This window comes from Hydrogenophaga sp., assembly GCF_965657535.1.
Lineage (GTDB): Bacteria > Pseudomonadota > Gammaproteobacteria > Burkholderiales > Burkholderiaceae_C > Hydrogenophaga.
Genome location: NZ_CBFHOP010000001.1, coordinates 52,339 through 275,900, shown reverse-complemented (window position 1 = coordinate 275,900; position 223,562 = coordinate 52,339). Strand labels below are relative to the sequence as shown.

General features: G+C 64.1%; 216 protein-coding genes, 4 pseudogenes and 1 riboswitch (2 of these 221 only partly in view). Of the genes and pseudogenes, 123 read left to right on the top strand and 97 right to left on the bottom strand.

Annotated features, from left to right (window positions below; genetic code table 11):
* Together gyrB and ACTG4K_RS01430 are read left to right on the top strand one after the other, a co-directional pair.
* Positions 1-1,807: the 3' portion of a DNA topoisomerase (ATP-hydrolyzing) subunit B gene (gene gyrB / locus ACTG4K_RS01435; RefSeq protein ID WP_439112412.1), read on the top strand. Its footprint begins 821 nt before the window's first position; only the last 1,807 of its 2,628 coding nucleotides appear in the window; the start codon falls outside the window, past its left edge; it ends in the stop codon at positions 1,805-1,807.
* 179 nt (positions 1,808-1,986) lie between these two features.
* Positions 1,987-2,289: an RNA recognition motif domain-containing protein gene (locus tag ACTG4K_RS01430; RefSeq protein WP_439112411.1), complete on the top strand. Its 303-nt coding sequence runs from the start codon at positions 1,987-1,989 to the stop codon at positions 2,287-2,289.
* A 66-nt stretch (positions 2,290-2,355) separates the two neighbouring features.
* Here the strand turns inward: ACTG4K_RS01430 and ACTG4K_RS01425 are convergent, their stop codons facing one another.
* Complete coding sequence (locus tag ACTG4K_RS01425; RefSeq protein ID WP_439112410.1) at positions 2,356-2,766, bottom strand: CoA-binding protein; 411 nt, start codon at positions 2,764-2,766, stop codon at positions 2,356-2,358.
* 18 nt (positions 2,767-2,784) lie between these two features.
* On the opposite strand from ACTG4K_RS01425, the gene ACTG4K_RS01420 reads away from it, so the two are divergent.
* The 6 genes from ACTG4K_RS01420 to ACTG4K_RS01395 all read left to right on the top strand — a co-directional run bounded on the left by ACTG4K_RS01420 (position 2,785) and on the right by ACTG4K_RS01395 (position 6,607).
* Positions 2,785-3,018: an ATP-binding protein gene (locus ACTG4K_RS01420; protein ID WP_439112409.1), complete on the top strand. Its 234-nt coding sequence runs from the start codon at positions 2,785-2,787 to the stop codon at positions 3,016-3,018.
* 115 nt (positions 3,019-3,133) lie between these two features.
* Positions 3,134-3,799 (top strand): nitroreductase family protein, encoded by a 666-nt coding sequence (locus ACTG4K_RS01415; protein WP_439112408.1) that lies wholly within the window; start codon positions 3,134-3,136, stop codon positions 3,797-3,799.
* 85 nt (positions 3,800-3,884) lie between these two features.
* The gene (locus tag ACTG4K_RS01410) at positions 3,885-4,238 is read left to right on the top strand and encodes a zinc ribbon domain-containing protein YjdM (RefSeq protein WP_439112407.1); all 354 of its coding nucleotides are present in this window, start codon (positions 3,885-3,887) and stop codon (positions 4,236-4,238) included.
* 30 nt (positions 4,239-4,268) lie between these two features.
* Complete coding sequence (locus ACTG4K_RS01405; protein WP_439112406.1) at positions 4,269-4,898, top strand: 3'-5' exonuclease; 630 nt, start codon at positions 4,269-4,271, stop codon at positions 4,896-4,898.
* A 49-nt stretch (positions 4,899-4,947) separates the two neighbouring features.
* Complete coding sequence (locus ACTG4K_RS01400) at positions 4,948-5,418, top strand: NlpC/P60 family protein (RefSeq protein WP_439112405.1); 471 nt, start codon at positions 4,948-4,950, stop codon at positions 5,416-5,418.
* A 76-nt stretch (positions 5,419-5,494) separates the two neighbouring features.
* The gene (locus ACTG4K_RS01395) at positions 5,495-6,607 is read left to right on the top strand and encodes a 3-deoxy-7-phosphoheptulonate synthase (protein ID WP_439112404.1); all 1,113 of its coding nucleotides are present in this window, start codon (positions 5,495-5,497) and stop codon (positions 6,605-6,607) included.
* A 61-nt stretch (positions 6,608-6,668) separates the two neighbouring features.
* Here ACTG4K_RS01395 and infA read toward each other — a convergent pair whose 3' ends face one another.
* The 4 genes from infA to ACTG4K_RS01375 all read right to left on the bottom strand — a co-directional run bounded on the left by infA (position 6,669) and on the right by ACTG4K_RS01375 (position 10,234).
* A complete protein-coding gene (infA, locus tag ACTG4K_RS01390) occupies positions 6,669-6,923 on the bottom strand; it encodes a translation initiation factor IF-1 (protein WP_304826126.1) in 255 nt (84 codons plus the stop codon).
* A gap of 13 nt (positions 6,924-6,936) precedes the next feature.
* Positions 6,937-7,242 carry a hypothetical protein gene (locus tag ACTG4K_RS01385; RefSeq protein WP_439112403.1) on the bottom strand — a complete coding sequence of 102 codons (306 nt, stop codon included), beginning with the start codon at positions 7,240-7,242 and terminating at the stop codon, positions 6,937-6,939.
* 715 nt (positions 7,243-7,957) lie between these two features.
* Positions 7,958-8,449, bottom strand: coding sequence for a hypothetical protein (locus ACTG4K_RS01380; protein WP_439112402.1), 492 nt, complete (start codon positions 8,447-8,449; stop codon positions 7,958-7,960).
* Between the two features lie 81 nt (positions 8,450-8,530).
* On the bottom strand, positions 8,531-10,234 hold the full coding sequence (locus tag ACTG4K_RS01375) for an ABC1 kinase family protein (RefSeq protein ID WP_439112401.1): 1,704 nt from the start codon (positions 10,232-10,234) through the stop codon (positions 8,531-8,533).
* Between the two features lie 311 nt (positions 10,235-10,545).
* Between ACTG4K_RS01375 and ACTG4K_RS01370 the strand changes: the two genes are divergently transcribed.
* Positions 10,546-10,905, top strand: a complete 360-nt coding sequence (locus tag ACTG4K_RS01370; protein WP_439112400.1) for an RNA recognition motif domain-containing protein — start codon at positions 10,546-10,548, stop codon at positions 10,903-10,905.
* 217 nt (positions 10,906-11,122) lie between these two features.
* Here the strand turns inward: ACTG4K_RS01370 and minE are convergent, their stop codons facing one another.
* From minE to minC, 3 genes are read right to left on the bottom strand one after another with little or no spacing between them, the layout of a single operon-like run.
* Positions 11,123-11,383: a cell division topological specificity factor MinE gene (gene minE, locus ACTG4K_RS01365; protein ID WP_439112399.1), complete on the bottom strand. Its 261-nt coding sequence runs from the start codon at positions 11,381-11,383 to the stop codon at positions 11,123-11,125.
* Between the two features lie 3 nt (positions 11,384-11,386).
* Positions 11,387-12,202 carry a septum site-determining protein MinD gene (gene minD, locus ACTG4K_RS01360; protein WP_439112398.1) on the bottom strand — a complete coding sequence of 272 codons (816 nt, stop codon included), beginning with the start codon at positions 12,200-12,202 and terminating at the stop codon, positions 11,387-11,389.
* Positions 12,203-12,262: 60 nt separating this feature from the next.
* Positions 12,263-13,024, bottom strand: a complete 762-nt coding sequence (minC, locus tag ACTG4K_RS01355) for a septum site-determining protein MinC (protein ID WP_439112397.1) — start codon at positions 13,022-13,024, stop codon at positions 12,263-12,265.
* A 241-nt stretch (positions 13,025-13,265) separates the two neighbouring features.
* Here minC and ACTG4K_RS01350 point away from each other — a divergent pair, with 241 nt between their 5' ends.
* Positions 13,266-14,243 (top strand): prenyltransferase, encoded by a 978-nt coding sequence (locus ACTG4K_RS01350; protein WP_439112396.1) that lies wholly within the window; start codon positions 13,266-13,268, stop codon positions 14,241-14,243.
* A gap of 1,042 nt (positions 14,244-15,285) precedes the next feature.
* On the opposite strand, the gene ACTG4K_RS01345 is transcribed toward ACTG4K_RS01350, so the two are convergent.
* The 5 genes from ACTG4K_RS01345 to ACTG4K_RS01325 form a co-directional block, all read right to left on the bottom strand.
* Complete coding sequence (locus ACTG4K_RS01345; RefSeq protein ID WP_439112395.1) at positions 15,286-17,964, bottom strand: bifunctional acetate--CoA ligase family protein/GNAT family N-acetyltransferase; 2,679 nt, start codon at positions 17,962-17,964, stop codon at positions 15,286-15,288.
* 130 nt (positions 17,965-18,094) lie between these two features.
* Positions 18,095-19,021 (bottom strand): histone deacetylase family protein, encoded by a 927-nt coding sequence (locus ACTG4K_RS01340; RefSeq protein WP_439112394.1) that lies wholly within the window; start codon positions 19,019-19,021, stop codon positions 18,095-18,097.
* Between the two features lie 288 nt (positions 19,022-19,309).
* On the bottom strand, positions 19,310-19,927 hold the full coding sequence (locus ACTG4K_RS01335) for a Spy/CpxP family protein refolding chaperone (protein WP_439112393.1): 618 nt from the start codon (positions 19,925-19,927) through the stop codon (positions 19,310-19,312).
* Between the two features lie 174 nt (positions 19,928-20,101).
* A complete protein-coding gene (gene cueR, locus ACTG4K_RS01330; protein WP_439112392.1) occupies positions 20,102-20,554 on the bottom strand; it encodes a Cu(I)-responsive transcriptional regulator in 453 nt (150 codons plus the stop codon).
* Positions 20,551-20,748, bottom strand: a complete 198-nt coding sequence (locus tag ACTG4K_RS01325; RefSeq protein ID WP_439112391.1) for a heavy-metal-associated domain-containing protein — start codon at positions 20,746-20,748, stop codon at positions 20,551-20,553. Before ACTG4K_RS01325 ends, cueR begins: the two co-directional genes overlap by 4 nt.
* Before the next feature lie 221 nt (positions 20,749-20,969).
* Between ACTG4K_RS01325 and ACTG4K_RS01320 the strand changes: the two genes are divergently transcribed.
* The 6 genes from ACTG4K_RS01320 (at position 20,970) to ACTG4K_RS01295 (ending at position 28,300) form a co-directional block, all read left to right on the top strand.
* Complete coding sequence (locus ACTG4K_RS01320; RefSeq protein WP_439112650.1) at positions 20,970-23,243, top strand: heavy metal translocating P-type ATPase; 2,274 nt, start codon at positions 20,970-20,972, stop codon at positions 23,241-23,243.
* Positions 23,244-23,348: 105 nt separating this feature from the next.
* Positions 23,349-23,945: a hemerythrin domain-containing protein gene (locus tag ACTG4K_RS01315; protein ID WP_439112390.1), complete on the top strand. Its 597-nt coding sequence runs from the start codon at positions 23,349-23,351 to the stop codon at positions 23,943-23,945.
* A 145-nt stretch (positions 23,946-24,090) separates the two neighbouring features.
* Entirely contained in the window at positions 24,091-24,684 is a 594-nt protein-coding gene (locus ACTG4K_RS01310; protein WP_439112389.1) for a hypothetical protein, read from the top strand.
* Positions 24,654-25,907 (top strand): YbfB/YjiJ family MFS transporter, encoded by a 1,254-nt coding sequence (locus ACTG4K_RS01305; protein WP_439112388.1) that lies wholly within the window; start codon positions 24,654-24,656, stop codon positions 25,905-25,907. Before ACTG4K_RS01310 ends, ACTG4K_RS01305 begins: the two co-directional genes overlap by 31 nt.
* A gap of 144 nt (positions 25,908-26,051) precedes the next feature.
* Positions 26,052-26,987 carry an agmatinase gene (speB, locus tag ACTG4K_RS01300; RefSeq protein WP_439112387.1) on the top strand — a complete coding sequence of 312 codons (936 nt, stop codon included), beginning with the start codon at positions 26,052-26,054 and terminating at the stop codon, positions 26,985-26,987.
* 2 nt (positions 26,988-26,989) lie between these two features.
* Complete coding sequence (locus ACTG4K_RS01295) at positions 26,990-28,300, top strand: NAD(P)/FAD-dependent oxidoreductase (RefSeq protein ID WP_439112386.1); 1,311 nt, start codon at positions 26,990-26,992, stop codon at positions 28,298-28,300.
* Between the two features lie 108 nt (positions 28,301-28,408).
* On the opposite strand, the gene ACTG4K_RS01290 is transcribed toward ACTG4K_RS01295, so the two are convergent.
* The gene (locus tag ACTG4K_RS01290) at positions 28,409-29,908 is read right to left on the bottom strand and encodes a PLP-dependent aminotransferase family protein (protein WP_439112385.1); all 1,500 of its coding nucleotides are present in this window, start codon (positions 29,906-29,908) and stop codon (positions 28,409-28,411) included.
* Between the two features lie 202 nt (positions 29,909-30,110).
* On the opposite strand from ACTG4K_RS01290, the gene ACTG4K_RS01285 reads away from it, so the two are divergent.
* The 11 genes from ACTG4K_RS01285 (at position 30,111) to ACTG4K_RS01235 (ending at position 43,513) form a co-directional block, all read left to right on the top strand.
* Complete coding sequence (locus ACTG4K_RS01285; RefSeq protein ID WP_439112384.1) at positions 30,111-30,908, top strand: gamma-glutamyl-gamma-aminobutyrate hydrolase family protein; 798 nt, start codon at positions 30,111-30,113, stop codon at positions 30,906-30,908.
* Positions 30,909-30,940: 32 nt separating this feature from the next.
* The gene (locus ACTG4K_RS01280; RefSeq protein WP_439112383.1) at positions 30,941-32,308 is read left to right on the top strand and encodes a glutamine synthetase family protein; all 1,368 of its coding nucleotides are present in this window, start codon (positions 30,941-30,943) and stop codon (positions 32,306-32,308) included.
* Positions 32,309-32,447: 139 nt separating this feature from the next.
* Positions 32,448-33,887, top strand: coding sequence for an aspartate aminotransferase family protein (locus tag ACTG4K_RS01275; RefSeq protein WP_439112382.1), 1,440 nt, complete (start codon positions 32,448-32,450; stop codon positions 33,885-33,887).
* A 145-nt stretch (positions 33,888-34,032) separates the two neighbouring features.
* Positions 34,033-35,202, top strand: a complete 1,170-nt coding sequence (locus ACTG4K_RS01270; protein ID WP_439112381.1) for an extracellular solute-binding protein — start codon at positions 34,033-34,035, stop codon at positions 35,200-35,202.
* An 86-nt stretch (positions 35,203-35,288) separates the two neighbouring features.
* Positions 35,289-36,383, top strand: a complete 1,095-nt coding sequence (locus tag ACTG4K_RS01265; protein ID WP_439112380.1) for an ABC transporter ATP-binding protein — start codon at positions 35,289-35,291, stop codon at positions 36,381-36,383.
* Positions 36,384-36,517: 134 nt separating this feature from the next.
* A complete protein-coding gene (locus ACTG4K_RS01260) occupies positions 36,518-37,435 on the top strand; it encodes an ABC transporter permease (protein WP_439112379.1) in 918 nt (305 codons plus the stop codon).
* The gene (locus ACTG4K_RS01255; protein WP_439112378.1) at positions 37,432-38,292 is read left to right on the top strand and encodes an ABC transporter permease; all 861 of its coding nucleotides are present in this window, start codon (positions 37,432-37,434) and stop codon (positions 38,290-38,292) included. Before ACTG4K_RS01260 ends, ACTG4K_RS01255 begins: the two co-directional genes overlap by 4 nt.
* Before the next feature lie 128 nt (positions 38,293-38,420).
* On the top strand, positions 38,421-39,902 hold the full coding sequence (locus ACTG4K_RS01250; RefSeq protein ID WP_439112377.1) for an aldehyde dehydrogenase: 1,482 nt from the start codon (positions 38,421-38,423) through the stop codon (positions 39,900-39,902).
* Between the two features lie 134 nt (positions 39,903-40,036).
* Entirely contained in the window at positions 40,037-41,332 is a 1,296-nt protein-coding gene (gabT, locus tag ACTG4K_RS01245; protein ID WP_439112376.1) for a 4-aminobutyrate--2-oxoglutarate transaminase, read from the top strand.
* A gap of 4 nt (positions 41,333-41,336) precedes the next feature.
* Positions 41,337-42,689, top strand: coding sequence for a type III glutamate--ammonia ligase (locus tag ACTG4K_RS01240; protein ID WP_439112375.1), 1,353 nt, complete (start codon positions 41,337-41,339; stop codon positions 42,687-42,689).
* Positions 42,690-42,745: 56 nt separating this feature from the next.
* On the top strand, positions 42,746-43,513 hold the full coding sequence (locus ACTG4K_RS01235; RefSeq protein ID WP_439112374.1) for a hypothetical protein: 768 nt from the start codon (positions 42,746-42,748) through the stop codon (positions 43,511-43,513).
* Positions 43,514-43,520: 7 nt separating this feature from the next.
* Here the strand turns inward: ACTG4K_RS01235 and ACTG4K_RS01230 are convergent, their stop codons facing one another.
* The 3 genes from ACTG4K_RS01230 to ACTG4K_RS01220 form a co-directional block, all read right to left on the bottom strand.
* Entirely contained in the window at positions 43,521-44,291 is a 771-nt protein-coding gene (locus ACTG4K_RS01230; protein ID WP_439112373.1) for a class II aldolase/adducin family protein, read from the bottom strand.
* A 186-nt stretch (positions 44,292-44,477) separates the two neighbouring features.
* A complete protein-coding gene (locus ACTG4K_RS01225; protein WP_439112372.1) occupies positions 44,478-44,669 on the bottom strand; it encodes a YgaP family membrane protein in 192 nt (63 codons plus the stop codon).
* Positions 44,670-44,838: 169 nt separating this feature from the next.
* Positions 44,839-45,492, bottom strand: a complete 654-nt coding sequence (locus tag ACTG4K_RS01220) for a Crp/Fnr family transcriptional regulator (protein ID WP_439112371.1) — start codon at positions 45,490-45,492, stop codon at positions 44,839-44,841.
* Positions 45,493-45,619: 127 nt separating this feature from the next.
* Here ACTG4K_RS01220 and ACTG4K_RS01215 point away from each other — a divergent pair, with 127 nt between their 5' ends.
* The 3 genes from ACTG4K_RS01215 to ACTG4K_RS01205 are packed head-to-tail and all read left to right on the top strand — an operon-like array spanning position 45,620 to position 47,378.
* Positions 45,620-46,177, top strand: coding sequence for a cytochrome b (locus ACTG4K_RS01215; RefSeq protein WP_439112370.1), 558 nt, complete (start codon positions 45,620-45,622; stop codon positions 46,175-46,177).
* A 20-nt stretch (positions 46,178-46,197) separates the two neighbouring features.
* Positions 46,198-46,761: a YceI family protein gene (locus ACTG4K_RS01210; RefSeq protein ID WP_439112369.1), complete on the top strand. Its 564-nt coding sequence runs from the start codon at positions 46,198-46,200 to the stop codon at positions 46,759-46,761.
* 50 nt (positions 46,762-46,811) lie between these two features.
* Entirely contained in the window at positions 46,812-47,378 is a 567-nt protein-coding gene (locus ACTG4K_RS01205) for a YceI family protein (protein WP_439112368.1), read from the top strand.
* Positions 47,379-47,522: 144 nt separating this feature from the next.
* Here the strand turns inward: ACTG4K_RS01205 and ACTG4K_RS01200 are convergent, their stop codons facing one another.
* Complete coding sequence (locus ACTG4K_RS01200) at positions 47,523-47,777, bottom strand: YkgJ family cysteine cluster protein (RefSeq protein ID WP_439112367.1); 255 nt, start codon at positions 47,775-47,777, stop codon at positions 47,523-47,525.
* Positions 47,774-48,364, bottom strand: coding sequence for an NADPH-dependent FMN reductase (locus ACTG4K_RS01195; protein ID WP_439112366.1), 591 nt, complete (start codon positions 48,362-48,364; stop codon positions 47,774-47,776). Before ACTG4K_RS01195 ends, ACTG4K_RS01200 begins: the two co-directional genes overlap by 4 nt.
* Positions 48,365-48,626: 262 nt before the next feature.
* Here ACTG4K_RS01195 and mnmG point away from each other — a divergent pair, with 262 nt between their 5' ends.
* The 10 genes from mnmG (at position 48,627) to ACTG4K_RS01145 (ending at position 58,411) form a co-directional block, all read left to right on the top strand.
* Positions 48,627-50,600: a tRNA uridine-5-carboxymethylaminomethyl(34) synthesis enzyme MnmG gene (mnmG, locus tag ACTG4K_RS01190; RefSeq protein ID WP_439112365.1), complete on the top strand. Its 1,974-nt coding sequence runs from the start codon at positions 48,627-48,629 to the stop codon at positions 50,598-50,600.
* The gene (rsmG, locus tag ACTG4K_RS01185) at positions 50,597-51,259 is read left to right on the top strand and encodes a 16S rRNA (guanine(527)-N(7))-methyltransferase RsmG (RefSeq protein WP_439112364.1); all 663 of its coding nucleotides are present in this window, start codon (positions 50,597-50,599) and stop codon (positions 51,257-51,259) included. Before mnmG ends, rsmG begins: the two co-directional genes overlap by 4 nt.
* 72 nt (positions 51,260-51,331) lie before the next feature.
* Positions 51,332-51,946 (top strand): LysE family transporter, encoded by a 615-nt coding sequence (locus ACTG4K_RS01180; RefSeq protein ID WP_439112363.1) that lies wholly within the window; start codon positions 51,332-51,334, stop codon positions 51,944-51,946.
* A gap of 21 nt (positions 51,947-51,967) precedes the next feature.
* Positions 51,968-52,738, top strand: coding sequence for a ParA family protein (locus ACTG4K_RS01175; RefSeq protein WP_439112362.1), 771 nt, complete (start codon positions 51,968-51,970; stop codon positions 52,736-52,738).
* An 18-nt stretch (positions 52,739-52,756) separates the two neighbouring features.
* Positions 52,757-53,302 (top strand): RBBP9/YdeN family alpha/beta hydrolase, encoded by a 546-nt coding sequence (locus ACTG4K_RS01170; protein ID WP_439112361.1) that lies wholly within the window; start codon positions 52,757-52,759, stop codon positions 53,300-53,302.
* 20 nt (positions 53,303-53,322) lie between these two features.
* On the top strand, positions 53,323-53,628 hold the full coding sequence (locus tag ACTG4K_RS01165) for a ribbon-helix-helix protein, CopG family (RefSeq protein WP_439112360.1): 306 nt from the start codon (positions 53,323-53,325) through the stop codon (positions 53,626-53,628).
* Positions 53,629-53,634: 6 nt separating this feature from the next.
* Positions 53,635-53,937: a type II toxin-antitoxin system RelE/ParE family toxin gene (locus ACTG4K_RS01160; protein ID WP_439112359.1), complete on the top strand. Its 303-nt coding sequence runs from the start codon at positions 53,635-53,637 to the stop codon at positions 53,935-53,937.
* Positions 53,938-53,942: 5 nt separating this feature from the next.
* Entirely contained in the window at positions 53,943-54,878 is a 936-nt protein-coding gene (locus ACTG4K_RS01155; protein ID WP_439112358.1) for a ParB/RepB/Spo0J family partition protein, read from the top strand.
* A gap of 12 nt (positions 54,879-54,890) precedes the next feature.
* A complete protein-coding gene (locus tag ACTG4K_RS01150; protein WP_439112357.1) occupies positions 54,891-55,673 on the top strand; it encodes a class I SAM-dependent methyltransferase in 783 nt (260 codons plus the stop codon).
* 260 nt (positions 55,674-55,933) lie between these two features.
* Positions 55,934-58,411 (top strand): peptidoglycan-binding protein, encoded by a 2,478-nt coding sequence (locus ACTG4K_RS01145; protein ID WP_439112356.1) that lies wholly within the window; start codon positions 55,934-55,936, stop codon positions 58,409-58,411.
* 283 nt (positions 58,412-58,694) lie between these two features.
* Here the strand turns inward: ACTG4K_RS01145 and ACTG4K_RS01140 are convergent, their stop codons facing one another.
* The 4 genes and pseudogenes from ACTG4K_RS01140 to ACTG4K_RS01125 all read right to left on the bottom strand — a co-directional run bounded on the left by ACTG4K_RS01140 (position 58,695) and on the right by ACTG4K_RS01125 (position 62,109).
* Complete coding sequence (locus ACTG4K_RS01140) at positions 58,695-59,525, bottom strand: hypothetical protein (protein ID WP_439112355.1); 831 nt, start codon at positions 59,523-59,525, stop codon at positions 58,695-58,697.
* Positions 59,526-59,581: 56 nt separating this feature from the next.
* Positions 59,582-60,163 (bottom strand): annotated as a pseudogene (locus ACTG4K_RS01135) (tetratricopeptide repeat protein).
* Positions 60,164-60,295: 132 nt separating this feature from the next.
* The gene (locus ACTG4K_RS01130; protein ID WP_439112354.1) at positions 60,296-61,720 is read right to left on the bottom strand and encodes an FAD-binding oxidoreductase; all 1,425 of its coding nucleotides are present in this window, start codon (positions 61,718-61,720) and stop codon (positions 60,296-60,298) included.
* 152 nt (positions 61,721-61,872) lie between these two features.
* Positions 61,873-62,109 carry a hypothetical protein gene (locus ACTG4K_RS01125; protein WP_439112353.1) on the bottom strand — a complete coding sequence of 79 codons (237 nt, stop codon included), beginning with the start codon at positions 62,107-62,109 and terminating at the stop codon, positions 61,873-61,875.
* 208 nt (positions 62,110-62,317) lie between these two features.
* On the opposite strand from ACTG4K_RS01125, the gene ACTG4K_RS01120 reads away from it, so the two are divergent.
* Positions 62,318-62,887: a cob(I)yrinic acid a,c-diamide adenosyltransferase gene (locus ACTG4K_RS01120; RefSeq protein ID WP_439112352.1), complete on the top strand. Its 570-nt coding sequence runs from the start codon at positions 62,318-62,320 to the stop codon at positions 62,885-62,887.
* Positions 62,884-63,210, top strand: a complete 327-nt coding sequence (locus tag ACTG4K_RS01115; protein WP_439112351.1) for a hypothetical protein — start codon at positions 62,884-62,886, stop codon at positions 63,208-63,210. Before ACTG4K_RS01120 ends, ACTG4K_RS01115 begins: the two co-directional genes overlap by 4 nt.
* Before the next feature lie 17 nt (positions 63,211-63,227).
* Here the strand turns inward: ACTG4K_RS01115 and ACTG4K_RS01110 are convergent, their stop codons facing one another.
* From ACTG4K_RS01110 to ACTG4K_RS01100, 3 genes are all read right to left on the bottom strand, one after another.
* Positions 63,228-64,355 (bottom strand): PilT/PilU family type 4a pilus ATPase, encoded by a 1,128-nt coding sequence (locus ACTG4K_RS01110; RefSeq protein ID WP_439112350.1) that lies wholly within the window; start codon positions 64,353-64,355, stop codon positions 63,228-63,230.
* Between the two features lie 226 nt (positions 64,356-64,581).
* Complete coding sequence (locus ACTG4K_RS01105; RefSeq protein ID WP_439112349.1) at positions 64,582-65,868, bottom strand: solute carrier family 23 protein; 1,287 nt, start codon at positions 65,866-65,868, stop codon at positions 64,582-64,584.
* Between the two features lie 158 nt (positions 65,869-66,026).
* Positions 66,027-66,512, bottom strand: coding sequence for a DUF3237 domain-containing protein (locus ACTG4K_RS01100; protein ID WP_439112348.1), 486 nt, complete (start codon positions 66,510-66,512; stop codon positions 66,027-66,029).
* A gap of 114 nt (positions 66,513-66,626) precedes the next feature.
* Between ACTG4K_RS01100 and ACTG4K_RS01095 the strand changes: the two genes are divergently transcribed.
* From ACTG4K_RS01095 to ACTG4K_RS01080, 4 genes are all read left to right on the top strand, one after another.
* Positions 66,627-68,813, top strand: coding sequence for an acetoacetate--CoA ligase (locus ACTG4K_RS01095; RefSeq protein WP_439112347.1), 2,187 nt, complete (start codon positions 66,627-66,629; stop codon positions 68,811-68,813).
* A gap of 12 nt (positions 68,814-68,825) precedes the next feature.
* Positions 68,826-69,527 (top strand): tripartite tricarboxylate transporter substrate binding protein, encoded by a 702-nt coding sequence (locus ACTG4K_RS01090; protein ID WP_439112346.1) that lies wholly within the window; start codon positions 68,826-68,828, stop codon positions 69,525-69,527.
* An 84-nt stretch (positions 69,528-69,611) separates the two neighbouring features.
* A complete protein-coding gene (locus ACTG4K_RS01085; protein ID WP_439112345.1) occupies positions 69,612-71,513 on the top strand; it encodes a sigma-54-dependent Fis family transcriptional regulator in 1,902 nt (633 codons plus the stop codon).
* 276 nt (positions 71,514-71,789) lie between these two features.
* A complete protein-coding gene (locus ACTG4K_RS01080; protein WP_439112344.1) occupies positions 71,790-73,598 on the top strand; it encodes an NAD(P)/FAD-dependent oxidoreductase in 1,809 nt (602 codons plus the stop codon).
* A gap of 20 nt (positions 73,599-73,618) precedes the next feature.
* On the opposite strand, the gene ACTG4K_RS01075 is transcribed toward ACTG4K_RS01080, so the two are convergent.
* Genes ACTG4K_RS01075 through ACTG4K_RS01065 form a run of 3 tightly spaced genes read right to left on the bottom strand, consistent with a single transcriptional unit; the run spans position 73,619 to position 75,511 of the window.
* Positions 73,619-74,521 carry a DMT family transporter gene (locus ACTG4K_RS01075; RefSeq protein ID WP_439112343.1) on the bottom strand — a complete coding sequence of 301 codons (903 nt, stop codon included), beginning with the start codon at positions 74,519-74,521 and terminating at the stop codon, positions 73,619-73,621.
* 4 nt (positions 74,522-74,525) lie between these two features.
* Positions 74,526-74,987: a MarR family winged helix-turn-helix transcriptional regulator gene (locus tag ACTG4K_RS01070; protein ID WP_439112342.1), complete on the bottom strand. Its 462-nt coding sequence runs from the start codon at positions 74,985-74,987 to the stop codon at positions 74,526-74,528.
* A gap of 2 nt (positions 74,988-74,989) precedes the next feature.
* On the bottom strand, positions 74,990-75,511 hold the full coding sequence (locus ACTG4K_RS01065; RefSeq protein WP_439112341.1) for a flavin reductase family protein: 522 nt from the start codon (positions 75,509-75,511) through the stop codon (positions 74,990-74,992).
* A gap of 122 nt (positions 75,512-75,633) precedes the next feature.
* Here ACTG4K_RS01065 and ACTG4K_RS01060 point away from each other — a divergent pair, with 122 nt between their 5' ends.
* The 4 genes and pseudogenes from ACTG4K_RS01060 to ACTG4K_RS01045 all read left to right on the top strand — a co-directional run bounded on the left by ACTG4K_RS01060 (position 75,634) and on the right by ACTG4K_RS01045 (position 79,875).
* Complete coding sequence (locus ACTG4K_RS01060) at positions 75,634-76,686, top strand: peptidase M29 (protein WP_439112340.1); 1,053 nt, start codon at positions 75,634-75,636, stop codon at positions 76,684-76,686.
* A gap of 85 nt (positions 76,687-76,771) precedes the next feature.
* A pseudogene (locus tag ACTG4K_RS01055) lies at positions 76,772-77,584 on the top strand (alpha/beta fold hydrolase).
* Between the two features lie 32 nt (positions 77,585-77,616).
* A complete protein-coding gene (locus tag ACTG4K_RS01050; RefSeq protein ID WP_439112339.1) occupies positions 77,617-78,885 on the top strand; it encodes an acyl-CoA dehydrogenase family protein in 1,269 nt (422 codons plus the stop codon).
* Positions 78,886-78,975: 90 nt separating this feature from the next.
* On the top strand, positions 78,976-79,875 hold the full coding sequence (locus ACTG4K_RS01045; protein WP_439112338.1) for a M14 family zinc carboxypeptidase: 900 nt from the start codon (positions 78,976-78,978) through the stop codon (positions 79,873-79,875).
* 18 nt (positions 79,876-79,893) lie between these two features.
* Here ACTG4K_RS01045 and ACTG4K_RS01040 read toward each other — a convergent pair whose 3' ends face one another.
* The 4 genes from ACTG4K_RS01040 to ACTG4K_RS01025 form a co-directional block, all read right to left on the bottom strand.
* Positions 79,894-80,760 carry a hypothetical protein gene (locus ACTG4K_RS01040; RefSeq protein WP_439112337.1) on the bottom strand — a complete coding sequence of 289 codons (867 nt, stop codon included), beginning with the start codon at positions 80,758-80,760 and terminating at the stop codon, positions 79,894-79,896.
* A complete protein-coding gene (locus ACTG4K_RS01035) occupies positions 80,757-81,743 on the bottom strand; it encodes a hypothetical protein (protein WP_439112336.1) in 987 nt (328 codons plus the stop codon). Before ACTG4K_RS01035 ends, ACTG4K_RS01040 begins: the two co-directional genes overlap by 4 nt.
* A gap of 194 nt (positions 81,744-81,937) precedes the next feature.
* On the bottom strand, positions 81,938-83,506 hold the full coding sequence (locus ACTG4K_RS01030; protein ID WP_439112335.1) for an alanine/glycine:cation symporter family protein: 1,569 nt from the start codon (positions 83,504-83,506) through the stop codon (positions 81,938-81,940).
* 128 nt (positions 83,507-83,634) lie between these two features.
* Positions 83,635-84,990: a D-amino acid dehydrogenase gene (locus tag ACTG4K_RS01025; RefSeq protein WP_439112334.1), complete on the bottom strand. Its 1,356-nt coding sequence runs from the start codon at positions 84,988-84,990 to the stop codon at positions 83,635-83,637.
* A 194-nt stretch (positions 84,991-85,184) separates the two neighbouring features.
* On the opposite strand from ACTG4K_RS01025, the gene ACTG4K_RS01020 reads away from it, so the two are divergent.
* The gene (locus ACTG4K_RS01020; protein WP_439112333.1) at positions 85,185-86,108 is read left to right on the top strand and encodes a LysR family transcriptional regulator ArgP; all 924 of its coding nucleotides are present in this window, start codon (positions 85,185-85,187) and stop codon (positions 86,106-86,108) included.
* Between the two features lie 32 nt (positions 86,109-86,140).
* Here the strand turns inward: ACTG4K_RS01020 and ACTG4K_RS01015 are convergent, their stop codons facing one another.
* The gene (locus tag ACTG4K_RS01015; protein WP_439112332.1) at positions 86,141-86,596 is read right to left on the bottom strand and encodes a fasciclin domain-containing protein; all 456 of its coding nucleotides are present in this window, start codon (positions 86,594-86,596) and stop codon (positions 86,141-86,143) included.
* A gap of 235 nt (positions 86,597-86,831) precedes the next feature.
* On the opposite strand from ACTG4K_RS01015, the gene ACTG4K_RS01010 reads away from it, so the two are divergent.
* A complete protein-coding gene (locus ACTG4K_RS01010; RefSeq protein WP_439112331.1) occupies positions 86,832-87,479 on the top strand; it encodes a TetR/AcrR family transcriptional regulator in 648 nt (215 codons plus the stop codon).
* A gap of 235 nt (positions 87,480-87,714) precedes the next feature.
* On the opposite strand, the gene ACTG4K_RS01005 is transcribed toward ACTG4K_RS01010, so the two are convergent.
* From ACTG4K_RS01005 to ACTG4K_RS00995, 3 genes are all read right to left on the bottom strand, one after another.
* Positions 87,715-88,137, bottom strand: coding sequence for a universal stress protein (locus tag ACTG4K_RS01005; RefSeq protein ID WP_439112330.1), 423 nt, complete (start codon positions 88,135-88,137; stop codon positions 87,715-87,717).
* A gap of 82 nt (positions 88,138-88,219) precedes the next feature.
* Positions 88,220-89,128: a metallophosphoesterase gene (locus ACTG4K_RS01000; RefSeq protein WP_439112329.1), complete on the bottom strand. Its 909-nt coding sequence runs from the start codon at positions 89,126-89,128 to the stop codon at positions 88,220-88,222.
* A 108-nt stretch (positions 89,129-89,236) separates the two neighbouring features.
* A complete protein-coding gene (locus tag ACTG4K_RS00995; protein WP_439112649.1) occupies positions 89,237-90,223 on the bottom strand; it encodes a LysR family transcriptional regulator in 987 nt (328 codons plus the stop codon).
* Positions 90,224-90,330: 107 nt separating this feature from the next.
* On the opposite strand from ACTG4K_RS00995, the gene ACTG4K_RS00990 reads away from it, so the two are divergent.
* A complete protein-coding gene (locus ACTG4K_RS00990) occupies positions 90,331-90,885 on the top strand; it encodes a hypothetical protein (RefSeq protein WP_439112328.1) in 555 nt (184 codons plus the stop codon).
* Positions 90,886-91,041: 156 nt separating this feature from the next.
* Here the strand turns inward: ACTG4K_RS00990 and ACTG4K_RS00985 are convergent, their stop codons facing one another.
* The 5 genes from ACTG4K_RS00985 to ACTG4K_RS00965 form a co-directional block, all read right to left on the bottom strand.
* Positions 91,042-92,913 (bottom strand): phosphoenolpyruvate carboxykinase (GTP), encoded by a 1,872-nt coding sequence (locus ACTG4K_RS00985; protein WP_439112327.1) that lies wholly within the window; start codon positions 92,911-92,913, stop codon positions 91,042-91,044.
* A gap of 393 nt (positions 92,914-93,306) precedes the next feature.
* Positions 93,307-93,450, bottom strand: a complete 144-nt coding sequence (locus ACTG4K_RS00980; RefSeq protein ID WP_439112326.1) for a hypothetical protein — start codon at positions 93,448-93,450, stop codon at positions 93,307-93,309.
* Between the two features lie 75 nt (positions 93,451-93,525).
* Complete coding sequence (locus ACTG4K_RS00975) at positions 93,526-93,960, bottom strand: PaaI family thioesterase (protein ID WP_439112325.1); 435 nt, start codon at positions 93,958-93,960, stop codon at positions 93,526-93,528.
* A 4-nt stretch (positions 93,961-93,964) separates the two neighbouring features.
* Positions 93,965-95,425, bottom strand: coding sequence for a mechanosensitive ion channel (locus ACTG4K_RS00970; protein ID WP_439112324.1), 1,461 nt, complete (start codon positions 95,423-95,425; stop codon positions 93,965-93,967).
* 161 nt (positions 95,426-95,586) lie between these two features.
* Complete coding sequence (locus tag ACTG4K_RS00965; protein WP_439112323.1) at positions 95,587-96,786, bottom strand: threonine ammonia-lyase; 1,200 nt, start codon at positions 96,784-96,786, stop codon at positions 95,587-95,589.
* A 321-nt stretch (positions 96,787-97,107) separates the two neighbouring features.
* Here ACTG4K_RS00965 and ACTG4K_RS00960 point away from each other — a divergent pair, with 321 nt between their 5' ends.
* Positions 97,108-99,384, top strand: coding sequence for an ATP-binding protein (locus tag ACTG4K_RS00960; protein WP_439112648.1), 2,277 nt, complete (start codon positions 97,108-97,110; stop codon positions 99,382-99,384).
* Here ACTG4K_RS00960 and ACTG4K_RS00955 read toward each other — a convergent pair.
* The 4 genes from ACTG4K_RS00955 to ACTG4K_RS00940 all read right to left on the bottom strand — a co-directional run bounded on the left by ACTG4K_RS00955 (position 99,374) and on the right by ACTG4K_RS00940 (position 103,295).
* Positions 99,374-100,108: a glutamine amidotransferase gene (locus ACTG4K_RS00955; protein ID WP_439112322.1), complete on the bottom strand. Its 735-nt coding sequence runs from the start codon at positions 100,106-100,108 to the stop codon at positions 99,374-99,376. The genes ACTG4K_RS00960 and ACTG4K_RS00955 overlap by 11 nt on opposite strands.
* Positions 100,109-100,309: 201 nt before the next feature.
* Positions 100,310-100,654 (bottom strand): hypothetical protein, encoded by a 345-nt coding sequence (locus tag ACTG4K_RS00950; RefSeq protein WP_439112321.1) that lies wholly within the window; start codon positions 100,652-100,654, stop codon positions 100,310-100,312.
* Between the two features lie 178 nt (positions 100,655-100,832).
* Positions 100,833-102,839, bottom strand: a complete 2,007-nt coding sequence (locus tag ACTG4K_RS00945) for a RecQ family ATP-dependent DNA helicase (RefSeq protein ID WP_439112320.1) — start codon at positions 102,837-102,839, stop codon at positions 100,833-100,835.
* A gap of 36 nt (positions 102,840-102,875) precedes the next feature.
* Positions 102,876-103,295: a rhodanese-like domain-containing protein gene (locus ACTG4K_RS00940; RefSeq protein WP_439112319.1), complete on the bottom strand. Its 420-nt coding sequence runs from the start codon at positions 103,293-103,295 to the stop codon at positions 102,876-102,878.
* A gap of 119 nt (positions 103,296-103,414) precedes the next feature.
* Here ACTG4K_RS00940 and ACTG4K_RS00935 point away from each other — a divergent pair, with 119 nt between their 5' ends.
* Genes ACTG4K_RS00935 through ACTG4K_RS00925 form a run of 3 tightly spaced genes read left to right on the top strand, consistent with a single transcriptional unit; the run spans position 103,415 to position 107,297 of the window.
* Positions 103,415-105,475 carry an FAD-dependent oxidoreductase gene (locus tag ACTG4K_RS00935; protein WP_439112318.1) on the top strand — a complete coding sequence of 687 codons (2,061 nt, stop codon included), beginning with the start codon at positions 103,415-103,417 and terminating at the stop codon, positions 105,473-105,475.
* A gap of 39 nt (positions 105,476-105,514) precedes the next feature.
* Entirely contained in the window at positions 105,515-106,597 is a 1,083-nt protein-coding gene (locus ACTG4K_RS00930) for a homocysteine S-methyltransferase family protein (protein WP_439112317.1), read from the top strand.
* Entirely contained in the window at positions 106,590-107,297 is a 708-nt protein-coding gene (locus tag ACTG4K_RS00925; RefSeq protein ID WP_439112316.1) for a BglII/BstYI family type II restriction endonuclease, read from the top strand. Before ACTG4K_RS00930 ends, ACTG4K_RS00925 begins: the two co-directional genes overlap by 8 nt.
* Here ACTG4K_RS00925 and ACTG4K_RS00920 read toward each other — a convergent pair.
* A complete protein-coding gene (locus ACTG4K_RS00920) occupies positions 107,282-108,154 on the bottom strand; it encodes an MT-A70 family methyltransferase (RefSeq protein ID WP_439112315.1) in 873 nt (290 codons plus the stop codon). The genes ACTG4K_RS00925 and ACTG4K_RS00920 overlap by 16 nt on opposite strands.
* A 57-nt stretch (positions 108,155-108,211) precedes the next feature.
* Positions 108,212-108,916, bottom strand: coding sequence for a hypothetical protein (locus ACTG4K_RS00915; protein WP_439112314.1), 705 nt, complete (start codon positions 108,914-108,916; stop codon positions 108,212-108,214).
* Between the two features lie 350 nt (positions 108,917-109,266).
* Between ACTG4K_RS00915 and ACTG4K_RS00910 the strand changes: the two genes are divergently transcribed.
* Positions 109,267-110,217 carry a TerC family protein gene (locus ACTG4K_RS00910; RefSeq protein ID WP_439112313.1) on the top strand — a complete coding sequence of 317 codons (951 nt, stop codon included), beginning with the start codon at positions 109,267-109,269 and terminating at the stop codon, positions 110,215-110,217.
* Positions 110,218-110,236: 19 nt separating this feature from the next.
* Here ACTG4K_RS00910 and ACTG4K_RS00905 read toward each other — a convergent pair whose 3' ends face one another.
* The gene (locus tag ACTG4K_RS00905; RefSeq protein ID WP_439112312.1) at positions 110,237-110,866 is read right to left on the bottom strand and encodes a cyclic nucleotide-binding domain-containing protein; all 630 of its coding nucleotides are present in this window, start codon (positions 110,864-110,866) and stop codon (positions 110,237-110,239) included.
* A 105-nt stretch (positions 110,867-110,971) separates the two neighbouring features.
* Between ACTG4K_RS00905 and ACTG4K_RS00900 the strand changes: the two genes are divergently transcribed.
* From ACTG4K_RS00900 to ACTG4K_RS00870, 7 genes are all read left to right on the top strand, one after another.
* On the top strand, positions 110,972-112,180 hold the full coding sequence (locus ACTG4K_RS00900; protein WP_439112311.1) for a PAS domain-containing sensor histidine kinase: 1,209 nt from the start codon (positions 110,972-110,974) through the stop codon (positions 112,178-112,180).
* The gene (locus ACTG4K_RS00895; RefSeq protein WP_439112310.1) at positions 112,177-112,860 is read left to right on the top strand and encodes a response regulator; all 684 of its coding nucleotides are present in this window, start codon (positions 112,177-112,179) and stop codon (positions 112,858-112,860) included. Before ACTG4K_RS00900 ends, ACTG4K_RS00895 begins: the two co-directional genes overlap by 4 nt.
* A 156-nt stretch (positions 112,861-113,016) precedes the next feature.
* Complete coding sequence (locus ACTG4K_RS00890) at positions 113,017-114,423, top strand: CmpA/NrtA family ABC transporter substrate-binding protein (RefSeq protein ID WP_439112309.1); 1,407 nt, start codon at positions 113,017-113,019, stop codon at positions 114,421-114,423.
* Positions 114,424-114,425: 2 nt separating this feature from the next.
* Positions 114,426-115,289, top strand: a complete 864-nt coding sequence (ntrB, locus tag ACTG4K_RS00885) for a nitrate ABC transporter permease (RefSeq protein WP_439112308.1) — start codon at positions 114,426-114,428, stop codon at positions 115,287-115,289.
* The gene (locus tag ACTG4K_RS00880) at positions 115,279-116,151 is read left to right on the top strand and encodes an ABC transporter ATP-binding protein (protein ID WP_439112307.1); all 873 of its coding nucleotides are present in this window, start codon (positions 115,279-115,281) and stop codon (positions 116,149-116,151) included. Before ntrB ends, ACTG4K_RS00880 begins: the two co-directional genes overlap by 11 nt.
* Positions 116,152-116,292: 141 nt before the next feature.
* Positions 116,293-116,736, top strand: coding sequence for a cyanase (gene cynS / locus ACTG4K_RS00875; RefSeq protein WP_439112306.1), 444 nt, complete (start codon positions 116,293-116,295; stop codon positions 116,734-116,736).
* Between the two features lie 244 nt (positions 116,737-116,980).
* Complete coding sequence (locus ACTG4K_RS00870; RefSeq protein WP_439112305.1) at positions 116,981-117,448, top strand: DUF1348 family protein; 468 nt, start codon at positions 116,981-116,983, stop codon at positions 117,446-117,448.
* Positions 117,449-117,500: 52 nt separating this feature from the next.
* Here ACTG4K_RS00870 and ACTG4K_RS00865 read toward each other — a convergent pair whose 3' ends face one another.
* Positions 117,501-118,364 carry a pirin family protein gene (locus tag ACTG4K_RS00865; RefSeq protein WP_439112304.1) on the bottom strand — a complete coding sequence of 288 codons (864 nt, stop codon included), beginning with the start codon at positions 118,362-118,364 and terminating at the stop codon, positions 117,501-117,503.
* Between the two features lie 101 nt (positions 118,365-118,465).
* Here ACTG4K_RS00865 and ACTG4K_RS00860 point away from each other — a divergent pair, with 101 nt between their 5' ends.
* Both ACTG4K_RS00860 and ACTG4K_RS00855 read left to right on the top strand, forming a co-directional pair.
* Positions 118,466-119,497, top strand: a complete 1,032-nt coding sequence (locus ACTG4K_RS00860) for an RNA methyltransferase (RefSeq protein ID WP_439112303.1) — start codon at positions 118,466-118,468, stop codon at positions 119,495-119,497.
* 190 nt (positions 119,498-119,687) lie between these two features.
* Complete coding sequence (locus tag ACTG4K_RS00855; RefSeq protein WP_439112302.1) at positions 119,688-120,785, top strand: NAD(P)-dependent alcohol dehydrogenase; 1,098 nt, start codon at positions 119,688-119,690, stop codon at positions 120,783-120,785.
* Positions 120,786-120,840: 55 nt separating this feature from the next.
* On the opposite strand, the gene ACTG4K_RS00850 is transcribed toward ACTG4K_RS00855, so the two are convergent.
* The gene (locus ACTG4K_RS00850) at positions 120,841-121,620 is read right to left on the bottom strand and encodes a DUF4395 domain-containing protein (protein WP_439112301.1); all 780 of its coding nucleotides are present in this window, start codon (positions 121,618-121,620) and stop codon (positions 120,841-120,843) included.
* A 129-nt stretch (positions 121,621-121,749) separates the two neighbouring features.
* Between ACTG4K_RS00850 and ACTG4K_RS00845 the strand changes: the two genes are divergently transcribed.
* Complete coding sequence (locus ACTG4K_RS00845; RefSeq protein WP_439112300.1) at positions 121,750-122,391, top strand: Crp/Fnr family transcriptional regulator; 642 nt, start codon at positions 121,750-121,752, stop codon at positions 122,389-122,391.
* Positions 122,392-122,479: 88 nt separating this feature from the next.
* On the opposite strand, the gene ACTG4K_RS00840 is transcribed toward ACTG4K_RS00845, so the two are convergent.
* From ACTG4K_RS00840 to ACTG4K_RS00820, 5 genes are all read right to left on the bottom strand, one after another.
* On the bottom strand, positions 122,480-123,778 hold the full coding sequence (locus tag ACTG4K_RS00840; protein WP_439112299.1) for an FAD-dependent oxidoreductase: 1,299 nt from the start codon (positions 123,776-123,778) through the stop codon (positions 122,480-122,482).
* Positions 123,775-124,920: an acyl-CoA dehydrogenase family protein gene (locus ACTG4K_RS00835; protein ID WP_439112298.1), complete on the bottom strand. Its 1,146-nt coding sequence runs from the start codon at positions 124,918-124,920 to the stop codon at positions 123,775-123,777. Before ACTG4K_RS00835 ends, ACTG4K_RS00840 begins: the two co-directional genes overlap by 4 nt.
* Positions 124,921-124,990: 70 nt before the next feature.
* Positions 124,991-125,560 carry an OsmC family protein gene (locus ACTG4K_RS00830; protein WP_439112297.1) on the bottom strand — a complete coding sequence of 190 codons (570 nt, stop codon included), beginning with the start codon at positions 125,558-125,560 and terminating at the stop codon, positions 124,991-124,993.
* Between the two features lie 59 nt (positions 125,561-125,619).
* Positions 125,620-126,510: a sulfurtransferase gene (locus tag ACTG4K_RS00825; protein WP_439112296.1), complete on the bottom strand. Its 891-nt coding sequence runs from the start codon at positions 126,508-126,510 to the stop codon at positions 125,620-125,622.
* A gap of 369 nt (positions 126,511-126,879) precedes the next feature.
* The gene (locus tag ACTG4K_RS00820) at positions 126,880-127,599 is read right to left on the bottom strand and encodes an enoyl-CoA hydratase/isomerase family protein (protein ID WP_439112295.1); all 720 of its coding nucleotides are present in this window, start codon (positions 127,597-127,599) and stop codon (positions 126,880-126,882) included.
* Between the two features lie 261 nt (positions 127,600-127,860).
* Here ACTG4K_RS00820 and ACTG4K_RS00815 point away from each other — a divergent pair, with 261 nt between their 5' ends.
* Positions 127,861-128,118 (top strand): SWIB/MDM2 domain-containing protein, encoded by a 258-nt coding sequence (locus ACTG4K_RS00815; RefSeq protein ID WP_439112294.1) that lies wholly within the window; start codon positions 127,861-127,863, stop codon positions 128,116-128,118.
* 151 nt (positions 128,119-128,269) lie between these two features.
* Here the strand turns inward: ACTG4K_RS00815 and ACTG4K_RS00810 are convergent, their stop codons facing one another.
* The gene (locus ACTG4K_RS00810) at positions 128,270-129,883 is read right to left on the bottom strand and encodes a sigma 54-interacting transcriptional regulator (protein WP_439112293.1); all 1,614 of its coding nucleotides are present in this window, start codon (positions 129,881-129,883) and stop codon (positions 128,270-128,272) included.
* A gap of 300 nt (positions 129,884-130,183) precedes the next feature.
* A riboswitch (S-adenosyl-L-homocysteine riboswitch) is annotated at positions 130,184-130,292 on the top strand.
* Positions 130,293-130,383: 91 nt separating this feature from the next.
* On the opposite strand from ACTG4K_RS00810, the gene metH reads away from it, so the two are divergent.
* A complete protein-coding gene (metH, locus tag ACTG4K_RS00805) occupies positions 130,384-133,080 on the top strand; it encodes a methionine synthase (RefSeq protein WP_439112647.1) in 2,697 nt (898 codons plus the stop codon).
* Here metH and ACTG4K_RS00800 read toward each other — a convergent pair.
* From ACTG4K_RS00800 to ACTG4K_RS00790, 3 genes are all read right to left on the bottom strand, one after another.
* Positions 133,052-133,978, bottom strand: coding sequence for a D-hexose-6-phosphate mutarotase (locus ACTG4K_RS00800; protein WP_439112292.1), 927 nt, complete (start codon positions 133,976-133,978; stop codon positions 133,052-133,054). The genes metH and ACTG4K_RS00800 overlap by 29 nt on opposite strands.
* Positions 133,979-134,062: 84 nt before the next feature.
* Positions 134,063-134,329, bottom strand: a complete 267-nt coding sequence (locus tag ACTG4K_RS00795; RefSeq protein ID WP_439112291.1) for a DUF2164 domain-containing protein — start codon at positions 134,327-134,329, stop codon at positions 134,063-134,065.
* Positions 134,330-134,377: 48 nt separating this feature from the next.
* Positions 134,378-135,937 (bottom strand): YifB family Mg chelatase-like AAA ATPase, encoded by a 1,560-nt coding sequence (locus ACTG4K_RS00790; RefSeq protein WP_439112290.1) that lies wholly within the window; start codon positions 135,935-135,937, stop codon positions 134,378-134,380.
* Between the two features lie 324 nt (positions 135,938-136,261).
* Here ACTG4K_RS00790 and glnK point away from each other — a divergent pair, with 324 nt between their 5' ends.
* The 7 genes from glnK to ACTG4K_RS00755 all read left to right on the top strand — a co-directional run bounded on the left by glnK (position 136,262) and on the right by ACTG4K_RS00755 (position 142,215).
* Positions 136,262-136,600: a P-II family nitrogen regulator gene (glnK, locus tag ACTG4K_RS00785; RefSeq protein WP_056264790.1), complete on the top strand. Its 339-nt coding sequence runs from the start codon at positions 136,262-136,264 to the stop codon at positions 136,598-136,600.
* 31 nt (positions 136,601-136,631) lie between these two features.
* Positions 136,632-138,080, top strand: coding sequence for an ammonium transporter (locus ACTG4K_RS00780; RefSeq protein ID WP_439112289.1), 1,449 nt, complete (start codon positions 136,632-136,634; stop codon positions 138,078-138,080).
* A 192-nt stretch (positions 138,081-138,272) separates the two neighbouring features.
* Positions 138,273-138,518, top strand: a complete 246-nt coding sequence (locus tag ACTG4K_RS00775) for a hypothetical protein (protein WP_439112288.1) — start codon at positions 138,273-138,275, stop codon at positions 138,516-138,518.
* A 117-nt stretch (positions 138,519-138,635) separates the two neighbouring features.
* Positions 138,636-139,757, top strand: a complete 1,122-nt coding sequence (glcE, locus tag ACTG4K_RS00770; protein ID WP_439112287.1) for a glycolate oxidase subunit GlcE — start codon at positions 138,636-138,638, stop codon at positions 139,755-139,757.
* A gap of 94 nt (positions 139,758-139,851) precedes the next feature.
* Positions 139,852-141,084, top strand: coding sequence for a glycolate oxidase subunit GlcF (gene glcF / locus ACTG4K_RS00765; protein WP_439112286.1), 1,233 nt, complete (start codon positions 139,852-139,854; stop codon positions 141,082-141,084).
* A gap of 10 nt (positions 141,085-141,094) precedes the next feature.
* Positions 141,095-141,469 carry a CidA/LrgA family protein gene (locus ACTG4K_RS00760; protein ID WP_439112285.1) on the top strand — a complete coding sequence of 125 codons (375 nt, stop codon included), beginning with the start codon at positions 141,095-141,097 and terminating at the stop codon, positions 141,467-141,469.
* Positions 141,466-142,215 (top strand): LrgB family protein, encoded by a 750-nt coding sequence (locus ACTG4K_RS00755; protein ID WP_439112284.1) that lies wholly within the window; start codon positions 141,466-141,468, stop codon positions 142,213-142,215. Before ACTG4K_RS00760 ends, ACTG4K_RS00755 begins: the two co-directional genes overlap by 4 nt.
* 72 nt (positions 142,216-142,287) lie before the next feature.
* On the opposite strand, the gene ACTG4K_RS00750 is transcribed toward ACTG4K_RS00755, so the two are convergent.
* Entirely contained in the window at positions 142,288-142,770 is a 483-nt protein-coding gene (locus ACTG4K_RS00750) for a glutathione peroxidase (protein WP_439112283.1), read from the bottom strand.
* Positions 142,771-142,938: 168 nt separating this feature from the next.
* Between ACTG4K_RS00750 and ACTG4K_RS00745 the strand changes: the two genes are divergently transcribed.
* Positions 142,939-144,150, top strand: coding sequence for a hypothetical protein (locus ACTG4K_RS00745; protein ID WP_439112282.1), 1,212 nt, complete (start codon positions 142,939-142,941; stop codon positions 144,148-144,150).
* Between the two features lie 49 nt (positions 144,151-144,199).
* Here ACTG4K_RS00745 and lplT read toward each other — a convergent pair whose 3' ends face one another.
* Complete coding sequence (lplT, locus tag ACTG4K_RS00740; RefSeq protein ID WP_439112281.1) at positions 144,200-145,483, bottom strand: lysophospholipid transporter LplT; 1,284 nt, start codon at positions 145,481-145,483, stop codon at positions 144,200-144,202.
* A 201-nt stretch (positions 145,484-145,684) separates the two neighbouring features.
* Here lplT and alr point away from each other — a divergent pair, with 201 nt between their 5' ends.
* From alr to ACTG4K_RS00705, 7 genes are all read left to right on the top strand, one after another.
* Entirely contained in the window at positions 145,685-146,818 is a 1,134-nt protein-coding gene (gene alr / locus ACTG4K_RS00735) for an alanine racemase (RefSeq protein WP_439112280.1), read from the top strand.
* A 210-nt stretch (positions 146,819-147,028) separates the two neighbouring features.
* Positions 147,029-148,279 (top strand): MFS transporter, encoded by a 1,251-nt coding sequence (locus ACTG4K_RS00730; RefSeq protein ID WP_439112279.1) that lies wholly within the window; start codon positions 147,029-147,031, stop codon positions 148,277-148,279.
* 138 nt (positions 148,280-148,417) lie between these two features.
* Entirely contained in the window at positions 148,418-149,596 is a 1,179-nt protein-coding gene (locus ACTG4K_RS00725; RefSeq protein ID WP_439112278.1) for an efflux RND transporter periplasmic adaptor subunit, read from the top strand.
* A 10-nt stretch (positions 149,597-149,606) separates the two neighbouring features.
* Positions 149,607-152,885, top strand: a complete 3,279-nt coding sequence (locus ACTG4K_RS00720; RefSeq protein ID WP_439112277.1) for an efflux RND transporter permease subunit — start codon at positions 149,607-149,609, stop codon at positions 152,883-152,885.
* Between the two features lie 34 nt (positions 152,886-152,919).
* Positions 152,920-153,153 carry a YgaP family membrane protein gene (locus ACTG4K_RS00715; RefSeq protein ID WP_439112276.1) on the top strand — a complete coding sequence of 78 codons (234 nt, stop codon included), beginning with the start codon at positions 152,920-152,922 and terminating at the stop codon, positions 153,151-153,153.
* Positions 153,154-153,239: 86 nt separating this feature from the next.
* Positions 153,240-154,289: an SLAC1 anion channel family protein gene (locus ACTG4K_RS00710; protein WP_439112275.1), complete on the top strand. Its 1,050-nt coding sequence runs from the start codon at positions 153,240-153,242 to the stop codon at positions 154,287-154,289.
* Positions 154,286-154,579 (top strand): metal-sensing transcriptional repressor, encoded by a 294-nt coding sequence (locus tag ACTG4K_RS00705; protein ID WP_439112274.1) that lies wholly within the window; start codon positions 154,286-154,288, stop codon positions 154,577-154,579. Before ACTG4K_RS00710 ends, ACTG4K_RS00705 begins: the two co-directional genes overlap by 4 nt.
* A 3-nt stretch (positions 154,580-154,582) precedes the next feature.
* Here ACTG4K_RS00705 and ACTG4K_RS00700 read toward each other — a convergent pair whose 3' ends face one another.
* From ACTG4K_RS00700 to ACTG4K_RS00680, 5 genes are all read right to left on the bottom strand, one after another.
* Positions 154,583-156,133 (bottom strand): ArnT family glycosyltransferase, encoded by a 1,551-nt coding sequence (locus ACTG4K_RS00700; protein ID WP_439112273.1) that lies wholly within the window; start codon positions 156,131-156,133, stop codon positions 154,583-154,585.
* 55 nt (positions 156,134-156,188) lie between these two features.
* Positions 156,189-156,548 (bottom strand): SMR family transporter, encoded by a 360-nt coding sequence (locus tag ACTG4K_RS00695; protein ID WP_304824244.1) that lies wholly within the window; start codon positions 156,546-156,548, stop codon positions 156,189-156,191.
* A gap of 50 nt (positions 156,549-156,598) precedes the next feature.
* Positions 156,599-158,074, bottom strand: a complete 1,476-nt coding sequence (locus ACTG4K_RS00690; RefSeq protein ID WP_439112272.1) for a UbiA family prenyltransferase — start codon at positions 158,072-158,074, stop codon at positions 156,599-156,601.
* 157 nt (positions 158,075-158,231) lie between these two features.
* Positions 158,232-160,748 carry an ABC transporter permease gene (locus ACTG4K_RS00685; protein ID WP_439112271.1) on the bottom strand — a complete coding sequence of 839 codons (2,517 nt, stop codon included), beginning with the start codon at positions 160,746-160,748 and terminating at the stop codon, positions 158,232-158,234.
* Positions 160,732-161,454, bottom strand: coding sequence for an ABC transporter ATP-binding protein (locus ACTG4K_RS00680; RefSeq protein ID WP_439112270.1), 723 nt, complete (start codon positions 161,452-161,454; stop codon positions 160,732-160,734). The genes ACTG4K_RS00685 and ACTG4K_RS00680 overlap by 17 nt, the downstream gene beginning before the upstream one ends.
* Positions 161,455-161,554: 100 nt before the next feature.
* On the opposite strand from ACTG4K_RS00680, the gene ACTG4K_RS00675 reads away from it, so the two are divergent.
* The gene (locus tag ACTG4K_RS00675) at positions 161,555-162,319 is read left to right on the top strand and encodes a sulfite exporter TauE/SafE family protein (protein WP_439112646.1); all 765 of its coding nucleotides are present in this window, start codon (positions 161,555-161,557) and stop codon (positions 162,317-162,319) included.
* 29 nt (positions 162,320-162,348) lie between these two features.
* Here ACTG4K_RS00675 and ACTG4K_RS00670 read toward each other — a convergent pair whose 3' ends face one another.
* Genes ACTG4K_RS00670 through ACTG4K_RS00660 form a run of 3 tightly spaced genes read right to left on the bottom strand, consistent with a single transcriptional unit; the run spans position 162,349 to position 163,854 of the window.
* Positions 162,349-162,993: an exopolysaccharide biosynthesis protein gene (locus ACTG4K_RS00670; protein WP_439112269.1), complete on the bottom strand. Its 645-nt coding sequence runs from the start codon at positions 162,991-162,993 to the stop codon at positions 162,349-162,351.
* Positions 162,994-163,019: 26 nt separating this feature from the next.
* Positions 163,020-163,418 carry a hypothetical protein gene (locus ACTG4K_RS00665; protein ID WP_439112268.1) on the bottom strand — a complete coding sequence of 133 codons (399 nt, stop codon included), beginning with the start codon at positions 163,416-163,418 and terminating at the stop codon, positions 163,020-163,022.
* Between the two features lie 37 nt (positions 163,419-163,455).
* Positions 163,456-163,854 carry a TerB family tellurite resistance protein gene (locus ACTG4K_RS00660; RefSeq protein WP_439112267.1) on the bottom strand — a complete coding sequence of 133 codons (399 nt, stop codon included), beginning with the start codon at positions 163,852-163,854 and terminating at the stop codon, positions 163,456-163,458.
* Between the two features lie 152 nt (positions 163,855-164,006).
* Here ACTG4K_RS00660 and ACTG4K_RS00655 point away from each other — a divergent pair, with 152 nt between their 5' ends.
* From ACTG4K_RS00655 to ACTG4K_RS00600, 12 genes are all read left to right on the top strand, one after another.
* Positions 164,007-164,897: a LysR family transcriptional regulator gene (locus ACTG4K_RS00655; protein ID WP_439112266.1), complete on the top strand. Its 891-nt coding sequence runs from the start codon at positions 164,007-164,009 to the stop codon at positions 164,895-164,897.
* 95 nt (positions 164,898-164,992) lie between these two features.
* Positions 164,993-165,853 carry a heme-dependent oxidative N-demethylase subunit alpha family protein gene (locus ACTG4K_RS00650; RefSeq protein ID WP_439112265.1) on the top strand — a complete coding sequence of 287 codons (861 nt, stop codon included), beginning with the start codon at positions 164,993-164,995 and terminating at the stop codon, positions 165,851-165,853.
* 86 nt (positions 165,854-165,939) lie between these two features.
* Complete coding sequence (locus ACTG4K_RS00645) at positions 165,940-166,506, top strand: phosphoribosyltransferase family protein (RefSeq protein ID WP_439112264.1); 567 nt, start codon at positions 165,940-165,942, stop codon at positions 166,504-166,506.
* 27 nt (positions 166,507-166,533) lie between these two features.
* Positions 166,534-167,154 carry a phosphoribosyltransferase gene (locus tag ACTG4K_RS00640; protein ID WP_439112263.1) on the top strand — a complete coding sequence of 207 codons (621 nt, stop codon included), beginning with the start codon at positions 166,534-166,536 and terminating at the stop codon, positions 167,152-167,154.
* Positions 167,155-167,692: 538 nt separating this feature from the next.
* Entirely contained in the window at positions 167,693-168,079 is a 387-nt protein-coding gene (locus ACTG4K_RS00635; protein ID WP_439112262.1) for a helix-turn-helix domain-containing protein, read from the top strand.
* A gap of 137 nt (positions 168,080-168,216) precedes the next feature.
* Positions 168,217-169,326 carry a hypothetical protein gene (locus tag ACTG4K_RS00630; RefSeq protein WP_439112261.1) on the top strand — a complete coding sequence of 370 codons (1,110 nt, stop codon included), beginning with the start codon at positions 168,217-168,219 and terminating at the stop codon, positions 169,324-169,326.
* Complete coding sequence (locus tag ACTG4K_RS00625; RefSeq protein ID WP_439112260.1) at positions 169,316-170,257, top strand: hypothetical protein; 942 nt, start codon at positions 169,316-169,318, stop codon at positions 170,255-170,257. The genes ACTG4K_RS00630 and ACTG4K_RS00625 overlap by 11 nt, the downstream gene beginning before the upstream one ends.
* Positions 170,258-171,580 carry a DNA cytosine methyltransferase gene (locus tag ACTG4K_RS00620; protein WP_439112259.1) on the top strand — a complete coding sequence of 441 codons (1,323 nt, stop codon included), beginning with the start codon at positions 170,258-170,260 and terminating at the stop codon, positions 171,578-171,580.
* Positions 171,581-171,844: 264 nt separating this feature from the next.
* Positions 171,845-172,363 carry a hypothetical protein gene (locus ACTG4K_RS00615; protein WP_439112258.1) on the top strand — a complete coding sequence of 173 codons (519 nt, stop codon included), beginning with the start codon at positions 171,845-171,847 and terminating at the stop codon, positions 172,361-172,363.
* Positions 172,356-172,496, top strand: a complete 141-nt coding sequence (locus ACTG4K_RS00610) for a hypothetical protein (protein WP_439112257.1) — start codon at positions 172,356-172,358, stop codon at positions 172,494-172,496. The genes ACTG4K_RS00615 and ACTG4K_RS00610 overlap by 8 nt, the downstream gene beginning before the upstream one ends.
* A gap of 158 nt (positions 172,497-172,654) precedes the next feature.
* Entirely contained in the window at positions 172,655-173,074 is a 420-nt protein-coding gene (locus ACTG4K_RS00605; protein WP_439112256.1) for a CopG family transcriptional regulator, read from the top strand.
* Between the two features lie 139 nt (positions 173,075-173,213).
* Positions 173,214-174,374: an extracellular catalytic domain type 1 short-chain-length polyhydroxyalkanoate depolymerase gene (locus ACTG4K_RS00600; protein ID WP_439112255.1), complete on the top strand. Its 1,161-nt coding sequence runs from the start codon at positions 173,214-173,216 to the stop codon at positions 174,372-174,374.
* 3 nt (positions 174,375-174,377) lie between these two features.
* On the opposite strand, the gene ACTG4K_RS00595 is transcribed toward ACTG4K_RS00600, so the two are convergent.
* Positions 174,378-174,785, bottom strand: a complete 408-nt coding sequence (locus ACTG4K_RS00595) for a GlcG/HbpS family heme-binding protein (RefSeq protein WP_439112645.1) — start codon at positions 174,783-174,785, stop codon at positions 174,378-174,380.
* Between the two features lie 149 nt (positions 174,786-174,934).
* Between ACTG4K_RS00595 and ACTG4K_RS00590 the strand changes: the two genes are divergently transcribed.
* The 4 genes from ACTG4K_RS00590 to ACTG4K_RS00575 all read left to right on the top strand — a co-directional run bounded on the left by ACTG4K_RS00590 (position 174,935) and on the right by ACTG4K_RS00575 (position 177,440).
* Positions 174,935-175,408 carry an acyl-CoA thioesterase gene (locus ACTG4K_RS00590; protein ID WP_439112254.1) on the top strand — a complete coding sequence of 158 codons (474 nt, stop codon included), beginning with the start codon at positions 174,935-174,937 and terminating at the stop codon, positions 175,406-175,408.
* A gap of 134 nt (positions 175,409-175,542) precedes the next feature.
* Positions 175,543-176,751, top strand: coding sequence for a multidrug effflux MFS transporter (locus tag ACTG4K_RS00585; RefSeq protein ID WP_439112253.1), 1,209 nt, complete (start codon positions 175,543-175,545; stop codon positions 176,749-176,751).
* A 121-nt stretch (positions 176,752-176,872) separates the two neighbouring features.
* Positions 176,873-177,184, top strand: a complete 312-nt coding sequence (locus ACTG4K_RS00580) for a BON domain-containing protein (RefSeq protein ID WP_439112252.1) — start codon at positions 176,873-176,875, stop codon at positions 177,182-177,184.
* Positions 177,185-177,233: 49 nt separating this feature from the next.
* On the top strand, positions 177,234-177,440 hold the full coding sequence (locus tag ACTG4K_RS00575; RefSeq protein ID WP_439112251.1) for a hypothetical protein: 207 nt from the start codon (positions 177,234-177,236) through the stop codon (positions 177,438-177,440).
* Between the two features lie 25 nt (positions 177,441-177,465).
* On the opposite strand, the gene ACTG4K_RS00570 is transcribed toward ACTG4K_RS00575, so the two are convergent.
* On the bottom strand, positions 177,466-177,921 hold the full coding sequence (locus ACTG4K_RS00570; protein ID WP_439112250.1) for an acyl-CoA thioesterase: 456 nt from the start codon (positions 177,919-177,921) through the stop codon (positions 177,466-177,468).
* Positions 177,922-178,031: 110 nt separating this feature from the next.
* Between ACTG4K_RS00570 and ACTG4K_RS00565 the strand changes: the two genes are divergently transcribed.
* The 6 genes from ACTG4K_RS00565 to ACTG4K_RS00540 all read left to right on the top strand — a co-directional run bounded on the left by ACTG4K_RS00565 (position 178,032) and on the right by ACTG4K_RS00540 (position 183,906).
* Complete coding sequence (locus tag ACTG4K_RS00565; protein ID WP_439112249.1) at positions 178,032-178,862, top strand: plasmid replication/partition related protein; 831 nt, start codon at positions 178,032-178,034, stop codon at positions 178,860-178,862.
* A 54-nt stretch (positions 178,863-178,916) separates the two neighbouring features.
* Positions 178,917-179,129, top strand: coding sequence for a group II intron maturase-specific domain-containing protein (locus ACTG4K_RS00560; protein WP_439112248.1), 213 nt, complete (start codon positions 178,917-178,919; stop codon positions 179,127-179,129).
* A 48-nt stretch (positions 179,130-179,177) separates the two neighbouring features.
* Positions 179,178-179,936: a sulfite exporter TauE/SafE family protein gene (locus ACTG4K_RS00555; protein ID WP_439112247.1), complete on the top strand. Its 759-nt coding sequence runs from the start codon at positions 179,178-179,180 to the stop codon at positions 179,934-179,936.
* A 54-nt stretch (positions 179,937-179,990) separates the two neighbouring features.
* Complete coding sequence (locus ACTG4K_RS00550; protein WP_439112246.1) at positions 179,991-180,719, top strand: response regulator; 729 nt, start codon at positions 179,991-179,993, stop codon at positions 180,717-180,719.
* Between the two features lie 47 nt (positions 180,720-180,766).
* Positions 180,767-182,065, top strand: a complete 1,299-nt coding sequence (locus tag ACTG4K_RS00545; RefSeq protein ID WP_439112245.1) for a HAMP domain-containing sensor histidine kinase — start codon at positions 180,767-180,769, stop codon at positions 182,063-182,065.
* Between the two features lie 395 nt (positions 182,066-182,460).
* The gene (locus ACTG4K_RS00540) at positions 182,461-183,906 is read left to right on the top strand and encodes a mannose-1-phosphate guanylyltransferase/mannose-6-phosphate isomerase (RefSeq protein ID WP_439112244.1); all 1,446 of its coding nucleotides are present in this window, start codon (positions 182,461-182,463) and stop codon (positions 183,904-183,906) included.
* Between the two features lie 51 nt (positions 183,907-183,957).
* Here the strand turns inward: ACTG4K_RS00540 and wbaP are convergent, their stop codons facing one another.
* From wbaP to radA, 20 genes and pseudogenes are all read right to left on the bottom strand, one after another.
* A complete protein-coding gene (gene wbaP / locus ACTG4K_RS00535; protein WP_439112243.1) occupies positions 183,958-185,394 on the bottom strand; it encodes an undecaprenyl-phosphate galactose phosphotransferase WbaP in 1,437 nt (478 codons plus the stop codon).
* A 97-nt stretch (positions 185,395-185,491) separates the two neighbouring features.
* Positions 185,492-186,589 (bottom strand): annotated as a pseudogene (locus ACTG4K_RS00530) (glycosyltransferase family 4 protein); the annotation flags it as partial.
* A gap of 95 nt (positions 186,590-186,684) precedes the next feature.
* A complete protein-coding gene (locus ACTG4K_RS00525; protein WP_439112242.1) occupies positions 186,685-187,845 on the bottom strand; it encodes an acyltransferase family protein in 1,161 nt (386 codons plus the stop codon).
* Positions 187,846-188,288: 443 nt separating this feature from the next.
* Entirely contained in the window at positions 188,289-188,921 is a 633-nt protein-coding gene (locus ACTG4K_RS00520; RefSeq protein ID WP_439112241.1) for a NeuD/PglB/VioB family sugar acetyltransferase, read from the bottom strand.
* Positions 188,918-190,321 carry a glycosyltransferase gene (locus ACTG4K_RS00515; protein WP_439112240.1) on the bottom strand — a complete coding sequence of 468 codons (1,404 nt, stop codon included), beginning with the start codon at positions 190,319-190,321 and terminating at the stop codon, positions 188,918-188,920. The genes ACTG4K_RS00520 and ACTG4K_RS00515 overlap by 4 nt, the downstream gene beginning before the upstream one ends.
* A gap of 224 nt (positions 190,322-190,545) precedes the next feature.
* Positions 190,546-192,825, bottom strand: a complete 2,280-nt coding sequence (locus ACTG4K_RS00510; protein ID WP_439112239.1) for a glycosyltransferase — start codon at positions 192,823-192,825, stop codon at positions 190,546-190,548.
* A 23-nt stretch (positions 192,826-192,848) separates the two neighbouring features.
* The gene (locus ACTG4K_RS00505; RefSeq protein WP_439112238.1) at positions 192,849-193,580 is read right to left on the bottom strand and encodes an ABC transporter ATP-binding protein; all 732 of its coding nucleotides are present in this window, start codon (positions 193,578-193,580) and stop codon (positions 192,849-192,851) included.
* A 17-nt stretch (positions 193,581-193,597) separates the two neighbouring features.
* Complete coding sequence (locus ACTG4K_RS00500) at positions 193,598-194,377, bottom strand: ABC transporter permease (protein ID WP_439112237.1); 780 nt, start codon at positions 194,375-194,377, stop codon at positions 193,598-193,600.
* Positions 194,378-194,405: 28 nt separating this feature from the next.
* On the bottom strand, positions 194,406-195,485 hold the full coding sequence (locus ACTG4K_RS00495; RefSeq protein ID WP_439112236.1) for a DegT/DnrJ/EryC1/StrS family aminotransferase: 1,080 nt from the start codon (positions 195,483-195,485) through the stop codon (positions 194,406-194,408).
* Positions 195,486-195,495: 10 nt separating this feature from the next.
* Positions 195,496-196,584 carry a GDP-mannose 4,6-dehydratase gene (gene gmd / locus ACTG4K_RS00490; protein WP_439112235.1) on the bottom strand — a complete coding sequence of 363 codons (1,089 nt, stop codon included), beginning with the start codon at positions 196,582-196,584 and terminating at the stop codon, positions 195,496-195,498.
* A 44-nt stretch (positions 196,585-196,628) separates the two neighbouring features.
* A complete protein-coding gene (locus ACTG4K_RS00485) occupies positions 196,629-198,095 on the bottom strand; it encodes a mannose-1-phosphate guanylyltransferase/mannose-6-phosphate isomerase (protein WP_439112234.1) in 1,467 nt (488 codons plus the stop codon).
* Positions 198,092-199,546, bottom strand: a complete 1,455-nt coding sequence (locus tag ACTG4K_RS00480; protein ID WP_439112233.1) for a phosphomannomutase — start codon at positions 199,544-199,546, stop codon at positions 198,092-198,094. The genes ACTG4K_RS00485 and ACTG4K_RS00480 overlap by 4 nt, the downstream gene beginning before the upstream one ends.
* A 25-nt stretch (positions 199,547-199,571) precedes the next feature.
* On the bottom strand, positions 199,572-200,123 hold the full coding sequence (gene rfbC / locus ACTG4K_RS00475) for a dTDP-4-dehydrorhamnose 3,5-epimerase (protein WP_439112644.1): 552 nt from the start codon (positions 200,121-200,123) through the stop codon (positions 199,572-199,574).
* Between the two features lie 78 nt (positions 200,124-200,201).
* Complete coding sequence (gene rfbA, locus ACTG4K_RS00470) at positions 200,202-201,074, bottom strand: glucose-1-phosphate thymidylyltransferase RfbA (RefSeq protein ID WP_439112232.1); 873 nt, start codon at positions 201,072-201,074, stop codon at positions 200,202-200,204.
* Positions 201,075-201,091: 17 nt separating this feature from the next.
* On the bottom strand, positions 201,092-201,991 hold the full coding sequence (rfbD, locus tag ACTG4K_RS00465; protein WP_439112231.1) for a dTDP-4-dehydrorhamnose reductase: 900 nt from the start codon (positions 201,989-201,991) through the stop codon (positions 201,092-201,094).
* Entirely contained in the window at positions 201,988-203,055 is a 1,068-nt protein-coding gene (rfbB, locus tag ACTG4K_RS00460; RefSeq protein ID WP_439112230.1) for a dTDP-glucose 4,6-dehydratase, read from the bottom strand. Before rfbB ends, rfbD begins: the two co-directional genes overlap by 4 nt.
* Before the next feature lie 721 nt (positions 203,056-203,776).
* Positions 203,777-203,983, bottom strand: a complete 207-nt coding sequence (locus tag ACTG4K_RS00455) for a zinc-finger domain-containing protein (protein WP_305334640.1) — start codon at positions 203,981-203,983, stop codon at positions 203,777-203,779.
* 8 nt (positions 203,984-203,991) lie between these two features.
* A complete protein-coding gene (locus ACTG4K_RS00450) occupies positions 203,992-204,930 on the bottom strand; it encodes a branched-chain amino acid transaminase (RefSeq protein WP_439112229.1) in 939 nt (312 codons plus the stop codon).
* A 33-nt stretch (positions 204,931-204,963) separates the two neighbouring features.
* Entirely contained in the window at positions 204,964-205,392 is a 429-nt protein-coding gene (locus ACTG4K_RS00445) for a glycerate kinase (protein ID WP_439112228.1), read from the bottom strand.
* A 2-nt stretch (positions 205,393-205,394) separates the two neighbouring features.
* The gene (gene radA / locus ACTG4K_RS00440; protein WP_439112227.1) at positions 205,395-206,882 is read right to left on the bottom strand and encodes a DNA repair protein RadA; all 1,488 of its coding nucleotides are present in this window, start codon (positions 206,880-206,882) and stop codon (positions 205,395-205,397) included.
* A gap of 57 nt (positions 206,883-206,939) precedes the next feature.
* Here radA and ACTG4K_RS00435 point away from each other — a divergent pair, with 57 nt between their 5' ends.
* Entirely contained in the window at positions 206,940-208,082 is a 1,143-nt protein-coding gene (locus ACTG4K_RS00435; RefSeq protein ID WP_439112226.1) for a hypothetical protein, read from the top strand.
* Between the two features lie 399 nt (positions 208,083-208,481).
* Here the strand turns inward: ACTG4K_RS00435 and ACTG4K_RS00430 are convergent.
* Positions 208,482-209,528 (bottom strand): annotated as a pseudogene (locus ACTG4K_RS00430) (NAD(P)H-dependent flavin oxidoreductase); the annotation flags it as partial.
* A 114-nt stretch (positions 209,529-209,642) separates the two neighbouring features.
* Between ACTG4K_RS00430 and hpaR the strand changes: the two are divergent.
* The 10 genes from hpaR (at position 209,643) to ACTG4K_RS00380 (ending at position 218,073) form a co-directional block, all read left to right on the top strand.
* The gene (gene hpaR / locus ACTG4K_RS00425; RefSeq protein WP_439112225.1) at positions 209,643-210,137 is read left to right on the top strand and encodes a homoprotocatechuate degradation operon regulator HpaR; all 495 of its coding nucleotides are present in this window, start codon (positions 209,643-209,645) and stop codon (positions 210,135-210,137) included.
* The gene (locus ACTG4K_RS00420; RefSeq protein ID WP_439112224.1) at positions 210,134-210,784 is read left to right on the top strand and encodes a fumarylacetoacetate hydrolase family protein; all 651 of its coding nucleotides are present in this window, start codon (positions 210,134-210,136) and stop codon (positions 210,782-210,784) included. Before hpaR ends, ACTG4K_RS00420 begins: the two co-directional genes overlap by 4 nt.
* Entirely contained in the window at positions 210,781-211,554 is a 774-nt protein-coding gene (locus ACTG4K_RS00415) for a fumarylacetoacetate hydrolase family protein (protein ID WP_439112223.1), read from the top strand. Before ACTG4K_RS00420 ends, ACTG4K_RS00415 begins: the two co-directional genes overlap by 4 nt.
* Entirely contained in the window at positions 211,551-213,023 is a 1,473-nt protein-coding gene (gene hpaE, locus ACTG4K_RS00410) for a 5-carboxymethyl-2-hydroxymuconate semialdehyde dehydrogenase (RefSeq protein ID WP_439112222.1), read from the top strand. Before ACTG4K_RS00415 ends, hpaE begins: the two co-directional genes overlap by 4 nt.
* Before the next feature lie 167 nt (positions 213,024-213,190).
* Positions 213,191-214,117: a 3,4-dihydroxyphenylacetate 2,3-dioxygenase gene (gene hpaD, locus ACTG4K_RS00405; protein WP_439112221.1), complete on the top strand. Its 927-nt coding sequence runs from the start codon at positions 213,191-213,193 to the stop codon at positions 214,115-214,117.
* Between the two features lie 14 nt (positions 214,118-214,131).
* Entirely contained in the window at positions 214,132-214,578 is a 447-nt protein-coding gene (locus ACTG4K_RS00400; RefSeq protein ID WP_439112220.1) for a 5-carboxymethyl-2-hydroxymuconate isomerase, read from the top strand.
* A 4-nt stretch (positions 214,579-214,582) separates the two neighbouring features.
* Positions 214,583-215,410 carry a 2-oxo-hept-4-ene-1,7-dioate hydratase gene (gene hpaH / locus ACTG4K_RS00395; protein ID WP_439112219.1) on the top strand — a complete coding sequence of 276 codons (828 nt, stop codon included), beginning with the start codon at positions 214,583-214,585 and terminating at the stop codon, positions 215,408-215,410.
* A gap of 17 nt (positions 215,411-215,427) precedes the next feature.
* A complete protein-coding gene (locus tag ACTG4K_RS00390) occupies positions 215,428-216,240 on the top strand; it encodes an aldolase/citrate lyase family protein (RefSeq protein ID WP_439112218.1) in 813 nt (270 codons plus the stop codon).
* Positions 216,241-216,269: 29 nt separating this feature from the next.
* Positions 216,270-217,070, top strand: coding sequence for a class II aldolase/adducin family protein (locus ACTG4K_RS00385; protein WP_439112217.1), 801 nt, complete (start codon positions 216,270-216,272; stop codon positions 217,068-217,070).
* Between the two features lie 4 nt (positions 217,071-217,074).
* Entirely contained in the window at positions 217,075-218,073 is a 999-nt protein-coding gene (locus tag ACTG4K_RS00380) for a 2-dehydropantoate 2-reductase (protein ID WP_439112216.1), read from the top strand.
* Positions 218,074-218,083: 10 nt separating this feature from the next.
* Here the strand turns inward: ACTG4K_RS00380 and ACTG4K_RS00375 are convergent, their stop codons facing one another.
* The 3 genes from ACTG4K_RS00375 to ACTG4K_RS00365 form a co-directional block, all read right to left on the bottom strand.
* Entirely contained in the window at positions 218,084-218,701 is a 618-nt protein-coding gene (locus ACTG4K_RS00375) for a MarC family protein (RefSeq protein WP_439112215.1), read from the bottom strand.
* A gap of 61 nt (positions 218,702-218,762) precedes the next feature.
* Positions 218,763-219,260 carry a MaoC family dehydratase gene (locus ACTG4K_RS00370; protein WP_439112214.1) on the bottom strand — a complete coding sequence of 166 codons (498 nt, stop codon included), beginning with the start codon at positions 219,258-219,260 and terminating at the stop codon, positions 218,763-218,765.
* Between the two features lie 138 nt (positions 219,261-219,398).
* Complete coding sequence (locus ACTG4K_RS00365) at positions 219,399-220,145, bottom strand: SDR family oxidoreductase (protein WP_439112213.1); 747 nt, start codon at positions 220,143-220,145, stop codon at positions 219,399-219,401.
* An 84-nt stretch (positions 220,146-220,229) separates the two neighbouring features.
* On the opposite strand from ACTG4K_RS00365, the gene ACTG4K_RS00360 reads away from it, so the two are divergent.
* The 4 genes from ACTG4K_RS00360 to ACTG4K_RS00345 are packed head-to-tail and all read left to right on the top strand — an operon-like array spanning position 220,230 to position 223,124.
* Entirely contained in the window at positions 220,230-220,829 is a 600-nt protein-coding gene (locus ACTG4K_RS00360; RefSeq protein WP_439112212.1) for a 2-hydroxychromene-2-carboxylate isomerase, read from the top strand.
* A 36-nt stretch (positions 220,830-220,865) separates the two neighbouring features.
* A complete protein-coding gene (locus ACTG4K_RS00355) occupies positions 220,866-221,549 on the top strand; it encodes a dienelactone hydrolase family protein (protein ID WP_439112211.1) in 684 nt (227 codons plus the stop codon).
* A gap of 4 nt (positions 221,550-221,553) precedes the next feature.
* Complete coding sequence (locus ACTG4K_RS00350; protein WP_439112210.1) at positions 221,554-222,471, top strand: amidohydrolase; 918 nt, start codon at positions 221,554-221,556, stop codon at positions 222,469-222,471.
* A gap of 2 nt (positions 222,472-222,473) precedes the next feature.
* The gene (locus tag ACTG4K_RS00345) at positions 222,474-223,124 is read left to right on the top strand and encodes a glutathione S-transferase family protein (RefSeq protein WP_439112209.1); all 651 of its coding nucleotides are present in this window, start codon (positions 222,474-222,476) and stop codon (positions 223,122-223,124) included.
* A 6-nt stretch (positions 223,125-223,130) separates the two neighbouring features.
* Here the strand turns inward: ACTG4K_RS00345 and ACTG4K_RS00340 are convergent, their stop codons facing one another.
* Positions 223,131-223,562: the 3' end of a magnesium transporter CorA family protein gene (locus ACTG4K_RS00340; protein WP_439112208.1), read on the bottom strand. The gene runs 687 nt beyond the window's last position; 432 of the gene's 1,119 nt are visible here — the last part of the coding sequence; its start codon lies off the right edge, out of view; its stop codon occupies positions 223,131-223,133.

Here is a 223,562-nt window from a genome sequence, read left to right as displayed (position 1 = left end):
CGTGCAGGGCTTTGTGGGCTTCATCAACAAAGGCAAGACGGTGTTGCACCCCAACATCTTCCACGCCACCGGCGACCGCGCCAGCGACCAAGGCACCAACATTGGCGTGGAAGTGGCCATGCAGTGGAACAGCGGCTACAACGAGCAGGTGCTGTGCTTCACCAACAACATCCCGCAACGCGACGGCGGTACCCACCTGACCGGCCTGCGCGCGGGCATGACGCGCGTCATCAACAAATACATTGAAGAACACGAGTTCGCCAAAAAGGCCAAGGTTGAAGTGACCGGCGACGACATGCGCGAAGGCCTGTGCTGCGTGTTGAGCGTGAAGGTGCCCGAGCCCAAGTTCTCCAGCCAGACCAAAGACAAGCTGGTGAGCAGCGAAGTGCGCGGCCCAGTGGAAGACATTGTTTCGCGCCTGCTGGCCGACTACCTGCAAGAGCGCCCGAACGACGCCAAGATCATCTGCGGCAAGATTGTGGAAGCCGCCCGCGCCCGCGAAGCCGCCCGCAAGGCGCGCGAGATGACGCGCCGCAAAGGCGTGCTCGACGGCATGGGCCTGCCCGGCAAACTGGCCGACTGCCAGGAAAAAGACCCCGCCCTGTGCGAGATCTACATCGTCGAGGGCGACTCCGCCGGTGGCTCCGCCAAACAAGGCCGCGACCGCAAGTTCCAAGCCATCTTGCCGCTGCGCGGCAAAATTCTGAACGTGGAAAAAGCGCGTTATGAGAAGCTGCTGACCAGCAACGAAATCTTGACGCTCATCACCGCGCTGGGCACCGGCATCGGCAAGGCCGGCGGTGAAGGCGCCAGCAGCGACGGCAAAGACGACTTCAACGTCGCCAAGCTGCGCTACCACCGCATCATCATCATGACCGACGCCGACGTGGACGGCGCCCACATCCGCACGCTGCTGCTGACCTTCTTCTACCGGCAAATGCCCGAGCTGGTGGAGCGCGGCCACATCTACATTGCGCAGCCGCCGCTGTACAAAGTGAAGGCCGGCAAAGAAGAGCTGTACCTGAAAGACGCGCCCGCGCTGGACGGCTTTTTGCTGCGTATCGCGCTGAAAGACGCCAAAGTGTTCACCGGTGGCGCCACCGCCGCCACGCTGGAAGGTGACACCCTGGGCGAACTGGCGCGCAAGCACCAGGTGGCCGAGCACGTGATTGCCCGCCTGTCCAACTTCATGGACGCCGAAGCCCTTCGGTCCATTGCCGACGGCGTGTCGCTCAACCTGGACAACATGGAGCAGGCCGAAGCCAGCGCCGTGGCGCTGCAGGCCAAGCTGCGCGAACTCACCACCACCGGCGTGCCCGCCGAGGTGGCAGCCGAGTTTGACGCCCGCGCCGACAAGCCCATTTTGCGCATCAGCCGCCGCCACCACGGCAACGTGAAAAGCAGCGTGCTCACGCAAGACTTTGTGCACGGCGCCGACTACGCCGCCCTCGCCACGGCCGCTGAAACCTTCCGCGGCCTGCTGGGCGACGGTGCCAAAGTGATGCGCGGTGAAGGCGACAAGCAAAAAGAAGAAAAAGTGGCCGACTTCCGCATCGCCATGCGCTGGCTCATCGCAGAAGCCGAGCGCACCACCAGCCGCCAGCGCTACAAAGGCCTGGGCGAAATGAACCCCGCACAGCTCTGGGAAACCACCATGGACCCGACCGTGCGCCGCCTGCTGCGCGTGCAGATCGACGACGCCATCGAAGCCGACCGCGTGTTCACCATGCTGATGGGCGACGAAGTGGAACCCCGCCGGGATTTCATTGAGACCAATGCGCTGCGGGCGGGGAATATCGATATTTGATGCTGCTGTGTGGCGCTGATTCGCACGGACCGGTATTCCGCTCGCAGCGCCCCTGTCTGTGTTGTGCTCTGCCCCTGGCAGGCGCAACACTTGTTCTTGCGGTGTCCCCTGGGCGCCGCTTTCTCTTGCGCCGCCGGGCTTTGCCTGGTCCAGGCGCCATCTCTCTGAAAGGCTCTTCCATGAGCACCAAGCTTTACGTGGGCAATTTGCCCTATGACGCCGACGACAAGGCACTGCGCCACAATTTTTCCGAGTACGGCGACGTGTCTTCGGCCAAGGTCATGATGGACCGCGACACGGGCCGTTCCAAGGGATTCGGCTTTGTGGAAATGGGCACCAGCGAGCAGGCTGATGCGGCGATTGAGGGCCTGAACGGCCTGTCGGTGGGTGGTCGCTCGATTGTGGTGAACATTTCGCGCCCGAAAGAGGCCAGTGCCGGTGGCTTTGGCGGTGGCAACCGCGGCGGGCGCGGCGGCTACTGAGCGCGTTTGGCGCCACCATGAAACCGGCCTGAGGGCCGGTTTTTTTTCGCCCACACCGGGTGGCGCTCAGCGGCCCAGAAGCTGGGCGTGGGCCACTTTCAGGCAGCAGTCCCAGACCGTTTGAAGCCCGGCTGCGGAGGCAATGCGCTCGGCTTCCTGGCTCTTGAGGCCGAGCTGTTGCCAAAAGCTTTTGGCACCGATGGCGACTGCGCTGCGGGCGATGTCGGGTATGTCTTCTTCGCGGCGGAACACGTTGACCATGTCCACGGGGAAGGGTATGTCTTCCAGGCGTGCGTAAGCGGTCTCGCCCAATAGGGCGGGGTAGCGGGGGTTGACCGGCACGATGCGGTAGCCGTGCTGCTGCATGTAGCGGGCCACGCCATGGCTGGGTCGGTACGGATCAGCCGACAGGCCCACCACGGCGATGGTGCGATCCCGCTCAAGGATTTGGCGCAGGGTGGTGGTGTCTGGTTGCATGGCCTACACAATACGGCCATGGGGACAGAACGCAAGGCCCTGCCGGCCATTGACACGACGCGATGCACGGGCTGCGGCTGGTGTGTGGCGGTGTGCCCGCCGCATGTGATCTCGCTGGGTGTGCAACAGTGGAGAAAGCGAGCGCTGGTGCACGACGAACCGGGCTGCACGGGCTGCGCCCATTGTGCGGTGAGGTGCCCTTTTGATGCGATTGCCATGGTGCGCTTAACCGAAACCGGCGCAACGCGCTGAAGCCATGGCGGGCGGGCCAGGCTCTATTGGCTAGGCCACCAGCGGACTGCGCCGCGTTCGGCGATGATGACGGTCTTGCCTGCACGGTGCGGGCACCATTTCAACGGAATACACCATGAGCGATCTGTCGCAACCCACCCATGCCCCTGTCTTGCTGGACAAGCTGCAATGGCGCTACGCCGCCAAGAAGCTCGACGCTACCAAGGTGGTGCCGCAAGACAAGGTGGACCGGATCCTGGAGGCCGCACGCCTGGCACCCACGTCGAGCGGGCTGCAGCCTTTTGAAATCATCGTGGTGACCAACCCGGCTGTGCGCGAACAGATCAAACCCATCGCCTGGAACCAGGCCCAGATCACCGACGGCTCGCACCTGCTGGTGTTTGCCGCATGGGACAACTACACGGTCGAGCGCATCAACCACATGTTTGACCTGACGAACGAGCAGCGTGGTGGCACCAACGAGGGCTGGGAAAACTACCGCCAGATGCTGCTGAACAGCTACCCGCAGCGCGACGCGGAAGTGAACTTTCAGCACGCGGCCCGCCAGGCCTACATTGGCCTGGGCGCAGCGCTGATTGCGGCGGCCTTTGAAGCCGTGGACAGCACGCCGATGGAAGGTTTTGACCCCTCGAAACTGGACGGCATATTGAAGCTGCGCGAGCGTGGCCTGCGCAGCGTGGCGATTGTGCCGCTGGGCTACCGGGCCGAAGCGGGCGACTGGCTGGTGAACCTGAAAAAGGTGCGCCGCCCACGCGAGCAGTTTGTAACCGAGGTGCGCTGAGCAGCGCCATCCGAATGGCCGCAGGACCGCTGTGGGGCCGGTCCACTACCATCGGTAGCTTATTTACCTTTGGCTCCTACTGCCCATGCCCCACACAGCCCCCGCCTGCCCGCAATGCGGCCTTGAAAACACCTACGCCGACGGCGACAACTTCGTCTGCCCCGACTGCACCCACGAATGGCCCAAGGCGGAGGCTGGTGCAACCGCTGAAGACGCGGGCAGCACGGCCGTGAAAGACGCCCACGGCAACCCCCTAGCCGACGGTGACGCAGTGATCCTGATCAAAGACTTGAAGGTCAAGGGCTCGTCCAGCGTGCTCAAGAAGGGCAGCAAGATCAAGGGCATTCGCCTGGTGGACGGCAACGATGGCCACAACGTGGACTGCAAGACCGAGCTGGGTAGCATGCTGCTGAAATCAGAATTTTTGAAAAAAGCATAAACGCCTGTAAACAGCCTGAACACGCCCCGCATGTCCCGCATCGCCGTCATCGACTTCGAAACCACCGGCATCTCGCCTGGCCAGGGCGACCGCGCTACCGAGGTGGCGATTGTGATGACCGAAAACGGCCAGGTGGTAGACCGCTTTCAGAGCCTGATGAACGCGGGCGTGCACATTCCGGCGTTCATCACCCAGCTCACCGGCATCACCAACGCCATGGTGCAGGCCGCACCACCGGCTTCAGCCGTGATGGCCGAGGCCGCTCGCTTCGTGGGCAATGTACCCATGGTGGCGCACAACGCCTCGTTTGACCGCCGCTACTGGGTGGCCGAACTCGCGCGCGCTGGTGTGCCAGCGCCACAGCCCTTCGCCTGCACGGTGCTGCTTTCGCGGCGGCTCTACCCCGAGGCACCCAGCCACAAGCTGGGCAACCTGGTGGATTTTTTCCACTTGCACCGCACCGGAAAGGCCCACCGGGCGCTGGCCGACGCAGAAATGGCGGCCGAACTGCTGGGGCGCATTCAGTACGACCTGCGCACGCGCCACGCCGTGGCTGAGCCGGACCACAGCTTCCTCTGCGCGCTACAAGCCTGCACCCGTGCGGCACTGCCCAAGTTTTTGGCGCGCTTATCGGCCTCACCCACGGCCCTGCTACGCTGAAAACCGCCTGGGTAGAAAAGGGCGCAGCGATCCGTTACCCTCGACACCTATGCGCCGGTTCATCACAAGCCTTGCCCTTTTTTTAACCCTGCTGGTGGCGGGCTGCAGCAGCACACCGCCTGCGCCCGGGCCGGCACACCGCTCACTGGGCAACGAGCCGTCGAGCGACATCACCATCCATGCGCTGGGGCTGGTGGGCACGCCTTACCGCTATGGCGGCAACACGCCAGAAAGTGGTTTTGATTGCAGCGGCCTGATCGGCTACGTGTACAAAAGCCGCGCCGGTGTGGCGCCACCGCGCACGGTGGCCCAGTTGGCAGGCTTTGGCCAACCCGTGAATGCGCGCGAGCGGCGCACTGGCGACCTGGTGATTTTTGGTGCCGGCCGGCCGTTCCACGCCGGCATCTACGTGGGCGACGGCCGCTTTGTGCACGCGCCGTCCACCGGCGGCACGGTGCGCATGGACCGCCTGGACAACCGCTACTGGGCCAGCCAGCCCACCGCATTTCGCCGCCCCTGATCCACCGCGCCTCCACACCCGCCTTGCGCGAGCCCGCGTCAGCAGCCCGCCCCGGGGCACGCGACAATAGCGGGTTATGACCCACGCCCAACGCACCTCCACCCCGCTGTCTACCCAGGACACCACCCGTATTGACGACCTGCGCATTGGCGCGGTGCGCCCACTCATCACGCCCGCGCTGCTGCAGGAATGGCTGCCCACACCGCCCGAAGCGCTGGCGCTGGTGGAGCGCAGCCGCAGTGCGTTTTCGCGCGTGCTGCACGGGCAAGACGACCGCTTGATCGTGGTGGTGGGACCTTGTTCGATTCACGACCACGCGCAGGCCATGGACTACGCGCGGCGCCTCAAAGCACAGGCCGACGCACTGGCCGGCGACCTGCTGGTGGTCATGCGGGTGTATTTTGAAAAACCCCGCACCACCGTGGGCTGGAAGGGCTACATCAACGACCCGCACCTCGACGGCACCTTCGCCATCAACGAAGGCCTGGAGCTGGCTCGCCAACTGCTGCTGGACGTGCTGGCGGTGGGTCTACCGGTGGGTACCGAATTTCTGGACTTGTTGAGCCCGCAATTCATCAGCGACCTGGTGAGCTGGGGCGCCATCGGCGCACGCACCACCGAAAGCCAGAGCCACCGCCAGCTCGCCAGCGGCCTGAGCTGCCCTGTAGGCTTCAAGAACGGCACCGACGGCGGCGTGAAAGTGGCCACCGACGCCATACAGGCCGCCCAGGCCGCACACGCCTTCATGGGAATGACCAAGATGGGCCAGGCGGCCATTTTTGAAACCCGTGGCAACCAGGACTGCCACGTGATTTTGCGCGGCGGCAAAGCGCCCAACTACAGCGCGGCCGACGTGGACGCAGCTTGCCAACTGCTCAAAGCTGCGGGCCTGCGCGAACAGGTGATGGTGGACGTGTCGCACGCCAACAGCAGCAAGCAGCACCGCAAACAAATAGACGTGGCCGCCGACGTGGCGCAGCAAATTGCCGCGGGCGATGCGCGCATCACCGGCCTGATGATCGAGAGCCATCTGAACGAGGGACGGCAAGAGATCGTGCCCGGCGAAACGCTGCAACCGGGCGTCAGCGTCACAGACGCTTGCATCAGCTTCGAGCAAACCGTGCCGGTGCTCGAAGGGCTGGCGGCCGCCGTGCGGGCGCGCCGAGAGCGCTTCAAGTCAGGTCACTGACCGGAGGCACCAGCCTTAGCAGCGCTTACGCAGGCGCTGCCAAGGTCGTTTCAAGGCCGGATCAGCGAGGCTTGCGCGGCACCATCGGGCCACGGCCTTCGATGTGGCGGAAATTGATACGACCCTTGCTCAGGTCGTAAGGCGACAGCTCCAGCGACACGCGGTCACCGGCCAGGATGCGGATGTGGTTCTTGCGCATCTTGCCTGCCGAATACGCAATCAGCTGGTGTCCGTTGTCCAGCGTCACGCGAAAACGCGTGTCGGGCAACACCTCGTTGACGATACCCATCATGTCGATCAGATCTTCTTTGGCCATGTGTGGCTCCTTTTCAAATACAGATTTGGGGTGACGGCACCTGCGCCGCAAGGATCGGGCGCGCGTGGGTGCGCAGCGTGTCATTCACCCAGTCAATGCCTTGTTCAACAGCGTATTTTGCCGCAGCATCGTGGGTCAAGAAATCATCAACAAAGCGCATCACTCGGGCAGTGGAGGCGCTGCCGCGTCCACTGGCGATAGACACCTGTGCGGCAAAGCGTCCGCAAGGCAACGGACGTGGGCAAGCCGCAATGCGGTACTTGCCCAAAGTGAGAGGAGGAAGACTCTTCGTTGTCGTAATAGTGGTCGTATGAATCATCAAAAACATCAGTGGGCAGAGGCCCGCAGCAACAGCCGCAAAACCTGAAATCGCCCGAAAAACAAAGTGGCAGCCCCAAGCGCCGGGGTGCCCAACTGAATCACCCGGAACCAGCGCAGTGTTGGGTGACACCAGGCCAGATCCGGCGCACGAGCCACGGCAGGGGCATCGGCAACAGGAGGGAAAACATTTGCCACGGCGCCGACCCAAGACGGGTGCGGGGCTGGCGTGGCTCACCAAGGTGGGACTGGACCAGCAACCCCTCTGCCTGGGGTGGTGCGCTCAAGTTGTGTACAACGTGCGCGCGGCTGATCGCCCAAGGCGAACCAGTTAATGTAGCACGGGGATGAAAAATGTGCACACGACAGAAGCGACCGAGCTTTGGGGCTCTCGAACAGACCTGCCTCATCTGTCACACCAAATTGAGACAAATTGAGGAAAACAGGAGGCGGCCGTGAATGCACCCAGCGTGTTTTGCCGTGCACAGATCAGCAGCGCAGGGCAAATTGCTGGTCTCGCGCCTGCTTGCGTAGCTCACGAAGCCGGTCTTGGAAACCGGCTGATTGTGGTTGCCGTGCGGTTGAATCCAGATGCCTGATCCTCTCCTCCAACTCTTTGCACGCGTGCTTGTTGGCTGGTACCACTACCCGAGTGGCCAATGGGCGCTGATCCGGCGCAGAGGAAGCCGCATCGCGGCGGTTGCCTTCTGCCATTGCTACTTGCTGATCAAACGGTAGGCTGCCAGGCACATTGACCATGCGATCAACCAACGCTTTGTGCTGGTTGCAATGCGAACGAGCCAAAAAGTGCCTCCGTTATAGGCTTTGCAGTGAAAAAGCGTGGTCGTCCCGACCGATAGCTTTGCGGATTGCCGAGGCTCCTCAAGGGCGGTGGAGCGCGCCACGTGGGTGCTGCCAGGGCAGTTGGTATCTGAATACAGCTTCTGGCCATTGATGATGCACTTCACCCACTGACGTGCAGGGCCCTGCACGAAAGATGTATCAGCCACCACAGGGGGCCGAATATCCAACGGCGGAGGGCCAACTTGTTGAATGGGCTGCGGTATGGCTTTGCGCTCAAGCAGCCATTCGTAACCCTTGAAAAAGACAAACCCGCTCAACGCAAGGATCAAAACGATGGTCAGGGCAGATGGAGCGGTTGATGTGGGAGGCGTAAATGGTGGATCGCGCCGGACCGGCTCGTACATGTAGTCCCTATCCTGCAAGCCGATTGCTTCTTTCCCCAATATTTGTAAAACACGTCAAAAGCCATCCCATCTCACCACACATCAGTCCCCCTCCCCCACGTCGCGCCCCTTGCTGCTGCGCCAGATGGCGCGCACCAGCCACAGGCCGCCCACGAAAGCGCTGGCGAAACCGATGAAGCCGAAGGCGGGCAGGCCAAAGAGGGTGGGGCCGCCCTGGACGGTCATGACGATGGATGAACCGATGATGAGAGCGGCGATGACGAGCGCCATGGTCAGGCGGTTGGCAGCGCGATCGATCTGGTCGCCCACGCGTTTGAGGTGGGCCAATTCAATACTCACGTGCACCCGGCCGCGCCGGGCGTTGCGCAGCAGACGCGAGACATCGTGTGGCAGTTGCTCGGCCACGGCCAGGGTGCGGCGAAGGGTTTGCCAGGCGCGGTTCGCCACCACCTTGGGCTGGTAGCGGGCGCGCACCACTTGGCGCAGCAGCGGAAGGGCTTCGGTGGTCATGTGAAATTCGGGATCGAGCCCACGACCCATGCCTTCGAGGGTGATAAAGGCTTTGATCAGCAACGCCATGTCAGACGGCAGACCGAGGTGGTGTTCGCGCAAGATGGTGGTCACGTCGGCCAGCATCTGGCCCAGGTTGAGCTGGGCCAAGGGGGTGCCGTGGTACTGGTCCACAAAGGCTTCGATTTCGGTTTCGAGCATGGCCAGGTTGACACCGTGTTCATCACCGGTCCAGTCCAGCAGCACGTCTGCCACGGTCTGGGCGTTGCGCTCGACCAGACCGAGCAGCAAGCTGAGCAGCTCTTCGCGGCGGCGCTGCGAAAGGCGGCCCACCATGCCGAAGTCGATAAAAGCGATGCGGTTGCCTTCGAGATAGAACACATTGCCAGGGTGTGGATCGGCGTGAAAAAAACCGTCCTGCACGATCATTTTCAGCACCGCCTGACTGCCACGCTGGGCCAGCAGGTTGCGGTCGAAACCATTGACATCAAGCCCATCCAGGTCGTTGCCGGCCACGCCGCCTACAAAGTCTTGCACGTTGACGCGCTCGGTGGTGTGTTGCCAATGGACTTTGGGTACCACGATCCAGGGCAGGGGGGCGAGATTGGCGGCAATGCGTTCGGCGTTGCGGCATTCGCTGGCCAGGTCCAGCTCGCGCTTGAGGGAGCGGGCCAGTTCGCGCACCAGTTGCTGCGGCCGGTAGGGCTTGAGGTTGGGCATCTCGGCTTCGACCACGGCTGCAATACGGCCCACCAAGCGCAGGTCGGCTTCAATGGTGTCGGTGATGCCGGGGCGGCGGATTTTGACGACCACTTCGGTACCGTCTTTGAGTTGGGCGCGGTGCACCTGTGCAATGGAAGCAGCGGCCAGGGGCTCAGGATCAAAGCGGGCAAACACGTCTTCGGGTTCGCCGCCCAGGTCTTCGCGCAGCTGGGGGCGCAAGGTGTCCAGCGGCACAGCGGGCACATGGCTGTGAAGCTTCTCAAATTCGGCAATGAATTCAGGACCAAACAGGTCGGCACGGCCAGCCAGGATCTGGCCGAGCTTCACAAAGGTCGGACCGAGTTCTTCAATGGCCAAGCGCACCTGCACCGGCGGTTCGAGCCGGGCGAGGTCGGCGGCATGCTCCCATTTCAGGGCGTGGCCGGCGCTTTCCAGCCGATCGGCCAGGCCCAGGCGGCGCACGCTGTCGCCAAAACCGTGGCGAATCAGCACACCCAAAATTTGGTTGAGCCGCCCCATGTCTCGGGCTGCGCCCAGCGTTTCGATCAGCATGGCCGGATGATAGACGGCCGGCCAGACATGTGCGCGGCTAGACGTGTGCCACCGAATAACCCGATAGAAAACGCGCCTGGACTGGCGTTCTTGCGCATCGGTGTGCGTCTCTTTTCATCAGGCCAGCAACGGTATGGCGCAAGATTTTCATCAGGCCGCGTTTAAAGGCGCATAATCCACACGTTCGGGCGGTTTGACTGCCCGTGCAAGTTAGGTGATCGGTCAGTTTCGCGCGCTACGGCGGTACTTTTTTGGTTTGTTGTGCTTTCGGGACCCCATCGCTTTGTTTTATGTATTTCTGAGGAGTCCCCATGGGCAATAAACTTTATGTCGGCAACCTGCCGTACACCGTCCGCGACGAAGACCTGCAACAGTCGTTCAGCGAATTCGGCTCTGTCAACAGCGCCAAAGTCATGATGGAGCGCGACACCGGCCGCTCCAAAGGCTTCGGTTTCGTCGAAATGGGCAATGACGCTGAAGCACAAGCTGCTATCAACGGCATGAATGGCCAGTCGCTCGGCGGCCGCAGCATCACCGTGAACGAGGCCCGTCCAATGGAGGCACGTCCTCCTCGCACCGGTGGCTACGGTGGTGACCGTTCCGGCGGCGGCGGCTATGGCGGCGATCGCTCCGGCGGTGGCGGCTACGGCGGCGGTCGCGGCGGCTACTAAGCCCTGCAACCCCAGCCAACGGCAGCGATGCCGTGGCACCCCAGCAGATTCAACCTTGCGTTGAGTTCAGCAAAAAAAGGCTTCAAAACTTTGGTTTTGAAGCCTTTTTGCTTTGGCTAAAGAAGATCCGCACACCAGGTTCACACCGTGCGGTCTGCCATGCACGCAGGGCCCGTTGTGGCTCCGGCCTGCGCGCACCCCGCGCCCCGCGATGCACTTATTTGCGGTCAGGCAGCTCGATCTTGACTTCGAGCACTTCCAGATTGTCCTGGCGCTCCAGCATGACCTTGATGTCGTCTGGATTGATTTTGATGTATTTGCTGATCACGGCCACCAGCTCGCGCTGGAGCGCGGGCAAATAGTCAGGCTCGGCGGCGTTGCGACCGCTGCGCTCGTGCGCCAGGATGATCTGCAGCCGCTCTTTGGCGACGCTGGCGGTTTTCTTTTTCTCGCCGAGCAGGAAGGACAGGAACGACATGCCTTATTTCCTCCCGAATACGCGCTTGAAAAAGCCCGCCTTTTCGGCTTCGATAAAGCGCAGCGGCTTTTCAGCGCCGAGAAACCGGTCAATCACGTCGCTGTAGGCTTCGGCCACGTCGGTGCCTTTGAGGTGAATGGCAGGCGTGCCCTGGTTGGATGCGGTCAGCACGTTTTCGCTCTCGGGAATGACGCCTATGAGCTTGATGCGCAAAATGTCCTGGATGTCTTCGAGCGAGAGCATCTGGCCATCGGCCACACGGGTAGGGTTGTAGCGCGTGATCAGCAGGTGTTCCTTGATGGGGTCTTTTCCGTCGATGGCGCGCTGCGTCTTGCTGCCCAGCATGCCCAAAATGCGGTCGGAATCGCGCACGCTGGAGACTTCGGGGTTGGTGACGATGAGCGCTTCATCGGCGTAGTGCATGGCCATGAGCGCACCGGTTTCAATGCCGGCGGGCGAGTCGCACACGATGTACTCAAACCCCATGGCCGACAGGTCGGTCAGCACCTTGTGCACGCCCTCCTGGCTCAGGGCGTCTTTGTCGCGCGTTTGGCTGGCGGCCAGCACAAAGAGGTTATCGCACTGTTTGTCTTTGATGAGCGCCTGGTTCAGGTTGGCTTCACCCTGGATGACGTTGATCAGGTCGTACACCACGCGGCGTTCGCAGCCCATGATCAGGTCGAGGTTGCGCAGGCCGACGTCGAAGTCGATGACGGCGGTCTTGTGCCCGCGCAGCGCGAGGCCGGTGGCGAAACTGGCGCTGGTGGTGGTTTTGCCCACCCCGCCTTTGCCGGAGGTAACGACAACGATTTTGGTCATGGTGCGGGTTCTTTCAAAAGCAGAAGGGAGCAGGGTACAACGGGCGGGTGGCCTGGGGCGTTACACCGATAAAGGGTCGATCACGAGCTTGTCACCGTCGGGGCCCGGCACCAGACGCACCTGGGCAGCTTTGCCCAGCACGGTGTTGGGCAGGGCCACTTCGCTGGTGCGGTAGATGCCAGCAATGGAGATCAGTTCGGGCGCCATGCTCAGGGCAAATATGCGCGCATCGGCGTTGCCGCGAGCGCCTGCGATGGCCTTGCCCCGCAGGGGGGCGTAGACATGGATGTGCCCGTCGGCAATGACTTCCGCACCGGGGTTGACCATGGCCATCACCACCAGGTCGCGCCCGCGGGCATACACCTGCTGGCCCGAACGCAGGGGCTTGTCGATGACGAGGGCACCAGCGGCTGGCGGGGGTATGGTGGCGGGTTCGGCGACTGGAGCAGCGCTCGCGCCTGGTGGAGGTGCGGCGCGCTGCACAGCAGCGTCAGGCGCCGGGGTGAGGCCAGCAGCGAGGGCCTGGGCCATTTGCGCTTCGTTGCCGCCGCGCACGGCCAGCGGGGTCAGCCGGTATTGGCGCAGCAGGTGCAACAGCGCTGCAAAGTCCAAGCTGGCGTCGGGTTCGGCCACTTGCAGCGGAAAGAGGTCAATGACCAGCGCATCGTGGTCAAAGAAGTCGGGCATGTCACCAAACCGCTGGGCAAATTCGGTGCTCAGGCGGGCCAGGTCGGCAGATTTGAGCAACAAGGCCACCAGAGGCAGGTTGGCACTCTTGATCTCGAAGGTGGCAGGCGCGTTGGCAGCGAGGGCAACGGACATGGGTGGGGCAACAGACTCAAAAACCGGGGATTCCAGAGGAAAAGCAACGGACTCGAATCACCGTTCAGGACCGCCGCCAGGCGCTGGCATCTTAACAGCCGGGTTCCCTGCGGCCATAGAACGCATGTAGCCAAGTGTTTGCGCCCAGGGCGAGTTCAGGCCATCAACCAGACGACAGCGGGTGGTTTGGCTTGCGATTGGACAAGGTACCGCGGGCGATGTCGCCACATACTGAATGGCTATGAAACCGATCCCCAAAACCCCTGCAGAGCATCGGCCCCACAACCTGCAGCCACCACCAGGCGCGCAGCAGGTACGGGTGTGGCTGCGCATGACACGACCAGCGTTTTTGATGCTCACGGTGGTCGCCTGTGTGCTGGGCACGGCCACTGCAGCGGCATGTGGCTGTGGGCTCGACCTGCCGTTGGCGCTGAGCGCCACCGCTTTGGCGGTGCTGGCGCACGCAGCGGGCAATGTGCTGAACGACCTGCACGATGCACGCAATGGCGCTGACGCGGCCAACCAGCAAGGCATTTTTCCGTTCACCGGCGGTTCGAGGCTGATACAGACCGGAGTGGTAACGGAGCGGCAAACCGCCGAACTGGCGACCGCGCTGCTGGTGTTTTTGGTCCCGGCCGGTCTGTTGTTGGCGGTCAAGGCCGGCGCCGGCGTGCTGCTGCTGGGTGTGGCGGGCTTGGTGCTGGCATGGGCCTACTCGGCGCCACCGCTGAGGTTGATGTCGCGTGGGCTTGGCGAGTTGACGGTGGCACTGGTGTGGTTTCTGGTGGTGGTGGGTGCCGACTATGTGCAGCGCCGCCACTTTTTCCCCATACCCGCCTGGGTGGCGCTGGGTTTTGCGATGCTGGTGGCGGCGCTGCTGCTGATCAATGGCTTTCCAGACGCTGAAGCCGACGCGCGGGTGGGCAAGCGCACCTTGGTGGTGTGGCTCGGTCCTGTGAAGGCCGGCGCGCTGTACGCGGTGCTGGTGCTGGGCGCACACCTGTGGCTGGTGGCCGGGGTTTGGTTGTTGGTGCCGCCAAGCCAGGCGCTGTGGGGGCTGGTGTCTTTGCCTTTTTCCCTGGCAGCAGCGGGCTGGCTGGCACAGCACGTGCACCAGCCCGAGCGGCTGAAGCCAGCACTGGTGCTCAGCGTGGCAGCGGTGCTGCTGCACGGGCTGGGTCTCGCCGCCGGTTTTGTCCAACTGGCGTGGGTGCACTGAAAGGTAGGCCGTGCGCATGGCCACCGGGCCAGCCAGGTGACATCCCTTGTTTCACCACAACCCTGTGGGTAACTTTTTAATAACCATCGGGTTATCCACAGAAGAACGGCGGCGGCGGCAATTGTCCCCTTTTGTGTCGCCAAGCAACAGGGCCGTGTGCACAGGCTTTTGCAGGGCTTAAGTCCTTGTCAGACTTGAAGAAAACCAGCTTGTCCACACCAAACCGCCCCCTCTACTACTGCTACTAATTTGTATTAAAGCTATAGAGAGATAAGAAGCGGGAACCGAAAACCCTGTTTCTCGGCCGTTTCAGCGTACCGGCCATCGCCTGGTGTGGAAAAGTCGATCTTTTTCCGTGCGGGCCGTGCACCAGCCACCCACCCTGCGGTAATCCAGTTCGGTTTTTCGGACGTGTTCCTAGGTCAAAACAGCCCAGGTACGACCACAGAGCTGCTTGTGAGGCCTGAAAGTCGCTAACAAGGGGGTGTTGGGGCAGCAGACCGCTCAGACGCTCCTGGCGCTTCAAGTGTGGTCCGCAGAACCCTGCACGGGCTGCCTCAACCGGTGAGCCACGTCGTGCTCGTTAAAACCTGGCAGCGCTGAACGAAAAGCTTGGGCGTTTGAGCCACTTCAAGTGGCTCAAAAAAGCACTGGTGCCAAAAACGCATCAAACCCGAGCGGTCAAATGGGGGAAAAGCCGCCGGACCCAAGGTTTTTACCGGGTCAAGCAGGCTTTGACCCGACTTTTCACCACAACCCTGTGGGTAACTTTTTAATAACCATCGGGTTATCCACAGAAGAACGGCGGCGGTGCCAGTTGTCCCCTTTTGTGTCGCCAAGCAACAGGGCCGTGTGCACAGGCTTTTGCAGGGCTTAAGTCCTTGTCAAACTTGAAGAAAACCAGCTTGTCCACACCAAATAGTCCCCTCTACTACTGCTACTAATTTGTATTAAAGCTATAGAGAGATAAGAAGCGGGAACCCGAAGACGAAAAAAAACCGCCTGTCTAGGCGGTTTGGAGCGGGGAATGTGAGCTGCTGGCTTACAGGGCGTGGGTGACGAGTTTGAAGTCGGGGTCTTCGGCGAAAGTTTTCACGGCGAAGCCAAGGCTTTTCATGAGTTTGAGCATGCTGGGGTTGTTAGCGAGCACGAGGCCTTCGATGTCGGTCAAACCCTTGTCGCGCGCTTCTTCCATGATGCTGAGCATGAGCCGGGAACCCAGGCCTTTGCCGTTGAAATCGTCGGCCACCACCAGCGAGAACTCGCAACTGGATTTGTCCGGGTTGGTGATGTAGCGCGACACGCCTACGATGCGCTCGGTTTCCAACGGCTCGCCGTTGGCGCCGGCCTGGCGTGTGCGGTGGATGGCCACCAGGGCCATTTCGCGGTCGTAGTCGATCAGCGTCAGCCGCGACAGCATGGACGGTGGCAGTTCTTTGAGCGAGGACACAAAGCGGAAATACCGGCTTTCAGGCGACAGGTGTTGCACCAGGTCTTGCAGCATCTGGGCGTCGTCGGGGTGGATGGGGCGGATGGTGTACTCACCACCACCGCGCAACGGCCACACCTGCTCGTAACGGGCCGGGTAGGGCAGGATGGCCAGGTGCGCGTAGTTGCGGGCCGTGGCGGGTGCGTTGTCGATGACGATGCGCGCGTCCACCGCCACCGCGCCAGAGGCGTCCACGATGATCGGGTTGATGTCCATTTCGCGCAGCTGCGGCAGTTCGCACACCATTTCGGACACGCGCAGCAGCACGTGTTCCAGCGCGTCCATGTCCACCGCACTGGCGCCGCGCCATTCGCCCAGGGTTTCGGCCACGCGAGAGCGGTCAATGAGTCGGCGGGCCAGAAACTGGTTGAGCGGTGGCAGCTCCATGGCGCGGTCGTTGATGAGCTCGATCATGGTGCCACCCGCGCCGAAGGCAATGACCGGGCCGAACGGGTCGTCGGTGACGAGGCCGATGTAGAGTTCGCGGCCGCGTTTGTTGCGCGCCATTTTCTGGATGGTGACGCCGTTGATGCGGGCACTGGGCATCGCTTTAACCACCGCCTGGATCATGGTGTTGTACACATCGCGCACGCCCACGGCGTTCATCACGTTGAGTGCCACGCCGTTCACATCGCTTTTGTGGCTGATGTCGGGCGAGTCAATCTTGAGTGCCACCGGGTAACCCAGCTGGGTGGCGATCATCATGGCTTCGTTCGCGCTGCGCGCCAGAATGGTTTGCGTGACCGGGATGTGAAAGGCCGAGAGCAGCGCCTTGGACTCCATTTCGGTCAGCACCTTGCGCCGTTCGGTGAGCACGTTCTCGATCAGCAGGCGCGCGCCTTCAATGTCGGGCTTGGCCAGGGTGGACAGCGGTGGCGGCGTTTGTTGCAGCAGTTGCTGGTTTTCGTAAAAGCTGGCGATGTTGCCAAAGGCGCCCACGGCGGCCTCGGGTGTGCGAAAGCTGGGAATGGCCGCCGCCGCCAGCACGTCGCGGGCTTCGATCACCGAGGCGTCTCCCATCCAGCAGCACAACAGGGGCTTGCTCATCTGGCTTTTCAGGCTGGCCATGGCGCGCGCCACGTCGGCGGCGTTGGTGCCGGCCTTGGGTGAGTGCACCACCAACACGCCGTCGATACTGCGGTCGTGCCCGGCAGCGTCAATGGCCGCCTGGTAGTGCGCCGGTGTGGCCTCTTCAGACAGATCAATCAGGTCGCACAGCGAAGCCAGGGCGGGCAACTGGGGTTGCAGGCTTTTCACGGTGTCGGGCGCCAGGCGACCGAGTTCCAGGTGAATTTCGCTCACCCAGTCGGCCGCCAGCACACCGGGACCGCCGCCGTTGGTGACGATGGCCAGGCGCTTGCCCACTGGGCGGTAGCGCGAGGCCAGGCATTTGGCGGCTGAAAACAGCTCAACGAACGAGCGCACGCGCACCGCACCGGCGCGGCGCAGGGCGGCGTCGAACACGTCGTCGCTGCCCACAATGGTGCCGCTGTGGGTTTGTGCAGCCAGGTTGCCGGCTTTTTTGCGCCCGGCCTTGAGCACCACCACCGGCTTGGCGTTGGCGGCTGCACGCAGCGCGCTCATGAAGCGCCGGGCGTTGGAAATGCCTTCCATGTAGACCACGATGCTGTGGGTTTGTGCATCAGTCGCCAGGTAGTCGAGCACCTGGGCAATGTCCACCGAGGTGTTGGGGCCGAGGGAGACGACGGTGGAGAAGCCCACGGCGTTGAGGCTGGCCCAGTCGAGTATGGAGGCGGTAAGCGCCCCTGACTGGGAAACGAGGGCCAGGGGGCCGGGTGTGGTCAGCGCCCCCGCCACACTGGCGTTGAGGCCACTGCCGGGGCGTTGAAAGCCCATGCTGTTGGGGCCCAGCAGGTGCATGCCGTGGCGGCGCGCCACGCGGTGCATGTCCAGCGCCAGGTCGGCTGGTATGCCGCTGCCGATCACCAGGGCGGCGCGGCACTTGATGCGCCCCGCCACTTCCAATGCTTCAACCGCCTCGGCTGGCGGCAGCACGATGATGGCCAGGTCGGCCCGGGTCTGCGCCAGGTCGGCCAGGGTGCCGGTGGTGTGGATGTCCAGAAACACCAGCGTGCCGCTGAAGCGTTGTCGGGTTATGGCGGCCACCAGGGCTTGCGCCTGGGGTGTCTGCAGCTCGGCGTTGTCGGCATGGCCAACAAAGACCGCTATGGTTTCAGGCTCGAAGACGGGGGTGAGGTAGTGTTTGTCCATGGGGGACTCAGGTTGCTGCAAAAAAGAATGCGAAGTTGCATGGATGGGTGGTGGAAAAACCTCGACCCAAATCCACGCAACCGGCAGCTACAAGGCAAGCACGTCCCGTGAAGTGTGGCGATTGGGCAGGTCAGTCTGCACCGATCAGCACACGCACATGGGCTGCCACACTGCGCGCCAGCGGGCTGAGCACGTAGCCACCTTCCAGACAAGAAATGATGCGCCCTTGGCTGTGTTTGTGGGCGATTTTCATGAGTTCTTGGGTGACCCAGGCGTAATCGGCTTCCACCAGGCCCAGGTTGCCCATGTCGTCTTCGCGGTGCGCGTCAAAGCCAGCCGATATGTAGATCAATTCCGGGGCAAATGCGTCGAGCGCGGGTATCCAGTGCGCGGTCACAGCTTCGCGAAAAGCGTCGCTGCCCGAGCGGCTGGGCAGACCGACGTTGACCATGTTGTCGCCGGTGGCGGTTTCACCGTTGAACGGGTAGAGGCCTTTTTCAAATATGGAGCACATGAGCACGCGCTCGTCGCCACGAAAGATGTCTTCGCTGCCGTTGCCGTGGTGCACGTCAAAGTCGATCAGGGCCACGCGCTGCACGCCGTGTGCGTTGAGCGCGTGGCGTATGCCCACGGCCACGTTGTTGAAAAAACAGAAACCCATGGCGGCCGAGCGTTCGGCGTGGTGGCCGGGTGGGCGCACGCAGCAAAAGGCGGTGGGTGCGTCGCCGGCCAGCACCAGGTCGGTGGCTTGCACGGCGGCCCCGGCAGCGCGCAGGGCGGCGGTGAGGGTGTGGGGACACATGTTGGTGTCGGGGTCGACCGCGTGCAGGCCCTCGGTGGGCGATGCGTTGAAGATTTCACTCACGTAGAGCGACGCATGTGCGCGCGCCAGTTGCTCTTCGGTGGCCAGCGGTGCGTCGTAAGGGATCATGTAGTCGAGCAGGCCCTTGACCAGCAGGTGGTCGTTGATTGCGCCCAGGCGGTCGGGGCATTCGGGGTGGTGCGGGCCCATGTCGTGGCGCGCGCAGTCGGCGTGGGTGATATAGGCGGACAGCATGGTTCTGGGGTCTCCTCGGGCAGAAATGAACGGTCGGGCCACTGCGTGCCCGTACACAAACCCCAATCTAGACCCGAAAGCTGACGGCTGCCTTGATGCATCGCAACATGCCATGACGGTCGCGCGCACCCCATGGGCCAAGCGGCGCTAGCACCCCTGTTGATGCGCTCAAACCCCATGGCCGGGCCGCTTGTTGGCAGGCTGCTGTGCAAGCCTTCACCAAGTCAAACAGCCCCGGGTAAGCGGGGCTGTTTGAAGGCGTTGAACGGGCACTGGCGTCCCGGGGCCTCAGCTTTGTTTGGGCATGCCGGCTTCACAGCCCATGCCACCCATGCCTTTGTGGTCACCGTGCATGCCGTGTTGGCCACCCTTGCCACCCATGCGGTGTTCACCCTTCATGCCGGCGCGCTGCATGCCGCCGTGGGACTGGGTGTCAAACACCTTTTGCTGCTCGGGTGTGAGTGCAGCGTAAAAGCTTTTGGTGGCATCGATGCGCTTGGCCATCTTTGCGTCGCGTTCGGCTTTCAGGGCTTGCATCTTGTCCAGGCGCTCGGGCGTGGTGAGCTTGGACCAGTCTTCTCGCGCACCGGCCTGCATGGCGCGGGGCTCATGCGCGGTGCGGGCTACAAAGGCGTTCCACGCAGGTTCCTGTTCGGTGGTGATCTTCAACTCGGCCTTCAGCTTGGCTTGGCGTTCGGCATGGTTTTGCTGCATCCGTTCCATGCGCTGGGCATGGCGTTGGCTCATGCCAGGCGTGCCCGCTTCGCTGGTGGCTTGGGCCATGTGCTGTGCGTGTGTGCCGTGCTGCATGCCACCCATGCCTTGTGCAATGGCGGTGGCCGAAATGCCCACAAAGGCGGTGGCGAGTGCAGCGGCGATCAAGCCTTTTTTGGAAATCAGTTTCATGGTGTTCACTCCTGGGTCGTTGGTTGAGAGACGTTCCGGAAACCGCATCAGGTGTGTGCTTCTGGAATGGCTTCAGTGTGCGAGCCCCGTGTATCGGCTCGGTGACCTATTGAGTCGCTTCTGTAAAGATTTGTTCCGTTTCTGCGAGCCGGCCCTGCGCGCCTTTGCGCCAGATCAAGGATGGCCCAGGTCGTCCAGGATGGGGCAACCCGGGCGTCCGTCGCCGGGGCACAGGTGCAGCAGACCGTCCAGGCTGCGCTGCATGGCCTGCAGGGCTTCAATGCGCTGGCTCAGTTCATCGCGGTGCTTTTGGGCAATGCGCTTCACGCTGGCGCTGCTGCGCCGGCGGTTGTGCCACAGGCTCACCAGCTCGGCGATGGCGTCCAAGCCAAAGCCCATGTCGCGCGAACGGCGGATGAAGCGCAGCGTGTGCACGTCGGCCAGGCTGTACTGGCGGTAGTTGCTTTCGGTGCGGTTGACTGCGCCCAGCAGGCCGAGCGATTCGTAGTGGCGCAGCATCTTGGGCGAAATGCCGCTGAGCCGGGCCGCCGTGCCAATGTTGACTGGCCACGCGCTGACCGCGTCGAGCGCCGGATCGGCTTCGCTGACTTGGCTGCAGACTTTCATGCAGCGACCGTGTAGCCTTCTTCGCGAATGGCTTCGGCCACCGTTTCGCGGAGCTGTTCGGTGTTCACCTCGACCCGGTTCTGGCTGCGGTCAATGCGGACTTCGGCCTGTGGGTCGAGCAGTTTGATGGCGGTAATGACCGCTTTTTCACAATGGCCGCAAGTCATGCCTTGCACGGAAAAAATTTGGTTCATGGTGGGTTCCTTTGGATATACGTTGACGATGTGCCCATGCTCGGGCTTGACACGATGTCAAGGTCAAGCCGCGCAAAGAAAGAACGATACACCTTGTCGCTTGACCTTCCCACGGGGGTAAAGCTTATGCTGCGCACATGACACGTTTGAATCAAGTGGCCGAAACGACCGGCCAGACCGACCCCGCTGCTACGATCCAGATCGACCTGGGCATTGGCGGCATGACCTGTGCCTCGTGTGTGGCGCGGGTGGAAAAAACGCTGAAGAAGCAGGCGGGTGTGAGCGAAGCCACGGTGAATTTGGCCACCGAGTCGGCCCGCATCACGCTGGCCGGTGCCCACGGTGCCGAAACCCTGGCACGCCTGAAGCGCGCGGTGCGCGACGCTGGCTACGAGCCGCGCACCACCGACGCCATGGACGACGCCACCCCCGCGCGCTGGGCGGGGGTGCCGGTGGACTTTTTTCCGGTGCTGCTGGGCCTGCTGCTTTCTGCACCCCTGGTGTTGCCAATGGTGGGCGACCTGTTTGGCAAACACTGGATGCTGCCCGCCTGGATGCAGTTTGTGCTGGCCACGCCGGTGCAGTTTGTGCTGGGTGCGCGGTTTTACAAAGCCGGCTGGCACGCGCTGAAGGCCCTCACCGGCAACATGGAGCTGCTGGTGGCCATTGGCACCACGGCGGGTTGGGCGCTGTCCACCTGGCTGTGGTGGCGCGCCGAACCGGGCGAGATGGTGCACCTGTATTACGAAGCCTCTGCGGTGGTGATCACGCTGGTGCTGCTGGGCAAATGGCTCGAAGCCCGCGCCAAGCGCCAGACCACCAGCGCCATCCGTGCACTGCACGCGCTGCGGCCTGAGCGCGCGCATTTGTTGCCCGACGGTGTGCGCCGTATGGAGCTCACCGACGTGCCGGTGGACGAGCTGCTGCCGGGCGACATCATCCGCGTGCTGCCGGGTGAGCGCTTCGCGGCCGACGGCGAGGTGCTGCTGGGGCACACGCAGGCCGATGAGTCGATGCTGACCGGCGAGGCCATGCCGGTGGCCAAACAGCCGGGTGATTTTGTGACCGGTGGCGCGCTCAATGGCGAAGGCTCTGTGGAGGTGCAGGTGCGCGCGGTTGGTGCACAAAGCGTGCTGGCCCAGATCATTGCGCTGGTGCAAGACGCCCAGGCTGCCAAGGCGCCGGTGCAACGCATGGTGGACCAGGTGGCGGCGGTGTTTGTGCCGGTGGTGTTGGTGATCGCGCTGATCACACTGGGCGGCTGGCTTTACTTGGGATCGCCGGTGGAAGAAGCGCTGTTGCACGCCGTGGCCGTGCTGGTGATTGCCTGCCCCTGCGCGCTGGGCCTGGCCACGCCCACCGCCATCATGGCGGGCACCGGCGTGGCGGCACAGCATGGCATTTTGATCAAGGACGCACAGGCGCTGGAAATTGCGCACCGCGTGGACACGGTGGCGTTTGACAAGACCGGCACCCTGACCGTAGGCCACCCCCGGTTGCAGGCGATTGAAGCTGCCACTGGCGTGGACGAACTGGCGGTGTTGCAGGCGGCCAGCGCACTGCAGGCGCAGAGCGCCCACCCGCTGGCGCGCGCCGTGCTGGACGCTGCCACCGCCCGCGGCCTGGCCGTGGCGCCCGACGCCGCGCAAGACGTGCAAGCTGTGGCCGGGCGCGGTGGCTGGGGCACCGTGCAGGGCGCGCGGCTGGCCCTGGGCAGCCTGCGCTGGATGGACGAACTGGCCGCGCCGATGGGCCCGCTGGCCGAGTGTGCGCAGGCGTTGCAAAACGAAGGCGCCACGGTGTCGGTGCTGGCGGCGCAAAACGAGGCAGGCACCTGGGCACCGCTGGCGCTGCTGGCCTTTGCCGACGAAGCCAAGCCCGGCGCTGCCGCCGCGCTGGCTGGGCTGCGCGCGCAGGGCATGCGCTTGTTCATGGTGTCGGGCGACAACCGGGGCGCTGCCCTGGCCATGGCCAAAAAACTGGGCTTGCGGGCCGACCAGGGCGAGGTGATTGCCGAGGTGCTGCCGGGCGACAAGGCGGCGGTGATCAAGCAACTGAGGCTTGGAGAAGGCGCTGAAGCAGGCCAAGCAACAAGCCACCACACCGTGGCCATGGTGGGTGACGGTGTGAACGACGCGCCTGCGCTGGCGGCCGCCGACGTGGGCCTGGCCATGAGCCACAGCCAGGGTGGCAGTTCGGACGTGGCGATGCACGCCGCCGGCATCACGCTGATGCGGGGCGACCCGATGCTGGTGGCCGCCGCGCTGGACATTTCGCGGCGCACTGTGTCCAAGATCCGGCAAAACCTGTTTTGGGCTTTTGCCTACAACGCGGCCGGCATTCCGCTGGCCGCGCTGGGCTACCTGAGCCCGGTGCTGGCGGGTGCCGCCATGGCGCTGAGTTCGGTGAGCGTGGTGAGCAACGCCCTGTTGCTCAAGCGCTGGAAGCCGCCTGTAACGGCGCCAGAAGCCAGGTTGCACTCGCCGGTTGGTTGAGGCCGTGTGCCCAGTGCTTGACCTGCATCAACACCAAAAAACCCGACTTGCGGGATGCTTGGGTGGCGACAATGTCAGCAAAATAAACCCACCGGAGACAACGCCATGAACCACGAAGCCCTGCGCGTCATACGCGATGAACATGCCACGCTGGCGGCCATGTTGCAGTCGCTCATGCAGATGGTGAAACGTGGGCCCAGCCCCGATGGCAAAGACCAGCACGAGCTGTTTTTTGACGTGCTGCGGGCCATGTTGTTCTACATAGACGAGTTCCCCGAAAAACTGCACCACCCCAAAGAGTCGGACCTGCTGTTTCCTCGCGTGGCCCGCGCGGCGCCGCACGCCATGAGCGCCATAGATCAGCTGGAGCGGGACCACAGCGCGGGCGAGTTGCGCGTGCGTGAGCTCATGCACCTGCTGATGGCCTGGGAGTACCTGGGCGACACCCGGCGCAAGGCGTTTGAAGACGAGGTGACCACGTATGTGGACTTCTATTTGCAGCACATGCGGCTGGAAGAAACCGTGGTGTTGCCCGAAGCCGAAAAGCACCTGACCGACGCCGACTGGCATGCGCTGAACGCCGCTTTTGCCACCAACCAAGACCCGCTCAACAGTCGGGTTCCCCGCAACCCTCAGTTTGACCGCCTGTTTACGCGCATCGTCATGCGGGCACCCGCACCGGTGGGCTTGGGGCAAGACTGAGCGATTGAGGCCGGGGCGTTCTGGCCGCTGCCGCGTCCAGGATTGGAAATTAATACAAAAAGTTTCATTGACGCTGATCAATGGCGATCGGTGGTTGATCAGGCATACTTTTTATACTATTTGTATTACATATGCCCATCGCGCCATGCCTCAACCCGCCCAGAACCATTCTTTTGACGAACCGTATGGCGTGTCAAGGCTGCTGCACACCTTGGTGTTGCTGCTGCAGCGCTTGCCCGACGACCAGGGCCGCGGCGGGCATGCCGCATTTTTTGATGCGGTCAACGCACTGATGATCGACGTGTGTGCCGAGGTGCCGCCTCAACAAGCCGGCAACAACGCGCTGGTGCTGGTGGCCCTTGGCCAGCTGGAGCGCCGCCCCCTGGGGCACGACCCGCTGGTGTACGACCTGCTGCAGGTGCTGCACACCCATGGTTTCATGGCGGGTGAACGCGGCACGTTGTTGCTGTCCACCCTCAGCCGCCTGGTGGAGCGCCATGTGCGCGTGTTCTGGCAAGAGTCCGAAATGCCCATGCCGCCTGTCCAGCCGTCGCGCAGCGAGCGGCCTGCCGTGGTGGACTGGAACACCCTGAACCTTTCCTGGCCACTGCGCCCCGGCCAGTGTGGTGCGGTGGCAGAGCCGAACGAGCCGAACAGTCGCGCCCGGCAACCCGGCGTGGTGGTGGACTGGCCCACAATGGCCGGGCCATGCCACGCCCCATCCAGCCCCGCCACCTGAATCCGGCCCCAGCCGCCGACCCAACCCCCTACGTGCGGTTGGCGCTGTCGCTGTCGCTCGGCGCCGCCGTGTCGCTGGGCATCACCCGCTTTGCCTACGGCTTGCTGCTGCCCACCATGCGCGAAGACCTGGGCTGGAGCTACACACTGGCCGGGGCCATGAACACGTTCAACGCCGTGGGCTATTTGCTCGGCGCCCTGGCCACGCCCTGGCTCCTGCGGCGCAGCGCGCCCACCGCCTTGCTGCTGTGGGGTTCGGCGCTGGCCACGGTGTTCATGGTGCTCAGCGGCTTTTTCACCACCGCCGGCCCGCTGCTGGCGCAGCGCTTGCTGGCCGGGGTGGCCAGCGCGCTGGTGTTCATTGCCGGTGGTCTGCTGGCCGCGCGCCTGGGGGCACGCCAGCCGCACCGCAGTGGTTTTTTGCTCGGGCTGTATTACGGTGGGACCGGCGTGGGCATTGTGTTGTCGGCATTGGGCGTGCCCTGGGTGCTGGAACGCGCCGCCAGCCAGCCCCACGGCTGGGCCTGGGCCTGGTGGGGCCTGGCGCTGCTGTGTGCGCTGGCCACCGTGCTGCTGGCCTGGCCGGCGCGTGTGCTGGCCCGCGGTGAAGCCGGGGTGGCGTCGGCCGCCCCCGCAGCGACGGGCCACGCGGCCGCAGCGCTGGCTGGCCGGGTGTTTCGCTCGCGCGACTTTGCCTTTGCCCTGGCCGGCTACGCCGGCTTTGGCGTGGGTTACATCGGCTACATGACCTTTGTGATCGCCCTGCTGCGCGAACAGGGCCACTCACCCGGCGACATCACGCTGTATTACGCGCTGCTGGGTGCGGCCGTCATCGCATCGTCCCGGATCTGGGCCGGCCTGCTCGACCGCCACAAAAACGGCCAGGCCCTGGCCCGGCTCAACGCCTTGCTCGGTGTGGCCGCCATCGTGCCCGCCCTCACCACCGCGTGGCCGCTGGTCATCGCGTCGGGCCTGCTGTTTGGCGGGGTGTTTTTGTCGGTGGTGGCCAGCACCACGGCGCTGGTGCGCCACAACCTGCCGCCCGCGCAATGGGCGGCCGGCATCAGCGCGTTCACCATCGTTTTCGCCGCTGGCCAAATCGTCGGCCCCACCGTGGTGGGCTTCATTGCCGACGGCCCAGGCGGCCTGGCCCGGGGGCTGTTGTTTTCAGCGGTGGCGCTGTGGCTGGGGGCAGGGCTGGCCTGGCGGCAGCGGGCTTTGTGAGCCCGTGCGGCCATGCCACCGGCACCCGGTGGACGCCAGCCACCCCGTGAAATTGGCCTTACCGGTGGTTTGATACAGCGGTATGGTGTGGGTCCAATCGGGCGACGTTGAGCGCTCGCCTCTTCTGTTTTGAAGGACCGCGCCATGGCCATGGGGCAATTTGCATACGCCAACAACACCAACCGCTTTCTGGGCGCCGAGCCGCTGACCACGCAGCCGTTTGCCGTGGCGGGGGTGCCGTTTGACGGTGTGGTGACGAACCGGCCAGGCGCGCGCTTTGGCCCGCAGGCCATACGGGCGGCGAGCCTGATGCTGTGTGACGGCATTCACCCGGTGTTTGATGTGTCGCCGCTGGCGCACCTGGGTGACGCGCTGGACATGCGCTTGCCCAACGCCTCGCCTTTGCCCGAGGTGCGCCGCCACATGGAGGCGCAGGCCGCCGCGCTGATGGCGCAGCACCATTGCGTGTTTCTGGGCGGCGACCATTCCATCACCCTGTCGCTGCTGCGGGCGGCCCAGGCGCAATACGGCGGCGGCGAGCCGCTGGCCTGTCTGCACTTTGACGCGCATTGCGACACCTGGAGCGACCATTTTGGCGAGCCGTCGGGTCACGGCACCTGGACCTATGAGGCGATTCAGGAAGGCCTGATCAGCCCGGCGCACACGGTGCAGGTGGGCATTCGCTCCAGCGGTGAGCGGGCGGCGCGCGAGTATGTGGCCGACCAGGGCGGGCAGATTTTTACGGCGCGGGCGCTGCGCGGGCTGGACGGTGCGGGCCTGCAGCCAGTGCTGGACGCGATTCGCCAGCGCATGGGGCAGCGGCCTTGTTATTTGACGCTGGACATCGACTGCCTGGACCCGGCCTTTGCGCCGGGCACCGGCACACCCGAGCCGGGTGGGCTCACCAGTTCGCAGGTGCTGACGTTTCTGGAAGGCCTGGCCGACCTGAACTGGGTGGGCATGGACTGCGTGGAGGTGGCCCCGGCCTACGACCACGCCGAGCTGACGACGAACGCGGCGGCCACGTTTGTGTGGACGTACCTGAGCGGCCAGGTGGCCAAACGGACCCGGGGGGCTTGAGCATGTTCCAGCGTTCTTTGGTGGGGTCGGACACGCAGCTCAACCGCCGCAGCTACTACGAAGCCAGCGTGACGCGCCCCGAGGCTTGCCCAGCGCTGGATGGCGCGGTGCAGGCCGATGTGGTGGTGGTGGGCGCGGGCTTTGCCGGCTTGAGCGCGGCGCTGGAGATGGCGCAACGCGGGCTGAGCGTGGTGGTGCTGGAGGCCGACCGCGTGGGCAGCGGCGCCAGCGGGCGCAACGGTGGGCAAGCCATCGTGGGCTATGCCAGCGGGCAAGCGCCGTTTGAACAGCAGCTGGGCGCGACGGATGCGCAGCGCGTCTGGGACATGTCGCTGCAGGCGCTGGACCTGATGGAGCAGCGCATGGCGGCGCACCAGATAGATTGCGATTGGGTGAAGGGCTATGTGTATGTGGCGGACTCTGCGCGCAAGGCGCGGGCGCTGCGCGAAGAGGTGGACGGCTTGCAGCGGCGCGGCATTGGCTGCGACTGGGCCGAGGGCGCGCAGCTGCCGCGCCTGATCGACAGCCCGCGCTATGTGGCGGCGGCGCGCGAAACGCGTTCGGGCCATTTGCACCCGCTGAAATACGCGCTGGGCCTGGCGCGGGCGGCGCAGGCGGCGGGCGTGCGCATTTTTGAGCACTCGCCGGTGACGGCGCTGCAGCGCGGCGCCACGCTGGTGGCGACCACGCCGCAGGGTTTGGTGAGGGCGCGTTTTGGGGTGCTGGCGGGCAACAGCATGCTGGCGCAATACGGCCCGCAGGTGGCGCCCGACATTGCGCCGCGCATCATGCCGGTGGGCACCTACATCGTGGGCACGGCGCCGCTGGACCCGGCCTTGTGCGCCCGGCTGATTCCCAGCAACGCGGCGGTGTGCGACAACAATTTTGTGCTGGACTATTTCCGCTTCAGCGCTGACCGCCGCATGCTCTTCGGTGGCCGCGTCAGCTACACCACGCAAACCCCGCGCAACCTGGAGGCGGTGATGCGCCAGCGCATGGGCGCGGTGTTCCCAGCCCTGAAAGACGTACCCATTGAGCATGTGTGGGGCGGCTTTGTGGACATCAGCATGAACCGCGCACCCGACTTTGGCCGCCTGGGCGACAACCTGTATTACCTGCAGGGCTTCAGTGGCCACGGTGTGGCGCTGACCGGGCTGGCCGGCCAGCTGGTGGCCGAGGCGGTGGCTGGGCAGGCCGGGCGCTTTGACGTGTTTGCCCGCTTGAAGCACCGCGAGTTTCCGGGCGGTGCGCTGCTGCGCACGCCCAGCCTGGCGCTGGGCATGCTGTGGTACCGGTTGCGGGATATCTTGTAGCTCGCGCCATCTGCACGAAGACCCTCACGCTCGCGCCCGTACGAGCTCGCAAGTGGGGGGGCAGACATCCCGGCTTCGTTGTGTGAGCCGACCAGTCTCCCGGCTCCCTCAGCTCCCCTGTGCCATTTCCTGCCGCACCGCCGCCGCCAGCACCGTGCCGTGGCGGGCAATGTCGGCCAGGGGTGCGTAGCCGTAGCCAATGACCAGGCCACGCAGGTCGGTGCGTGCCAGGCAGTAGGCTGACAGCGGGCGCACCGTGATGCCTTGCTGGGCCAGCCGCTGCGCCAGGGCGCGGTCGTTCACATGGTTGGGCAGGCGCAGGCACAGGTGCAGGCCTTGCTCGGCGCCGGTGATGCGTGGGCCTTCGCTGTGTTCGTTCAGCACCGGTGCCAGTGCTTGCAGCAGGCAGTGGCGGCGTTCGGCGTAGCTTTGCCTCGATCGGCGCAGCGTGCTGCTGAAGTGGCCCATTTCAATGAACTCGGCCAGCGCGGCCTGCAGCGGCATCTGGCCGGGGCGGTTCAGGTCGTAGTGGGCTTGCTTGAAGGCGGCCACCTGGGGTTTGGGCACCACCAGGTAGCCGAGCTTGATGCCGGGGTAAAGCACCTTGGAAAACGTGCCCATGTAGAGCACGCGGCCGTCGGTGTCCAGCCCTTCCAGGCTGGATATGGGCGGGCCGCTGAAGCGGTATTCGCTGTCGTAGTCGTCTTCCAGCACCCAGGCACCGTGGGCGCGGGCGGTGGCCAGCAGTTGGTGGCGCCGGGGCAGGCTCATCACGGCGCCGGTGGGGTACTGGTGTGAGGGTGTGAGGTAGATCAGGCGCGGGGGCTTGGCGTTATCCGCTTCGGTGGGGCGGATGCCTTCCACATCCACTTCCACCGGGTGGATGTGCAGGCCGGTGGCCATGAAGGCTTTGACGGCGCCCCAGTAGGCGGGGTCTTCGGCCCACACGGTGTCGCCGTGGTCGGCCAGCAGGCGGGCGCAGAGTTCGAGCGACTGCTGGGTGCCGGTGGTGATGATGACCTGGTCGGCGTCCAGCTGCACGCTGCGGAACACGCGCAGGTAGTCGGCCACGGCGCGGCGCAGCGGGGCGTGACCGCCCGAGGTGGCGTAGTCGAGCATGTCCGGGTAGGTCATGCGCCAGTGTTTGTTTTGCAGGCGCTGCCAGAGCGTGAGCGGGAAGGCGCTGAAATCGGCGATGCCGGGCGTGAACGGCTGCACTTCGAGTTCGGTGGCGCAAAAGGTGGTGGACAGCGCCACGCCACGCGCCGAGAGTCGCCCACTGGGCACGGCGGCGCGCGCCGGGCCACCGGCACGGCGACCGCTTTGGCCCGGCAGGGTGCGGGGCACGCTGTCGTTCACGTAGGTGCCGCTGCCCACGCGGCTGGCCAGGTAGCCTTCCACGCTGAGCTGGTTGATGGCGGCCACCACCGTGTTGCGCGAGAGGTTCAGGTCTTGCGCCAGGTCGCGGCTGGACGGCAGGCGCTCCCCGGCAGCGAGCTTGCCGTCGAGCATGGCGCGGCGCAGCGCTTCGTACAGCTGGCGGTGCAGCGGCAGGGCGTCTTGAGCGCCCAGGCGGGTCATTTCACTGAGCAGAAATTCGGACAGCATGTCTTTTTGACTCCAATGCACCGCGCAGGTCGGGTGATGTGGCCCGGCGCACGTTGGGGAACCGACTTGACGGCTCTTCTCACCCAGGCCCGATGCCGCATGCGCAACGCAGGGGGTTAAGTGGCACCATCGAGTTACATAGAATGGCTCTTATTGTGATCCAATTTGAGCATCACAATCGGCTTACGTGTTTGGAGACAACATGAACCAACCGCCTTGCATGGTCTGGCTGCCGGCCGACCACCGCCTCTTGGGCGACCACGGGCACCAGATGCCTTTTTTGCTGCTCGGTGACAAATACGCCCGCGCCGTGAAGGTGGGCGCGCAGGCCCAGCCGGTGATGTTCCCGCTGGCAGAACCCGAACAGATCAGCGAATTGCTGTCCATGGTGGACGGCGTCATGCTCACGGGCTCGCCGTCCAACGTGCACCCGTCGCACTTTGCCGAAGACGTGGCCGACCCCAGCCTGCCGCTGGACCCGGCGCGCGACATCCTCACCCTGGCGCTGGTGAAAGCTTGCGTACACGAAGGCGTGCCGCTGCTGGGCGTGTGCCGCGGCTTTCAAGAAATCAACGTGGCGCTGGGCGGCACGCTGCACCAGCGCGTGCAAGAAGTGCCTGGCCTGAGCGACCACCGCGAGCCCAAGGGCGCGCCGTTTGACGAACAATACGCCCCGCGCCATGCCGTGCGCTTCAAACCTGGCAGCGTGTTTGAAACCTGGGCGGGTGGCCCGCAGACCGAGGTGAATTCGCTGCACGGGCAGGGCATCAACCGCCTGGCCGATGGCCTGGAAGCGCTGGCCCATGCGCCCGATGGCGTGGTGGAGGCGTTTGCCGTGAAGGGCGCCCACACCTTCGCCTACGCGGTGCAGTTTCACCCCGAATGGCGCTGCTGGGAAACCCCGTTTTACGCCGCCATTTTTGAGGCGTTTGGCCACGCCTGCCGCCAGCGCCGCAGCCTGCGCCTGCAGGCCGCCGACCTGGCCCGCCACACCAGCTGATACAGACAACGACAACACCAAGGAACCGGCCCATGACAGACCGCAAGACCATGACTTTCAACGACCTGGAAAACTGGCTCAACGAGCACCGCGTGACCGAAGTGGAGTGCCTGGTGCCCGACCTGACCGGTGTGGCGCGGGGCAAGATTTTGCCGCGCGGCAAATTCACCGAAGACCGGGGCATGCGCCTGCCGCAAGCCATTGTGGGCATGGGCGTGACGGGCGAATTTCCCGAAAGCGGCCCGTATTACGACGTGATCGACCCGACCGACAAAGACATGCAGCTGCGCCCGGACCCGAGCACCGTGCGCATCGTGCCCTGGGCCACAGACCCCACCGCTCAGGTGATCCACGACTGCTTTGACCACGCCGGCAAGCTGGTGCCGTTTGCGCCGCGCAGCGTATTGCGCAAGATTTGCGACCTGTACGACGCCGAGGGCTGGGACCCGGTGGTGGCGCCCGAGCTGGAGTTTTACCTGACCGCGCGCAACACCGACCCGAACACGCTGCTGAAGCCGCCCATTGGCCGCAGCGGCCGGGCCGAGACCTCGCGCCAGGCGTATTCGATTGACGCGGTGAACGAGTTCGACCCGCTGTTTGAAGAGATTTACGACTACTGCGACAAGATGCATCTCAACGTGGACACGCTGATCCACGAGGTGGGCGCGGGGCAGATGGAGATCAACTTCTTCCACGCCCACCCGCTGGGTCTGGCCGACGAGGTGTTCTTCTTCAAGCGCACGGTGCGCGAAGCCGCGCTGCGCCACGACATGTACGCCACCTTCATGGCCAAGCCCATTGCGGGGGAACCCGGCAGCGCCATGCATGTGCACCAGAGCATCGTGGACAAAGTCACGGGAAAGAACATTTTCAGCAACGAAGACGGCACCGCGTCTGACGCCTTTCACCACTACATCGGCGGTCTGCAGCGCTACATACCGGCGGCCATGGTGTTGGTGGCACCGTATGTGAACAGCTACCGCCGCCTGAGCCGCCACACGGCCGCGCCCATCAACATCGAGTGGGGCCACGACAACCGCACGGTGGGCATCCGTTCGCCCATTTCCAGCCCCGAAGCGCGGCGGGTGGAAAACCGCGTGATCGGCGCCGACGCCAACCCCTACGTGGCCATGGCCATGACGCTGGCTTGCGGCTACCTGGGCATGAAAAACAAGATCAAGCCCAAGCCCGAAATGAAGGGCGACGCCTACCTGGCGCCTTATTCGCTGCCGCGCTCGCTGGGCGAGGCGCTGGACTGGCTGCGCCGCGAGACCGACCTGCACGACATCCTGGGCAAAGAGTTCATCACGATCTACACCGAGATCAAGGAGCTGGAGTTTGACGAGTTCATGAAGGTCATCTCCCCATGGGAACGCGAACACCTCCTGCTGCACGTGTAAGCCTCCGCGCCGCTGTCCATGAACCACCCCCGCGCCGCACCTGCGGTGCGTCATCCCCTCAAGGGGGCACCGCTGGCGGCCTGGCAAAGCCGGTTCCGCTGCGTTCTCGATGAATGCTCTGCAAGAAAGTGAGATCCGTATGAACCCCTCAACCCTCATCGCCCCGCCCGCCCTGGTGCGCCGCGCCGAGCAGCAAGACACGCAGGCCGTGCAGGCGCTCGACAGCGCGCACTTCATGCACCCCTTCACCGACCACGCGGGCCTGGCTTCGCGCGGTGCGCGGGTGATCACCCGCGCCGACAACATTTATGTGTGGGATTCCGAAGGCAAGAAGATCCTGGACGCCATGAGCGGCCTGTGGTGCGTGAACGCGGGCTACGGCCGCAAGGAGCTGGCCGACGCGGCTTACCAGCAGATGATGACGCTGCCGTTCTACAACAGCTTTTTCAACACCACCAACGTGCCGGCGGTGCAGCTGGCCACCAAGCTGGCTTCGTTGGCCCCGAAGGTGGGCGGGCGCAGTTTTGAACATGTGTTCTTCAGCAGCAGTGGCAGCGAAAGCAACGACACCAATGTGCGCATGGTGCGCCGCTACTGGGACCTGCTGGGCCAGCCCCAGCGCAAGGTCATCATCAGCCGCCACAACGCGTACCACGGCAGCACCATGGCGGGCGCTTCGCTGGGCGGCATGAGCGGCATGCACGCGCAGGGCGACTTGCCCATTCCCAATATCACGCACATTGAGCAGCCGTACTTTTTTGATAACGCGCTGCCCGGCGAAAGCCGGGCCGACTTTGGCCGCCGCGCCGCAGGCTGGCTCGAAGCCAAGATTCTGGAAGTGGGCCCCGAGAAGGTGGCCGCTTTCATAGCCGAGCCGGTGCAGGGTGCGGGCGGCGTGATCATTCCGCCCGAGACCTACTGGCCCGAGATCCAGCGTATCGTGGACCAATACGGCATCTTGCTGATTTCAGACGAGGTGATTTGCGCCTTTGGCCGGCTGGGCCACTGGTTTGCGTATGAAAAATTTGGTTACCGACCCGACCTGGTGACCTTTGCCAAGGGTGTGACCAGCGGCTACATACCGCTGGGCGGTGTGATGGTGGGCGACCGCGTGGCCAAGGTGCTGATCGAGCAGGGTGGCGAGTTCAACCACGGCTACACCTACAGCGGCCACCCGGTGGCCTGCGCGGTGGCGCTGGCCAACATCGAGCTGATGGAGCGCGAAAACCTGGTCAGCAAGGTGCGCGACGATGTGGGCCCCTATTTGGCGGCGCGCTTTGCCGAACTCAACGAACACCCGCTGGTGGCCGAGGCCGAAACCTGCGGCTTGGTGGCCGGCCTGGTGTTGGTGAAAGACAAGGCGACCCAGGCGCTGTTTGACGAAGACCTGGGCGTGGGCATGATTTGCCGCGGCCATTGTTTCAAGAACGGGCTGATCATGCGCGCCGTGGGCGACCGCATGATCATTGCGCCGCCGCTGGTGATGACGCGCGCCCAGGTCGACGAAATGATGGCGCTGATCCGGCTGTGTCTGGACGCGACGCTGGCGGATTTGCGCACCGCTGGCCAGTTGGCGTGATGGGATTTTTTGATACAGTGATTGCATCCCCCAATTTGGGGAGTGTTCGGGCCCGTTTGTTGCTTGTCTTGTTGGCATTCAAGGGTCCGGGTGTCGCGCCTGATTCTTCGGTTTGTTTCCCATCCCCTCTGGAGTGTTCTTCACCATGAAAAAGCATGTTCTCGCGCTGGCCATCACGGCCGTTTTGCTCGCCGCTTGCGGCAAAAAAGAGGAGCCGGTGGCGGCACCTGCTGCGCCCGCGCCCGTGGCCGCAGCCCCTGCGGCGCCTGCTGGCCCGGTGCTGGACGATGAAAAAGTCCTGAACATCTACAACTGGCCCGACTACATCACCGAGACCATGGTGGCCGACTTTGAGAAAGAGTTTGGCATCAAGGTGAACTACGACACCTTTGAAAACAACGAAGCGCTGCACGCCAAGCTGGTGGCAGGCAACTCAGGCTACGACATCGTGGTGCCCACGGCAGGCTTCGGCAAGAAGCAGATTGATGGCGGTCTGTACCAGCCCATCGACCGCAGCAAACTGTCCAACTACGGCAACCTGGACCCCGAGTTCATGGCAAAGATTGCCGGTGTGGACCCAGAAAACAAGCACTTCGTGCCTTGGGCCTGGGGCTTCACCACGGTGGGCATCAACAAGCAGAAGGTAGAAAAGGCGCTGGGTGACATGCCCATGCCCGAAAACGCCTGGGACCTGGTGTTCAAGTCCGAATATTCCAGCAAGCTGCGCTCGTGCGGCATCATTTACCTGGACTCGCCGAGCGAGATCTTGCCGCTGGCGCTGCACTACGTGGGCAAGCCGGCTTACAGCGAAAACGCCGAAGACTTCAAGGAAGCCGGCGCCATGCTGGCCAAGGTGCGCAAAGATGTGCGCCTGTTCTCCAGCACCATGATCGACGACATTGCCGGCGGCAAAGGTTGCGCGTTTGTCGGCTGGTCGGGTGACATCAACATCGCCGCTGACCGTGTGAAGGAAACCGGTGGCAAGGACGAAATCGTGCCGCTGTTGCCCACCGGCGGTGGTCTGGTGTTCATCGACACCATGGCCATTCCGAAAGACGCCAAGCGCGTGAACAACGCACACGCGTTCATCGACTTCTTCCTGCGTGCCGAAAATGGCGCGGCCATGGCCAACGAGATGAACTACCCCACCGGCAACAAGGCTTCGGTGGCGATGATCAAGGACGAGATCAAGCAAAACAAGACCATTTTCTTGAGCGATGAAGACACCGCACGCCTGATCCCGACCGGTGGTTTCTCCAACGATGTGGCCAGTGTGCTCAACGACACCTACAACGCATTCAAACGCGGCAAGTAAGGCTTTGCACTGGGCTCAGGGCTGTTCTTCTTCCGGGTTGAACAGCCCTTTTTTGTTGGCACATCGAACAAGAAACGGAAACATCCATGGCTGATGAGGCAGGTTTTCTGGTCACCGAAAAATTGGTCAAGCGCTTTGACGAGGCGGTGGCGGTAGACGAAGTGTCGCTCTCCATCGGCAAGGGCGAAATCTTTGCCCTGCTGGGCAGTTCGGGCTGCGGCAAGTCCACGTTGCTGCGCATGCTGGCGGGGTTCGAGAAGCCCACGTCGGGGCGCATCATGCTGGGTGGGCAAGACGTGGCGGCCATGCCGCCTTACGAGCGTCCGGTGAACATGATGTTTCAGAGTTACGCGCTGTTTCCGCACCTGAACATCTGGGAAAACGTGGCCTTTGGCCTCAAGCGCGAGGGCCTGCCCAAAGCCGAGGTGCAGCAACGCACGGACGAGATGCTGGGCCTGGTGCAGCTCACGCCCTACGCCAAACGCAAGCCGCACCAGCTTTCGGGTGGGCAGCAGCAGCGCGTGGCCCTGGCACGCAGCCTGGCCAAGCGGCCCAAGCTGCTGCTGCTGGACGAACCGCTGGGCGCGCTGGACAAGAAGCTGCGCGAGCAGACGCAGTTCGAGCTGGTGAACATCATTGAAAAGGTGGGCGTGACCGTGGTGATGGTGACGCACGACCAGGAAGAGGCCATGACCATGGCCAGCCGCATCGCCATCATGAGCAAGGGCCGGGTGCTGCAGGTGGGCACGCCGGAGGAGATCTACGAGCACCCGCGCAACAAGTTTGTGGCCGACTTCATTGGCAACGTGAACCTGTTTGGCGGCAAGCTCACGCTGGACGAGCCCGACCGCTGCGCGGCCACCACCGGTATCGGCGAGGTCCATGTGGGCCACGGTGTGAGCGGCACGCTGAACATGCCGGTGTCGATTGCCGTGCGGCCCGAGAAGATTGAGATCAGCAAGGCCCGGCCCGACAACGGTGCGTTCAACCTGTTCCAGGGCAAAGTCAAAGAAATCGGCTACCTGGGTTCGTACACCAACTACATCCTGCAGGCACGCGACGGCAGCAAGGTGCGGGTGACCGAAGCCAATACCTCGCGTCAAGACCTGTCCGACATCACGTGGGAAGACGAGGTGTTCTTTTGGTGGGACGACAAGGCGGCGGTGGTCTTGAGGGACTGACACGAGTCAGTCTCCCCCCGCGCCGCTTCGCGTCACCCCCCGGAGGGGGCAACGCTGGCGGCCCGGCAAAGCCGGCTCCGCGGCGTTCTTGGTTTTCGGTTTCCTCGCTCCACCGACTCTTCAGGAGTAATTCGATGGCATCTGCCTTCCCTATGCCCGGCAAGCGTTTCGTCATTGGCGTGCCGTTTGCCTGGCTGTTTGTCTTTTTCTTTCTTCCGTTCCTGATCCTGCTCTACATCAGCTTTGTGGACATGGCCGGTGACATCCACCCGTTCAAGCCGCTCTGGGATGCGACCACCGGCGTGCTCAAGCTGAAGTACGAAAACTACCTTTCGATCTTGCGCACGGAAGAGGGTGCGCCGCTGTTCAAGACCTTGTATGTGGACGCCTACTTGCGCTCCATCGGTTATGCGCTGGTCACAGCGCTGCTGTGTCTGGTCATTGGCTACCCATTTGCGTATTTCATTGCGCGAGCGCCCGAGAGCGTGCGCCCGGCGCTGCTGCTGATGGTGATGCTGCCGTTCTGGACCTCGTTCCTGCTGCGCGTGTACGCCTGGAAGGGTCTGTTGGCCGATCAGGGCGTGATCAACCGCTTTTTGATGAGCGTGGGCATCATCGACGAACCGATGCAGATGCTCTACACCAACGTGTCGATGCTGGTGGGCATGACCTATGTGTACCTGCCGTTCATGATTCTGCCGCTGTACGCCAACCTGGTGAAGATGGACTTTCGTCTGCTGGAGGCTGCCTACGACCTGGGCACCACGCCGTTCAAGGCGTTCTGGCTCGTCACGGTGCCGCTGTCCAAGGCGGGCATCATCGCCGGTTTCATGCTGGTCTTCATTCCCTGTGTGGGCGAGTTCGTCATTCCGTCGCTGCTGGGCGGGCCTGAAAACCTGATGATCGGGCGCGTGGTGTGGGACGAAATGTTCACCGCCAACGACTGGCCCAAAGCCACCGCACTGGCGGTGGTGATGATCGCGCTGATCGTGGTGCCCCTGGCCGTCTACTACCACTACACCGGTGAAAAAAGCGAAGGAGCCAAGGCATGAAACAGCTGCTTGAAAAACATTTCGGCAAGTTCTGGCTGGCGGTGGTGTTCGTGTTTCTGTACCTGCCGCTGTTGTTCATGGTGGTGTTTTCGTTCAACAGCACCCGGCAAGACGCGCGCTTCACCGGCTTTTCGCTGCGCTGGTACGAGGCGCTCACGCGCGACACCAAAATCGTCGAAGGCTTCTGGCTGTCGCTCAAGATCGCCACGGTGACCGGCGTGCTCTCGGCGGTGCTGGCCACGTTTGCGGCGTTTGTGCTGGTGCGTTACCGGCGTTTTCTGGGGCGCACGGTTTTTTCTGGGATGGTGAACGCGCCGCTGGTGATGCCCGAGGTGGTGATTGGCCTGTCGCTGCTGTTGCTGGCGGTGGGCGCACAAAACGCCTTTGGCTGGCCGCAGCGCGGCATGCTCACCATTGTGTTGGGCCACACGCTCCTGGGCATGGCCTACGGCATGGTGGTCATTCAGAGCCGCTTGCTGGAGATGAACCGCAGCATTGAAGAGGCCGCCATGGACCTGGGCGCGCGGCCGATGCAGGTGTTTTTCCTGGTCACCTTGCCGAATATTTTTCAGGCCATCCTGGCGGCGTTTCTGCTGGCCTTTACGCTCAGTTTTGACGATGTGGTGATTTCCGAATTTCTGTCGGGCCCCGGCGTGAACACCTTGCCACAGGTGATCTTTGGCTACGCCCGGCGAGGCATCAACCCGACCATTTACGCGGCCGCCACGCTGCTGATCGTGACCGTAACGGTGGTGATCGTGGCCTATGCGGTGTGGGTGGCGCGGGCCACGCGCCGGCGCGACCGCGAAATTGCGGCTGCCACTCGGGCCGAGACGGTGGCGCTGTCGCCGCACTGAGGCGCTGTGGCGTGCCCGGGGGCACCGACTGGATGGCTGATCCGCTCGCAAAGTGGATCAGCCAAAGCGCTTGAATCCGGCGTAGCATGGTGCCATTGCGAAGTATTCCGACCCTTGGACCCAAGCCCATGACCGACACCACACCTGCCCAGACGTTCGACGGCCGCGCCGTTATCCATGGCGAGCGCGTGGCCGCGCTGGACGGCCAGACCTTTGACTGTTTGTCGCCGGTGGACGGCCGGCTGCTGACCACCGTCGCCCGTTGCGGCCAGGCCGATGTGGATGCGGCGGTGGCGGCGGGCCGCGCAGCGTTTGAGTCGCGCCGCTGGAGTGGCATGGCGCCGGCTGCACGCAAGCGCATCATGATCAAGTTTGCCGACCAACTGCTGGCGCACGCCGATGAGCTGGCGCTGATGGAAACGCTGGACATGGGCAAGCCCATCAAATACGCCAAGGGTGTGGACGTGAACAGCGCGGCCAACTGCATCCGCTGGTATGGCGAAGCGGTGGACAAGGTGTATGACGAAATCGCGCCCACGGGCCGCAGCGCGCTGGCGCTGATCACCCGCGAGCCGGTAGGCGTGGTGGGCATCATCGTGCCCTGGAACTACCCCATGATCATGGCCGCCTGGAAGATTGCGCCGGCGCTGGCGGCGGGCAATTCGGTGGTGCTGAAGCCTTCGGAAAAAAGCCCGCTCACCGCATTGCGGCTGGCCGAGCTGGCGCTGGCAGCCGGCATGCCGCCCGGCGTGTTCAACGTGGTGCCGGGCTACGGCCCCGAGGCGGGCAGCCCGCTGGCGCTGCACATGGACGTGGACTGCATCGCCTTCACCGGCAGCACCCGCGTGGGCAAGCAAATTCATGTGATGGCCGGGCAGAGCAACCTGAAGCGCGCCTGGACCGAGCTGGGCGGCAAGTCGCCCAACATCGTGTTTGCCGACTGCCCCGACCTGGACCGCGCCGTGGAAGCTGCCGTGGGCGGCATCTTCTTCAACCAGGGCGAGAGCTGCAACGCGCCGTCGCGCTTGTTTGTGGAGGAAAGCATCAAGGACGCGTTTCTGGAAAAAGCCCTGAAGCTGGTGCCCAACTACCAGCCCGGCAACCCGCTGGACAAGGGTACGGTGATGGGCGCCATCGTGGACCAGGTGCAGCTGGACAACGTGATGCGCTATATCGGCCTGGGCCAGAGCGAAGGTGCCAAGCTGATCGCGGGTGGCGCACTGGCCGCGCCGGTGGCGGGCGGGTGTTATGTGCAGCCCACCATTTTTGACGGCGTGACGCCGCAGATGACGATTGCCCGCGAAGAGATTTTTGGCCCGGTGCTGAGCGTGATGGGCTTCACCGACGCCGCCAGCGTAGTGCGTGAAGCCAACAACAGCATTTATGGCCTGCAAGCCGCCGTGTGGACCAGCGACATCAACAAAGCCCACGGTGTGGCTCGTGCGCTGCGCGCCGGCACGGTGCACGTGAACCAGTACGACGAAGACGACATCACGGTGCCGTTTGGTGGCTTCAAGCAAAGCGGCGTGGGGCGCGACAAGTCGCTGCACGCGTTTGACAAGTACACCGAGACCAAGACGACTTGGATACGTATCGATAGCCCTGTCTAGAAAGCACCCCCCGCGCCGCTTCGCGTCACCCCCCGGAGGGGGCGGCACTGGCGGCCTGGCAAAGCCAGTTCCGCGGTGCCCTGGGTTAAAGGCATTTCGCGCCAGACACATTTTTTCTTTCAATGGAGACTGCAATGAATGCCAGGAACGATCTGAAAACGGACCACACCAACGCTGCCTGGCACCAGCGCCGGCTTGACGCGACGCCGCGTGGCGTGGGTGTGATGGGCGACTTTTTCATTGACCGCGCCAAGAACGCCGAGTTCTGGGACATCGAGGGCCGGCGTTTCATTGACTTTGCGGGCGGCATCGCGGTGCTCAACACCGGGCATGTGCACCCCAAGGTGCAGGCGGCCATTGCGGCGCAGTTGCAGCGTTTCACCCACAGCTGCTACCAGGTGGTGCCTTACGCCGAATACGTGCAGCTGGCCGAACGCATCAACGCGATCGTGCCGATCGAAGGCCCGGCCAAGACGGCCTTCTTTTCCACCGGCGCGGAAGCGGTGGAGAATGCCATCAAGATTGCGCGCAGCAGCACCGGGCGCAGCGGTGTGATTGCCTTTGGCGCAGCCTTTCACGGCCGCAGCCTGTTTGCCGTGGCCATGACCGGCAAGGTGCAGCCCTACAAGGCGGGTTTTGGCCCGTTCCCGCCCGAGATTTACCACGTGCCGTTTCCGTGCCATTGCGCGTCGCTGGACGACACCAAGCACGCGATGGAACAGCTGTTCAAATGCGACATTGAGCCCAGCCGCGTGGCCGCGATCATCTTCGAGCCGGTGCAAGGCGAGGGCGGTTTCAACCCGATTCAGCCGGCTGCCGTGAAGTGGCTGCGCGAGCTGTGCGACCAGCATGGCATTTTGCTGATTGCCGACGAGGTGCAGACCGGTTTTGCCCGTACCGGCAAGCTGTTTGCGATGGAGCACTACGGCGCCAAACCCGACCTGATCACCATGGCCAAGAGCATGGCCGGCGGCACCACGTTGTCGGCCGTGTCGGGCCGCCGCGCCATCATGGACGGCCCGGCGCCGGGCGGTCTGGGCGGTACCTATGCGGGCAACCCGCTGGCCATTGCGGCGTCGCTGGCGGTGCTGGACGTGATGGTTGAAGAAAAGCTGCCTGAGCGCGCCCAGTTGCTCGGCGACCGGCTGATCGCGCACCTCACGGCAGCGAAGGCCAAGTACCCCCGCATGGGCGACGTGCGCGGGCTGGGTGCCATGGTGGCGTGTGAATTTGTGGACGCCCACGGCGCCCCCGACGCGGACCTGACCAAGCGGGTGCAGGCCGCCGCTCTGAAGCGCGGTCTGTTGCTGCTGACTTGCGGTGTGTACGGCAACGTGATTCGCTACCTGTTCCCGCTGACGATTGAAGACGCGGTGTTTGCCGAAGGTCTGGATGTGCTGGACGCGGCCATGGCCGAGGTGATGGGGTGAATGCGTGAGCCTTGAGCCGGGCGCAAGCACCCGCCTTGCCGAGCGCATGGACGCCTTGCAGGCGCAGGGCATCCATTCCATTCTGACCACCTTCACCGACCTGCACGGCGCACCCAAAGGCAAGCTGGTGCCGTTGGCCGCGTTGCCCGACGTGGTAGCGGTGGGCGCGGGTTTCGCTGGCCCCAGCATCTGGGGCACGGGCTTGCCGCGCATGGGTGCGCGCAGCGAGTATTTCGGTCGGGTGGTGCCCGAGTCTTTGCGGCCATTGCCGTTCATGCCGGGTGTGGCACATGCTGTGTGCGACGGTTTTACGGGGGGCGAAGCGCTGGAAACGTGTTCGCGCCAGCTGCTCAAGCGCCAAGTGGCCCGGCTGCGGGCGCGTGGCCTGACGCTCTGGGTGGGCATTGAGCCCGAGTTTTTCTTGCTCAAGCGCGGGCCCGACGGCGCCTGGCAGGTGGGCGACAGCAACGACCGGCACGCCAAGCCGTCCTACGACCTGGCCGCCATCGGCCGCAACTTGGGTTTTCTGGACGACATGCGGCGCCACCTCTGCGCGCTCGGGTTCGAGCTGCAGCAGATGGACCACGAAGACGCTTGTGGTCAGTACGAGATCAACTACCGGTTCGACGAGGCCCTGGCCGCCGCCGACCGCTACCAGCTGTTCAAGCTGACTGCACATGCGGTGGCTCAGGCGCACGGCCTGACGTTTTCGACCATGCCCAAGCCGCTGGCGCACGCGCCCGGCAGTGGCCTGCACTTTCACCTGAGCCTGACCGATGCGCGAGGTGTGGCCGTGATGGCGGACCCTGGCGGGGCGCTGGGCCTGAGCACGCTGGGCCACCAGTTTGCTGCGGGCCTGCTGCACCACGCTGATGCGCTGGCGGCGCTGTGCGCACCCACCGTGAACAGCTACAAACGCCTGGCCAGCAGCGCCAGCGCGTCGGGCACCACCTGGTCGCCGGTGTGGAAAACCCTGGGCGACAACAATCGAACCTGTCTGGTGCGTACCGTGGCCAACCGGCTGGAGTGGCGTCTGCCCGACCCTTCGTGCAACGTGTACGCGGCGCTGGCGGGCACGCTGGCTGCGGGGCTGTCGGGCATTGAGCAGGGCATGCCTGCGGTTGGAGGTTGCGACGAAGACCTGTACCAGCGCCAGGCCTGTGGTGACGACATGCCCGCGCGTTTGCCGCGCGACCTGTGCAGCGCGTTGGATGCTTTGAGGCAAGACAGTGCCTTGCGCGACGCGGTGGGTGAGGCTTTCTGTGCACAGCTTCTTGCCATCAAACAAGCCGAGTGGGACGCCTGGGCGCAACACGTGAGCGGGTGGGAGCTGGATCGCTACGCCGACGCGGCGTGAGCGGCCGCAGCCACCGAACGCGGGGTGGCTGACGCGGTTTCGCCATAATCCACCCCTTGAACCCGACCACCCCCACCAAAACCTGGACCAAAACCGCCGACCGGCCGCTGCGCAGCGCGGCCCAGTCGCTGGGTATCTGGCTGTTTGCCCACTTTGTGGGCGTACCGGTACCGTGGCGCGCGGTTCGCCAGACCGATGGATCGGTGTTGCTGGCGTTTGAGCACGAGCGCCTGAAAGCCCTGGCGGCGGCCGGTGAGCGGGTGCCGCCGGTGCTGGCTTTTGACGGGTACTCGCTGGAAACCGGTGACATCGGGCCCACGCTGGACCACGTGTTGCACCGCACGCCCGAAGCCGATCGGCTGGCGCTGATGTGCGCGGCCGGTGCCGATTTGGCGGGTTTTCATGCGCGGGGACAGTGGCATGGTGGCGCCCAGACGCGCAACCTGACCTGGGACGGCCAGCATTTTGCCCGGCTGGATTTCGAGGAGCGTTTGCAACCGGGTTTGCCGCTGGCCACGGTGCAGGTGTACGACGTTTTGCAATTGGTGTTGTCGCTCTCGCGGTACCTGGACGCGTTGGGCCCCCAGGCCGTGCTGGCCGTGCTCAATGCCTACGGGCAAGCGAGCCAGTCTTCTGCGCGCCGTGCGTCGGTGCCGCCCGATCTGGTGGGTTTTCTGCACCGGTTGTTGCCACGGCTGTTGCTGGTGTCGCGGCTGGCGGCGTGGTCGAGCCGGCTTGACGGCTCGCGTGAGGTGGTTCGCTTGCGCACGGTGCTCGACGGTATGACCGCGTTTGTGCAGCAGTCGCGGCCAGCTGCACCTTGACCTTGATTCAGGTTTTGTAGCCCGGGTCCAGCCGCTCGGCTTTGCGCAGCAGCGCGGGCCAGGCCAGTTGTGCGCCCTGACCCGCCGTGGCGATTTTCATCACCTCGGCCATGCCAGCCAGGATGGCGGGGTTGACCTGGGTGAGGGCACCGCCGCCAGCGAGCGCATCGATCTGGATGCGGCAGGTGTTTTCCAGTGTGTACATGGACAGGAAGGCATCGGCAATCGTGCGTCCCACCGTCAGCAGGCCGTGGTTGCGCAGCACCAGAAAGTTGGCCGTGCCCAGGTCGGCTTGCAGGCGCGGTTTTTCGTCCGGGCGAAAGGCCACGCCTTCATAGTCGTGGTACGCCAGCGAAGCGAGCACAAACGTACTTTGTTGGCTGATGGGCAGGATGCCGGCGGCCTGCGCGCTCACGCCCACGCCGGCGCGCGTGTGGGTGTGCAGCACGCAGCCGGCTTCGGGGCGCGCTTCGTGCACGGCGCTGTGGATCACAAACCCTGCCGGGTTGACCGGGAACGGGCTGTCGATGAGCTTGTTGCAGGCCATATCGACTTTGACCAGGCTGCTGGCGGTGATCTCGTCAAACATCAGCCCGTAGGGGTTGATGAGGAACTGGTGCGCGCCACCGGTCACGCTGTCGGGCAGTTTGGCGCTGATGTGGGTGAACACCAGATCGCTCCAGCCATACGCCGCCACCAGCCGGTAGCAGGCGGCGAGGTCGCAGCGCAGTGCCCACTCGTCAGGGTGGACGGCGTCTTGGAGGGATGGAATGTACATGGCGGCCTCAGCGTATGGGTGAAGCCGCCATGTTGCGCCATGCGGTGCGGTGAAGCTTGTCTTGACAGTGACACGCAAGTGATCTAACCAGCCTCGCTGGAAAAAGACGTCTTTGCCCAGCGATCACGGCGGAGCCGGCTTGCCTGGCCGCTCGCGATGCCCCCTAAGGGGTAGCGGCGCAGGGGCTTACTTCTTCATGCTGCAGGTGTTGAAGCCCAGCAGGGCGTAGGGCGGGCACCATCCCACCAGGCCGGTCAGCAACGGGACCACGCCCACATAGCCCCACAGGCCCACGTTGCCGGTGGCGGCTGCGGCGATGAGGGCGAGGCCGACGACGATGCGGATGGTGCGGTCAATGCCGCCAACGTTTTTGGTCATGAAAGTGCTCCTGGAAAGGCTGAAAACAAAAGATCGGTCCAACGGGGTAGCCGCCGAGGGCGGTGTACATACCCCGTTGGGGCGTGGCGCTATTGAACCGGGTTGCGGGCGGCGGGTCTGTGACCTGCGTCACAAAGCGGCGCGCAGGCCCACCGTGTTGCCGCGTCGCTCAGCGCGTCTGCAGGGCCGCCAGGTTGCGCAGGGCCGCACTGTTGCAAATGGTGATGCACTCGCGCGAGAGTTCAACGATGCCGTCGCGTTCAAACCGGTGCAGCAACCGGGTCACGATTTCGCGCACCGTGCCCAACTCGTCGGCCAGCGCCTGGTGGGTGGCGCGCACCTGTTGACCATGACCGAGCAGGGTGGCCGCCAGGCGGCTGTCGAGACGCTGGAAGGCCACGGCTTCAATCAGGCTGGTCAGGTCGGCCATGCGCAGGGCAAACAGGCCGAGCACAAAGTTGCGAAAGCCTGGGTCTGCCATGGCCACTTGAAAATCGGGCGGTGACAGCAGGGTCAGGGTGGTGTCGGTGGTGGTCACACCATGGGCGGTGAGGGGCTGGCCCGCAAACAGCCCGGCAGAAGACACCAGGCACATCTCGCCGGGCAGCACGCGGTACAGTTCCAACTCACGGCCATTTGCGGCGCTGCGCGACACGCGAACCTCGCCCTGCAGCACCATGGGGAAGCCCTGGCAGGTGCCGTGTTCCCGAAACAGGGGCGTGCCGGCGGGCACCCGCACCAGGTTCAGCCGAGGGAGCAGTTCCGGCAGCGAACCCATAGCGGGGTACAGCGTCAGCAGGCTCGGGGCATCGGTGTCGGGCATGGGCGCATTGTAGGAGCGGGATGGCGCCCGTGATTCGAATGGCTGGGCTTAGTTCGTTCAAATATTTTGAATTTAGGCTTCAAGCGCTTTCACGCAGCGGCAACAGGCTTTTGCCTAAACTGCGTGTATGTCAAAAGCGTTCGTCTCCCGTTACCACCCTGTGGCCGTGGCCCTGCACTGGTTGCTGGGCGTGGCGCTGATTGCCATTTTTTCCCTCGGCCTTTACATGGCCGATCTGCCGTTTTCGCCCCAGCGCCTGCAGTATTACAGCTGGCACAAGTGGGCCGGGGTCACGGTGTTGACGCTGTCGTTCGTGCGCCTATTCTGGCGCCTCACGCACCGCCCGCCGGCTTTGCCCATGGCCATTGAGATCGCCATGCCCGCCTGGCAACGCACGGCGCACCACGCCACCCACTTCGGTTTGTATGTGCTGTTTTTTGCGGTGCCGCTGCTCGGCTGGGCTTACAGCTCGGCCGAGGGGTTTCCCGTTGTGTGGTTGGGTGTGGTTCAGTTGCCCGACTTCGTGCCCGTGAGCGAAGGCCTGGCCGATGTGCTCAAGCCGCTGCACAAATTGGCAGCCTACGGGATGGCTGCGCTGGTGCTGCTGCATGTGGCCGGTGCGCTGAAACACCACTTTGTTGACCGCGACGGTCTGATCCGGCGCATGGCCTTTGGCCGCCGTTGAATTTCCCCCGGAGTCCTTCCATGAAACTGTCTTTTGCATCTTTGGCGCTGGTCGCCGCAGCGTTTTTCCCGCTGGTGGCCCAGGCGCAGCAAGCGCTGGTGCCCGCGCAAAGCGAAGTGGCCTTTGTGAGCCGCCAGATGGGCGTGCCTGTGGAGGGAAAGTTCAAGACCTTTAGCGCCCAGGTGGCGTTTGACCCGGCCAAGCTGGCCACCAGCCAGATCGCTTTCACCGTGGACACGGGCAGCGCTGACATCAGCCGCGAAGCCAACGCCGAACTGCCCAAAGCCACCTGGTTCAACGTGGCCGCTTTTCCGAAGGCCACATTCCAGTCCAGCAGCATCAAGCGGCTGGACGCCAGCAAATTTGAAGTCACCGGCAAACTGAGCATCAAAGGCCTGAGCAGCGACGTGGTGGTGCCCGTGACGCTGACCCAGAACGGCACCACCACCACCGCCACCGGCGCTTTCCCCATCAAGCGCCTCGTTTTTCGCATAGGCGAAAAAGAGTGGGCCGACACCTCGATGGTGGCCGACGAGGTGCAAGTCAAATTCAAGATCGCGCTCACGGGCGTGAGCAAGCTCTGATCCATTTTCTGTTTTCTTTTCACCCCCCAACCCCATCTAGGAGTTCACCCATGCGCAAATCCCTGACCCTGCTGGCCGCAGCAGCCACCTTGTCCACCGGCGTTTTCGCCGCTGACTACGCGATCGACCCGACGCACACCTTTGCCACGTTCGAGATCGGCCACTTCGGCGCCAGCGTGAACCGCGGCCGTTTCGACAGGAAAGAGGGCAAGATCACGTTTGACAAGGCCGCCAAGACCGGGTCCGTGGACATTTCCTTTGACGTGGCATCGGTCAACACCGGTACCGCCGGCTTTGACAAGCACCTGCAGAGCGCCGACATTCTGAATGCTGAAAAATTCCCCAAGGCCCAGTTCGTGTCCACCAAGTTCAACTTCAGTGGCGACAAGGTCAGCTCCGTGGACGGCAACCTGACCCTGCTGGGCAAGACCCAGCCGGTGACGCTCAAGGCCAACCAGTTCAACTGTTTCGAGAGCCCCATGCTCAAGCGCGAAGTGTGTGGCGGCGACTTTGAAGCCACCATCGATCGCACCGCGTTTGGCGTGAACTACGGCGTGGATTGGGGTTTCCCGAAAAACGTGCGTCTGGTGCTGCAGGTGGAAGCGGTCAAGCAGTAACTGCACCCTGCGCCGCTGCGCGGCTTTTCCCTGCGGGGCCGCACCAGCAGCTCGGGTAGAGCCAGTTCTGCGGTGCGTCTGGGTTCAGACACGGGCTCCGGGGAGATTTTTGCTGCTACAAAGGCCCGCTTATGCGGGCCTTTGTCATGGGCGGGTGGCGTCTTCCAGTCGGCTCAAAAACCGAATGGCTTGTTCCCGGTTTTCGCCGCACATCTCTGCGCTGGGCTGCAGCGAACCGCATACCGTCGGCCGTTCGGGCAGGCCAAACAGCTTGCAGCGCAGCGCTTCGTCCAGGTGCGGGCAGGGCACACCGGCCGCCTTGCCGCCTGGCAAGCCGGGCATGGGGCTGCTGATGGATGGCGCTGTGCAGCACGCCGCGCAGCCAGGGCGGCAGTTCAAGCCTGAAATTTCCGGGCCGCCCACAACACCTGGTCCACCACACCATGCAAGGCGGTGCGGTTTGATTCGAGCGACAGCTGGCCACTGGGGTCAAAGGCTTCAAAGGCTTTGGGCAGGGCAAACTGCTTGGGCGCTAGCCAGCACTGCAGGTTCATCAACACCGGCGCCAGGTGCGCCAGACCCCGCAGGCCGCCCAGTGCACCGGGCGAGGCGCTGAGCAAGCCCACCACCTTGCCGGCAAAGGCTTTGGTGCCCTGGCCCCAGTCGGGGTCGCCTTTGATGGGGCTGGACACCCAGTCGATGGTGTTTTTCAGCAGGGCTGTCATGCTGCCGTTGTATTCGGGCGCTGCCACCAGCCAGGCCGGGTGGGCATGAAATATTTCTTTCAGGCGCACCACATCGCGGGGCGTGCCCTGGGCTTCCAGGTCGGCGTTGTACATCGGTACGTCAAAGTCGGCCAGGTCCAGCCGCGTCACCTGCGCGCCTTCGGCCTCGGCCATGTTGGCGGCGGTGGCGGCCAGTTGGCGGTTGTAAGACTGGGCGCGCGTGCTGCCCGCGAAAACGAGGAGGGGAATGGTGGGGGTCATGCCGCCATTGTGGCGTACGCAGTCGAACCCGGCGTTGGTTTGCAGGTGCTCCGGGGTCTGTGCATCGGTGGCAGCACACCGGCTGGTGCGGGTTATCACGGGCGCCAGTGGGACAAAGATGGGAGAATTGGTGGCTGTCCATCTGGTGCCTGTTGGGCGCCAGCCGCCCGAACCCTGTGGCTTGCGACAGCTGTTTCACGTGAAACACCCTCTCTTTTGCATTGTCGGGCGCCGCCCTTTGGCGGTGCCCCGGAGCCCACTTATGTTGTACCCCCAGGAATTTGATGTCATTGTTGTTGGCGGTGGTCATGCCGGTACCGAAGCCGCGCTGGCTGCTGCCCGCATGGGCTGCGCCACGCTGCTGCTCACGCACAACATTGAAACGCTGGGGCAGATGAGTTGCAACCCCAGCATTGGCGGTATTGGCAAGGGCCACCTGGTGAAGGAGGTGGACGCGCTGGGTGGCGCCATGGCGCTGGCCACGGACGAAGGCGGTATTCAGTTTCGCATTTTGAACAGCAGCAAAGGCCCGGCGGTGCGTGCCACGCGTGCCCAGGCCGACCGGATTTTGTACAAGGCAGCCATTCGCCGCATGCTGGAAAAACAGCCCAATCTGTGGCTGTTTCAGCAGGCGGTGGACGACCTGATGGTGGAGGGTGATCGTGTGGTGGGCGCCGTCACGCAGGTGGGCATCCAGTTTCGTGGCCGCACCGTGGTGCTCACGGCAGGTACCTTTCTGGATGGCAAGATCCACGTCGGTCTGAACAACTACGCGGCCGGGCGCGCGGGAGACCCGCCGGCCGTCAGTTTGTCGGCCCGCTTGAAAGAGCTGAAGCTTCCCCAGGGGCGGCTGAAAACGGGCACGCCACCCCGCCTGGACGGCCGCAGCATCGACTACAGCAAATGCACCGAGCAGCCCGGCGACGGCGTGGCCGGCGGCATGAATGCCGACAAGCCGGTGCCGGTGTTCAGCTTCATGGGTGGTGCGGTGGCGCACCCGCAACAGGTGCCGTGCTGGATCACCCACACCAACACCCGCACGCACGACATCATTCGCAGCGGCTTTGACCGCAGCCCCATGTTCACCGGCAAGATTGAGGGCGTGGGCCCGCGCTATTGCCCGAGCGTGGAAGACAAGATCAACCGCTTCGCGGACAAGGACAGCCACCAGATTTTTCTGGAGCCCGAGGGCCTGACGACCCACGAGGTGTACCCCAACGGCATCTCGACCAGCCTGCCGTTTGATATTCAGTACGCGCTGGTGCGCAGCATGCCGGGCCTGGAAAACGCACACATTTTGCGGCCCGGGTACGCCATCGAATACGACTACTTCGATCCCCGTTCGCTCAAGAACAACTTCGAGACCCGGCAAATTCAGGGGCTGTTCTTTGCCGGGCAAATCAATGGCACCACGGGCTACGAAGAAGCGGCGGCCCAAGGCCTGTTTGCCGGGCTCAATGCGGCACTGCAAGTGAGGGGCGAAGCGCCCTGGCTGCCTCGGCGTGACGAGGCGTACCTGGGTGTGCTGGTGGACGACCTGGTGACCCAGGGCGTGACCGAGCCCTACCGCATGTTCACCAGCCGGGCTGAGTTTCGCCTGCAGCTGCGTGAAGACAACGCCGACATGCGCCTGACCGATGCCGGGCGCCGCATGGGCTTGGTGGATGATGCCCGTTGGGACGCCTTCAGCCGCAAGCGCGACGCCGTGGCGCGAGAAACCGAGCGCTTGAAAGCAACTTGGGTGAACCCCCGCAGCCTGCCAGCCGCAGAGAGCGAACGCGTGCTGGGCAAGGCCATTGAGCACGAACACAATCTGTTTGACCTGCTGCGCCGCCCTGGTGTGGGCTACGCCGATCTGGCGGGTATGGACAGCGGCAAGTACGCCGGCCCCGATGTTTCACGTGAAACGCTGGGCGAATTGCTGGAGCCGGTGGTGGAGCAGGTGGAGATTGCGGCCAAATATGCCGGCTACATCGACCGGCAAAAGTCTGAAGTGGAGCGTGCGGCCTTTCACGAAGGTATGCCGCTGCCGGCCGACCTGGATTACATGCAGGTGGCCGCCTTGTCGTTTGAGGCCCGCCAAAAGCTGGCCAAGCACCGGCCCGAAACGCTGGGGCAGGCTTCGCGCATATCGGGCATTACACCGGCTAGCATTTCGCTGTTGCTGATACACCTGAAAAAGGGCGGCTTCCGGGGCTTTGCCACGCTGCCCGCAGAAAGCGACGTGTCGGCATGAGCCGCGATGTGTTGTTGAAAGGCCTGCAGACCCTGGGGTTGCCGCTGGCGGACGCGCAAGTGGCGCTGCTGCTGGATTACTTGGCCCTGCTGCAGAAGTGGAACAAGGTTTACAACCTCACGGCCGTGCGCGACCCAGCAGAGATGGTGACGCACCACCTGCTGGACAGCTTGTCGGCCATTGGGCCACTGCAGCGCCAGACGGCCGGTCGGCCTGTCCAATTGCTGGACGTGGGCTCGGGTGGCGGTTTGCCCGGTGTCGTGATTGCCATCACCTGCCCGCACATCGATGTCAGCTGTGTGGACACAGTGGGGAAAAAAGCGGCGTTTATTCAGCAGGCGGCAGCCACGCTCAAACTGCCCAACTTGCGCGGTGTGCACGCCCGCGTGGAAAGCCTGAAGGCGGGGGAGGGCGGTGGTTTTGACGTGGTGTGTTCACGCGCCTTTGCTTCGCTGGTGGACTTTGTGAGCTGGTCGCGTCCGGCGCTTAAGCCCGGGGCGGTGTGGATGGCCATGAAGGGCAAGCACCCGGAAGACGAACTGCTTGCCCTGCAAAACGCTGCCCCTTGGGTGGACGTGTTTCACGTGGAACCCTTGCAGGTGCCAGGCTTGGAGGCCGAGCGCTGCATCGTCTGGCTGCGCGAACGCACAGCCATTTGATAGACGCGCGCTGCTCCGCGTGGCCGCGCGGTTTCATTCACGTAAACTCACCCCTCTACTTCTGGGGTTTTCATGTTTGGCGTTGCAGATTACGGCGCATTTGTCGCGGCCATTGTGGTGTTTCTGGCCATCCCTGGTCCTGGCAACCTGGCGCTCATCACCTCTACCAGCAAGGGCGGCATACGTGGCGGCCTGGCGGCCACCTTCGGCGTCATAGCGGGCGACCAGGTGCTGATGTGGATGGCCGTGGCGGGCGTGGCCGCGCTGCTGGTGGCTTACCCTACCGCTTTCAGCGCTGTGCAATGGCTGGGCGCCGCCTACCTGGCCTGGTTGGGCTGGAAAATGATCAGCGCCAAGCCTGGTGACAAGCCCGTGCTCAACATCCGCCCACGCCAGTACTTTCAACAGGCGCTCACCATCACGCTGCTCAATCCCAAAGCCATCGTGTTTTACATGGCGTTTTTCCCTTTGTTTGTGGACCCCGCCAGACACCAGGGCCTCGTGACCTTTGGCGCCATGGCGGCCACCGTGGCTGTGCTCACTTTCTTTTACGGCCTGACTGCTGTGCTGCTCACCCATTTTCTGGCTGAGCGGATGCGGGCCAACCCGGTGATTGCGCGCACGTTGGAGAGGCTCGCCGGTGTTTTCCTGATCGGCTTTGGCATCAAGCTGGCCATTTCCAAATAATTACAACTTCCGAAATCACCCATGGCCAAAATTTTCTGCGTTGCCAACCAGAAGGGTGGCGTCGGCAAGACCACCACCACCGTCAACCTGGCGGCCGGGCTTGCCAAGGTGGGGCAGCGCGTGCTCATGGTCGACCTGGACCCCCAGGGCAACGCCACCATGGGCTCTGGCGTGGACAAGCGCAGCATGGCGCTGTCGGTGTACGACGTGTTGCTCGAATCGGCGTCGGTGGCTGAAGCGGCCATCAAGTCGGAACAGTGCGGCTACGACGTGCTGGGCGCCAACCGCGAGCTGGCGGGCGCCGAGGTGGAGCTGGTGGACGTGGAGCGGCGCGAAAAGCGCCTGAAAACGGCGCTGGCGGCGGTGGATGCCGACTACGACTTCGTGCTGATCGACTGCCCGCCATCGCTGTCCATGCTCACGCTCAACGGTCTGTGCAGCGCCCACGGTGTGATCGTGCCCATGCAGTGCGAGTACTTCGCGCTCGAAGGCCTCACCGATCTGGTCAACACCATCAAGCAGGTGCATGCCAACCTCAACAAAGACCTGCAGATCATTGGTCTGCTGCGCGTCATGTTTGACCCGCGCATCACCCTGCAGCAGCAGGTGAGTGACCAGCTCAAGGCACACTTTGGCGACAAGGTGTTTGAAACCGTGATCCCGCGCAATGTGCGCCTGGCCGAAGCGCCCAGCTACGGTTTGCCGGGTGTGGTGTTCGACCCGTCGGCCAAAGGCAGCCAGGCCTTTGTGTCGTTCGCCAAAGAAATGGTCGAGCGCAGCGGTACACGTTGAACGCCCAGCACGGTTCACATGAAGCCTGACAACGTCCTCATCTTGCCTGGCTGGCAAAACAGCGGGCCCGACCATTGGCAAAGCCGTTGGGAAGCGCTGCACGGCTACCGCCGTGTGGACCAGCACGACTGGATGCGCCCGCGCCGTGGCGACTGGATCGCGCAGCTGGAAGACGTGATCCTCGCCACAGACGGGCCGGTGGTGCTGGTGGCCCACAGCCTGGGCTGTATCCTCACCGCAGCCTGGGCCGAAGTGTCACGCAGTACCGGCCGTGTGCAAGGCGCGCTGCTGGTGGCGCCGGGCGATGCCGAGCGCGACGAACTGCGCGGTGTGTTGCCCAGCTGGTCGCCCATCGTGCGCCAGCGCTTGCCATTTCCCAGCGTGCTGGTGGGCAGCCGCAACGACCCCTACTGCACATGGGATCGGGCGCAGGGTCTGGCTGGCGACTGGGGCGCGCGTTTCATCGACCTGGGCGAGCGCGGGCACATCAACGCCGAATCGGGGTTGGGCGATTGGCCTCAAGGCCGAGCGCTGCTGCTAGACTGCGCGGGTAGTCAAATTTGACTACATCAAGGAGCTTCGCCATGCCCCTCACCATCGCCACCAGTTTGAAGCTGCCCGCCGAACTCAAGGCCGCCATTGACGAAGATGCGCAGCGGCTGGGCCTCTCCAGTCACGCTTACATGGTCAGAACGCTGGCTGAGGCGACCGAGCGGGCGCACCTGCGTGAGCAGTTCACGCAAGGCGCGCTGGCCGCCGAGCGCCAGATGCAAGCCACAGGCATGGGGCACAGCCTGGAGGATGTTCGCCAATATTTTGCCCAGATGACCGAATTTCGCGCAGGCCATGTGGAACGACCGGTCCGTCTGGTGCCCAAGAAGCGGGTGTGAGTCTGAATGATCGATGTCATCTTCACCCCTGAAGCCCTTGCCGATGTCGAACGCCTTGAAGAATTTCTCTGGACCTCCCCCAACCCGCTGGTGGCCGGGCTGCTGGCCTTCGTGCTGGACGGACTCCTGGTGTTGACGCACCAGCCGGGCATGGGAAGGCCCCTGGCTGACGGCCACCGGGAACTGATCATCAGCCGTGGCAGGGGTGGCTACCTGGCCCGCTACACCTTCGACCCTTTCCAGCTGCGCGTGATCGTGCTGGGTATTCGCCACCAGCGGGAAGCTGGTTACAACGACAACGAAATCTGAAAACCATGGTCACCAAAAAACCCAAAGGCCTCGGCCGTGGACTCGAAGCTCTGCTGGGCCCCAAAGTGGCTGAGGCCGCTTCGCCCGAGGCGCAGGAAACCGAGCGAAACCAGACGCCGAGCAGCTTGCCGCTGAGCGAGTTGGTGCCCGGCGTTTACCAGCCACGCACCCGCATGGACGAGGGCGCGCTGTACGAGCTGGCCGAGAGCATCAAGGCGCAGGGCATCATGCAGCCCATTTTGGTGCGCAAGCTGGCCGATGGCCCCAACGCCGGCAAGTACGAAATCATCGCGGGTGAACGGCGCTTTCGGGCCTCGAAGCTGGCCGGGCTGGACAGCGTGCCGGTGCTGGTGCGCGACGTGCCGAACGAAGCCGCCGCTGCCATGGCGCTGATCGAAAACATCCAGCGCGAAGACCTGAACCCGCTGGAAGAAGCCCAGGGTTTACAACGCTTGGTGAAAGAGTTTGGGCTCACTCACGAACAGGCGGCCCAGGCGGTGGGGCGTTCGCGCAGCGCCGCCAGCAACCTGCTGCGCCTGCTGCAACTGGCCGATCCGGTGCAGACCATGCTGATGGCGGGTGACCTGGACATGGGCCACGCGCGGGCACTGCTGGCGCTGGACAAGGCCACCCAGATCACCGCAGGCAACCAGATTGCGGCCCGAAAGATGTCGGTGCGCGAGGCTGAAAGCCTGGTGAAGAAGCTGGGTGCCGAGTTTGCGCTGGCGCCACAGAAGCTGAAGAAAGAAAAGTCGCGGGACATCAAACGCGTGGAAGAGGAGCTGGCCGACTTGCTCACCGCCGACGTCGAGGTGCGCGTGAAAAAACGCGTGAAGCGCCACGGCCGATTTGAAGAACTGGGCGAAATCGCCATCCAGTTTGGCTCGCTGGACGAGCTGAACGGTCTGATTGAGCGGCTGGGCCGAACCGCCACCCGCTGACACTCGCCTGCCGTGCTGTCACACATTGCGCGCTGGTGGCCCTTGCCGGCTTTGCTGGTCTGGGCGACGGCATGGGGCGTTTTCGCGCTGGCCGGGCACCTGGGCTTGGGCGCCTTGGTGGGGTTGTTGCTGGCGTGTGCGCTGGGGGTAGCGGGTAGCCTGCTCGCCGACAGCTGGTGGCGTCGGCTGATGGTGGGCCTGGGTTTTCCGCTCTCTCTGGCGCTGTCGGGTGCTGCCAGCCTCAGCGCCTGGCACTGGCTGCTGCCACTGGCCTTGTTGCTGCTGATCTATCCCTTGAACGCCTGGCGCGATGCGCCCTTGTTTCCCACACCGCGCAAGGGATTGCAAGGTCTAGATACGCGCGTGCCATTGCCTCCGGGCGCGCGGGTACTTGAAGCCGGGTGCGGCCTGGGGGACGGCTTGCTGGCCTTGCGCGTGGTGTACCCCTGCGCCCATTTGTACGGGTTGGAGTGGAGCTGGCCGCTGCGGGCCGTTTGCGCGTTGCGCTGCCCCTGGGCGCGCGTGCGCCAGGGCAACATATGGCGCGCCGACTGGGGCCCGTACCAAATGGTCTACCTATTTCAGCGACCCGAGAGCATGGACCGCGCGGTGGCCAAAGCAGCGGCCGAGCTCCAGCCTGGCGCCTGGATGGTGAGCCTGGAATTCCCGGCCACAGACCTCGTACCCGACGCCGTCCTGCAAGACCGCAGCCGGCCCGTGTGGGCGTACCAGGTGCCGTTTCAGCGCCGTTCGACACCTGGATCATCTGCCCGCTCGCCGTCAAAACCCCGGTGAGCGCTTTCACCCGGCAGATGCAGGACGTTCTGACGCGCGCGTGAACGACTGCTGGATGCGTGTTGCGATGGGGCTCCCCGCTTGTGCAGTCGAGCACACATGGACCGATCCATTCCGCTTGCACCCCTCCTGGCTGAGCAAACTTTAGAGTTTTAAAGGCATAGTTTCCAAGCCGGGCATCAACTTTGTAAATACTTTGGTAGTAACAAATGGGGCGATGTCGACCGGCTTGATCTGTCTGTTTCTGAAGGAAATTTGTGATGAGCAACGGGATGAATCTGCAGGGCGTTAAGCGCATGGCCATTTTGGGTGGTGGCTTGCTGTTGGTGGCCACGGCACACGCCGGTATGGTGACCGACCGCAATGGCAACGTGGGCTACGACACCGCTGCCGAGTGCGATGCCGCTGTGGCGGCCGGCAACGCCCGTTACTACCAACCCTTTACCGAGCATCCGCCTCTCAAGCGGGCAGGCGAGGCCGATGTGAAGGCCATGAAACTCAGCGAACTGATGACAGCGCAACAAGCCGCCACAGCCCTAGGCTACGACGCTGCGGGCTACGCCAAAGGCGCGTGCGACGTGGGCGTGGGCCGCAGCAATGGCCGCGACGGCGTGAGCCCGGCCTTGATCGGCAAATACGTACCCTACAGCCCGGCGATGTCGGTCAACGTGTATTTCGACAGCCAGGGCACGCCGGTTCGCGCCAGCATGCAGCAATGCGACAACAACTTCAGCCGCAACCTCCCACGCCCACTGGGCAACACAACCCCGGTGTCGGTGGTGCCTGCGACCGAGTGTTTCGCCAACGTGCTGACACCGGCGCGCTTTGAGACGCGCACCGAACAGGTGATCAAGGTCCCGGCGACCAAGCGCTACGAAGTGGTGCCCGCAACCTACAAAACCGTGTCCGAGCAAGAATTGGTCAGGCCGGAAACCCGGCGCCAAATCCCCATTGCAGCCACCTACAAAACGGTGACCGAAGAGGTGATGGTGAGCCCCGCCACCTTCCGTGAGGAACCCGTGCCTGGCACGTTCAAGACGGTCACCGAGACTGTGGTCACCAAAGCTGCCAGCACGCGTGTTGAAGTGATCCCCGCCACCTTCAAGACGGTGACCGAGCAAGTGGTTGCTACGCCCGAACGCAAAGAGCTGCGCGTGATCCCTGCAACATACGCAGACACAGAAGAAACCGTGGTGGACCGCCCGGCAACAACCCGCGTGGAGGCGGTGCCAGCCACGTTCAAGACCGAAACCGAGCAGGTGTTGGTCAAGGCGGAGTCGTTGCGCTATGAGCCCATTGCGCTGCCGCTTCGCACCGTGTCAGAAGAGGTGCTGCGCACCGAAGCCAGCGCCCGCCTGGAGGCCGTCAAGCCTATATTGAGCACGCTCACCGAGCGCGTGCTGGTGAAAGAAGCGAGCAAGCGACTCGTTGAAGTGCCTGCGGTGTTTGAGACCGTCACCGAACGCGTGAAAGTCGCCGATGCCAGCCGGGAGTGGAAGCGTGGCCGCGCCTGGGTCGGCCAAGCGATCCATGTGCGACCTCTGCGAGGCTTTGTGGTCGGGACCGATGGCAAGGTGGACGGCAACCGCGTCGCACTTGACGCCGCAGCCGAGAGCCGCAGCACAGGTGTGGTGGACACCCGTGTGGTGAATGCCAACAACGCCAACCTCGACGACGATGTGATGTGCCTGGTGGATATTCCCGAGCGCTTTGAGACCATCACTCGCCAAGTGCTCAAAACGCCTGCGTCAGTGAGAGCGGTGGAGATTCCCGCCGAATACGCCACCGTCACACGCCAGGTGCTCAACACCGAGGCCGGCACCCGCGAGGTCGATATTCCCGCCACCTACCAGTCCGTGACGCGCCAGGAGATTGACACCGACAAGCTGCGCGCCATGGGCTATCGGTTTGACGACAAAGGCGACATCGTGGCCACGCCAAAAGGCGAGCGGGTGTTGCGCGCTGCCGCCGTCGCCGGTCTGGCCGGTGCTGACACCACGGCGGGCGCCCAGTCAGGTGAAGAGGGCTATGTGCGTGAGATCAAGCAGCCTGCCGAATACCGCACGCTCACACGCCAAGTGGTTGCCACGCCTGCCACGGTGCGCACGGTGGAAATTCCCGGCACCACCAAGACGGTGAAAACCCGGGTTGTGGCGAGTCCTGCACGCACCGAAGAGACCATCATTCCAGCCACATTCAAGACGGTGTCGCGTCAGGTTGTCGCCACCGCAGCCAGTTCGCGTGAAATTCCGGTGCCCGCTGTCATGGGCACCGTGCGGCGCCAAGTGGTTGACACCCCGGCCACCACCCGCCAGATTCCGGTGGCCGCCGTCATGCAAACCTTGTCACGCCGTGTGGTGGACACCCCTGCTTCTTTCCGAGAAGAGGTGATTCCGGCGGTTTACAAGACCGTCCAGCGTCAAGTGGTTGATACCCCTGCCACCACGCGTGAGATGGATGTGCCCGCACAGTTTGAAACGCTGAGTTACCAGTTCAAGTTGTCAGAGGCCAAGGCCGACCGCCGCGCGGTGCTGTGCGAGACCAATGCTTCTCCTGGCAAGATCATGGAAATTCAGCGTGCCCTGCGCAGCGCGGGCTACAACCCAGGTGCCATTGATGGCGTGATCCGTGCGGACACCATGGGTGCTGTCAACCAGTACCAGCAGGCCAAGGGCTTGCCTGTGGATGGTTTCTTGAACCTCGACACCGTGAAAGCGTTGGGCGTATTGCCCCACTGAGCCACAGGCCTGTTGAAAAAGCCTTCCTCCGGGAAGGCTTTTTTTGGCCTGCGCTCCCCCGTTTCCAGTCAGACCGTTCCTTTGGTTCAGCGCGTTGACCCTTGCGATCAGAGTGAGGTACAACCGCGCGAAGTCCACCGACTTGGTGAGACGCAAGCGTGAGACCCAGTAGCGCTGGGCTGCTAGCAATGGACGCGCTCAGCATGGGTTCGCGATTGCGTGCACCATGCCAAAAGCCTCCCACAGGAGGCTTTTGGTGCAGCGCTGTGTGCGCTGGCGGGCTTTACTGGCCCACCTTGAGCACGCCGCCCCGGCCCAGGCCACCCTTCACTTCCTGTGCCTTGTAGTTGCGCAGGGAAATGACCATGCTGTTGTACGCATCTACAAACGCCGCCACGGTGGCCTTGCCCTCGGGCGTGCGTGAGAAGCCGCTCAGGCCCGCAGCACCGCCGCCACCGAAGGCACCCAAAGCAGCGCCAAAGTTGGTGGAGGTCGAGTTGCCTTCAGAAATGGCAATTTGCACACCCGAGCGGATGTCGAACATGGTCAGCGTGACCACCGAAGCCTTGGTTTGCAGGCCACCGGCCAGCCCGGCGAAACGTCCACCGCCCACCAAGCCCGCGAGACTGGCCGCGAGCTGGCCTGTGGCCGAGTTGTTGATGATGATGGCTGGTTCCAGGAAATAGTCGGCCGCCACGCGCTGACCTTTTTGCTGGTTGGATCCCGCACGAAACTCGCCCGAATTGCGCTGCTTGTCGGTGATGCTGGATAGGCGACTTTCCGTGCGGTTGTTGCCGACGGAGGTGATCACAAAGCAGTTGGACTGTGCAACCGCCAGGCGCAGCAGGGGTTCGATGCTGGTGACCTGGGTGGCCTGGCCGAAGCTGGCGTACCACTCTTTGCCACGGCCGTCGTCTACCGCCAGCGTGCCCATGGGCGCGCTGCAGCGTTCCAGGCTGGGGTTGGCGCCTGCGCTGGTGCTGCCGGCGGCGGTACCCGTGGCAGCTGTGGCGCTGGTGCCGGTAGACACCATGCCACCCGGGGTGACGCAGCCGACCAGGGCGATGGAACTGGCCAGGGCGGCCCAACGGAAGGCGGATGTGGACTTGATCATGTGAAGCTTCTTTACCTGTAGCGGGTGGAGGATGGGGTGAGGGGGAGAACGGGAGTTCAACGGAAGTACCAGCCCGCAGGACCCCAGTAGCCGTAGTAGGCGTAGCCGGTGGCCCACCAGCCGTACCACGATGTGCGGTGCCGTTCGCGCCACTGGTACAGCGCCTGTTCGGTTTGCTTGGCAGCGCTGGCTTCAGTCAGCAGTTTTTGGGCTTCCGGATTGCCTCGGCCTGCCGCCATGGACAGCCATTTTTCTGCCTCGGCGGGGTCGGCGCCCATTTCTTCCAGGCCTATCAGATGGAAGCGGCCAACAGCGAGTTGGGCCTGCAAATCGCCCCGCTCTGCGGCATTGCGCATCCATTGCAGCGCCTAGTAGCTGTTTTGGCGCACGCCATCGCCCCTGAAGAAGCGCAGGCCCAGGTCAAAGGCAGCCCGTGGGTCTTTGCTGGCGATGTCGGTCAACGCTGCCAAGCGGCGTGTTTTCTCGGGGTTTTCGTCCTGTGCGGGGTCGAAGGAGGCGCTCTGGCGGGGGCGGTCGCTGCAGCCGCTGGCATCACAAATGCGGATGGACGCCGCAGGTTGAGCGACAGCTGCGAGCGCGACCACCGCAAGCAGCAAGGTGGAAATTCGGTGAACCATCGGTGACCAGCTAACTGTAAACTATAAGTATTCTTTTGGCTGAGGAGTATAGCCAACGTCCTGGGGGCCTGAGCGCCCCGAGGACCGCAGAATCCCCCTGCGGCGGGAGGCGCCTGCCCTGCGCCGCAGGCGTCAGAGCGCGAAGATCTTGCCGGGGTTCAAGATGTTGTGTGGGTCGAGGGCGCGCTTGATGGTGCGCATCATGTCCACCGCGCCGCTGCCGGCTTCGGTGAGCAGAAAGTCCATTTTGTGCAGGCCCACGCCGTGCTCGCCGGTACAGGTGCCTTCCAGGCGCAGGGCGCGCGCCACCAGCAGGTTGTTCAGCACCTCGGCCTGCTCGCGCTCTTCGGGCTTGGTGGGGTCGATCAGGTAGCCAAAGTGGAAGTTGCCGTCGCCCACGTGGCCCACCAGAAAGTAGGGGATGCCGCTGGCGTCGGCCTCGGCCACCGAGTCGAGCAGGCAGTCGGCCAGGCGGCTGATGGGCACGCAGGTGTCGGTGGACACGGCGCGGCAGCCCGGCTTGCTCTGGATGGCGGCGAAGTACGCGTTGTGCCGCGCGGTCCACAGGCGGGTGCGCTCTTCGGGGGTGGTGGCCCATTCAAAGGCGTTGCCGCCGAATTCGCTGGCAATTTCCTGCACGGTTTCGGCTTGTTCTTTCACGCTGGCTGGCGAGCCGTGGAATTCCATCAACAGCATGTGTTCTTCGCGCAGGCCGAGCTTGCTGTGCGCGTTGACCATGCGCACGGTGCCGGCGTCGATCAGCTCGCAGCGGGCAATCGGAATGCCCATCTGGATCACCTGAATGGTGGTGCGCACGGCCGCTTCAATGCTGGGGAACGAGCAGGTGGCGGCCGAGATGGCTTCGGGCAGCGGGTAGAGCTTGAGCGTCACTTCGGTGATCACGCCCAGCGTGCCTTCGCTGCCCACCATCAGGCGGGTGAGGTCGTAGCCGGCGCTGCTCTTTTTGGCCCGGGTGCCGGTACGGATCACTTCGCCGCTGGCGGTGACGACTTCCAGCGCCAACACGTTTTCGCGCATGGTGCCGTAGCGCACGGCGTTGGTGCCGCTGGCGCGCGTGGCGGTCATGCCGCCAATAGAGGCATCGGCGCCTGGATCGATGGGGAAAAACAGGCCTTCGCTTTTCACCGCCTCGTTTACCGCCTTGCGCGTCACACCGGGCTGCACCGTCACGGTCAGGTCTTCGGCGTTGATGGACAGCACCGTGTTCATGCGGCTCACGTCGATGCTGATGCCACCTTGCACCGCGAGCAAATGGCCTTCGAGCGACGAGCCCACGCCGAAGGGAATCACCGGCACCTGGTAGCGGGCGGCGAGCGCCACGGCGTCGGCCACATCTTGCGTGCTTTGGGCAAACACCACCGCGGCCGGCGGCGGCACGTCGTACACCGATTCGTCGCGCCCATGTTGCTCGCGCACCGCCAGCGCGGTAGAGCACTGCGCGCCGAAGCGGGTTTGCAGCGCGGCCATCAGCTCGGCGGGCACCTCTCGGGGCTGGATGTCAGGAACCAGGTGGGTCAGGTCGGTGGGGGCGTTCATGGGCGGTGTCTCCTGCGCGGCGGGTGTCAACAAGGCGCCAGTTTACGCCGTGGCACCCCGCCTAGGAGTCGTTTCGAGTCGCCTTTGGCCGATCACGGAGGCCCCGCGCCGGTGGGCTTGGCGCCGCACTGTGCGAAGCGCACGGGTGGGTATCAGGCGGCCTGGTCGGTCGTGTCCAACCCGGCGTGTTGTCGGCGCAGGGGCTCCAGGGTGTTGCCTTGGCTGTGCGCAGCACCCGTCGCCGACGACCAGGTGGTTTTACCCGCCCCTGACGGGGATGTGGGTGTGTGTTGACCACTGGTCAGGCCGGCCAGGCTGAGCGTGCAGGCGGCCATGAGCTGAACGCTGCGCAGTTCGAAGTGGGTGATGCGGTTTCGTTGACGTTTCATGGGAAGGCTCCAGTGCGTTGAACGAGTGCCCATTGCACCCTGCGCAGGCGCAGCCCACCAGCGCTTTTGCCAGTTGTTGCCCGGGTGACAGGATGTTGGCCTGCGACACATCTGCACGCGTGTGGTTACGGGCCGCACCGAGGGCGCTGGGCCCCGCGTTCCCGCACAATGTGGTTTTGTCTGCACACCCGCCACCCGAGGACTTTTCATGGGCAACCGACTCACACAAATCGCAACCCGCACCGGCGACGCCGGCACCACCGGGCTGGGTGACAACACCCGCGTGTCCAAAAACAGCCTGCGCGTGCACGCCATGGGCGAGGTGGATGAGCTCAACTCCCACATCGGCGTGCTGCTGTGCGAAGACATGGCGCCCGACGTGCGCACATTGCTGGTGGAGATCCAGCACCAGCTCTTCAACCTGGGCGGCGAGCTGTCCATTCCTGGTTTTGAGCTGCTCAAGCCCGAGGCCGTGCTGGCGCTGGACGACGGTCTGGCTACCTACAACGAGCAACTGCCCAGGTTGCAAGAATTCATCTTGCCCGCCGGCACCCGAGCAGCAGCCCAGGCCCACGTGTGCCGCACCGTGGCCCGGCGCGCCGAGCGGGCCGTGGTGGCGCTGGGCAACGAAGAGGCGCTGAAAGAAACCCCGCGCCAGTACCTGAACCGCTTGAGCGACCTGATGTTTGTGCTGGCGCGCGTGCTCAACCGCATAAACGGCGGCGACGACGTGTACTGGAAAAGCGAGCGCATGGCCCAGCAGGACCCGCAGCCGTGAAACGCCCGCTGGCGGCGTTGCTCGCCGGGTTCATGGCGCTGGCAGGCGCACAGCCGATGCCAGCCACCACCACGCTGGTGTGCGAAGCCGTGTACCTGCCCGCGCGCACCAGTTGGGCACGCACCGTGGTCATCGGTTACGACGAGCAGCGCGTGCGCTCGGTGCAGATTGACGGCGTACCGGTCTACACCTTTGCGGTGCGCGAAACGGTGATCTTGACCGCGCTGGACAACGAACGCATCCAGATCGACACCGCCAGCCAGACCTGGACCAGCGATTTCCGTGGCTTGGCGACGGCGCAGGGGCGCTGCGAGCGAGGCTGAACCTGGGAACGGCTGGCTCAGCTGCCGGCCATGCGCAGGCTGCCGGCGTCGGGCCGCTTGCCTGCGTGCAGGCGGATGCGCAGCGACAGGTCGGTGCGTGAATCGGCGTGTTCCACCGCTTGCTCGGCCGTGAGCTCGCCGCGCTGGTACAGCTCGTAGAGCGACTGGTCAAAGGTGGCCATGCCCAGTTCGGTGCTCTTGGCCATCACGTCCTTGATCTCGTCGGTCTGGCCTTTCTGGATCAGGTCGGCCACGTAGGGCGAGAGCAGCATCACTTCGACCGCTGGGACCAAAGCACCCGCCGCGCCGCGAATCAGCCGTTGGCCCACCACGCCCTTGAGGTTGAGCGACAGGTCCATCAGCACCTGGCGGTGCGCGGTTTCGGGGAAAAAATTCAGAATGCGCTGCACCGCCTGGTTGGCGTTGTTGGCGTGCAGGGTCGACACGCACAGGTGCCCGGTTTCGGCATAAGCCATGGCGTGCTGCATGGTTTCGCGGTCGCGGATTTCACCGATCATGATCACGTCGGGCGCCTCGCGCATGGCGTGGCGCAGCGCTTCGTCAAAGCTTTGGGTGTCCAGCCCCACCTCGCGCTGGTCCACGATGGACAGGCCGTGGGCGTGCTCAAACTCCATCGGGTCTTCCACCGTGAGGATGTGGCCGCTCACGCTGCGGTTGCGGTGGTCGAGCATGGCCGCCAGCGTGGTGGACTTTCCCGAGCCCGCAGCACCCACCACCAACACCAGGCCGCGCTTGAGCAGGGCCAGTTTTTTCAGCACCGGGGGCAGTTTGAGCGCGTCCAGCGACGGGATTTTGGCGTTGATGTGGCGCACCACCACAGCCACGTCGCCGCGCTGGCGGTACACGTTGACACGAAACCGGCCCAGGCCGGGTAGGGCAATGGCCAGATCGCATTCCAAGGTGGCTTCGAATTCGCGAATCTGCGACTCGCGCATCACCGAATACGCCAGCCGCTGGGTGTAGGTCGGGTCCAGCTTGCGCTCAGACAGCCGTTTGATGACGCCTTGCACCTTCAGGGCTGCGGCGGTGCCGCTGGACAGGAACAGGTCGGAGGCGCCGTGGGCGACCATCAGCGAGAGGTAGTGGCCCAAGTCGTCGTCTGGGGCGGGCAGGGCAGCGTCCATGGTGTGAGCGGAAATGTGAATGCCCAATCGTCTCACAAGCCTCCGGTGTCCGCTAGAACGAAAACCCCGCTGCAAACCCCTTATTTCTGGGGCTCAGCGTGGCGCTGGCACCGCCATGGTGATGCGCGACACGCAGGCAAGCTCGCGCGCCGTTGCGTGGGCGGCCACCCCGAAAAAAAGGCCTGGCCCCTTGCGGGGACCAGGCTTGGCCAGGGTGCCCGAAAGATCAGGCTTTGCGGTTGAGCAGGGCGTGCAGCAAGATCGCGCCGAACGTGGCCGTTCCGATACCGCCCAGCGCAAATTCGCCGAACTTCAGCGTGTATTCACCGGTGCCCAGCACCAGCGTGATGGCCGCCACGAGCAGGTTTTTGTTGTTCGAAAAATCGACCTTGTTGTCGACCCAGATCTTGGCGCCAGCCACGGCGATCAGGCCAAACACCACGATGGACACGCCGCCCATGACGGCCAGTGGAATGGCCTGGATCAGCGCGCCAAACTTGGGGCTGAAGCCCAGCAAAACGGCCATGAAGCCAGCCACCATGAAGATGGCCGTGGAGTAGATCTTGGTGGCGGCCATGACGCCAATGTTTTCCGCATACGTGGTCACGCCGGTTCCGCCGGCGCTGCCGGCCACGATGGTGGCGACACCGTCGCCCATGAAGGCGCGGCCCATGTATTTGTCCAGGTTTTTGCCGGTCATGGCGGTCACGGCCTTGATGTGACCCAGGTTTTCGGCCACCAGAATCACAGCCACCGGCGCAATCAGCAGCATGGCGTTGGCTTCAAACACGGGTGCGCTGAAGTTGGGCATGCCGAACCAGGCGGCGTTCACCAGGCCCGACAGGTCCATGGGCTTGCCCAGGCCCAGACCGTTGGTGAGCACGGCGTAGATGACGCTGGCCACGACCAGGCCCATGAGGATCAGCAGGCGCTGCAGCATGCCGCTGCTGAACACGGCCACCAGCGCCACGCAGACGAAGGTCACGCCCTGCATCCAGGCATCGAAGTTGGTGGGCGCCATGTTTTTGATGGGGATGTGGGCCAGGTTCAGGCCGATCACCGCCACCACCGAGCCGGTGACCACCGGCGGCATGAAGCGCTCGATCCAGCCCGTGCCCACGGCCTGCACGATGGCGCCGATGATGGTGTAGACGATGCCGCACGCGATGATGCCGCCCAGCGCCACGCCAATGTTGGCGTTGGGGCCGGGGCCGGCGTAGCCGCTGGCGGCAATCACCACGCCAATGAAGGCGAAGCTGGAGCCGAGGTAGCTGGGCACCTTGCCTTGTGTCATGACGAAGAAGATGAGCGTGCCGATGCCGCTCATGAGGATGGCGACGTTGGCGTCAAAACCCATGAGGATGGGCGCGAGCACGGTGGCGCCAAACATGGCGATCAGGTGCTGCACACCCATTACCGTGGTTTGCGGCCACGACAGCCGCTCGTCGGGCCCCACCACGCCGCCGCTGGCGAGGGTGGAGGCCGGTTTTTCTGTCCAGTTGAATAGACCCATGGGAAGAAACTCCGTTGTTGTTGAAAGTAGAAATCGGGGAAACGTGCGGCCGCGATTCTGACCGCTGGTCGGGCGCACCACAAGCGGCGGTGCAGCCGCGCAGACCCCCGCGGGACAAAAGAGACGCGTTGCGGGTAGGCGGAGGGCGTGCCCCGGCGTCAGGCGACGCGGAAGAACCGCATTTCCACCCGGTCTGGAAAGCGCGCGCCGGTGCCCACGAACAGGCTCTCGGTGAGCCAAGCCAGCGCGGGGTGCGACACCTCAAAGCTGGGCGCGCAGCGGAAGTAAATGGCCGCCGGGTCCACCGGCTCGCCGCGCACCAGCTTGGCAATGTCTTGTGCCGAGCCGCGGCGCAGCGCGCGATTTTGCACAAACACATGGGCCCCGGGCCAGGCCGGGTCGTTCAGCTGCAGCAGGTAGCGCGCATCCAGGTCGGCGCAGGTGTCGCTCACCACCAGCTGAAAGTCGGCCCCGCCGGCCAACACCGCGCCGTTGACCCGACCGCTCACCGTGCCGCCGGTGATGGGAATGATGCGGCGCCGGCCCCGGCTGTTGAGTCCGGTGACGTGGCCGGCCTCGACGGGCGCGGCCACATGGACGGTGAGGTCGAAGGCGGGTTCGAGGGTGGGCGTGGGCAGTGGCATGGCCGGGTTATACCGCAGGCTGTCGCGCCGGCAACGGCGGTGCCCAGTGTGCGCTGCTACGCTTGCGCCCGAACGAGACACCCGGCCCCGCAGGTCCGACACAAGAGCGAAACCATGACCACCTCGCCACCCGCCCCTTACGTGCCACAGATCCGCCTGTACCAGCAGTGGCTGGCCGAGCAGCGCGGCCTGCATTTTGATGGCTACGACGCGCTGTGGCGCTGGTCCACCACCGAGCTGGACGCGTTTTGGCAAAGCATTTGGGACTACTTTGAACTGCGCTCGCCCACGCCGCACACGGCGGTGCTCGAGCGCAACGTGATGCCCTGCGCGCGCTGGTTCCCCGGCGCGCAGGTGAACTACGCGCAGCAGGTTTTTCGCCACGTGGCGCCGGCCCACGCGGCGGGTTTTGCGGCCGTGGTCAGCCACAACGAAAAGGGCCGCGCAGTGGAGCTGAGCTGGCCTGAGCTGCGCCGCCAGGTCGCGTCGCTCGCGCTGCACCTGCAGGCGCAAGGTGTGCAGCCCGGCGACCGCGTGGCCGCCTACCTGCCCAACATCCCCGAGACCATGGTGGCCTTTCTCGCGGTGGTCAGCATCGGCGCGGTGTGGAGCGTGTGTGCGCCCGACATGGGCACGAACGCCGTGTTGGACCGTTTCAAGCAGATCGAGCCGGTGGTGCTGATCGCCTGCGATGGCGTCACCTACGGCGGACGAGACTTCGACCGCCTGGCCGTGGTGGCCGAGCTGCGCGCGGCCCTGCCCAGCGTGCGCCATATGGTGCTGCACACCAACCTGGCCGAAGAGCCCGCCGCGGTGGACAACGCGCTGGAAGCCGCGCAACCCTGCACCGCGTTCAGCACCGCCACCGCGCGCGACGACGCGGCCACCACTGCGTTCGAGCCCCTGTGGCTGCCGTTCGACCACCCGCTGTGGATCGTCTACAGCAGCGGTACCACCGGCCTGCCCAAGCCCATCGTGCACGGGCACGGCGGCACCGTCATCGTGGCGCTGGCGCTCAAGATCATCCACAACGACGTGGGCTGCAGCTATGCGCCCAACAGCTGGGGCGAGCGCTACCACTGGTACAGCTCCACCGGTTGGGTAATGTGGAACGCGCAGACCAGCGGCCTGCTCAACGGCACCACTTGCGTCATCTTTGACGGCAACCCGGGCGGCAGCAAAGAAAAGCCAGACTGGACCACGCTCTGGCGCTTTGCGGCCGAGCAGCGCGTGACCTTTTTCGGCGCCGGCGCGGCGTTTTTTGCCAACTGCCTGAAGGCAGGCGTGGACCTGTCGGCCTGCGGCGACCTGTCCAAGGTGCGGGCACTGGGCACCACCGGTTCGCCGCTGTCGGAAGACGCGCAGAACTGGGGCACGGCGCAGTTTCGCCAGCTGCGAAAAGCGGCCCAGAGCGACCGATTCACCGCCGGGCCGCCCCAAGGTGAATCAGCCCCCTCGGGGCGCAGCTACCCACACGAAGTGGGGGAGCGAGGGGGCGATATCTGGTGGTGCAACATCTCCGGGGGAACGGACTTCGCGGGCGCTTTCATCGGCGGTCACAGGGAACTGCCGCAAACCCCGGGCCGCATGCAGTGCCGCCTTATGGGCTGCGCGGTGGAGGCCTGGGACGAACAGGGCCAGCCCGTCATCGACGCCGTGGGCGAACTGGTGTGCACACAGCCCATCCCGTCCATGCCGCTGTACTTTGTGGGCGACGTGGACAACCAGCGCCTGCTGGGCAGCTATTTCGACATGTACCCTGCGGGCCATGGGCGCCGACCCGGTGGTGGCGATCTGCCCCCAGAAGCCGGCGCCGTCTGGCGCCACGGCGACTGGCTGCGCATCCACCCCGACGGCTCCTGCGTCATCTACGGCCGGTCCGACGCCACCATCAACCGCCACGGTCTGCGCATGGGCACCAGCGAGCTCTACAGCGCCGTCGAATCCCTGCCCGAGGTGCTGGACAGCATGGTGGTGGATCTTGAATACCTGGGGCGCGAAAGCTACATGCCGCTGTTCGTGGTGCTGCGGCCCGGCATAGCGCTGGACGACGCCATGACCGCCAAGATCAACGGCGCTATCCGTACCGCGCTCTCGCCGCGCTTCCTGCCCAACGATGTGTTCCAAGTGGCCGAAATTCCGCGCACCCTCTCGGGCAAAAAGCAGGAACTGCCCATCAAGAAACTGCTGCTCGGGCAGCCGCTGGAGAAGGTGATCAACAAAGAAGCCATGGCCAACCCCGGGTGTCTGGACTGGTACGAGGCCTTTGCGGCCGAACACCAGGCCCGCGCGACCGGCTGAAGCGGCGGCGTGATGCGCGCCTTTGCCGAAAGCGCCAGCAAGAGCCTGGGCGTGCCGGTGATCATTGAAAACAAGCCCGGCGCCGGCGGCACCATGGGCGCGGCCGCCATGGTCAACGCCAAGCCCGACGGCTATACCCTCACGCAGCTGCCGCTGGGCATCTACCGCCTGCCGCACCTGCAAAACATGGCTTTTGACCCCGTCAAAGACATCAGCCACATCGTCTGCTTCACCGGCTACACCGTTGGCATCGCTTGCTCCGCCGATTCCCCGTTCAAAACGCTCAAGGACATGGTCGCCTACGCCAAGGCCAACCCCGGCAAGCTCGAATACGGCCACATCCGCGTCATGAGCGGCACCACCGAATTTGCACCCCATGTGCTCAGCGGCAAGCTGCGCCTGCTGGCCACGCTGGGCAGCCAGCGCAACAAAGCCTTCCCCGACGTGCCCACCGTCAAAGAAAGCGGCCGGGACACCATCACCGAATCGCCCTTCGGCATCGGTGGCCCCAAAGGCATGGACCCGGCGGTGGTGAAGGTGTTGCACGACGCGTTTCGCAAGACCCTCGAAGATCCATCGGTGCAGGCCACGCTGGACAAGTTCTACATGCCCAGCATCTACATGAGCACCGCCGACCACACCGCCTACGGCGAGCGCACCTTCAAGGCCGAGAAGGCGACGATTGAACGGCTGGGGCTGGCCAAGAAAAGTTGAGGCCCTGGTGAAAACCCGCGATTGACAGGCGGGCGTTCTGCGATGAAGGTGGTGGGCTGTTCCGCTGCTTTCACAAGGTTTTGTATGCCCAGCTCCCAGCACCAGCACATTGCCACCGTGATGCAGGTGGCCGCAGACGGCGTGGGCGCACAGGCTGCAGCGCAGCACGAGCAGGTGATCCGCGATTCGTGGCTGCGCTGCGTGCAGGAGCACCGGCTGGACCCAACGCGCATGCAGGAAGCCGTCATCCTGCCGCAGGCGCGGCTGCGCGAGCACCAAGACCAGATGGAGGCGCTGCTGCAGATCGCGCGCCACGGGCTGGAGTCGCTCTACAGCAAGGTTGCGGGCCTGGGTTATGTGGTGCTGCTGACCGACGCGCGCGGCGTGACGGTGGACTTTCTGGGTGACTTGGTGTTTGAGCCCAGCCTGCGCAAGGCCGGCCTGTACCTGGGCGCCGACTGGAGCGAGCACCACGCCGGCACCTGCGGCGTGGGCACCTGCATCAGCACCGGCCAGGCGCTCACCGTGCACCTGGACGACCATTTCGACGCCACCCACATTCCGCTCACCTGCACCACCGCGCCGGTGTACGACAGCGCGGGGCAGCTCAGCGCGGTGCTCGACATTTCGCAGCTCAGTTCGAGCCAGCCCAAGAGCAGCCAGCACCTGGCGCTGCAGCTGGTGAAGATGACGGCGCACGACATCGAGCACGCGGCCTTTTTGCACCGCCACCGGCACGACTGGGTGCTGCGCCTGTCGCACGCGCCGCAGTTTCTGGACGTGCAGCCCGACTACCTGCTGGCACTGGACACGAACGGCCGCGTGGTGGGCCACAACCGGCGGGGTCAGCTGGCTTTGGAAAAAGGGCAGCCGCTGATCGGCATGGGCTTCGAGCGACTGTTCGGCCTGCCGTTCGGCCAGATCGGCCGCTTCGTGATGACCCAGCCTTCGGACCAGCGCGCGGTGATGCTGGCGGGTGGGCGCCAGCTGCTGTTCCTGTCGGCGGTGCCGCCGCCGCCGCGCCCGGTGGCGAGCGCGCCGCGCGAGGAGCGCCGCGTGCCCGCGCCGCTGGCCGCGCTCTCGGCGGGCGACGCCGCGCTGGACCGGCAGGTGGAGCGTGTGGCGCGGTTGGTGAACACGCCGATCAGCCTGCTGATCACGGGCGAGACCGGTTCGGGCAAGGAATATTTCGCAAAGGCGGTGCATGCCGCCAGCGAGCGGCGCGGCCGGCCTTTTGTGGCGGTGAACTGCGCGGCGATTCCCGAGCACCTGATCGAGAGCGAGCTGTTCGGTCACCTGCCGGGCAGCTTCTCGGGCGCATCCACCAAGGGCAAGCGTGGCCTCATCGCCGAGGCCGACGGCGGCACGCTGTTCCTGGACGAGATCGGCGACATGCCGCTGGCGCTGCAGGCGCGGCTGCTGCGGGTGCTGTCCGAGCGCGAGGTGCTGCCGGTGGGGGCCACGCGGCCGGTGCCGGTGAACATCCGTGTGATCGCGGCGACGCACGCGCCGCTGGAGCAGCTGGTGCTCGCAGGGCGGTTCCGCGACGACCTGTATTACCGCCTCAAGGGTGCGCACATCGAGCTGCCACCCCTGCGCGAGCGCAGCGACCTGGGCGCGATGATCACGCGGCTTTTGGGCAACCACTCGCTCACCCCGGCCGCGCTGCAGCGCCTGCTGGCGCACCCCTGGCCGGGCAACCTGCGCGAGTTGCGCAACGTGCTGGACTACGCCGCGAGCATGTGCGCGCAGGGGCCGATCGATCTGGATGACCTGCCGGAATTGCAGGCGGGCCGTCTGGCGGTGCGTTTTGCTGGCGCTGGCTTGGCTCCCGCAGCGGACCATGGACCCGAGGCCTTGCTGCAGGCGCTGCGCACGGCGCACTGGAATGTGAGCGCGGTGGCGCGTGACATGGGCCTTTCGCGCATGACGCTGTACCGAAGGATGAAAAGGTCAGGCATCGTTCAACCCAACCGGATGACTTGACTCCCCCCGCCGCGCTGCGCGCGACCCCTCCTGGGCGCGGTGCTGTCGGCCCGGCAAAGCCGGTTTCGCGGCACCCTGGGTTGAGACTTTTCCCACCGGTAGCGGTGTGACACCTGTCACTCGGGGGCGTGACAGGTGCACGGGGTGTGACACCCGCACCGTTTCAAAAAGTCTTTTCAAATCAAGTGCTTGCGCGCTTCAACCACATGGCACGGGTCTTGAAAGGAAAGAAGCACCGGCCCGATTCGAGGCCGGCATCCACAGGAGACAAGACCCATGACCCTTACCGCGCCTGTTTTCACGCCCTCTGTGCGGGCCCAGCGCTGGCTGGACGCATTTGGCGCCGCCCTGGCCACCGGCAAGCCCGACGCCGTGCTACCCCTCTTCGACGCCGACTGCTACTGGCGCGATCTCGTTTCGTTCACCTGGAACATCCGTACGCAGGAGGGCCATGACGCGATCCGCGACATGTTGAGCGCGCGGCAGGCCGACACGGCGGCAGCGAACTTCCAGCTCGAAGGCGAGGCCACCGAGGCCGACGGCATCACCGACGCCTGGTTCACGTTCGAAACCCGTGTTTCGCGCGGGCGAGGCCATCTGCGCCTGAAAAACGACAAAGCCTGGACGCTGTTGACCACCATGGTCGAGCTGAAGGGTTTTGAAGAGAAGAAGGGCACGCGCCGCATCAAGGGTGCGGAGCACGGCGCGCAGCAGGGGCGCAAGAGCTGGCTGGAGCGCCGCCACGAAGAAGAGGCGCGGCTGGGCTACGACGAGCAGCCGTACACGGTGATCATTGGCGGTGGCCAGGGCGGCATCATCCTGGCCGCGCGGCTCAAGCGCCTGGGTGTGCCGACCATCGTGATCGAAAAGAACGCCAGGGCCGGCGACAGCTGGCGCAACCGCTACAAGACCCTGTGCCTGCACGACCCGGTCTGGTACGACCACCTGCCCTACATGCCCTTCCCGGACGACTGGCCGGTGTTCGCGCCCAAAGACAAGGTGGGCGACTGGCTGGAGATGTACACCAAGGTCATGGAGATCAACTACTGGGGCTCGACCACCGCGAAGAAGGCGACCTTCAACGAGGACACCGGCGAGTGGGAAGTGGTGGTGGACCGGGCGGGCAAAGAGGTGACGCTGCGGCCCAAGCAACTGGTGTTTGCGCTCGGTGTGTCGGGCTACGCCAACGTGCCCAAGATCCCGGGTGCCGAAACCTTTGAAGGCGACCAGCACCACTCCAGCAAGCACCCCGGCCCCGAGGCCTACAAAGGCAAAAAGGCGGTGGTGCTGGGCTCCAACAACTCGGCGCACGACATTTGCGCCGCGCTGTGGGAAAACGGCGCCGACGTGACCATGGTGCAGCGCAGCAGCACCCACATCGCGCCGTCGGACTCGCTCATGGAGCTGGCGCTGGGCGGGCTGTACAGCGAGGAGGCGCTGAAGAACGGCATCGACCACCACAAAGCCGACCTGGTGTTCGCCAGCGTGCCTTACAAGATCATGCACACCTTCCACATCCCGGTGTACGACGAGATGAAGAAGCGCGACGCCGACCTGTACGGCCGGCTGGAGAAGGCGGGCTTCATGCTCGATTTCGGCGACGACGGCTCGGGCCTGTTCATGAAATACCTGCGCCGCGGCTCGGGCTACTACATCGACGTGGGTGCGAGCGAGCTGGTGGCCAACGGCAGCGTGAAGCTCAAGAGCCACAACAACATCGAGCGCATCAACCCCAACAGCGTGACGCTGACCGACGGCACCGAGTTGCCCGCCGACCTGCTGGTTTACGCCACCGGCTACGGCTCGATGAACCACTGGCTGGCCGACCTGGTGTCGCCCGAGGTGGCCGACCGCGTGGGCAAGGTCTGGGGGCTGGGATCGAGCACGACGAAAGACCCGGGACCGTGGGAAGGCGAACTGCGCAACATGTGGAAGCCGACCAACCAGAAGCAGCTGTGGATCCACGGCGGCAACCTGCACCAGAGCCGCCACTACTCACAGTTTTTGTCGCTGCAGTTGAAGGCGCGCTACGAGGGGCTGGACACGCCGGTCTACGGGCAGGCGGCGGTGCACCACCTGCGCTGAAACCCCCGCGAATGTGCTGGTCAGCCCTTGCGACTGACCAGCACGATCCCGGCCGCCACGCCCAGCAGCGCCAGCACCAGCTGCAGCGTGAGCGGCTCGCTCAGCAGCACCACGCCGAACACCAATGCGAACACGGGTGTGAGGAAGGTGAAGGTGGCCATCTGCGTGGCGGGGTAGTGGCGCAGCATCCACATCCAGGCCAGGTAGCTGGCGAAGGCGCCCACGGCGGTTTGCAGAAAGATCGAGCCCCAGGCCAGGGCCGAGTAGTCGAGGCTCCAGGTTTCGCCCAACGCCATCGAGAGCAGAGGCGTCACAGCGGCGGTGACGCCGAGTTGGTAGAACAGCGACTTTTCGGCCGCCGCCGTGGCAATTTTGGTGGTGCGGATGGCCAGCGTGGTCAGACCCCAGAGCATGCCGGCGGCCAGGCCCATGGCGTCGCCCTTCCATTGCCCGGCCACGGGGGAGCTGTGCATGAAGCCTTCGCTGAACGCCACCGCCACCGCACTGAAGGCCACAAACAGGCCGACCCACTGAATGCGCCGCAGCTTCTCCGCCGGCACGAAGCGGGGCAGCAGCAGCGCCACCCAGAACGGACTGGTGTACAGGAACACCGTCAGGCGCGACGCGCTGGTGTGCGTGAGGCCCAGGTAAATAAAGCAGAACTCGCCGGCAAACAACAGGCCCACCAGCAAGCCACCCCAGAGCGTGCCGTCGCGCTTGAACAGCGGCACGCCGCGGTATTGGCACCACAGCCAGAGCAGGGCGGTGGCGCCCCACATGCGGATGGAGGCTTGCCACAGCGGCGGTATTTCGCGGCTGGCGAACTTGATCAGAATTTGCTGGAATCCCCAGAACGCGCAGCAAGCCACCAGCAGGGTGATGGCGAAGGTATCGAGGTGGTCTTTGCGTTGAATCGTGGTCATGGCGTCAGCGGGTGTGGGTCAGTGCGCGCAGCTGGGCTTTGAGCCGCTGGATCTCGGCGGCGCTCAGGCCCGTCAGGGTTTGTTTTTCGTGTTCGCTCGCCTGGGCCATGAGGGGGGTGATCTTTTTCTGCCCGGCGGCGGTGATGGTCACCAGCGTGCGGCGCTGGTCTTGTGGGTCGTCTGTCAGCTGCACCCAGCCTTGCGCGCTCAGGCGCTGCAGCAGCTTGGTCACGGTGGGTTGCTGGCTCAGCACCTCTTGCGCCAGCTGGCCCACAGGCATCGGGGCCTGGTCGCTCAGGGTGGCCAGCACGCGCCATTCCAGCGAGCCCAGCCCGGCGGCCCGCACCACGGCTTCAAAGTCTTTGAACAGCGCATGGTTGGCCTGGCCCAGCAGATAGCCCAGGTAGTCGTGCACGAAGCGGGGGCTGCCGTCCTGTGCTGGCACGGCGTTGGCGGTGGAGCGCATCGTCAGAGGGGATGCTCGGTGTAGAACTTGCCGCCGTGGTACAGCAGGGGCGACGCCTCGGCGCGGTGGGCACAGCGCTCCACCTCGCCCACAAAAATCACATGGTCGCCCTCGGCGTACTGGCTGCGGTTGAAGCATTCGAACGTGGCGGCCGCACCGGCCAGCAGCGGCGCACCGCTGACGCCTTCGGTGAACGCCACGCCCGCCCAGCGGTCGGTGCCCCGGGCAGCAAACTGCTCGGCCAGGGCTTGCTGGTCGGCCGCCAGCACGTTGATGGCGTAGTGCATGCCGTTGGAAAACGCGGCCATGGAGCCCGCCGCTCGGCCCAGGCTCCAGAGCACCAGCGGCGGGTCGAGCGAGACCGAGTTGAACGAGTTGGCGGTCAGGCCCACCAGCTCGCCCGCCGCAGTGCGCGCGGTGACGATGGTGACACCCGTGGCAAACATGCCCAGTGATGCACGGAATTCGCGTGCTGAAAAGTCAGGTGGCCGGGCCTGATGGCCGGCAGAACGGGCAGGGGACATGGGTGTTATTTATATGAAAATTCATCAATAATAGGTGCCTTGCTGCTGGGCATCAAGCCTGCAGTGGCGAACCAGACAAACGTTCCGGCGCGGGCGGCGTCCATTTCTGAAGGAGACAGCTTATGTTGCAAGAGCGGATCGAACCCGCCTGGATCGACGCGTTTGAGACCGTGCTGCGCCGCTGTGCGCTGCAACCGGGCGATACGGTGGCCATTCTCGGTGAAACCCAAAGCCGCCCGGTGCTGATGGAATTGGCCCGCCTGGCCGCAGCCCGGCTGGGCGCGCGCAGCTTCACGCTTATGCTGCCTTCGGTGTTCAGTGCCGGTGAGCCAGTGACCCGCTCGACCGGTGCCTCGCCCGCCATCCAGCAGCTGGGCCCGGTGATCGCGGCACTGCAGGCCAGCACGCTGGTGGTGGACTGCACGGTCGAGGGCCTGATGCACGCGCCCGAGCTGCCCGCCATTTTGCAGGGCAACGGCAGCACCCAGCCGCGCATCGTTTACGTGAGCAACGAGCACCCCGAAGCGCTGGCCCGCTTGCTGCCCGACGATGCCACCGAGGCGCGTGTGAAAGCCCATGTGAAGCGCCTGCGCACAGCCCAGGCCATGCGCGTGCGCTCGGCGGCGGGCACCGACCTGTCCATTGCGCTGCCCGGTGCGGTGGCCGGCGGCAACTGGGGCAGCACCACGCGCCCCGGCACGCTCACCCATTGGCCCGGTGGCCTGGTGCTGGCTTTCCCGGCGGCCGGCAGTGTGAACGGCACGCTGGTGCTGGCCGAGGGCGATGTGAACCTGACCTTCAAGCGCTACATCGAACGCGCCGTCACGCTCACCATTGAAAACGACTACGTGACCCGCATCGACGGCGCCGGTGTGGATGCCGAGTTGCTGCGTTCGTACTTTGCCGCCTGGGGCGAAAAAGAGGCTTACGCCGTCTCGCATGTGGGCTACGGCCTGAACGACGCTGCCCGCTGGGACAGCATGGCGCTGTACGACAAACGCGACTTCAACGGCACCGAGCTGCGCGCCTTTGCCGGCAACTTTTTGTACAGCACCGGCGCCAACGAAACCGCTGGCCGCTACACCCGGGGCCATTTCGACTGGCCCCTGCGCGGCTGCACCGTGTCGTTGGACGACGCGGTGGTGGTCGACGCGGGCCGGGTGGTGGCAGCATGACCCGCCACCGCGCCGGGCCGCCCCAAGCAAGGCCAGCCCCCTCGGGGGGCAGCGCCGTACGCGCAGCGACCAGCATGGGGGTTCTATGACTTTGCCCAAGTTCACCACCCTGGGCAGCGGCCCCACCGTGCTCATGCTCCATGGAATTGGCGGCGGTCACCGCGCGTTTGCGCCGCAGGTGGAAACACTGGCCAGCCTGGGCTACCGCGCCGTGGCCTGGGACATGCCCGGCTATGGCCGCAGCGCGCCCATTGAGCCCTACAGCTTCAAAGGCCTGGCGCAGCGCTGTGTGGACCTGATCGATGCGCTGCAGTGCGACAGCGTGACGCTCTTGGGCCACAGCATGGGTGGCATGGTGGCGCAAGAAGTGGTGGCGCGCCGACCCGACAAGGTGAACAAGCTCATCTTGTGCGGCACCTCGGCCGCGTTTGGCAAGCGCACCGACGGACGCAGCGCCGAGGCCTGGGCACAGCAGTTCATCGCCCAGCGCACCGCGCCGCTGGACGCCGGCCAGACCATGGCCGACATGGCCGCCCGGCTGGTACCGCAGATGGTCGGCCCCGGTTCGTTGCCCGAGGGCTTGAGACTGGCCGAGCACTGCATGGCCAGCGTGCCCGCCGCCACCTACCGCCGCGCGCTGGAATGCCTGGTCACATTCGACCGGTAGGCAGATCTGGCCCATATCCGCGTGCCCACCTTGCTCATCGGCGGTGAGTTCGACCGCGTGGCCGCGCCCGCCGTGATGCAGCAGATGGCGGCTGCGATACCGCGCGCGCGCTACGCCCAGCTTGCCGGTATTGGCCACCTGATGAACCTGGAAGCCCCCGACGAGTTTGACGCGCTGCTACTCGCTTTCCTGCACGAGCCCACACCCAAGCCGCTGCCCGACACGCATTGAGCCCATCACCACATTCGCAGGAGACAAGCCCCATGAACAACCCCGTCAACCCGCACACCGGCCTGGACTTCACCCCCGCCGTGGGCGACATGCCGTTCACCCCGCTGCAGCGCCAGCTGCTGGCCCAGGCCCACGCGCTGGGGCGCGACGTGTTCGCCGCCCGCGCCCCGCAGTGGGACCGCGAAGCCAGCTTCCCGTTTGCCAACTACCAGGATCTGCGCGACGCCGGTTTTCTGAAACTCTGCGTGCCCACCGCCCACGGCGGCATGGGCGCCGACTACACCACCTACATGATGGTGGCCGCTGAAATCGGCCGCTTCTGCGGCGCCACGGCGCTCACCTGGAACATGCACATTTGCAGCACCATGTGGACCGGCGTGCTGGCCGACGGCATTGCCATGAGCGACGAGCAGCGGGCCGAGCACCTGGCCCGGCGCGAGCTGCATTTCAAGCGCATCGTGAACGACGGCGCCATTTACGCCCAGCCCTTCAGCGAAGGCACGGCCGCCGCCGCCGGGCGCGCACCCTTTGGCACCACGGCCCGCAAGGTCGAAGGCGGCTGGCTCATCAACGGCCGGAAAATCTGGGCCAGCCTCTCGGGCGCAGCCAACTACTACGGCATCTTGTGCACCGAAGACAAGGGCGACGACCACCCCGACGCGCGCGACACGCTCTACATCAGCGTGCCCGCCACGTCGGCTGGCTTCAGCATCAGCGGCGAGTGGGACCCGCTGGGCATGCGCGGCACCGTCAGCCGCAACCTCGCGTTCAAAGACGTGTTTGTGAGCGACGCCGAACAGCTCATGCCGCGCGGCATTTACTTCAAAGGCGCGCAAACCTGGCCCGCCATGTTCTTCACCCTCTCGCCCACCTACCTGGGCCTGGCCAATGCGGCCTACGACTTCACCGTGAAGTACCTGCGCGGCGAGGTCGAGGGCGAGCCGCCGGTGAAGCGCCGCCAGTTCCCCACCAAGCAGATCACGGTGGCGCAAATGCGCATCCAGCTGGAGAACATGAAAAGCATCTTTGCCCGCGCCATTGCCGAAGCCAAGCCCAACCCCAGCAAGGACGAAAAGCTGCGCCTGTACGCCGCGCACTACAGCGTGATGGAAGGCGCCAACGACATCGCCCGCCTCGCCATCCGAACCTGCGGCGGCCAGAGCATGATGAAGCACCTGCCGCTGGAGCGTCTGTACCGCGACAGCCGCTGCGGCGCGCTCATGCTGCCGTGGACGGCCGAACTCATCCTGGACCGCATGGGCCGCGAGACGCTGTACGAGGCTGGTGAAAAAGACGCCTGAAAACACGCGGTGTGTGCCAGCCGTCACGCTGGCGGTGGCCCGGTCATAGGCGCAAAACGTTTCTGCAGGGCAGGCTCCTAGAATGCCTGCATGAGTGAAATTTTCATGCCCCGAATGGGCAAGCGCCTGGCGCTGCTGGCGTTGGCCCTGGCGGTACTGACCCCGGCCATGGCCCTGCAGCCCCTGGCCCGTGGCCCCGGCCACCCGCTGGCCGATGTGCCAGGCAGCGACCCCTGCCGGGAGTTCGTGGCGCGCTTGCCCAACGTGCAGGCGCCCCTGTGCGCGGCCGCCCAGCTCAAGCCCACCGTGGGCCGTTCGGTGCAGGGCCGGACCCTGTACCAGCGCGACGTGGTGGCACCCGATGCCAAGCTCCGCGTGCTGGTGGTGGGCGCCATGCACGGCGACGAGCTGTCGTCGGCCTCGCTGGCGCTGCACTGGATTCAGCGCGCCACCGAAACGCCGTCCAACGCGCACTGGCGCTTCATTCCCGCGCTCAACCCCGACGGCCTGATGGCCCGGCCGGCCAAGCGGGTCAACGCCCGGGGCGTGGACCTGAACCGCAACTTCCCCACGCCCAACTGGGCCCGCGACGCCAAGGTGTACTGGGAACAACGAACAAAAAAAGACCCGCGCCGCTGGCCCGGCCCCAGCCCCTTGTCCGAGCCCGAGTCGAAGTTTCTGCACGACGAAATGGAGCGCTTCCAGCCCGACCTGGTGGTCAGCATCCACGCACCCTACGGCGTGCTCGATTTCGACGGCCCCGGCGTGCCGCCCCCCCAGCTTGGCCGCCTCTACCTGGACCAAGTGGGCATTTTCCCCGGCAGCCTGGGCAACTACGGCGGTGTGCACAAAGGCATGCCGGTGGTCACCATCGAACTCACCAGCGCGTTTCGCACGCCGCTGGACGCCGAAATGCGTCAGATGTGGCTGGACCTGCTGCGCTGGATGAGCGAGCGCGTAGGCCAGGGCATGGGCGGGCCGGTGCGCTGAGCCCTTCGAATCAGTCTTTCAAAAACGCCGGTTCAGTTCGGCCGACCACACCGTCTGCCGCTGGCGTATTTCAGGCATCCACGCCACCGCCACCGGCACGCCGTTGCGGGTGATCACCCGGGCTGCCCCGGCTGCGGTGGTCTCCAGTTGGCTTTCCAGCCGCAGCTGCCAAGACCAGGCGCCGGCGCGCTCGTTGCGCGCGCCACTGCCGAGTTGCAGGCCCAGCGCCAGCAGGCGGTTGTGGCCCAGCGGCAGTGTCAGCGGGTCGGCACGGGGCAGGCTCACCTGCGCCGTGCCCCTGGGGCTCCCGCCGGCCCAGCCAGTGGCGCTCAGCCGCCAGCCGCTGGCCTCGTGCACGCGCCAGCGTGCGCCGAGCGCGAGCTGCCAGGCCCTAAAACGCTCTGGGTAGCCCAGCGCGGTGGGGGTGCTGGCGATGCGCCGGTCGGTCTGCCGCCAGCCCACGCGTGCGCCCCAGGCCCAGGCAGGGTCTGTGTCTTGCCGGTCGGTCTGGGCGAATGTATCCACGGGCATCCAGCCACTCAGTGTGAGCGCATCCACGCGCAGGTGGCTGCTGGTTTGCACCGGTGTGCCGGTCTGGGTCTGGCCGTCGTAGTGGCGCGTGCCCTGGCTGCGGGCCCACTGCGCCTCCCAGGTTGCAGCGCCGCATGGGCCTCCCGCCGCAAGGGCGATACGGTCCAGCCAGCCGCGTTCGGTCAGCACCGTAGCGCCTTGAGCGTCGCGCTCCACCCAGTGGCTGTGCTCGCGCCCGGCGCCCAGGCCCAGCGTGGGCGTGCCGCAGTCCAGCGCGTGGACGGTGCTCGGCAGCGCCGCGCACAGCAACCAGATGCCCGCCCGCCACAGCCCAGCCAGCGGGCTTGGCGTCAAAGGAACTCGCTCCAGAGGTGGGTTCCCCACAAGTCGGCTGTGCTGTCGCCGTTGGTGTCCACGCTGACGAACACTTCGCTGTCAGACACCGCCGTGATGCGCAAGCTGCTGGCCGCGCCTGTCACGAGGGCTTGGCCGTTGGGCGGGTAGTTTTGGGCACCCAACCCGCTGAACGGTGTGATGTTGGCGATGACCACCGACTTGCCGCCCAACGACGACGAAGTGAGGGTGCCGTTGACCGTGGCCGAAAATGCGTAGTCCAGCAGCGCGGGCTCAATGGTTTCGTGGGTGGTGAAGTTGGTCAGGGTTCGGCTCGTCACGGTACCGCCCAGGCTCAGCTCTTCTCGGTAGCTGGGCGTGGTCAGGCCAAACGCTTGCGCGTAGAGCCCGGTGGACACGGTGTCGAGCGTTACCGTGCCGTTGGCCAGCACCGAACCCGCTGCCGACGTGACGCGGAAGACGTCGAACGACAGGGTCAGCTTGGCTGCAAACACGGTCGAATCCAGGTCGCCCGTGAGTGCATTGAAGGCAAATCGCAGCGTGCCGTTGGCCGTCTCGCCCAACTCCAGGCAGCTGTTGAAGGTTTCGCTCAGCACATCGCCGGCGGACACGATGCCGTTGTTGTCCCGGTCGTCAAACGTGAGCGTGACGCTGCCGCTTTCGCAGGGCAAGGTTTCGCTGTATTCGGTGCCCGCCACCACCGCGCCCAGGCTCGCCACCCGCTCAGGCAGGCGGGGCAACTGCAGGCGGGCATAGCGCAGGGGCTTGGGCAGGGCGCTCACGCCGGCGCCGTACACCAGGGCTTCCGACGTGTCCACCAGGCTGAACGAAGCCATCAGCACCTCTTGGGTCACCGTGAGGTAGTTGGCTGCCGTGATAGCCAGGGGTTCGCCCACCGGGTTGTCGGGCCAATCGCTGCTGCCGCCGCAGGCCACCAGCGCCGCGCAGGCCACCCAAGGCACCGATTTTTTGAAAGAAACCATGGGCGCTGCTCCGCAAGATGAATGATGACGAGCCATTCTAGGAACCGGGTTCTTGGCGTTGGTGGGCGCTTGTGTGGTCTCGTTGCGCCGCGTCAATGGAGGAGAAAACGATCCCCCGAAAGAGGAACGGCCCGCGCAAGGCGGGCCGAGAAAGACACCCTGCGCGAGACGCGCAGCGGTGGTGAGCGCCCGGCTTACTGGGTCACCTTGATCTCACCCGAGTGAATACCAGCCCAGTATTTGTTCAGCTCGCGCTTGACCACAGGCATCAAAAAATACAGGCCCACGATGTTGGCCAGCGCCATGGCGAAGATCATCGAGTCTGAAAAGTCGATCACAGGGCCCAAACCCATGCTGGCGCCAATGACCACAAACGCCAGGAACATGCACTTGAAGACCAGTTCAGAAGCCAGGCTGTCGCCCAGCAGGTAGGTCCAGGCCTTCAGGCCGTAGTAGCTCCAGGTGATCATGGTGGAGAACGCAAACAACACCACCGCCAGCGCCAGCACATAGGGGAACCAGCTCACGGCGCTGCCGAAGGCGGCCGACGTCAGGCCCACACCGCTGGCGCCGTTGGCCAGCGGCGTGAGGCCACCGGCGCTCACATGGCCGGTGATGATGATCACCAGCGCCGTCATGGTGCAGATCACCACGGTGTCAATGAACGGCTCCAGCAGCGCGGCAAAGCCTTGCGACACGGGCTGGTCGGTTTGCACCGCCGAGTGAGCGATGGCCGCTGAGCCCACACCGGCTTCGTTGGAAAAAGCGGCCCGTTTGAAACCCTGAATGAGTGCGCCCACCACGCCGCCAGCCACGCCCTCGGCCGAGAACGCGCCCACAAAGATCTGCCCAAACGCCCAGGGCAGTTTGTCGATGTAGACGAACAGCACCACCGTGCCCGCCACCATGTAGAGGCCGGCCATGAAGGGCACCACTTTTTCCGTCACGCGGGCGATCGACTTGATGCCGCCGATGATGACCAGACCCACCAGCACGGCCATGATCAGGCCAAACAGCCAGCCCTTGCCGGCCAGATAGCTGTCGGCACCGCCGGTGACGCCCACCACCTGCTGAAAGCTCTGGTTGGCCTGGAACATGTTGCCCCCGCCCAGGGCGCCGCCCACGCAGCAAATGGCAAAGAACACGGCCAAAAATTTGCCCAGTCGGGGCATGCCGAGCTCGGTCAGCCCTTTGGAGAGGTAGCGCATAGGGCCGCCCGAGACGGTGCCGGCCGTGTGGTGCACGTTGCGGTATTTCACGCCCAGCGTCACTTCGGTGAATTTGGACGCCATGCCCAGCAAGCCGGCCAGGATCATCCAGAACGTGGCGCCCGCACCGCCAATGCCCACCGCCACCGCCACACCGGCGATGTTGCCCAGGCCCACGGTGCCTGAAACGGCGGTGGTGAGTGCTTGAAACGGGGTCACTTCACCCGCCATGGACGGGTGCGAATAGCGCCCGCGCACCACTTGGATGGCGTGGCCGAAACCCCTGAACTGGATGAAGCCGAAATACAGCGTGAAGACCAGCGCGGCCGCAATCAGCCAACCCACGATGAGCGGGAAACTGGTGCCACCCAACGGCACCGAGAAAAAAATGGCGCCCGCCACCGCGTCGGAATAGGGCTGCACCGCAGCGCTGATGCGCTCGTCCAGCGTAGGTGCGGCGGCTGTTTGGGCTTGGGCAGCGCTGTGCGCCAGTGCGCTGGTGGCGGCCAGCAGCAGCGCCCGCCCTGCGCCGGTGTTGAGGGGTGTTCGGGTCACGTATGTCTCCTGTTTGTTCGTCGACACATTGGGCGGTGGTGCTGCCCGGGTCCGGCGCACGCGTGTTGTGCCGGCAGACAAAAAGGCCGGTGACTGCGTGTGGCAGTCACCGGCCTTGGTCGTTATTTTCAGGCCTGGCTGGGTGGCGGTGTTTGCAGCCGCGCGGTGCGGGCCACAGGAGCCTTGGCGGAAGGCTTCATGCCGTAAAACTCAAACGGCATGGCGGGCTGCTCGCCGCTGATGAGTTCGGCCAGCGCCTTGCCCGAGCCGGCGCCATGCGTCCAGCCCAGTGTGCCGTGGCCAGCGTTCACCCACAGCTTGCCCACTTTCGTGCGACCCATGAGCGGAATGTTGGTGGGCGTGGCCGGGCGCAGACCGGTCCAGAACTGCGGGTCGCCACCTTGTTCGGGCGTGCGGGTGTCGGCCACACCGGGGAACACCTCTTCAATGCGCTTGACCAGCATCTCGCAACGCTTTTTCGCCAGTGGTGTGTCCAGCGACAGGTCATAACCGCCCAACTCGATGGTGCCGGCCACGCGCAACTGGTTGCCCAGGCGCGACATGGCGATCTTCAACTGGTCGTCGATCATGCTCACCTGGGGCGCCTTGTCGGGCCGCAGCAGCGGCAGGGTGGCGCTGTAGCCTTTGCCGGGGTAAATGGGCACCTGCACGCCCACGCTTTTCAACAGCGGCGTGGTGTACGAGCCGCAGGCCACCACATAGGCGTCGGCCTTCAGGCTGCGCACGGTGCCGCTGGCGCGGTCGCGCACGCGCACCTGCTGCACGCTGCCACCGCTGGCGTCCATCGCTTCCACATCGTGCCCGTAGAGCAGCTGCGCGCCGCGTTGGGCACACAGCGCCGCGAGCTGTTGGGTGAACACGCGCGCGTCACCCGACTCGTCGCTGGGGGTGTAGGTGCCGCCCACAATTCGGTCGGCAAACGCATGCAGCGCGGGTTCAATCTTCAGCAGCTCGGTGCGGCTGATCACGCGGCGCTTGACGCCAAATTTTTGCATCACCGCAGCGGCTCCTGCGGCGCCGTCAAACGATTTTTGGTCGGTGTAATAGTGGGCAATGCCGCGTTCGAGGCGGTGGTATTCGATGCCGGTCTCGGCCACCACGTCTTTCAAGGCGGCATGGCTGTAAGAACCCAGGGCCACCAGTTGCGCCACGTTGCGCTCAAACGCCGCGTCGTTGCACTGGCCCAGAAACTGCAGGCCCCAGCGCCACTGGGCAGGATCGATCTGCGGGCGAAACAACAGCGGCGAGGTGGCCGAAAACATCCACTTCAGCGCCTTCAGCGGCGCCTCGCGGTTCGCCCACGGCTCGCAGTAGCTCACCGAAATTTGCGCGGCGTTGCCAAAGCTGGTTTCCAGTGCGGCGTCGGGCTGGCGGTCGACCAGCGTGACGGTGTGGCCGCGCTGCAGCAAATGCCACGCCGTGCTGACCCCAATGATGCCCGCGCCCAATACCGTGACTTGCATGACCCGCTCCGAAAAAAGGAAGAAACAGGTGCGCAGTATGGGAAAAACCCGGCTTCAAGTGAAGTGGAATTAACTTAAAATTTCTTGTATCAGATTGGCTTATGCATTTGAGACCCTGATGCGCAGCCTCAACGCGCATTGCAGCCCGTGCCGGCGGCAGCGCACAACCCGGACCGCCCCGTGGCGCCCAACCCATGAGCACCTTTGATCCCGACGCCCTCGAATGTCTGGCCGCCATCATTGAAGAGGGCGGTTTTGAGCGCGCGGCCCAGCGCCTGTCCATCACCCAGTCGGCGGTGTCGCAGCGCCTGCGGGCGCTGGAAGCGCAGGTGGGTACGGTGCTCATCGTGCGCAGCCGCCCGCTCAAGCCCACCTCGGCCGGGCAGCTCATGCTCAAGCACGCGAAGATGATGCGGCTGCTGCGCGCCGACCTGGAAAAAGACCTCAAGGAACTCGCACCCAGTTCCACCGGCGGTGGCCGCGAAGAAGAGCGCATTTCGGTGGCCATCAACGCCGACAGCATCGCCACCTGGGCCCTGCCCGCGCTGAACGCGCTGGCGCAGGGCGGCCTGCCCATTGAAATCATCACCGACGACCAGGAATTCACCCACGAGTGGCTGCGCGAAGGCCAGGTGCTGGGCTGTGTCACCTCGCTGGGGCAGGCGCTGCGGGGCTGCAAGATGGAGCCGCTGGGCACCATGGACTATGTGGCGGTGGCGCAAGCCGACTACGCCGCCACCCATTGCCCCAAAGGCCTGAGCGCGCACAACTTTCACAAGCTGCCGTTTGTGGCCTTCAACCGCAAAGACAACCTGCAGCACGGCTTTGTGTCGCAGGCGTTTGGCCTGCCCCGGGTCATGCTCAAGCAGTTGTTTGTGCCGTCCAGCGAAGGCCAGGTGCGCGCGGTGCAGGCCGGCTGGGGTGTCAGCGTGCTGCCCGAGTTGCGCGTGCGCGAACTGCTGGCCAGTGGTGAGCTGGTCAACCTGGCACCGCGCCACCGCCTGGGCGTGGCCCTGCACTGGCACTGCTGGAACCTCAGTTCCGACGTGCTCGACGCACTCAGCACAGCCTTGCGCAACGCCGCTGCCTACAGCCTCACGCAAAAAAGCCCCACCTGAGCGGGGCTTCTGGAAGCCAAGTTTGCAGCGGCTTACTTGGGCATCACCACGGTGTCGATCACATGGATCACGCCGTTGTCGGCTGCAATGTCGGTGGCCGTGACCTTGGCGTTGTCCACCGTCACACCACCCATGGTGCCAATGGTCAGCTCGGAGCCTTGCACGGTCTTGACCTTGCCGGCCTTCACGTCTGCCGCCATCACTTTGCCGGGCACCACGTGGTACGTGAGCACGGCGGTGAGCTTGGCTTTGTCCTTGAGCAGTGCGTCCAGGTCGGCCTTGGGCACTTTGGCAAAGGCGGCGTCGGTGGGTGCAAACACGGTGAACGGGCCCTTGCCCTTGAGCGTGTCCACCAGGCCAGCCGCCTGGATGGCGGTCACCAGGGTTTTGAACGAGCCGGCGGCAACCGCGGTGTCGACGATGTCCTTGGCGTGAGCCGAAGTCAGTGCGCCAAAAGCGATCAGGGAAGCGATGAGGGTCTTTTTCATGGTGTGGGTCTTTTCGGGTTGAGGTGGAAGAAACAGAACGTGCCTGTGATGAGGCAGCCTTGGATGTGTGGGTGGTGTCCCGTGGGACGCTGCACCCAACCACCCCGTGGCTGAACGCACTTTATCCTGAACGGTAGAAAAAGATACTGATTAGTATGTAACGATACCTATCAGTGGGGTTATCGACTTTGCCGTCGAAATCGGGCAGAATTCGAGTCCTACAAAAAGGTTTTCCATGGTCAGCGTTGCAACCAAGTCCGCTCAACAAGTCACACCCAAACGCAGTTTTCGCGAGCAAATGCACATCGCGCGTGAAGACGCCATCGTCTCGGCGGTGAACCGCCTGCTGGCTGAAAAAGGCTTCGACGCCATGACGGTGGACGAGGTGGCGGCCGAGGTGGGCATTGCCAAGGCCAGCCTTTACAAGCACTTTCCCAGCAAGGAAGACTTGGCCGCAGCGGCCATGGTGCGCGTGATGGAGCGGGCCAGGGCGTTTCTGGACAGCCTGGAGCGGCCAGCCGGTGAAGTGCCGCCCATGGCGCAGCTGCGTGCGGTGGCGCGCTGGACCATGGAGGTGCAACTGGCGGGAGAAATGCCTTCGCTGCCCAGTGAAAACTCCAGCCTGCGGGCTGCGCTCACCACCAACAAGGCTTACGTGGACGGGCTCATGGACGTGAGCGACCGCATGGGCGCGTGGATTACGGCAGCCCAGGCCGATGGCAGCCTGAACCCGTCATTACCGCCCATTGCGGTGCTCTACACCTTGTACGCACGCGCCTGCGACCCGGTGCTGGGTTTTCTCAAAAGCACCGGCCTGTACAACACCGAGCAGATCATTGACATGGTGCTGAGCACCTGTTTTGACGGCTTGAGGGCTAGGTAACCCCCCGCGCCGCAAGTATGTGATCCCCCCGCGCCGCCTGCGGCGTCACCCCCTAAGGGGCGGCTCTGGCGGCCTGGCAAAGCCAGTTCCGCGGAGCCCTGGAACAACTTCCCTGCTGTCCAACGTCCTCCCCGGAGCGGAATGCCCGTGCCAAGGATGCGGTGGAACCGGCTCTGCCGGGCCACTCGCATCGCCCCCCTTGGGGGGTGACGCCGCAGGCGGCGCGGGGGGGGAATCAGCGAACCAACAACACCGGCACCTTGCAATGCGCAATCACCTGGGTGGCCACCGAGCCCATGACCAGGTTGCCCAGCGCGCTGTGGCCGTGGGAGCCCATCATCACCAGGTCAAACTTGCCGGCTTCGGCGGCCTTGGCAATGAGCTCGCCCGGCGCGCCTACCTTGCTGACCACTTTGCCGTCGATGCCATGGCGCTTCAGGAATTTGATCACCGGGGCGGTGACCTTTTCCACTTCATCGGCGTAGTAGCCATTGGCAATGTCAGCACCCACCGCCGCACGTGCCCGGGGTGGCAGCGGCGCCTGCGCGGTGAACAGCGTGAACTCGTTCTGGGCGCTGAACACCTCGTTGTGGGTGGCCAGGTAAGCCAGCATCTTCTTGGTGTAGCTGCTGCCATCGACCGCGAGCAAAATCTTCATGGGTGTATCTCCTTATGGGGTTGATTGATCTGAAGTGTAAGAGCAGCCACCGCCGCCTTTTTGACCTGGCGCAACGCAGCCTTCAGGGAATGCGGATCAGTTGCTGCGGTACAAAAGCCCGCTGTTCTTGCTTGTCGGCATAGCCCAGCGGGTTGGCCACGATCCGGCATCGGCCTACCTGCACATCGGTGGGGCAGTGCAGGTGGCCGTGCAGCCACAGGTCGGCCAGCGGCAGCAATTCATCCAGTCCGTTGCAAAAGCCCGCCGTGCCCGGGCTCATCCCGTAGCGTGGGTCGGCACTGTGCAGGGTGGGTGCGAAGTGGGTGACCACCACGGTGCGTCCGTCAAAAGGCTGGTCGAGCGTGCTGCGCAGCCAGTGTTGGCAGTCCAGCGCCAGCGCGCGCATGGCCTCGGCGTCAAACAGCCGGCCGTGGCGCTGGCTGGCCATTTTGGTGAGGTAAAAGTTGGCTGCTCGAAAGGCTTTTTCACGCTGGCGCAGGCGGTGCGTGAGCGGGTCGGTGGCCAGCGAAGCCGCTGCAGGTGTCACAAAGGCCGCTTGTGCCCCCTTCCGGGGCGCGCGCGGCGCCTTGGCGGGCTTGGTATGCACGTCACCCAGCGCGTCGTAGTCGCTCCACAGCGTGGTGCCCACAAAGCGCACGCCGCTCATCACCAGCGTCTCGCGCTCCAGCCAGGCCATGCCCAGGCGCTCGCAGGTGCTGCGCAGGCGCTGGTGGGCATCGTCCAGGTCGAGCGCGTCGTATTCGTGGTTGCCCGGGACAAACAGCACCGGCACCGGCCAGCCGGCGTATTGCGGCAGCGGTGAAAAGCGTTGCAAACCCCAGTCCGGCTCGGCCATCACGCTGCCGTCGCGGCGGGTCTGGTACGAACCGATGTCGCCAGCCAGCACCAGCACCTGGGCACCCGGTGTGGGGCTGGCGGAAAATTCGGGGTTGGCTTCGAGATGCAGGTCGCTCAGAAGCTGGATATTCATGCGGTCATTGTCGACCAGATCAGGCCACCCATGACGACCCTGCTGCTCTGCATCCGCCGCAGAGGTGCCCTGTCCTGCCAGGTGTTTCAACGCGAGGGCGCGGCGCTTTCAAGGTGCACCGGTTTGTGGTGTGCCGTTATCGGCCAAAAATCCGCTGGCTGAGGCGCGCTCAACCGTTTGGCGCAGCCAGCGGTGGGCGCTGCTGTGCGAGGCTTGCCGGTGCCAGAGCGCGTCCACATGCACGGGCGGCACCGGCAAGGGCAAGTCGCTCAGGGCCAGTTCGTGTTCGCGGCCTGTGGCCTCCACGAAGTGGCGCGGTAACACGGTCAGCAGGTCGGTGGTGGCCACCACACGTCCGGCGGTGAAAAACTGGTTGACCGTGAGCACCACCCGGCGCTGGCGCGACAGACTGGCCAAAGCCTCGTCCACGAACCCAAAGGCGCGCCCGGAAAAGCTCACCAGCAGGTGGCGGGCTGCGCAGTAGCTGTCCAGTGTGAGTGGCTGGCCCGCCAGCGGGTGTCCGCGCCGCATCACCACCACGTACTCGCCGTCGTACAAGCGCTGGTGCAGAAAACGGGGACTGTTTTCTTGCAGGTGCAGCGCGCCCAGTTCGGCCAGCACGCCGGGGAAATGGCCAATGGCCAGGTCGGCCGAGCCCGACTCTAGCAAGTCGCGCGGGTCGCGTGTGGTCAAGGGCAGCACCCGCAGGTTCACGCCCGGTGCTTCGGTTTCCAGAATGTCCATCAGCCCGGGCACGATCTTGGCGGCGGTGGCGTCCGCCATGGCCAGCACAAAGGCGTTGTGTGCCGTGCTGGGGGTGAAGTCACCTGGGGCGAGGGCATCGCGCAGTTGCTGCAAGGCGTCGCGCACGGTGGGCCACAGCAGCATGGCCACCGGGGTGGGTTCCACGCCATAGCCTGAGCGCCGCACCAACTCGTCGCCCATGGCCTCGCGCAATCGCTTCAGCGCATTGCTCACCGCTGGCTGCGTCATAGCGAGGTTGTGGGCGGCCCGGGTGAGGTTGCGTTCGGTCATCACCTCGTCAAAAACCCGCAGCAGGTTCAGGTCGAGGGTGCGGAAGTTGCGTTCATTTATCACCTTGGTGAATGTAATGCATCACAAAAATAAATTGGCATGACATGGGGGTTTACCCTAGTATTCGCTGGTCCAAAAGACATTGGTCATTTTTTAAGGAGTTCGCCATGAGCACCGTTTTCTCTCCTACACCTGAATCTCTGGGTTTGAACCCATCCTCCCTGGCTCCCAAGGCCGGGGCCTATCGCACCCGCCGGCAATTTGACGGTGCCCGTGGTCTCGCTGCCATGCTGCTCGCTGCCGCGGTGGCAGCGCTCGTGGTCTTCGCCGACCGCCTCATCAGCACCTGGGCCGATGGCCACCTGTTTCTGGCCTGGGTGTTCCTGTGGGTCGTGATTTTCGCGGGCTCGGCGTTGTTTGCCGGTACCGCCCGCCGCTTGGCCCAGCGCACCATGCGCTCGCTCGATGGCTGGTCGCAGACCCTGGCCCAAGCCCGTGCAGAAGCCCGGCTGTGGGACCTGGCCCAGAGCGATCCCCGGCTGATGGCTGACCTGACACAGGCGCGCCTGCGTGCGCTGGAAGACCACAACGATTTCAGCGATGCGCTGGCGCCGATGGGGTTGGAAACCGCTGTGACTCCCGTCAAGTTGGCTGGGTGGGACGCTTTCATTGAGCGCATGGCCGCCAACCGCACCCGCAACATGCACCTGCACTACATTTGATACAGCGCTGAGCGCGCGGCCCACAAGGCAGCGCCCAGCAAAAAAGCCACCGGTGGTAGCCGGTGGCTTTTTTTTCGCCCGAATGGATCATTCGGGGGCTGTGGTGTTCAGGGCAGGTCGTGCCCTGAACCGCTTTCTGTGGGCTACTGCGTCTGGTTACAGTGCGGCCAGGCGCTTTTCCAGCGCGGCCTTGGTGTCCACCAGCGCCTGGGGCAGGTGGTAAGCCAGTTGCTCAAAGTGGGCTTCGTGCAGCTTGAGCTCTTCGGTCCAGGCAGCTTTGTCGATGCTGGACACGGTGTTGAACTGCTCGGGGGAGAAGTCCAGGCCGGTCCAGTTGAGTTCGTTGTAGGTGGGCGCCACGCCAAACATGGTCTCGGTGCCGGCGGCCTGGCCTTCAATGCGGTCGATCATCCACTTCAGCACGCGCATGTTTTCACCGTAGCCGGGCCAGACAAACTTGCCCGCTTCGTCTTTGCGGAACCAGTTCACACAGAAGATGCTCGGCAGGGTATGGCCCTGGCTTTCCAGCTTGTGCTCCATGTCGAGCCAGTGCTGGAAGTAGTCGCTCATGTTGTAGCCGCAGAACGGCAGCATGGCAAACGGGTCGCGGCGCACCACGCCTTGCGCGCCGAAGGCCGCAGCGGTGGTTTCCGAACCCATGGTGGCCGCCATGTAGACGCCTTCCATCCAGGTGCGGGCCTCGGTCACCAGCGGCACCGTGGTGGAACGGCGTCCGCCGAAAATGAAGGCGTCAATGGGCACGCCGGCCGGGTCGTCCCAGGCGCTGTCCAGCGCCGGGTTGTTGGTGGCGGCCACGGTGAAGCGGGCGTTGGGGTGGGCGGCCTTGGCGCCGGTTTGCTTGGCGATCTCGGGCGTCCAGTCCTTGCCTTGCCAGTCGATCAGGTGCGCCGGGAACTTGCCCTGGTCCTTCTCCATGCCTTCCCACCACACGTCGCCGTCGTCGGTCAGCGCGACGTTGGTGAAGATCACGTTTTCGTTCAGGCTGGCCATGCAGTTGGGGTTGGTCAGCGTGTTGGTGCCAGGGGCCACACCAAAGTAGCCGGCCTCGGGGTTGATGGCGTAGAGCTTGCCATCAGCGTGGGGCTTGATCCAGGCAATGTCGTCACCGATGGTGGTCACGCTCCAGCCCTCGAAGCCGGCCGGTGGCACGAGCATGGAGAAGTTGGTCTTGCCGCAGGCGCTGGGGAAGGCTGCGGCCACATGGTATTTCTTGCCCTGTGGGTTCGTCACGCCCAGGATCAGCATGTGCTCGGCCAGCCAGCCTTGGTCACGGCCCATGGTCGAGGCAATGCGCAGCGCCAGGCACTTCTTGCCCAGCAGGGCGTTGCCGCCGTAGCCCGAGCCGTAGCTCCAGATTTCGCGCGTCTCGGGGTAATGCACGATGTACTTGGTGGTCGGGTTGCAAGGCCAGCTGGTGCTGTCTTGTTCACCGGCGGCCAGAGGCGCGCCCACGGTGTGCATGCAAGGCACAAACTCGCCGTCGGTACCCAGCACGTCGTACACCGCCTTGCCCATGCGGGTCATCAGCTTCTGGTTCACGGCCACGTAGGCGCTGTCGGTCAGTTCCACGCCGATGTGGGCGATGTGCGAGCCCAGCGGGCCCATGCTGAACGGCACCACGTACATCGTGCGGCCCGCCATGCAGCCGTCAAACAGCGGCTGCAGGGTTTGGCGCATGTCGGCCGGGGCCATCCAGTTGTTGGTCGGGCCGGCGTCTTCCTTTTTCTCGGAACAGATGTAGGTGCGGTCTTCCACACGGGCCACGTCGGACGGGTCCGAGCAGGCCAGGAAGCTGTTGGGGCGCTTGGCCGGGTCAAGGCGCTTGAAGGTTCCAGCGTCCACCAGTTGCTGGCACAGGCGGTCGTATTCGGCATCGCTGCCGTCGCACCAGACCAGACTGGCGGGTTTGCACAGGGCCACCATGTCGGCCACCCAGGCAATCAGCCGGGCATTTTTGACGTAGGCAGGGGTGTTCAGGTTCAGGCCCTGCATCACGGGTGAGTTCATGGGAGAAGCTCCAGAGTTTGTAAAGCGGCAAGCCCAAAAGACACCAAAAGCCGCAAGCCAGGAGAGCCTGGGGGCGGCTGTTGGGGTCCCTTGTGCAAAAAGGGCGGTCGGCGCTCGGGGCTGCTGTGCGGGTTGCGGATGCAGCACGAAGGAAAAAAGCGGGTGGATGATCCCGGGTTTTGATCCGCGTGTCGGCCTAAGTGACCAATTTTATGAAAGCACCGGGTCAGTTACCGGCAAGTTACATGCAAAACCCGCATAACCCTATGCTTATGGCGGCGGGCTGTGGCCGGCGTGCGCTGTGTGGTGTATGCGACGGCGCACGGGGCCGCACCCATGAAAAAGGCCGAAGGCCCGGGCGGGCGTTCGGCCTGGTGGGCTGACGGCAAGGTGTCAGGCCATGAAGACAGCAATAAAGGCCAGCAGGAAAATGAGCACAGCGCCGGCCACGGGCAGGACGATAGGCATCATGGGAACGATGGACTCCACCACATCTTGCGGCTGGTCTTTGTGGCTGTCGTGATCGTGGTGGGACATGGGGTTCTCCAGGGGAATGAACAAAACTGGCGCCGATTTTAGGGCAGACGCCGTCAGGGAGTGAAAAAATTGCGCTTACAACAGCGCGTAGGTGGTGCTGGCGCGGCACACGCTTTGGCCGTCACGGGCGCCGCTGATGTCAATTTCACCAAACACGAGGCTCTTGCCGGCGCGGACGATGCGCGCCGTGACCAGGGCGTCCTGGTTGGACAGGGGTTTGAGAAAGCTGGTGTTCAGCTGCACCGTGGTCATGGGCCGCTGGTTGCCCAGTCGGGTCACGATAGCGAGCACCATGGCGGTGTCGGCCGCCGACATGAGCGCCTGGCCGCACACCATGCCGCCCACGCGGCTGAGCTGGTCGTTGTGTGGCAGGCGCAGCGTGACCACACCGTCTGAAAACGACTCCACCGTGAGGCCCAGGGCTTGCACCCAGGGCGCAAACCAGTCGGCCAGCGCGTGCTGCAGGGTGTCGGTGATGACGGAGGCGGCTGGGGCGGTGGGTGCGGTCATTGGTTCATTCTTTGCGGCGCAGCTGGGACAGCCAGTGTTCCATCATTTTGCCTGCGGCTTCGCGCCCACCCAGCCCAAAAGCCAGGGCAAATGCCACCGCCACGGCGCCCAGGGTGAGGCCGAACGCCAGATTCACGATGTCGTCCGCGATGCCCATGGCGCGCAGGCCCATGGCGATCACCAGCGCCAAAATGGCGTAGCGCCCAATGCGTGCCAAGCCCTTGCTGCTGGCGCCACTGGCGCGGTCAATGGCGTCGTAGGCCACATTGGCCAGCCAGAAGCCGATCACCAAAATGGCCGATCCCAGCAAGATGTCGCCTCCAAAACGGATGAACGTGGACACGATGTCGCTCACCTGTGAAAAACCGAGCTGGCTGGCGGCTTCCACGCTGGCAAACAGCATGGCAAAAAACAGCGCCACCCGTCCCACGGCGGTGGAGGCTGGTGTGCGCTCGAACGCATGGGCCATGCCGATGCGGCCAGGCAAGGTGTCAAAACCGAGCGTGGCCAGCAGGCTGGCGAGCAGCTTGCTGGCAAACGAGGCTACCAGCCAGGTCACGACCAAGATGAGGCCCGCCGCAATCAGGTGGGGCACGCCTTGCATCAGCAGGGCCAGCATGTCGGTGGCGGGGCGCGAAATGGCTTCAATCTTCAAGGCGTCCAGCGCCGCAATCAGCGAAGGCAGGAACACCGCCACAAACACCAGCAGGCCGATGACGGTGGACAAGCGCACCGATTCGGACAGGCCCGCCTGCCCGCCCAGGGTGTCTACGCCTGCGGTCCGGCTCAGGTTGGTGGTGAGGTTGCGCAGCACCGTGGCCACGATCCAGCCCACACCTCCGATGATGAAGGCACCCAGCGCATTGGGCAGCATGCTCAGTGTCTGGCTCACCATGGTGCGCAGCGGGTCGAGCAAACCCTCCATTTCCAACGCACCCAGAACAGCGGGCACAAACAACAAGATGACCAGCCAGAACAGGGCGCTGGCCAGGCCTTCGCTCATCGGTGCCATGTCGGCGTGTTCCGACAGCTTTTCGTCTAGCGTGGATTTGTCCAGCAGCCTCTGTGCGACGGCGCGCACCACACTGGCCACCAGCCAGCCCACCAGGGCCAGCACCAGACCACCCAGCAGGCGCGGCGCGTAGGCGAACAGTTCGGTGGCCAAGGCCGAGAACGGACCCGACACAATCGCCAGATTCAGCGAGTTGAACACCGCCACCAGGGTGAGCAGGATCACCACCCAGAACAGGCCCAGCGCCACCGCGCCCTCAATGTCGACCCCGGTGCCGGTGAGTTTGCCAAACCGGTGGTTCACGCCAATGAAACCCAGGCTCTTGCGCACCGCTGCGCGCACCACCACGGCGATCAGCCAGCCCAGCACAAAAATGGCCAAGGCCCCAAGCAGTTGCGGTATGTGGCTGCCCAAGCTGCTTTGCAGCGCGTCCCACATGGCGTTCGTGTTCATGGCGTTTCCTCCAGGTTGGTGTTGGACACCGGACCATGATGCAGACCACCTGGACATGCGTCAACCCGTGCGCAGCAAGATGCCCGCCGATCGCGGAGGAAAAATGGCGAAAGAAGCCAATGCCGGCGCGTTGCCGGCAAATGCGTTTCGTGGGTTTTGCCTTAGAGCAGCGTGGTGTCGAAGCCTGCGTCGCGCAGCCGCTCAATCACCTGCGCAATGTGCTCGCGGCCGCGGGTTTGCAACACCAGCTCTATCGCCACGTTTTGCGCCGCCAGCAGGGTGAAGGCGCGCTGGTGGTGCACCTCGTCGATGTTGGCACCCGCCTCGGCCACGATGCCGGTGATGCGCGCCAGGTTGCCCGGAACGTCGCGCGCGTTCACCTGGATGCGGGCCAGGCGCCCAGCGCGCACCATGCCGCGCTCAATGATGGAGGCCAGCAGCAGCGGGTCGATGTTGCCGCCGCACAGCACCAGGCCCACTTTCTGACCGGCGAAACGCTCGGGGTACTTCAGCACCGCGGCCAGACCGGCCGCGCCCGCGCCTTCCACCAGGGTCTTTTCAATCTCCAGCAGCATCACGATGGCCTGCTCAATGTCGCCCTCGTCCACCAGCACCAGGTCGTCCACCTTTTCGCGCACGATGGCCAAGGTGATCTCGCCCGGTGTGCCCACCGCAATGCCCTCGGCAATGGTGCTGCTGCCCTGCGGCAGGTGCGTGCCCTTGATGGCGTTGACCATGGCCGGGAAGCGCTCGGTTTGCACGCCGATGATGCGGATGCCGGGCTTTAGGGCCTTGGCCACCGTGGCCATTCCGGCAATCAGGCCGCCGCCGCCCACGGCCACCACCAGGGTGTCCAGGTCGGGCTGCACACGCAGCATTTCCAACGCCACCGTGCCCTGGCCGGCCACGATGGCTTCGTCATCGTACGGGTGCACAAACACCAGGCCGTCGCGCTCGGCCAGGGCGTAGGCGTGGGCGCGGGCTTCGTCCAGCGTGTCGCCGTGCAGCACCACCTCGGCGTCAAAGCCGCGGGTGCGGTCAATCTTCACCCCGGGCGTGAAGCGCGGCATGACGATCACGGCCCGAATGCCCAGCCGCTGCGCGTGGTACGCCACCCCTTGCGCATGGTTGCCAGCGCTCATGGCCACCACGCCGCGGGCGCGCTCTTCGGCGCTCAGCTGCGACAGCTTGTTGCAGGCTCCCCGCTCCTTGAACGACGCGGTGTACTGCAGGTTCTCAAACTTCAAAAACACCTGGCAGCCGGTGAGCTGCGAAATGGTGCGCGATTCCACAAACGGGGTGTCCAACACCTGCCCGGTCAGGCGGGCGGCGGCGGCTTCAATGTCGTGTAGTTCCAGCATGCCGCCATTGTGGCCCGCTCCCCTCGCCAACGGGCTTGGGGAAAAGCCCCACAAATTGCTCAAACACGCTCCATCACGCTCTTCCATGAAACATCAAGCTGGGTTATGTTCCGCTCAGACCCGCGAATGGGCCGCCCGTTTGGGGCGGTCAGAGGTTTTTCTGGAGGTGTCTGGATGAGCAAACGCACGGTGCAGCCCGCAAGCCCTTTGGCGCGGGCGGTGCTGGAACCGCGAGAGTCCCGCGAAGGGCGCAGCCCCTGCGCGGTGGAAGGCCGGGTTTTTGTGCCCCATGGCTTGCGCCAGGCGCCGGTGCTCGACCTCATGTGTTCGCACTTTGTGCTCACACTGGCCGCCCGCCAGGGCCCTCGCTTCAACGTGCGGCGCGACCTGAACACCTTGCTGTCGCTGGCCGGGCGCCATCTGGTGTGGCCGCTGACGGTGCTGGGCCGCCTGCGCGAATTTTTGCAGCGGCGCTGCAAAGACAACGAACTCTGGAGTGGCCACGACCACCTGAGCACCAACGCCTTCATGGAGCGCTACGGCATCTGGCGAGGTCCGTACGAAGAAGGCACGCTGTTTTTCTATCTGGACGAGTACGCGAAGGAGTCACCCAAAGACTTGCTCGCGGTGTTGGCGGTGACAGGCGACTGGCTCAGCCAGGCACTGAAGAAACAGTCCACGCTGGTAGAAAAGAACATCGATGCGCTGGCCGGTCTGCTGCAGCTCAACCGGGCCGAACGCGCCCTGTTGCTTTACGGCACGCTGGCGCGCTACCAGCGCGACCTGCGTTCTATTTTGGTGGAATTCAAGGTGAACAACGCGCCCGAGGCGTACGCGGCCATTGCCGACGTGGCCGGCGTGAAGGCCAGCGAAGTGGGCGAGGCACTGCGCGCCGGCTCGCGGCTGGAACGCATTGGCATGGTCGAAAACCTGATCTCCGAGCACAACATCACCGACCTGGCCGACCTCATGAAAGTGAGCGAAAAGCTGCCACCGGTGCTGATGCGCGAGTACCGCACCCAGAGCGAGCTGATGGCGGTGTTCACCCGCCCCGCAGCCCGCTCGGCGCTCACCGACAAAGACTTTGCCTTTGTGGGCGACGACGTGCAGCTGCTGAGTGCCCTGCTGCGCGAAGCCGTCGCGCGCAAGGAACCGGGCGTCAACATCTTGCTGTACGGCCCGCCCGGCACCGGCAAAACCGAGCTGGCCCGTGTGGTGGCGCAAGCCGCCGGGCTGGAGCTGTTTGAAGTGGAATACGCCGACCGCGACGGTAACGCCCTGAGCGGGCGCGACCGCTACCGCTCACTGCAGATTGCCCAGGTGTTTTTGAAAGGCACGGCCCATTCGGTGCTGCTGTTTGACGAGGTGGAAGACGTGTTTCCGCCGATCTCCAGCGAAGCCGCGCAGCTCATGGCGCGCGCCGAACATGTGGCCGCGTCGCACACCGGCAGCGTCAGCGGCAAGGCCTGGGTCAACCAGATTCTGGAAACCAACGCTGTGCCCACGTTGTGGGTGACCAACCGCATCGAGCAAATCGACCCGGCGTTTCGCCGCCGCTTTGCCTACCACTTGGAGCTGAAAAGCCCGCCGCCGGGCGCCCGTGAGCAGCTGGTGCGCAAGACGCTGGAAGACGTTTCTGTGTCCGACGCGCTGGTGGCCCGCCTTACCGAGCGCAAGGGGCTCACGCCGGCACAAATTCGCACCGCCGTGCGTTTTGCCCAGCTGGCCACGGTACCGGCCAAACCCGCCAGTCGCCGAGCGGGCAAAGCTGCCGCGCGCCCCACTTCGGGCCCGGTGCTGGACCACCTGATCGAGCGCCAGCTCAAACACGCTGATCTGGCGCTGGGCCGCCGGCCCGACGCGCTGCAGCGCCCCAGCGTCACCCAGTACAGCCTGGACATACTGAACGTGGAAAGCCGCTACGAGCTGCCGCGCATCGTCAGCGCGCTCAAGGCGCGCGGCCACGGTTGCCTGTGCTTTCACGGCGCACCCGGCACCGGCAAAACGGCGCTGGCCGAGCACATGGCGCAGCAGCTGGAGCGCCCGCTCATGGTGCGCCGCGCCAGCGACCTGATGAGCAAATTTGTGGGTGAAACCGAGCAGCAGATGGCGGCCATGTTTCGCGAGGCCGAGACCGAAAAGGCCGTGTTGCTGCTGGACGAAGCCGACAGCTTTTTGCAAGACCGCCGTGGTGCCCAGCGCACCTACGAGGTGACCGAGGTGAACGAAATGCTGCAAGGCATGGAGCGCTACGCCGGCATCTTCATTTGCACCACCAACCTGATGGACAGCATCGACCAGGCGGCGCTGCGGCGATTCACCTTCAAGATCCGGTTCAATCCGCTCACGCGCGAACAGCGCGAGCGCATGTTTGTGGTGGAAGCACTGGCGGGTGATGCCTCAGCGCTCACGCCCGCTTGTGCCCGGCGGCTGGCCACGCTCGACCAGCTGTGCCCAGGCGACTTCGCTGCTGTGAAACGCCAAGTGGACATATTGGCGGAGGCGCTGGCGCCCGACGAATTTTTGGCCCAGCTTGAAGCGGAACACCGCATCAAGCCCGAGGTACGTGAATCACGCGGTATCGGCTTCACGCATTGAGGGCCAGCTGGGCAAACCTCGGTAACACCGAGGCCGCTTGCGGCGTGTCCCTCAAGCCCGCGTTGATCTGCACCGCATCGCGCCCCTCGCGCGCCAGCACCGGCCCCATGCCGTCCACATAAGCCCTGAGCGCTTCGGCTGAAAATTCCGGGTGAAATTGCACGCCCCAGGCGCTGGGCCCCACGCGAAAAGCGTGGTGTGGTTCAAACGCATTGCCGGCCAGCAGCACCGCACCCGGTGGCAGGCGGCGCACCGACTGCCAGTGCGTGGCCTGGGCGTCAAAAGCGTCGGGCAGCGCGCCCAGCAAGCGGTCGGTGTGCGCGGCGGCATGGCGCTGGACGCGCACCGTGCCTATCTCCACCCCTTGCGGGTGGTGCGCCACCTCGCCACCCAGCGCGTGCGCCAGCAGCTGGTGACCATAGCAAATACCCAGCACCGGCGTTTGCACCGCCACGGCCCGCTGCAGCCAGGGCACCAGCGCTTCGCTCCAGGCTTCGCGGTCGCTCACCATGGCGTGCGAGCCCGTGAGCACGATGCCCGCTACGGTGTCGGGTGGCGGCGGTGGTCCGTCTGCGCGTGCGTCATAGCGCACCACCGTGGCCGCACTGGCACCGCCCGCACGCAAGCCCGCTTCAATCCAGTCGTCAAAATCCCCCAGCCGCTGGCGGATGTGGTCGTGCGTGCGACCGGTCTGAACGATGAGCAGGGGGTGGGGTGCAGTCATGCACGCGATTTTAGAAACCTCGCCCCTGTCGCGTGGGCTGCGTCCAAGAAAAAGCCCGTCTCAAGGACGGGCCAAACGAGGAGACAAGCAAGAATGCAGGAAAGAGGTGTCTTGTTCCAGAACGCCGCGCAACCGGCTTTACCGGGCCGCCACCGTTGCCCCTTGGGGGGTGACGCGCGCAGTGCGTCGCGGGGGGTGAATTCAATGCAACAAGGCCATCGGACCAGAGGGCAGTTCCTCAGGCGTGTAGTCCGGGTGATGGTCCACGAAAAAGCGCAGCTTCTGGTCGAGCCGGCTGACACGCTGGTGGGCCTCGCTCTCGCAGTGGTGCTTGGAGATCAGGTTGAACAGCTTGCCGCGCAGAAACCACAGGTCTTTGGGGCTCTGGCAAGAAATCAGGGCCGCGTGCAGCCGCGTGCGCACGGGGTCCTTGATGTCGGCCATCGCGTCGTGGAATTCGTCGACGAGGAAATCCAGCTCCAGTACCTGGGTGTCGTGGTATTTTTCATGGCGCCGTTTGCCGAACCATGGCAGCTTGAAGAACATGGGGATCTCCAGAAGTGTTCTAAGAGAATGCAGGCAAGGTCATTGCCGGCTTCCCCCTTCACTTCGGCCCTTCCTGCGGCCACTGAAGTAGGAATTTAGGAAAAACGGCACGCCACCCGACAGACGGTCATTCAGAAGTGGCTACCTTAGACGATGGTTCTCGGCGGGGGCATCCATTTCACACGAAAGAACTCACCACCCGGAGCACCTCCGCGCCGTAAGCTTCGCGCTTTTTCTGGCCCAGGCCTGCGATGCCATCCAGGTCGGCGTCGGTCTGGGGCATGCGGCTGGCAATGGCGCGCAGGGTGCTGTCGTGAAAAATCACAAAAGCGGGCAGGTTGTGCTCGCGCGCCACCTCGCCGCGCCAGGCTTTGAGTGCGTCCAGGCAGTCGCGTTCGGCCAGACTCAGCGGCTGGCCGTCCGGCGCTGCGGCGGCGGCGCTGCTGCGCGCGGCCTTGCTGCGGCTGGTGCGGCCCGGGGTTTTTTCCGCCGCCAGCTTCAGCGCCACCGGGCGCTGGCCTTTCAAAATCTCGCGCGCGGCGTCGGCCAGGTGCAGCGTGTTGTAGTGCGCAGCATCCACCTGCACCGCCTCAATGGCGATCAGCTGGCGCAGCAGCGCTCGCCACTGTGTTTCTGACAGGTCGGCACCAATGCCGAAGGTGCTGAGCTTGTCGTGCCCGTACTGCGCCATCTTCTCGGTCTGCTTGCCGCGCAAGATGTCCATGATGTGACCCGCGCCAAACGCGGTGCCGCTGGACTGCTGCACGCGGTAGATGCACGAGAGCAGCTTGCGGGCTGATTCGGTGGCGTCCGTCAACGCGGGCGGGTGCAGGCAGTTGTCGCAATTCATGCAACGGACCCCCACGCTCCCCGCTTCGCGTGGTTCGCTGTCCCCCAAGGGGGCTGGCCTGGCTTGGGGCGGCCCGGCGCGGCGGCCGTCCGCGCTTGACTCAGGCCCTTGGTAGTCTTCGCCAAAGTAAGCCAGCAGCCGCACGCGGCGGCAATCACTCGCCTCGGCCAGGGTCAGCAAGGCGTCGAGCTTGCCGCGCAGCACCTGCTTGAACTCGTCGGCCGCGGGGCTCTCATCAATCATGCGGCGCTGGTTCACCACGTCCTGCAGGCCGTAGGCCATCCAGGCGTTGGCGGGCTCGCCGTCGCGCCCGGCACGGCCGGTCTCCTGGTAGTAGCCCTCGATGTTTTTGGGCATGTCCAGGTGGGCGACGAAGCGCACGTCGGGCTTGTCGATGCCCATGCCGAAGGCGATGGTGGCCACCATGATCAGGCCTTCTTCGCGCAGGAAACGGTCCTGGTGCTGCTGGCGCTTGGCCGCGTCCATGCCCGCGTGGTAGGGCAGAGCGTTCAACCCGGCATCGTTGAGCATGCCGGCTACTTCTTCCACCCGGCGGCGCGACTGGCAGTACACGATGCCGGCGTCGTGCCCGGCGCTGCTGGTGTGCTCGTCGCGGATGAAACGCAGCAGCTGCGTGGTGGCGTCTTTCTTCTCCACCAGCTGGTAGCGGATGTTGGGCCGGTCGAAACTGCTGATGAAGGTGCGCGCCTGTTGCAGCTGCAGGCGCTCCACGATGTCGGCCCGCGTGAGGTCGTCGGCGGTGGCGGTGAGGGCCACGCGCGGCACGCCGGCGTAGCGCTCGTGCAATATGGCCAGCGAACGGTATTCGGGCCGGAAGTCGTGGCCCCACTGGCTCACGCAGTGCGCCTCGTCAATGGCGAACAGGCTGAGCTTGCCGCGCTCGTGCAATGAGTCCATCAGCGCCAGAAAGCGCGGCGTGGTCAGCCGTTCGGGGGCGGCGTAAATCAGCGTCAGTTCGCCGCGCAGCAGCTGCTTTTCGGTCTGCTGGGCTCCCTCGTTGGTCAGGCTGGAGTTGAGAAAGGCGCCGGCCACGCCGGCTTCAATGAGCGCGCCCACCTGGTCGTGCATGAGCGCGATCAGCGGTGACACCACCACCGTGAGGCCATGGCCGGCGCGCTCGCGCACGATGGCCGGCACCTGGTAACACAGCGACTTGCCGCCGCCCGTAGGCATGAGCACCAGCGCGTCGCCGCCGGCGCTCACATGCCCAACAATGTCGGCCTGCGGGCCGCGAAAGGCGTCATAGCCAAAGACTTCCTGCAGCACGCCCACGCAGGCTTCCAGGGTTTCGCCCTGGGGGGAAATGTCAATCATGGGCCACAACGCCAGCGGGCGATCCCAAGCCAACGGTCACATTTGTTCCCACGGCAAGCCCTCAAAACGCCAGCCGTTCAGGCTGGAGCGCTTGAACGCGTCGTTCAGCTCGCCTTCAAAGCCGTGCACCACATGCGCTACGTTGGAAAAACCGACGTCCTCCAGAGCAGCGCCAGCGTCCAGCGTGCGCTTGCCGCTGCGGCAGATCAGCAGCACCGGACGGGTTTTGTCGCCCGCTTCTTTTTCCACCGCTGCTGCAAAGCGCTGTGGGTCGGGCGTGAGGTCGGGGTATTCGTACCAGGGAATGTTCTCAACCCCAGGCGGGCGGCCCACGTACAGCGACTCGATCTCCATGCGGACATCAACAAAAATGGGGCCTTCCTCGCCTCGGGCTTCGCGCGCCGCGCGCTCGGCCTGCAGCCAGGCCCATGCTTCCTTGGGGGGCAGGTGTTTCATGGCCGCTATTGTCGGGTATCTGTAGGTCGGGCTCTCTACGCGGCCCACCCGCAAGCGGATAGGCTGCTTGGCTTGCCAAACACGCTGCCCATCACATTCCCAGCCCGAAGCCCCTGTACATGACCGCGAACGCCACCGCTGCTCCCTATCCCCACCTGCTGGCCCCGCTGGACCTGGGCTTCACCTCGCTCAAAAACCGTGTGCTCATGGGTTCCATGCACACGGGTCTGGAAGAAGGGCGCGACCTGGGCAAGCTCGCCGCCTACTTTCGAGAACGCGCCGAAGGCGGCGTGGGCCTGATGGTGACGGGCGGCTTCTCGCCCAACATCGTGGGGTGGACCAAGCCCTTTGCTGGCACACTGTCCACCTCGGGCGCAGCCCGGCGTCACCGCGTGGTGACCGACGCCGTGCACCAGGCCGGCGGCAAGATTGCGCTGCAAATCCTGCACACCGGCCGTTATGGCTACCACCCGTTGGCGGTGGCGCCCTCGCGGCTGAAGTCGCCCATTTCGCCGTTCACCCCCTTTGCGCTCACCGCGCGTGGGGTCGAGCGGCAAATTCGCGCCTTCGTCAACTGCGCGGCCAAAGCCCGCGAGGCCGGCTACGACGGCGTCGAAATCATGGGCTCCGAGGGCTACCTCATCAACCAGTTCCTGAGCCTGGCCACCAATCTGCGCACCGACGCTTGGGGTGGCGACTGCGCCAACCGCATGCGCCTGCCACTGGAGATCGTGGCGCGCACGCGCGAGGCCGTGGGCCATGACTTCATCATCATTTACCGCTTGTCCATGATTGACCTCGTGCCGGGCGGCAGCCGCTGGGACGAGGTGGTGCAGCTCGGCAAGGCCGTGGCCCGAGGCGGTGCCAGCATCATCAACACCGGCATTGGTTGGCACGAAGCGCGCATCCCGACCATTGCCACCAGCGTGCCGCGCGCTGCTTTTGCCTGGGTCACGCAGAAGATGAAAACCGAGTTTGCCGCCGCTGGCATCACCACGCCGCTGGTCACCAGCAACCGCATCAACACGCCCGAAGTGGCCGAGCAGCTGCTGGCCGATGGCGTGGCTGACCTCGTGTCCATGGCGCGCCCGCTGCTGGCCGACGCCGAGTTCGTCAACAAGGCTGCGCGTGGCCAGAGCGACCTGATCAACACCTGCATTGCCTGCAACCAGGCCTGCCTGGACCACGTGTTCGTGAACAAGACGGCCAGCTGCCTGGTCAACCCGCGTGCCTGCCGCGAAACCGAGCTGGTTTATCGCCCCACGCCCAAGGCCAAGCGCATCGCCGTGGTGGGCGCTGGGCCGGCTGGCCTCACGGCGGCCACGCTGCTGGCCGAGCGTGGCCATGCGGTGCAGTTGTTCGACGCCGCCAGCGAGATCGGCGGCCAGCTCAACATGGCCAAGCAGGTGCCCGGCAAGGAAGAGTTCCATGAAATGCTGCGCTACTTTCGCCGCCGGTTGGAAACCACCGGCGTGCAGCTGCAGCTGGGCCGCACGGTCCAGGCCAGCGAGCTGATCGGGTTCGACGAAGTGATCATCGCCACCGGCGTGAGCCCGCGCGACCCGAAGATCCCCGGTCAGGACCACCCCAAGGTGCTGAGCTACATCGAGGTGCTGCGCGACCACCGGCCTGTGGGCGCGCGCGTGGCCGTCATTGGTGCGGGTGGCATTGGGTTTGACGTGGCCGAGTACCTGGTGCACAGCGGCACCTCCACCACGCTGGACTTGGCTGCCTGGCAGGCCGAATGGGGTGTGGCCGACCCCGCGCTGGCCACCGGCGGCCTGGCCACCACCCGGCCCCAGGTGTCGGCCCCGGCGCGCCAGGTGACGCTGCTGCAGCGCAAAGCCGGCAAGCTGGGCGCCGGCCTGGGTAAAACCACGGGTTGGATTCACCGCGCCGCGCTGAAACACAAAAACGTGCAGATGATGGGCGGCGTGAACTACGAGCGCATCACCGACGAAGGCCTGTGGGTGTCCCACAGCGAGAAGCGCGAAGACCCGACCTGCATTCCCTGCGACACCGTGGTGCTGTGCGCCGGGCAGCTGCCGTTTCGCCCCTTGGCCGACGCATTGGCCGCGCTGGGCAAGACGGCGCACGTCATCGGCGGCGCACTGGAAGCGGGTGAGCTGGACGCCAAGCGCGCGATCGACCAAGCGGCCCGGCTGGCGGCTGCGTTGTAGGCCCGTGGGGATTTGACCAGGCTCCCTACAATCCTCTTCATGACCGCTCAGACCTACACCCGCGCCCAGGCGCTGCCCGCCATCCTCTCGCAACGTATCGCCATTCTCGACGGCGCCATGGGCACCATGATCCAGCGTTTCAAGCTGGGCGAGGCCCAGTACCGTGGCGAGCGTTTCAAGGACTTCCACAAAGACGTCAAAGGCAACAACGAGCTGCTGAGTCTGACGCGGCCGGACGTGATCCGCGACATCCACGAGGGCTACCTGGCCGCTGGCGCCGACCTGATCGAGACCAACACCTTCGGCGCCACATCAATAGCGCAGGAGGACTACGACATGGCCCACCTGGCGCGCGAGATGAACCTGGCCTCGGCCCGCATCGCCCGCGAAGCCTGCGACAAGTACAGCACGCCCGACAAACCCCGCTTTGTGTGTGGCGCCCTGGGCCCCACGCCCAAGACCGCCAGCATCAGCCCCGACGTGAACGACGCGGGTGCGCGCAACGTGACGTTTGAGCAGCTGCGCGCGGCCTACTACGAACAGGTGGAAGCCCTGGTGGAAGGCGGGTCCGACGTGCTGCTGGTCGAAACCATCTTCGACACCCTCAACGCCAAAGCAGCGCTGTTCGCCATCGACGAATTTTTCCAAAACAGCGGCGAGCGCCTGCCGGTCATCATCAGCGGCACCGTCACCGACGCGTCGGGCCGTATCCTCAGCGGCCAGACCGTCACTGCCTTCTGGGCCAGCGTGCGCCACATCCAGCCGCTGGCGGTGGGCCTGAACTGCGCGCTGGGCGCCACGCTCATGCGCCCCTACATCCAGGAACTGGCCAAGGTCGCGGGCGACACCTTCATCAGCTGCTACCCCAACGCCGGCCTGCCCAACCCCATGAGCGACACCGGCTTTGACGAGACCCCCGACGTGACCAGCCGCCTGCTGCGCGAGTTTGCCGCCGAGGGGTTGGTCAACATCGTGGGTGGCTGCTGCGGCACCACGCCGCAGCACATCGGGGCTATCCACGACGCGGTGGCGAGCCAGGCGCCGCGTGCTTTAAAGCTGATTGGACAGCATAGAGGCTTCAAAACCGACGGTGACAAACTGAAAGAAGCTGACCATGTTTGAAACCCGCACTTACGACGACCCTATTGTGCTCAATCCAGCGATTCGGTCGCGGTGGGCGTTTCTGGAAACCAGCTCAGCGGCTGCGGTGTTGCGCTCGGTGTGCCCGGTTGAATGGGCTGACATCACAGCGGTGCTGGAGGCGTTTGCCCTTGACCCGGCCCACTGGCTCAAAAAGGGCGGCAACCGGGGCGACATTGCCAAAGTCATTGATGGACTGTTTGCCGAGCGTGGGTGGCGCGAAACCCGTGTCGATCTGGTGACCCAGGGCGTGCTGCTGTCCAGAAACCTGGAGGTGATGGAGCGCTTGCCCCCTGTCGAGCAGGAGGGCTATCTGGTGGACAACTTCAAAGGGCGTGTGGCGCTGGATGTGGAGTGGAATGCCAAAGACGGCAATCTGGATCGTGACTTGTCAGCCTACCGCGCCTGGCATGAGGCGGGTGTGATTTCTGCGGCCGTACTGATTACACAGGATCGGGGCAGGCTGAAGGAGTTGGCCGAGCGGCTGTGGTCCGAACACCAGGCGACCTTGCCTGCTGACCAACGCAACGCCAAGTTGCCGATTGACCTCAACACTTCGACCACCACCAACCTTGAGAAGGCCGCCTTGCGCGTGCGCCGGGGTGTGATGGGCACCTGTCCGTTGCTGGTCGTAGCCGCCACGCCGGAGACATGGAACGGCCAGCCTTATTCGGTCGTCTGAAACAGGTCACCTTCAGCTGACCAGGTGTGCGAGGCTCGTCCACGGGGGCGCATGGTCGCACCGGCTGCTTGCAGCAGTGCTCGGACACGTTGTATCGAGTATCCGGTTTCGTCGGCCAGTTGTCGGACGCTTTTGCCTGCCTGGTACAGGCCACGCAACTGCTCGCCCAGTGCTTCAGCACGGCCCGGTTGAAGGTGCTCGTTGGGCAGCAGTGGAGGCATCATGGAGCCGCCGGCATAACCTTTGTGTACTACGCCGCGTGGCACCACTTCATCTGCTGATTCATCGCCCCACACCGTCCAGCCAAGGCGCGGGTGGCGTGCGAACAGCTCCAGGTAGGCACCGGGCGAACAGGATTCAATCAGTGCGTACTGTTCATCGGGCTTGCGCGAGTGCTCGCGTTTGCGGGTTTCAATCATGTTGACCTGTGACCGACCGGGGGGCAGTGTGCGCATCGAGCCGCGTACACCGAACAGAAGCAGCTCGGTCACATTGCGGAAATAAAAGCCCACTCCCCGTCCGTCCGGTCCGCCGTCGATTCGCCGCTTGGCCCAGACGATGTTGCTGACATAGCGAAAACCCCAGGCTTTCATGACTTCCAGCCCATCGGGCAGCAATGCATTGGGTACCCAGAGGTACAGGTGGGCATTGGGAGCCAGGATCTCCTTGACCCCGAGGGCCTTAATAGCCTCAAGAGGCATGGTGGAATATCGGTCCAGTCTACGGTGCTCGGGGGCCACTTTCCCTGTGCGGTTGGCAAACCTCCAGGGAGGATCGGCAAGCACAGTGGAAAAACCGCCGATCGTCTGGGGCAGTGGCAATGGTTCGGATTCGGGTCTGAGTGGCTCGGGTTTCATATGTTGAGTATATGATATATAGATCTATAAAAAGATCTTTTGTATTTTGTTTCTCTTCTACAAACGCATTCCTTCGAGTCCCTTCACTCCCTCGCCCGAGTCCCCAGATACAGCCACCCATCCGTGCGCGCCGCGTTCATCGCCAGCGCGAACAGTTCGCCACTGGCCGTGCTGAAGCGGGCAATGCCCGAGACTGTGGTGCCGTGGCTCAGGGCGCAGCCGCTGCCGGCAAATTGCATGGCAATGTTGAACACGTTCTTGCCACCGGGGCGCGGTGTGGCGGTGCCGCTGGCGGTGCAGCCGTGTTCTGAAGACAGCGCCACCGTACCGGACGCGGCCACCCGCCAACTCGCTCAGGCGGGCGGGTTGGTCGTAGCCCGGCACATAACGGCCGCTGAACCCGACACCGTAAGAGTTGGTGGTGCTGATGGCCTGGCGCGGCACGTAGGTGCCGGAGAAGCTGGCCGCACCGACGGTGCGCGATGGAATTTCGAACGTCTGTCCGGTGCCGTGCAGCACGCTCTGGCTGGAACGGGTGCTGCCATGGAAGGCACCGAGGGTGGTGCCTTCCTGGTCGTAAATGCCCCAGGTGTCGCCGTTGTCCAGAACGCCCCACTTCACGTTCACGCCGCTGGGCGCGGTGGCCACCCAGAAGCCATCGGCGCTGTTGCCTGTGTCAGAGGCGGCTTCATCGCGGCTGGCGGCCGCAGCACCCAGGCAGATGGCGGCGGTGAGGGTGAGCAGGGTCAGGGGCTTGAACATGGCGGGCTGGAGTGGGGTGGTGTCTGTATTTTCGCTGGGTCTGCGACGGCGTCGGGCAGTCTGGGGCGCGGTGCCATGGCCGCACGGACAGCGACCACTGTCAGTCAAAACCTGAAAGTTGTTCAGCTTGTAGGGTCGGGAGGCTGCGTCCACAATTGCGCCTTCCCGTCAAGGGGAGTAACCAACCTGCCACCGGGCGCTGCCCGGCTTCTGCGGGTGGGGTTTTCGTCAATACGTGGCCTGGTTCAATGCGATCCGGCCGCCGGAAACTCCGGGCTGGGTGACGTGCCTGGTTCAGGCCAGACCTTGGAGGGTGTTTGTTTTTCAACACCGTCCTTCAAGGTATTTCTATGGAAACCATTGCTCCCCTTTGGCTATGGGGCGTTTTTGTCGCCTTTGTGCTCGTCGCCTTGTTCGTCGACTTTGTCGTGCTTTCCAAGCAGGGCGCCCATGAAGTGGGCGTCAAAGAGGCGCTGTACTGGTCGCTGGCCTGGGTGGCGGTCAGTCTGGTGTTCAACGCCCTGCTCTGGTGGGCCATCAAGGACACCACCGGTTCCGTCGAGGTCGCCAACGAAAAGGCGCTGGAGTTCCTCACTGGCTACCTGATCGAGAAGAGCCTGGCGGTGGACAACATCTTTGTCTTCCTGCTGATCTTTACCTACTTCGCGGTGCCGCCCACGTTCCAGAAGCGGGTGCTGATGATCGGCATTCTGGGCGCGATCGTGCTGCGCACCATCATGATTCTGGTGGGTGCCTGGCTGCTGGACCAGTTTCACTGGATCCTTTATGTGTTCGGCGCTTTCCTGATCCTGACCGGCGTGAAGATGTGGATGGGCGCGGATTCCGAGTCCAACCTGGACGACAACCCGGCCCTGAAGTTGCTGCGCCGGGTGATGCCGGTGAGCAAGGAGTACGAAGGCGAGAAGTTCTTTACCGTTGAAAACGGCAAGCGCATTGCAACGCCTTTGCTGATGGTGATTGCCCTGGTGGCCATGACCGACGTGATCTTTGCTGTGGACTCGATCCCGGCGATTTTCGCCATCACCAAAGACCCGTTCATTGTGCTGACCAGCAACGTGTTTGCCATTCTGGGTCTGCGCGCCATGTTCTTCCTGCTGCAGGCGGCGGCCAGCCGTTTCCACCTGTTGAACTACGGCCTGGCTGTGATCCTGGTGTTCATCGGCACCAAGATGATGCTGATCGACATCTTCAAGATTCCGGTGTCGGTGTCGTTGGGCGTGGTGCTGGGCATTTTGGCCATCACCATGGTTTGGAGCGCCAAGACGGCGCCCAACACCTGAGCGCGGGCCGGGCAAGGGCTCAGCCTGGGTTGAGCCGGTCGTGCGTGGGTATCAGCGCGTCCAGCTCTTCTTGCATCGACTGCACGAGCTTGCCGTAAATCTGTTGCTTGTGGATGCTCTCTCTCAGCCGCTCAGCCAGGCGCTGCGCCACAGCGGTCATGAGTTTGGCGGCGTTGGCGGGTTGTTCGGCGATGAGTGCTTCCAGGGCCTCGCGGGTGAGCACGGCGCAGCGCACGTCGGTGCTGGCGGTGCAGGTGGCTGAGCGGGCGGCGCCGTCCACCAGGGCCATTTCGCCAATCAGGCTGCCTGGCCCCAGCACGTTGACGGTGATGGGGTTGATGCAGCGCGCCAGCAGGTTTTCCACCGTGATCTCGCCGTCCAGCACCAGCACCATGAAACCAGTGTCGGTGGTCTCACCCTGCCGGATGATGGCGGTGCCACTGGGAAAACGGCGCGGCGTCATGAAGCTGACCACGGCGAGCGCTTCAGCCTCGCTCAGCTGCATCAGCGCGGTGGGTGCGCGCAGCAAGCGCGCCGCCTCGTGGGCGCTGGACGAACCGCTCACCGCCGCCTCGCGTTCGGTGGGCAGGCGCAACCTGGGGAGGTCTTTGTCGCGGTGAGCGCCAAACAGTTTGTCGAACAGGGCCATGGGTCGGGGTACGGGTTGGGCGGTGAGGGGCCATTTTGCCTTTGTTGGCCGACGCCCGTTGCCCAGAAATGCACCGCTTTGGCACATCGATTGCTTGTGGGCTTCATGCCCTTTGATTCACACCCCCTGTTCAGCCGCCCGCCGTCGCCCACCGCCGATGCCTGGCGCGACCCGCTGGCGCTGCTGCTGGCCTCGACCGGTGAGGGCATTTACGGGGTGGACCTGGACGGGCTGTGTGTGTTCATCAACCAGGCGGGTGCTCGCATGATCGGCTTTGAGCCGGACGAGTTGCTGGGCCGCAACATGCACGACCTGACCCACCACGCCCGGGCCGACGGCTCGCCCTACCCCGAGGCGCAGTGCCCCATCTTCAACGCCTTTCGCCAGGGCTTGCCGTGCCGCATCGACAGCGAGGTGTTCTGGCGCCGCGATGGCACGGCGTTTCCGGTGGAGTATTCCAGCCACCCCATCCTGGACGGCGCCGAGGTGCGCGGCGCGGTGGTCACGTTTGTCGACATCACCGAGCGCAAGCGCGCGGCCGATGCGCTGCAGCGCGCCAAAGACGAGCTGGAAGAGCGCGTGGGTGAGCGCACGCTCGCGCTGGCCACCGCGCTCAAGCAGGTGCGTGAGCTGGCCGCCTGGTCTGAAACCGTTCGCGAAGAGGAGCGCACCCGCATTGCGCGCGAGGTGCACGACGAGCTGGGCAGCCTGCTGGTGGCGCTGAAAATGGATGTGAACTGGATGGACAAGCGCCTGGCCGAACAGCCCCAGCGCAGCCCCGAGGCGGCGGGCGACATGCGCGAGCGCATGCGCTGCAAATGCCAGAACATGAGCCGTCTGATTGAAACCGCGGTGGACAACGTGGGCCGCATCATCACCGACCTGCGGCCCAGCATTCTGGACCACCAGGGCCTGTGGGCTGCGCTGGAATGGCAGGCCCAGGAGTTTGTGCAGTCGGCTGAAATGACCCTGGACTGGTGCCTGGACGTGGACGGCGTGCCCGAGCCACCCGAGCCGCTGGCCATGGCGGTGTTTCGCATTTTTCAGGAGATGCTGAGCAACGTGGGTCGTCACGCGCAGGCCCGGCACCTGACGGTGTCCATTGGGGTGCAGGCGCGGCTGCTGAGCCTGGCGGTGCAAGACAATGGCGTGGGTGCGCCGGCGCAGGCCTTTGAGGCCGCCGACGCCTACGGCGTGATGGGCATGCGCGAGCGGGCACGCCACTTTGGGGGCGATGTGCACATCACCAGCGCACCAGGATGGGGCACGCGCTTGTGCCTCACGCTCACCTTGCCCGACGGAGCCACCGCTTGAACACCGTTTTTGACACCCTGCCCGAAACCATCCGTGTGCTGATCGGGGACGACCACCGTATCGTGCGCGAAGGGCTCAAGCAGATCCTGGCCGATGCACCCGACGTGCAGGTGGTGGCTGAATCGCAGACCGGCACCGAGGTGCTGGCCACGGTGCAGGCACTGGGCGGCCCGCTGGGGCTTGATCTGGTGTTGCTCGACATCGCCATGCCCGGGCTGGACGGGCTCGATGTGCTGCAAGCGCTCAAGCGCGAACACCCACGCTTGCCGGTGCTCATGCTCAGCACCTACCCCGAAAAGCAATACGCGGTGCGCTGCATTCGCCTGGGCGCCTGTGGCTACCTGAACAAAAGCGCCGACCCCGACGACATGCTCGCCGCCGTGCGCAAGGCCGCAGGCGGCGGGGTGTTTCTGAGCCAGGCCACAGCCGAAGCGCTGGCTGCCGCCGTGGGCAGCACGTCGGCCCAGGGCGGGCCTGAAGCGCTGTCGCACCGCGAATACCAGGTCTACCGCCTGCTCACGCAGGGCCGCACCGTGAGCGAAATTGGTGCACAGCTGGGCCTGGCGCCCAACACGGTGAGCACCTACCGGGCGCGCATCCTGGAAAAGACCGGCGCCAAGAACGACGTGGAGTTGGCGCTGTACGCCGAGCGCCACGCGCGCGCCCCGAAACCGGCCTGAACGGGGCTGCTCGGGCGGCATTTGTAGGGCCAGCCCTACACCGCGTGGGGCCCACTGCTGCGAAATGCCGTGCCAGCGCGCAAATGCAGCCGCCTGGCACGCAGGTTGGCCCGCTGCTTGCAATGCACACCGTGTCTACAACTCACGAGGTGTGCCATGTCCGAATTCTTCGATCCCTACAACGCCGACCGTCCCCTGATGATGAAGTGCAGCTGTGGCCGCGACCACACGCTGGCCGACCACCACGCCGAGGTGGCCGCCGACAGCGCGGCCATCGAGCTGCGCCGGCGCAGCGAGACCGCCGAGTTCGAGGCCTACAGCAACGAGTTCATTGAAGCCACGCTGGTGAAGGCGCTGTTTCCGCAAGATGAAGAGCGCCGCCGCTTTCTGCGCGCGGTGGGCAAGGGCACGGCCATGGCGGCCATTGCCAGTGTGTTGCCCGTGGCCAGCATGCAGGCCATGGCGCAGGAAAAAGGCAGCCTGGAAAAAACCAACCTCAAGATCGGCTTCATCCCGATCACCTGCGCCACGCCGCTGATCATGGCGCACCCGCTGGGCTTCTACCAAAAGCAGGGCCTGAATGTGGAAGTCACCAAGACCGCCGGCTGGGCGCTGGTGCGCGACAAGATGATCAACAAGGAATACGACGCCACGCACTTTCTGTCGCCCATGCCGCTGGCCATCAGCCAGGGGCTGGGCAGCAACGCCACGCCCATGAACGTGGCCACGATCCAGAACATCAACGGCCAGGCCATCACGCTGGCGCTGAAACACAAGAACAACCGCGACCCGAAAAACTGGAAAGGTTTCAAGTTCGGCATTCCGTTTGACTATTCGATGCACAACTTCTTGTTGCGCTACTACCTGGCCGAAAACGGCATCAACCCCGACACCGACGTGCAGCTGCGCGTGATTCCGCCGGCCGAAATGGTGGCCAACCTGCGCGCCGGCAACATCGACGGCTTCCTCGGCCCAGACCCGTTCAACCAGCGCGCGGTGTACGACGAAGTGGGTTTCATTCACGTGTTGACCAAAGACCTGTGGAACGGTCACCCTTGCTGCGCGTTTGGCACCAGCACCGAGTTCATCCAGAAAAACCCCAACACGTTTGCGGCGTTGTACCGTGCGGTGCTCACATCGGCCGCCATGGCGCGCGACCCGAAAAACCGCGAACTCATTGCCAAAGTGATCGCGCCCAGCCAGTACCTGAACCAGCCCGAGGCCGTGATCAATCAGGTGCTGACCGGCAAGTTTGCCGACGGCCTGGGCAAGATCCAGAACGTGCCCGACCGCGCCGACTTCGACCCCATGCCCTGGCAGAGCATGGCCGTGTGGATGCTCACGCAGATGAAGCGCTGGGGCTACCTCAAGGGCGACGTGAACTACAAGCAGGTGGCTGAAAAAGTGTTCCTGATCACCGACGCACGCAAGCACATGAAAGACCTGGGCCAGCCGTTTGCAGCCGGCCCCGCTTATGTGAAGCACAAGATCATGGGCAAAGAGTTTGATGCGGCCAAGCCCGAGGAATACCTCAAGAGCTTCGCGATTTCAAAGGCCGCCTGACCATGAAAGTCCTCAGCCTCAACTTGCGCGCGGCGGTGGTCTCGCTGCTGCTGTTCATCTGCTTTGTGGGTGCGTGGCAGCTGGCAACCACCGGCCCTTCCATTGGCGCGGCTTCCACCGGCATGACGGCCGAGGAAATCGAGTACGCCAAGATGATGGGCAAAGACCCGGGGGCTGAAAAGAGCACCGGCTTCCCACCGCCGCTGGAAGTGGCCAAGGCCAGCTGGGTGCACCTGTCCGACCCGTTCTACGACAAAGGGCCGAACGACAAGGGCATTGGCATCCAGCTCGCGCATTCGCTCTGGCGCGTGGGCCTGGGCTTTGCGCTGGCCATGGCGGTGGCCATACCGCTGGGCTTTCTCATCGGCATGTCGCCACTCATGCGCAAGGCGTTTGACCCGTTCGTGCAGGTGCTCAAACCCATCAGTCCGCTGGCCTGGATGCCGCTCGCGCTTTACACGCTGAAAGACTCGGACGTGAGCGGCATCTTCGTCATCTTCATCTGCTCGGTGTGGCCCATGCTCATCAACACCGCGTTTGGCGTGGCGGCGGTCAAGCGCGAGTGGCTGAATGTGGCCAGCACGCTGGAAGTGAACCCGCTGCGCAAAGCGTTTCAGGTGATCCTGCCGGCGGCGGCGCCCACCATCCTCACCGGCATGCGCATCAGCATGGGCATTGCCTGGCTGGTGATCGTGGCCGCCGAGATGCTGGTGGGTGGCACCGGCGTGGGTTATTTTGTGTGGAACGAGTGGAACAACCTCTCGCTCACCAACGTGATCTTTGCCGTGTTGTTGATCGGCGTGGTGGGCATGTTGCTAGACCTCATGTTTGCGCAATTGCAAAAGGCGGTGACCTATGTGGAGTGACGCCAGCGTGCGCGAAAGCGCGGCCCTTTCTGTTCTTGTGAACGCCCCCACTGCAAAGGTTTCTCCGATGTCCGGTTTCCTCAAAGTCGAGCACCTCGCCAAGGCCTACCAGGCCGACAAACCGGTGTTTGCCGACGTGTCCTTCACCATCGACAAGGGCGAGTTCGTCTGCATCATCGGCCACAGCGGCTGCGGCAAAACCACCGTGCTCAACGTGCTGGCCGGGCTCGACACCGCCACCAGCGGCCACTGCTTCATGGACGGTCGCGAGATCGCAGGCCCCAGCCTGGAGCGTGGTGTGGTGTTTCAAAGCCACGCGCTCATGCCCTGGCTCACGGTGCGGCAAAACATCGCCTTTGCCGTCAAGTCGCGCTGGCCCGACTGGGGCAAAGCGGAGGTGGACCGGCAGGTGGAAAAGCACGTGGCCATGGTGGGCCTGAGCCCCGCCATCGACAAGAAACCCAGCCAGCTCTCAGGCGGCATGAAGCAGCGCGTGGGCATTGCGCGCGCCTTCGCCATTCAGCCCAAGATGCTGCTGCTCGACGAGCCCTTTGGCGCGCTGGACGCGCTCACGCGCGGCACCATCCAGGACGAGCTGATGGGCATCGTGCGCGAGACGCACCAGACCGTGTTCATGATCACGCACGACGTGGACGAGGCCATTTTGCTGGCCGACCGCATCTTGCTCATGAGCAACGGCACCGAGACCGACCAAGGCTACAAGCCCGGCGGCATGGCCGAGGTGGTGGTCAACCCGCTGCCGCGCAGTCGCACGCGCGCGCAGCTGCACCATCTTGATGGCTACTACGAACTCAGAAATCACATTGTTGATTTTCTCGTCAGTCGCGCGAAGGCGCATTGACCACCCCCGCCGCGCTGCGCGCGACCTCCTCAAGGGGGCGGCGCTGGCGGCCCGGCAAAGCCGGTTCCGCGGCGCCCCTCGACCGACCTCCCTTCTTTCCACCGTTTCTTCCTTCTGTCTTAACCACCAAGAGGCAACACCATGAGCCGACTCGACGTCACCGAAAAAATCATCACCACCAAAGTCACCAAGGGCCTGAGCTGGGCCGACGTGGCCAAGAAAGTGGGCCAGTCCAAGGAATGGACCACGGCGCTGTGCCTGGGCCAGATGACGGCCACCCCGGCGCAGGCCAAGGTGCTGGGCAAGATCTTCGGCCTGAGTGCCGACGAGCAAAAGTGGCTGATGGTGGTGCCCTACAAAGGCTCTTTGCCCACCAGCGTGCCCACCGACCCGCTGATCTACCGCTTCTACGAACTCATCAGCGTGTACGGCACCACCTTCAAGGAGCTGATCCACGAAGAGTTTGGCGACGGCATCATGAGCGCCATCGACTTCAAGATGGACATGCAGCGCCAGGCCGACCCGAACGGTGACCGCGTGAACATCGTGATGTCGGGCAAGTTCCTTCCGTATAAACAATATTGACCCCCCTGCGCCGCTGACGCGGCTTCCCCCCTGAAGGGGGGACGGCGCACTGTGGCCCGGCGAAGCCGGTTCCACTGCGCCCCTGGGTGAAGATGGCCCACCCCCGCCGCGCTTCGCGCGACCCCCTCAAGGGGGCGGCGCTGGCGGCCGGGCAAAGCCCGTTCCGCAGCGCCCTGGGTTTCGGGCACCTTGCTTCGGACGCTGCTTGGCATTCGACCCCCCTTTTTTCTCTGCTGATCCCTCCATGGAACCTCGTCCACCTTTACCGCCGTTCACGTCCGAGACCGCCGCGCAGAAGGTGCGCATGGCGGAAGACGCCTGGAACACCCGCGACCCTGACCGGGTGGTCAAGGTCTACACCGAAGACACGCGCTGGCGCAACCGCGCGGAGTTTCCGGTGGGCCGCGAGCAGGTGCACGCTTTTCTGGTGCGCAAGTGGGCCAAGGAGTTGGACTACCGGCTCATCAAGGAGCTGTGGGCGTTTGCAGACAACCGAATCGCCGTGCGCTTCGTTTACGAATGGCGCGACGACTCGGGCCAGTGGTTCCGCTCGTTTGGCAACGAAAACTGGCAGTTCAACGCGCTGGGCTACATGGAGCAGCGCCATGCCAGCATCAACGACCGGCCCATCCACGCGAGCGAGCGCCTGTTTCACTGGCCGCTGGGCCCGCGCCCGGCCGAGCACCCGGGGTTGAGCCAGCTGGGGCTTTGACGGGCTTCGCCCGAACGGTAGGGTGGGTTGATCCGCGCGAAAGCCGGCTACCTCACCCCAGGCGGCCCATCTTGCCGCTCTGGTAGTCGGCAAACGCCTGGTGAATCTCGGCTTCGGTGTTCATCACGAAAGGCCCATAGCCCACCACCGGTTCGTCTATGGGCTCACCCGCCAGCCAGAGCAAGGTGGTGTCGGTCACGGCGGTGAGCGTCACACCCTCGCCGCTGCGCTCGTAGACGATCATTTCGGCGTCGCTCGCCTCGGCACCGCCCTGGGTTTTCACACGGCCCTTCAGCACCAGCGGCACGGTGGTGTGGCCCTCGGGCGCGGGCAGCGTCACGGTGTGGCCGGCCTTGATCTGCACGTCCCACACCTGCATGGGCGTGAAGGTGTGGGCCGGGCCTTGGGCGCCCAGCCACTCGCCCGCGATCAGGCGTGCAGTGCCTGCGCCATCGGGCAAGGCCACGGTGGGCGTCTGCGCCACGGTGATGCCCTGGTAGCCGGGTGGCGCCATCTTGTCGTGTGCCGGCAGGTTCACCCACAGCTGCACCATCTGAAACGGCCCACCGCTGCGGGCAAAGGCCTCGCTGTGAAACTCTTCGTGCACGATGCCGGCGGCGGCCGTCATCCACTGCACATCGCCGGGGCCGATGGTGCCGCCCGCGCCGGTGGAATCGCGGTGCGACACCTCGCCGTCGTACACGATGGTCACCGTCTCGAAGCCCCGGTGCGGGTGCGCGCCCACGCCGCGGCGCTTGGTCGTCGCGTCAAACGTGGTCGGGCCGCCGTAGTCGAGCATGAGGAAGGGCGAAAACGCGGCGGCGTTGGCGTTGTATGAAAACAGCGTGCGCACGGGAAAGCCGTCGCCCACCCAATGGCCCTGGGTATTGCGCTGGATAAAAGACACGTTTTTCATGGAAGCTCTCCTGTGGGGCCACGCCGAGTCCGGTCGCTGGCGTTCACCGGCATTGTCTGCTGGCGGGGCTGCGAGCGTGGCCTTCAGGGACAATCCAGCCCATGCGCATTGAACACCTGCGCGAGCGCCTGCGGGCGCTCGGCGCCAACCCCCGCCACCAGCAGCGCGTGCTGCGCCTGTGGAGCCAGGCCCTGCCGCAAACCAGCGGCCGGCGTGAGCTGCAGCATTTTTTGCCCGCCGCCCTGGTGGCCGCGCTGCCCGCCATTGCGCAAGAGCTGGCCGCGCTGGCGACGCTCGAATCGACGCACGCCGGTGACGACGGTTCGGCCCGCCTGCTGGTGCGCCTGGCCGACGGCCAGCTGGCGGAAACCGTGCTGCTGCCGCGGGACGGCGTATGCGTGTCAACCCAGATCGGTTGCGCGGTGGGCTGCGTGTTTTGCATGACCGGCACCACAGGGCTGATCCGCCAGGTGGGCAGCGCCGAGATCGTGGCGCAGGTGGTGCTGGCTCGATGCCAGAGGCCGGTGAAAAAGGTGGTGTTCATGGGCATGGGCGAGCCCGCGCACAACCTGGACAACGTGATGGAAGCCATCGATCTGCTGGGCACCGTGGGCAACATTGGCCACAAAAACCTGGTGTTTTCGACCGTGGGCGACCCGCGCGTGTTTGAAGCGCTGCCGCTGGGCCGCGTGAAGCCCGCGCTGGCGCTGTCGCTGCACACCACCCGCGCCGACCTGCGCGCCCAGCTGCTGCCGCGCGCACCGCGTATGTCGCCTGAAGAGTTGGTGCAAGCCGGCGAGGTTTACGCCCGTGCCACCGACTACCCCATTCAGTACCAGTGGACGCTGCTGGAAGGCATCAACGACACCGACGAAGAAATCGACGGCATCGTGCGCCTGCTCACGGGCAAATACGCCATCCTCAACATGATTCCGTACAACACCGTGCCCGAGCTGCCCTACCAGCGCCCCAGCTGGGAAAAGGCCGCGGCCATGGCCCGCCGCCTGCACCAGCGCGGCATTCTCACCAAGCTGCGCCAGTCGGCCGGGCAGGACGTGGACGGTGGCTGTGGCCAGCTGCGTGCGCGGGCAGAGAAGCCCGCACGCAAGGTGATTGCGCTGCAAGCGGTCTGATGGGCGGTGCGCTGACCGGTTGGCAAACCCATTCCGGCGCCGGTCGCCGGCGGGGTGTGCACCTGGGTTGACGCACATCAGTCTTCTTGGACCGCTCGTGGGCGTAGACTGAAAAGTCTCAGGAAAGGTTGGGTCGTCCATCGACGGTTGGGCCTGCCCGCCCATGTCGTTCACCATCCAAGGAGTGTTTATGACCGCCATGATGAAAGCCGCCGTGTTTGTCGAACCCGGCCGCATCGAGATCACCGACAAGCGCATCCCGGACGTTGGGCCGAACGATGCCCTGGTGCGCATCACCACCACCACCATTTGCGGCACCGATGTGCACATCTTGAAGGGCGAGTACCCCGTGGCCAAGGGCTTGACGGTGGGCCACGAGCCGGTGGGTGTGATCGAAAAACTGGGCAGCGCCGTGCAGGGCTACACCGAAGGCCAGCGCGTGATCGCCGGGGCCATCTGCCCCAACTTCAATTCTTACGCCGCCCAGGACGGGGCGGCTTCGCAAGACGGCAGCTACCTCGTGCCCATGGGCCTGTGCGGTTGCCACGGCTTCAAAGCCACGGCGGGCTGGCGCTTTGGCAACCTGATCGACGGCACCCAGGCCGAATACGTGCTGGTGCCCGACGCCCAGGCCAACCTCGCCCCCATTCCCGATGGTCTCACCGACGAGCAGGTGCTCATGTGCCCGGACATCATGTCCACCGGGTTCAAGGGCGCGGAAAACGCCAACATCCGCATCGGCGACACCGTGGTGGTCTTTGCCCAAGGCCCGATTGGCCTGTGCGCCACCGCTGGCGCCCGCCTGCTGGGTGCCAGCACCATCATCACGGTGGACGGCAACGACCACCGGCTCGGCATTTCGAAGCAACTGGGCGCCGACCTCACGCTCAATTTCAACAAGTGCGACGTGGTCGAAGAGATCATGAAGATCACCGGCGGGCGCGGTGCCGATTCGTCCATTGAAGCGCTCGGCCTGCAGTCCACCTTCGAGTCGGCGCTGCGCGTGCTCAAGCCGGGCGGCACGCTGTCCAGCCTGGGCGTGTATTCAACCGACCTGACCATTCCCCTCTCGGCCTTCGCCGCCGGGCTGGGCGACCACCAGATCAGAACGGCCCTTTGCCCCGGTGGCAAGGAGCGCATGCGCCGGCTGATGAATGTGCTCGCGTCTGGCCGTCTCGATCTGGGCGTCATGGTCACGCACCAGTACAAGCTGGAAAACATCGTCGCCGCCTACGACCTGTTTGCGCACCAGCGCGACGGCGTGCTCAAGATCGCGATCAAGCCGTAAGCGGCTGCCTGCCTAGCGGGTACCCCAGGCGCACGCTGCGGTGGGCGGGTCCGTGTCAGCAGCCGTTGTGCAGCTTCCACATGGCTTCATGGCCGATGGCCTTGGCGAATTCGGGCACCTTGCAGCGTTCGGCTTCGGCGGCGTCAATGGCCGGGGTTGCGCCCACGGCGGGCGCGCTGCTGCCGGCCGGTGTGGTTTGCCACATGGCGGGCGTGGGCATGGCGTTGTCGCTTACCCAGCGGGCGCTGCCCAGCACCGCCACCGCAAAGCCCAGCAGCACAGCGGCCTGCGCGGCGCGGGTGTTGGCGGGCAAGCGTTCGCGGGGCGCCGGGCTGGTTTCGCACACACCGCCGGGGCACAGCTGGGCTTGTTCTTTGTTGAACAGGTTGTAAACCTTGCAGCCAATGCAAATGCCAAAGGCCGACTCAAAAAACATAAACACCAGGCACAGGCCACACACCAGCATGTTGACCGGCCCAATGACCTGCTGCACCACCAGCAGCCAGAACATGCTCAGGCCCAGCGCCAGGCCCATGCCCCAGGCAAAGCGCTTTTGGGGCGCGCCCACCCACTCGGGTTGCTGGTGGCGCACCACCCACTGACCCAGCCTGTAAACCGGCGCCAGCTGCGGGTTGACGAACAGGCGCAGCGCAAATTCAATGACAAAGGCCACCACAAACACCCGTGTGGGCTGGAAGTTGCCCAGCAAAAACGCGTGCATGAAGGCGATCAGCGCCACCGCAAACAAAACGCCAGCGCTGGCGCGCACCGCCCGTTCGTTGAGCACGGGTACGGCAAATTCGGGGCGGGTCTGACCAAACTGAAAAAGGGACATGGTGGGTTGCGGTTGGAAGCGGATCAAGGAAAGACAGGCTGAAAAATCCCAGCGCGGGGCACCAAACATGCCCCACTGGGTTGCGCAGTATTCATCAGGTGCACCCTCTGCACCTATGATCAAAATCATATGAAAGCCCTAACCACCGAGGCCTTTGCCGGCTCAGCGCCCGTGTTGCCGCCCGACCTGGCCGCGCTGCTGCCTCCGGCCTTGCACCCGCTGTGCAGCGCTTTGGACCCGGTGCGGGGCTCGCGCTTGTTTGCCACCGGCGCCCGCCCGGCGCATCTGTTTTTCATTCAACGCGGCGAAGCGGTGCTGGAGCGCCCCGGCCTGCACGGCGAAGTGGTGGTGTTGCAGCGCACACGGCGCGGTTTCATTGGCGAGGCCAGCCTGCAGTTTGAGCGCTACCACTGCGACGCCCGGGTGCTCACCGACGCCCACATCACCCGCGTGCCGGTGCCAGCCGTGCGCGCGGCGCTGGCCAGCGACCCGGCCTTTGCCTCGCGCTGGATCGGCATGCTCAACCGCGAAGTGCGCCGCCTGCGGCTGCAGTGCGAGCGGCTGGTGCTGCACCGCGTGCAAGACCGGGTGCTGCACCTGCTGGCCACCGAAGGCGAAGCAGGGCGCTACCCGGTGCCGGGCGGCCTGAAGTCGCTCGCCGCCGAACTCGGTGTGACGCACGAGGCGCTGTACCGCGCACTCGCGGCCCTAGAGCTGGCTGGCCGCGTAGCGCGTGAGGACGGGGTGCTGCGGTTGCTGCCGGTCGCCTGAACGGAGGCAACGCCGGTGGCTTTTTTCGCCGGGGGTACGCATGCCAACAACGCTGGTCAACGAAGCAACACCTTGAGCGGTGCGCCGCTCAATGCAGCGTCAGCGGATGCGTGGTCGTCTTCACGCGCACCACCGCTGGCCGGGTCTCGTAGGGCACGGGGGCTGCGCCGGTGATGGCGGCGGCGATGCTGCGGGCCTGCCGGGCAATGGGTTCGATGAAGCGGCTGGCCTGGCCGTTGACGGTGATGCAGTCGCCCAGCGCGTGGATGCGCTCCACGCTGGTGCGCAGGCCTTGGGGCTCCACCGCAATGCCGTTGTGCCAGGCCAGGGCGGCGCTTTGTGCCAGGCGCGGCGGGGTGGCCAGGCCGGCGGCGGCGATCACCTGGTCGGCGGCAAAGCGCTGGCCGCAGGCGGTGGTGACGCGGTAGCGTGCGCCCAGCTTTTCCACGCTGGCTACCTGCACACCGCCTTTGAATTGGATGGGCAGGTCTTGCCATGCGGCCAGCAGCGGTGTGCCGGCTTGCTCGCCGGGCCAGCGCGCCAGCGGCTGTGCCATCACGTCCAGCAATGTGACGCGGTGGCCGCCCAGGGCGAGGTCGTTGGCGAGTTCGCTGCCAATCAGGCCGGCGCCCACGATCACCACGTCTTTCGCTGAATCGCCCAGCGCGGCGCGCAGCCGCTGGTAAGCGCCCAGGTGGTTGATGCGCCAGCACAGCGCGGCGGGCAGCGCCGGGGGCAGGGCGGCTTGCGCGCCGTGGGCCAGCACCAGGTGGTCGTAGCGCAGCGTGCCGCGTGTGGTGCGCAGCGTGCGGGTGTCGGTGCAGATGCGCACGGCGTCGGTGTGGGCCAGCAGGCGCAGCTTGAGGCGGCGCGCGGCATCCGCACCGGTTTCTTTCACCAGCCGGGTCAGGTCCAGCTGCCGCGCCATGGCAATGGACAGCATGGGCTTGTCGTACACGTCGGCGGCGCAAGCGCTCACGAGCGTGATGGGCAGTGCTGCGTCCAGCGCGCGCAGCGCTTCGGCCACTTGCCAGCCGGCTCGGCCGCCCCCCACGATCACCACACCCGCCTGGTGGCGCGTGGCTGCGTTCCACACCGGCACGTGGCGGCTGGCCTGCGCGCGCAGGGCTTCGATGCTGGGGGCCTCGTACAACGCAAAGTCGTTTTTGGTGACGCCGCACAGCGGGCAATACCAGTCGTCGGGAATGTCTTCGAACCTCGTGCCGGCGGCCAGGCCGCTGTCGGCATCGCCCACGGCTTCGTCGTAGATGTAGCCGCAGGCGTCGCAAATGTATTGGCGAAACGGTTGGCCGGCGGCCTTGGGCAGCACGGGGGCGGCCAACGGCAGGTCGCGCACCTCGCCGAAGATGTGGGACAGGGCGCTCATACCGGCATCTCCTCGGCCGACAGCCGCGCAATCTCTTTGCGCAGGTGTTTGATGGCCGGCGTGACGATGGCCACAAAGTGCGACTCGCGCACGCGGCGCTGCACGTCCGAGCTCATGAGGTAGCCGCGTGCGCCCTGGTGCATCAGGGCCGACTGCGCGGCGCGCAGACACAGCTCGGCGCCGTGGGCGCGAGCGTCCAGCACGTCAATGAAAAATGCGGTGCTGCCGTCAAACGGCGTCTCGGCCATCTTCATCACGCGCTCGGTGAGCGCGTCCAGCTCGGCCTGCAGCGCGTCGGGCCGGTCTTCCAGAAACTGGTTCACATGGCCCAGCTGCGCCTCCACCGCCCACATGCTGTCGATGGCGCCCTGCGTCACGCCCACCGCCATGCCGCATTGCAGCATCACAAAGGCTGCGCGGATGCGGGCAATGGTGGGTTTGGCCGGGTCGGCAATCAGCTCGCCCGCGCCCACAAAGTAATCTTTCAGGTGCAGCGCCCAGGTGCCCGTGCCTTCCATCGCCGAAAAGCTGGGGCAGTCGCGCATCGTCACGCCCGGCGCGTCGCAGCGCAGCAAAAACATCACCTCTTTGCCCAGGCTCTGGCCATCGGCCTCCACCGCCGCAATGGCGCCGCAGCAGTGGTCGGGCCCCAGGTTGCTCACCCAGGGCAACGTGCCGTTCACCAGGTAGCCGCCCTCCACCGGCGTGGCTTTCAGCAGCAGGCTTTCAATCTGCGCGTAGCTCTTCATCGGGTTGGACAGCGCCGTGCCGCCCAGCCGCGCGCCGCTGGCCATTTGCATCAGCGCGTCGCCCGTGAGCGCCGGGTTGCCCGACTGCTCCAGATACAGCCCGCACACCGCCTGGCACCACATCATGAAGCCGGTGGCGCCGCACACACGCGAGGCCTCGGCCATGGCGCGTATGGCCAGGCCGTAGTCGCCCCGGCCTGCGGGGGCCGCCAGGTGCGCGCTCATGGCGCCGGCTGCCGCCAGCTGCTGCAACACCGCGCGCGGGTAGTGGCCTTCGCGGTCAATGCCCTCCACCTGTTCGGCCAGCGGGCCTTGGGCAATAGCGCGCACGGCGGCCAGCAGGTTGTGCTCAGTGGGGGTGGCGAGTTCGGGTGGCAGGTCGGCGGGGTTCATGGCGGGTCCAGGGGTGGTGTTGCGTTCACGCCCTCTCCCGCTCGCGGGAGAGGGCCGGGGTGAGGGTGGCTCAGGCCATGGAAATCTCGAACGGAATCGGGTTGCGCATGCTGTTGGCCACCGGCGAATAAAAGTTGGCGTGCTGCACGATCTCGTCCAGCACCTCGCGGCTCGCGTCGCCTTCCACCAGCACCTTCACGCGAATGGCCTGAAAGCCCATTTCAGGCGGCGTTTTCTCCAGCGCGCCACCCGCGCCCCAGGCAGCCGGGTTGCCAATGTCACCTTCCATGAACACCTCGAGCTTGCTCAGCTTCACGCCCTTCCAGGTGGCCACGGCCGTCACGCCCACGGCAATGCAGCCGCCCAGGCCCGACAGCACAATCTCGCCCGGCGCCGGCGCCGTGTCTTCGCCAAACAGGTGCAGCGGCTCGTCCACCACCACCGGCGCGTGGTTGCCCACATAGCTCAGCGAGCGGTACTGGCCCTCCATCACGGTGTGCACCTTGTTCGTGCCCCGGCTGGCCGGGTTGGCCTGGCCCTTGGCGGCAAACGTGGCCAGGCCTGTGCCGTCAATCGGGCGCAAATACGCCTTCACGGTGGACACAGCGGCGGTGGGTTCGAGCAGTTCGGTAGAAGACATAAAGGTTTCCAAGGTGGACAGGGTTGGGGAAAAGGGAAGGGAGAAGAAAAGAAGCAGGTTCAGGCCGCCATCGCCAGCGCAGGTTGTTTGCTGGCCTTTGCCACCGGCAGCCCGGTTTCAATCGGCAAGCGCTCGTCGCGCGACCACTCGTTCCACGAACCAAAGTACATGCGCACATCAGAAAAGCCCGCCTGCTTCAGCGCCAGAAATGTGTTGGAAGCCCGTGCCCCCTTGAAGCAATACAGGTACACCGTGTCGTCCGGCGCAATGCCGGCGGTAGCGCATTCCGCGCGCACCTCATCCGGCGTTTTGAACACCGGGCCCTGGCCCGAAGGCTTCATGAAGCGGTACCACTCCACCCACTTCGCGCCCGGCAGGCGGCCCTTGCGCGGCGCAAAGTCTTTGCCGTAGGGGCTGGAGCTGTCGCCAATCCACTCGTCCACGTCGCGCACGTCCAGCAACACCGTGCCCGTGCCCAGCGCGGCCAACACATCGGCCTGTGTCAGCATCACGTCGGCCATAGGCCGCTCGGGGAACGTGGCCGGTGTGGGCGTGGCCACTTCGGTAGACACGGGCAGGCCGGCCGCCTTCCAGGCCGAAAAGCCACCGTTGAGCACCTTGATCTTGGGGTAGCCCAGCCAGGTCAGCAGGTAGTAGCCCCGGCAAGACTGGCCGTAGCCGCTGTCCATCGCGTCTTCGTAAAACACCGCCGTCTCCGCCCCCGAAAGCCCCGCTGCGCCCAGCGCCTGCGCAAACGTGGCCTTCAATTCGTTCAAGCCCTCCGGCGTGGACGTGGCCAAAAACGTGAAAACCTCCCGCAAATTCACCGCGCCCGGAATGTGCCCAGCGGCAAAGGTGTCCGCGTCGCGGGTGTCAATCAGCACCACCGGCTCGGTGGCTTGCAGCGCAGCGAGTTGGGCGGGCGCGATCAGGGTGGCGTCAATGCTCATAGCAAAAAGTCCTCTCGTGAAGGTCGGCAGGCGGGATGGCCTGCAAGCTTCATTGCAAAGGACGTGCCAGGACGGCGCGCAGTGGCGGTGCTGCGTGCAAGTAATTGATTTGTTTGGAGTTTTTTGCCTTTTCGCCGTGCTGCGCTAGCGGGTGGCGGCGCTGGTCATCGCCACTGTGTCGACATTGTGTTGACACAGTGGCGATTGGCGATTGGCGATTGGCGATTGGCGATTGCGACTGGGGCAGGGTGTGGGGGCTGGCGGGATCCAGGGCAGGCCTCGACCCCAGAGCAGGCGCCCGCTCCGCCCGCATTCAAACCCCATCCGGCGCATCGAACAACAAAGCCATGCCGGAGGCCGTCGCAGGCTTCAGGTATCTGCTGTGCGTGACGGGCTGGCCCCGAGAAATCTTTGGGCCTCGTTCTCGATATCGATGGCTCGGGAGAAGTGATGAAGTCCTACCTCGTTCAGCGCGCGCTTAAAGCGAGCGGCCACCTCGGGTTTTAGCGATGCCAGCTTTTGGGCGACTCGCTTTGACTCTGACTCCAGCGCTTCAGACTCGACAACACGCCAGATGAGCCCCCACGATTGCGCGTCGTTCGCAGAGAACTCTTCGCCAAGCAGCATGAGTGCTTTGGCCCGTGCAACACCCGCATAGGCAGGAAGAGTCGCTATCAGACCTCCCGTCACGAACACACCCATGGATGCCTCGGGCAACTTGAAACGAGCGCTGGATGCAGCCACCACCACATCTGCGTTGAGCATCCACTCCAGGCCGGCGCCAACGGTCCAGCCATGAACGGCCACAACGACAGGCTTTGACAAGCTGACGATGGCTTTTGCAACCGCTTGGACCGAAGTCAAATCCTCTTCCGTCGGGGCGGCGGATATGTCCCGTCCCGCGCAGAAGGCTCTGCCATTGCCTCTGAGCAACACAACGCGCACGGATGTGTCGTCGTTCGCTGCGTGCAACGCTTTGAGCAGTTCGTTAGAGAGCTCGTTGTCAATCGCGTTGAGCTTCTCAGGCCGGTTCATCGACAAGATCATGGTCCCGTCATGGATTTCGCAGAAGAGTTTGGGGTTGGTCATACCCGTTGATTGTGTTCTCCCCCTGTTATTGCAAGATCGTTCCGATCAGGAGGCGCAAAACGTGTCTTTCGCGACCAACGGGGTTCGTCGGCACTGTCCGCTCCAAGCCGATTCCGGCCATCGGACCCCGCGCAGCGCCGTCACCGACCATGCGCCTGCTCCAGACACCGAAACTCCCGGTCCCGCTGGTTCGGTGGCGGACGGTTACCCGGGGATCTGGGGCACGCCCTAGAATGAGCCGTTTCAACCGATGAGTTTCACATGACCACTGCCAAGAAGCCAACCGCATTCAACCGTGCCCTCACCCCCAGCGCCGAGCTGGCCGCTGTGATCGGTGCAACGCCGCAACCCCGCACCGAAGTGGTGAAGCTCATGTGGGAATACATCAAGGCCAACAATCTGCAGAACCCGAAGAACAAGCGGAACATCTTGGCAGACGCCAAGCTCAAGGCTGTGTTCGGCAAAGATGAAGTCACCATGTTCGAAATGACCGGGCTGGTGGGCAAGCACCTCAGCTAACCCGCCCCGGCGCCTGGGCCCGGCGCCGTGCGGTGAGCCTGCAGGGCTCATGCGCACGGGCAGCAACGGCAGCGCCTACCCCACGCGACGGGCCGCACCTGGCCGTAGCCGTTGCCTCAATCCAGGGGCTTCCGCCGTCGCTCACACCCCCTCACCGCAAACCCGCCTTGCGCAGCCGGTAGGCAAACTGCCGCAGCGTGAGCCCCAGGCTTTGCGCTGCGCGCGACTGGTTGCCGTGGTGCTGCGCCAGGGCTTCTTGCAGCGTTTGCGGGCTGTGTGAGCCGGCGCTTTGGTAGTCGCGCACCAGGCCGGCCGGTGCAGATGAAGGCTGGGCCAAGGGCGCTGCGCCGGGTGCGTGGCGCAGGTCCGGTGCCAGGGCTTCGGGCATGAAGCGTTCCAGCGCAGCGGCGTTCACCAAGGTGTGGTCGGCCAGCAGCACAAGGCGCTCAATCAGGTTGCCCAGCTCCCGTATGTTGCCGGGCCAGTCGTGGGCTTCCAGCCGGGCCAGCGCGTCGGGTGCCAGGTACACGTTGCGCTGGTGGGCCTGGTTGGCGCGGCTCACAAAATGCAGCGCCAGGGCGCGCACGTCTTCGCGGCGTTCGCGCAGGCTGGGCAGGCGTATGGGGATGACGTTGAGCCGGTAATACAGGTCTTGCCGGAATCGGCCGGCTTGCACTTCGCGGGCCAGGTCGCGGTTGGTGGCGGCCACCAGCCGCACGTCGATGCGCAGTTCGCGCTGGCCGCCCAGGCGCACCAGCGTGCCTTCTTGCAGGGTGCGCAGCAGCTTGCTTTGCATGGCCAGGGGCAGCTCGCCCATTTCGTCCAGAAAAATGGTGCCGCCGTTGGCCTGCTCAAACCAGCCGGGGCGCGCGCTGTGGGCGCCGGTGAAGGCGCCGCGCTCGTGGCCAAACAGTTCGCTCTCAAACAGCGTTTCGGGGATGGCCGAGCAGTTGACCTTGATGAAAGGCTGGGCGTGCCGGCCGCTGGCCAGGTGCACGGCGCGGGCAAACAGCTCCTTGCCAGTGCCCGATTCGCCCAGCAGCAGCACCGTGGCTTGCGATTGCGACACGCGCTCCAGCTCGCCCAGCGCCTGCAAGAGCGCGGGCGAGCGGCCAATGAGGCCGTAGCGGGCGGTGTGGGTGTCGAGCGCGCGGGTCAGCACGGCGTTGCGGGCTTGCAGCTGGCGGGTTTGCTCGGCCACCAGCTGTTCCAGCTGCAGCAGCTGGCCGGCCAGCGTGGCCAGCAGGCGCAGCACGGCCAGGTCGTCGTTCAGGTGGCGCTGGCGGCTGCGTATGCGGTGGCAGGCCAGCACGCCCACCGTGGCGCCGTTGATGTCAATGGGCAGCGCTATGTAGGCCACGGTTTGCGGCGGCAGCTCGGCCCGGGCCACGGTACGAAACAAAAACAGCGGCTCGGCGTCCACGTCTTGCGTGATGGCGGGCAGCCCGGTGGCCAACACCCGCCCGGTGATGCCTTCGCCCCAGCGAAACACGCCTCGCGCCGCTTCGTCGGCGGTGAGACCGTAGGCGTGGCGCACCGAAGCCGTGCGCGGCTGGCCGGGCAATACCTCGTCGGCCAGCACCATGCGGCCCCGGTTCAGGCCCAGCAGCTCGCTCATCAAGTGCAGCATTTCGCGCAGCACAAACGCCGGCGCCAGGCTCCGGCCCACCAGCTTCATCACCTCGCGCATGAGCAGGAGTTCCTGGGTCGGCCAGTCGGTGGCGGTGGTGGTGCCGGTGTCGGCAATGGGGTGGTGCGGTGGCATGGGCGTGGGGCGTTGCGAATGCTGCAAGCAAACATCGCACCAGCCGCGCGTTGAACCACGGCAAAGCAGGCTTTAAAACCCTGCCATCACATCAAAGAAGGCTTTCACACGCGCGAGGCAGGCGCTTGCAAATCATCCGTTTTGCTGGCTGTTGGGGCTGCTGGCCAGGCTTCGTTGAGAGGGTGGTGCGACCACCTCACGCAAAACAGGCCCAGGCAGATCTGCTCGGCCGCTGAACCTGGCCAGGAGCGCTCACGCCCACCACCCACGCGCCGCCGGGTCCATGCCTTAAAATTGCGCCCTCTCAAGGAGCGCTGCAGCGCGCCATCCACCGGATGCGTGTCAGGCTTGAGACACCGGGCGTCCACCGCCCCGCGGGCCCGCCCGCCCCCAACGGCGCTCACCAGTTTCAGTCTGCAACCCTGGTGAGCCTCATGTCCGTTGTTTCTGCCCCTTCCGCATCTTCTGCTGTTTCCGCTTCGTCCGTGGCCGTGCCGCCCATGCTGCTGTCCGGCCTGGAGCCGCTGCGCATCGCTGAAGGCAGCCTGTTCGTCAACGTGGGCGAACGGACCAACGTGACCGGCTCCAAGGCCTTCGCCCGCATGATTTTGAACGGCGAGTACGAGCAGGCCTTGGCCGTGGCGCGCCAGCAGGTGGAAAACGGCGCGCAGATCATCGACATCAACATGGACGAGGCCATGCTCGACAGCCAGGCCGCGATGGTGAAGTTCCTCAACCTGATCGCAGGTGAGCCCGACATTGCGCGCGTGCCGGTGATGGTGGACAGCTCCAAGTGGGACGTGATCGAGGCCGGCCTGCGCTGCGTGCAGGGCAAGGGCGTCGTCAACTCCATCAGCATGAAAGAGGGCGTGGACGAGTTCAAGCGCCAGGCCGGGCTGGTGAAGCGCTACGGCGCTGCGGCCGTGGTGATGGCCTTTGACGAAAAAGGCCAGGCCGACACCTACGAGCGCAAGATCGAGATCTGCGAACGCGCCTACCGGGTGCTGGTGGACGAGGTGGGTTTCCCACCCGAAGACATCATCTTCGACCCCAACATCTTTGCCATCGCCACCGGCATTGAAGAGCACAACAACTACGCGGTCGATTTCATCAACGCTACGCGCTGGATCAAAGCCAACCTGCCCGGCGCCAAGGTGAGCGGCGGTGTGTCCAACGTGTCGTTCAGCTTCCGGGGCAACGACCCGGTGCGCGAAGCCATCCACACCGTGTTCCTGTACCACGCCATCCAGGCGGGCATGGACATGGGCATCGTCAACGCGGGCATGGTGGGCGTGTACGACGAGCTGGAGCCCGAGCTGCGCGAGCGGGTGGAAGACGTGGTGCTGAACCGCCGCGCCGACGCCGGCGAGCGGCTGGTGGAAGTGGCCGAAAACGCCAAGGGCGCGGCCAAGGACGACAGCAAGAAGAACGAATGGCGCGGCCTGCCCATTCGCGAGCGGCTGAGCCACGCGCTGGTGCGTGGCATGAACGGGTTCATCACCGAAGACACCGAAGAAATGTGGCGCCTGATCGAGGCCGATGGCGGGCGCCCGCTGAACGTGATTGAAGGCCCGCTCATGGACGGCATGAACGTGGTGGGCGACCTGTTTGGCCAGGGCAAGATGTTTCTGCCGCAGGTGGTGAAGAGCGCGCGCGTGATGAAGCAGGCGGTGGCCCACCTGCTGCCTTACATCGAAGCCGAAAAACTGGCGCAAGCCGCGGCCGGTGAAGACGTGAAAACCAAAGGCAAGATCGTGATTGCCACGGTAAAAGGCGACGTGCACGACATCGGCAAAAACATCGTCACCGTGGTGCTCCAGTGCAACAACTTCGAGGTGGTGAACATGGGCGTGATGGTGCCCTGCCACGAGATCCTGGCGATGGCGAAGAAAGAGGGCGCCGACATCGTGGGCCTCTCGGGCCTGATCACGCCCAGCCTGGAAGAAATGCAGTACGTGGCCAGTGAGATGGAGAAGGACGCGCACTTCCGCGACGCGCAGATTCCGCTGCTGATTGGTGGCGCCACCTGCAGCCGCGTGCACACCGCCGTGAAGATCGCGCCGCACTACAGCGGCCCGGTGGTGTATGTGCCCGACGCCTCGCGCAGTGTGAGCGTGGCGCAGGGTTTGCTGAGCGACCAGGCGGCCCAATACATTGCCGACTTGAACGCCGACTACGACAAGGTGCGCACGCAGCACGCCAACAAAAAGCAGGTGCCGCTGTGGCCGCTGGCCCAGGCGCGTGCCAACAAGACCACCATCGACTGGGCCGCGTTCCAAGCGCCGAAGCCGAAGTTCATTGGCAAGCGGCAGTTCAAAAACTTCGACCTCGCCGAGATCGCAAAGTACATCGATTGGGCACCGTTCTTCCAGACCTGGGATCTGGCCGGCCCGTACCCCGCCATCTTGCAAGACGAGGTGGTGGGTGAGCAGGCCCGCAAGGTGTTTGCCGACGCGCAGGCCATGCTGAAAAAGATCATCGAAGGCCGCTGGCTCAGCGCCAACGGTGTGATTGGCTTGTACCCAGCCAACACCGCGCGCGACGACGATATTGAGCTGTACACGGACGAAACACGCAGCCAGGTGGCGCTGACCTGGCACGGCCTGCGCCAGCAGACCGAGAAGCAGGAGGCGGATGGCGTGATGCGCCCCAGCCGCTGCCTGGCCGACTTTGTGGCGCCCAAGGGCGTGGCCAACGACTATGTGGGCTTGTTCGCCGTGACCGCTGGGCTGGGCGCCGAGAAGAAAGAAAAGCAGTTTCTCGACGCGCACGACGACTACAACGCGATCCTGTTCAAGGCCCTGGCCGACCGGCTGGCCGAGTCCTTTGCCGAGTGCCTGCACCACCGCGTGCGCACCGACCTGTGGGGCTACGCGGCCGACGAGGCACTGAGCAATGAAGAGCTGATCAAAGAAAAGTACCAGGGCATCCGCCCTGCGCCGGGTTACCCGGCCTGCCCGGACCACTCGGTCAAGCGCGCGATGTTTGCGCTGCTGCAGTGCGACGACATTGGCATGGGCCTGACCGAAAGCCTGGCCATGACACCAGCCGCCAGCGTGAGCGGCTTCTACCTGGCGCACCCCGAAAGCACCTACTTCAACGTGGGCAAACTCGGTGAAGACCAGGTGCAAGACCTGGCCGCGCGCAGCGGCGTGGCGGTGGCCGAACTCAAGCGCTGGCTGGGCACCAACCTTTGAGCCCTATGTGGGCCACCAGCCGGTGTTCATCGCCGGCGGGCACGCTCAACACCTCGTCACCCGCGTTGGCCGTTTCCACGCACACGAAGCGCTGGTAGGCCTCGTCGGGCAGATCGGCCATGCCGGCAGCCAAGGCCGCCCCTGGGTTCCACACCACGGCGGTGCGGGTGCCTTCAGAACGGATGCCGATGGTGCGTTGCAGCGCCGCGTCTTCAACCGCCAGCTCGGGGGGCACCTCGGTGTATATGCGGTCCACCTCGGAGGTGAAACGCACCGCACCCGTTTGCTGCTTCACCGCACCGCCTGCGCTGGCGGCGTTGTCGGTGTAATGGCAGCCGTGCAGCCCGGTCACGGTGGTTTGTGCAATGTCGCCCACCGTGAAATAACTGTGCAGCGCCTGCGTGATCTCAAACGGCGCATTGCCCGTGTTGCGCGTGGTCAGCGCCAGCCGCAGCGTGGTACCCACGGTGATCTGCAACGTCAGCTCGAACGCATGCGGCCATATGGCCTGCGTCTCGGGCGTGTCCACCAGGCCGAGCGTGACCTGTGTGTCGCCCGCTGGCGTGGTGCCCGTGCGCAGCACCGACCACAGCCGGATGCGCGCAAAACCGTGGTTTGGCCGCCCAAGGCCTTTCGGGTCGTGCCCAAACCACGGCCAGCACACCGGCACACCACCGCGAATGGCCTTGCCGGCATCAAAACTTGCCTGTTCACTGAGGAACAGCACATCGGCCTCTGCACCTACCGGCCGGTACGCTAGCACCTGCCCACCATACAAAGACACCACCGCTGCGGCGTGCGCGTTGCGCACCTGCACACAGGGCAGGCCGCCCGGTCCGGCGGCAAAGCTGAGGTGGTGGGCCAGCGCGTACGCTCCGTTCAGGCCTTGGAGCGTCATGGGCGACTCAGTTGGGTGCGAGCTGCTGGTGTTCATGGGTTTGTTGACCACTCTTGGGCGCGGCCTTGGGTGGCCGCGCCCTGTCTATTTGCCACCCCGGCCCGCCGTTTTCCAGTAGCCGAACTCGCTTTCGTGCACATCAATATCCAGTTCTTGCACGCGCGCCAGCAGCCGGTCTTGCGCGTCGGCCACGGCCCGGTTGTAAACGCTGGGGCCGATTTCTTTCAAAAAGAAATTCAGCAAACCCCCCGCAGCCACGTTGCCAATGGGCTCGTCCATGTGTTCGCGGAAATAGCGTTCAATGGATGCGATGGCCTGCTGGCGGCCTTCTTTGGGGAGTTCGATGGGCATGGGCTGGGGATTTCTGTCAAAAGGTGGCCAGTATCGCGCCCCGGTCCATCAGGCGCCCTGGCGCAGTGCCCTTCGGTATTGCACCGCCTCGGCCACATGCGCCACACCCACCGCCTCGGCTCCGGCCAGGTCGGCAATGGTGCGCGCCACGCGCAGCGCGCGGTGCGTGCTGCGGGCGCTCCAGCCCAGGCGGCCGGCAGCGGTGTTGAGAAACTTCAGGGCGGCGGGTTCGGGGTGCACGTTTTCGTCCAGTGCCTGCCCGGCCAGCGCCTGGTTGGGCTGGCCCTGGCGGGTGTGGGCGCGTTCGCGGGCTGCCTGTACACGCTCGCGCACGGTGTCGCTCGGCTCGCCTGCGACGCCGTGCAGCAGGTCGTCGGCGGGCAGGGCGGGCACTTCCACGTGCAGGTCGATGCGGTCGAGCAGCGGGCCGCTGAGCTTGCTCTGGTAGCGGTTGATCTGGTCGGGCGTGCAGCGGCAGGCCTTGGTGGGGTGGCCCAGGAAGCCGCAGGGGCAGGGGTTCATGGCAGCGATGAGCTGAAAGCGGGCCGGAAATTCGCTTTGCATGGCGGCGCGCGAAATGCGGATGTGGCCGCTTTCCAGCGGCTCGCGCAGCGCTTCCAGAGCGGTTCGGGGGAATTCCGGCAGCTCATCAAGAAAGAGCACGCCGTGGTGCGCCAGCGAAATTTCACCCGGACGCGGCGGTGAGCCGCCACCCACCAGGGCCACGGCGCTGGCGGTGTGGTGGGGTGCGCAGGTGGGGCGCTGGCCCCAGCGCTCCAGGCTGAAACGCCCTGCCAGCGAGGCCACGGCGGCCGATTCGAGCGCTTCTTGCGTGCTCATGGGCGGCAGCAGGCCAGCAAAGCGCTGCGCGAGCATGCTTTTGCCCGAGCCGGGCGGGCCCATCATCAGCAAGCTGTGACCACCGGCGGCAGCAATTTCCAGGGCGCGTTTGGCGGCCACTTGGCCTTTCACGTCGGCCAGGTCGGCGTAGCTGGGCGCCTGGCCGAGCTGTGTGGGTGCCAGGCGCACCCAGCCGCCGTCGTCGGGTGGGGCTTCGCCCGGGGCGTTGGCGTTTTCGGGCAGAAAGTGGGCCACCACGTCGAGCAGGTGGCGGGCGCGGTGCACCTGGGCTTGCGGTACCAGAGCGGCTTCTTCGGCGCTGCCGGGTGGCAGCACCAGCCGGGTTTGTGCGTTGGCTTCTGAGGCGACGGTGCGGTGCAGCGCCAGGCTCATGGCCAGCGCGCCGCGCACCGGGCGCAGTTCACCGCCCAGCGACAGCTCGCCGGCGAATTCCCAGCCGGCCAGCCGCGCGGCGTCGATCTGGCCACTGGCGGCCAGGATGCCCACGGCAATGGGCAGGTCAAACCGGCCCGAGTCTTTGGGCAGGTCGGCCGGCGCCAGGTTCACCGTGATGCGTTTGTTGGACGGGAATTCGAGCCCCGAATTGGCAATGGCCGAGCGCACGCGTTCGCGCGCTTCTTTCACCTCGGTGTCGGCCAGGCCCACCAGCGTGAAGCTGGGCAGCCCGTTCGCCAGATGGACTTCAACCTGGACTGGCCGCGCTTCGAGACCCTGCAGCGCCCGGCTGTGTACCAGCGACAGACTCATGTGAATTGCTCCCTGTTTTGGTGCATTGCCCCCGGTGAGCCGCACCGATCACCCGTTGCTTGAGTTGCACTGTTTTGGTGCGCACGTCTGTGGTGTGACACCCGCCGAGCGTGGCAAAGAGCTTTCATGATGGCACAGGGCCGGCCGGTGGCCTGCACACGTCTGGGGGATGGAGGTGCTTTTGCAACACATGGCACCCGGTTTCTGTCTGTGGGCGTGCAAAGTTGGCACGGTCCATGCTTGGGGATGAAGGCAATCGAATCCAACCCGTGGTGTGGGCCAGCCGGCCTGATCACCCTCCTGATCTAGAAGAGGAATCACAGCATGAAAATGGTCTCCGCCATCATCAAGCCGTTCAAACTGGACGAAGTGCGCGAAGCGCTGTCCGGCATGGGCGTGCAAGGCATCACCGTTACCGAAGTCAAAGGCTTCGGCCGCCAGAAGGGCCACACCGAGCTGTACCGCGGCGCGGAATACGTGGTCGATTTTCTGCCCAAGGTCAAGATCGAGGCCGCTGTGTCCGACGACCTGGTGGACCGCGTGATCGAAGCGATCGAAGGCGCCGCTCGCACCGGCAAGATCGGCGACGGCAAGATTTTCGTCACCTCGCTGGAACAGGTGGTTCGCATCCGCACCGGCGAGACCGGCAAAGAAGCGCTCTGATCATCGCCACAGTTCAAGAAAGATCACGGACATGAAAAAACTACTTGCTACCCTCTTGCTGGGCATGGGTCTGGCCTTTGGCGGCCTGAACGCCGTGGCCCAGACCACCGAAGCCCCCGCCGCGGTGACCGCACCGGCCGAGGCAGCGCCAGCCGCCGAAGCCGCCGCCCCTGCCGCAGATGCGCCCGCTGTTGAAGCGCCCGCTGCGGCGGTGACCACAGAGGCCCCTGCCGCTGAAGAAGCCAAGCCCACCGTCGACAAGGGCGATGTGGCCTGGATGATGATTTCTACCGTGCTGGTGATTTTGATGGTCGTCCCCGGCCTCGCCCTGTTCTACGGTGGCCTGGTGCGCAGCAAAAACATGCTGTCGGTGCTGATGCAGGTGATGGTGGTGTTCTCCCTGATCACCGTGCTGTGGGCCATGTACGGCTACAGCCTGGCGTTTGGCGGTGAAGGCCTGATCATCGGCAACCTCGACAAGGTGTTCCTGATGGGCATCACCATGGATTCTCTGGCGGCTACCTTCACCCCTGGAGTGGCCATCCCCGAGTTCATCTTCATCGCCTTCCAGGCCACGTTTGCCGGCATCACCTGCGCGCTGATCGTGGGCTCGTTTGCCGAACGCATGAATTTCAGCGCCGTGCTCCTGTTCTCGGCCATCTGGTTCACCTTCAGCTACCTGCCTATCGCCCATATGGTGTGGGGCGGTGGTGGTTATTTGTTCGACAAGGGTGCGCTGGACTTCGCTGGCGGCACTGTGGTTCACATCAACGCGGCCATGGCCGGCCTGGTGGGTGCCTACATGCTGGGCAAGCGCATTGGTTACGGCAAGGAATCCATGGCGCCTCACAGCCTGACGCTGACCATGGTCGGTGCCTCGTTGCTGTGGGTGGGCTGGTTCGGTTTCAACGCCGGCTCCAACCTGGAATCCAACGGCGGCGCGACGCTGGCCTTCATCAACACCCTGGTGGCCACCGCCGCTGCGGTGCTGGCCTGGTGTATCGGTGAAGCGCTGGGCAAGGGCAAAGCGTCCATGCTGGGTGCGGCTTCTGGCGCAGTGGCTGGCCTGGTGGCCATCACCCCGGCCTGCGGTTCGGTGGGCCCCATGGGCGCCATCATCATCGGTCTGGTGTCTGGCTTCGCCTGCCTCTGGGGCGTGTCGGGTCTCAAGAAAATGCTGGGTGCTGACGACTCGTTGGATGTGTTCGGTGTGCACGGTGTGGGCGGTATTGTGGGTGCCTTGCTCACCGGCGTGTTCTCGGCCGGCTCGCTGGGTGGCATCAAGGGCGACGACTTTTCTATCGCCGGTCAGCTGTTCATTCAGGCCGAAGGCGTGGTCATCACCATGGTGTGGTCCGCTGTCGTTGCCTTTGTGGCCTACAAAATTGTGGACATGATGGTCGGTCTGCGTGTGTCGGAAGAAGCCGAACGCGAAGGCCTGGACATCACCTCCCACGGCGAAACGGCTTATAACCGCTGAGCGTCTTCAGGGGTGCGCAACATACGTCACAGCTTGTTGCCGCCCCGTTGTTTCTGAGTGTCTCCTTTGGATGTTGAACCCGCGTTGCCGCCAGGCGCGCGGGTTTTTTTTATGGCTTTTCGCCGTGGCGCCGTAAGATGGTTTTCGTCACACACCGCCCCCACCCAGCGGGGCATGTTCAGGAGGAAAACCATGTTCAACCTTGTTCCGTGCGCCGCGCCCTGGAAGCTATTTGTGCTCGCCGTGGTGCTCTGCTGCGCTGCGCTGCCCACGTGGGCTGCGGGCAACACCACCGCCAAAGAATCCCCACGCAAGCCGGCCAAGGTCAGCTTCGTTGACGCGCCGTCCAGCGAAAAGCCGGCTGCGCGCAAGCAGCGGCTCAAGCGCGAATGCAAAGGCCGCCCCAACGCGGGCATGTGCCTGGGTCATACGCGTTGAAACCGGCCTGAAAGCCGCGCCTAACGCGGGTTTACCCGTGCAGTTGCAGCGGCATTTGCAGCCGTCCGTGCAAAAAATTCAAAGCCAGTTGAGAGCCCCACCGCTACCATGGCGGCCATGAGTTCCAACCCTACTGAACACCCCTCTGCCCTGATCGACCAGGTGCGCGCCGCTGCGGCCGACCGCCAGCCGCTGCGCATCGTCGGCGGCGATACCAAGGCTTTCTATGGCCATCCCACCCCCGGTACGCCGTTGTCCATGGCCGCATGGTCGGGCATCGTCAGCTTCGAGCCCACCGAGCTGGTGGTGACGGTGCGCGCTGGCACCCCGCTGGCCGAGCTGGAAGCCGTATTGGCCGAAAAAGGCCAGTGCTTTCCGTTTGAGCCACCGCGCTTTGGCGCGGGTGGCACGGTGGGCGGCATGGTGGCTGCTGGCCTCGCGGGTCCGGCCCGCGCCTGTGTGGGCAGCGTGCGCGACTTCGTGCTGGGTGCCCAGTTCATCAATGGCCGCGGTGAGCTGCTCACCTTTGGCGGCCAGGTCATGAAAAACGTGGCGGGTTACGACGTCAGCCGCGCCATGGCCGGTTCGCTCGGCACGTTGGGTGTGCTGGCCGAGCTCAGCCTGAAGGTGCTGCCGGTGGCCCCGGCCGAAGCCACGCTGGTGTTTGAATTGAACCAGGCCGACGCGCTGGAGCAGCTGCACCGCTGGGGCGGCCAGCCCCTGCCCATCAATGCCAGCTGCTGGGTGAAAGATGACACGGCACCGGGCGCCCCCGAACTGCTGTTTGTGCGACTGCGCGGCGCGGTGGCCGCCGTGGAAGCGGCTTGCACCCGCATGGCCCAGGAAGCCGGCGGCCTGCGCATGGACAACGCCCAGGCCGGCCCCGACTGGACCGCCTGCCGCGACCAGACCTTGCCGTTCTTCACGCCACCGGCTCCGGACTTGTGCCTGTGGCGCCTGTCGCTGCCGCAAACTGCACCGGTGCTGGCGCTGCCCTATGCCCAGTTCATTGAATGGCAAGGCGCCCAACGCTGGCTGTGGGCGCCCGCGTCCGCCGCGGCCGAATTGCGTGTCGCTGCGGCAGCGGTCAACGGCCACGCCACCTTGTTCCGTGCGGGCACCGACGGTGCACCCGGTGTGCCCCGCTTCAGCCGCCAAACGCCGGCCATTGAAACCATCACCCAGCGCCTGCGCCAGCAATTCGACCCGGCAGGCATCTTCAACCCCGGCAGAACATAAGTCCCCCTGATCCGCCTTGCGCGGGTGCATGCGCCAAGGCGGTGCAACCCCAGCGCGAGGCGGCCCGGCGCCCGGTTTTTTGAGTTGAATACACATGCAAACCAACCTCTCCCCCGAATACCAGGCCCGCGCCGATGGCCGTGCTGCCGAGGCCATTTTGCGCAAGTGCGTGCACTGCGGTTTTTGCACCGCCACCTGCCCCACCTACCAGCTGCTGGGCGACGAGCTAGACGGCCCGCGTGGACGCATTTACCTGATGAAGCAGGTGCTGGAGGGTGCCGAGCCCACGCGCAAGACCCAGATGCACCTGGACCGCTGCCTCACCTGCCGCAACTGCGAAAGCACCTGCCCCAGCGGGGTGGACTATGGTCACCTGATCGACATCGGCCGCAAACTGGTGGACGAAAAGGTGCCGCGTCCGGCGGGGGAAAAGGCGGTGCGCTGGTTGCTCAAAGAAGGGCTGCCGTCACCGCTGTTTGGCCCGGCCATGAAGATGGGTCAGATGGTGCGCGGCCTGCTGCCGGGCACGCTGAAAAACAAGGTGCCCGCCAAGCAGGACGCTGGGCGCTGGCCCACGCAGACGCATGCGCGCAAGGTGCTCATGCTGGCGGGCTGCGTGCAGCCGGCCATGATGCCCAACATCAACGCGGCCACCGCCCGCGTGCTCGACGCCGCCGGCATCCAGACCGTGATCGCGCCCAAAGCCGGCTGCTGCGGTGCGGTGAAGTTTCACCTGAACGACCAGGACGGCGGCAAGCGCGAGATGCGTGCCAACATCGACGCGTGGTGGCCGCACATCGAGAGTGGTGTGGAGGCCATTGTCATGAACGCCTCGGGCTGCGGTGTCACCGTGAAGGAATACGGCCACATCCTGGCCGACGACCCGGCCTACGCCGCAAAGGCCGCCCGCATCAGCGAACTGACGAAAGACCTGAGCGAGCTGCTGCCTGCGCTTGTGCCCGTCTTGAAGCCCAAGCTGGCCAGCCAGCCCGATGCGAAGAAGGTGATCGGCTTTCACCCGCCGTGCACGCTGCAGCACGGCCAGCAGCTCAAGGGGGGTGTCGAAACGCACCTGGCGGCGCTGGGCTTTACCGTGCAGGTGGCGAAAAACGAGGCGCACCTGTGTTGCGGCTCGGCCGGCACGTATTCGGTGCTCAACCCCGAGCTGTCGTACCAGCTGCGCGACCGCAAGCTCGGCCATTTGAGCGAACTCAAGCCCGCCGTGATCACCAGCGCCAACATCGGTTGCATCACCCACCTGCAAAGCGGCACCGAGACGCCGGTGCGGCATTGGGTCGAAATTCTGGACGACGCGCTCGCGGGGTAAGCTCGCCCGCATGATCCCTGCGCTCGCCACCCTGCTTGTTTTCCAGTTGCTCGGCGAAGCGCTGGTTTTTGCGCTCGCCGCGCCCGTGCCCGGCCCGGTGGTCGGGCTGGCGCTCTTGTTGTTGGTGCTGGTGTTGCGCCCGGCCTGGCTGCAGGCCATCAAGCCCACGGCGCAGACCCTGCTGCAACACCTGTCTCTGTTGTTTGTGCCGGCGGGTGTGGGCGTCATGCTGCACCTGCAGCGCCTGGGCGACGAGGCGTTGGCCATTGGCGTGGCGCTGGTGCTCAGCACGCTGGTGGGCCTGGCCAGTGCCGCCCTCACCATGGCCTGGCTCATGAAGCGCGTGGCCCCCAAGCCCCAGGCGGTTGACGGAGATGCGCCATGAACCCGGTGTTGCCCGCTGCCGCCGAGCGCCTGGCCGATGTCTGGGTCTACCTGGCCACCACGCCGCTGTTGGGCCTGACCGTAACGCTGCTGGTGTACCAGGCCGCCTTCATGCTCTACCAGCGCAGCGGCTTTCACCCGCTGGCCAACCCGGTGGCCATGGCGGTGGTGGCGCTGGGCACTTTGCTCTGGGCCACGGGCACGCCCTATGCCACCTACTTCGAAGGTGCGCAGTTCGTCCACTTTTTGCTGGGCCCGGCCACGGTGGCGCTGGCGGTGCCACTGTTTGAACAGCTGCCGCGCTTGAAACGCCTGTGGTTGCCCATGCTGGGTGCGCTGGTGGTGGGCACGCTGGCGGCCACGGTCACAGCCATTGGTGTGGGCTGGGCGCTGGGCGCGTCCAAGGCCACGCTGGCTTCGCTCGCGCCCAAGTCGGTCACCACCCCGGTGGCCATGGGCATTGCCGAAAAAATTGGCGGTCTGCCCTCGCTGACGGCCGTTCTGGTGGTCAGCACCGGCATTGTGGGGGCGGCCAGCGCCCGCTTTTTGTTTGACGCCCTGCGCATCACCGACCCCACCGTGCGCGGCTTTGCGCTGGGCACCGCCGCCCACGGCATCGGCACCGCGCGCGCGTTTCAGGTGAGCCAGGAAATGGGCGCCTTCGCCGGCCTGGCCATGGGCCTGAGCGCGCTGTTCAGCGCGCTCGCCCTGCCGCTGGTGGCCGGTCTGCTGCTGCGCTGGGTTTAGAAAGTGCTCCCCGCGCCGCCTGTGGCGTCTTCCCCCTGGGGGGGTGGCGGCGCAGCCGGCCGGGGGGTGTTGTTACCCCAACGCGGCCTCAATGTCCTTGGCCAGTTTTTCGGGGGCGTCCTGGGGCGCGTAGCGCTTGAGCACCCGGCCGTCTTTGCCCACCAGAAACTTGGTGAAATTCCACTTGATTGCCTTGCTGCCCAGCAGCCCAGGGGCTTCGGCGCTGAGCCACTGGTAGAGCGGGTGGGCCTCGGTGCCGTTCACGTTCACCTTGCGCATCATGGTGAAGCTCACACCAAAGTTCTTCTGGCAAAAGGCCCCGATTTCTTCGTTGCTGCCTGGGTCCTGGCTGCCAAACTGGTTGCACGGGAAGCCCAGCACCACCAGGCCGCGTGCCCCGTACGTCTGGTGCAGCTTCTCCAATCCACCAAACTGCGGCGTGAAGCCACAGGCGCTGGCCGTGTTCACGATCAGCAACGGCTTGCCACGGTATTGCTCAAGTGCCACCGGTTTACCGTCGATGGATTGGGCTTCAAAGTCGTAAACGCTGCTCATGAGAACTCCTGGGTGGTGGCGAATGGCGCGATTGTGGCGGCATGCGGGTTGGTGCGCGCAATCTGTCACAGCGGCCCTGCTCGCCACCGGGTGGTGCGGCGGGTGTGCACCGTTCGCGGGCATACTGGGCGCAAAAACGGCGTCGGGCTTTTATTTCAGGGTGTCTACATGGGCGGTTCGTACACAGTGGCTTTGGTGGGCTTTCCCCAAAATGAATCGTCAACCTTTGAGTCGTTTTTTCGGTTGGCCGCGCGCCGGCCACCCAGTTACCAGGTGCAAGACGAGGTGATGGACGCGCAGATCCTGATCGTCAACGCCGACAACACCCAAGCCATGCACCTGGTGCGCTACGCCGAGTTGCCGGGCAAGGTGCTGTTGCTGGGCCACAGCGATGGCGGCACCGGCTGGCCCTTGCAGCGCAAACCGGTGAAGCGGGTGTCGGTGCTGGCGGCGCTCGATGCCATTGTGGGTGTGAGCCCGGCGGCCTCGGTCCGCAAGCCTGCAGCGGCGCCTACCCAGTTTGCCGCCACGCAGCTTTTTCAGGCTTCACAGACCCGAGGTCTGGATGCCAGCATGCGCCGAGCCAGTGGCCAGCCGGCGCTGACCGAGCCCGCCCGCAAGTCCAGCCGCGCAGCCGCGAACCGCGGCTTTGCCACGACCCCACCGCTGCCGGCTGACGTGTCGTCCTCCATGGTTCCTGCCGCGACGAGGCAGCGCAAAGCCGCCGAGTCCGAATTTCTTCCTACCCTGGTCATGTCGCGAAACGGCGCGGCCCCTGCGCCTGCGCGGCCTGCTCCCCCTGCGGTGCCCAACAGCGCGCTGCGCCCGGGTGTGATGCGCCTGACCGACTTTGGGGGGCTGGACGAACTGCCGGCCCCGCCTTCAGCGCCAGGGTCTTCGCGCACCGGAAAAAACTCGCGCGTGCCCGTCTCCCAGCTCAGCGCCCACAAGGCCCCGGTGCCCGACGTGCAACGCGGCGACGTGCTGCTGGTGGCCGAAAGTCTGGTGGAAGGACGCATCTTGCACAAGCGTTTCAAGCGCTACGGCCTTTCGATCGACTGGTCTCGCGAGGCCGCACAGGCGCTGGTCATGCTCAAAGCGCACCCTTACCGGCTGGTGGTGATCGACCGACTGAGTGGCGAACCTGATGCTTACCAGGTCTGCCGCAACACCAAACAGCGCAAGCTGGCCAACGGGCAGTCGCCGGTGGTGATCATGTTTGCCCCCACGGCCGGCAGCATGGACCGCATGAAAGCCGGCCTTGCCGGCAGCGACGGCTACCTGTCGCGCTCGGTCGGCGAAGCCGATCTCTACAAAATGTTGGCGAAGCACCGGCTGGTGAGTCTGGACGGCTTTGAGAAAACCGATATTGGGTTTTAGGTTTTAGATACCCCCCGCGCCGCGCCCTTAGGCGCGGGGGGAGCTCTGTCTAGCCGTGCAGGTCGTCCCGGCGGGCGATTTCCAGCAAGCGTTCCAGCTCGTGCGGGTGCGTGCGCTGGTTGTAGCGGTGCCACATTGCAATGACCCACATGAAACCGGCCACCAGCACACCGAAGGCGGTGATGGCCATGAACGCCGACCAGCCTGCGGCGGTGGAGAAGCTGTACATCGCCCCCAAAATCAGGATACAGGCCTGTTCGTTGAAGTTCTGCACCGCAATGGAGCGGCCTGCGCCCATCAGGTTGTGGCCGCGGTGCTGCAGCAGTGCGTTCATGGGCACCACCAGGAAACCGCCCAGGCCGCCCAGCAGCACCAGGAAGGGTGCGGCAATCCACACGTTGTCGATGAAGTTCATCAAGATCACCAGCAGGCCCATGGCAATGCCCAACGGCATCACGCGGGTGGCTTGGTCGAGCTTCATGCGCATCGAGGCCACCACCGCACCCACCGCCGTGCCCAGCGCCACCACGCCCACCAAGCTAGAGGCCTGGGTGGTGCTGTAGCCCAGCGCGGCGCCGGCCCAGGCCAGCACGATGTAGCGCAGGTTGCCTGAAACGCCCCAGAACAGGGTGGTCGTGGCCAGCGAAATCTGGCCCAGGCGGTCGCGCCACAGGCGGCTGTTGCAGCGCCAGAAGTCGGGCAGCAGGGCCAGCGGGTTCTTGGGCATGGGCCGCGGCGTCACGCCGGTCAGCGGTATGCGCAGGTTGAAAACCGATGCCACCACGTACACCAGCACCAGCACCCCAATGGCCGCTTTGGCCGCGCTGTCGATGCCGGTGTCCAGGCCGGGAATGTCAATCGACAACAACAAACCGGACAGCCACGGCCCCACCAGCTGGCCGCCCAGCAGCACGCCCAGGATGATGGAGGCAATGGTGAGGCCTTCGATCCAGCCGTTGGCCTTGACCAGTTGTGACGGCGGCAGCAGTTCGGTCAGGATGCCGTATTTGGCTGGTGAGTAAGCCGCTGCGCCCAGTCCCACCAGGGTGTAGGCCAGCAGCGGGTGCACCCCGCCAAGCATCATCAGACAGCCCACCACCTTGATGGCGTTGCTGATGAACATGACCTGGCCTTTGGGCCTCGCGTCGGCAAAAGCGCCCACAAAAGGTGCCAACACCACATAAAACAGCGCAAACAGCGGGACCAGGGCCGCGCTCTGCCACTCGGGTGCGCCCCGCGTGCGCAGCAGTTCGATGGCGGCCACAAACAGCGCGTTGTCAGCCAGAGAGCTGAAAAACTGCGCCGTCATGATGGTGTAGAAGCCGCGCTTCATAGGGATGATTTTGTGTGCCGGGCCACGCCAGGGGACGCTGGTGGGGTGGCCTGATGCGGCTTTTTTATGCGAAAGTCAGCGGGTCTCCAAGGATGCCGGGTTATAGCACGCCACTTGTGAGCGTCTGTAAATACCCGGCGCCTCGGCCCTCTGGCCGCAGGCCCTTGCCCTTTGGTTGCTGCCCGTTTTTTGCCGACTGCCATGCCCCGTCCGATCCTCGCCACCGTGCACCCCGACGCTTTGCGCCACAACCTGCAGCGTGCCCGCGACTGCGCGCCCGACGCGCGCGTCTGGGCGGTGGTCAAGGCCAATGCCTACGGCCACGGCATTGAGCGCACCTTTGACGCGCTGCGCAGCGCCGATGGCTTTGCCCTGCTTGACTTGGCCGAGGCTGAGCGCATCCGGGCGCTCGACTGGCGCGGGCCCGTGTTGTTGCTTGAAGGCGTGTTCGAGCCGCGCGACCTGGAGCTGTGTTCGCGCCTGCACCTGTGGCACACGGTGCACTGCACCGAGCAGATCGACTGGCTGGCGGCCCACAAAACGCAGCTGCCCCACCGCGTGTTCCTCAAACTCAACAGCGGCATGAACCGCCTGGGCTTCACGCCCACCGCGTTTCGTGCGGCTTGGGCGCGGCTCAACGCGCTGCCGCAGGTGGAAGAAATCTCGCTCATGACGCACTTCAGCGACGCCGACGGCCCGCGCGGCGTGGCCCACCAGGTGGCGGCCTTTGAAGCTGCCACGGCCGATTTGCCGGGCGAGCGCACCCTGTGCAACAGCGCGGCCATGCTGCGCTTTGCCCGCCAGGCGCTGCGGGTGGACCCCGACGCACCGGCCACCGAAACCCTGAGCGCCGACTGGGTGCGCTCGGGCATTGCTACCTACGGCAGCGCGCCCGACCACCCCCAGCGCACCGCCGCCGACTGGGGCTTGCAACCCGCCATGACGCTGTCCAGCCGCCTGATCGCGGTGCAGCAGCTGCAGGCTGGCGACACCGTGGGCTACGGCTCGGCCTTTACCGCCGAGGTGGCGCAGCGCATTGGCGTGGTGGCCTGCGGCTACGCCGATGGCTACCCGCGCCACGCGCCCAGCGGCACACCAGTGCTGGTGGCCGGTGTGCGCACCCGCGTGGTGGGCCGCGTCAGCATGGACATGATCACCGTCGACTTGGCGCCGCTGGATGCCGTGGGTGTGCCCTGCGGCGTGGGCACCGAGGTGGTGTTGTGGGGGGTGAGCGCATCGGGTGCGGTGCTGCCGGTGGACGAGGTGGCGGCCGCAGCGGGCACTATTTCCTACGAATTGCTGTGCGCGGTGGCGCCGCGGGTAGCGTTCGCATAACCCTGCGCTGCCTGCGGCGTCACGCCCCAAGGGGGCTGCGAGTGGCCCGGCAGAGCCGGTTCCACCGCATTCTGTGTCCGGTCACGCGCGCCGGACCTGGCGAGGGTGGTTACCACGCAGATTCTTTTTGACCGGCGGCCGGCCTGGCGGTGGGGTGTCGCATGACAATCGATTGCATTGCCCTGCAACCGCCGCACCGAAAGCCCTGCCTTGACCCCCTCACGCTCCCCTTTGGCCATGTTGATGGGCTTGCCCTTTGTGGCCTGGGTCATTCTGTACTGTGCGGTCACCTGGGGCATTTTTGGTGCCTTGCTGGGGGCGGTCACGCCCAATTTGCGGGCGCAAATGGGCGTGTCTTTTCAGCAGATTGGCTGGCTCATGGCGCTGTGGAGCGCGGGTGGCGCGGCAGGGTCGCTGCTGGGCGGGTCCATTGCCAAGCGCTTCCCGCCCTACAAACTGCTGGTGGGCTACACCGTGCTGGTGGTCGGTGCGCTGGTGGGCGTGTTGCTGGCGCCCAGTTTTGGCTGGCTGGCGTTGTTCATGGTCACCATTGCCACGTTTGAAACCGCGCTGTTCACCCTCGGCCACGGCCTGCTGGCGGAGCTGAGCGACGACCCGGAGCTGCGCACCCGCATCGTCAGCTTGGTGGACGTGGCTTACAGCCTGGGCACGGTGCTGTCGCCTCTGCTGGTGGCCGCGGTGCTGCTTTTTTCGAGCCAGTGGCGCGCGCCTTACGCGGCGTTCGGCTTGCTGGCGCTGGGGATGCTGGTCATGACGCTGCAGCGCACCCGCCTGCGCAGCGTGGGCTTTCGGGTGCATGCGGTGGACGCCACCGAGTCTCGCGCCAGCCATCGGCCGCTGGGCTACGCCGGGTTGTTGCGCCAGCCGCTGGTGCGCTGGGTGCTGGCGGCCGGTGTGTGCAGCGGCTTGACGGAATGGGGCCAGTATTTCTGGTTTGTGAGCTTTGCCACCGAGTCGCTCGGCCTGCACGAGCAAAGCGCCCGGCTGGCGTTGGGGTTCCTCATGGCGGGCATGGTGGTGGGTCGGGTGTGGCAGGCGTTTGGCCACAGCCGCTGGTCACTGGAGCAAAAGATCCTGCGGCTGGGCACGCTGGCCAGCCTGGCGCTGGCTGCCGTGTGGTTCACCCCGGCCGGTGCCCCGTTTTTGTGGCTGGCTGTGTGCAACTTTGCGTCGGGCCTGGGTGTGTCGGTGGCGTTTCCTATTTTGCTGGGCAGCGCCTTGCGCGGTTTCCCGCAAGAGGCCCCGCGTCTGTCGGCCCTGCTCATGATCGCCTTCACCGTGGGTGCGCAGCTGGCCGCCTTGCTCATGGGAGAACTGGCCGAAACCCACGGGCTGCGCGCGGCTTACGCCACCCTGGTGCTGGCCGCTGTGGCGTTTGTGGGCTGCGTCTGGCAACTGGGCCGGCTGCGAGCGCGCATGCTGGCTGGCTTGCCGGCCTGATTGCGTCGGCTCAACGCCGAACCGTTCGCTTTCTTTGAATCTCTGAATAGACCACGGCCTGTCGGGGTTTGTCACGCGCCCGAATTGTACCCCCAGGGGTATATGTGTATACTGCATGCCGTATAGGAGAAACGCACCATGATCCCCCAGAAAACCGCCCGTTTGATCCCGTCTTTCGTTGCACGCGCGCACGCTGTGGCGCCCCACACGCAGGTCCAGCGCCGCTGGGCGATGGCGGCTTTGTCGCTGGCCTTGGTGAGCGGTGTGGCCTTGTTCGGCGCTGACGGTGTGTACGCACAGGCCGCAGCCGGTGCGCCGCAGGTGCCCGTGGTGGTGGTGGGTGCACAAGCGGTGGGCGCCGGTGTGGCGCTGGACGGCAGCTTGCATGCCGTGCGCCAGAGCGTGTTGTCGGCCCAGGCCAGCGGCCGCATCGCCAGCCTCACGGTGAAAGCCGGCGACCGGGTGAAATCCGGTCAGGTGCTGGCCGTCATCGACGACCGCGCCACCCAGGCCGGCGTGGCCCAGGCGCAAGCCGGTTTTGCCGAGGCCGACGCGAACCTGGCCAACGCCAAGGCGCACTTTGACCGCACGCGCGACCTGCGCGCCCAGGGCTTTGTGGCCCAGGCTGCGCTGGACACCGCACAGGCCCAGCTGAAGGCGGCGCAAGCCGGTGTGGCCGCTGCCCGCGCCGGGCAAACGCAAGCCGGTGTGGTACAGGGCTTCACCCGCCTCACCGCGCCTTACGACGGCTGGGTGCTGGCCACCCACGCCGAAGCGGGTGGCCTGGCCATGCCCGGTGCGCCGGTGCTCACGGTGTACGCGCCCCAACCCATTCGCGCGGTGGTGCATGTGCCCGCCTCGCAGCAAACCCTGGCCCAGCAGGCCAAGCGCATTGAAGTGCAGTTGCCCGGTACCGACCGCTGGGTGACCCCCGCCAGCCAGACCAGCCTGCCCGCGGCCGACCCGGTGTCGCAAACGGTGGAATGGCGCTTGGACCTGAGTGCCGCCGATGGCGCGGGCCAGGTGCCCGGGCGCCAGGTACGCGTGCGCTTTGTGGGTGGCACCGCACAGCCCGACAGCCAGCGCCTGCTGCTGCCCGAATCGGCGCTGCTGCGCCGGGGTGAGCTCACCGGCGTGTATGTGGTGTCCAGCAAAGGCGAAGGCCAGCCGGCCGGGTTTGCGCTGCGCGCGGTGCGCACCGGTGCAGCCCACGGCAGCGCGGGCGTGGAAGTGCTGGCAGGCTTGAAAGCCGGCGATCGCGTGGCGCTGGACCCGGTACGCGCCGGCCTGTCGGGCGCTGTGCCCGCTGCTCAGTGAGGACGCTGCCATGAGCCACCCCGAAACCACTTCCAACGCCACCCCTGAGAAGCTCGGCTTTTCCGGCTCGGTCGCGCGCATGTTTCAGAGCAACGCCATCACGCCGCTGCTGGCGCTGGTGGCCTTGCTGCTGGGCCTGTTTGCCGTGCTGGTCACGCCGCGAGAAGAAGAGCCGCAGATCAACGTGACCATGGCCAACGTGCTGATCCCCTTCCCGGGGGCTTCCAGCGCCGACGTGGAAAAAATGGTTGCAGCCCCGGCCGAGCATGTGCTCTCGCAAATCCAGGGCATTGAGCACACCTACTCGGTGTCGCGCCCTGGCGTGGCCGTGCTTACCGTGCAGTTCCAGGTGGGCGTGCCGCGCACCGAAGCGCTGGTGCGGCTGTACGACGTGCTCAACGCCAACCAGGATTGGCTGCCTCAGGGCCTGGGCGTGCTGACCCCCATCGTCAAGCCCAAGGGCATTGACGACGTGCCGGTGCTGGCGGCCACGCTGTGGACCCCAGACGCCCAAAGCGCACACGACCTGGAGCGCGTCGCCCACGCGGTGGAAACCGAGCTCAAACGCGTGCCCGGCACGCGCGAAGTGGTCACCATTGGCGGCCCGGGCCGGGCGGTGCATGTGTGGCTCGACCCCGCCCGCCTGCGCGAGCGCGGTGTGAGCGTGCAAACGCTGCACGGTGCCATTGCCTCGGCCAACCAGGCGCTGCCCTCGGGCGCGGTCATCAACCCGAACGCGGCCGCTGGCGAGCCCGGCATGTTGTCGGTCGAAACGGGCGAGTTTCTGCAGAACGAAAAAGACGTGGGCGACATCGTGGTCGGGGTCAGCAATGGCCGCCCCATTTACCTGCGCGAAGTGGCGCGGGTGGAAGCCGGTGCGCAGCTGCCGAAGCGCTACGTGTGGTTCACCCCCGGTGCGGCCGACACGGCCCACCCCGGCCAGCAAGGCCAGAACCACCCGGCCGTGACCATCACCGTGACCAAAAAGCCCGGTGAAAACGCGGTGGACGTGGCCGCGGGCGTGCGCGAGCGGCTGGACAACCTGAAGAACACCATCATTCCGGACGACGTGGAAGTGGCCATCACCCGCGATTACGGCCAGACCGCCGCCGACAAGGCCAACAAGCTGATCCAGAAGCTGATTTTTGCCACCGGCAGCGTGATCATTCTGGTGGGCCTGGCGCTGGGCCGGCGCGAAGCCATCATCGTGGGCGCCGCAGTGATCCTCACGCTCACGGCCACGCTGTTTGCCAGTTGGGCCTGGGGCTTCACGCTCAACCGCGTGTCGCTGTTTGCGCTCATTTTCTCCATCGGCATTCTGGTAGACGACGCGATTGTGGTGGTGGAAAACATCCACCGTCACCGCCAACTCACGCCCGATGTGCCGCTGTCGGTCATCATCCCGCGCGCCGTGGACGAGGTGGGCGGCCCCACCATTTTGGCCACCTTCACCGTCATCGCGGCGCTGCTGCCCATGGCCTTCGTGACCGGGCTGATGGGCCCTTATATGAGCCCGATTCCGATCAACGCCAGCATGGGCATGGCGATCTCGCTGGCCATTGCGTTCACCATCACGCCGTGGTTGGCTTTGAAGCTCACCAAGACCGGTGCCGGCCATGCCGCGCATGGCCCGAGCAAGCTCACCAACGCCCTGCAAAACACCTTCAGCCGCGTGCTCACACCGCTGCTGCAAAGCGCGCGCAAGCGCTGGCTGCTGCTGGCGGGCATTTTGGTGGCGCTGCTGCTGTCGGTGGGGCTGGCGGTCGTGCAGTGGGTGGTGTTGAAGATGCTGCCCTTCGACAACAAGAGCGAATACCAGGTGGTGCTGGACATGCCCGCCGGCACCCCGCTGGAAAACACCGCCAGTGCGCTGCAAGACATGACCGCCTGGCTCGCCCAGCAGCCCGAGGTGGCCAACGTGCAGGGCTACGCCGGCACCGCCAGCCCCATCACCTTCAACGGGCTGGTGCGCCAGTACTACCTGCGCGCCGACGTGGAGAGTGGCGACCTGCAGATCAACCTGACCGACGCCGCGCACCGCAGTGAAAAGAGCCACGCCATTGCGCAGCGCCACCGTCCCGATCTGGAAAAAATCGCGGCGGTGCACGGTGCGCGCATCAAGGTCGTGGAAGTGCCGCCCGGTCCGCCGGTCATGTCGCCCATCGTGGCCGAGGTCTATGGACCCGACGAGCAAGGCCGTGCCGAACTCGCCCGGCGCGTAGCCCAGGCCTATGCCGACACGCCAGACATCGTGGGCGTGGACACCTCGCTCAAAGAGAACGCACCGCGCGCCTTCCTGCGCATCCAGCGCCAGCGCGCCGAGTCGCTGGGCATTCCGGTGCAGGTCATTGCTCAAACGGTGTATGCCGCGCTCTCGGGCTCCGACGCCGCTTACCTGCACGACGGCCATGCCAAGTTTGCGGTGCCGGTGCGCCTGCAGCTGCCGCTGGACCAGCAGGTCGGCCTCGACGCGCTGCTGGCGCTACCGCTGAAAGCCGCCAACGGCGCGATGGTGCCGCTGTCCGAGTTGGTGACGGTGGAACGAGGCGTGATCGACCAGCCGCGCTTCACCAAAAACATGCTGCCCGTGACCTACGTGATGGGCGACATGGCGGGCAAGCTGGACTCGCCGCTGTACGGTCTGTTTGACATCCGCACCCGCATGGACGCCGCCGCGCTGCCCAACACCGGTGAGCTGGGTGAGTACTGGATCAGCCAGCCCAAAGACCCCTACCGCCAGTACGCGGTGAAGTGGGACGGCGAGTGGCAGATCACTTACGAGACCTTCCGCGACATGGGTGCTGCCTACGGCGTGGGGCTGATCCTGATCTACCTGCTGGTGGTGGCGCAGTTCAAGAGCTATGTCACGCCGCTGATCATCATGGCGCCCATTCCGCTCACCATCATCGGTGTCATGCCGGGCCATGCGCTGCTCAACGCGCAGTACACCGCGACCTCCATGATCGGCATGATCGCGCTGGCCGGCATCATCGTGCGCAACTCCATCTTGCTGGTGGACTTCATCGAGCTGGAGACGAAGCGCGGTGTGCCGTTTGCGCAAGCCGTGGTGCAGTCTGCCGCTGTGCGTGCCCAACCCATTGCGCTCACCGGTCTGGCCGCCATGATGGGCGCCTTCTTCATCCTGGACGACCCGATCTTCAACGGCCTGGCGATCTCGCTGATCTTCGGCATCGCCGTGTCCACGTTGCTGACGCTGGTGGTGATCCCCGTGCTGTATTTCGCCGTGTACCGAAAAAAGTACGAGGCGCTGGCATCGGCCGCCACCTGATTTTTCCCCCTGTGTTTTTCTTTAGGAGTTTGAAATGACTGTTGAACGTTACATCCGCATCATGGCCGGTTTTGTGGTCATGCTGTCGCTGGCCCTGGGCTTCGACAAAAGCCCGATCTTTGTGAACGAGTGGTTCCTGGCGCTGACGGCTTTCGCCGGCTTCAACCTGTTCCAATCGGGCATCACCGGCTTCTGCCCACCGGCTTTCCTGTTCAAAAAACTGGGTGTGCCTGAAGGCAACGGCGCCTGCAGCACCGGCAAGCGCTGAGCTTGCAGGGGGTTCCGCCGTTTGCCTCGCAACGCGCGGGCGGCGCGGGCTGAGTTTGCGCACCTGTTTTTCTTTTGAATGGCTTTATGACCTCACCCACCCCGTTGAAATTCCTCATGCCCGGCTGGTTCTCACTGGTCATGGGTCTGTGTGGACTGGCGCTCGCATGGCACGGTGCCCAAGCGGCGCTGGGCGACATGGCCACCGGCATCGCGCTGGTAGTGGGCGTGTTGGCGGTGCTGGTGTTCGGTGTGTTGCTGGTGGCTTCGGTGCTGCGCCTGTCGCGCTACCCGCAGGCGTTGGCCGACGACCTGAAGCACCCGGTGCGCCACGCCTTTGTGGCGGCGCTGCCGGTGGCGTTGTTGTTGCTCGCCACGGTGGGTGTGGCGCTGGACGGCGCTGCGGGTGGCTTGTCCACGGTGTGGCGCACCCTGTGGTGGCTGGGCAGCCTCACGCAGCTCTGGGCCACGCTGTGGGTGCTGGGCCGCTGGATCGCACCCGCCGCCTCGGCGCAGCCCGGCCAGGGGCCGGGCAACACCGGGCTGTGGCCGGCGGTCACCCCCGTGCTGCTGATTCCGGTGGTGGGCAACGTGGTCGCGCCCCTGGCGGGCATTCCGCTGGGCATGGACGGCTGGTCGGCGGCGCAAATGGGCATTGGCGTGTTTTTCTGGCCATTGGTGCTGCTGCTCACGCTGGTGCGGCGCATCGCCCACAGCCCGCTGCCCGAGCGCGTGCTGCCGGCCTGGTTCATCACCATCGCACCGCCCGCCGTGATTGGCCTGGTGCTCATTCAGATGCAGGCACCGCTCCCGGTGGTGCAGGCGCTGTGGGGTGTGGGTTTGTTCTTTTTGTTGTGGGCGGCGCCGGTGGTCAAGCGCATCGTGGCGCAGCCGTTTGGTGTGGCGTTCTGGGCGCTCTCGTTCCCGCTCGCCGCCTTCACCACGCTCACCCTGCGCCTGGCGCAGCTGCAGCCAGAGAGCCGCTGGCACGGCCTGTTGCAAAACGCCGGTGTGCTGCTGCTGGCCGCCACGTCCATGGTGGTGCTGTGGCTGGCCTTTGCCACCGTGCGCGGCCTGCGCGACGGCACCCTGCTGGCCCCCGAGCCGGTGGCCAACATCATCCCCACCAGCGCATGAACCAAGCCCCGGCCCAAACCCTGCCCGCCGAGCGCAAGGCCGAGCTGATGCACCGCCTGCGCCGGGCCGAAGGCCAGGTGCGCGGGCTGCAAAAGCTGCTGGACGAAGGCGCCGACTGCGCCAAGATTGCGCAGCAGCTGCTGGCCACCCGCCACGCGCTGGACAGCACCTACGTGCGGCTCAACCTGTCGGTGGCCGAGCAGGAACTGTCGTCACCATCGCCCGATGGCGCGCAGCACGTGACCGAGGTGCTCGACCGCCTGCAAAGCCGGCTCGGGCGCGCGCGCTGAGGCTCAGCGTCCCGGCCCCCCGGGCGAGCACTCGGCAAACCCGTAGCGCTCGCAAAACGGGTTGCCCAGCAGCGGCAGCCATTTCGGAATGTCGTGAAACTCGCGGGCGATGGTGCTCAGCACCGTGTCGCGGTAGGGCTGGTAGCGAAAGCCCTCGCCGTCCACCGCAAAGTAGCGCACGCCCGCCACCTCAAACTGCCGCACACTCACGCGCTCGAAATACGGCGTGAAGTCGCTCAGTTTCGGTTCCTTGAAATCGAGGATGCGCAGGTGCTGGCCCTGCAGCGTGCGGAAGTCCACCAGCTGGTCGTCTTGCCGCGCGTGGTGGCGCCCCACGCCAAACACCGGCACGTACACGGTGTGGAAATAGCCCAGCATGCTGGCCGTGCTGTAAGCGCGCGCCATCACGGTGGCACCGGGCGGCAGGTCTTGCTGCAAGGCGCTCACGATGGCTGGCGCTTCGCGCAGGAACACCGCTTTTTCATACAGTTTGGTGGGCTGCCACAGCGACAGCGGCACCCAGGCCAGCGCGGCCACCAGCAGCAGGTGCGGCACCGAAAGCGCCACCGTCCAGTTCAGGCTGCGGCGCAGCGCGCGCGGCTCCAGCTTCAGCCCGGCCCACACCACAAACAGCGGCACAAAGCCCAGCACCCAGTGCAGCCCCACGCTGCGGCGCAGGCTCAAAAACGCAAACAGCAGGATGGGGAACAGCCACAGCACGGCGGCGGCCCGCTGTGTGCTGGCCGACACGCCATGCACCCGGCGGGCGCGCAGGCCTTGCCACACCAGCCACGGCGTGAGCAGGTAGAGCGCCATGCCGACGTACACCGCAAACGTCTTCAGTTGCCAGTGCGAACCCTCGTGGCGGTTGAACACGTTGAACATCACATTGCTCCAGCCGTGCGTGGCGTTGAAGCCCAGGTTGATGCCAATGGACGGCAGCGCCAGCGCGAACATGAGCGGCAGCGCCCACCAGCGCTCGCGCCGCCAGCCCAACACGTGCACCGCATAGGCCAAGCCGAGCAGGGCGGCGAAGTATTTCGATAAAAACGCCAGCCCCACAAACAGCCCGGCCAGCACGTACCAGCCGGTGCCCCGCTCAGGGCAGGCGCTGGCGCGCAGGTAAGCGTAGGCCGACAGCGCCATGAACAGAATCAGCGGCGTGTCGGTGGTGACCAGCACAAACATCCACGACCACGGCATGGCCAGGTACACCGTGCCGGCCAGCCAGGCGCTCGGCTCGCGCGCGTCGGGCAAAAAGCGCCGCAGCAGATCGACCACCAGCAGCGCGATGGCGCTGGTTACCAGCAGCGTCACGCTGCGCAGCACCAACGGATGGTCGCTGATACCGTGCAGCACCGCCAGCAGCCAGCCCACCATGGGCGGGTGGTCTGAATAACCCCAGGCCGGGAACACGCCCCACTGGTAGAAAAAGGCCTCGTCCCCGGTCATTGGGAACGTGGCCGCCACCCCGATCTTGAGCAGCAGCGTGGCCGCAAACGTGACCCAGAACAGCCAGCGTGCGTTCGCAATCGAAAGGTAAGAAGGGTTCATGGTCATGCGTCATTCAAAACAAAAACACGGTCGAGCGCAGCGCCGGCGCAGCCGCTCAGGCGTCCATGGCCAGCAGGCTCACACCCACCACAATGAGCGTGCAGCCCGCCACCCGCAGCCACGAAAACGGCTCGCCCAGCCACAACACGCCCAGGCCCATCGTCACCACAAAACCCAGGCTCACCAGCGGGTAGGCCAGGCTCACGTCCAGCCGCGACAGCACCCACAGCCACAGCACCGCGCTGGCACCGTACAGCACGAGGCCCAGCCACACCAGGGGGCTGGACAGCGCGTGCAGGTAGGTGGCGCCCACGTCGCCACCGGCCGGTGCGCCCATGCCGCGTTTCATGGCCAGCTGGGCCGCTGACGACAGCAGCACACAAAAAAGGGCCAGGCCCAGCGCAATGGATTTCATGAAAGAGGCGTCTCGTGTTGGCGGCAGGAAAGGTGTGGACTCGGGCTCGGTCAAAGGCCCACGGTGGCGGCCAGACCCATCGCGCCCATCACGCCGAGCGTGACCCAACTGAATGGGTCGCGCAGCGCAAATTGCAGCGGGTCTTCGCCGTGCAGTTCGCGCCGTCCGGTCTTGAGCCAGATGCGCATGATCCACAGCAGCAGCACGGGCGCAGCGCCCCACAGCCACTCGGGTTGCGCATACAGCGCCTGGCTGTTCTGGCTGTCGATGTACAGCGTGAGCACCAGCACCGCCAGGAAGCCGCTGGACAAGCCCATGGACCGCAGCGAGGCCAGGTCGCGCGGCTGGTAGCCCCGGCCGGGCGCCAGGGCGGCGCGCTCGTCGTCCAGCTCTTCCAGCTCGGCGCAGCGCTTCACCAGTGCCAGGCTTAGAAAGAGAAAGATCGAGATCGCCAGCAGCCAGTTGGACGGCGCCACGCTCACGGCCACGCCGCCGGCGCCAATGCGCAGTGTGTAGAGGCTGGAGAGCACCAGCACGTCCATCAGCGCCACGCGCTTGAGCCACAGGGAATACGCCAGCGTGGTGACGGTGTAGGCCAGCAGCATGGCGGCAAAGCCGCCCGACACCGCCAGCGCCAGCCCAAAAGCCAGCACCATCATCACCACGCCCAGCACCACCGCTAGCGCAATGCTGACGGCGCCCGAGGCCAGCGGCCGGTAACGCTTGAGGCGGTGCACCCGGTCGTTGGGCAGGTCCAGCAGATCGTTGAACAAATAGGTGGCCGACGCGCAAAGGCCAAACGCCACGAAGGCCAGTGCCGCCAGGCCCCACAGCGCCGGGTCGAGCGAATGCGCGGCCAGCAGCGGCAAAAACAGCAGCGCGTTTTTGGACCACTGCTTGAGACGGATCGCGCGCAGCACGGTCTTGAGCTTCAGGGGCTCCTGGGCAAACACGCGTGCCTGCGGGTGTTGGCGCTGCAGTGCGCGCACCACAGCGGGTGGCGCGTTCACGGCCACGGCTTGGGTGCTGCCCTGCCACACCGAAAGGTCGTCGTGGCTGTTGCCGGCGTAGGTCCAGGTGGTGTGGCCGCCTGCGCGGGCGTGTGCGTCGATGGCGGCGCGCTTGTGGGCGCGGCTCAGGTTGGGGCCGCCGGCGCCGCCGTGGGTGCCCAGCACGGCGTCAAAAATTTTGAAATGCGCCGCCACCTCGCCCACGATGCGCGCGTCTGCCGCGCTGGCCAGCACCAGCGGGCGGCCGCGGGCGTGTTCGTCGCGCAGGTACTGCACAAAACGCTCGTGGTACGGCAGGCGGGCTGGGTCTGGGCGCACCGCGTCGGCCAGTTTGTGCTTGAAGCCCGCCTTGCCGAGCAGCAGCCAGGCCAGCAAGCGCAACAGGTTCAGCGGGTTGCGGCGCACCAGCAGCATGACCGATTCGTACAGCGTGTCCGACAGCGTGAGCGTGCCGTCCAGGTCCACGTAAAGGGGGCTGGCGTCGTGTGGCGAGGGGTGTGTGTTGGGGTGCGGCAAGCTGGGCGTCCGTTGAGGGGGCTGGGCCAATTTTAGGCCGCTGGCCGCGGCTGCCCGCTGTGCCCCCCAGGTGCCGCGCCAGCCCTGCCTGCGCGCGCTGGGCGGGGGCTCCTTGTTTGCCGCGCTGGGCGGGCCTGAACGACGGGCTCGCCGCGTTTCAGCCCCCGCTGCGCAGCAGCAGCGCCGGGTTCAGCCGCATCTGCCCCAGCAGGTAGCGCGCGCCCAGACCCAGGCTCACGCCGCTGACCAGCAGCGCTGTCAGCAGGCCGCTCCAGTACAGACCGACCGGGCTCATGTCCAGTCGCCACAGCAGCAGACCGGTGGCCAGCGCGCTGCCGGCGAGCAGCGCAAAGGCGGATGTGACGGTGGCCAGCACCACGTATTCCCACACCAGCACGCGCCTGAGCAGCGAGTGGCGTGCGCCCAGCGCGTGCATCACCGTGGCGTCAAACAGCTGGCGGCTGCGGCTGGCTGCCACCACGCTGGCCAGCACCAGCAGGCTCGCGGCCAGGCACACGCCCGCCACCACCGCCAGGCCGCTGCTGGCGCGGCCCATGAGGGCGCGGGTTTCACGCAGCAGCGACTCGGTGCGCACCGTGGCGATGTTGGGCGCCACGGCGGCCAGGCGGTCCTGGGCGTCCAGCGTCTGCGCTACCGGCATCCAGGCCGCGCCCACATGGCGGGTGATGAAGGGCTCCAGCACGCCGTCGCTGAAGATGGCCTCTAACCACAGGCGCGACTGCATGCGCCGCTGACTGTAGATGGCGGCCAGCGTGGCCTCCACCGGCGTGCCCATGATCTCGAAGCGCAGCCGGTCGCCCACCTGCAGGCCCAGTTCGTCGGCCTCGCGGTCTTCCATCGCCACCAGGGGTTCGCCGGTGTGGTCTTGGGGCCACCAGGCGCCGCGGTCGATCACCACGTCGTCGAAGTTGCCCGAGCGGTTGCTCAGCTTGTGTTCGTCGCGCGCTTCGCGGGCGCGCTCACCGTCGGCGCTCTCGCGCAGCGCTTCGCCATTCACCGCCGACAGGCGCCCCAGCACCAGCGGTGCGGTGCGCAGTTCAAGGCCGCCGCCGACGCTTTGCAGGGTGTCGCTCAGCAGCGGTATTTGCTCGGTCTGCACGTCGTAAAAAACCAGCGCTGGCGCGTTGGCGGGCACGGTGTCGTTCACGGTGCGCAGCAGCGTCATCACCACCAGCGTGCAAGCCACCAGCAGCGTGAGCGCCGAGCCCAGCGAGAGCAGGGCGGTGCGCAGCGGCGAATGCGCCTGCTGCAAACCGGCCAGCGCCAGTTGCAGCGGCAAGGGCAGGCGCGGGTGGTGTTGCAGCCGCGCGGCCAGGCGGCGCAGCGCGCGGGTGGCCAGGTCCAGCACACCCAGCAAAGCGGCGGTGGCCAGCACAAAGGCCAGGCCAAAGCGCGGGTCGGGCAGCACCGCCACCAGCAGCGCCAAGGTGGTGGCGGCCACGGCGGCGGTGAGCCACCAGGCGCGGCGCGGCGTGTGCAGCGCCTGCCCCTCCACGCCCCGGAACAAGGTGGCCGGACTGACCGACAACGCCCGGCCCAGCGCCGGTAGCGAAAACGCCAGCGCGGTGAGCACGCCAAACGCCGCCGCCACCCCCGCGGGCTGCCACAGGCCTTGCAGCAGCAGCGTCACCGGCAGTTTGTCGGCGGCCAGCTGGGCACCGGCCAGCGCCAGGCCCATGCCCAGCGCTACCCCCACCACGCTGGCCAGCAGCGCCAGCATGAGAATTTGCAGCAGCACCAGGGTGGCCAGCCGGCCGTCGCGCAGGCCCAGCGCGCGCAGGGTGGCCAGGCTGGTGAGCTTGCCTTGCAGGTAAGCCTGCACGCTGTTGAACACGCCCAGCCCTCCGATGAACAGGGCTGAAAACCCAATCAACATGAGGCCCGAAGCGATCTGGCCCAGCACCTCGGCCATGCGGTCGCTGCGCTCGTCGAAGCTGCGCACCTCGGCGTCCAGCGCCGGAAAGGCGGCCATGAAGGCATCGCGCCAGTCGGTGGCGGCCTGTGCGCTGGGGGCGTCCACGCGAACGCGGTAGCGGTATTCCACCCGGCTGAGTGGCTGCACCAGGCCAGTGGCTTCCAGCGCGCCTTCGGCCACCAGCACCGGGGCGGCACCCCAGTCGGCGCGCAGGCTGCGGTCGGGCTGGCGCACGGTGATGGCGCGCACCACCAGGTCCAGGTCACCAATGGCGATGCGGCTGCCGGTTTGCAAACCGAAGCGGGTGGCCAGGGCGCTGTCGAGGGCGGCGCCCCACTGGCCGTCGCGCTGGGCCAGCGTGTCGGCCAGCGGCGCGGCCGGGTTCAGCTCCACCTGCCCCACCAGCGGGTAGGCCGCATCGGCGCTCTGCAGTTCAATCAGCTGGGCACGGCCGTCTTCGGTGCGCAGCATGGTGCGCAGCTCGATCAAGCGCGACACCGTGGCACGCGCCTGCATCCAGGCCAGGGTTTCAGCCGGCAGGGGCTGGGGCGATTCAATTTCGACATCGCCTCCAAAGATCAAGCGGGCGTCGGTGCGCATCGCGTCGGCCACTTGGCGGTACAGTCCGCCGCCTGCCGCCACCAGCGACACGCCCAGCACCAGGCAGGCCACAAAAATCCACAGGCGCCGTCCGCTGGCGCGCAGGTCGCGCCAGGCCAGGTCAAGCAAAAACAGCATCGCGGTGCTCCGGCTGGCGTTCGGTGGGGGCTTCCTGCAATTGGCCTTCGTGCAGGCGCAGCACGCGGTCGCAGCGGGCGGCAAAGTCCAGGTCGTGCGTCACCAGCACCAGTGTGGTGCCCAGTTCTCGGTTCAGGCCAAACAGCAGCTCGCGCACCGCTTCGGCCGTGTGGTCGTCCAGATTGCCGGTGGGCTCGTCGGCCAGCAGCAGGCGCGGGCGGTGCACCAGCGCCCGGGCAATGGCCACGCGCTGCTGTTCGCCGCCTGAGAGCTGTGACGGCTTGTGGTGCATGCGCTCGCCCAGGCCCACGCGGCGCAGCATTTCGGCCGCCGCTTCACGCGCGCCGCTGGCCCCGGCCATTTGCAACGGCAGGGCCGCGTTGTCCAGCGCGCTCAGGCTGGGCAGCAGGTGAAAGCTCTGAAACACGATGCCGATGCGTTCGCGGCGCAGGTCGGCCAGGCCGTCGCTGTCCAGCGTGCCCAGGTCGATGCCGTCGATCAGCACCTGCCCGGCGCTCGGCCGCTCCAGCCCCGAAAGCAACAGCAGCAGCGAGGTTTTGCCCGAACCCGAGGGGCCGGCAATGGCCACGCGGGTGCCGGCTTCAATGCGCATATCCAGCCCGCGCAGCACGTCCACGCGGGTGTTGCCGAGCGGGTAAGACATGCCGAGCTGGCGGGTTTCGATGAGAGCGGTGGTTTTTGTCATGGGGGTCGGAGCGTGTCTTGGGTCTGAGGTTCCCGGTGGGCTGGTCGCCATAATGGGCGCCTTTTACCTCCCGCGCTCGCCCGAGCCCAAAACCCCCGCCATGGATGTCTGGACCACCTCTTTGTTGCTGGCCGTTGCCGCGTTTGCGGCCGGTGTGCTCAACGCCATCGCCGGCGGCGGCAGCTTTCTCACGTTTCCTGCGCTGGTGTTTGCCGGTGTGCCACCGATCATGGCCAACGCCACCAGCGCGCTGGCGGTAAGCCCGGGCTACCTGGGCAGCACGCTGGGCTTTCGGGCCGAACTGCGCGAGCTGCCCACGCGGCGCCTGCAGCGTGAAATGGCGCTGTCGGCGGTGGGTGGCGTGGCGGGTGCCCTGCTGTTGCTGGTCACGCCGTCGCACCTGTTTGCCGGCATCGTGCCCTGGCTGCTGCTGTTTGCCACCGCGCTGTTTGCCGCCGGGCCAGTGCTGGCACGGCGTGCTCAGGCGGCGTCCAAAGAGGGGCAGGGGCTGGTCGCCTGGCGCGAGCCCGGCCTGCTGCTGGTGGCCATTTACGGCGGCTATTTCAACGGCGGTCTGGGTATCTTGCTCATGGCGCTGTACACCGTGGCGGGCGAATCGCGCATCAAGACGGTGAACGCGCTGAAAAACCTCAACTCGCTGGTGCTGTCGTGGCTGGCGGTGGGCGCGTTTGTGCTGGCGGGCGTCATTGCCTGGAAAGAAGGCTTGTTGATGATGGTGGCCGCCACGGCGGGCGGTTTCTTTGGTGCGCGCTGGTCCAAGCGCCTGCCCGCGCAATGGGTGCGTGTGGGCGTGATCGTGACCGGGCTGGTGATGAGCGCGCTGTTTTTCGCGCGCAGCGCCTGACGCCACCGCGCCAGCGCACCGCTGCGCCGCTACACCGGCAGCCAGGCCCAGGCCTGGCCCAGCGCCTGCGTCACCAGTTGCCACAGCGAAACCACATAAGCCACCGCGGCCACGCCAGCGGCGGTGGACAGCAGCAGGGCCACGCCATCGCGAAACATCCAGCCCAGGCTGAGCAAGATCAGGCTCAGGCTGGGCAGCACGTTGCCCAGCGGCAGCGGCAAGAAAATCACCACGCCCATCAGCGCGATCCACACGCCCCACCACACCCGCGTGCTGTCATGTGAGCACAGTGCCCACCGTGGTCGCAGCCAGCGGTTGCCCCGCTCGTACATCCAGGCCAGGCCGTGCAGGCAGCGGCCGGTCCAGCGCTCGTTCAGCGTCATCTGTCCCAGGCGGGCGGGGAGGGGCCAGCTGTCTTGCCCGCGTGCCCAGGCCCAGGCCAGCGCCCAGATGCCCAGGCTCATGGCCGTGCCGGTGCCCGGCAGCGGCACCGCGCACACCACGGCCAGCAGCATCAGCAACACCGCGCCCGACGACTCGCGGTGCAAGCCGAGCAGTTCCGCCAGGTTCAGGCGCAGGTCGGCGGCGGCGTTGGCGCTTGCCGCTGCCGACACGGTGTTGGCGCGGTGCCCGTCGGCCGCCACGCGCAGCCGCTCAGCCAAGTGGATGCTCATGGTGTTGCGGGCGGCCCTTCGGCCGATCAGGCCTGTGCCTGGCGCGGCGCGGCGGGTGTGCCCAGGCGGCCCGCCAGCCAGTGCCCAGCCACCGCGCACACCAGCAGCAACAGCATCACCAGCCCCCAGCCGATCCACAGCAACGGGGTGATCCAGCCCATCAGGCCATCTGCCGACGGCAGCACCTGCCCCAGCCACTGCACCAGGTCCACCGCGGCGGCCTGCAGGCCTTGCAGCCAGGCCGTGTCGACCCACAGGGCCAGCCACGCCGGCACCGGCCATTGCCCCGCTGCGGTGGCCAGGTCGGTGGCCTGCCCTGAGGTCATGGCCGCCAGCAACCAGTCGGCCACTTGGGCTGTCAGCGCCACCAGCCCGGTCCACAGGCCGGCCAGCACCACAAACGCCAACCAGATCATTGCTTTCATACGAAGAGTCCTGTCTTGCTTGATCGGCTGCGGCGTTTCACGCTACGGCGGGTGCCGTGCGCCAAGCCTTCGCCATGGCGTCCAGCATGTCGGCTTCACCATCGGCCATGTGTCCGTCGGCCAGGGCAATGCCTTCACACAGATCCAAAATCTGCGCGCGAAGCGCCGGGTCCTGTACCTCGTTCATCAGGCCTTGGCGGGTCGCATCGTCGATCTGCGACGAACCGATCCACTCCCCGTGTGCCGCGTGCAACAGGTCTTGGCAAAACAGGTCGATCACCGCCTTGATCTCCTCGGCGGGCAGCCCCAGGCGCCGTGGCGCGTCCAGCCGATCCAGGGCGCGGATCTCGGTCATGGAATAGTTGCCGTCGGCCACAAGGGCCATGGCCAGCAGGCGTGTGGCGGCCTGGGGGCTGTTGGTGGGGTAAGTTCTCATGGGTCACCGCTTTCGTTGAGTGAAAAAAAGAACCAGGCCAATTGTTCGCTGTGGGGGCGCCTGGCGTGCCCCGAACACGCTGTCAAGATAGGGCTGCACAGATGTATTAAAAAGCAGACAATGATTGAAAAATATTCCTTAAAATACGAACAATGAACCAGGAACTCAATTACAAGCACCTCTATTACTTCTGGGTCACGGCCAAAGAGGGCGGCATGTCGCACGCCGCCGACCGGCTGGGGCTGGCGGTGCAAACCGTGAGCGCGCAAGTGCGCTTGCTCGAACAGTCGCTGGGGCACGCCTTGTTCAAGCCGGCCGGCCGCGGCCTGGCGCTGACCGACGCCGGCCAGGCCGCGCTGCAAGTGGCCGAGCAAATTTTTCACCTGGGTGAGCACCTGCAAACCGCCGTGCGCGAGGCCGGCACACACGTCGGTGTGCGTCTCGTGGTGGGCATTTCAGACGGCTTGCCCAAGCTCGCCGTGCGCGACCTGCTGGCGCCCGCCATGGAAGAGCCCCACCTGCGCTTGCTGTGCCACGAAGACAAATTTGACGACCTGCTGGCCGACCTGGCCCTGCACCGCCTGGACGTGGTGCTGTCAGACCGCCCCGCGCCAGCCAACCCCAACCTGCGGCTCTACAGCCACGCGCTGGGGTCTTCGGCGCTGGGCTGGTACGCGCCCAAGGAATGGCTGGCGCAGGCCCGACACAACTTTCCGCACAGCCTGGCCCAGGTGCCCGTGCTGTTGCCCACCGCACACGCCTCGGTGCGCCTGCGGCTCGACCAGTGGTTTGAGCGCCAGGGTGTCACGCCCAACCTGGTGGGCGAGTTTGAAGACAGCGCCCTGCTGGCCACGTTTGGCTCGTTGGGCATGGGCGTGTTCCCCGCTTCCGAGCGCATGCGCGAAAAGCTCTCAAACGGGTACGGCCTGAGCTGGTTTGCGCCTTGCGACGGCGTGCAGGAACACTTTTACGCCATTGGCACCGCGCGCAAAGTGCAGCACCCGCTGGTGCAAAAACTGCTGGTGCAAAAGCTGGCCGACTGATGCCGAAGCAAACCGGTACCCGGCCGGTCGGTGGCCCCCTGCCGGCCCACGCGGCTGGAACCTCGCCGCCGCCGCTGCCGCCACACCATCCCGCCATGCACGCCCTCACCCCTGCCGCTCACATGCCCTGGCCCGTGGCCAGCCCGTTTCGCATGCGGCCTGGTTTGTCGCGTCTGGTGCCAGTTGCCGAGGCGGCAACGCCCCCGCCGCTATTCTTGCGCGATGCTCAAGCCCCGGCCTACGCTGCACAGAAACAAGCCGTGCTGCACACGCAACACGAGCGCGCCCTGGTGGGTCAGGCCGAGCCGGCTGTGTTGCAGGCCATTGCCGCTGCCTATGCCGCCCAAACCGGCGTGGCGCTGGCGCCCACAGCCCAAGCCCTGGCGATGGGCCTGCAAGAAGACATGGTGGTGCTGCACGACGAGCTGGGCGCCATGCGCACGCGATGGCTCTCGGTGTGTTTCCCGTCCAACTGGAGCCCGGCGGAGAAGCTGGGGCTGGACTTCACCGCCATCCATGCCCCCGTGGCTGACAACGCACTGCTGCAGGCCGGCGGCAAGGGCATTGTGGACATGGCGTTTCGCCAGGCCAGCATGCTGCGCCATGTGTGGCTGCTCACGCCCAGCGGTGACCTGCCGCAACACCCCGAAACCCGTCGTACCCGCTGGGAAGACGCCGAGGCCCAGGCCAACGCCAGCGGGCAGCGCCTGCTGGAGCAGGTGTTTTTTCGTGTGGAACGCCAGACCACCCTGCCCCTGCCCGCCCTGCGGCGCGGTGTGTTTTTCATCCGCGTCATGGTCTGCCCGCTGCTGCATGTCTTGCACGCGGGGCCCACGCGCGCCTGTGAGCTGCATGCCGCGCTCGCTTCCATGAGCGACGCCGTGGTGGCCTACCGCGGCATGACCGGTGTGCGCCCGCGCCTGCTGCGCGAGCTGGCAGCATTCGCCGGCCTCTGAAACGCCGTTGGTTGAGAGCGCTCAAGGCCGCGCGGCACGCCCGGCCTACATTGCGCTGAATGCCTCTCCACACAGCGAGCACGCCCATGAAATGTCTGCCCGGCACACGCACCTGCCTCTACAACCACGCCGGGTTCGCCGCCGTGCTGGACCACATGGCGCAGCAGGCGGTGGGCTTGCTGCGCGGCAACGGCCCGGTGGCCGTGTTGGGCGTGCTGCGCCGTGGTGCGCCACTGGCCGACCGCCTCACCGAGCGCCTGGTGCTGCGCCATGGCCTACCGCCGCCGCTGCGGCTGGACCTGTCCGTCAAACGCTACGCCGACGACCTCACCCTCGTCTACCCCGACACCCAGCTCACCGAATCCCCGCGCGACGTCTCGCTCGACCTGAGCGGCGTCACCGTGCTGGTGGTGGACGACGTGCTCTACACCGGGCAGTCGCTGTTGAAAGTGCTTGAGCACCTGAACCGCAAACACGCCGCCGCCGTGCGCCTGGCCGTGCTGGTGGACCGCTGCGTGACCACGCTGCCGCTGCGCGCCGACGTGGTGGGCCTGCGGCTGCAGGTGGCGCCCAGCCACATCATCGAATGCCATGTCCCGCCGTACGAGACCGACTTCAGCATCCAGCTGCTGCAACCCCCGCGCGCCCGCTGAACACGCCCGCCATTCCAAGGAGCCACCATGTTCAAAGACCGCGAAGACGCCGCCCGCCAACTGGCCACCCGGCTGGCCGTCTACCGGGGCCAGCACCCGCTGATTTTGGCCATTCCCCGTGGCGCCGTGCCCATGGCCAAGGTGCTGGCCGAGCGGCTGCAGGGCGACATGGACGTGGTGCTGGTGCGCAAACTGCGCGCGCCCTACCAGCCCGAAGTGGCCATTGGCGCGGTCGATGAAAGCGGCTGGAGCTACATCGCGCCCTACGCCGCATCCATCGGGGCCGACCAGGACTACATCGCCGCCGAAAAGCACACCCAGCTCGAAACCATCCGTTCGCGCCGCGTGCAATACGCGCCCCTGCGGGCTCCCGTCGATCCCGAAGGCCGCACCGTGATCGTGGTGGACGACGGCCTGGCCACCGGCGCCACCATGATCTCGGCCCTGCACAGCCTGCGCCGGCGCCTGCCCGCCAAGCTGGTGTGCGCGGTGCCCGTGTCATCGCCCGAGGCACTGGCCCGCATCCGCACCCTGGCCGACGAAGTGGTGTGCCTGCACGCCCCCGAAGACTTCCAGGCCGTGGGCCAGTTTTACCGCCACTTTCCCCAAGTGGAAGACGACGAAGTGATGGCGCTGCTGAGGGGCTGAAAACGGCGCACCTCGGTGTGGCCTGGTCCGCGCTGGGCATCGTCCGGCGGTTACGAAGGTTGGTTGCCGACCGGTTGCTGTTCTTTTTAAAACCAGGGTCAGTGGCTGGTGTACAGCGCTTGCCGTCGGTGGCGTTTGCCAAGTCAATGACTGCTTCTGTTTAGGTTTCTGACGGTACAACGCAAACTAGGTCGCTGGACACGACCATAAAGCCTGCGTGGGCGAGTAAGGCGAGCAGTTCGTGCAGCTTGTCGTGCTTGATGCGGCTGACGGCCGATTCCGACAGGCGCATGGCAACAGCAATGGCTACCTGGGTTCCAGGAGCTTCCAGCTGCCGCTTAGCTGTATCGCAGGCGAACGAGATCCTCTTTCAGCAGCTGGCCCACGACCTCTTGCGCCGGTGCAATGGCGCTGCAGGGCATCGGGCTGGCCCTCTTGGTGAGTGGTTGGTCACCGGTATGCCTAATCAAAAACGAGATAAATATTTATTTGCCATGGTTAAGAAATGTATACTTTTAGCCCCTAGATAGAGAAGTCGATGGATGACGGAAAAGTGATGAGTGCCATTGGGACGCGCATCAAAGAGGAGCGACAGCGTCTGCGGCTGACCCAGCAGACCATTGCTGACCTCACCTTGGTGACGAAGGTCACACAGATCAAGTACGAGGCGGGCACTACGGTGCCTAACGCGAGCTATCTCGCGCTGTTTGCCGAAGAAGGCGCGGACGTGCTCTACATCCTCACGGGCCGGCATACCCCAGAGGTGCGCCAAGTTGACAAAGGCACGGTGGTTCTAGAGGCTGAGGAGGCCGCGTTGCTCGACAACTACCGTTCGGCAACCCCCACTGTGCAGGCCGCTATTCGGCAGGTCAGCGTTGCGTTTACGGAACCAGCCGTCAAGCAGGGGCAGAGCGGCAAACGATGAAGGGTGGTAGCGACAAGCATCTTGTGAATCAAGTGCACTGATAAGCTTTCGGACCGGGTGTGGCGAGACAATGAGGCCACCCCTTAGACGCGCGACTATGGACGTGCGAGACGGCAGCTATTTTTTCGAGAGCTCTTATGGCCACAAAAATTGAATACGCATCTGTTGACGACCTGTACCTCGATCCGACAAACCCACGGCTCGGGCGAAAGGTCGCCTCCAAGACTCTCAAGCAGGACAAGATTCTTGAGGTGATGCAAGGCTGGACGCTGGACGAGATAGCTACATCGTTCTTGGAGAGCGGCTTCTTTCCCCAGGAGGCACTGATAGTTGTAAAGGAAAAGCTTTATGGGAAAGAGCATCTAGTAGTCGTAGAAGGCAATCGAAGGCTTGCTACCGTGAAGCTCCTGTGGGCTGCAAAGACCGGCCAATTAAAGAATAAGAAGTGGTCTGATTTATTAGGCAGCGGCAATTTATCAAACGATTTCTTCAAAAATCTTCCTTATATTCAGGTCGAATCCAGAGCTAAAGTTTCTGCATACCTCGGGTTTCGGCACGTTACCGGAATCAAGGAATGGAAGCCTGCAGAGAAGGCGGAATACATAGCCAAACTAATTGAGGAGGAAGGTCTTACTTATGATCAGGTAAGGAGAAAAATTGGGAGTAAAGCCCCAACTGTTAGATCTCATTACATCGCATATCGAGTGCTCACCCAGATGGATGAGGATGAAGATATTGATGTAGAGGAAGTTGAGAAAAAATTTAGCGTTCTGTATTTATCATTAAGAAGCGCGGGCGCACAGAAATACTTGGGCGTTAATTGGAATGCAGATCCTGCAGAAGCACGCGAACCGATCAAGCCCGATTATCAAGAAAATCTCAGAAACTATTCGACCTGGCTGTTTGGCAAGGAAAGGAAGGCACCTCTATTCTCAGACTCCCGTCATGTCGATGATTTTGGAAGAATTCTTGAAAGTGAGGAGGCCGTAAAATACCTTGAGCGAACAACCGTTCCGGTATTTGAAGTTGCTCTTCGGAAGTCAGGGGAAGGGGAGCGAAATGTCATCGAACTTATATCTTCGGCGTCGGACAATATCCAATTGGCGCTGGGCGATGTTCATGTATACAAAAAGTCAGACGAAATGCAGCGCGTCGTTCGTCGGTTGGGCGCTGATATATTCCAACTGCTGAGCAATTTCCCGGCAATAAAGGATGAGATCTTGGCGGAGGAACGAGATGGCTCTTAAGTTGCCGGAAGAAGGAATAAGCTACTCGGTTAACAAGCACAATAGTCGTTTAGATTTCTTTTGCGACTGGCTAGAGGCTAGTGTTATTTTTTCCGATGAGCCTCTTTACAAATCGGATGTAGTCGACTCGCTCACGGAGAATGGCGTCTACCTGGAGCAAGATTTTGCAAATGCGTTTGTTGACGACGCATGGGCAATTGTGGAACGCCGCTTTCGTCGGTTGGAACACACTTTGGGCATCAAGACTGACGCCATGTCATTCACTGCGACGAAGAAGTGGACTGACTACCCTGCGTACAGTTTCTGCGTTTTCTTGTCATGCGTAGGATATCTATATCCTAAGTCGTTCAACAAAGAGGACTTTCCAATTGTTTACGGCGTGCAAGGATCAATTTTTGAGAAAATTTGTCATGCTGCTCTTACCGCCCGGTACCCAGGTTGGATAGTTAAGCGCGTCGGCTGGGCGGCTGACAATGCAGTTAAACTGAAGGATTGCGTGAACGAAATCATCGCGGAACTTTTTGAACGAGAAGGTGCTGAGCGGGAATTGTGGGTTGACGCGTATGCTAACGAACTTGGGCTGGACTTACTGATGTATAGCTCATTTGGCGACAATCGACCTTGCATGCCGGTGACGATGATCCAGTGTGCTTCTGGTAAAGATTGGATTAACAAGAGACGCACCCCTGATTTGAGTATCTGGTCGAAAGTAGTGTCCTTTAATTCACCGCCATCCAAAGGGTTTGCCATGCCTTACGCCTTTGTTGATGATGGCGAGTTTCGCAAAAACACCTTAATAGTTCAGGGAATATTCTTTGATCGATATCGCCTGCTAGATATTAATGCAGGAAATTGGTTGCCAGCTGCTGTTGAGCAAGAGATAATCAGCTGGATGACTCCTTATGTTGCAGCAATTCCTAGACTTCCCTAGATGAAATTTCGATTTGTTGATTTATGTGCCGGCATCGGTGGTTTTCATCAGGCTCTGGAGTTGCATGGCGGGCAATGTGTTTTTGCGTCTGAAATTCAAAGTAGCTTGCAGGCGCTATACAAGAAAAATTTCGGAATTGCTGCGGAAGGAGATCTTTGGAAAATTTCACCATCTGCCGTTCCAGATCACGAAGTTTTATGCGCAGGATTCCCGTGCCAGCCATTTTCGAAAGCAGGCTTGCAACTAGGGTGGAAAGATGAACTGAGGGGAACAGTTTTTCTTCGAATTGCTGAGATTATTGAGTGCAGGCGCCCGAGATTCGTACTCCTTGAGAATGTCGCCAATTTCCTCAATCATGACGACGGCAATACATATGAAAAAGTTGTTGAGACGTTAAATTCGTTTGGCTACGATGTTCTCAGCAAGAAGCTGTCGCCACACGAATTTGGCGTGCCGCAGATTCGTGAGCGTTTGTATATGGTCGCGCACCTTCGGTCGCGCGGAGGCCTTGCCTCATTCGATTGGCCGGAAGAGCCTCACGGAGTTCTTGACATTGGCACCGTGCTAGATGTTGCTCCAGCAGATGCGAAGCCGATCACTAAACAGTTGGTGGACTGTATAGAGGTCTGGCAAGAGTTCCTTGACCAGTATCCAATAGACAAAAAGCTGCCTTCATTTCCAATCTGGGGGCACGAATTTGGAGCCAATTACCCTACGTCGCGGGACTCCCTCCATTCGTACACGATCAACGAACTATGTAGTTTTAGGGGTTCGTTCGGGCGCCAGCTTTTTGGGGAGGGCAAGGCCGAAATCCTAGAGTGTGCACCAAGCTATGCGCGAGCCAAGAAGGCCTGCTTTCCGGTGTGGAAGCAGGCCTTCATCCGCCAAAACAGAGAACTGTTTCAGCAGCACCGCCAGTGGATCGAGCCATGGATGAAGAAGCTCGAGCAGTTCCCGTCATCCTTGCAGAAGCTGGAGTGGAATTGCCAAGGAGAGGTTCGGGATCTGACGAAACACGTGCTTCAAGTTCGAGCATCGGGACTGCGTGTGAAACGCAGATCGACCGCCCCTGCGCTGGTGGCGATGACCACCACGCAGACACCCATCATCGGTTGGGAGTCGCGGTACATGACTCTGAAAGAGTGCAAGAGGCTGCAGTCCATGGATGATTTGCGATACCTCCCCGAGACGGATGGTGCGGCATTTCAGGCACTGGGCAACGCCGTAAATGTGAAAGTAGTGAGCGAAGTTGCACGTTGCTTGTTCGCCTTGGCTGGCGGCGCAGATGGCATTCAGGACGACAACCTTAAGCTCGCAGCTTAGCTCTCTTCAGTCCCGTAGAGGTAGCAAACTATCTGGCAGCTTTTTGTATGTGCCGACGCTGAGTCAAAGAAATTGAACGGCTGCACCCCGCCTTCATCGGTCAGTGAAATCACCAGCTGTAAATGGCAACCCATCGCAGAGAAACAGCGCCCCAACAAAGACCCCATCGCGCCAAACTCTGCAACTACCAACCGGCCGCCAAAGGCCGTGTCAGACTTCGTTGCCCTTGCACACGTTGCAACCCCAGGTGGTGAAATGACAGACATGTTGAAAGCGCGGATTGCAGGCCTGATGGCCCGTTACGACGCTCAGGCGCTCAGCGTGGAGCCCCCGGCGCCGTTGACCTCTGCTGCGCTGCACCTTGCCGCGCAGCAGGCCGCCTTGCAGAAGCTGCACGCCTGGTGTGCCCGTGGTGCAGGGGGTGGCGACAGCCCGTTTTTGCGGCCTTGGCAGCGGCCGGCGTTGGTGCAACCCGTGTCGGTGGCGGTGCTGCGCGGTGCCCAGGTTGCGTGGCTGGCGGAAGCTTTTTCGCGCCAGCTGGACGGCAGCGACCAGCTGGCCGCTGCCGGGGGCCGCTGGGCGGGGCTGTGGTTGCGCTTGCGCGTCAAGTTCAACGACGCCCAATGGTGGCGCGCCCGCCAGCCCACCGACCCATGGGACGCTGGCTACTTGCTCAACAACCCCGTGGCCCGCCAGGCGCTGCGGCGCTTTGTGCCGCGCCGTGGCCACGCTGCAGGGCCGCCGCGCGGCCTTTTTGCATCCGGTGCGGCTGCTGGTGGTTGAAACGGCGGCCGGCCGGGCGCCGGGCCAGGCGACCGAAACCGACCCGGTGGCGTGGCGCGTGGCGGGGCAAATGATGAGCCAGGCGCTGGTGATCGAGCTGGATGCGTCCGGTGGGGACCACCCGGCCGCCTAGTGGGCGTGCGTGGTGCAGGGCAGGGCGGCCCGGCGGCTGTGGGCTGCCCGGGTTGACCGTTCATCGGTGTGGGGGCGTCACCCGTTGGGTTTTTGGCCAAATGTGCTCAAATACCATCCATATGGAATCCAATTGGATTCTAAACAGATGGTTTTCACATGGCCAACACACCGACCGAACCCAAAGCCCGGGTGGGCGACACCGAAAAACTCACCATCAACCTGGGTGTGGTGGACCTGGGGCAGGTCGATCTGCTGGTGCAGGAAGGGTTTTATTCCAACCGCTCTGACTTGATCCGCACGGCGGTGCGCAACCAGTTGGCGGTGCACGCTGACACGGTGCGCCAAACCGTGGCGCGGCGCACCCTCATGCTGGGTCTGCAGCACCTGAGCCGGGCCGACCTGGAGCGCGCCGTGGCCACCGGCCAGCGGCTGCGGGTGCAGGTGGTAGGCCTGGCCCGCATTGCTGAAGACGTGCCGCCCGAACTGGCGTTGGCCGCCATTGAGTCGGTGTCGGTGCTGGGCGCGTTTCATGCGTCACCCGAGGTGCGCCGCGCGCTGGCCGGGCGCATGGTGTGAAGGCGCCTTACAACCCGCCGGACAACCCGCTTCGAACCATCCGCACTCAAAACACACGCCAGACTCAACTGGAAAGCCATGGTTGGCCCACGCAGCCCCCGCATGCCTTTCTGCCTTTTCACCACCGAGCGCCCTTGCCATGAACATTCAGGAAACCATTGAACGCGCGCTGGCGTCGGCCGGGCTCAACACCCAAAGCGGCCCCATGCGCGGGGTGAGCGAAACCATCCGCAACGCGCTGGCCTCGGCGGGTCTGGCGGTGGGGGCGGCGGCGGCGCCAGCGCAAGCCGCGCCAGCCCACGACAACGTCGTAGACGTGGTGGCCCGCGAAGTGCCGGCGCCGGGGTCTGATGCGACCGAGGCGGCCCCCGCTGGTGGCCAGTTTGTGCTGCGCAGCTTCAGCGCGCCTGCGGGCACGCGGGCCTACAAGCTGTACGTGCCGGTGCAGGCCGCGGGTGCCCAGACAGTCAAAACCGCCAAAACAGCTGGCTTGCCGCTGGTGGTCATGTTGCACGGCTGCACCCAGTCGGCCGACGACTTTGCCGCCGGCACCCAGATGAACCGGCTGGCCGACGAACATGGGTTTGTGGTGGTCTACCCCGAACAGGCGCCGGGGGCCAACGCCTCGCGCTGCTGGAACTGGTTTCGTGCCGAAGACCAGGTGCGCGGCGCTGGCGAGCCCGCTCTGCTGGCCGCTCTGGTGCAGGCCGTGGTGGCCGAGCACCCGGTGGACCCCGGCCGTGTGTACGTGGCCGGGCTGTCGGCCGGCGCGGCCATGGCCGTGATTTTGGGCGAAACCTACCCTGAGCTGTTTGCCGCCGTGGGCGCCCATTCGGGCCTGCCGTATGCCGCCGCGCACGACATTCCTTCGGCCATGGCAGCCATGAAAGGCCATGGTGTGATGGGCATGGGCCATTTGCCGGGCACGCCAGCCGACCCGCGCCGCCAAGCCCAGCAGGCGGTGCCGGTGATCGTGTTCCACGGCGACCTCGACCACACCGTGCAGCACAGCAATGGCGAACGCATCGTGCAGCAAGCCGCCCGCGCCCACGCGGCCCACCCGGCGGGGCTTCAAACCAGCACCGAGCAGGGCCAGGCACCCAGCGGCCGCCGCTACACCCGCACCCGCCACACCAACGCCCAGGGCCAGTGCCTGGTGGAAGCGTGGACGCTGCACGGCGCGGGCCACGCCTGGTCGGGCGGAGCCGCTGCCGGCTCGTTCACCGACGGCAACGGCCCCGACGCTTCGGCCGAGATGCTGCGCTTTTTCCTGGCGCAGCCAGGGCAGGGCAAGGGCTGAGTCTTAAAACTCGATCTTGTCGGCAATCGCCTTGATGCCCGCCTTGGCACAGGCGTCGTCGGCGTCGCCACCGGGCGCACCCGACACGCCAATGGCGCCGTAGCTGGAGCCGCCGCCCTCAATCACCACACCGCCACCCACCGCCAGCATGCGCGGTGTGCTGCGAATGCCGCTCATGGGCTTGCCCGCTTGCGACTCGGTGGCCAGATCCAGCGTGGACGTGCGAAAGCTCGCCGCCGTCCAAGCCTTGTTGGTGGCCACGTCCACCGTGTGGGCGCCTGCAAAGCGGTCGCGCAGAAACACCTGGGTCAGGCCCGAGCGGTCAACCACCGCCACACCCACCTGAAAGCCTTGCGCCCGGCAGGCCGCCATGGCCGCTTGCGCCGCCACCAGCGCGGTCTCAGGCGTCAGGGTCTTGATCTGGAACGTGGCCGCCGGGGCTTGCGCAAAAGCGTTGCGTCAATTAACCCGCCCAGGCCGGCGGGGCACCTGCGCCACCGTGGCACGATCGGTGCTTCCCCAACAGCGGTTCAACCACCGCCCGCCCTCCATCCAAAGCCATGCAACTTCCCGCACACCAGCTCAGCATGTCGGTGCTGATGACGCCCGACACCGCCAACTTCTCGGGCAACGTCCACGGCGGCACCATTTTGAAACTGCTTGACCAGGTGGCCTACGCCTGCGCCAGCCGCTACGCCGGCACCTATGTGGTCACGCTCAGCGTGGACCAAGTCATGTTTCGCCAGCCCATCCATGTGGGCGAGCTCGTCACCTTTCTCGCCTCGGTCAACCACACCGGCAGCTCGTCGATGGAAATCGGCATCAAGGTGATCGCCGAAAACATCCGCACGCAGGAAAACCGCCACGTCAACAGCTGCTTTTTCACCATGGTGGCGGTGGACGACGCAGGCAAGCCCACGGCCGTGTCGCCGCTGCGCCCCTTTACCCCCGACGAGCGCCGCCGCCACAGCGCCGCCGAGGTGCGCAAAGCCATGCGCCGCGAAATGGAACAGCGCTTTCTGGCCGTGCGCTGAAGCGCCGCTGAGCGGCCCCACCCCGCGCCACCGGGCTGCAGGTGACAGGCCGACAGCCCGGTGGCGGTTACAGTGGCACGCGGCCATTGGGGCCGCTCCATTTTTGCGGCCCGCTGCAGGGCTCGCACCGCTGAATGACCGCTGCCCAACCCCAACCCCCGTCCCAAACCCTGCTGGTGGCCAACCTGCTGGCCCAGCTCGCCTTTGGCCTGCTGGCCATGACCATCTGCCTGCCCTCCATGCAGGAATGGGCTGGCATCTTTGGCGCCAGCCAGGCCAGCGTGCAGCTCACCTTCAGCGGCTACGTGGTGGCCTACGGCGGCCTGCAGCTGCTGTACGGCCCGCTGTCTGACCGCCTGGGTCGCAAAAACATCTTGTTGTTTGGTCTCTTCGTGGCCTGCGTGGGTTCGGTGCTGGCCGCCCTGTCGACCAACCTGGGCCTGCTCACGCTGGCGCGCGTGCTGCAAGGTGCGGGCAGCGCGGCCGGCATGGTGGTGGGCCGCGCCATGGTGCAAGACCTGTTTCAAGGCCCGGCGCGCACCCGCGTCATGGCCTACATCGGCATGACCATGGGCCTGTGCCCGCCGCTGGCCACCATCATCGGCGGGCAGCTGCATGTGCGCCTGGGCTGGCAGTCCAACTTTGTGCTCATGGCCGGGCTGGCTGCCGTGCTGTTTGTGGCGGCCTGGCGCGGCCTGCCCGACCACCAGAAAGCCACCACCGTGCAGCCGCACTGGCTGCGCGCCATGTGGGCCTCGTATGCGCGCCTGGCCCGCGAGCCCGCCTTCATTCTGTATGTGGCCCTCCTGTCCCTGATCACGGCCACCTTCTACACCTTCCTCAGCGGGGCGCCCATCGTGCTGGGCAGCTACGGCGTGGGCCCTGAAGGCATTGGCTACTACATCATGAGCGTGCCGCTCGCCTACATCGTGGGCAACTACCTCACCTCGCACCTGGTGCACCGCACCGGCGACCGACCCATGATGCAGCTCGGCCAGGGGTTCACGTTGAGCGGTGTGGCCCTCATGCTGGGCCTCGCGCTGGCCGGCTGGCATTCGCCGCTGGCCTTTGCGCTGCCGCTTATTTTGCTGGGCATCGGCCATGGTTTTCTGGTGCCGCCGGCCTTGGCGGGCACCGTCAGCCTGGTCCCAGCGCTGGCCGGCTCGGCCGCAGCCGTGGCCGGCCTCATGCAGCAACTGATGGGCGCCGTGGGCGGCTTCACCGTGGGCCTGTTCACCCACGAAAGCGCCGTCAACCTGGGGCTGTTGATGCTCGGCTTTTCGGTGTGCGCGGCGGTGGCGCAGGTGCTGCTGCACCGGCGCCAGAACCACCATCCCCGTTAGGTTCTGGGCCGCTGCAGGGCTTGCCTCAGCCGGCTTTGCGGCCATTTGCCATTGCGTTGAGCGCTGCGTTTGACGGGTGTTTGTGATCGTGCGATAAGTTGCTTTTTGCAAGGAGCACGCTATGAAACACCCAGCCGTTGCCATGGCCCTGTCCGGGCTTCTGGTGCTCAGCACCGTGGGCTGCGCCGTGTCGCGCGAACAGTCCACCGTGGGCGAGTACGTGGACGACGCGACCATCACCGCGCGCGTCAAGGCCAAGTTTGCCGAAGACCCGGCGGTGAGTGCCTTGTCCATCAGTGTGGAAACGCTGCGCGGCGCGGTGCAGCTCTCGGGCTTTGCCAAAAGTGCCGCCGAGAAGGGCCGCGCCGAAACCATTGCGCGCACCACGCCCGGCGTGTCCAGCGTCATCAACAACATCGTGGTCCGGCCCTGAGCGGTTCGCCTAAGCATCTTTCCTTTTTCATCCCACGGAGACCATCGCCATGAAGCACAACCTGAATCCGCAAGACAAGCAAGCGCCGCACACCCGCAAGGTCGAAAACGACACCAACAAGGTGGGTGAGCAAGACCCGACCCAGCTCAACCAGGGCCAGCGCACGCCCACCAGCCGCAGCGACCGCGAGTCGCATGTGGGTGGCAGCAACCAGTCGCAGTCGCGCCGGTCGCCACCGGGCGACACCTCGCGCTGAACCCCCAGTTGAAACCCCCAGCCGCTCAGCCCGCCGTGGGCCGGGCGGTTGGTGTGGTTTCGCGCAGGCGCTGCTGAAAGGCCTCGGGCACGGGGGCTACCTTGCGGTCGGCCTTGTTCACAAACACCACGCCCACCTTGCCGCGCGCCACCTCGCGGCCTTGGCTCGTTTCAGCCATGCGAAACACCAGGTCGAAGCCGTAGCGGTTGAAGTCGGCCGGCACCATGTCCACGCGCAGGGTTTCGCCGTGAAACGCCTCGGACTTGTATTGCGCCACGAGGTCGCCCACCACGATGGGGCAACCGGCCACGTTGCCCTCGGTGTAGCCCAACCAGCGGAAAAACCGCACCCGCGCTTCAGACACCAGCGTGAGCAGCTGCGCGTTGTCCAGGTGGCCGCCCTGGTTCACGTGGCTGATGTAGATCTGCATCTCGGTGGCAAAGACAAAGCGCTCGGGGAGTTCAAAAGTGATGCGGCTCATGGGGTGAAAACGTGCTCTGAAATGGGGCTGGACGCAGGGACCCGGGCATTGTCGCCGGCACATAGAATGGCAGCCCTTTACCCGTATCCCGCACCCTGGACCGCTTGCCCATGCACATCGCCGTCAACGAAGAACTCAAAGCCTACATCGACCCGCTGACCCCCGACGAATACGAGGCACTGGAGCGCAGCATCTTGGCTGAAGGCTGCCGCGACGCGCTGGTGCTGTGGGGCGACACGCTGGTGGACGGCCACAACCGCTACGGCATTTGCCAAAAACACGGGTTGCCGTTTCAGACCGTGCAGAACACGCAGTTTCGTTCCATGCAAGACGTGCACCTGTGGATGATTGGCCAGCACCTGGGGCGGCGCAGCGTGTCGGACTTTCAGCGCGGGGTGCTGGCGTTGCGCCAGCGCGAGATCATGGCCGAACGCCGCGTGCGCGCGCAGGCCGCAGCCAGCGCCGAGCGCACAGAAGGCGTCGAAGACCGCTCCGAAGACCCGGCCAGCGCCACCGCCGCACCCAGCCAGCCCGAGCCCGACGCGCTCAAGAGCCGCGAAGCCATTGCCCGCGCCGCCCGCCTCAGCAGCAGCCAGGTGGTGGCGATTGAAAAGATTCAGAAGCTAGCCGCGCCCGAGCTGGTGGCGGCGGTGAAGTCGGGCACCATTTCGCTCAACACCGCCGCCGCCGTGGCCTCTTTGCCCGCTGACGAGCAGGTGGCCGCCGCCCACGCCGGCAAAGACGAACTGAAGCTGGCCGCCAAACGCGTGCGCGAAGCCAAGCGCAAGCCGCGCGACGGCACCGCACCCGAGGCCGCCTCCCCGGTGGACGCCGACGCGCCCGACGCCGTGCAGGCCCTGCAGCGTCAGGTGGCCACGCTGCAGGCCGAAAACGCCGCGCTGCGCCAGCAGGTACAAGCGCTCGAAGCGCAGTTGGTCTGACCGGTTGGAGCCTGACCTGCGGGTGCAAATCCCGCCGCGAGTTGACCAAGGCGCATGGGCGGACGCGGCAGGCGCGAAGTGGTCGAGAAACTGGGGCCCTACCTGCTGGGCTGGCAGGCCTATTTCGGGAGGGCGCAAAAGCCCAAGGCCTGGCGAGGGCTGGACGGGTGGTTGCGCCATTGCCTGAGGGCCATCTTGACCCCAAACGCCCGAACCGCTCGGTGCGCACCCGCAGGCCGGGTGGTGTGGCAGGGGCGCAGCCGATGAGGGCTGCCCTCTATGCTGAAGCCTTCTCCGCGCTGTGACAATCGCCCCATGGAATTGCTGCTCGTCACCCTTGCCTCCCTGTTCGCCGGTTTTGTCGATGCCATCGTGGGCGGCGGCGGGCTCATTCTGGTACCCGCTTTGTTTGCGGTGTTTCCCAACACCCACCCCGCCACGCTGTTTGGTGTGAACAAAGGGGCTTCGGTGTGGGGCACGGCGGCGGCCACGCTGCAATACGCTCAACGGGTAAAAATGCCGTGGCACGCGCTGCTGCCCGCCGCCGCCGTGGCGTTTGCCGGTTCGCTGGTGGGCGCCTGGACGGTGACCGTCATTTCGCCCGACTTCTTGCGCCGCGCCCTGCCGCTGGTGTTGCTGGGTGTGCTGGCTTACACGCTGGCCAAAAAACAGCTGGGCCACCGCCATGCGCCCCGCTTTTCGGGCCGCCGCGAAGCGCTGGCCGCGAGCCTGCTGGGTGTGACCATTGGTTTTTACGACGGCTTCTTTGGCCCCGGCACCGGCAGCTTTTTTGTGTTTTTGTTTGTGCGCTGGCTGGGCTACGACTTCCTGCACGCCAGCGCCAGCGCCAAGCTGCTCAACACCGCGTCCAACCTCTCGGCGCTCATGTTGTTCGCCTGGAAAGGCCATGTGTGGTGGCACTTCGTGGTGGTGATGGCCGTGGCCAACGTGGCGGGCAGCCTGCTGGGCACGCGCCTGGCGCTCAAGCACGGCAGCGGGTTCGTGCGCCAGGTGTTCATCGTGGTGGTGAGTGCACTCATTTTGAAAACCACCTACGACGCCTGGCTGCGGTAACCCACTGGGGCGCTCACCCGCTCAGCGGGCTGCGGGGGCTATAGTAGAAACACTATGGCCCCATCCCCCACTTCTTCCCTGCTGATGATTGAAGACGACGCCCGTCTGGCCCAGATGGTGGTTGACTACCTGGGCCAGTCGGGTTTTGCCGTCACCCACGCACCCGACGGCGAGCAAGGCCTGGAACGCCTGCAGTCGATGCTCCCCGAGCTGGTCATTCTGGATCTGATGATGCCCGGCATGGACGGCCTGGAAGTGTGCCGCCGCATCCGCGCTCTGCCAGGCGACGCCGCGCGCGTGCCGGTGATCATGCTCACCGCCAAGGGCGACCCCATGGACCGCATCATTGGCCTGGAAATGGGTGCCGACGACTACGTGCCCAAACCCTTTGAGCCGCGCGAGCTGCTGGCGCGTATACGCGCCGTGCTGCGCCGTCGCGGCGAGCCGGGCGCCAGCCACACCACGCGCGGCACGCCGGTGCTGCGGTTTGGTTCGCTCGACATTGACCGCGACGCGCGCACCGTGCAAGTGGGCGCCACCGCCTGCGAACTCACCTCGTACCAGTTTGACCTGCTGGTGGCCCTGGCCGAACGCGCCGGGCGCGTGCTCACGCGAGACCAGATCATGGAAGCCGTGCGCGGGCGCGAGCTGGAGGCGTTTGACCGCTCCATCGACGTGCACATCGGTCGCATCCGCAACGCCATTGAAGCCGACAGCAAAGACCCCAAACGCATCCTCACCGTGCGCGGTGTGGGCTATGTGTTTGCCAAGCAGCAAGACTGATGGCGCCCATGTTGTACGCCGTGAGCCGCCACAGCGCCTGAACCCCGATGGACTCCCTGATCGGCCAAAAACTCTACCTGCGCATCTGGCTCGCGGTGGTGGCCGCCGTGGCCGTGCTGGCCCTGGTGGTGGGCTGGCTCTGGCAGGTGGCGCTGGACCAGGAGCGCGAGCAAAACGCCAGCCGTGCCGGGCGCGAGATTGTGCTGCGCAACAGCGCCGGTGACATCGTGGGCCAGGCGCCCGCCCGCGCCGTGCGCGTGCCCGGCGAAGGGCTCGAATTCCAGGTCACCATGAAAGACGGGCAAACGCTCTACGTGCAGCTGCCCCGCGCCAACCGAGCGCCCGGCAGCCCGCTGCCAGCACGCCGCACCCAGGCCTGGCTGCAGTCCGCGCCGGGTTTTGCCTGGTTGCTCGGCCTGGTGGCGCTGGCGGTGGCGCTGGGCGCCTACCCCATCGTCCGGCGCCTCACCAAACGCCTTGAAGCCTTGCAAAAAGGTGTGGAGCGCTGGGGCAATGGCGACCTGTCCACCCGCCTGCCGGTGCAAGGGCACGACGAAATTGCCTTTCTGGCCACCCGCTTCAACGCCGCCGCCGAGCGCGTGCAGACGCTGCTGCAATCGCACAAGGCGCTGCTGGCCAATGCCTCGCACGAACTGCGCTCGCCGCTGGCCCGCATCCGCATGGGGCTGGAACTGCTGGGGCGCGACAGCGCTAGCGCACCGCAGCGCCAGGAAATGGCGCGCAGCATCGAAGAGCTGGACCAGCTCATTGACGAAATCTTGCTGGCCAGCCGGCTCGATGCCCGCGACGCCAACGACGCCCCAGCCCTCGGCCCCACCGAAGAGGTGGACCTGCTGGGGCTGGCCGCCGAAGAATGCGCCCGCACCGGCGCCGACCTCGACATTGCCCCCGGCGCCTCGCCCGTGCTGCTGCAAGGCCACGCCCGTTTGCTGCGCCGCTTGCTGCGCAACCTGCTGGAAAACGCCCGCCGCTACGGCACCCAAACCCCGCCCAACACCAGCGACGAAGGCACCGCAGCCGACGTGCGCCTGACCATGGCTTTGGAAACAACGCCCAGCACCATGCCAGGAAAAAAACCTGCAGCGGGCGCACCCAAGCGCGTGGTGGTGATCTGCGTGGAAGACCGCGGCCCCGGCGTGCCGCCTGAGCAGCGCGAGCGCATCTTTGAGCCGTTTTACCGTCTGCCCGGCGCCAGCGAACGCGAAGGCGGCGTGGGCCTGGGCCTGTCACTCGTCAAAACCATTGCCGAACGCCACGGCGGCCAGGTGCGCTGCGAAGCCCGAGACGGCGGCGGCGCCCGCTTCGTGGTCGAACTGCCGCTCTGATGCTGGCGGCTGTCAGCCAGCGGTCAAGCTTGTCATCGTGCTGACACGGCCGGTTGTATTTTGGGTTTGATCCCCTAGAAATAGGCCGCGACTCCCCCAAACAGGGGATTGGCGAAATTTATGCGGCAGCGCACAATTGCAGTTGTTGCTGTCACAACATCACCAAAAAACAGATCCGGCAAACAAGACACGTCCCTAAAAACGTTTGAAACTGGTCTCCCAACGACGTCCTTCCAAGGACTTTACAAAGTCACCGCAAGGTGGCTTTTTTTTTGGCTTTCGGCGCTGTGTGGCATGCTGTGCGCTGGTTGCGCTTGGTCTTCATCCCGTGGCTTCTGCAGCCGCCACCATGGGCGCGGCAGCCCAGCCGTGCTTGACCTCAGAAGGTGTTTTCAATGACTCCCATGCCCCCCATTTGCCCCGTGATTCTTGCGGGTGGTTCCGGCACCCGTTTGTGGCCGCTCTCCCGCGCTGGTTTTCCTAAGCAGTTTTTGTGTCTGGACGGTGCCCACAGCCTGTTTCAGCAAACCGCCATGCGGTTGTCGGGGCTGCGTTCAGAAGGCTTGGCGCTGCAGGCCCCATTGGTGGTGGGCAACGAAGACCACCGCTTTCTCGTTTTGGAGCAGTTGCGTGAAGTGAGCACCGAAGCGGCCACGCTGCTGCTGGAGCCCATGGGCCGCAACACCGCGCCCGCGCTGGCGCTGGCTGCGCTGGCCGCCACGGCGCAGGGGCAAGACCCCGTGCTGGTGGTCACCCCGGCCGACCATGTGATCACCGATGAAGCCGCGTTCAGATCGGCGGTGACCACCGCCGTGGCCCAAGCCGCCCAAGGGCAGATCGTCATCTTGGGCGTCACGCCGACCCGGCCCGAAACCGGCTACGGCTACATCCAGGTGCAGGGCGGGCCAGCCCAAGCGGCATCGCCCGTGTTGCGCTTTGTGGAAAAGCCCGACGCCGCCACCGCCCAGCGCTACCTGGAAGAAGGCGGCTACCTGTGGAACGCTGGCATGTTTGTGGTCAAAGCCTCGGTGTGGCTGCAGGCCCTTGAGCGTTTCAGGCCCGACATGGTGCAAGCCAGCCAGATCGCCTGGGCGGCGCGCAGCACCGACGCCTCGTTCGTACGGCCCGGCAAAGCCGAATTTGCCGCCATACCGGCCGACTCGATCGACTACGCCGTCATGGAGCGCTGCCCAGGCAGCGGCCTGCCCATTCAGGTGGTGCCGCTCAACGCCGGCTGGAGCGACCTGGGCGCCTGGGACGCTGTGTGGGACGCGCTGCCCAAGGACGCCCTCGGCAACGCCACGCAGGGCGACGTGCTGGCGGTCGACAGCCGCAACAACCTGGTGCACGCCAGCAGCCGCCTGGTCGGCGTGGTGGGTGTGAACGACCTGGTGGTGGTGGAAACGCCCGACGCCGTGCTGGTAGCCCACCGCGCCAGCGCCCAAGGCGTGAAACAGATCGTGGCCCTGCTGCAGGCGCAGCACCGCGAAGAGCACAACCTGCACCGCAAAGTGCACCGCCCCTGGGGCTGGTACGACAGCATCGACGAGTCCGAGCGCTTCAAGGTCAAGCGCATCCAGGTCAAGCCCAAGGCCAGCCTGAGCCTGCAAAAGCACTACCACCGTGCCGAACACTGGATCGTCGTCAAAGGCACCGCTGAAATCACCTGCGGTGACAAGGTGCTGATGCTCACCGAAAACCAGTCCACCTACATTCCGTTGGGTGAAGTACACCGCCTCTCCAACCCCGGCACCATCCCGCTAGAAATCATTGAAGTGCAGTCGGGCAGCTACCTGGGCGAAGACGACATTGTTCGGTTTGAGGACCGGTACGGGCGGTGACAAAGCATTTTTGCTCAACCCGCCCAATGCGTTGTCATCGCTCGGCCAACTTCAGTAAGCGCCGTCCCGGCGCAACACCACCCGCACCGTCTTGAACAAAATGGCAATGTCGTACCAGAGTGACCAGTTCTTCACATACCAGGTGTCCAGGTACACGCGGGTGTCGTAGTCCACGTCGTTGCGACCGCTCACTTGCCACAGGCCGCTCATGCCGGGGCGTACCATCAAAAAGTAGTCCACGTCATCGCCATAGCGAGCCAGTTCGGCCTCAATGATGGGGCGCGGTCCTACCAGGCTCATTTCACCCCGAATCACGTTAAACAGCTGGGGCAATTCGTCTAGGCTGGTGCGACGCAAGAAATGCCCAATGGGTGTAACCCGTGGGTCGTTGCGCAGCTTGAACTCGCGCGCCCACTCTTCCCTGGCGGCCGGGTCGGTCGCCAGCAGCTCGCGCAGCTGCCGCTCTGCATCCACCCGCATGGTGCGAAACTTGAAACATGGAAACGGTTTGCCCGTCTGCCCCACCCGCTGGTGCGCAAAAATGGCCGGCCCGCCATCGCGCCGAATGCGCCAGGCGATGTAGGCCAAAGGCAAGGCACCCAGCACCAGCAGCAACGCTGCCACCCCCAAGTCAAACAGTCGCTTGAGCAGCCGCGCAGGCCAGTAGCGCAGGTTGTTGCGCAGCTTGAGCATGGCCACTTCGTGCGAGAAAAAATACGAAATGTCTGTGCCAAACAAGGGCACTCCGCGCATGGCTGGGATCACGCTCACGTCTTCAGCCTTCCAGCGGGCCAGCTGGCGCAGCACCCCTTCACGCACCTCGTTTTGGCCATGCTCCATGGCCAGCACAAACTGCGCGCCGGGCACCTTGGCCCAAGTTGCCAGCTGCCGCGACCGCGGCTCAGCCGGGCCAGACATGTCCACAAAGCCCACCACTGCAAAGCCCAGCGCAGGCTCACTTTGCAGGGCGGTCAAGGCCTCTTGGGCATTGGGGCCGTTGCCCACAATCAAGGTGGGGCGCTGCCACACGCCCAAGCGCAGCATGAGCGCCCGCAGCATGCCGCGCCCAAGCGGTAGGCACAAAGCCGCCAGCGGCCACACCAAAGCCCACCACAGGCGCGAAGAATTCCAGCGCGTCAGCGCCAGCACCGCCAAGTCCAGCAGGGCCAGTACTACCAACAGTTGCAAGGTCTCGCCAAGCTCGGTCCAAAACGGCCTGCGTTCGCTGTAATGGCGAAAGCGCACCAGAAAGAAAGCAATGCCCAGCCCCGCCACCGCCAGCCAGGCCCAATAGCGCTGAATGTCCTGGGTAACCAGCCAGTGTGTATCAACGGTGGAAGTCCATTGATGGGCCAGCAAAGCCGCTAGCCAGGCTGCCACCAGCAGTGAAAGCACATCCCCCAGCAACAAGACCGCTTTGGTCAGGCGTATCTGTAGTGGAGTCAGCTTGCGCCACCGATCAAAGATTTGGTCTTTCACGTTGCTCATGTCTTAGGCGCCGATGCAAACGCCGTGCATGTTGGAGCGTAGTGGTGCATTGTCAGACGCCTTTGCGATCATCATTGAACACCTCCCATTTAGTGCTCACAAACGCTGAAAACTCCTTGCGGAAGCGAGAAACAGAAAAACGCTCGGCGTTTTTACGACATGCTTCGGGCGTGATGGCTCCGGGCGCCAATGCTTCAAAGCTCTCCACAGCCTGACACAGGGCATCTACTGTTTGCTCTTCGAAAAACACACCCGTGGGTTGTTCGGCCTTTTGACCACGCACCGTTTCAAGCGCTCCACCTTTGCCAAAAGCAATCACTGGTGTACCGCACGCCTGGGCTTCAAGGGGGGCAATACCAAAATCTTCTTCAGCGGCAAACACAAATCCCCTGGCGCGCTGCATGTGATCTCGCAAAACAGCATCGGGTTGGTAGCCCAATATTTCAATATTTGGACCAGCCAAAGCTAGGCACTTTGCCAGTTCGGGCCCGTCCCCAATCACGACCAGCCGCCGGCCCGACATTTTTCTGAAGGCCTCCACGATCATCGGCATTTTTTTATAAGGCACCATGCGCGAAGCAGCCAAATAGAAGTCCTCTTTAACAGCGCGCATGGAAAAACTACCTACATCCACAGGCGGGTACAAAACCGTCGAATCGCGACGATATACTTTTTTGATACGCCGACGTATAAAATTAGAATTGGCCAAAAAATGATCAACACCGTTTGCCGTTCGTGTATCCCACAATCGCAACCGATACAACACCCATCTGACCAGCCAGGATTTTAAGCCTGAGGTTAAACCAGCTTCACGCAAATACTGATGTTGTAAATCCCAGGCATATCGAACAGGGGTATGGCAATAGCAAATGTGGAGCTGGTCTGGCCCTGCCAAAATACCTTTGGCTACGGCATGAGAGCTTGAAATTATCAGGTCGTAATCTGAGACATCAAATTGTTCAATCGCTAATGGCATTAAGGGCAAGTAAAGGCGATATTTCGTGCTGGAAAAAGGTAAATTTTGGATAAACGAAGTTTTTACTAATTTTCCAGTTAAAGATCCGCGATTTTCTTTCGGTAGGTGGTCAATTAATGTAAAAACGTCGGCCTTCGGGAAAAGTCCAAGTATTTCACGCACCACCTTCTCTGAGCCGGAATTCGAAACAAACCATTCGTGAACAACAGCTATGCGCATATGAAATGAACCCAAGGTGGTTGAATAAATGGATGCCTTCTAGTGTGGGTAGTTTTGGCCATTGTGTACCATAAAGGGGCTATGGCATTCTGCTTCTATGTTCCATGCTGCACCATAGGTGTCGGCTTAATAGATGAATTTGACAGTTTTGCAGAAATTTTTTTTGCAAATTTCTGAGAAGGACTTTCGATCAAAATATGTAACAGCCATGAGACCAACAGGCAGGATGCAGTAACAATCAAAAGTGAGATCCATGCCTTAATGCCCATATCCAGCATGATTCGAAGTGCAACATACCCGGCGACACCATGGATGACATACAGAGGGTAGCTTACGTCCGCAAGAAAATCAAACATACGATTTGATTTGAAAATGTTTGGGAACGAATATGAAAATGCGAACGCCAGAAGCGCGAAAGCATAGCTCCAAGCCACCCCTAGGTTTTCTGAATAAGGACCGGCCCACCAGTGTATGCAAAACATGGCGAACAGTCCGCAGATGCCGAGCCAGGCCTTGTTCGCATCAATCATTCCACGCTTTAGATAGTGAAACATTACGCCAATAAACATGTAGATGATGTACTGTGACACGGTCAAATATGTCATCGCAAGCTGCCAAGCGGAGGTGTTTGTTTTGCTCCAAACTGGAATCTTCCAGTTGAGGTAAAGAGCAAACGCAAAGAGCGCAGCTGGAGCGAAGAATACTTTCAAGGATTGCTGTCGGAACCAGACGATCAACATCGCGCATACGAGATAAAATTTCATTTCAATTTCTAGTGTCCATACGACCCCGTCGATTCCCCTTGACCATGCAATGTCTCTGATTCCGGGTATGTAATGGATCAGGATCTCTTTAGCGCTGTACGGCCATTCTCTTGAGAAGTACTCACTGCTAATCAGTATTGCTGAAAGAGTCACGGTAAAGCCAATAAAATATGTTGGCATTATTCGCAAAATTCGATTAATCGAAAATCCGATCCAGTCCATTTTCTGAAGTGAAAAAGGAATAACGAAGCCGCTGATAACGAAAAACAAAGCAACACCAAAAGCTCCCCAATTAAAAATCGGAAAAACGTGTAGCCAAGAAATGTATGCTGGTATCGGATGGGTCTCTAAAGGGAGGGCGGGAGCGTTCGAAATTGCTTCCACTGCTCCGCGACTTGACCAGAAAACACCGTAGTAATGTGATATGACAACTGCCAGTGCCGCGAAGCCGCGCAAAGTGTTGGCAAACTCGATTTTGGCGTTATCTTGCATGCTGCTCCTAAATTGTAATCTTTAGCGCTGAAGAAAAATTCTCTCATGGCGAAATGACAAATGGGTGCTTTGACCAATATGACTGAGAATTCCAGTAAATTGTTTCCAGGTGTGCCGCGAGAGATGTTGCAAACTAAAATCTAGATTGGTCGGTCACGATGGGTACGGAATCATGTCAGATTGGTTATTTTGCGTAGAGAACGAAGGGACTCGTAAGCGAGATCGAAGCTGTGATGATTTTATTTCAATCGGTCGAGCATCGCGCAAACAACGGGCATCTGATCCAACCTACATGGGCACAGCCATAGCATACAAACAGTTTGTGACGATGGCAGCTTTGTCCATGGTATCGCATTGGTCGTAGATGTCGCTTAATTTAATCCAACTGATAAAGTTTGCGACGTCGAATCGGAGATAATATGTAAACTCTGCAGAGGGTGAAATTATCGATCGAGTCTCGATGCGGGTATTCCAATATAGACACCAGCCTCATTAATGGATTTGTGTACTACAGCGCCTGCTCCAATCGTTATTTGATTGGATATTTCCACGCTATCGATAATGGTAGCACCCGCCCCGAGCATCGAGAAAGCACCAATTTTACTTCTGCCAGCCATGGTGGCATTTACTGACACATGTGCCCATTCACCTACCATGCATTCATGTTCAACGACCGCGCCCGAGTTGACGATACTTCCCATGCCTACCATCGCCATGGGCCCAATGTGTGCGTGGTGGCCAACAAACACGCACTCGGCGACCGAACTACCTACTCCCCTAGTTGCTGAAGGTGCAATCAAGCTGATCAAGTTCCAATTATTTTCTTTAATCGTCTCTGCTTGTGATTTCCTCACCAATCCATTGCCTGACGCTGCAAAGGCGCACCAGGTTTTTGGATCTTGGGGTTCGAAGCATTTCAAAACAGGAAAGCCCAGAAACATCTCTCCATCGCGGGCGTGTTCGTCCACAAACACCAAGGATTCATAGCCCGTGGCCAATGCAACGTCCGCCACGCTTCTGGCATGACCACCAAAGCCCAAAATGATCAGTTGTTTGCTGAATGGAGCGCGGTTCATGTGGGTGACGTTTGCTCTGAAATACGATCCAGGACCACGATGTGCTCTTGCACCACGTTTTGCCAAGTGCGCTGTGCCAAGCGTGTGTAGGTGGGCCGCTGAATCTCCAAGAGTTCACTGCGGTGGTTCAGCGCCCATTCGATGCGCTCGGCCATGTCGCGCCAGTCATACGGGTCAAAGAAGGTAGCCGCCTGCAGTTCGGGTTCGGTCAGCACTTCTTCAGTAACGGGTATGCGGGCCATCACCACAGGGGTGCCCAGCGACAAGGCCTCGGTGAAGGTGAACGGGCAGCCTCCTTCGCTCAAGCTCGGGTTGACAGCCAAATCCGCCAAGTGGTAGCAGGCTGCCAACTCTTGAATCTTGAGCCCGTGTAAAAACAGGACTTCGTTTTGTAAATCGTGATCAATCACGAACTGTTTAATTTCAGGCAGAACACTCAGCTTGCCCGTGAGGATCAACTTGTGTCCAATCAGGCGCTCTCGCAGCAAGTATTCATAAGCGCGCAACAAGGTCAGCACGTTTTTGTTGGGCCGCATCTGGCTGGCGTAAAACAAAAACTTCATTTCGGTGTTGGCAAACCCTGCCGCATACGCCTGACGCTCCGAACGCTTCAATGCGCTCGATAACAGCGTTCTGCAGTAGTGACGTGATGCCGTCTCACCATCAGCAAAGCCTCGCACGGTGACCCATTTGCTCAAGTCATTCGGTGCGTGGTAAACCACAGTCACCTGGCTGCCCTGCACACCATAACGGTCAACCAGTGTGGACCACTTCACATCGGCGCTGTAGGTCACAAAATGCTGACCCTCTTGAATGGCTTTTTCCACCATTTCAAAATTTTCCAGAAACCGATTCTCGCCAACCGAGGCAAAGCCCACCGGAAAATCGGTGAGCACCACATCGGGCACACACATCAAACGTGGAGCCTGGATCTGGTTGAACGCTGGCCAAAACGCAGTGGGGCAATACCAGGCGCGGACTTCGCTCATGGCATTGATCAGCGCCTGCATGCGCAGTGCTTCGGCTTTCTCCATTGTCCGGTACATGCGTCGCACCAGGCCATCGTCTTTCGGCACATGGGTCATCTGCCTGAGCTGTTTAAGTGGCCTAGGGTAGACGCGTCCAAACTTTTGCAGCAAACGTTTGCCCCGTGAAACCGCAACCATCAGCCCAGCCATCACCAGCAATGGGCTCAACAACAAGCCTGTAACGATCAAGGCAACCATGGGCAACAAGGCGCCCAGAAAGGATGCGAATGAATGTGCACGCACCAAGCGGTCCAAGGTGTACTGCGCAAGTGCGTTGGGCTGCCGTTGCATCCAGCCCAGAACACGCCTGATGCGGCCAGGCTTCTTGTTACGGCGTGTGTAGCGGACCCATGCTTCGTACAAGCGCAGCACTACCGGCACCCCCTGGGGAGACACCACACGGCAGCTGCTGGCGGGTACGCCCTCGGCTTCCAGCAAGTCCGACAAGGATTCAACCGACCAGCTGGGACAGACCAAGCTGAAATGCACGTCTTTCTGCTGTGAAGCGCCTTTTAAAAATGCGGCCAGATAGCGCCCCAAACCCTCGTGTCGCAAGTCGACCGTGGGAGGGTAGGCTATGTAAATGCCGTAATGTTTCATAGACATTCGCTGGCCGCCTTCCAGTAAGTCGTTGCTAGGCGTTCAACGCTCTGGCTGGCCAATTGCTCGGCCGAAGGCAGCAACGCGCGGCGTGCCAGGTGTTGTGCTTCCATGTCTTTCAGAGCCCGGGCCATGGCCTTGGGATCGCCTGCGTCCATCCACGCCAGGTTCAGGCCAAACTGGGCATCGATCTCGCGCATAGGTGGGTAGTCGCTGCTGAGGGCGGGCACCCCCAGGCCAGCCGCTTCGACCACACTGAAGGTGTCGTTGTCAATGCGCCCGGCATGCCACAAAAAGGCTGAGCTTTCCAGCAGATTTTGGTAGTCGTCCTCAGGCAACTCACCGTCCCAATGCAATCGGCGTTTGAGCTGCTCATGGTTGCGGACCCAGGCCATGGTGTGCTTGAGGTGCTCGGGTGGCTGCTTAAGCAACTTCTGGGTGTTGACCCCTGTCACATGGCAATCCAGCGTGCCGTCCATGTTGTCGTAATACAGCTTCAAAGCACGCAGAGCATGCTCGTGGTTTTTGTACAGTGCTGAGTTGGTGGTCCAAACAAAATAAGGTAGTGGTAATGCGCCGTTCTTCGGGCGTTTGGCCACAAAGGCTGGGGCCAGCATGGGCAATTTCGCCACCCGCTCAGCATTAACTCCTGCATACTGCAGCGCGTCTTGACGAGTGAACTCGGTTGTGACCCAGACCTGCGTAGCCAATCTAGCGGCGTTGATGAAAGGTTTATCTGCCCCCTTGGGCAGTATCGGCACATAGCGCTGCAAATAGTCATAGACCATGTGCACAACTGGCCGCAGTGGAAGCAATGGGCGCAAGATCCGATCAGACACCACCACCCACAAATCACAATCCTCTAGTTGTTTGATGCCATCGTCCACCACCAGATACTCGGACGAACGAGGCTCCCAATGGGTATGTCCGGCGTAGCGCATGGCACGGCGGGCCTCATCAGCCTTCAAAGTGCGCCACTTGAAAGAGCGCGTTTTGATGCTCGGTGGCAAGTCTTCAAATTCGGTATGGGTGTAAGTTTGCGGGTCATCCAGGTGCAACAGGGTCACCTCTACCACTTGGCCATTTTGAACTGCACCGAGTTGCAGAGCCTGCGCCAGCAACTTGGATCCGCGTAAAGAACCCCCGCGGTAGCCCAGTGGTACGACCACCGCGATGCGTTTGCACCTTGGCACATGGATGAGACTTCTCTCCATGTTGTCATGGTGATGACGCGATAAGTGCGAACGGACTCGTTCGAGCGCTTCGCGCCAAATATCAATTTTTGACTTGAACGCCATTGCCTCAAGCAAGATCGCTTGGGAGTCAGCAATCTGTTGCTGGAGCACGGTATCACCCGCCAGCAAGCGCTTCAGTTTTTCACGAGCCTTGGCATAGGTTGCGCATCGACCCGGCAAATTCAAACCGCCCAAACGATCCAGCATGCCGCCCGCCATGAAGACCAATGGCATACCGGCCCGTACCGCCTCAAACGGGTGGTAATGGATCTGGTACTTCTCTTGTGAGTGGTAAAACATCACCCTGAATTCACGCATGTTGCGTGCATGCTCTTCAGCCGTGACGTAGCCAAGGACGTGGTCGGCATCTGTCTCTACGGCTTGCGAACCTGCTACGGCATGCGGCAGATCACCCAACTGTTTTTTAAACTCTTGGTACACCGATTTGTAATGAGCGTTTTGGCCGATGTCGGGACATAAAAAATAAATTCGACCATCACCACCACGCCAGCCCTCACGAAGCGTGGTGTCCAACATGCCGAGGGGCAAATCCAGTTTGCGCTTGGCCAGGATGGGCGGTTCATTCACGTGCAGGTGGTCATGAGCCTGGGCAAACCACAGCCGATCGCCCAAGCGCTGTAGAGTTTTATTCCCGAGTTGCTGCGTCAATGCATCCAGCAGTTGACTGTGGTTCACACCTTGCACCTGACCATATGCACGCCAGAGCAGTGCGCCCTTAAACCGGGTGGTCAAACTGCTGAACGCTTGGGGTTTGTACAAAGTGAAAAAGCAGGCGTCAAAGTAGCGGTTGGCAATGTCCCACGCTGCCTGGCTGGGTTGCCCGTACCAGTCTTGCGAGTTCAAGACGGTCAAGTCGTCAGCAGGAATGGTTAAATGTGCATCCTCTTCATACGACACCGATGCTGATCGAAAACTGATTTCAGCGGGATAGCTCTTGGGTGTGAAAATTTCGCCAACACCAATTTCCTTGAGCATCTTCAATTCAAAGGCTCGCGCCGAGTCGTGGTTGAGCAACCACATGACCCGAAATGTAGAATCGACTCTCATGACAATTGGTTGATCTTTTTGTATTCAGCAATCGAATTGGGCATGTTTCCGTCAAACACGATTTCGCCATGATGAAACACCAAGCCCCGCTCGCAAATGGACTGCAGCGCTCCAAAGTCGTGCGAGGCCAGCACCAAGATTTCGGACTTTTCAATCAAGCTCATGATGCGTTGCTTGGCCTTGGCCATGAAGTTCGCATCGCCCGCACCAATCACCTCGTCCAACAACAAGATGTCACCGCCCACTGCAGTGGAAATGGCAAAGGCCAGGCGCACCTGCATGCCGGCAGAATAGGTTTTGATGGGATAGTCAATGAACTCACCCAGTCCAGCAAATTCAACCACCTCGTCCTCAATCTCTCGCATGAAGCGGGGCGTTAGGCCCAGCAACAAGCCTCGGTACAGAATGTTTTCCCGGCCAGAGGCATCAGGCTCAAAGCCCAGGCTCAGGTCAAACAACGAACGCACTGTGCCCAATACTTCGCGCCGTCCCGAGGAAATGGGATAAAGGCCCGCCAGCATTTTCAGAAAAGTGCTTTTACCTGCGCCGTTGTGCCCCAAGAGGCCCACCCGTTGACCGGGCAAAATGTCGAGGCTGATGTGTTTGAGGGCATGCACGTCGTGCACTTCGTGCTGTGCACGTCGTGGTTTGAACACGCTGCCCAGGAGCGATTTAAGAGAGCGCTCTTTGAACGCGACCGACGAGTAGTGCAGGTCAACGTTATCCAAGTGAATAAGGTTTTGATTCATAGGTAAAAGATGACCTTTTTCTCTGCGCTTCTTCCCAGCAGCACAGCGATCAAAGTGACAATCACAACGGAGCCTAGGCTGTAAGCGAAGTTGTTCAGCGTAGGCCATTCACCGCGGAGCAGGGGCGCTCGAACAATTTCTAAAAGATGGTAAATGGGGTTGTGGTCAACCAGCCAGTGAAGATCGCCGCCACGGAAAACTTTGGCTTCAAAATAAATGGGTGAAACAAACCACATGGCTTGCATGATCAAACCCAGCGCATGGGGCAGGTCGCGAAACCGTGTGGCCACATATGCCAAAGCCGTGGCTAGGGGCCAGGCCAGCAACAGCAAAATGGGGTAAATAGTCAAAGCCGCCAACCATGACCACCCGAAGTTTTGTGGCATGACAACCAGCACCCAAATGATCAGACTGACGCTGGCCATGCTCAGCACCATGATGTTGGTGAACACGGTACGTAAGCTGTAGATGGCCAATGGGTGGCGGCATTGCTTGATGTAGGCGTCGGCCTGCACGAACGACAGTGCACCCCCCATGGCTGATGCGGTCATGAATTCCCAAATCACCATGCCCGACAATATGTAGGGCGCATATTCCTTGATGTCGGCTTTGAAAATCTTGCCGAACACAATGGCCAGCAGCAGAGTCATGCCCAATGGCTGGATGATGGTCCAAAAGACCCCAAAAAATGAACGCCTCCAACGCGAGCGTAAATCAGCGAAGGACAAATGTGTCCAGAAATATCGGGCATGCCAGATGCCCACTAAATAATTCATTAATCGACCTTGGTCAACGAGTTTGGAATCAGAAGAATTTGCGTATCACTGCGCAAATGCTCTTGACCTGTTCTTCGGTAAGAGCCGGGTAGCTGGGCAAGTTGATACCTCTGGATGCCAAGGACTCGGCCACTGGGAACGTTTCCTGCGTGGCACAGTGGGGCATGGTGTGCGACGGGTAGAAAAGGGGTCGTGTTTCGATTCCTGCTTGTTTGAGGTGTTCACGCAATGGATTGCGCTGCGCCGAATTGTTCACCGCGATGGAGCACATCCAGAAGGAGTGCGCTGTGTCTGGCATTTCGCTGTGGCAACTCAATGGCAGGCCCTTTAGACCCTCACGGTACCAATGAGCCACTTGCCTCTTTTTAGCAAGGATGTCGCTGGCCTGCTCCAGCTGTGCCAGACCGATGGCTGCGCAGATGTTAGTCATGCGGTAGTTGTAGGCCACCACGTCGTGCCAGTATTCTCGGCTTGGTGAAACACCTTGGTTTTTCAGGAGGTAAGCGCGATCCATCACCGATTTGTTTTTGGCTACGACCATCCCACCTTCGCCCGTGGTGATGGTCTTGTTGCCAAAAAAACTGAATGTGGCAATGTCTCCAAAGGTTCCCACATGCTGCCCTTTGTAAAGAGTCCCGAAAGCTTCGGCGCAGTCTTCAACCAAAAGCAGCTTGTGCTTTTGACAAATGCTTGTGAGCGCATCCATGTCGCAGGGCAGGCCGTACAAATGCACAGCCATGACAGCCTTCGTGCGCGGCGTGATTTTGGCTTCAACGTCTTTAGGGTCTACCTGCCAGGTGGATTCCAAAGAGTCCACAAAAACAGGCTTGGCGCCCGTCTGGATGATGGTGTTGACCGAGGCAATGTAAGTCAGCGTGGGCACGATGACTTCGTCACCTAGGCCAATGCCGAGTGCTTCCAGCGCGAGATGAATTGCAACGGTGCCGTTGGAGACGGTCGTTGCGTGTTCAGCCCCAATATAGTCGGCAAATGCTTGCTCGAATTTCCCGATAAATTCGCCCTTGGATGAAATCCAGGTGGAATCGAGGCACTGGTTTACAAATTCTTTTTCACGACCATTGAAGTAGGGTTGGTAAACGGGGATCATGTTCAAGACCTTACTCGTGAGGGGTGAAGTATTTGAAGCCGTTTTGCTTGACCAGTTCGTCGCGTTTGGCTTCTTTCATATCTTCGCGCATCATTTCGGACACGAGTTCTGCAAATGTGGTGGTTGGCACCCAGCCCAGTTTCTCTTTGGCTTTGGAGGGGTCGCCCAAAAGGGTCTCCACCTCAGCTGGTCGGTAGTAGCGTGGGTCAACCGCCACAATACATCTGCCCGTGGCTACGTCGTAGCCTTTTTCTTCTTGATCCTTACCTTCCCAGCGGATCTGGACGTCGATTTCTTTGGCGGCCAACTCCACAAATTCACGCACTGAGTGCTGTTCGCCCGTGGCAATCACAAAATCTTCTGGCTTGTCTTGCTGCAACATCATCCATTGCATGACCACATAGTCGCGCGCATGGCCCCAGTCGCGCAGGGCGTTCATGTTGCCCAAGTAAAGGCATTCTTGCAGGCCCAGTTTGATGCGCGCGAGTGCGCGCGTGATTTTTCGTGTGACGAAGGTTTCGCCACGAATGGGTGATTCGTGGTTAAATAAAATGCCGTTACAGGCGTACATGCCATAGGCTTCACGGTAGTTGACGGTGATCCAGTAGGCATACATCTTCGCGACAGCGTAGGGGGAGCGCGGGTAGAACGGTGTGGTTTCTTTTTGTGGGATTTCTTGTACCAATCCATAAAGCTCAGAGGTGGATGCTTGATAGAATTTGGTCTTCTTTTCCAATCCGGCAATTCGGACGGCTTCTAGAATACGCAACGTGCCCAAGGCGTCGGAGTTGGCAGTGTACTCGGGCTCCTCAAATGAAACTGCTACGTGGCTTTGCGCAGCTAGATTGTAAATTTCATCAGGTTGAACTTCTTTAACTATACGTATCAGGCTCGAAGAGTCGGTCAAATCGCCGTAATGCAAAGTTAGGTCATAGCCTTTGCTGTGTGGGTCGTGGTACAAATGGTCAATACGATCGGTATTGAACAAAGAGGCCCGGCGGCGAATGCCATGTACTTCATATCCTTTGTCTAAGAGAAATTCGGCTAAGTACGCGCCGTCTTGACCTGTGATGCCGGTAATAAGGGCCTTTTTTTTCATTTTTTTCCTCGGTTATTGAATGATTGTGATGGTGTTTTTTGCATTTAAACGCGGCCGTATTTATCGGCAAGCCGCACGATGTCGTCTTCGCCCAGGTAGTCGCCTACCTGAACTTCAATCAGCACCAGTTCCTCTTCGCTCGTGTTGGTGAGGCGGTGCGTTTCTTTGAGAGGGATGTAGCGGTATTCGCCAGGGCCGGTGGGGTATTCCACCTCACCAATTTGCACCACGCCCTGGCCGCGCACCACGGTCCAGTGTTCGGCCCGGTGGTGGTGGTATTGCAGGCTGAGGCTTTGGCCGGGGCGCACGGTGATGCGTTTGACCTTGTAGCCGCTTTCCTCTTTCAGCGTTGTGTAGGTGCCCCACGGCCGATTGACCGATGAAGGGAGCATGGTGCTTTGGTATTGCGCGCTGTCAATGTGCCGCTGCTTGAGGGCGTCCACGACTTTTTTTACGTCTTGTGCGCAGGACTTGTGGGCAACCAGAAGGGCGTCTGGGGTGTGAACAATCACCACGTTGCTGATGCCAATGGTGGCGACCACGCGTTTGTGCCCGTGGCTGTCGATGTGCACATGGGTGTTGGTGGTGTCCACATCGATCCAGTCAATGTGTTCGTTGCTGGCCATGGTGTTGCCGTTGCTGTCTGCCGTGTGGGCGGCAGCCACGGCGGGCCAGGCACCTACATCGCTCCAGCCAAATTTGGCAGGCACCAAGGTGACGTTGTTGGCGCGCTCCATTACGGCGTAGTCAATGCTGATGTCGGGCTGCAGGCCAAAGGCATGGGCATCGAATCGGGTGATGCCTTTTGTGGCGCCCTGGCCGGCCTCGGTTTTGCAGCTGGCCATGGCTTTTTTTGCCGCTTCATGCACTTGCGGCGCTTGTTGGGTCAGAGCGTCGAGCAGGGTGCCTGCTGTGAAGCAGAACATGCCGCTGTTCCAGTAATAGCGACCCGTGGCCAAGTACTCTTGGGCGGTAATCTGGTTGGGCTTTTCAACAAACTTCAATACCGGCTGTGGTTCGCCGCCCACCTTGGGCACTTCTATGTAGCCAAAGCCTGTTTCAGGCCCCGTGGGCTGTATGCCAAACACCACCAGCTGGCCTTGCTGGGCATGGCGGGTGGCTTCCAGGGCGTTGGCCACAAAGGCTGAGGTGTCTGGAATCAGATGGTCGGCGGCCAGCACCAGCATGACGGCGTCGCGCCCATGCTGTTGGGCTACAGCCAAAGCGGCTAACGCAATGGCTGGCGCGGTGTTGCGGCCTTTGGGCTCAAGCAGATAGCTGACACTGGGCGGACTGCCCATTTCAGCCACCAGATTTTGGGTTAGAAAAAGGTGGTCTTGGTTGGTGACGATGAGCACATCGTCCGTGCCACAGGCTTGGCCCCTGGCAATAGCTTGCTCTAGCAGGGCACTGCCACCCAGCTTCATAAATGGTTTGGGGTAGGCTTGGCGTGAAGCTGGCCACAGGCGCGTGCCAGCCCCGCCAGACAACACAACGGAAATCAACTTCATTCTTGCTCCCTGAGGGTTTTTTGTATTTCTTCGAGGCCGTTTCTCAGCAAGTGCAGGGCTTTCTCTGCACTTTCGGCCTCGGTATAGCAGCGCAGTTCAGGCGCGTTGCCTGATGGCCGAAGGTGGATTATTGCGTCATCGGACAGCGTGATTCGAAGGCCATCGGTTTGGTCTATGTTGCTCGGGTTGTTGCCTGTGAATGCTACAAAACGTTTTAGCGCCTGTGGGTTTTGAGCCAGTTGCGCTATCAGTCGCTGACTCTTCGCCGCCGTTACGTTTTGAATGCGATCAGACTGGGTAAAGCGTGCTGGGAGCATGGCTGCAAGATCTGACAACGCGCTGTCTTTCTGCTTGCTCATGCACAACACCGCCAATATGGGCAAGGTGCTGTCGCGTGTGGGCAGGGGTTGCATGCCGTTTTGTTGGGTCTGTAGCAGGAAACCACCGTTGGCTTCAAAGCCCGCCACGCGGGTGTGGCCCGCTTGCTCAAGCGCTTGCATGGCCTCAATCACATAGGGTGAGCCAATGCGTGTGCGGTGGGTGTGCCGAAACTGCACAGACTTTTCGAGCGCTGTATTGGAACTGACAGGAGTGACCACCGTGTGCACACCCAGCCACAGTGCCGTGAGTGTGCCTAATACGTCGCCACGCATGAAGCGGCCCTGTTCGTCACACACCCACGGGCGGTCGCCATCCCCATCGGTAGAAACGACAGCATCTAGCCGGTGCTGTGCGCACCATTGGGCGGCCATGGCTTCGTCGTTTGTTGAAACCGCTTCGGTGTCAATAGGCACAAACGCGTCACTGCGTCCCAAAGTAACCACCGTTGCCCCGAAATGAGTCAGCAATTGCACGAGGATGTCGCGGCCTACAGCGCTGTGCTGGTACACGCCCACACGCATACCCTGAAGCGTTTGCGCAGGTAACAACTGGGTGTACCTTTTTACATAGTCGGTCAGTGCTGCACTGTCGGCTGCTTGCGCCTTGACTTGAGCAACACCTTGGTTCAAAAGAGCAGAAAAGGTGTCTTGCGGGCTGAATACAGGCAGTGGCAGCTGCGCCATGGCAGCTTCGTCTGCCTTGAGAATTTCACCCTGTGCCGTGTAAAACTTGATGCCGTTTCGATCAAAAGGAATATGACTGCCGGTCACCATGATGCCGGGGCACCCGGTTTGTAATGCACGCAAGGCGAGAGCAGGCGTAGGTACGCAGCCTGCCCAGTCGCATTCCAGTCCTTCCTGGAGCAATCCAGCGCATACCGCAGCGGCAATGGCCGGGCTGCTGGGGCGCAAGTCCCAGCCCACCACGCAGTGGGTGGTGCCCGGCTTCATTTGACCGGTTTGCCGCAAATGCTGAATGAACACGCGCACATAGCTGGCCACCACATGCGCTGACAGGTCGGTGACCAAAGCCCGCACACCACTGGTGCCAAAGCCAACTGTCGGAGCCAATTCATTTAGAAACATCTTTAACAATTCACGCAAAAATCTCGGCTTGGTTTAGGGCCAGTCCGGCCTGGTCTTTCTCCGATAAATTGGGCACCAAGCCTGCAGGCCACTCAATGCCAATAGCCGGGTCATTCCAGACAATGCAGCGCTCATGCGCAGGTGCGTAGTAATCGGTGGTCTTGTACAAAAAGTCGGCTGACTCACTCAACACCAAAAACCCATGTGCGAAGCCTGCAGGCACCCACAGTTGTTTGTGGTTGTCTTCGCTCAGCTCCACGCCCACCCACTGTCCAAAAGTGGGTGAGCTTCTGCGTATGTCCACCGCCACGTCAAACACCGCCCCGCGCACCACGCGCACCAGCTTGCCTTGGGGCTGTTGCAGTTGGTAGTGCAGGCCGCGCAGCACGCCCTGAGCGCTGCGGCTGTGGTTGTCTTGCACAAAATCCACGGCCAGGCCGGTGGCTTGGGCGAAGTTTTGGGCGTTGAAGGATTCAAAGAAAAAGCCACGGCTGTCGCCGAACACTTTGGGTTCCAGTATCAAGACGTCAGGAATGGCGGTGGGGGTAGCGGTGTAGGGCATGGGTGCGTTCAAGGAGCGATGGAGTGCGGTGCAAGCTGGGGTGCGATGACTGAAAAGCTACCGCAGAAGCCAGGGACGTTATTTCAGCAAACCCAGCAGGTATTGCCCGTAGGCATTTTTGGCAAGTGGCTGCGCCAGCTTTTGCAGTGCTTCGGCGCCGATCCATTGCTGGTGAAACGCAATTTCTTCGGGGCAAGCCACCATGAGGCCTTGGCGTTTTTGCAGTGTGGCAATGAAGCCAGCGGCCTCCAGCAGGCTGTCGTGGGTGCCGGTGTCTAGCCAGGCGTAGCCGCGGCCCATGATCTCGACGTTGAGCTGGCCGAGCTCCAGGTAGCGTTTGTTGATGTCGGTAATTTCCAGTTCGCCTCGGTGCGACGGTTGGATGTCGGCGGCAATGCTGCACACCTGCTGGTCGTAAAAATACAGACCCGTCACGGCGTAGTTGCTTTTGGGCGCCTTGGGCTTTTCTTCAATGCCCAGCGCGCGTTGCTGGCCGTCAAAGTTGACCACGCCGTAGCGCTCGGGGTCGTGCACATGGTAGGCAAACACGCTGGCGCCGGCGGTGCGGTGGTTGGCGTTGTCCAGCAGCTTCACCAGGTCGTGGCCATAAAAAATGTTATCGCCCAGCACCAGCGCGCTGGGGTCGTTGCCCACAAAGTCTTTGCCAATGATGAAGGCTTGGGCCAGCCCGTCTGGGCTGGGCTGCACGGCGTACTGAATGTTCATGCCCCACTGGCTTCCGTCGCCCAGCAGTTCATTAAACCGGGGCGTGTCTTGGGGTGTGCTGATGAGCAACACATCTTTGATGCCGGCCAGCATGAGCGTGGTCAGCGGGTAATAGACCATGGGCTTGTCGTACACCGGCATGAGCTGCTTGCTCACCGCCTGGGTCACGGGGTAGAGCCGGGTGCCCGAGCCGCCAGCGAGGATGATGCCTTTGCGTTGTGTCATGGGTTTTCCAACGTGGGTCAGAGGATTTCGGTCAGCATGCGGCGCACGCCGATTTGCCAGTGGGGCAGCACCAGGCCAAAGGTCTGGCGCAGGCGGGCAGTGTTCAGCCGCGAGTTGAGCGGGCGCTGCGCGGGTGTGGGAAAGGCGCTGGTGGGGACCGGCGCCACGTCTTGGGCCTTGTTCGGTAGCTCGGGCTTCAGCACGCGCGCGGTGTCCAGCACAAAGCGGGCGTAGCCGTGCCAGCTGGTAACGCCTGCGGCGGCCAGGTGGTACACACCGCTGTGTCGGGGCTCCTGGTTGGTTTGCCGGACGGCGTGGGCGCTCACGTCGGCGATCAGGTCGGCGCCGGTGGGGGCGCCAAACTGGTCGTCAATCACGGTCAGGCGTTCGCGCTCGGCGGCCAGGCGCAGCATGGTTTTGGCAAAGTTGCCACCGCGCGCGGCGTACACCCAGCTGGTGCGAAAGATCAGGTGGCGGCAGCCGCTGGCTTGTATGGCGCGCTCGCCTTCGAGCTTGGTCGTGCCGTAAACGCTCAGCGGGCCGGTGGGCGCGTCTTCTGCCCAGGGCGCGGTGCCGCCGCCGTCAAATACATAGTCGGTGCTGTAGTGCACCAGCAGCGCGCCGGCAGCCTGCGCCGCATCGGCCAGCGCTGCGGGCGCTTCGGCGTTCAGGCGCCGGGCCAGCTCGGGCTCGCTCTGCGCTTTGTCCACGGCAGTGTGGGCGGCCGCGTTCACGATCACATCAGGGCGCAGCGCCTGCACGGTCTGGCGCAGGCCGTCCAAGTCTTGCAAATCGCCGCACAGTCCGCGCTCCACATCGCCTGCGCGGTCCAGCGCCACCAGTTCACCCAAGGGTGCCAGGCTGCGTTGCAATTCCCAGCCCACTTGGCCGTTCTTGCCAAGCAGAAGGATCTTCATACCGTGCTGCCGCTGTACTGCTTGCCCACCCATTCGCGGTAGGCACCGCTTTGCACATGGGCCACCCAATCGGGGTTGTCCAGGTACCACTGCACGGTCTTGCGGATGCCGCTCTCGAACGTCTCGGCAGGTTTCCAGCCCAGCTCGGCTTCCAGCTTGCGTGCGTCAATGGCGTAGCGCCGGTCGTGGCCCGGGCGGTCGGTCACATAGCTGATCTGGCTGGCGTAGGGCTGGCCGTCGCCACGCGGGCGCAGTTCGTCGAGCAGCGCGCACACGGTGTTGACGATCTCAATATTGGGCTTCTCGTTCCAGCCACCCACGTTGTACACCTCACCCAGGCGTCCGGCTTCCAGCACGCGGCGAATGGCGCTGCAGTGGTCTTTCACATACAGCCAGTCGCGCACTTGCATGCCATCGCCATACACCGGCAGGGGCTTGCCGGCCAGGGCGTTGACGATCATCAGCGGGATGAGCTTTTCGGGGAAGTGATAAGGCCCGTAGTTGTTGCTGCAATTGGTGGTGAGCACCGGCAGGCCGTAGGTGTGGTGGTAGGCGCGCACCAGATGGTCGCTGGCGGCCTTGCTGGCCGAGTACGGGCTGTTGGGCTCGTAGCGGTGGGTTTCAGAAAACGCCGGGTCGTTTTTGCCCAGGCTGCCATACACCTCGTCGGTCGACACATGCAGCAAGCGAAACGCCTCGCGCTCAGCACCCTGCAAGCCGCCCCAGTAAGCGCGCACCGCTTCCAGCAAGTGAAACGTGCCCACGATGTTGGTCTGGATGAAGTCTTCCGGGCCATGAATGGATCGGTCCACATGGCTCTCGGCCGCAAAGTTGACCACGGCGCGCGGGCGGTGCTCAGCCAGTAGGCGGGCCACCAGGGCAGCGTCGCCAATGTCGCCTTGCACGAACACATGGCGCGAATCGCCTTGCAGGCTGGCCAGGGTTTCCAGGTTGCCCGCGTAGGTGAGTTTGTCGAGGTTGACGACGGGCTCATTGTGTTGAGCGAGCCAGTCGAGGACGAAATTGGCGCCGATGAAGCCGGCGCCGCCAGTAACTAAAAGCATGTGAGTCTCCCCGGGGCCATATTTTTCAGGCCCATTGGCGAGCCCGTGCTTTGAATGCGGAACATTGTATATCTATAGATGTTAAAATGATAAATAGAAATCTATTATCTTCGTTGGTAATTTTTTTAAAAATATCGAATTAGGCGATAAGTTGTTTTTTTGTTAAGCCGCCACAAGCCGGCGATACGACCCGCCAGACGGAAAATGGGTGGCGCGGGGGAAACAGCAAGCGCAGGGGAATCAAAAGCAATGCACTGGCCAACACCCCCACCGCAGGTGGTTGGCGACCATTTGGCCATGGTGTTTCTGCGAACACAACACGTGGGACGGTGCGCGGTGAAAGCCACGCAGATACCCCGAGCGCCACCGAAACCTGCCACCGCCGACCCCCGCGCAACGTGTAATGCCCTAGGAGCCGGCGCAGCAGAAGCGCATTGGCTGCAACAGATGGAGAAGAGTCCCATTTCGCCCCTGTTTTTTTGGCTGTGGCAGCGGCCACCGTCCTCAAAAGCAGGGTCCCATGGGGCTCTTTTCCCCACCCGTTTCGCTCTGATGCCTTCTGCCGCTCAGGCGCCTGGGGTGAGGTTGGCTGACACGATGGCTTTTGCGCCGGGGGCAGACAATTCCTCGCGAATGCCGATGGCGAACCACGCTTCACAAACTGACGGTTTGCGGGGCTTTGTACCGCAGCCCAGGTCCAGGTGAAGTCGCATACAGGGGCTCAATGCCCATGCCCAACCGTCTCGCCCGCCTTCAGCCGGTACACCGTGCCGCAATACGGGCAGCGGGCTTCACCGGTTTTGGCAACGTCCAGGTACACCTTGGGGTGGGTGTTCCACAGCTTCATGTCGGCCAGCGGGCTGGGGCAGAACACCCCGCCGTGGGCGTTGAGGTCTTTGGCGGTCAGTTCAATGGCGGCGTTGCTCATGGTGGGCCTTAAACCTGCGTGAGCCAATGGGCGTATTGGGGGTTGCGGCCGCCGACGATGTCGAAGAACGCGCTCTGGATTTTTTCGGTGATGGGGCCGCGGCTGCCTTCGCCCAGTTCGATGCGGTCGAGTTCGCGGATGGGCGTCACTTCAGCGGCGGTGCCGGTGAAGAAGGCTTCGTCGGCGATGTAGACCTCGTCGCGGGTGATGCGCTTTTGCACGATCTCCAGGCCAAGGTCTTTGGCGATGTGGAATACGGTGTTGCGGGTGATGCCGTTGAGCGCGCCGGCCGACAGGTCGGGCGTGTAGATCACGCCGTTTTTGATGACGAAGATGTTTTCGCCAGCGCCTTCGCTCACGAAGCCCGAGGTGTCCAGCAACAGGGCTTCGTCGTAGCCCTCGTCGGTCACTTCCATGTTGGCCAAGATGCTGTTGGTGTAATTGCTCACCGCCTTGGCCTGCGTCATGGTGATGTTGACGTGGTGGCGGGTGTAGCTGCTGGTCTTCACGCGAATGCCGCGCTTCAAGCCTTCGTCGCCCAGGTACGCGCCCCACAACCAGGCCGCCACCATCAGATGGATGGTGTTGCCTTTGGGGGACACGCCGAGCTTTTTGTCGCCGATCCAGGTCAGGGGACGGATATAGGCGCTTTCCAGCTTGTTTTCACGCACCACGGCTTTTTGAGCTTCGTTCACTTCTTCTTTGGTGAAGGGCAGCTTCATGCGCAGAATCTTGGCGCTGTTGAACAGGCGTTCGGTGTGCTCTTCCAGGCGAAAAATGGCGGTGCCGCCGTCGGCCGTTTTGTACGCCCGCACGCCCTCAAAGGCGCCGCAGCCGTAGTGCAGGGTGTGGGTCAGGACGTGGATCTTGGCGTCGCGCCAATCGACCATCTGGCCGTCCATCCAGATCTTGCCGTCGCGGTCTGACATTGAGGGAATGGGTGACATTTGCATTGCCTTTAGTGGGTTGAGGTTTGAATTTTACGTGCCGGCCGGCGGGTCTTCGGGGTTGGCCAGATGCAGCGCAAAAGTGTCCAGACGGCCGTGCTGAAAGGTGCAGGTCACGGCATGGCCTTGTTCGTCGCGCCATTCGAGTACCTCAGGCTCGTGCCCGGGTGCGGACAGCCGCTGCCCCAGGCTCAGCGTGTGGCGCACCACGTCAACCAGTGGTTGCCCCCGTTTCAGCTGCCGGTGCAGCCGCCGCGCGTCTTGCACATGGCCCATGGGCCGGGTGGCGGCGGTGCGCAGCAGGCGCATGAGCTTGGTGAAATGCAGCAAGACCCAGAAAGCGATCATCAGCACCGCCAGCAACAGGCCTTGCGGGCCGTAGCTGCGCCACGCGGCGTAGGCGATGGCTGCGGCCAGCGCGGGGAAGATCAGTGCGCGCAAGCGGTGGGGCAGTTGGGGCATGTTCACAAGCTCCTGGCCAGTTCCATGGCCTCTTCAATACGTTCCACGCCGTGCACGGTCAGCCCCTCAAAGGCCTTGTCGTTCTTTTTGGGCATGTTGGCTTTGGGCACCACGGCCACGCTGAAGCCGAGTTTGGCGGCTTCTTTCAGCCGCTCCTGGCCGCGCGGTGCCGGGCGCACCTCGCCGGCCAGGCCCACCTCGCCAAAAGCCAGAAAGCCCTTGGGCAACGGCTTGCCACGCAGGCTTGAAGTGATCGCTAACATCACCGCCAAGTCAGCTGCCGGCTCGGTGATGCGCACGCCGCCCACGGCGTTCACAAATACGTCCTGGTCCATGCAGGCAACACCCGCATGGCGGTGCAACACCGCCAGCAGCATGGCCAGGCGGTCGCGGTCCAGGCCCACGCTCAGGCGCCGGGGGCTGGGGCCGCCGGTGTCCACCAGCGCCTGTATTTCCACCAGCATGGGCCGCGTGCCTTCCAGCGTCACCATCACGCAGCTGCCGGGCACGGGTTCTGAATGTTGCGAGAGAAAGATCGCGCTGGGGTTGCTCACGCCCTTCAGGCCCTTTTCGGTCATGGCAAACACGCCGATTTCGTTCACCGCGCCAAAGCGGTTTTTGATGGCGCGAATGAGTCGGAAGCTGCTGTGTGTGTCGCCCTCGAAATACAGCACCGTGTCCACCATGTGTTCCAGCACACGAGGGCCAGCCAATGCACCTTCTTTGGTGACGTGGCCCACCAGCACGATGGCGGTGCCGCTGGCCTTGGCCGCGCGCGTCAGGTGCGCCGCGCATTCGCGCACCTGCGCCACCGAGCCGGGCGCGCTGGTGAGCTGTTCGGAATACACGGTCTGGATTGAGTCGATCACAGCCACCGAGGGGCGGTGCGCGTCCAGCGTGGCGAGTATTTTTTCCAGCTGAATTTCAGCCAACACGTTGACCCGTGAGCCGTCCAGCCCGAGCCGCCGTGCGCGCAGCGCCACCTGGGCGCCGCTTTCTTCACCGGTGACGTAGAGCGTGCCCCCACGCTGCCCCGCTGCGCGAGGTCCGCTGCCCCCCGAGGGGGCTTTCGCGCCTTGGGGCGGCCCGGCGTCGCTCAAGGTGCCCCCGCGCTGCCCCGCGTTGCCTGGCGCAGCTTCCCAGCGCCGCTGCAGCGCGTCCAGCGCCTGCAGCAGCAGGGTTGACTTGCCGATGCCTGGATCGCCGCCGATCAGCACCACGCCACCTTCGACAATGCCGCCGCCGAGCACGCGGTCCAGTTCGTCGTGGCCGGTGGGGGTGCGTTCCACATCGCTGGCCTCAATGTCGGCCAGCGCGGTCACCGCCGCGGTTTTGGCCAGCGAGGCAAAGCGGTTCTTCGCCGGGGCCGACGACTCGGCCACCGATTCGATGAGCGTGTTCCAGGCGTTGCAGTGCGGGCATTTGCCCAGCCACTTGGGGCTGCTGCCGCCGCATTCGTTGCAGGTGTATTGGGTTTTTTCTTTGGCCATGTGGCTGGCAATATAGTCGAGTCCCGCCGTGCGCAGTCCGCTACTTTGAGACCCCCCTTGTCAACCAGTCCCGATTCTTTTTTCCCCACCTTGGCGCAGGCGCTGCGCGTGCTGGCGCCGGGCGACGTGCCCGCCTCCAACGCCGCGCGGGCGTTCAACCTGCAACTGGCCCGCATTGACAAGCTCAAGACCCAGCTCGACGACCTGGACACCTTGGGTCAGACACACCGGGTAGAACTGCACCGCTGGGTGGCGCCTCTGCAGCAGCGCCAGCGCCAGCGCATGCGCGACATGGCCTTGTGGCTGGCCGAATGCCTGCAGGTCAAAACCCTGAGCCGGCTGCAACACGACACCGCCAACGACGCGCTGTGCCGCCTGGCACAGACGCTGGCCGCGGAGGGCGACAAAGCCATGGCCGCGCTGCACGATCAACACAGCCGCCACACGCTGGCGCAGAAAAAGCAGGCCGCTGCCGACGCCTTGCGCGCCAAGCTGGAAGCGGTGTTGGGCGAACCCCTGGCCGACACCGACCCGGACGCACCGGTAGAAGAACTGTTGCGCGCTGGCATGGCGCGCTGGCGCGAGGCACAAGACGCCGCGCAAGCGCGCCGCCGCGACAAGAAAAATGCCCGCAAAGCCCGCCAAAAACCGGGTGCCGAGCAGGAACAGGCGCAGGCCCAGCAGGCCGATGCCGATACCCAGTTGCGCACGCTCTTTCGCCAGTTGGTCAGCGCCTTGCACCCCGACCGCGAACCCGACGCGCAAGAGCGCTTGCGCAAAACCGTGCTCATGAGCGAAGCGAACGCCGCCTATGGCCGCAAAGACCTGGTGACGCTGATGCAGATCCAGCTGCGCGCCGAGCTGGCCGACCCGGCGGCCGTGTCGCGCCTGGCCGACGACAAGCTGGCCGCGCTCACCTTGTTGCTCAAGCAGCAGGTGGCCGAGCTGGAGCGCGAACGCGCGGCCCGCCAGCAGCGCCTGGCCGCCGAGTTTGACCTGCCGCCCGGCACCGTGACCAACCCGAACACGCTCAAGCAAAGCTTGCTGGCGCAGGTGGACGCGCTGGAGCAGGCTGTGGCGCAGCTGGAGCATGACCTGGAGCAGATGCAGGAGCCCGCCGGGCTCAAGCGATGGCTGAATGCGCAGCGCAGCGCGCCAAGCAGCGAGCGCGCCAATCGCGACCCTGACGACTATTGCTGACCCGGTATCTCCGGGGTTTTACGTTGCCGGGTGGCCGTAGTGCCGTACCACCTCGGCAATGTCCACCGAGTAGCTGGCGTACCAGCGCTCGCGGCCCAGGCGCTGCGCGGCCAGGTGGTCTGTGTGCTGTTTCCAGGCGCGGATGCTGGCTTCGTCGGGCCAATACGACACCGCAATTTCCTGGTCGCCTTCGGTGGTGGCGGTGAAGTCCAGGCAGCCAAATTGCGTCAGCGCCAGCTCGCGCATGTGTGCGGCCATGGCGCTGTAGTCGGCGTCGAGCGCGCGGGCTTTGGCGCGAAAGATCACAACGAACTTGGATGCATGCGCTGGGCCGCCTCCAGCTTGAATCGGTTCCGCCTCGGGGGGCAGCGATCCGCGCGAGCGGTGGCGCGCGGGGGCCATGGATTCGAATGCTTGAGCGAGTTGGTGGGTGATCTCGGCCGCTGGCAACGACCGGCAGTTGCGGGCGTTTTGCCCGGCCCACAGCGGTGAAAAGTCGCCACGGCCCAGCGCTTCAAAGTGCGCGCGCAGCGGTGCCATGGCGGCGGTGGCCAGTGGGAAGGCGGGCGCGGCCAGGCTCATGGGGCCGAGTTCGCGCATGGCGCGGTTGAAGATGCCGCGCGCTGGCCGGCCGGTGAACACGTTGGTGAGCGCCGTGTGGCGCGCTGCCTCGCTTTGCAGTGCGGCGCGGTGCAGTGCGGTGGTGGTGGCCTCATGGCTGCACAGGTAGGCGGTGCCCACCTGCACGCCAGCGGCGCCCAGCGCCACGGCAGCGGCCACGCCTGCCGCGTCGGCGATGCCGCCCGCCGCGATCACCGGCACGGTCACCGCTGCCACGATCTGCGGCAACAGCGCGAGGGTGCCCATCTGCACGCTCAGGTCTTGCGACAAAAAGTGCCCCCGGTGACCGCCCGCTTCCAGTCCCTGCGCAATCACCGCGTCTGCACCGTGCGCCTCCAGCCATCGCGCCTCGTCCACCGTGGTGGCGCTGGACAGCACCACGCTGCCCCAGGCTTTCACGCGGGCCAGCAAGTCGGGCGCGGGCAGGCCAAAGTGGAAGCTCACCACCGGCGGGCGAAAGGGCTCGATCACGTCGGCCACCGCGTGGCTGAACGGCACGCGGCCGGCGCCAACGGGCACCGCCGAAATGTCCAGCCCGGCTTCGGCATAAAAGGGCGCCAGCACGTCGCGCCAACGCGCCTCGTGGGCGGCGTCGGGCACCGGTAGCTGGTGGCAAAAGAAGTTGATGTTCCAGGGCCGCGACGTGCCGGCGCACAGGGCGCCCAGCTCGCGTTGCAGCGCGTCCGGCGTGAGCATGGCGCCCGGCAGCGAGCCCAAGCCGCCAGCGTTGCTCACCGCGATGGCCAGGGCTGCGCCTTGCACGCCCGCCATCGGGGCCTGGATCAAGGGAAATTCGGTGTGCAGCAAGTTTGTCAAGGTTTTCATGCGCGGATTGTCGGTGCACCGGACGCTGGTGGCCAGCGTTCCGCACCGGTCGCCAAACGGTTCCGGGTAAACCCGAAAACGGGGTGTTGAATAAACATTTAACATGTTAAGTAAATGAGCACCGAAACCCCTTTTGTCCACCGCAACCTGCCGCGCCTGCTGCTCGAAGCGCGCGAGGCCGTGATGCAGCACACCCGGCCCAGCCTGCGCGAGCACGGCTTGTCAGACCAGCAGTGGCGGGTGCTGCGCGTGCTGGGTGAACACGCCCGCGAACCTGGCGGCGTGGAGACCGGCCGTGTCGCCCGCGAGGCATTGTTGCTGGGCCCCAGTCTTACCGGTGTGCTCACCCGCATGGAGCGTGATGGCCTGATCACCCGCGCCCGATGCCCGCAGGACGCTCGCCGCACGGTGGTGCGCGCCACGCCCGCTGGCTTGAAGCTGGTGCGCACGCTGTCGCTGACCATCGAGGCGCACTACGCGTGGATGGAAGAGCGCCTGGGAAAGGCGCAGCTGGCGCAGCTGTATGCGCTGCTGGACCAGGTGATTGCACTGGAAGCGCCCCTGGGTGAAGACGCAATTGAGAACCAAGGCGAGGACGCAACCGAATGAACATTCTTTACATGCCCACCGGCACGGTGTACGGCACCCTGCTGAACTTTCAGCGCGAGCACGCGCTGTGGGCGCCGCGCATGAGCGAAGCGCCCTACCTGGCGCCACCACGGGCGCCGGTGCTTTACATCAAGACCGCCAACACCTTCACGCCAGCGGGCCACGCCATAGCGCTGCCTCGCGGTGTGGCCGAGGTGGACGTGAGTGCCACGCTGGGCCTGGTGGCGGGCGAGGGCGGTGCCATCGCTGGCGGTGTGTTGTTCAACGACGTGTCCATTCCCCACGAGAGCTATTACCGGCCGCCGGTGAAGTCTCGTTGCGTAGACGGTTTTCTGGGTGTGGGCCGAGAAGTGTTGCCCTTCGAAAACTTCGGAGGTCTTGAGGGGCTCAAGCGATTGACGCTGGAGCTGCGGGTGCACGGCGTGCTCGCGCAAACCGTGGCGCTGGCCGACCTGGTGCGCGACGCGGCCACGCTGTGGGCCGACGTGAACGCTTTTCAGACGATGCGCCCTGGCGATGTGTTGATGCTCGGCACCGACTGCCTGGCCGACGGCAGCCGCCCGCGCGCCAGGGCGGGGGACGCGGTGGAGATCACGGCTGCCGGCTTCAAGCCCTTGACCCACCATTTCGTGCAGGAGGCCACATGAAAAGAGCCCGCATCGCCTGGGCCGGCGCTGTCCACGAGGCCATCGAAGCCGAGGGTCAACTCGAACTGCTCACGCCCGCCTTCAAGGGCCGCCGGGTCGGTGTGCACGAAGTGATCTGGCTGCCGCCGCTGGCCCCGATCAGCAGGCCGCGCACCGTGCTCGCGCTCGGCTTGAATTATGCCGACCACGCCAAGGAACTCGCGTTCAAAGCGCCCGAAGAACCACTCGCCTTTGTGAAAGGCGAGGCGTCGCTCATCGGCCACCGCGCCTTCACCGTGCGGCCCGACGGCGTGAACTTCATGCACTACGAATGCGAGCTGGCCGTGGTGATAGGCCGTGCAGCGAAGCGCGTAAAGAAAGCCGACGCACTGCGGCACGTAGCCGGCTACACCGTGGCGAACGATTACGCGATTCGCGACTACCTGGAGAACTGGTACCGCCCCAATCTGAAGGTGAAAAACCGCGACACCTGCACGCCCATTGGCCCCTGGCTGGTGGACGCGGCCGATGTGGCCGACCCGATGAATCTGGCACTGCAGACGACCGTGAATGGCAGGGTCACTCAGCAAGGCAACACGAAAGACATGATCTTCGACGTGCCCACGCTGATTGAATACTTCAGCAGTTTCATGACGCTGATGCCTGGCGACCTGATCCTCACCGGCACGCCCGACGGCGTGGTGGATTGCCAGCCGGGCGACGTGATCGTCACGTCCATCGAACACATCGGTGAACTCACCAACACCATCACATCCGAAAGCCGCGCATGAACCGCATTCACCACCTCATCAACGGCAAAACCGTTCCCGGTACCGACTACTTCGAAACCATCAACCCGGCCACGCAGGGTGTGTTGGCCGAAGTGGCTTCGGGTACCGAAGTGGAAGTGAACGCCGCCGTGCAGGCCGCCAAAGACGCGTTCCCGGCATGGGCCGGTTTGCCAGCCCCTGAGCGCGCCAAAAAGATCCGCGCGCTGGGCGAGCTGATCGCGAAACACGTGCCCGACATCGCCCAGACCGAAACCAACGACACCGGCCAGACCATTGCGCAAACCGGCAAGCAGCTGATCCCGCGCGCGGCCGACAACTTCACCTACTTCGCCGAGATGTGCACCCGCGTGGACGGCCACACCTACCCCACGCCCACGCACCTGAACTACACGCTGTTCCACCCGGTGGGTGTGTGCGCGCTGATCTCGCCCTGGAACGTCCCCTTCATGACCGCCACCTGGAAGGTGGCTCCCGCGCTGGCGTTTGGCAACACGGCGGTGTTGAAGATGAGCGAACTCAGCCCGCTGACCGCCGCGCGCCTGGGCGAGCTGGCGCTGGAAGCCGGCATCCCGGCCGGTGTACTGAACGTGGTGCACGGTTTCGGCAGGGAAGCCGGCGAGCCGCTGTGCGCGCACCCCGACGTGCGGGCGATTTCATTCACGGGCTCCACAGCCACCGGCAACCGCATCGTCAAAGCGGCTGGACTCAAAAAGTTCAGCATGGAGCTGGGCGGCAAGAGCCCGTTTGTGGTCTTCGACGACGCCGATCTGGACCGCGCGCTGGACGCGGCGCTGTTCATGATCTTCAGCAACAACGGTGAGCGTTGTACCGCCGGTTCGCGCATCCTGGTTCAGCAGAGCATCTACGCAGACTTCGCCGCCAAGTTCGCGGAGCGCGCCAAGCGCATCGTGGTGGGCGATCCGCTGGACGAGCGCACCACCATCGGCCCGATGATTTCGCAAGCCCACTTGGCGAAGGTGCGCAGCTACATCGAGCTGGGGCCGAAAGAGGGTGCGACGCTCTTGTGTGGCGGCCTTGACCGACCTTCGTATGCCGCCGAACTGCCAGCGCATGTGCAGGCGGGTAACTTCGTCTGGCCCACCGTGTTCGCCGACGTGGACAACCGCATGCGCATCGCGCAGGAAGAGATCTTCGGTCCCGTGGCCTGCCTGATTCCGTTCAAGGACGAAGCGCACGCGATCGAGCTGGCGAACGACATCGCCTACGGCTTGTCGAGCTACGTGTGGACTGAGAACATCGGCAAGGCACACCGCGTGGCCGCTGCGGTGGACGCGGGCATGTGTTTCGTGAACTCGCAAAACGTGCGGGATCTGCGCCAGCCGTTCGGGGGCACCAAGGCCTCGGGTACGGGGCGCGAGGGCGGGACCTGGAGTTACGAGGTGTTCCTGGAGCCCAAGAACGTTGCTGTCTCTATGGGTTCTCATCACATTCCGCACTGGGGCGTGTGACGTGCTCTCCTCCCTTTCGCGCATCAGTCTGGGCGGGCTCGGCGGGTCCGGGTACCCGGACACGCCGAGCCAGACGTGATGCTGGCACTCAACGGCTTGAGCGCCGATTCGCCGCCTTCCACCAAACACATCGGCCGCACAACGGCAATTCTTTGGAGATAGCAGTCATGGGCAAAGTAGCACTGGTCGGCAAGACCACCCACGTCCCCTCGATGTACCTCAGCGAGCTTGACGGCCCGCGCAAAGGCACCCGTCAGGACGCGATCGACGGCCACAAGGAAATCGCGCGCCGCTGCAAAGAGCTGGGCGTCGACACCATCGTCGTCTTCGACACCCACTGGCTCGTCAACGCCAGCTACCACCTCAACTGCGCGCCCTACTTCGAAGGCACCTACACCAGCAACGAGCTGCCCCACTTCATCAGCAACCTGCCGTTTGCTTTTCCCGGCAACCCCGCGCTGGGCCAGTTGCTGGCCCAGGTGTGCAACGAGCACGGTGTGGAAACCCTGGCCCACCACGCCACCACCCTCGGCCCCGAATACGGCACGCTCGTGCCCATGCGCTACATGAACGCCGACCAGCACTTCAAGGCCATTTCGGTCTCTGCGTTGTGCACGGTGCACTACCTCAACGACAGCGCCCGCCTGGGCTGGGCCATGCGCCGCGCGGTGGAAGACCACTACGACGGCACCGTCGCCTTCCTCGCCAGCGGGTCGCTCAGCCACCGTTTCGCGCAGAACGGCCTGGCGCCCGAGTTCGCCTTCAAGGTCTGGAGCCCTTTCCTTGAAACGCTGGACCACCGCGTGGTGCAGATGTGGGAAAACGGCGAATGGGCCGACTTCTGCGGCATGCTGCCCGAGTACGCCAGCAAAGGCCACGGTGAAGGCTTCATGCACGACACCGCCATGATGCTCGGCGTGCTGGGCTGGAGCGAATACGCCGGCAAGGCCGAGGTCATCACACCGTACTTTGGCGCCAGCGGCACCGGCCAGATCAACGCCGTGTTTCCCGTCACGCCCGTGACCGGCAAAGCCATTCCCAATGCGCAGGCCTCGGCGGCCGATGGCTTCAGCCTGGTCAGCACAAGACTCTGAACCGCAAGGCCGCCATGCCCCATCTCGTCATCCTTTACACCCCCAACCTCGACAAGCCTGCGGCCGAAGGCGGCGTCGACATGGGCGGCCTGTGCCGCGCACTCTGCGATGCCATGCTCGCCGTGCGCGACGAGCAGGACAAGCAGGTCTTCCCCACCGGCGGCACGCGCGTGCTGGCCTACCCGGCGGCGCACAGCGCCGTGTCCGACGGCGGCGCGGCCGGCATCGCGGCGGGCCTGGGCGGCGACTACGCCTTTGTCTATATGAACGTGCGCATGGCCCAAGGCCGCAGCGCGGTGGTGCACCAGCGCGTGGGCGACGCGCTCAACGCCTGCGTGAAAGCGCGCTTCGCCGAACAACTGGCGAAGCGCCCCATCGGCATCACCGTGCAGGTGGACGAAGGCCATGAGGTCTTCGACGCAAAAAACAGTTCGCTGCACCCGCTCTTTCCGAAGCCATAAAACCATGTTCGACAACACCCTCATCCAGCAACTCGCCGCCGAGCTGCAGCAGTCCCAGCACAGCCGCACGCCCGTCGAGCATTTCTCCAAACGCCACCCTGGCATGACCGTCGAAGACGGCTACCGCATCGGCCGCGCCTGGGTCGATCTGCAGAAGGCGCAAGGGCGCCAGGTGATCGGCCACAAGATCGGTCTCACCAGCCGTGCCATGCAGATCAGCAGCCAGATCGACGAGCCCGACTACGGCACCCTGCTCGACGACATGCTTTACGTCGCCAAGGCCGGCGAGGTGCTGGAGATTCCGGTGAACAACTTCATCGCCCCGCGCGTCGAGGTCGAGCTGGCCTTCGTGCTCAAGGCGCCGCTGGCTGGGCCGAACGTGACGGTGGAAGACGTGCTCGCCGCCACCGACTACATCACCCCCGCCATCGAGATCATCGACGCGCGCATCGAGCAGTTCGACCGCCACACCAAGGTGATGCGCAAGGTCTACGACACCATCAGCGACAACGCGGCCAACGCCGGCATCGTGATCGGCGCGGGCCAGCCGGCTTTCCGTGCCGACCCACGCAGCACCAACCGCCCCTGGTGCGGCGCCATCCTGCGCCAGAACGGCGCCGTCGAAGAAACCGGCCTGGCCGCCGGCGTGCAGGGCGACCCGGCCATCGGCATCGCCTGGCTGGCCAACAAACTCGCGCCCTGGGGCGAGACGCTGCAGGCGGGCGAGATCGTGCTCGCCGGCAGTTTCACGCGGCCCGTGGCAGCGAAAGCGGGCGACTTGTTTGAGGCCGACTACGGCCCGCTCGGTTGCCTGGCGTTTCGATTTGTCTGAACCGCAGGAGCAAAACCATGCAAACACCCAACAACCCCTTCAAACAGGCGCTGGCCGAGCGTCGCCAGCAGATCGGCCTGTGGCTCGGCTTGGCCCATGCCTACAGCGCCGAAATTTGCGCCGGCGCCGGCTTCGACTGGCTGTTGATCGACGGCGAACATGCACCCAACGGGCTGCAAGACGTGCTGGCGCAGGCGCAGGCCATTGCGGCCTATCCCGGTTCACACGCCATCGCCCGGGTGCCCGTCGGTGACACGGCGCTCATCAAGCAGTACCTCGACCTTGGCCTGCAGACCCTGTTGGTGCCCATGGTGGACACGCCCGAGCAGGCCGCTCAGTTGGTGCGTGCCTGCCGTTACCCGCAGGACGATGGCCTGGGTGGCGTGCGCGGCATGGCGGGAGCCCGTGCGTCGCGCTGGGGCCGCTACCCGAACTATGCAAAGGAAGCCAATGCGCAGGTCTGCCTGCTGGTGCAGGTCGAAACCCGCGAGTCGCTGCAACACCTGGACGCCATCGCCGCCACGCCGGGAGTCGACGGGGTATTCATCGGGCCGGCTGACTTGTCCGCATCCCTTGGCCATGTGGGCAACCCCGGCCATCCCGAGGTGCAGGCAGCCATCGAGGACGCCATTCGCCGCATCCTGCGCGCCGGCAAGGCGCCCGGCATTCTCTCCACCGATGAAGCCCAGGCCAAGCACTACCTGGCCTTGGGCGCGGTGTTTGTGGCGGTGGGCCTGGACACGCAGATACTGGCGCGCCAAACCAGCGCGCTGGCGGCCCGATTCAAGGTGGGCGCCTCCACCGATCTGCCCAAGGGCAGCGTGTATTGACCCTTGATCTTCAGCGAAGGAACGCTCCCATGAACGCCATCTTGCCCGCCGATACCTGTGCGGCCACACCGCCAGGCATGCACCCCGACGAATGGGCCGCCCGCGTAGAGCTGGCCGCCTGCTACCGCGTGTTCTCCCATCTGGGCTGGACCGAGATGATCTACAACCACATCACGTTGCGCTTGCCTGATAGCGTTGCGGGCGATGAAAAGCAGTTCCTGATCAACCCGTTCGGGTTGCACTACAGCGAAGTCACCGCACGCAACCTGGTCAAGATCAACTTGCAAGGCGAGGTGCTGGACGCGTCCGCGCACCGTGTGAACCCGGCTGGCTTCGTGGTGCACGCCACCCTCCACGGCGGCATCGAGGGCGCGCATTGCGTCATGCACACCCACACCACCGCCGGCGTGGCCGTGGCCTGCCTCAAAGAGGGGCTGCAGCAGACCAACTTTTACAGCGCGCAGCTGCACGGCATGGTGGCCTACCACGACTTCGAGGGCATCACCATCCACGCCGAAGAAGGGCCGCGTGTGCTGCAAAGCATTGGCCGCAAACCAGCGGTGATTCTGCGCAACCACGGCCTGCTGGCCTGGGGCGCCACGCTGGCGCAAACTTTCGCGATTTTGTGGACCCTGCAACGCGCTTGCGAAATCCAGTTGGCCACCTTCAGCATGGGCGGTTCGCAAGCCGCCATTCCTGTGCCAGAGGCCATTGCAGAAAAATGCACCCGCGACGCGCTGCAGTTCAACCCCCACCACGGCGCGGGCCAGGACGTATTCAACGCCCTGGTGCGACAGGTGGACCGTCTTGACGATTCCTACAAACATTGAAGCCATGAACGATCCGATATTTCAACGTGTCACCATCATCGGCGCGGGCGCCATTGGCGGCTGGCTGGGTGCGCTGTTGGCGCAAGCCGGTTGCACCGTCAGCGCGGTTGCACGCGGCGAAACGCTGGCGGCCTTGCAGCGCGACGGTTTGCGTCTGCGCAGCGGAGATACCGAGCAACGCGCGCCCGTGCAGGCTGTGGCCGACGCGGCGGCGCTGGGCCCGCAAGACCTGGTGATCGTGGCCGTGAAAGCGCCGGCCCTGGCCAGCGTGGCGCCACTGGTTGCGCCTTTGCTGGCGCCGCACACGGTGGTGTTGACGGCCATGAATGGCGTACCCTGGTGGTTCTTTGATGGCTTCGGCGGTGCATTGGCAGGCACGCGGTTGCAGACCATCGACCCCCATGGCGCCATGCCTCTCGCAATTCCCACCGCTCATGTGGTGGGCTGCGTGGTGCACGCGAGCTGTTCGGTGGACGCGCCGGGCACCATTCGCCACCACTTTGGCAATGGCCTCATTGTGGGTGAGCCCGCCGGTGGTGAAAGCCCGCGCGTGCAGACGCTGGCGGCGCTGCTGCAGCGCGCGGGGCTCAACGCCACGGTGTCGCGCCAGATTCAAAAAGACATTTGGTACAAGCTCTGGGGCAACATGACGGTGAACCCGGTGAGCGCGCTCACCGGCGCCACCACCGACCGCATTCTGGGCGACGAACTGGTGCGCGGTTTCATCAGCGCGGTGATGCTGGAGGCCAAGGCGATTGGCGAGCGCATCGGCATCCCCATTGACCAACAGCCCTCAGACCGCCATGCCGTCACGCTCAAGCTCGGCGCGTTCAAAACCTCCATGTTGCAGGATCTGGAGGCCCGCAAACCGGTGGAGCTGGATGCGCTGGTGAGTGTGGTGCGCGAACTCGGGCAGCTCACCGGTGTGCCCACGCCATTCACCGATGCGCTGTTGGGGCTGAGTCGCCTGCAGGCGCAGACGCTGGGCCTGTACCCGGGATGAGTGGCGCTGGTTAAAGCAGCGCCGGAAACAGCTTCACCAGCCCGGTGGCCATCACCTCCACCGCCAGCGCGGCCAGGATCAGGCCCATCAGCCGGGTCATCACGTTGATGCCGGTCTGGCCCAGGAAGCGCGAAATGGGTTGTGCCAGCGTGAAGCACACGGCGGTGGCCAGTGCGATCACCACGCCGTAACCGACCAGCGCGGCGTGCTGCAGAAACGTAGCGGCCTGGTCGGCGTAGATCACCACGGTGGACATGGTGGCCGGCCCCGTGAGCAGTGGAATGGTGAGCGGGACCACGGCAATGGATGCACGGGCCGAGGCGTCGTCCACCTCGCCCTGGGTGGTCTTGGCTTCGGCGGGCTGGGCGTTCAGCATGGACAGTGCCGACGTGAGCAGCAGCATGCCGCCACCCACCTGAAAGCTGGCCAGCGAAATGCCGAAAAATTCCAGAATCTGCAGGCCGATGATGGCGCAGGTAGCGATGACAGCAAATGCACTGATGGACGAGATCAGGATGGTGCGCTTGCGCTGCGCCGCGCTGAAACCCTGCGTGTAATGAATGAAAAATGGAACGATGGCCAACGGGTTGACGATGGCCAGCAGGGTGATGAGGGGCTTGAAATCCATGCTGCGGATTGTGGGGCAGGAACCGCGCTGGCACACCGCATCAGCAGCTTTCAGGGTGCATTCATGCCTTGCCCGGAGCACCGGGCAGGCGCCGGCGGAACATGCCGTAACCCTCCATGTGCAGCACCTTGTCGCCATGCTGGTTGAACATTTCCCACACCGTGCGCACCAGACCCACATCGGGCCGTTTGCTCATGGCGCGCTTCTCGGTGATGGTGTGTTGCAACCGCAGCACGTCGCTGGGGTAGACCGGCTTGGTCCATTTCAGGCTTTCCAGCCCGGGTGAGCCCAGGCTGGACGTTTCATGCAGAAAGTTCGTCACCATCAGCCGCATGGCCATGGCGCAGGTGTGCCAGCCGCTGGCACTCAAGGCGCCAAACACCGATGCCTTGCCGCCTTCTTCGCTCAGGTGAAACGGCTGCGGGTCGAACTGGCTGGCAAACGCGATGATCTGTTCCTTCGTTGGGGACACGCTGCCCAGGTCGCGCACCTGGCCAATCTCCAGGTCTTCCCACCAGATCTGGATGTGCGGGCTTTGTTCGGGGGTGGTGGCGGTCATGTTCGTCTTTCAAGGTGCCGGCGTTCCATCCTGGCGTGTAAAAAAGGCGCAGCCCAGGGCACCGCCGGGCGGGCTTTGCCGGACGGCCAGTGCCGCCCCCCAAAAGGGGGGAGCGCGAAGCGCTGCGGGGGTGTCATTTCACCTTCCTCCTGAGACGTCCAGCAAAGACATGGTGGTGTAACTCGCCGCATCAGACAGCAGCCACACGATGGCTTGCGCCACTTCCTCGGCCGTGCCGCCGCGCTGCATCGGCACCAGGTGCTTCAGGTCTTGCACCCGGTTGGGCAAGCCGCCGGAAGCGTGAATCTCGGTCTCGATCAGGCCTGGGCGCACCGCGTTCACGCGAATGCCTTCGCTCGCCACTTCCTTGGCCAGCCCGATGGTGAAGGCATCCACGGCGCCTTTGGCCGCGGCGTAGTCCACATACTGGCCCGGCGAGCCCAGACGCGATGCCGCGCTGGACACGTTGACGATGGCGCCCCCGCTGCCGCCGTACCGCGTGCTCATGCGCCGCACGGCTTCGCGGGCGCAGAGCATGCTGCCCAGCACGTTGATGTCAAACATGCGGCGCCACCGGGCCATGTCCATCTCGTCCACGCGCGCGCTCACGTCCACCACGCCGGCGTTGTTGACCAGCCCACTCAGCGGCCCGAGCTTGGCGTCCACCCGGGCAAACATCGCCATCACCTGGGCTTCGTTGGCCACGTCGGCCTGCACCGCCATGGCGGTGCCGCCGCTGGCGCGGATGCGGCGTACTACCTCGTCGGCGGCCAGCGAATTCGCCGTGTAGTTCACCGCCACCGCCCAGCCCTGCTGCGCGGCCAGCAAGGCGGTGGCCGCGCCGATACCGCGGCTGGCGCCCGTCACCAAAAGCACTGGGTTCATAACCGGTCTCCTGCAAAGAATGGTGGCATCGCTTACAACACGGGCTCACCCAAAACACCATTACAACAGCGCCAGGAGACACCCATGCGTCGCACACTCGACTATTACTTCGCCCCCCAGAGCCCCTGGATGTACCTGGGCCATGCCCGGCTGAACGAACTGCTGCAGCGAACGGACACCGAGGTGCGCGTGCGCCCGGTGGACTTTGGCCACATTTTTTCCGTGTCGGGCGGTCTGCCCTTGCCGCAGCGCGCCCCGCAGCGCCAGGCCTACCGGCTGGTGGAGCTGCGCCGTTTTAGCGAAGCGCTGGGCCTGCCTTTGAACCCGCAGCCGCGCCACTTCCCGCTGCCTGGTGACCCGTCGGCACTGCTCATCACGGCGGTGGCCACGCACGACGGCGCAGGCGCTGCCATGCGGCTCACGGGGGCCATTGGGCAGGCCATCTGGGCGCAAGAGCGCAACATGGCCGACGCTGCCGAGCTGGCCGCTGTGTTGGCCGAATGTGGGCTGGACGCCCAGCGGCTGGCGCAGGCCCAAGACGCCGACAACCAGGCGCTTTACGCGCAGCACACCCGCGAGGCGGTTGACGCCGGGGTGTTTGGTGCGCCAAGCTATGCGGTGGATGGCGAGATTTTTTGGGGCCAAGACCGGCTTGATTTCGTTGAGCGCCGCTTGACGGCTTGAATTTTCATTTCAAAAACCAACACACAGGAGCACCGCATGGGCCAGTTCGTCGAACTCACTGCCGCTGACGGTTTCACCTTTCCCGCCTACGTGGCGCAACCCACCGGCAAACCCAAGGGCGGCCTGGTGGTGCTGCAAGAAATTTTTGGCGTCAATTCGCACATCTGTTCGGTGGCCGATGGCTACGCCGCCGACGGGTATTTCGTGGTCGCGCCGTCCACCTTTCACCGCGTCAAGGCCGGTGTGGAACTGGGCTACACCGAGGCCGACATGGGCGCCGGTTTCGCGCTGAAAACGGCGGTCGAAGCCCTGCCCGAGCCCGGCGTCATGCCCGACATCCAGGCCGCCATCGACCACGCGGCGCAGGCCGGCAAGGTCGGCATCTTGGGATACTGCTGGGGTGGTTTGCTCACCTGGCGCTCCGCGTGCCTGCTCAAAGGCTTGTCTGCGGCGGTGCCTTACTACGGTGGCGGCATGACGGGTGAGGCCGATGCCACCCGCCACCCCCAGGTGCCCGTGCTGGCCCATTTTGGCGACCAGGACCACTGGATTCCCCTGGACACGGTGGAGGCCTTCAAAACCGCCCAGCCCGGCGTGGCGGTGCAGGTGTACGCGGCCAACCACGGCTTCAACTGCGACCAGCGCGGCTCTTATAACCAGGCCGCCGCCGAGCTGGCGCGCGAACGCACGCTGGCCTTCTTGGCCCTGCATGTGGGCTGACGGTATGTCCCGCGGGCGCCTGGGGTTGGCAGCAGTCGGGCTCTGGTTTGGCGCCCAGGCGCTGGCGCAAAGCCCACCGCCTTACACCGGCCCGCTGTTTGACGCCCACCTGCACTACAACGACGAAGCCTGCGTGCGCGACGCGCCCGCACCGGGTTGCCCTCACCCGCTGGCCGATGTGCTGGCGCGCATGCAGGCCAGCGGCGTGCGCGGCGTGCTGGCCAATTCGCGGCCCAACGACGGCACCCAAGCCCTGGCGACGGCGCTCGACCAGACCCGCGCCGCCGGCGTCACCGTGGTGCCCTTTGTGCGCCTGTACCGCAACCGTGCCGACTACAACAACTGGTTCCGGGACGAAACCATTGTGGATCTGGTGCAGACTGAGCTGGCCAGAGGCACGCCAGCCGGCCCCTACCGCGGCCTGGGCGAATTTCATTTGTACGACAACGCCAACGCCAATGGCCCGGTGGCCCAAAAGCTCATGGCCCTTGCCGAAGAAAAAGGTCTGGCTATCCTGGCCCATGTGGACGACGTGGCCATCGACCTGTTGATGGCGAGCACGCCGTCCAAGGGGCAGAGGCTGCGTCTGGTCTGGGCACACACCGGCATTGGTGGCACACCGGCAGCGCGTGTGGACGAGCTCATGGCCCGCTACCCGCTGCTCATGGGCGAGCTGTCATACCGCCCCGGCCTCACCTGCGAGGGCGGGCAGCTGTGCCCCGAGTGGCGCGGCCTCATGCTCAAGTACCCCGACCGCTTCATGATCGGGTCTGACACCTGGGTCAACCAGCGCTGGCTGTACTACGGCGATCTGATGCAGGGCTACCGCACCTGGCTTGGTGGCTTGCCACCCGGCGCGGCGCAGCGCATTGCCTGGGACAATGGTGCACGCCTGTTTGGCGTGGCCACGCCCACAAACTGAACATGATTCAACTGCATTACTACCCGAGCACCGCCAGCATGGTGCCGCACATCTTGCTGGAAGAGCTGGGCGTGCCTTACGAGCGTGTGCTGGTTGATCGCACCCAGGACGCCCAGAAAACCACGGCCTACCTGAAGCTCAACCCCAACGGGTTGATTCCGGTGCTGACCGACGGTGACCTGGTGCTCTACGAGACCGCCGCCATTGCCCTGCACCTGTGCGACACACATCCCGCCAGTGGCTTGGCGCCTGCGCTTGGCACGCACGAACGCGCGCACTTCTACAAATGGCTGATGTGGTTGACCAACACGCTGCAGAGCGCGCTCATGGTGTATTTTTATCCTGAGCGCTGGGTGAATGCTGGCAACGCAGCCGGCGCCGCTGAGGTGAAACACCATGCTGAAATTCGCGTCAACAACTTGCTGAAACAGCTCGACGCCGAGTTCGTGCGCCACGGTGGCCCCTGGTTCATGGGTCAGGCCTACACCGCACTCGACGCCTATGTGTTCACGCTGTGCCGCTGGACACGCGGTTTTGCCAGCGCGCCTGCGCGAGACAAGCGGCACCTGGGCCCTTACCTGCAACGCATGCTGGACCGGCCCGCGGTGCAGCGTGTGCTGGTCAACGAGGGGCTGACGCCTCCCTTTGTGTGACGCCGGTTAACGGCCAGCGTGCGCGATGTAACGCTTGCGCCAGAACAGCACGCTGAGCACCACCGCCGTCAGGCTCATGGTGCCGATCGCCCACCAGAACCCCGACGTCTCGTGCAGCAATGGGATGAATTCAAAGTTCATGCCGAAAATGCCCGCGATCAGGTTCAGCGGCAGAAAGATGGCGGTCAGCGCGGTGAGCGTGCGCATGGTGTCGTTGGTGCGGTTGCTCTGGGCCGAAAAGTGCATCTGGATCGCGACCTCGGCATTTTGTTCGAGCTGACGCACATGGTGCACCACGCGCTGGATGTGTTCCAGCAGGTCCCGGCTCCGCACCCGGAGCAGCTCCAACCCACGGTGACCACCGAAGTGGTCGGTGCCTTGCTCGCTGACCTCCCATTCCGCCAGCGCCTCGATCCAGTCCAGGATGGCCGAACGCTG

Bases quoted from the DNA above. Each gene is read 5' to 3' on its own strand.
- hpaE (WP_439112222.1), top strand. From the start codon at position 211,551: ATGAACCGCATTCACCACCTCATCAACGGCAAAACCGTTCCCGGTACC.
- ACTG4K_RS00755 (WP_439112284.1), top strand. From the start codon at position 141,466: ATGAACCCGGTGTTGCCCGCTGCCGCCGAGCGCCTGGCCGATGTCTGG.
- glnK (WP_056264790.1), top strand. From the start codon at position 136,262: ATGAAAATGGTCTCCGCCATCATCAAGCCGTTCAAACTGGACGAAGTG.
- ACTG4K_RS00390 (WP_439112218.1), top strand. From the start codon at position 215,428: ATGCAAACACCCAACAACCCCTTCAAACAGGCGCTGGCCGAGCGTCGC.
- ACTG4K_RS01420 (WP_439112409.1), top strand. From the start codon at position 2,785: ATGGGGACAGAACGCAAGGCCCTGCCGGCCATTGACACGACGCGATGC.
- ACTG4K_RS01310 (WP_439112389.1), top strand. From the start codon at position 24,091: ATGCCTCAACCCGCCCAGAACCATTCTTTTGACGAACCGTATGGCGTG.
- ACTG4K_RS00550 (WP_439112246.1), top strand. From the start codon at position 179,991: ATGGCCCCATCCCCCACTTCTTCCCTGCTGATGATTGAAGACGACGCC.
- minD (WP_439112398.1), bottom strand. From the start codon at position 12,202: ATGACCAAAATCGTTGTCGTTACCTCCGGCAAAGGCGGGGTGGGCAAA.
- ACTG4K_RS00415 (WP_439112223.1), top strand. From the start codon at position 210,781: ATGAAAAGAGCCCGCATCGCCTGGGCCGGCGCTGTCCACGAGGCCATC.
- ACTG4K_RS00705 (WP_439112274.1), top strand. From the start codon at position 154,286: ATGAACCAAGCCCCGGCCCAAACCCTGCCCGCCGAGCGCAAGGCCGAG.
- ACTG4K_RS00525 (WP_439112242.1), bottom strand. From the start codon at position 187,845: ATGCAAGATAACGCCAAAATCGAGTTTGCCAACACTTTGCGCGGCTTC.
- hpaH (WP_439112219.1), top strand. From the start codon at position 214,583: ATGTTCGACAACACCCTCATCCAGCAACTCGCCGCCGAGCTGCAGCAG.
- ACTG4K_RS00990 (WP_439112328.1), top strand. From the start codon at position 90,331: ATGAGCACCGTTTTCTCTCCTACACCTGAATCTCTGGGTTTGAACCCA.
- ACTG4K_RS01345 (WP_439112395.1), bottom strand. From the start codon at position 17,964: ATGGACAAACACTACCTCACCCCCGTCTTCGAGCCTGAAACCATAGCG.
- ACTG4K_RS00890 (WP_439112309.1), top strand. From the start codon at position 113,017: ATGTCCGAATTCTTCGATCCCTACAACGCCGACCGTCCCCTGATGATG.
- ACTG4K_RS00665 (WP_439112268.1), bottom strand. From the start codon at position 163,418: ATGAAAGCAATGATCTGGTTGGCGTTTGTGGTGCTGGCCGGCCTGTGG.
- ACTG4K_RS00925 (WP_439112316.1), top strand. From the start codon at position 106,590: ATGTTTGAAACCCGCACTTACGACGACCCTATTGTGCTCAATCCAGCG.
- ACTG4K_RS00910 (WP_439112313.1), top strand. From the start codon at position 109,267: ATGGAAACCATTGCTCCCCTTTGGCTATGGGGCGTTTTTGTCGCCTTT.
- ACTG4K_RS01415 (WP_439112408.1), top strand. From the start codon at position 3,134: ATGAGCGATCTGTCGCAACCCACCCATGCCCCTGTCTTGCTGGACAAG.
- mnmG (WP_439112365.1), top strand. From the start codon at position 48,627: ATGTTGTACCCCCAGGAATTTGATGTCATTGTTGTTGGCGGTGGTCAT.
- rfbA (WP_439112232.1), bottom strand. From the start codon at position 201,074: ATGACACAACGCAAAGGCATCATCCTCGCTGGCGGCTCGGGCACCCGG.
- ACTG4K_RS01050 (WP_439112339.1), top strand. From the start codon at position 77,617: ATGAACAACCCCGTCAACCCGCACACCGGCCTGGACTTCACCCCCGCC.
- ACTG4K_RS01270 (WP_439112381.1), top strand. From the start codon at position 34,033: ATGAAAAAGCATGTTCTCGCGCTGGCCATCACGGCCGTTTTGCTCGCC.
- ACTG4K_RS01320 (WP_439112650.1), top strand. From the start codon at position 20,970: ATGACCTGTGCCTCGTGTGTGGCGCGGGTGGAAAAAACGCTGAAGAAG.
- ACTG4K_RS01400 (WP_439112405.1), top strand. From the start codon at position 4,948: ATGCGCCGGTTCATCACAAGCCTTGCCCTTTTTTTAACCCTGCTGGTG.
- ACTG4K_RS00350 (WP_439112210.1), top strand. From the start codon at position 221,554: ATGTCCCGCGGGCGCCTGGGGTTGGCAGCAGTCGGGCTCTGGTTTGGC.
- ACTG4K_RS00920 (WP_439112315.1), bottom strand. From the start codon at position 108,154: ATGAAACCCGAGCCACTCAGACCCGAATCCGAACCATTGCCACTGCCC.
- ACTG4K_RS00940 (WP_439112319.1), bottom strand. From the start codon at position 103,295: ATGAAACACCTGCCCCCCAAGGAAGCATGGGCCTGGCTGCAGGCCGAG.
- ACTG4K_RS00675 (WP_439112646.1), top strand. From the start codon at position 161,555: ATGGATGTCTGGACCACCTCTTTGTTGCTGGCCGTTGCCGCGTTTGCG.
- ACTG4K_RS01035 (WP_439112336.1), bottom strand. From the start codon at position 81,743: ATGGTTTCTTTCAAAAAATCGGTGCCTTGGGTGGCCTGCGCGGCGCTG.
- minE (WP_439112399.1), bottom strand. From the start codon at position 11,383: ATGTCGTTCCTGTCCTTCCTGCTCGGCGAGAAAAAGAAAACCGCCAGC.
- ACTG4K_RS01210 (WP_439112369.1), top strand. From the start codon at position 46,198: ATGAAACTGTCTTTTGCATCTTTGGCGCTGGTCGCCGCAGCGTTTTTC.
- ACTG4K_RS00965 (WP_439112323.1), bottom strand. From the start codon at position 96,786: ATGCTGGAACTACACGACATTGAAGCCGCCGCCGCCCGCCTGACCGGG.
- ACTG4K_RS01165 (WP_439112360.1), top strand. From the start codon at position 53,323: ATGCCCCTCACCATCGCCACCAGTTTGAAGCTGCCCGCCGAACTCAAG.
- ACTG4K_RS00500 (WP_439112237.1), bottom strand. From the start codon at position 194,377: ATGAATTATTTAGTGGGCATCTGGCATGCCCGATATTTCTGGACACAT.
- ACTG4K_RS01340 (WP_439112394.1), bottom strand. From the start codon at position 19,021: ATGCTGTCCGCCTATATCACCCACGCCGACTGCGCGCGCCACGACATG.
- ACTG4K_RS00605 (WP_439112256.1), top strand. From the start codon at position 172,655: ATGGCCAACACACCGACCGAACCCAAAGCCCGGGTGGGCGACACCGAA.
- ACTG4K_RS00370 (WP_439112214.1), bottom strand. From the start codon at position 219,260: ATGACCGCCACCACCCCCGAACAAAGCCCGCACATCCAGATCTGGTGG.
- ACTG4K_RS00450 (WP_439112229.1), bottom strand. From the start codon at position 204,930: ATGTCACCCATTCCCTCAATGTCAGACCGCGACGGCAAGATCTGGATG.
- ACTG4K_RS01410 (WP_439112407.1), top strand. From the start codon at position 3,885: ATGCCCCACACAGCCCCCGCCTGCCCGCAATGCGGCCTTGAAAACACC.
- ACTG4K_RS00620 (WP_439112259.1), top strand. From the start codon at position 170,258: ATGAAATTTCGATTTGTTGATTTATGTGCCGGCATCGGTGGTTTTCAT.
- ACTG4K_RS00670 (WP_439112269.1), bottom strand. From the start codon at position 162,993: ATGAGCATCCACTTGGCTGAGCGGCTGCGCGTGGCGGCCGACGGGCAC.
- ACTG4K_RS00545 (WP_439112245.1), top strand. From the start codon at position 180,767: ATGGACTCCCTGATCGGCCAAAAACTCTACCTGCGCATCTGGCTCGCG.
- gmd (WP_439112235.1), bottom strand. From the start codon at position 196,584: ATGAAAAAAAAGGCCCTTATTACCGGCATCACAGGTCAAGACGGCGCG.
- ACTG4K_RS01120 (WP_439112352.1), top strand. From the start codon at position 62,318: ATGGGCAACCGACTCACACAAATCGCAACCCGCACCGGCGACGCCGGC.
- ACTG4K_RS00625 (WP_439112260.1), top strand. From the start codon at position 169,316: ATGGCTCTTAAGTTGCCGGAAGAAGGAATAAGCTACTCGGTTAACAAG.
- ACTG4K_RS00900 (WP_439112311.1), top strand. From the start codon at position 110,972: ATGCCCTTTGATTCACACCCCCTGTTCAGCCGCCCGCCGTCGCCCACC.
- ACTG4K_RS01175 (WP_439112362.1), top strand. From the start codon at position 51,968: ATGGCCAAAATTTTCTGCGTTGCCAACCAGAAGGGTGGCGTCGGCAAG.
- ACTG4K_RS01090 (WP_439112346.1), top strand. From the start codon at position 68,826: ATGCGCGCCTTTGCCGAAAGCGCCAGCAAGAGCCTGGGCGTGCCGGTG.
- ACTG4K_RS00930 (WP_439112317.1), top strand. From the start codon at position 105,515: ATGACCGCTCAGACCTACACCCGCGCCCAGGCGCTGCCCGCCATCCTC.
- ACTG4K_RS01265 (WP_439112380.1), top strand. From the start codon at position 35,289: ATGGCTGATGAGGCAGGTTTTCTGGTCACCGAAAAATTGGTCAAGCGC.
- ACTG4K_RS01105 (WP_439112349.1), bottom strand. From the start codon at position 65,868: ATGGGTCTATTCAACTGGACAGAAAAACCGGCCTCCACCCTCGCCAGC.
- ACTG4K_RS00455 (WP_305334640.1), bottom strand. From the start codon at position 203,983: ATGAGCAACGCCGCCATTGAACTGACCGCCAAAGACCTCAACGCCCAC.
- ACTG4K_RS00680 (WP_439112270.1), bottom strand. From the start codon at position 161,454: ATGACAAAAACCACCGCTCTCATCGAAACCCGCCAGCTCGGCATGTCT.
- infA (WP_304826126.1), bottom strand. From the start codon at position 6,923: ATGGCCAAAGAAGATCTGATCGACATGATGGGTATCGTCAACGAGGTG.
- rfbC (WP_439112644.1), bottom strand. From the start codon at position 200,123: ATGCCCTACACCGCTACCCCCACCGCCATTCCTGACGTCTTGATACTG.
- ACTG4K_RS01170 (WP_439112361.1), top strand. From the start codon at position 52,757: ATGAAGCCTGACAACGTCCTCATCTTGCCTGGCTGGCAAAACAGCGGG.
- ACTG4K_RS00830 (WP_439112297.1), bottom strand. From the start codon at position 125,560: ATGTCTTCTACCGAACTGCTCGAACCCACCGCCGCTGTGTCCACCGTG.
- ACTG4K_RS01225 (WP_439112372.1), bottom strand. From the start codon at position 44,669: ATGACCAAAAACGTTGGCGGCATTGACCGCACCATCCGCATCGTCGTC.
- ACTG4K_RS00815 (WP_439112294.1), top strand. From the start codon at position 127,861: ATGACCACTGCCAAGAAGCCAACCGCATTCAACCGTGCCCTCACCCCC.
- ACTG4K_RS00565 (WP_439112249.1), top strand. From the start codon at position 178,032: ATGCACATCGCCGTCAACGAAGAACTCAAAGCCTACATCGACCCGCTG.
- ACTG4K_RS00860 (WP_439112303.1), top strand. From the start codon at position 118,466: ATGCGCATTGAACACCTGCGCGAGCGCCTGCGGGCGCTCGGCGCCAAC.
- ACTG4K_RS00780 (WP_439112289.1), top strand. From the start codon at position 136,632: ATGAAAAAACTACTTGCTACCCTCTTGCTGGGCATGGGTCTGGCCTTT.
- ACTG4K_RS00645 (WP_439112264.1), top strand. From the start codon at position 165,940: ATGAAATGTCTGCCCGGCACACGCACCTGCCTCTACAACCACGCCGGG.
- cynS (WP_439112306.1), top strand. From the start codon at position 116,293: ATGAGCCGACTCGACGTCACCGAAAAAATCATCACCACCAAAGTCACC.
- ACTG4K_RS00795 (WP_439112291.1), bottom strand. From the start codon at position 134,329: ATGCCCATCGAACTCCCCAAAGAAGGCCGCCAGCAGGCCATCGCATCC.
- ACTG4K_RS01070 (WP_439112342.1), bottom strand. From the start codon at position 74,987: ATGCGCTCCACCGCCAACGCCGTGCCAGCACAGGACGGCAGCCCCCGC.
- ACTG4K_RS00555 (WP_439112247.1), top strand. From the start codon at position 179,178: ATGGAATTGCTGCTCGTCACCCTTGCCTCCCTGTTCGCCGGTTTTGTC.
- ACTG4K_RS00420 (WP_439112224.1), top strand. From the start codon at position 210,134: ATGAACATTCTTTACATGCCCACCGGCACGGTGTACGGCACCCTGCTG.
- ACTG4K_RS00835 (WP_439112298.1), bottom strand. From the start codon at position 124,920: ATGAACCCCGCCGACCTGCCACCCGAACTCGCCACCCCCACTGAGCAC.
- ACTG4K_RS01100 (WP_439112348.1), bottom strand. From the start codon at position 66,512: ATGCCACTGCCCACGCCCACCCTCGAACCCGCCTTCGACCTCACCGTC.
- ACTG4K_RS01375 (WP_439112401.1), bottom strand. From the start codon at position 10,234: ATGCTGATCGAAACGCTGGGCGCAGCCCGAGACATGGGGCGGCTCAAC.
- ACTG4K_RS00520 (WP_439112241.1), bottom strand. From the start codon at position 188,921: ATGAACCGCGCTCCATTCAGCAAACAACTGATCATTTTGGGCTTTGGT.
- ACTG4K_RS00715 (WP_439112276.1), top strand. From the start codon at position 152,920: ATGACTGTTGAACGTTACATCCGCATCATGGCCGGTTTTGTGGTCATG.
- ACTG4K_RS01025 (WP_439112334.1), bottom strand. From the start codon at position 84,990: ATGCAAGTCACGGTATTGGGCGCGGGCATCATTGGGGTCAGCACGGCG.
- ACTG4K_RS00745 (WP_439112282.1), top strand. From the start codon at position 142,939: ATGGGCGGTTCGTACACAGTGGCTTTGGTGGGCTTTCCCCAAAATGAA.
- ACTG4K_RS00800 (WP_439112292.1), bottom strand. From the start codon at position 133,978: ATGACGCTCCAAGGCCTGAACGGAGCGTACGCGCTGGCCCACCACCTC.
- ACTG4K_RS01075 (WP_439112343.1), bottom strand. From the start codon at position 74,521: ATGACCACGATTCAACGCAAAGACCACCTCGATACCTTCGCCATCACC.
- ACTG4K_RS01155 (WP_439112358.1), top strand. From the start codon at position 53,943: ATGGTCACCAAAAAACCCAAAGGCCTCGGCCGTGGACTCGAAGCTCTG.
- ACTG4K_RS01220 (WP_439112371.1), bottom strand. From the start codon at position 45,492: ATGCCCGACACCGATGCCCCGAGCCTGCTGACGCTGTACCCCGCTATG.
- ACTG4K_RS00345 (WP_439112209.1), top strand. From the start codon at position 222,474: ATGATTCAACTGCATTACTACCCGAGCACCGCCAGCATGGTGCCGCAC.
- ACTG4K_RS01180 (WP_439112363.1), top strand. From the start codon at position 51,332: ATGTTTGGCGTTGCAGATTACGGCGCATTTGTCGCGGCCATTGTGGTG.
- ACTG4K_RS00855 (WP_439112302.1), top strand. From the start codon at position 119,688: ATGACCGCCATGATGAAAGCCGCCGTGTTTGTCGAACCCGGCCGCATC.
- ACTG4K_RS01295 (WP_439112386.1), top strand. From the start codon at position 26,990: ATGTTCCAGCGTTCTTTGGTGGGGTCGGACACGCAGCTCAACCGCCGC.
- ACTG4K_RS00495 (WP_439112236.1), bottom strand. From the start codon at position 195,485: ATGATCCCCGTTTACCAACCCTACTTCAATGGTCGTGAAAAAGAATTT.
- ACTG4K_RS00485 (WP_439112234.1), bottom strand. From the start codon at position 198,095: ATGAAGTTGATTTCCGTTGTGTTGTCTGGCGGGGCTGGCACGCGCCTG.
- ACTG4K_RS00380 (WP_439112216.1), top strand. From the start codon at position 217,075: ATGAACGATCCGATATTTCAACGTGTCACCATCATCGGCGCGGGCGCC.
- ACTG4K_RS01325 (WP_439112391.1), bottom strand. From the start codon at position 20,748: ATGAACCAAATTTTTTCCGTGCAAGGCATGACTTGCGGCCATTGTGAA.
- ACTG4K_RS00635 (WP_439112262.1), top strand. From the start codon at position 167,693: ATGGATGACGGAAAAGTGATGAGTGCCATTGGGACGCGCATCAAAGAG.
- ACTG4K_RS01060 (WP_439112340.1), top strand. From the start codon at position 75,634: ATGTTGCAAGAGCGGATCGAACCCGCCTGGATCGACGCGTTTGAGACC.
- ACTG4K_RS00905 (WP_439112312.1), bottom strand. From the start codon at position 110,866: ATGGCCCTGTTCGACAAACTGTTTGGCGCTCACCGCGACAAAGACCTC.
- ACTG4K_RS01285 (WP_439112384.1), top strand. From the start codon at position 30,111: ATGAACCAACCGCCTTGCATGGTCTGGCTGCCGGCCGACCACCGCCTC.
- ACTG4K_RS01385 (WP_439112403.1), bottom strand. From the start codon at position 7,242: ATGATTCATACGACCACTATTACGACAACGAAGAGTCTTCCTCCTCTC.
- ACTG4K_RS01160 (WP_439112359.1), top strand. From the start codon at position 53,635: ATGATCGATGTCATCTTCACCCCTGAAGCCCTTGCCGATGTCGAACGC.
- ACTG4K_RS01015 (WP_439112332.1), bottom strand. From the start codon at position 86,596: ATGAAAAAGACCCTCATCGCTTCCCTGATCGCTTTTGGCGCACTGACT.
- ACTG4K_RS01260 (WP_439112379.1), top strand. From the start codon at position 36,518: ATGGCATCTGCCTTCCCTATGCCCGGCAAGCGTTTCGTCATTGGCGTG.
- ACTG4K_RS00590 (WP_439112254.1), top strand. From the start codon at position 174,935: ATGCAACTTCCCGCACACCAGCTCAGCATGTCGGTGCTGATGACGCCC.
- ACTG4K_RS00950 (WP_439112321.1), bottom strand. From the start codon at position 100,654: ATGTTCTTCAAGCTGCCATGGTTCGGCAAACGGCGCCATGAAAAATAC.
- metH (WP_439112647.1), top strand. From the start codon at position 130,384: ATGCTGCTGTCCGGCCTGGAGCCGCTGCGCATCGCTGAAGGCAGCCTG.
- ACTG4K_RS00790 (WP_439112290.1), bottom strand. From the start codon at position 135,937: ATGAGTCTGTCGCTGGTACACAGCCGGGCGCTGCAGGGTCTCGAAGCG.
- ACTG4K_RS01250 (WP_439112377.1), top strand. From the start codon at position 38,421: ATGACCGACACCACACCTGCCCAGACGTTCGACGGCCGCGCCGTTATC.
- ACTG4K_RS00660 (WP_439112267.1), bottom strand. From the start codon at position 163,854: ATGAGAACTTACCCCACCAACAGCCCCCAGGCCGCCACACGCCTGCTG.
- ACTG4K_RS01290 (WP_439112385.1), bottom strand. From the start codon at position 29,908: ATGCTGTCCGAATTTCTGCTCAGTGAAATGACCCGCCTGGGCGCTCAA.
- rfbB (WP_439112230.1), bottom strand. From the start codon at position 203,055: ATGCTTTTAGTTACTGGCGGCGCCGGCTTCATCGGCGCCAATTTCGTC.
- ACTG4K_RS01000 (WP_439112329.1), bottom strand. From the start codon at position 89,128: ATGAATATCCAGCTTCTGAGCGACCTGCATCTCGAAGCCAACCCCGAA.
- ACTG4K_RS00865 (WP_439112304.1), bottom strand. From the start codon at position 118,364: ATGAAAAACGTGTCTTTTATCCAGCGCAATACCCAGGGCCATTGGGTG.
- ACTG4K_RS01130 (WP_439112354.1), bottom strand. From the start codon at position 61,720: ATGAACGCCCCCACCGACCTGACCCACCTGGTTCCTGACATCCAGCCC.
- cueR (WP_439112392.1), bottom strand. From the start codon at position 20,554: ATGAAAGTCTGCAGCCAAGTCAGCGAAGCCGATCCGGCGCTCGACGCG.
- ACTG4K_RS01145 (WP_439112356.1), top strand. From the start codon at position 55,934: ATGAGCAACGGGATGAATCTGCAGGGCGTTAAGCGCATGGCCATTTTG.
- ACTG4K_RS00375 (WP_439112215.1), bottom strand. From the start codon at position 218,701: ATGGATTTCAAGCCCCTCATCACCCTGCTGGCCATCGTCAACCCGTTG.
- alr (WP_439112280.1), top strand. From the start codon at position 145,685: ATGCCCCGTCCGATCCTCGCCACCGTGCACCCCGACGCTTTGCGCCAC.
- ACTG4K_RS01215 (WP_439112370.1), top strand. From the start codon at position 45,620: ATGTCAAAAGCGTTCGTCTCCCGTTACCACCCTGTGGCCGTGGCCCTG.
- ACTG4K_RS00720 (WP_439112277.1), top strand. From the start codon at position 149,607: ATGAGCCACCCCGAAACCACTTCCAACGCCACCCCTGAGAAGCTCGGC.
- ACTG4K_RS00760 (WP_439112285.1), top strand. From the start codon at position 141,095: ATGATCCCTGCGCTCGCCACCCTGCTTGTTTTCCAGTTGCTCGGCGAA.
- ACTG4K_RS00960 (WP_439112648.1), top strand. From the start codon at position 97,108: ATGTGTTCGCACTTTGTGCTCACACTGGCCGCCCGCCAGGGCCCTCGC.
- speB (WP_439112387.1), top strand. From the start codon at position 26,052: ATGGCCATGGGGCAATTTGCATACGCCAACAACACCAACCGCTTTCTG.
- radA (WP_439112227.1), bottom strand. From the start codon at position 206,882: ATGGCCAAAGAAAAAACCCAATACACCTGCAACGAATGCGGCGGCAGC.
- ACTG4K_RS01125 (WP_439112353.1), bottom strand. From the start codon at position 62,109: ATGAAACGTCAACGAAACCGCATCACCCACTTCGAACTGCGCAGCGTT.
- ACTG4K_RS00560 (WP_439112248.1), top strand. From the start codon at position 178,917: ATGGGCGGACGCGGCAGGCGCGAAGTGGTCGAGAAACTGGGGCCCTAC.
- ACTG4K_RS00650 (WP_439112265.1), top strand. From the start codon at position 164,993: ATGCACGCCCTCACCCCTGCCGCTCACATGCCCTGGCCCGTGGCCAGC.
- ACTG4K_RS00510 (WP_439112239.1), bottom strand. From the start codon at position 192,825: ATGTGGTTGCTCAACCACGACTCGGCGCGAGCCTTTGAATTGAAGATG.
- rsmG (WP_439112364.1), top strand. From the start codon at position 50,597: ATGAGCCGCGATGTGTTGTTGAAAGGCCTGCAGACCCTGGGGTTGCCG.
- ACTG4K_RS01095 (WP_439112347.1), top strand. From the start codon at position 66,627: ATGACCACCTCGCCACCCGCCCCTTACGTGCCACAGATCCGCCTGTAC.
- ACTG4K_RS01255 (WP_439112378.1), top strand. From the start codon at position 37,432: ATGAAACAGCTGCTTGAAAAACATTTCGGCAAGTTCTGGCTGGCGGTG.
- ACTG4K_RS01110 (WP_439112350.1), bottom strand. From the start codon at position 64,355: ATGGACGCTGCCCTGCCCGCCCCAGACGACGACTTGGGCCACTACCTC.
- ACTG4K_RS00630 (WP_439112261.1), top strand. From the start codon at position 168,217: ATGGCCACAAAAATTGAATACGCATCTGTTGACGACCTGTACCTCGAT.
- ACTG4K_RS00445 (WP_439112228.1), bottom strand. From the start codon at position 205,392: ATGCCCCAACTGCCCCACCGCTTGCGCGCACTGATCTTCCCCGCGCTG.
- hpaR (WP_439112225.1), top strand. From the start codon at position 209,643: ATGAGCACCGAAACCCCTTTTGTCCACCGCAACCTGCCGCGCCTGCTG.
- ACTG4K_RS00365 (WP_439112213.1), bottom strand. From the start codon at position 220,145: ATGAACCCAGTGCTTTTGGTGACGGGCGCCAGCCGCGGTATCGGCGCG.
- ACTG4K_RS01275 (WP_439112382.1), top strand. From the start codon at position 32,448: ATGAACCCCTCAACCCTCATCGCCCCGCCCGCCCTGGTGCGCCGCGCC.
- ACTG4K_RS01370 (WP_439112400.1), top strand. From the start codon at position 10,546: ATGGGCAATAAACTTTATGTCGGCAACCTGCCGTACACCGTCCGCGAC.
- ACTG4K_RS01065 (WP_439112341.1), bottom strand. From the start codon at position 75,511: ATGTCCCCTGCCCGTTCTGCCGGCCATCAGGCCCGGCCACCTGACTTT.
- ACTG4K_RS01315 (WP_439112390.1), top strand. From the start codon at position 23,349: ATGAACCACGAAGCCCTGCGCGTCATACGCGATGAACATGCCACGCTG.
- ACTG4K_RS01195 (WP_439112366.1), bottom strand. From the start codon at position 48,364: ATGACCCCCACCATTCCCCTCCTCGTTTTCGCGGGCAGCACGCGCGCC.
- gabT (WP_439112376.1), top strand. From the start codon at position 40,037: ATGAATGCCAGGAACGATCTGAAAACGGACCACACCAACGCTGCCTGG.
- wbaP (WP_439112243.1), bottom strand. From the start codon at position 185,394: ATGAGCAACGTGAAAGACCAAATCTTTGATCGGTGGCGCAAGCTGACT.
- ACTG4K_RS00360 (WP_439112212.1), top strand. From the start codon at position 220,230: ATGCGTCGCACACTCGACTATTACTTCGCCCCCCAGAGCCCCTGGATG.
- ACTG4K_RS01005 (WP_439112330.1), bottom strand. From the start codon at position 88,137: ATGAAGATTTTGCTCGCGGTCGATGGCAGCAGCTACACCAAGAAGATG.
- ACTG4K_RS00700 (WP_439112273.1), bottom strand. From the start codon at position 156,133: ATGAACCCTTCTTACCTTTCGATTGCGAACGCACGCTGGCTGTTCTGG.
- glcF (WP_439112286.1), top strand. From the start codon at position 139,852: ATGCAAACCAACCTCTCCCCCGAATACCAGGCCCGCGCCGATGGCCGT.
- ACTG4K_RS00695 (WP_304824244.1), bottom strand. From the start codon at position 156,548: ATGAAATCCATTGCGCTGGGCCTGGCCCTTTTTTGTGTGCTGCTGTCG.
- ACTG4K_RS01140 (WP_439112355.1), bottom strand. From the start codon at position 59,525: ATGATCAAGTCCACATCCGCCTTCCGTTGGGCCGCCCTGGCCAGTTCC.
- ACTG4K_RS00640 (WP_439112263.1), top strand. From the start codon at position 166,534: ATGTTCAAAGACCGCGAAGACGCCGCCCGCCAACTGGCCACCCGGCTG.
- ACTG4K_RS01305 (WP_439112388.1), top strand. From the start codon at position 24,654: ATGCCACGCCCCATCCAGCCCCGCCACCTGAATCCGGCCCCAGCCGCC.
- ACTG4K_RS01350 (WP_439112396.1), top strand. From the start codon at position 13,266: ATGAAACCGATCCCCAAAACCCCTGCAGAGCATCGGCCCCACAACCTG.
- ACTG4K_RS00355 (WP_439112211.1), top strand. From the start codon at position 220,866: ATGGGCCAGTTCGTCGAACTCACTGCCGCTGACGGTTTCACCTTTCCC.
- lplT (WP_439112281.1), bottom strand. From the start codon at position 145,483: ATGAAGCGCGGCTTCTACACCATCATGACGGCGCAGTTTTTCAGCTCT.
- rfbD (WP_439112231.1), bottom strand. From the start codon at position 201,991: ATGAAGATCCTTCTGCTTGGCAAGAACGGCCAAGTGGGCTGGGAATTG.
- ACTG4K_RS00685 (WP_439112271.1), bottom strand. From the start codon at position 160,748: ATGCTGTTTTTGCTTGACCTGGCCTGGCGCGACCTGCGCGCCAGCGGA.
- ACTG4K_RS00580 (WP_439112252.1), top strand. From the start codon at position 176,873: ATGAAACACCCAGCCGTTGCCATGGCCCTGTCCGGGCTTCTGGTGCTC.
- ACTG4K_RS01405 (WP_439112406.1), top strand. From the start codon at position 4,269: ATGTCCCGCATCGCCGTCATCGACTTCGAAACCACCGGCATCTCGCCT.
- ACTG4K_RS01205 (WP_439112368.1), top strand. From the start codon at position 46,812: ATGCGCAAATCCCTGACCCTGCTGGCCGCAGCAGCCACCTTGTCCACC.
- ACTG4K_RS01230 (WP_439112373.1), bottom strand. From the start codon at position 44,291: ATGTACATTCCATCCCTCCAAGACGCCGTCCACCCTGACGAGTGGGCA.
- ACTG4K_RS01020 (WP_439112333.1), top strand. From the start codon at position 85,185: ATGAGCACCTTTGATCCCGACGCCCTCGAATGTCTGGCCGCCATCATT.
- hpaD (WP_439112221.1), top strand. From the start codon at position 213,191: ATGGGCAAAGTAGCACTGGTCGGCAAGACCACCCACGTCCCCTCGATG.
- ACTG4K_RS00935 (WP_439112318.1), top strand. From the start codon at position 103,415: ATGACCGCGAACGCCACCGCTGCTCCCTATCCCCACCTGCTGGCCCCG.
- ACTG4K_RS00845 (WP_439112300.1), top strand. From the start codon at position 121,750: ATGAAAGCCCTAACCACCGAGGCCTTTGCCGGCTCAGCGCCCGTGTTG.
- ACTG4K_RS01085 (WP_439112345.1), top strand. From the start codon at position 69,612: ATGCCCAGCTCCCAGCACCAGCACATTGCCACCGTGATGCAGGTGGCC.
- ACTG4K_RS01045 (WP_439112338.1), top strand. From the start codon at position 78,976: ATGAGTGAAATTTTCATGCCCCGAATGGGCAAGCGCCTGGCGCTGCTG.
- ACTG4K_RS00600 (WP_439112255.1), top strand. From the start codon at position 173,214: ATGAACATTCAGGAAACCATTGAACGCGCGCTGGCGTCGGCCGGGCTC.
- glcE (WP_439112287.1), top strand. From the start codon at position 138,636: ATGAGTTCCAACCCTACTGAACACCCCTCTGCCCTGATCGACCAGGTG.
- ACTG4K_RS00575 (WP_439112251.1), top strand. From the start codon at position 177,234: ATGAAGCACAACCTGAATCCGCAAGACAAGCAAGCGCCGCACACCCGC.
- ACTG4K_RS01395 (WP_439112404.1), top strand. From the start codon at position 5,495: ATGACCCACGCCCAACGCACCTCCACCCCGCTGTCTACCCAGGACACC.
- ntrB (WP_439112308.1), top strand. From the start codon at position 114,426: ATGAAAGTCCTCAGCCTCAACTTGCGCGCGGCGGTGGTCTCGCTGCTG.
- ACTG4K_RS00880 (WP_439112307.1), top strand. From the start codon at position 115,279: ATGTGGAGTGACGCCAGCGTGCGCGAAAGCGCGGCCCTTTCTGTTCTT.
- ACTG4K_RS00915 (WP_439112314.1), bottom strand. From the start codon at position 108,916: ATGTTCAAGCCCCTGACCCTGCTCACCCTCACCGCCGCCATCTGCCTG.
- ACTG4K_RS00970 (WP_439112324.1), bottom strand. From the start codon at position 95,425: ATGAACACGAACGCCATGTGGGACGCGCTGCAAAGCAGCTTGGGCAGC.
- ACTG4K_RS00840 (WP_439112299.1), bottom strand. From the start codon at position 123,778: ATGAGCGCCCTGTCCCACATCTTCGGCGAGGTGCGCGACCTGCCGTTG.
- ACTG4K_RS00955 (WP_439112322.1), bottom strand. From the start codon at position 100,108: ATGACTGCACCCCACCCCCTGCTCATCGTTCAGACCGGTCGCACGCAC.
- ACTG4K_RS01335 (WP_439112393.1), bottom strand. From the start codon at position 19,927: ATGAAACTGATTTCCAAAAAAGGCTTGATCGCCGCTGCACTCGCCACC.
- ACTG4K_RS01430 (WP_439112411.1), top strand. From the start codon at position 1,987: ATGAGCACCAAGCTTTACGTGGGCAATTTGCCCTATGACGCCGACGAC.
- ACTG4K_RS00850 (WP_439112301.1), bottom strand. From the start codon at position 121,620: ATGTCCCTTTTTCAGTTTGGTCAGACCCGCCCCGAATTTGCCGTACCC.
- ACTG4K_RS00975 (WP_439112325.1), bottom strand. From the start codon at position 93,960: ATGACCGCACCCACCGCCCCAGCCGCCTCCGTCATCACCGACACCCTG.
- ACTG4K_RS00945 (WP_439112320.1), bottom strand. From the start codon at position 102,839: ATGATTGACATTTCCCCCCAGGGCGAAACCCTGGAAGCCTGCGTGGGC.
- ACTG4K_RS00655 (WP_439112266.1), top strand. From the start codon at position 164,007: ATGAACCAGGAACTCAATTACAAGCACCTCTATTACTTCTGGGTCACG.
- ACTG4K_RS00385 (WP_439112217.1), top strand. From the start codon at position 216,270: ATGAACGCCATCTTGCCCGCCGATACCTGTGCGGCCACACCGCCAGGC.
- ACTG4K_RS01010 (WP_439112331.1), top strand. From the start codon at position 86,832: ATGGTCAGCGTTGCAACCAAGTCCGCTCAACAAGTCACACCCAAACGC.
- ACTG4K_RS00810 (WP_439112293.1), bottom strand. From the start codon at position 129,883: ATGCCACCGCACCACCCCATTGCCGACACCGGCACCACCACCGCCACC.
- ACTG4K_RS00400 (WP_439112220.1), top strand. From the start codon at position 214,132: ATGCCCCATCTCGTCATCCTTTACACCCCCAACCTCGACAAGCCTGCG.
- ACTG4K_RS00870 (WP_439112305.1), top strand. From the start codon at position 116,981: ATGGAACCTCGTCCACCTTTACCGCCGTTCACGTCCGAGACCGCCGCG.
- ACTG4K_RS00585 (WP_439112253.1), top strand. From the start codon at position 175,543: ATGACCGCTGCCCAACCCCAACCCCCGTCCCAAACCCTGCTGGTGGCC.
- ACTG4K_RS01380 (WP_439112402.1), bottom strand. From the start codon at position 8,449: ATGTACGAGCCGGTCCGGCGCGATCCACCATTTACGCCTCCCACATCA.
- minC (WP_439112397.1), bottom strand. From the start codon at position 13,024: ATGTCCGTTGCCCTCGCTGCCAACGCGCCTGCCACCTTCGAGATCAAG.
- ACTG4K_RS00710 (WP_439112275.1), top strand. From the start codon at position 153,240: ATGACCTCACCCACCCCGTTGAAATTCCTCATGCCCGGCTGGTTCTCA.
- ACTG4K_RS00985 (WP_439112327.1), bottom strand. From the start codon at position 92,913: ATGAACTCACCCGTGATGCAGGGCCTGAACCTGAACACCCCTGCCTAC.
- ACTG4K_RS00725 (WP_439112278.1), top strand. From the start codon at position 148,418: ATGATCCCCCAGAAAACCGCCCGTTTGATCCCGTCTTTCGTTGCACGC.
- ACTG4K_RS00980 (WP_439112326.1), bottom strand. From the start codon at position 93,450: ATGTCCCACCACGATCACGACAGCCACAAAGACCAGCCGCAAGATGTG.
- ACTG4K_RS00750 (WP_439112283.1), bottom strand. From the start codon at position 142,770: ATGAGCAGCGTTTACGACTTTGAAGCCCAATCCATCGACGGTAAACCG.
- ACTG4K_RS00540 (WP_439112244.1), top strand. From the start codon at position 182,461: ATGACTCCCATGCCCCCCATTTGCCCCGTGATTCTTGCGGGTGGTTCC.
- ACTG4K_RS01425 (WP_439112410.1), bottom strand. From the start codon at position 2,766: ATGCAACCAGACACCACCACCCTGCGCCAAATCCTTGAGCGGGATCGC.
- ACTG4K_RS00825 (WP_439112296.1), bottom strand. From the start codon at position 126,510: ATGAGCATTGACGCCACCCTGATCGCGCCCGCCCAACTCGCTGCGCTG.
- ACTG4K_RS00570 (WP_439112250.1), bottom strand. From the start codon at position 177,921: ATGAGCCGCATCACTTTTGAACTCCCCGAGCGCTTTGTCTTTGCCACC.
- ACTG4K_RS01280 (WP_439112383.1), top strand. From the start codon at position 30,941: ATGACAGACCGCAAGACCATGACTTTCAACGACCTGGAAAACTGGCTC.
- ACTG4K_RS01080 (WP_439112344.1), top strand. From the start codon at position 71,790: ATGACCCTTACCGCGCCTGTTTTCACGCCCTCTGTGCGGGCCCAGCGC.
- ACTG4K_RS00820 (WP_439112295.1), bottom strand. From the start codon at position 127,599: ATGACCAACCCCAAACTCTTCTGCGAAATCCATGACGGGACCATGATC.
- ACTG4K_RS00775 (WP_439112288.1), top strand. From the start codon at position 138,273: ATGTTCAACCTTGTTCCGTGCGCCGCGCCCTGGAAGCTATTTGTGCTC.
- ACTG4K_RS00615 (WP_439112258.1), top strand. From the start codon at position 171,845: ATGTTGAAAGCGCGGATTGCAGGCCTGATGGCCCGTTACGACGCTCAG.